The organism is Haloterrigena sp. H1 (assembly GCF_005938085.1).
In the GTDB taxonomy this organism is placed as follows: domain Archaea; phylum Halobacteriota; class Halobacteria; order Halobacteriales; family Natrialbaceae; genus Natrinema.
In genome coordinates this window covers 2,861,758-3,035,199 of sequence record NZ_SMZK01000001.1, presented here as the reverse complement: position 1 = coordinate 3,035,199, position 173,442 = coordinate 2,861,758, and the positions used below count along the sequence as shown (strand labels likewise).

Annotated in this window: 192 protein-coding genes and 3 pseudogenes (1 of these 195 only partly in view); 92 read left to right on the top strand and 103 right to left on the bottom strand. The window is 63.3% G+C overall.

The window, feature by feature from the left end; genetic code table 11:
• Positions 1-188 precede the first annotated feature (188 nt).
• Together yciH and E2L06_RS22910 are read right to left on the bottom strand one after the other, a co-directional pair.
• Positions 189-481 (bottom strand): annotated as a pseudogene (gene yciH, locus E2L06_RS15290) (stress response translation initiation inhibitor YciH).
• A gap of 172 nt (positions 482-653) precedes the next feature.
• The gene (locus E2L06_RS22910; protein ID WP_138782459.1) at positions 654-1,040 is read right to left on the bottom strand and encodes a DUF4129 domain-containing protein; all 387 of its coding nucleotides are present in this window, start codon (positions 1,038-1,040) and stop codon (positions 654-656) included.
• A gap of 187 nt (positions 1,041-1,227) precedes the next feature.
• Between E2L06_RS22910 and E2L06_RS22905 the strand changes: the two genes are divergently transcribed.
• The gene (locus E2L06_RS22905; protein ID WP_138782458.1) at positions 1,228-1,431 is read left to right on the top strand and encodes a hypothetical protein; all 204 of its coding nucleotides are present in this window, start codon (positions 1,228-1,230) and stop codon (positions 1,429-1,431) included.
• On the opposite strand, the pseudogene E2L06_RS22990 reads toward E2L06_RS22905, so the two are convergent.
• The 5 genes and pseudogenes from E2L06_RS22990 to E2L06_RS15255 all read right to left on the bottom strand — a co-directional run.
• Positions 1,414-1,638, bottom strand: a pseudogene (locus tag E2L06_RS22990) (transglutaminase domain-containing protein); the annotation flags it as partial. The gene E2L06_RS22905 and the pseudogene E2L06_RS22990 sit on opposite strands and share 18 nt — an antisense overlap.
• Positions 1,639-2,914: 1,276 nt before the next feature.
• The gene (locus E2L06_RS15270; protein ID WP_138782457.1) at positions 2,915-3,916 is read right to left on the bottom strand and encodes a DUF58 domain-containing protein; all 1,002 of its coding nucleotides are present in this window, start codon (positions 3,914-3,916) and stop codon (positions 2,915-2,917) included.
• Positions 3,913-4,893 carry a MoxR family ATPase gene (locus tag E2L06_RS15265; protein ID WP_138782456.1) on the bottom strand — a complete coding sequence of 327 codons (981 nt, stop codon included), beginning with the start codon at positions 4,891-4,893 and terminating at the stop codon, positions 3,913-3,915. Before E2L06_RS15265 ends, E2L06_RS15270 begins: the two co-directional genes overlap by 4 nt.
• A gap of 210 nt (positions 4,894-5,103) precedes the next feature.
• Entirely contained in the window at positions 5,104-5,298 is a 195-nt protein-coding gene (locus E2L06_RS15260; RefSeq protein ID WP_008010533.1) for a cold-shock protein, read from the bottom strand.
• A gap of 95 nt (positions 5,299-5,393) precedes the next feature.
• Positions 5,394-5,621, bottom strand: coding sequence for a hypothetical protein (locus tag E2L06_RS15255; protein WP_138782455.1), 228 nt, complete (start codon positions 5,619-5,621; stop codon positions 5,394-5,396).
• A gap of 86 nt (positions 5,622-5,707) precedes the next feature.
• On the opposite strand from E2L06_RS15255, the gene E2L06_RS15250 reads away from it, so the two are divergent.
• Positions 5,708-5,902 carry a hypothetical protein gene (locus E2L06_RS15250; RefSeq protein ID WP_138782454.1) on the top strand — a complete coding sequence of 65 codons (195 nt, stop codon included), beginning with the start codon at positions 5,708-5,710 and terminating at the stop codon, positions 5,900-5,902.
• A 36-nt stretch (positions 5,903-5,938) separates the two neighbouring features.
• Here the strand turns inward: E2L06_RS15250 and E2L06_RS15245 are convergent, their stop codons facing one another.
• From E2L06_RS15245 to E2L06_RS15210, 8 genes and pseudogenes are all read right to left on the bottom strand, one after another.
• Positions 5,939-6,976, bottom strand: a complete 1,038-nt coding sequence (locus E2L06_RS15245; RefSeq protein WP_138782453.1) for a 5,10-methylenetetrahydromethanopterin reductase — start codon at positions 6,974-6,976, stop codon at positions 5,939-5,941.
• On the bottom strand, positions 6,973-7,746 hold the full coding sequence (locus E2L06_RS15240) for a coenzyme F420-0:L-glutamate ligase (RefSeq protein WP_138782452.1): 774 nt from the start codon (positions 7,744-7,746) through the stop codon (positions 6,973-6,975). Before E2L06_RS15240 ends, E2L06_RS15245 begins: the two co-directional genes overlap by 4 nt.
• A gap of 109 nt (positions 7,747-7,855) precedes the next feature.
• A complete protein-coding gene (locus tag E2L06_RS15235) occupies positions 7,856-8,581 on the bottom strand; it encodes an aspartate/glutamate racemase family protein (protein ID WP_138782451.1) in 726 nt (241 codons plus the stop codon).
• A complete protein-coding gene (locus tag E2L06_RS15230) occupies positions 8,574-10,163 on the bottom strand; it encodes a hydantoinase B/oxoprolinase family protein (RefSeq protein ID WP_171052389.1) in 1,590 nt (529 codons plus the stop codon). The genes E2L06_RS15235 and E2L06_RS15230 overlap by 8 nt, the downstream gene beginning before the upstream one ends.
• Entirely contained in the window at positions 10,160-12,190 is a 2,031-nt protein-coding gene (locus E2L06_RS15225) for a hydantoinase/oxoprolinase family protein (protein ID WP_138782576.1), read from the bottom strand. The genes E2L06_RS15230 and E2L06_RS15225 overlap by 4 nt, the downstream gene beginning before the upstream one ends.
• A gap of 49 nt (positions 12,191-12,239) precedes the next feature.
• The gene (locus E2L06_RS15220; protein WP_249361447.1) at positions 12,240-13,259 is read right to left on the bottom strand and encodes an NRAMP family divalent metal transporter; all 1,020 of its coding nucleotides are present in this window, start codon (positions 13,257-13,259) and stop codon (positions 12,240-12,242) included.
• Positions 13,249-14,378, bottom strand: a protein-coding gene (locus E2L06_RS15215; RefSeq protein ID WP_138778477.1) for an IS630 family transposase whose coding sequence is annotated in 2 segments (ribosomal slippage) — positions 13,249-13,952 and positions 13,952-14,378 — 1,131 coding nt in all. Because the reading frame shifts where the segments join, the coding sequence is not laid out codon by codon here. Before E2L06_RS15215 ends, E2L06_RS15220 begins: the two co-directional genes overlap by 11 nt.
• Positions 14,379-14,437: 59 nt before the next feature.
• A pseudogene (locus tag E2L06_RS15210) lies at positions 14,438-14,644 on the bottom strand (divalent metal cation transporter); the annotation flags it as partial.
• A gap of 262 nt (positions 14,645-14,906) precedes the next feature.
• Between E2L06_RS15210 and E2L06_RS15205 the strand changes: the two are divergent.
• The 4 genes from E2L06_RS15205 to E2L06_RS15190 are packed head-to-tail and all read left to right on the top strand — an operon-like array spanning position 14,907 to position 17,300.
• The gene (locus tag E2L06_RS15205; RefSeq protein WP_138782450.1) at positions 14,907-15,569 is read left to right on the top strand and encodes an energy-coupling factor ABC transporter permease; all 663 of its coding nucleotides are present in this window, start codon (positions 14,907-14,909) and stop codon (positions 15,567-15,569) included.
• Positions 15,566-15,844: an energy-coupling factor ABC transporter substrate-binding protein gene (locus E2L06_RS15200; RefSeq protein ID WP_138782449.1), complete on the top strand. Its 279-nt coding sequence runs from the start codon at positions 15,566-15,568 to the stop codon at positions 15,842-15,844. The genes E2L06_RS15205 and E2L06_RS15200 overlap by 4 nt, the downstream gene beginning before the upstream one ends.
• A gap of 5 nt (positions 15,845-15,849) precedes the next feature.
• The gene (cbiQ, locus tag E2L06_RS15195; RefSeq protein WP_138782575.1) at positions 15,850-16,578 is read left to right on the top strand and encodes a cobalt ECF transporter T component CbiQ; all 729 of its coding nucleotides are present in this window, start codon (positions 15,850-15,852) and stop codon (positions 16,576-16,578) included.
• Positions 16,575-17,300, top strand: a complete 726-nt coding sequence (locus E2L06_RS15190) for an energy-coupling factor ABC transporter ATP-binding protein (RefSeq protein WP_138782448.1) — start codon at positions 16,575-16,577, stop codon at positions 17,298-17,300. Before cbiQ ends, E2L06_RS15190 begins: the two co-directional genes overlap by 4 nt.
• Positions 17,301-17,310: 10 nt before the next feature.
• Here the strand turns inward: E2L06_RS15190 and E2L06_RS15185 are convergent, their stop codons facing one another.
• Together E2L06_RS15185 and E2L06_RS15180 are read right to left on the bottom strand one after the other, a co-directional pair.
• Positions 17,311-17,862 carry a ribbon-helix-helix protein, CopG family gene (locus E2L06_RS15185; RefSeq protein WP_138782447.1) on the bottom strand — a complete coding sequence of 184 codons (552 nt, stop codon included), beginning with the start codon at positions 17,860-17,862 and terminating at the stop codon, positions 17,311-17,313.
• A 72-nt stretch (positions 17,863-17,934) separates the two neighbouring features.
• The gene (locus E2L06_RS15180) at positions 17,935-18,435 is read right to left on the bottom strand and encodes a metallophosphoesterase family protein (protein WP_138782446.1); all 501 of its coding nucleotides are present in this window, start codon (positions 18,433-18,435) and stop codon (positions 17,935-17,937) included.
• A 60-nt stretch (positions 18,436-18,495) separates the two neighbouring features.
• Between E2L06_RS15180 and E2L06_RS15175 the strand changes: the two genes are divergently transcribed.
• Positions 18,496-19,878 (top strand): NUDIX domain-containing protein, encoded by a 1,383-nt coding sequence (locus tag E2L06_RS15175; RefSeq protein WP_138782445.1) that lies wholly within the window; start codon positions 18,496-18,498, stop codon positions 19,876-19,878.
• 142 nt (positions 19,879-20,020) lie between these two features.
• Here E2L06_RS15175 and E2L06_RS15170 read toward each other — a convergent pair whose 3' ends face one another.
• Positions 20,021-20,209, bottom strand: coding sequence for a hypothetical protein (locus E2L06_RS15170; protein ID WP_138782444.1), 189 nt, complete (start codon positions 20,207-20,209; stop codon positions 20,021-20,023).
• Between the two features lie 242 nt (positions 20,210-20,451).
• On the opposite strand from E2L06_RS15170, the gene ddh reads away from it, so the two are divergent.
• Entirely contained in the window at positions 20,452-21,381 is a 930-nt protein-coding gene (gene ddh, locus E2L06_RS15165) for a D-2-hydroxyacid dehydrogenase (protein WP_138782443.1), read from the top strand.
• A 276-nt stretch (positions 21,382-21,657) separates the two neighbouring features.
• Here ddh and engB read toward each other — a convergent pair whose 3' ends face one another.
• Both engB and E2L06_RS15155 read right to left on the bottom strand, forming a co-directional pair.
• Entirely contained in the window at positions 21,658-22,281 is a 624-nt protein-coding gene (gene engB, locus E2L06_RS15160) for a GTP-binding protein EngB (protein ID WP_138782442.1), read from the bottom strand.
• A gap of 112 nt (positions 22,282-22,393) precedes the next feature.
• Positions 22,394-22,648: a hypothetical protein gene (locus E2L06_RS15155; protein ID WP_212750777.1), complete on the bottom strand. Its 255-nt coding sequence runs from the start codon at positions 22,646-22,648 to the stop codon at positions 22,394-22,396.
• Positions 22,649-22,777: 129 nt separating this feature from the next.
• On the opposite strand from E2L06_RS15155, the gene E2L06_RS15150 reads away from it, so the two are divergent.
• Positions 22,778-24,070 (top strand): TIGR00341 family protein, encoded by a 1,293-nt coding sequence (locus E2L06_RS15150; RefSeq protein WP_138782441.1) that lies wholly within the window; start codon positions 22,778-22,780, stop codon positions 24,068-24,070.
• Positions 24,071-24,133: 63 nt separating this feature from the next.
• On the opposite strand, the gene E2L06_RS15145 is transcribed toward E2L06_RS15150, so the two are convergent.
• Positions 24,134-25,117 carry an NOG1 family protein gene (locus tag E2L06_RS15145; RefSeq protein ID WP_138782440.1) on the bottom strand — a complete coding sequence of 328 codons (984 nt, stop codon included), beginning with the start codon at positions 25,115-25,117 and terminating at the stop codon, positions 24,134-24,136.
• Positions 25,118-25,199: 82 nt separating this feature from the next.
• Here E2L06_RS15145 and E2L06_RS15140 point away from each other — a divergent pair, with 82 nt between their 5' ends.
• The gene (locus tag E2L06_RS15140; RefSeq protein WP_138782439.1) at positions 25,200-25,571 is read left to right on the top strand and encodes a DUF5518 domain-containing protein; all 372 of its coding nucleotides are present in this window, start codon (positions 25,200-25,202) and stop codon (positions 25,569-25,571) included.
• Between the two features lie 73 nt (positions 25,572-25,644).
• A complete protein-coding gene (locus E2L06_RS15135) occupies positions 25,645-26,280 on the top strand; it encodes an IS6 family transposase (RefSeq protein WP_138782438.1) in 636 nt (211 codons plus the stop codon).
• Positions 26,281-26,310: 30 nt separating this feature from the next.
• On the opposite strand, the gene E2L06_RS15130 is transcribed toward E2L06_RS15135, so the two are convergent.
• The 4 genes from E2L06_RS15130 to pdxT form a co-directional block, all read right to left on the bottom strand.
• On the bottom strand, positions 26,311-26,658 hold the full coding sequence (locus tag E2L06_RS15130) for a four-helix bundle copper-binding protein (protein WP_138782437.1): 348 nt from the start codon (positions 26,656-26,658) through the stop codon (positions 26,311-26,313).
• Between the two features lie 118 nt (positions 26,659-26,776).
• Entirely contained in the window at positions 26,777-27,061 is a 285-nt protein-coding gene (gene hisE / locus E2L06_RS15125; protein WP_138782436.1) for a phosphoribosyl-ATP diphosphatase, read from the bottom strand.
• Positions 27,062-27,529, bottom strand: coding sequence for a bifunctional nuclease family protein (locus tag E2L06_RS15120; RefSeq protein ID WP_138782435.1), 468 nt, complete (start codon positions 27,527-27,529; stop codon positions 27,062-27,064). It abuts the gene before it with no gap.
• Between the two features lie 95 nt (positions 27,530-27,624).
• Complete coding sequence (pdxT, locus tag E2L06_RS15115; RefSeq protein WP_138782434.1) at positions 27,625-28,242, bottom strand: pyridoxal 5'-phosphate synthase glutaminase subunit PdxT; 618 nt, start codon at positions 28,240-28,242, stop codon at positions 27,625-27,627.
• A 181-nt stretch (positions 28,243-28,423) separates the two neighbouring features.
• On the opposite strand from pdxT, the gene E2L06_RS15110 reads away from it, so the two are divergent.
• Positions 28,424-28,639, top strand: coding sequence for a DUF4177 domain-containing protein (locus E2L06_RS15110; protein WP_138782433.1), 216 nt, complete (start codon positions 28,424-28,426; stop codon positions 28,637-28,639).
• A gap of 51 nt (positions 28,640-28,690) precedes the next feature.
• On the top strand, positions 28,691-29,671 hold the full coding sequence (locus E2L06_RS15105) for a hypothetical protein (RefSeq protein ID WP_212750782.1): 981 nt from the start codon (positions 28,691-28,693) through the stop codon (positions 29,669-29,671).
• Between the two features lie 72 nt (positions 29,672-29,743).
• On the opposite strand, the gene E2L06_RS15100 is transcribed toward E2L06_RS15105, so the two are convergent.
• Positions 29,744-29,905 carry a preprotein translocase subunit Sec61beta gene (locus E2L06_RS15100; RefSeq protein WP_008010615.1) on the bottom strand — a complete coding sequence of 54 codons (162 nt, stop codon included), beginning with the start codon at positions 29,903-29,905 and terminating at the stop codon, positions 29,744-29,746.
• A gap of 118 nt (positions 29,906-30,023) precedes the next feature.
• Here E2L06_RS15100 and E2L06_RS15095 point away from each other — a divergent pair, with 118 nt between their 5' ends.
• Positions 30,024-30,293 (top strand): co-chaperone YbbN, encoded by a 270-nt coding sequence (locus E2L06_RS15095; protein ID WP_008010616.1) that lies wholly within the window; start codon positions 30,024-30,026, stop codon positions 30,291-30,293.
• 145 nt (positions 30,294-30,438) lie between these two features.
• On the opposite strand, the gene npdG is transcribed toward E2L06_RS15095, so the two are convergent.
• Positions 30,439-31,107, bottom strand: coding sequence for an NADPH-dependent F420 reductase (gene npdG / locus E2L06_RS15090; RefSeq protein ID WP_138782431.1), 669 nt, complete (start codon positions 31,105-31,107; stop codon positions 30,439-30,441).
• A gap of 89 nt (positions 31,108-31,196) precedes the next feature.
• On the bottom strand, positions 31,197-31,454 hold the full coding sequence (locus E2L06_RS15085; RefSeq protein WP_138782574.1) for a hypothetical protein: 258 nt from the start codon (positions 31,452-31,454) through the stop codon (positions 31,197-31,199).
• A gap of 93 nt (positions 31,455-31,547) precedes the next feature.
• Between E2L06_RS15085 and E2L06_RS15080 the strand changes: the two genes are divergently transcribed.
• From E2L06_RS15080 to E2L06_RS15060, 5 genes are all read left to right on the top strand, one after another.
• Complete coding sequence (locus E2L06_RS15080; protein WP_138782430.1) at positions 31,548-32,372, top strand: glycerophosphodiester phosphodiesterase; 825 nt, start codon at positions 31,548-31,550, stop codon at positions 32,370-32,372.
• 396 nt (positions 32,373-32,768) lie between these two features.
• Entirely contained in the window at positions 32,769-35,240 is a 2,472-nt protein-coding gene (locus E2L06_RS15075; RefSeq protein ID WP_138782429.1) for a cbb3-type cytochrome c oxidase subunit I, read from the top strand.
• A gap of 179 nt (positions 35,241-35,419) precedes the next feature.
• Positions 35,420-36,187: a Nif3-like dinuclear metal center hexameric protein gene (locus tag E2L06_RS15070; protein WP_138782428.1), complete on the top strand. Its 768-nt coding sequence runs from the start codon at positions 35,420-35,422 to the stop codon at positions 36,185-36,187.
• A gap of 203 nt (positions 36,188-36,390) precedes the next feature.
• Positions 36,391-36,606, top strand: coding sequence for a hypothetical protein (locus tag E2L06_RS15065; protein WP_138782427.1), 216 nt, complete (start codon positions 36,391-36,393; stop codon positions 36,604-36,606).
• 132 nt (positions 36,607-36,738) lie between these two features.
• Positions 36,739-37,791, top strand: coding sequence for a deoxyhypusine synthase (locus E2L06_RS15060; RefSeq protein ID WP_138782426.1), 1,053 nt, complete (start codon positions 36,739-36,741; stop codon positions 37,789-37,791).
• 22 nt (positions 37,792-37,813) lie between these two features.
• Here the strand turns inward: E2L06_RS15060 and E2L06_RS15055 are convergent, their stop codons facing one another.
• Positions 37,814-38,218, bottom strand: a complete 405-nt coding sequence (locus tag E2L06_RS15055) for a pyridoxamine 5'-phosphate oxidase family protein (RefSeq protein ID WP_138782425.1) — start codon at positions 38,216-38,218, stop codon at positions 37,814-37,816.
• 422 nt (positions 38,219-38,640) lie between these two features.
• Here E2L06_RS15055 and E2L06_RS15050 point away from each other — a divergent pair, with 422 nt between their 5' ends.
• Entirely contained in the window at positions 38,641-38,871 is a 231-nt protein-coding gene (locus tag E2L06_RS15050) for a hypothetical protein (RefSeq protein ID WP_138782424.1), read from the top strand.
• A gap of 203 nt (positions 38,872-39,074) precedes the next feature.
• Here the strand turns inward: E2L06_RS15050 and E2L06_RS22005 are convergent, their stop codons facing one another.
• On the bottom strand, positions 39,075-39,251 hold the full coding sequence (locus tag E2L06_RS22005; protein ID WP_171052388.1) for a hypothetical protein: 177 nt from the start codon (positions 39,249-39,251) through the stop codon (positions 39,075-39,077).
• 418 nt (positions 39,252-39,669) lie between these two features.
• Positions 39,670-40,437, bottom strand: a complete 768-nt coding sequence (locus E2L06_RS15045) for a hypothetical protein (protein WP_138782423.1) — start codon at positions 40,435-40,437, stop codon at positions 39,670-39,672.
• Between the two features lie 104 nt (positions 40,438-40,541).
• On the opposite strand from E2L06_RS15045, the gene E2L06_RS15040 reads away from it, so the two are divergent.
• Together E2L06_RS15040 and E2L06_RS22000 are read left to right on the top strand one after the other, a co-directional pair.
• Positions 40,542-40,712 carry a DUF1059 domain-containing protein gene (locus E2L06_RS15040; protein ID WP_138782422.1) on the top strand — a complete coding sequence of 57 codons (171 nt, stop codon included), beginning with the start codon at positions 40,542-40,544 and terminating at the stop codon, positions 40,710-40,712.
• A gap of 135 nt (positions 40,713-40,847) precedes the next feature.
• Positions 40,848-42,212 (top strand): hypothetical protein, encoded by a 1,365-nt coding sequence (locus E2L06_RS22000; protein WP_249361445.1) that lies wholly within the window; start codon positions 40,848-40,850, stop codon positions 42,210-42,212.
• 85 nt (positions 42,213-42,297) lie between these two features.
• Here E2L06_RS22000 and E2L06_RS15025 read toward each other — a convergent pair whose 3' ends face one another.
• The 4 genes from E2L06_RS15025 to E2L06_RS15010 all read right to left on the bottom strand — a co-directional run bounded on the left by E2L06_RS15025 (position 42,298) and on the right by E2L06_RS15010 (position 44,935).
• Positions 42,298-42,921, bottom strand: coding sequence for a bifunctional 2-polyprenyl-6-hydroxyphenol methylase/3-demethylubiquinol 3-O-methyltransferase UbiG (locus E2L06_RS15025; protein ID WP_138782421.1), 624 nt, complete (start codon positions 42,919-42,921; stop codon positions 42,298-42,300).
• A gap of 191 nt (positions 42,922-43,112) precedes the next feature.
• A complete protein-coding gene (locus tag E2L06_RS15020; protein WP_138782420.1) occupies positions 43,113-43,652 on the bottom strand; it encodes a hypothetical protein in 540 nt (179 codons plus the stop codon).
• Positions 43,653-43,656: 4 nt separating this feature from the next.
• Positions 43,657-43,881 carry a hypothetical protein gene (locus tag E2L06_RS15015; protein ID WP_138782419.1) on the bottom strand — a complete coding sequence of 75 codons (225 nt, stop codon included), beginning with the start codon at positions 43,879-43,881 and terminating at the stop codon, positions 43,657-43,659.
• A 244-nt stretch (positions 43,882-44,125) separates the two neighbouring features.
• Complete coding sequence (locus E2L06_RS15010; RefSeq protein WP_138782418.1) at positions 44,126-44,935, bottom strand: winged helix-turn-helix domain-containing protein; 810 nt, start codon at positions 44,933-44,935, stop codon at positions 44,126-44,128.
• Positions 44,936-45,019: 84 nt separating this feature from the next.
• On the opposite strand from E2L06_RS15010, the gene E2L06_RS15005 reads away from it, so the two are divergent.
• On the top strand, positions 45,020-45,424 hold the full coding sequence (locus tag E2L06_RS15005; protein ID WP_138782417.1) for a hypothetical protein: 405 nt from the start codon (positions 45,020-45,022) through the stop codon (positions 45,422-45,424).
• A 12-nt stretch (positions 45,425-45,436) separates the two neighbouring features.
• Here the strand turns inward: E2L06_RS15005 and E2L06_RS15000 are convergent, their stop codons facing one another.
• Positions 45,437-46,690 carry a sodium:proton antiporter gene (locus E2L06_RS15000; RefSeq protein WP_138782416.1) on the bottom strand — a complete coding sequence of 418 codons (1,254 nt, stop codon included), beginning with the start codon at positions 46,688-46,690 and terminating at the stop codon, positions 45,437-45,439.
• Positions 46,691-46,824: 134 nt separating this feature from the next.
• On the opposite strand from E2L06_RS15000, the gene E2L06_RS14995 reads away from it, so the two are divergent.
• Positions 46,825-47,661, top strand: coding sequence for a potassium channel family protein (locus E2L06_RS14995; RefSeq protein ID WP_138782415.1), 837 nt, complete (start codon positions 46,825-46,827; stop codon positions 47,659-47,661).
• A 311-nt stretch (positions 47,662-47,972) separates the two neighbouring features.
• Positions 47,973-49,367 carry an FAD-dependent oxidoreductase gene (locus E2L06_RS14990; RefSeq protein WP_138782414.1) on the top strand — a complete coding sequence of 465 codons (1,395 nt, stop codon included), beginning with the start codon at positions 47,973-47,975 and terminating at the stop codon, positions 49,365-49,367.
• A gap of 78 nt (positions 49,368-49,445) precedes the next feature.
• On the opposite strand, the gene E2L06_RS14985 is transcribed toward E2L06_RS14990, so the two are convergent.
• Complete coding sequence (locus tag E2L06_RS14985) at positions 49,446-49,931, bottom strand: pyridoxamine 5'-phosphate oxidase family protein (protein WP_138782413.1); 486 nt, start codon at positions 49,929-49,931, stop codon at positions 49,446-49,448.
• A 53-nt stretch (positions 49,932-49,984) separates the two neighbouring features.
• Entirely contained in the window at positions 49,985-52,003 is a 2,019-nt protein-coding gene (locus E2L06_RS14980) for an ATP-binding protein (protein ID WP_138782412.1), read from the bottom strand.
• Positions 52,004-52,180: 177 nt separating this feature from the next.
• Between E2L06_RS14980 and E2L06_RS14975 the strand changes: the two genes are divergently transcribed.
• The 7 genes from E2L06_RS14975 (at position 52,181) to E2L06_RS14945 (ending at position 59,602) form a co-directional block, all read left to right on the top strand.
• On the top strand, positions 52,181-54,109 hold the full coding sequence (locus tag E2L06_RS14975; RefSeq protein ID WP_249361444.1) for an MASE3 domain-containing protein: 1,929 nt from the start codon (positions 52,181-52,183) through the stop codon (positions 54,107-54,109).
• Positions 54,110-54,224: 115 nt separating this feature from the next.
• Entirely contained in the window at positions 54,225-54,533 is a 309-nt protein-coding gene (locus E2L06_RS14970; RefSeq protein WP_138782411.1) for a LemA family protein, read from the top strand.
• A gap of 69 nt (positions 54,534-54,602) precedes the next feature.
• Positions 54,603-55,268: an AIM24 family protein gene (locus E2L06_RS14965; protein WP_138782410.1), complete on the top strand. Its 666-nt coding sequence runs from the start codon at positions 54,603-54,605 to the stop codon at positions 55,266-55,268.
• Between the two features lie 68 nt (positions 55,269-55,336).
• A complete protein-coding gene (locus tag E2L06_RS14960; protein ID WP_138782409.1) occupies positions 55,337-56,695 on the top strand; it encodes a sodium:calcium antiporter in 1,359 nt (452 codons plus the stop codon).
• A 130-nt stretch (positions 56,696-56,825) separates the two neighbouring features.
• Positions 56,826-57,554 carry a hypothetical protein gene (locus E2L06_RS14955; RefSeq protein ID WP_138782408.1) on the top strand — a complete coding sequence of 243 codons (729 nt, stop codon included), beginning with the start codon at positions 56,826-56,828 and terminating at the stop codon, positions 57,552-57,554.
• Positions 57,555-57,638: 84 nt separating this feature from the next.
• Positions 57,639-58,079 carry a DUF2391 family protein gene (locus tag E2L06_RS14950; RefSeq protein WP_138782407.1) on the top strand — a complete coding sequence of 147 codons (441 nt, stop codon included), beginning with the start codon at positions 57,639-57,641 and terminating at the stop codon, positions 58,077-58,079.
• Positions 58,080-58,342: 263 nt separating this feature from the next.
• Positions 58,343-59,602: an MgtC/SapB family protein gene (locus E2L06_RS14945; RefSeq protein ID WP_138782406.1), complete on the top strand. Its 1,260-nt coding sequence runs from the start codon at positions 58,343-58,345 to the stop codon at positions 59,600-59,602.
• A gap of 15 nt (positions 59,603-59,617) precedes the next feature.
• On the opposite strand, the gene E2L06_RS14940 is transcribed toward E2L06_RS14945, so the two are convergent.
• The 4 genes from E2L06_RS14940 to E2L06_RS14925 all read right to left on the bottom strand — a co-directional run bounded on the left by E2L06_RS14940 (position 59,618) and on the right by E2L06_RS14925 (position 63,142).
• Positions 59,618-60,079 (bottom strand): pyridoxamine 5'-phosphate oxidase family protein, encoded by a 462-nt coding sequence (locus E2L06_RS14940; RefSeq protein WP_138782405.1) that lies wholly within the window; start codon positions 60,077-60,079, stop codon positions 59,618-59,620.
• Positions 60,080-60,195: 116 nt separating this feature from the next.
• Complete coding sequence (locus tag E2L06_RS14935) at positions 60,196-61,011, bottom strand: GNAT family N-acetyltransferase (RefSeq protein ID WP_138782404.1); 816 nt, start codon at positions 61,009-61,011, stop codon at positions 60,196-60,198.
• A gap of 113 nt (positions 61,012-61,124) precedes the next feature.
• Positions 61,125-62,786 carry an acyl-CoA synthetase gene (locus E2L06_RS14930; RefSeq protein ID WP_138782403.1) on the bottom strand — a complete coding sequence of 554 codons (1,662 nt, stop codon included), beginning with the start codon at positions 62,784-62,786 and terminating at the stop codon, positions 61,125-61,127.
• Positions 62,787-62,890: 104 nt separating this feature from the next.
• Positions 62,891-63,142 (bottom strand): hypothetical protein, encoded by a 252-nt coding sequence (locus E2L06_RS14925; RefSeq protein WP_138782402.1) that lies wholly within the window; start codon positions 63,140-63,142, stop codon positions 62,891-62,893.
• 106 nt (positions 63,143-63,248) lie between these two features.
• Between E2L06_RS14925 and E2L06_RS14920 the strand changes: the two genes are divergently transcribed.
• Positions 63,249-63,803: a Rieske 2Fe-2S domain-containing protein gene (locus tag E2L06_RS14920; RefSeq protein ID WP_138782401.1), complete on the top strand. Its 555-nt coding sequence runs from the start codon at positions 63,249-63,251 to the stop codon at positions 63,801-63,803.
• 86 nt (positions 63,804-63,889) lie between these two features.
• Here E2L06_RS14920 and E2L06_RS14915 read toward each other — a convergent pair whose 3' ends face one another.
• From E2L06_RS14915 to E2L06_RS14905, 3 genes are all read right to left on the bottom strand, one after another.
• Positions 63,890-64,771 carry a TIGR01548 family HAD-type hydrolase gene (locus tag E2L06_RS14915; protein ID WP_138782400.1) on the bottom strand — a complete coding sequence of 294 codons (882 nt, stop codon included), beginning with the start codon at positions 64,769-64,771 and terminating at the stop codon, positions 63,890-63,892.
• A gap of 108 nt (positions 64,772-64,879) precedes the next feature.
• Positions 64,880-65,089, bottom strand: a complete 210-nt coding sequence (locus E2L06_RS14910; RefSeq protein ID WP_138782399.1) for a molybdopterin-binding protein — start codon at positions 65,087-65,089, stop codon at positions 64,880-64,882.
• A 107-nt stretch (positions 65,090-65,196) separates the two neighbouring features.
• Positions 65,197-65,598, bottom strand: coding sequence for a UPF0146 family protein (locus E2L06_RS14905; RefSeq protein ID WP_171052386.1), 402 nt, complete (start codon positions 65,596-65,598; stop codon positions 65,197-65,199).
• Between the two features lie 39 nt (positions 65,599-65,637).
• On the opposite strand from E2L06_RS14905, the gene E2L06_RS14900 reads away from it, so the two are divergent.
• A complete protein-coding gene (locus E2L06_RS14900) occupies positions 65,638-66,159 on the top strand; it encodes an archaemetzincin family Zn-dependent metalloprotease (RefSeq protein WP_138782398.1) in 522 nt (173 codons plus the stop codon).
• A gap of 89 nt (positions 66,160-66,248) precedes the next feature.
• Here the strand turns inward: E2L06_RS14900 and E2L06_RS14895 are convergent, their stop codons facing one another.
• The 4 genes from E2L06_RS14895 to E2L06_RS14880 all read right to left on the bottom strand — a co-directional run bounded on the left by E2L06_RS14895 (position 66,249) and on the right by E2L06_RS14880 (position 70,364).
• Positions 66,249-67,421 carry a PHB depolymerase family esterase gene (locus E2L06_RS14895; protein WP_138782397.1) on the bottom strand — a complete coding sequence of 391 codons (1,173 nt, stop codon included), beginning with the start codon at positions 67,419-67,421 and terminating at the stop codon, positions 66,249-66,251.
• An 81-nt stretch (positions 67,422-67,502) separates the two neighbouring features.
• Positions 67,503-69,317, bottom strand: a complete 1,815-nt coding sequence (locus E2L06_RS14890; RefSeq protein WP_138782396.1) for a ribosome biogenesis/translation initiation ATPase RLI — start codon at positions 69,315-69,317, stop codon at positions 67,503-67,505.
• A gap of 1 nt (position 69,318) precedes the next feature.
• Positions 69,319-69,633: a hypothetical protein gene (locus E2L06_RS14885; protein ID WP_138782395.1), complete on the bottom strand. Its 315-nt coding sequence runs from the start codon at positions 69,631-69,633 to the stop codon at positions 69,319-69,321.
• 242 nt (positions 69,634-69,875) lie between these two features.
• A complete protein-coding gene (locus E2L06_RS14880; protein ID WP_394348744.1) occupies positions 69,876-70,364 on the bottom strand; it encodes a hypothetical protein in 489 nt (162 codons plus the stop codon).
• On the opposite strand from E2L06_RS14880, the gene E2L06_RS14875 reads away from it, so the two are divergent.
• The 3 genes from E2L06_RS14875 (at position 70,248) to E2L06_RS14865 (ending at position 71,878) form a co-directional block, all read left to right on the top strand.
• A complete protein-coding gene (locus E2L06_RS14875) occupies positions 70,248-70,901 on the top strand; it encodes a DUF5305 domain-containing protein (RefSeq protein ID WP_171052385.1) in 654 nt (217 codons plus the stop codon). The two genes, E2L06_RS14880 and E2L06_RS14875, sit on opposite strands and share 117 nt — an antisense overlap.
• Positions 70,902-71,125: 224 nt before the next feature.
• A complete protein-coding gene (locus E2L06_RS14870) occupies positions 71,126-71,419 on the top strand; it encodes a helix-turn-helix domain-containing protein (protein ID WP_008010686.1) in 294 nt (97 codons plus the stop codon).
• A 45-nt stretch (positions 71,420-71,464) separates the two neighbouring features.
• Entirely contained in the window at positions 71,465-71,878 is a 414-nt protein-coding gene (locus tag E2L06_RS14865; RefSeq protein ID WP_138782394.1) for a hypothetical protein, read from the top strand.
• A gap of 31 nt (positions 71,879-71,909) precedes the next feature.
• On the opposite strand, the gene E2L06_RS14860 is transcribed toward E2L06_RS14865, so the two are convergent.
• Positions 71,910-72,812, bottom strand: a complete 903-nt coding sequence (locus E2L06_RS14860) for an NAD+ synthase (RefSeq protein WP_138782393.1) — start codon at positions 72,810-72,812, stop codon at positions 71,910-71,912.
• 315 nt (positions 72,813-73,127) lie between these two features.
• Positions 73,128-73,736, bottom strand: a complete 609-nt coding sequence (locus E2L06_RS14855; RefSeq protein ID WP_138782392.1) for a hypothetical protein — start codon at positions 73,734-73,736, stop codon at positions 73,128-73,130.
• A gap of 166 nt (positions 73,737-73,902) precedes the next feature.
• Here E2L06_RS14855 and E2L06_RS14850 point away from each other — a divergent pair, with 166 nt between their 5' ends.
• The 4 genes from E2L06_RS14850 to E2L06_RS14835 all read left to right on the top strand — a co-directional run bounded on the left by E2L06_RS14850 (position 73,903) and on the right by E2L06_RS14835 (position 77,801).
• On the top strand, positions 73,903-74,628 hold the full coding sequence (locus E2L06_RS14850; protein WP_138782391.1) for a bacteriorhodopsin: 726 nt from the start codon (positions 73,903-73,905) through the stop codon (positions 74,626-74,628).
• Between the two features lie 302 nt (positions 74,629-74,930).
• Positions 74,931-75,806 carry a bacteriorhodopsin gene (locus tag E2L06_RS14845; RefSeq protein WP_138782390.1) on the top strand — a complete coding sequence of 292 codons (876 nt, stop codon included), beginning with the start codon at positions 74,931-74,933 and terminating at the stop codon, positions 75,804-75,806.
• Between the two features lie 158 nt (positions 75,807-75,964).
• A complete protein-coding gene (locus tag E2L06_RS14840) occupies positions 75,965-76,747 on the top strand; it encodes a lycopene cyclase domain-containing protein (RefSeq protein WP_138782389.1) in 783 nt (260 codons plus the stop codon).
• Positions 76,737-77,801 (top strand): Brp/Blh family beta-carotene 15,15'-dioxygenase, encoded by a 1,065-nt coding sequence (locus E2L06_RS14835; protein WP_138782388.1) that lies wholly within the window; start codon positions 76,737-76,739, stop codon positions 77,799-77,801. Before E2L06_RS14840 ends, E2L06_RS14835 begins: the two co-directional genes overlap by 11 nt.
• 241 nt (positions 77,802-78,042) lie before the next feature.
• On the opposite strand, the gene E2L06_RS14830 is transcribed toward E2L06_RS14835, so the two are convergent.
• The gene (locus tag E2L06_RS14830) at positions 78,043-79,920 is read right to left on the bottom strand and encodes a PINc/VapC family ATPase (RefSeq protein ID WP_138782387.1); all 1,878 of its coding nucleotides are present in this window, start codon (positions 79,918-79,920) and stop codon (positions 78,043-78,045) included.
• 371 nt (positions 79,921-80,291) lie between these two features.
• On the opposite strand from E2L06_RS14830, the gene E2L06_RS14825 reads away from it, so the two are divergent.
• The 3 genes from E2L06_RS14825 (at position 80,292) to E2L06_RS14810 (ending at position 84,245) form a co-directional block, all read left to right on the top strand.
• Positions 80,292-80,762, top strand: a complete 471-nt coding sequence (locus E2L06_RS14825) for a hypothetical protein (protein WP_171052384.1) — start codon at positions 80,292-80,294, stop codon at positions 80,760-80,762.
• 420 nt (positions 80,763-81,182) lie between these two features.
• The gene (locus E2L06_RS14820) at positions 81,183-82,874 is read left to right on the top strand and encodes a globin-coupled sensor protein (protein WP_138782385.1); all 1,692 of its coding nucleotides are present in this window, start codon (positions 81,183-81,185) and stop codon (positions 82,872-82,874) included.
• A gap of 285 nt (positions 82,875-83,159) precedes the next feature.
• Positions 83,160-84,245, top strand: a complete 1,086-nt coding sequence (locus tag E2L06_RS14810; RefSeq protein ID WP_138782383.1) for a M20 family metallopeptidase — start codon at positions 83,160-83,162, stop codon at positions 84,243-84,245.
• 29 nt (positions 84,246-84,274) lie between these two features.
• On the opposite strand, the gene E2L06_RS14805 is transcribed toward E2L06_RS14810, so the two are convergent.
• Complete coding sequence (locus E2L06_RS14805) at positions 84,275-84,643, bottom strand: hypothetical protein (protein ID WP_138782382.1); 369 nt, start codon at positions 84,641-84,643, stop codon at positions 84,275-84,277.
• 165 nt (positions 84,644-84,808) lie between these two features.
• On the opposite strand from E2L06_RS14805, the gene E2L06_RS14800 reads away from it, so the two are divergent.
• The 6 genes from E2L06_RS14800 to E2L06_RS14775 all read left to right on the top strand — a co-directional run bounded on the left by E2L06_RS14800 (position 84,809) and on the right by E2L06_RS14775 (position 92,007).
• Positions 84,809-86,341, top strand: a complete 1,533-nt coding sequence (locus E2L06_RS14800) for a carboxypeptidase M32 (protein ID WP_138782381.1) — start codon at positions 84,809-84,811, stop codon at positions 86,339-86,341.
• A 68-nt stretch (positions 86,342-86,409) separates the two neighbouring features.
• Positions 86,410-87,153, top strand: a complete 744-nt coding sequence (locus tag E2L06_RS14795) for an SDR family oxidoreductase (protein ID WP_138782380.1) — start codon at positions 86,410-86,412, stop codon at positions 87,151-87,153.
• A gap of 57 nt (positions 87,154-87,210) precedes the next feature.
• Complete coding sequence (locus tag E2L06_RS14790) at positions 87,211-87,711, top strand: hypothetical protein (RefSeq protein ID WP_138782379.1); 501 nt, start codon at positions 87,211-87,213, stop codon at positions 87,709-87,711.
• Between the two features lie 145 nt (positions 87,712-87,856).
• Positions 87,857-88,696 (top strand): tRNA pseudouridine(38-40) synthase TruA, encoded by an 840-nt coding sequence (gene truA, locus E2L06_RS14785; RefSeq protein WP_138782378.1) that lies wholly within the window; start codon positions 87,857-87,859, stop codon positions 88,694-88,696.
• 162 nt (positions 88,697-88,858) lie between these two features.
• Positions 88,859-90,652 carry an oligoendopeptidase F gene (pepF, locus tag E2L06_RS14780; RefSeq protein ID WP_138782377.1) on the top strand — a complete coding sequence of 598 codons (1,794 nt, stop codon included), beginning with the start codon at positions 88,859-88,861 and terminating at the stop codon, positions 90,650-90,652.
• 122 nt (positions 90,653-90,774) lie between these two features.
• On the top strand, positions 90,775-92,007 hold the full coding sequence (locus tag E2L06_RS14775) for a proteasome-activating nucleotidase (protein ID WP_138782376.1): 1,233 nt from the start codon (positions 90,775-90,777) through the stop codon (positions 92,005-92,007).
• A gap of 220 nt (positions 92,008-92,227) precedes the next feature.
• Here E2L06_RS14775 and E2L06_RS14770 read toward each other — a convergent pair whose 3' ends face one another.
• On the bottom strand, positions 92,228-92,584 hold the full coding sequence (locus tag E2L06_RS14770) for a hypothetical protein (protein WP_138782375.1): 357 nt from the start codon (positions 92,582-92,584) through the stop codon (positions 92,228-92,230).
• 163 nt (positions 92,585-92,747) lie between these two features.
• Here E2L06_RS14770 and E2L06_RS14765 point away from each other — a divergent pair, with 163 nt between their 5' ends.
• Both E2L06_RS14765 and E2L06_RS14760 read left to right on the top strand, forming a co-directional pair.
• Complete coding sequence (locus E2L06_RS14765; protein WP_138782374.1) at positions 92,748-93,227, top strand: pyruvoyl-dependent arginine decarboxylase; 480 nt, start codon at positions 92,748-92,750, stop codon at positions 93,225-93,227.
• Positions 93,228-93,294: 67 nt separating this feature from the next.
• On the top strand, positions 93,295-93,693 hold the full coding sequence (locus E2L06_RS14760) for a DUF5811 family protein (RefSeq protein WP_138782373.1): 399 nt from the start codon (positions 93,295-93,297) through the stop codon (positions 93,691-93,693).
• Positions 93,694-93,699: 6 nt separating this feature from the next.
• Here the strand turns inward: E2L06_RS14760 and E2L06_RS14755 are convergent, their stop codons facing one another.
• The 11 genes from E2L06_RS14755 to ahaH all read right to left on the bottom strand — a co-directional run bounded on the left by E2L06_RS14755 (position 93,700) and on the right by ahaH (position 104,831).
• Positions 93,700-94,104: a DUF6276 family protein gene (locus tag E2L06_RS14755; protein ID WP_138782372.1), complete on the bottom strand. Its 405-nt coding sequence runs from the start codon at positions 94,102-94,104 to the stop codon at positions 93,700-93,702.
• A gap of 45 nt (positions 94,105-94,149) precedes the next feature.
• The gene (locus E2L06_RS14750; protein ID WP_138782371.1) at positions 94,150-94,896 is read right to left on the bottom strand and encodes a V-type ATP synthase subunit D; all 747 of its coding nucleotides are present in this window, start codon (positions 94,894-94,896) and stop codon (positions 94,150-94,152) included.
• Positions 94,897-95,042: 146 nt separating this feature from the next.
• Complete coding sequence (locus tag E2L06_RS14745; protein ID WP_138782370.1) at positions 95,043-96,656, bottom strand: long-chain-fatty-acid--CoA ligase; 1,614 nt, start codon at positions 96,654-96,656, stop codon at positions 95,043-95,045.
• Positions 96,657-96,841: 185 nt separating this feature from the next.
• Entirely contained in the window at positions 96,842-98,251 is a 1,410-nt protein-coding gene (locus E2L06_RS14740; RefSeq protein ID WP_138782369.1) for an ATP synthase subunit B, read from the bottom strand.
• Positions 98,252-98,253: 2 nt separating this feature from the next.
• Complete coding sequence (locus tag E2L06_RS14735; RefSeq protein ID WP_138782368.1) at positions 98,254-100,017, bottom strand: ATP synthase subunit A; 1,764 nt, start codon at positions 100,015-100,017, stop codon at positions 98,254-98,256.
• Between the two features lie 3 nt (positions 100,018-100,020).
• Complete coding sequence (locus E2L06_RS14730) at positions 100,021-100,353, bottom strand: V-type ATP synthase subunit F (protein ID WP_138782367.1); 333 nt, start codon at positions 100,351-100,353, stop codon at positions 100,021-100,023.
• A complete protein-coding gene (locus tag E2L06_RS14725; protein WP_138782366.1) occupies positions 100,350-101,417 on the bottom strand; it encodes a V-type ATP synthase subunit C in 1,068 nt (355 codons plus the stop codon). The genes E2L06_RS14730 and E2L06_RS14725 overlap by 4 nt, the downstream gene beginning before the upstream one ends.
• A complete protein-coding gene (locus E2L06_RS14720; RefSeq protein WP_138782365.1) occupies positions 101,414-101,995 on the bottom strand; it encodes a V-type ATP synthase subunit E in 582 nt (193 codons plus the stop codon). The genes E2L06_RS14725 and E2L06_RS14720 overlap by 4 nt, the downstream gene beginning before the upstream one ends.
• A gap of 22 nt (positions 101,996-102,017) precedes the next feature.
• Positions 102,018-102,272 (bottom strand): hypothetical protein, encoded by a 255-nt coding sequence (locus tag E2L06_RS14715; RefSeq protein WP_138782364.1) that lies wholly within the window; start codon positions 102,270-102,272, stop codon positions 102,018-102,020.
• A 2-nt stretch (positions 102,273-102,274) separates the two neighbouring features.
• Positions 102,275-104,512 carry a V-type ATP synthase subunit I gene (locus E2L06_RS14710; protein ID WP_138782363.1) on the bottom strand — a complete coding sequence of 746 codons (2,238 nt, stop codon included), beginning with the start codon at positions 104,510-104,512 and terminating at the stop codon, positions 102,275-102,277.
• A complete protein-coding gene (gene ahaH, locus E2L06_RS14705; RefSeq protein ID WP_138782362.1) occupies positions 104,499-104,831 on the bottom strand; it encodes an ATP synthase archaeal subunit H in 333 nt (110 codons plus the stop codon). Before ahaH ends, E2L06_RS14710 begins: the two co-directional genes overlap by 14 nt.
• Positions 104,832-104,988: 157 nt before the next feature.
• Between ahaH and E2L06_RS14700 the strand changes: the two genes are divergently transcribed.
• Positions 104,989-105,612: a methyltransferase domain-containing protein gene (locus E2L06_RS14700; protein WP_138782361.1), complete on the top strand. Its 624-nt coding sequence runs from the start codon at positions 104,989-104,991 to the stop codon at positions 105,610-105,612.
• Between the two features lie 17 nt (positions 105,613-105,629).
• Here the strand turns inward: E2L06_RS14700 and E2L06_RS14695 are convergent, their stop codons facing one another.
• Both E2L06_RS14695 and E2L06_RS14690 read right to left on the bottom strand, forming a co-directional pair.
• The gene (locus tag E2L06_RS14695) at positions 105,630-106,127 is read right to left on the bottom strand and encodes a type IV pilin (protein WP_138782360.1); all 498 of its coding nucleotides are present in this window, start codon (positions 106,125-106,127) and stop codon (positions 105,630-105,632) included.
• Positions 106,128-106,199: 72 nt separating this feature from the next.
• Positions 106,200-107,426, bottom strand: a complete 1,227-nt coding sequence (locus E2L06_RS14690; RefSeq protein WP_249361440.1) for a hypothetical protein — start codon at positions 107,424-107,426, stop codon at positions 106,200-106,202.
• Between the two features lie 202 nt (positions 107,427-107,628).
• On the opposite strand from E2L06_RS14690, the gene E2L06_RS14685 reads away from it, so the two are divergent.
• Positions 107,629-108,990: a hypothetical protein gene (locus E2L06_RS14685; protein WP_171052383.1), complete on the top strand. Its 1,362-nt coding sequence runs from the start codon at positions 107,629-107,631 to the stop codon at positions 108,988-108,990.
• Between the two features lie 36 nt (positions 108,991-109,026).
• Here E2L06_RS14685 and E2L06_RS14680 read toward each other — a convergent pair whose 3' ends face one another.
• Together E2L06_RS14680 and E2L06_RS14675 are read right to left on the bottom strand one after the other, a co-directional pair.
• Positions 109,027-109,740: a hypothetical protein gene (locus tag E2L06_RS14680; RefSeq protein ID WP_138782568.1), complete on the bottom strand. Its 714-nt coding sequence runs from the start codon at positions 109,738-109,740 to the stop codon at positions 109,027-109,029.
• A gap of 295 nt (positions 109,741-110,035) precedes the next feature.
• Positions 110,036-111,031 carry a radical SAM protein gene (locus tag E2L06_RS14675; RefSeq protein WP_138782359.1) on the bottom strand — a complete coding sequence of 332 codons (996 nt, stop codon included), beginning with the start codon at positions 111,029-111,031 and terminating at the stop codon, positions 110,036-110,038.
• A gap of 196 nt (positions 111,032-111,227) precedes the next feature.
• On the opposite strand from E2L06_RS14675, the gene E2L06_RS14670 reads away from it, so the two are divergent.
• Positions 111,228-112,343, top strand: coding sequence for a DUF373 family protein (locus E2L06_RS14670; protein WP_138782567.1), 1,116 nt, complete (start codon positions 111,228-111,230; stop codon positions 112,341-112,343).
• 9 nt (positions 112,344-112,352) lie between these two features.
• Here E2L06_RS14670 and E2L06_RS14665 read toward each other — a convergent pair whose 3' ends face one another.
• The 3 genes from E2L06_RS14665 to E2L06_RS14655 form a co-directional block, all read right to left on the bottom strand.
• Positions 112,353-113,195, bottom strand: a complete 843-nt coding sequence (locus E2L06_RS14665) for a polyprenyl synthetase family protein (protein WP_138782358.1) — start codon at positions 113,193-113,195, stop codon at positions 112,353-112,355.
• Positions 113,196-113,509: 314 nt separating this feature from the next.
• The gene (locus tag E2L06_RS14660) at positions 113,510-114,463 is read right to left on the bottom strand and encodes an electron transfer flavoprotein subunit alpha/FixB family protein (RefSeq protein ID WP_138782357.1); all 954 of its coding nucleotides are present in this window, start codon (positions 114,461-114,463) and stop codon (positions 113,510-113,512) included.
• Complete coding sequence (locus E2L06_RS14655; RefSeq protein ID WP_138782356.1) at positions 114,460-115,251, bottom strand: electron transfer flavoprotein subunit beta/FixA family protein; 792 nt, start codon at positions 115,249-115,251, stop codon at positions 114,460-114,462. Before E2L06_RS14655 ends, E2L06_RS14660 begins: the two co-directional genes overlap by 4 nt.
• Positions 115,252-115,457: 206 nt before the next feature.
• Between E2L06_RS14655 and E2L06_RS14650 the strand changes: the two genes are divergently transcribed.
• The 4 genes from E2L06_RS14650 to E2L06_RS14635 all read left to right on the top strand — a co-directional run bounded on the left by E2L06_RS14650 (position 115,458) and on the right by E2L06_RS14635 (position 118,186).
• Positions 115,458-115,931 carry a TRAM domain-containing protein gene (locus E2L06_RS14650; RefSeq protein ID WP_138782355.1) on the top strand — a complete coding sequence of 158 codons (474 nt, stop codon included), beginning with the start codon at positions 115,458-115,460 and terminating at the stop codon, positions 115,929-115,931.
• A 90-nt stretch (positions 115,932-116,021) separates the two neighbouring features.
• Complete coding sequence (locus tag E2L06_RS14645; protein ID WP_138782354.1) at positions 116,022-117,014, top strand: MBL fold metallo-hydrolase; 993 nt, start codon at positions 116,022-116,024, stop codon at positions 117,012-117,014.
• A 124-nt stretch (positions 117,015-117,138) separates the two neighbouring features.
• Positions 117,139-117,492 (top strand): hypothetical protein, encoded by a 354-nt coding sequence (locus E2L06_RS14640; RefSeq protein ID WP_138782566.1) that lies wholly within the window; start codon positions 117,139-117,141, stop codon positions 117,490-117,492.
• Positions 117,493-117,727: 235 nt separating this feature from the next.
• Positions 117,728-118,186, top strand: coding sequence for a Tfx family DNA-binding protein (locus E2L06_RS14635; RefSeq protein ID WP_249361438.1), 459 nt, complete (start codon positions 117,728-117,730; stop codon positions 118,184-118,186).
• Between the two features lie 19 nt (positions 118,187-118,205).
• Here E2L06_RS14635 and E2L06_RS14630 read toward each other — a convergent pair whose 3' ends face one another.
• Positions 118,206-118,529: a multidrug efflux SMR transporter gene (locus E2L06_RS14630; protein ID WP_138782353.1), complete on the bottom strand. Its 324-nt coding sequence runs from the start codon at positions 118,527-118,529 to the stop codon at positions 118,206-118,208.
• Positions 118,530-118,644: 115 nt separating this feature from the next.
• On the opposite strand from E2L06_RS14630, the gene E2L06_RS14625 reads away from it, so the two are divergent.
• Together E2L06_RS14625 and E2L06_RS14620 are read left to right on the top strand one after the other, a co-directional pair.
• Positions 118,645-119,430 carry an SDR family oxidoreductase gene (locus E2L06_RS14625; protein ID WP_138782352.1) on the top strand — a complete coding sequence of 262 codons (786 nt, stop codon included), beginning with the start codon at positions 118,645-118,647 and terminating at the stop codon, positions 119,428-119,430.
• A gap of 117 nt (positions 119,431-119,547) precedes the next feature.
• A complete protein-coding gene (locus E2L06_RS14620) occupies positions 119,548-120,519 on the top strand; it encodes a hypothetical protein (RefSeq protein ID WP_138782351.1) in 972 nt (323 codons plus the stop codon).
• A gap of 38 nt (positions 120,520-120,557) precedes the next feature.
• On the opposite strand, the gene E2L06_RS14615 is transcribed toward E2L06_RS14620, so the two are convergent.
• Positions 120,558-121,394, bottom strand: a complete 837-nt coding sequence (locus tag E2L06_RS14615; RefSeq protein ID WP_138782350.1) for a molybdopterin-synthase adenylyltransferase MoeB — start codon at positions 121,392-121,394, stop codon at positions 120,558-120,560.
• A gap of 162 nt (positions 121,395-121,556) precedes the next feature.
• Between E2L06_RS14615 and E2L06_RS14610 the strand changes: the two genes are divergently transcribed.
• From E2L06_RS14610 to E2L06_RS14600, 4 genes are all read left to right on the top strand, one after another.
• Positions 121,557-121,742 (top strand): HVO_0416 family zinc finger protein, encoded by a 186-nt coding sequence (locus E2L06_RS14610; protein ID WP_138782349.1) that lies wholly within the window; start codon positions 121,557-121,559, stop codon positions 121,740-121,742.
• 158 nt (positions 121,743-121,900) lie between these two features.
• The gene (locus E2L06_RS21995; protein ID WP_171052381.1) at positions 121,901-122,059 is read left to right on the top strand and encodes a hypothetical protein; all 159 of its coding nucleotides are present in this window, start codon (positions 121,901-121,903) and stop codon (positions 122,057-122,059) included.
• A 63-nt stretch (positions 122,060-122,122) separates the two neighbouring features.
• The gene (locus E2L06_RS14605; RefSeq protein WP_138782348.1) at positions 122,123-123,994 is read left to right on the top strand and encodes a UvrD-helicase domain-containing protein; all 1,872 of its coding nucleotides are present in this window, start codon (positions 122,123-122,125) and stop codon (positions 123,992-123,994) included.
• Positions 123,991-125,145: a M24 family metallopeptidase gene (locus E2L06_RS14600; protein WP_138782347.1), complete on the top strand. Its 1,155-nt coding sequence runs from the start codon at positions 123,991-123,993 to the stop codon at positions 125,143-125,145. The genes E2L06_RS14605 and E2L06_RS14600 overlap by 4 nt, the downstream gene beginning before the upstream one ends.
• 33 nt (positions 125,146-125,178) lie before the next feature.
• On the opposite strand, the gene E2L06_RS14595 is transcribed toward E2L06_RS14600, so the two are convergent.
• Entirely contained in the window at positions 125,179-125,433 is a 255-nt protein-coding gene (locus E2L06_RS14595; protein WP_138782346.1) for a hypothetical protein, read from the bottom strand.
• Between the two features lie 184 nt (positions 125,434-125,617).
• On the opposite strand from E2L06_RS14595, the gene E2L06_RS14590 reads away from it, so the two are divergent.
• Positions 125,618-127,480, top strand: coding sequence for a PAS domain-containing sensor histidine kinase (locus E2L06_RS14590; protein WP_138782345.1), 1,863 nt, complete (start codon positions 125,618-125,620; stop codon positions 127,478-127,480).
• An 85-nt stretch (positions 127,481-127,565) separates the two neighbouring features.
• Positions 127,566-128,177: a riboflavin synthase gene (locus E2L06_RS14585; RefSeq protein WP_138782344.1), complete on the top strand. Its 612-nt coding sequence runs from the start codon at positions 127,566-127,568 to the stop codon at positions 128,175-128,177.
• A gap of 32 nt (positions 128,178-128,209) precedes the next feature.
• On the opposite strand, the gene E2L06_RS14580 is transcribed toward E2L06_RS14585, so the two are convergent.
• The gene (locus E2L06_RS14580) at positions 128,210-129,226 is read right to left on the bottom strand and encodes a PrsW family intramembrane metalloprotease (RefSeq protein ID WP_138782343.1); all 1,017 of its coding nucleotides are present in this window, start codon (positions 129,224-129,226) and stop codon (positions 128,210-128,212) included.
• 111 nt (positions 129,227-129,337) lie between these two features.
• Positions 129,338-129,760: a hypothetical protein gene (locus E2L06_RS14575; RefSeq protein WP_138782342.1), complete on the bottom strand. Its 423-nt coding sequence runs from the start codon at positions 129,758-129,760 to the stop codon at positions 129,338-129,340.
• Between the two features lie 205 nt (positions 129,761-129,965).
• Here E2L06_RS14575 and E2L06_RS14570 point away from each other — a divergent pair, with 205 nt between their 5' ends.
• Both E2L06_RS14570 and E2L06_RS14565 read left to right on the top strand, forming a co-directional pair.
• Positions 129,966-130,343, top strand: a complete 378-nt coding sequence (locus tag E2L06_RS14570; RefSeq protein ID WP_138782341.1) for a hypothetical protein — start codon at positions 129,966-129,968, stop codon at positions 130,341-130,343.
• An 88-nt stretch (positions 130,344-130,431) separates the two neighbouring features.
• Complete coding sequence (locus tag E2L06_RS14565; protein WP_138782340.1) at positions 130,432-131,862, top strand: DUF402 domain-containing protein; 1,431 nt, start codon at positions 130,432-130,434, stop codon at positions 131,860-131,862.
• 91 nt (positions 131,863-131,953) lie between these two features.
• On the opposite strand, the gene E2L06_RS14560 is transcribed toward E2L06_RS14565, so the two are convergent.
• The 3 genes from E2L06_RS14560 to E2L06_RS14550 form a co-directional block, all read right to left on the bottom strand.
• Positions 131,954-132,406: an NUDIX domain-containing protein gene (locus E2L06_RS14560; protein ID WP_138782339.1), complete on the bottom strand. Its 453-nt coding sequence runs from the start codon at positions 132,404-132,406 to the stop codon at positions 131,954-131,956.
• Between the two features lie 149 nt (positions 132,407-132,555).
• Positions 132,556-132,690 carry a zinc ribbon domain-containing protein gene (locus E2L06_RS22385; RefSeq protein ID WP_138782338.1) on the bottom strand — a complete coding sequence of 45 codons (135 nt, stop codon included), beginning with the start codon at positions 132,688-132,690 and terminating at the stop codon, positions 132,556-132,558.
• Between the two features lie 190 nt (positions 132,691-132,880).
• The gene (locus E2L06_RS14550) at positions 132,881-133,330 is read right to left on the bottom strand and encodes a hypothetical protein (protein ID WP_138782337.1); all 450 of its coding nucleotides are present in this window, start codon (positions 133,328-133,330) and stop codon (positions 132,881-132,883) included.
• Between the two features lie 102 nt (positions 133,331-133,432).
• Here E2L06_RS14550 and E2L06_RS14545 point away from each other — a divergent pair, with 102 nt between their 5' ends.
• From E2L06_RS14545 to E2L06_RS14535, 3 genes are all read left to right on the top strand, one after another.
• Positions 133,433-133,777 carry a winged helix-turn-helix domain-containing protein gene (locus E2L06_RS14545; RefSeq protein ID WP_138782336.1) on the top strand — a complete coding sequence of 115 codons (345 nt, stop codon included), beginning with the start codon at positions 133,433-133,435 and terminating at the stop codon, positions 133,775-133,777.
• Between the two features lies 1 nt (position 133,778).
• A complete protein-coding gene (locus tag E2L06_RS14540) occupies positions 133,779-134,099 on the top strand; it encodes a hypothetical protein (protein ID WP_138782335.1) in 321 nt (106 codons plus the stop codon).
• An 85-nt stretch (positions 134,100-134,184) separates the two neighbouring features.
• Complete coding sequence (locus E2L06_RS14535) at positions 134,185-134,460, top strand: hypothetical protein (RefSeq protein WP_138782334.1); 276 nt, start codon at positions 134,185-134,187, stop codon at positions 134,458-134,460.
• A gap of 45 nt (positions 134,461-134,505) precedes the next feature.
• On the opposite strand, the gene E2L06_RS14530 is transcribed toward E2L06_RS14535, so the two are convergent.
• Positions 134,506-135,561 (bottom strand): aldo/keto reductase, encoded by a 1,056-nt coding sequence (locus E2L06_RS14530; RefSeq protein ID WP_138782333.1) that lies wholly within the window; start codon positions 135,559-135,561, stop codon positions 134,506-134,508.
• A gap of 120 nt (positions 135,562-135,681) precedes the next feature.
• On the opposite strand from E2L06_RS14530, the gene E2L06_RS14525 reads away from it, so the two are divergent.
• The 3 genes from E2L06_RS14525 to E2L06_RS14515 all read left to right on the top strand — a co-directional run bounded on the left by E2L06_RS14525 (position 135,682) and on the right by E2L06_RS14515 (position 137,381).
• Positions 135,682-135,897, top strand: coding sequence for a hypothetical protein (locus E2L06_RS14525; RefSeq protein ID WP_138782332.1), 216 nt, complete (start codon positions 135,682-135,684; stop codon positions 135,895-135,897).
• Between the two features lie 183 nt (positions 135,898-136,080).
• A complete protein-coding gene (locus tag E2L06_RS14520) occupies positions 136,081-136,980 on the top strand; it encodes an acyltransferase (RefSeq protein ID WP_138782331.1) in 900 nt (299 codons plus the stop codon).
• Positions 136,981-137,054: 74 nt separating this feature from the next.
• Complete coding sequence (locus E2L06_RS14515; RefSeq protein ID WP_138782330.1) at positions 137,055-137,381, top strand: hypothetical protein; 327 nt, start codon at positions 137,055-137,057, stop codon at positions 137,379-137,381.
• Positions 137,382-137,417: 36 nt separating this feature from the next.
• On the opposite strand, the gene E2L06_RS14510 is transcribed toward E2L06_RS14515, so the two are convergent.
• Positions 137,418-138,170, bottom strand: coding sequence for a hypothetical protein (locus tag E2L06_RS14510; RefSeq protein ID WP_138782329.1), 753 nt, complete (start codon positions 138,168-138,170; stop codon positions 137,418-137,420).
• A 318-nt stretch (positions 138,171-138,488) separates the two neighbouring features.
• Here E2L06_RS14510 and thsB point away from each other — a divergent pair, with 318 nt between their 5' ends.
• The gene (thsB, locus tag E2L06_RS14505) at positions 138,489-140,141 is read left to right on the top strand and encodes a thermosome subunit beta (RefSeq protein WP_138782564.1); all 1,653 of its coding nucleotides are present in this window, start codon (positions 138,489-138,491) and stop codon (positions 140,139-140,141) included.
• Positions 140,142-140,345: 204 nt separating this feature from the next.
• Here thsB and lrp read toward each other — a convergent pair whose 3' ends face one another.
• Positions 140,346-140,810, bottom strand: a complete 465-nt coding sequence (gene lrp, locus E2L06_RS14500) for an HTH-type transcriptional regulator Lrp (protein ID WP_138782328.1) — start codon at positions 140,808-140,810, stop codon at positions 140,346-140,348.
• 126 nt (positions 140,811-140,936) lie between these two features.
• Between lrp and glnA the strand changes: the two genes are divergently transcribed.
• Complete coding sequence (glnA, locus tag E2L06_RS14495) at positions 140,937-142,292, top strand: type I glutamate--ammonia ligase (protein ID WP_138782327.1); 1,356 nt, start codon at positions 140,937-140,939, stop codon at positions 142,290-142,292.
• 7 nt (positions 142,293-142,299) lie between these two features.
• Here glnA and E2L06_RS21990 read toward each other — a convergent pair whose 3' ends face one another.
• Complete coding sequence (locus tag E2L06_RS21990; protein ID WP_171052380.1) at positions 142,300-142,437, bottom strand: hypothetical protein; 138 nt, start codon at positions 142,435-142,437, stop codon at positions 142,300-142,302.
• A gap of 207 nt (positions 142,438-142,644) precedes the next feature.
• Between E2L06_RS21990 and E2L06_RS14490 the strand changes: the two genes are divergently transcribed.
• Positions 142,645-143,163: a gamma carbonic anhydrase family protein gene (locus tag E2L06_RS14490; protein WP_138782326.1), complete on the top strand. Its 519-nt coding sequence runs from the start codon at positions 142,645-142,647 to the stop codon at positions 143,161-143,163.
• Positions 143,164-143,251: 88 nt separating this feature from the next.
• Here E2L06_RS14490 and E2L06_RS14485 read toward each other — a convergent pair whose 3' ends face one another.
• The 3 genes from E2L06_RS14485 to E2L06_RS21985 all read right to left on the bottom strand — a co-directional run bounded on the left by E2L06_RS14485 (position 143,252) and on the right by E2L06_RS21985 (position 145,349).
• Positions 143,252-143,755 (bottom strand): hypothetical protein, encoded by a 504-nt coding sequence (locus E2L06_RS14485; protein ID WP_138782325.1) that lies wholly within the window; start codon positions 143,753-143,755, stop codon positions 143,252-143,254.
• A 77-nt stretch (positions 143,756-143,832) separates the two neighbouring features.
• Positions 143,833-144,960 (bottom strand): pyruvate dehydrogenase (acetyl-transferring) E1 component subunit alpha, encoded by a 1,128-nt coding sequence (gene pdhA, locus E2L06_RS14480; RefSeq protein ID WP_138782324.1) that lies wholly within the window; start codon positions 144,958-144,960, stop codon positions 143,833-143,835.
• A 200-nt stretch (positions 144,961-145,160) separates the two neighbouring features.
• Positions 145,161-145,349 carry a hypothetical protein gene (locus E2L06_RS21985; RefSeq protein WP_171052379.1) on the bottom strand — a complete coding sequence of 63 codons (189 nt, stop codon included), beginning with the start codon at positions 145,347-145,349 and terminating at the stop codon, positions 145,161-145,163.
• 557 nt (positions 145,350-145,906) lie between these two features.
• Between E2L06_RS21985 and E2L06_RS14470 the strand changes: the two genes are divergently transcribed.
• Positions 145,907-146,722: a TrmB family transcriptional regulator gene (locus E2L06_RS14470; protein WP_138782322.1), complete on the top strand. Its 816-nt coding sequence runs from the start codon at positions 145,907-145,909 to the stop codon at positions 146,720-146,722.
• Positions 146,723-146,789: 67 nt separating this feature from the next.
• Here the strand turns inward: E2L06_RS14470 and E2L06_RS14465 are convergent, their stop codons facing one another.
• Entirely contained in the window at positions 146,790-147,881 is a 1,092-nt protein-coding gene (locus E2L06_RS14465) for an aminomethyltransferase family protein (RefSeq protein ID WP_138782321.1), read from the bottom strand.
• 39 nt (positions 147,882-147,920) lie between these two features.
• On the bottom strand, positions 147,921-148,217 hold the full coding sequence (locus E2L06_RS14460; protein WP_138782320.1) for a DUF6432 family protein: 297 nt from the start codon (positions 148,215-148,217) through the stop codon (positions 147,921-147,923).
• Between the two features lie 294 nt (positions 148,218-148,511).
• On the opposite strand from E2L06_RS14460, the gene E2L06_RS14455 reads away from it, so the two are divergent.
• The 3 genes from E2L06_RS14455 to E2L06_RS14445 all read left to right on the top strand — a co-directional run bounded on the left by E2L06_RS14455 (position 148,512) and on the right by E2L06_RS14445 (position 150,651).
• Complete coding sequence (locus E2L06_RS14455) at positions 148,512-149,594, top strand: hypothetical protein (protein ID WP_138782319.1); 1,083 nt, start codon at positions 148,512-148,514, stop codon at positions 149,592-149,594.
• 194 nt (positions 149,595-149,788) lie between these two features.
• On the top strand, positions 149,789-150,172 hold the full coding sequence (locus E2L06_RS14450; RefSeq protein ID WP_138782318.1) for a DUF5611 family protein: 384 nt from the start codon (positions 149,789-149,791) through the stop codon (positions 150,170-150,172).
• Between the two features lie 290 nt (positions 150,173-150,462).
• Positions 150,463-150,651, top strand: a complete 189-nt coding sequence (locus E2L06_RS14445; RefSeq protein ID WP_138782317.1) for a hypothetical protein — start codon at positions 150,463-150,465, stop codon at positions 150,649-150,651.
• A 127-nt stretch (positions 150,652-150,778) separates the two neighbouring features.
• On the opposite strand, the gene E2L06_RS14440 is transcribed toward E2L06_RS14445, so the two are convergent.
• From E2L06_RS14440 to E2L06_RS14420, 5 genes are all read right to left on the bottom strand, one after another.
• A complete protein-coding gene (locus tag E2L06_RS14440) occupies positions 150,779-152,263 on the bottom strand; it encodes a heme-binding protein (protein ID WP_138782316.1) in 1,485 nt (494 codons plus the stop codon).
• 138 nt (positions 152,264-152,401) lie between these two features.
• Positions 152,402-154,243: a site-2 protease family protein gene (locus tag E2L06_RS14435; protein WP_138782315.1), complete on the bottom strand. Its 1,842-nt coding sequence runs from the start codon at positions 154,241-154,243 to the stop codon at positions 152,402-152,404.
• 187 nt (positions 154,244-154,430) lie between these two features.
• Positions 154,431-156,131, bottom strand: a complete 1,701-nt coding sequence (lysS, locus tag E2L06_RS14430) for a lysine--tRNA ligase (protein WP_138782314.1) — start codon at positions 156,129-156,131, stop codon at positions 154,431-154,433.
• Positions 156,128-156,853 carry a UMP kinase gene (pyrH, locus tag E2L06_RS14425; protein WP_138782313.1) on the bottom strand — a complete coding sequence of 242 codons (726 nt, stop codon included), beginning with the start codon at positions 156,851-156,853 and terminating at the stop codon, positions 156,128-156,130. Before pyrH ends, lysS begins: the two co-directional genes overlap by 4 nt.
• Positions 156,854-156,970: 117 nt before the next feature.
• A complete protein-coding gene (locus E2L06_RS14420) occupies positions 156,971-157,990 on the bottom strand; it encodes a CapA family protein (protein ID WP_138782312.1) in 1,020 nt (339 codons plus the stop codon).
• A 185-nt stretch (positions 157,991-158,175) separates the two neighbouring features.
• On the opposite strand from E2L06_RS14420, the gene E2L06_RS14415 reads away from it, so the two are divergent.
• From E2L06_RS14415 to E2L06_RS14405, 3 genes are all read left to right on the top strand, one after another.
• Positions 158,176-159,033 (top strand): molybdopterin synthase, encoded by an 858-nt coding sequence (locus tag E2L06_RS14415; RefSeq protein ID WP_138782311.1) that lies wholly within the window; start codon positions 158,176-158,178, stop codon positions 159,031-159,033.
• A gap of 255 nt (positions 159,034-159,288) precedes the next feature.
• Complete coding sequence (locus E2L06_RS14410; protein ID WP_138782310.1) at positions 159,289-159,537, top strand: hypothetical protein; 249 nt, start codon at positions 159,289-159,291, stop codon at positions 159,535-159,537.
• 265 nt (positions 159,538-159,802) lie between these two features.
• The gene (locus tag E2L06_RS14405; RefSeq protein ID WP_138782309.1) at positions 159,803-160,960 is read left to right on the top strand and encodes a site-2 protease family protein; all 1,158 of its coding nucleotides are present in this window, start codon (positions 159,803-159,805) and stop codon (positions 160,958-160,960) included.
• A 12-nt stretch (positions 160,961-160,972) separates the two neighbouring features.
• Here E2L06_RS14405 and thiL read toward each other — a convergent pair whose 3' ends face one another.
• Positions 160,973-161,878, bottom strand: a complete 906-nt coding sequence (gene thiL, locus E2L06_RS14400; RefSeq protein ID WP_138782308.1) for a thiamine-phosphate kinase — start codon at positions 161,876-161,878, stop codon at positions 160,973-160,975.
• A gap of 98 nt (positions 161,879-161,976) precedes the next feature.
• Here thiL and E2L06_RS14395 point away from each other — a divergent pair, with 98 nt between their 5' ends.
• From E2L06_RS14395 to E2L06_RS14375, 5 genes are all read left to right on the top strand, one after another.
• On the top strand, positions 161,977-162,432 hold the full coding sequence (locus E2L06_RS14395) for a 30S ribosomal protein S19e (protein ID WP_138782307.1): 456 nt from the start codon (positions 161,977-161,979) through the stop codon (positions 162,430-162,432).
• 103 nt (positions 162,433-162,535) lie between these two features.
• Positions 162,536-162,886, top strand: a complete 351-nt coding sequence (locus tag E2L06_RS14390) for a DNA-binding protein (RefSeq protein ID WP_138782306.1) — start codon at positions 162,536-162,538, stop codon at positions 162,884-162,886.
• A complete protein-coding gene (locus E2L06_RS14385; protein ID WP_138782305.1) occupies positions 162,886-163,476 on the top strand; it encodes an asparagine synthase-related protein in 591 nt (196 codons plus the stop codon). The genes E2L06_RS14390 and E2L06_RS14385 overlap by 1 nt, the downstream gene beginning before the upstream one ends.
• Positions 163,477-163,534: 58 nt before the next feature.
• Complete coding sequence (hisS, locus tag E2L06_RS14380) at positions 163,535-164,833, top strand: histidine--tRNA ligase (protein ID WP_138782304.1); 1,299 nt, start codon at positions 163,535-163,537, stop codon at positions 164,831-164,833.
• Between the two features lie 92 nt (positions 164,834-164,925).
• Positions 164,926-166,134, top strand: a complete 1,209-nt coding sequence (locus E2L06_RS14375; protein ID WP_138782303.1) for an MFS transporter — start codon at positions 164,926-164,928, stop codon at positions 166,132-166,134.
• A gap of 41 nt (positions 166,135-166,175) precedes the next feature.
• On the opposite strand, the gene E2L06_RS14370 is transcribed toward E2L06_RS14375, so the two are convergent.
• The 5 genes from E2L06_RS14370 to E2L06_RS14350 form a co-directional block, all read right to left on the bottom strand.
• Positions 166,176-166,550, bottom strand: coding sequence for a VOC family protein (locus E2L06_RS14370; RefSeq protein WP_138782302.1), 375 nt, complete (start codon positions 166,548-166,550; stop codon positions 166,176-166,178).
• A 47-nt stretch (positions 166,551-166,597) separates the two neighbouring features.
• Positions 166,598-167,260: a helix-turn-helix domain-containing protein gene (locus tag E2L06_RS14365; RefSeq protein ID WP_138782301.1), complete on the bottom strand. Its 663-nt coding sequence runs from the start codon at positions 167,258-167,260 to the stop codon at positions 166,598-166,600.
• 166 nt (positions 167,261-167,426) lie between these two features.
• Positions 167,427-167,777 (bottom strand): cell division protein SepF, encoded by a 351-nt coding sequence (sepF, locus tag E2L06_RS14360; protein WP_138782300.1) that lies wholly within the window; start codon positions 167,775-167,777, stop codon positions 167,427-167,429.
• Between the two features lie 182 nt (positions 167,778-167,959).
• Positions 167,960-168,409, bottom strand: coding sequence for a CBS domain-containing protein (locus E2L06_RS14355; protein ID WP_138782299.1), 450 nt, complete (start codon positions 168,407-168,409; stop codon positions 167,960-167,962).
• A 202-nt stretch (positions 168,410-168,611) separates the two neighbouring features.
• A complete protein-coding gene (locus E2L06_RS14350; RefSeq protein ID WP_138782298.1) occupies positions 168,612-169,091 on the bottom strand; it encodes an RNA-binding protein in 480 nt (159 codons plus the stop codon).
• 193 nt (positions 169,092-169,284) lie between these two features.
• Here E2L06_RS14350 and E2L06_RS14345 point away from each other — a divergent pair, with 193 nt between their 5' ends.
• Together E2L06_RS14345 and E2L06_RS14340 are read left to right on the top strand one after the other, a co-directional pair.
• Positions 169,285-169,581 (top strand): hypothetical protein, encoded by a 297-nt coding sequence (locus E2L06_RS14345; RefSeq protein ID WP_138782297.1) that lies wholly within the window; start codon positions 169,285-169,287, stop codon positions 169,579-169,581.
• A gap of 86 nt (positions 169,582-169,667) precedes the next feature.
• Positions 169,668-170,966, top strand: coding sequence for a ribonuclease R family protein (locus E2L06_RS14340; protein ID WP_138782296.1), 1,299 nt, complete (start codon positions 169,668-169,670; stop codon positions 170,964-170,966).
• A gap of 8 nt (positions 170,967-170,974) precedes the next feature.
• On the opposite strand, the gene E2L06_RS14335 is transcribed toward E2L06_RS14340, so the two are convergent.
• The 3 genes from E2L06_RS14335 to kdgK1 all read right to left on the bottom strand — a co-directional run.
• Positions 170,975-171,529, bottom strand: coding sequence for a GNAT family N-acetyltransferase (locus E2L06_RS14335; RefSeq protein WP_138782295.1), 555 nt, complete (start codon positions 171,527-171,529; stop codon positions 170,975-170,977).
• Between the two features lie 363 nt (positions 171,530-171,892).
• Positions 171,893-173,206 carry a PGF-CTERM sorting domain-containing protein gene (locus E2L06_RS14330; RefSeq protein ID WP_138782294.1) on the bottom strand — a complete coding sequence of 438 codons (1,314 nt, stop codon included), beginning with the start codon at positions 173,204-173,206 and terminating at the stop codon, positions 171,893-171,895.
• Between the two features lie 76 nt (positions 173,207-173,282).
• A protein-coding gene (gene kdgK1 / locus E2L06_RS14325) for a bifunctional 2-dehydro-3-deoxygluconokinase/2-dehydro-3-deoxygalactonokinase (protein ID WP_138782293.1) crosses the window boundary here: on the bottom strand, positions 173,283-173,442 show its end. It continues 794 nt past the right edge of the window; only the last 160 of its 954 coding nucleotides appear in the window; its start codon lies off the right edge, out of view; it ends in the stop codon at positions 173,283-173,285.

Below are 173,442 nucleotides of genomic sequence, written 5' to 3'. Positions count from 1 at the left end.
TCCGCGAGGATGGGGACGACGCGGAGTCGACAACGCGTGAGTCGCCGTTCTAATCGTCCACGTGCAGTTCTCTGGCAGGGTTTCGCCTCGAACGCCGCCGACGCGACTGTTCGAGAGCGACGTAAAAAACGATAGGAAAACTGCGACGCGGTCGTGGGCTCGGAAGTCGTCTCAGAGCATCGCGGGCATTAGGCGACGTTGAAGCCGCGGTCCCGAAGGAACTCCTCGATGCGGCCGGTGTGGTTCCCCTGCAGTTCGATCTGGTCGTCCTCGACGGTGCCGCCACAGGCGAACTTCGATTTGAGATCCGACGAGAGACTATCCAGATCGACGTCCTTCGGATCGAATCCTTCGACGATCGTTACCTCTTTCCCGTATCTGCGCTCGTCAATGCGGATGTTGAGTTGCTGTTGTCCCTTGGCTACGTCCTCGCGACGCAAAGTTCCTCGGGCAGCCCGCACGTCGAGCAGACTTCCGACATTACGTTCGTTGCTATGAAACGGGCATATTAAACACTATCGGGACCCGCATGCTCTCGCGTGGGTCTCTTTTGAGTCAGGTGGGGCTCTCACAGTCACTGGCTGCGACGGTCTCGATTCTCGTACTACTGTGCGACCGGCGTCACGTCGGTCTGTCCGTCAGTAGCAGCCGTCTCATCGAAGCCGACCGAGCACCGGAAGCTGGGCTCGAGCGAGGTCGTCGACGATCGCGATCGCCTCGTCGGCTTCCGTCCGACTGACGCCGGTCCCGTAGGTCGCTCGTTCGTAGTAGTCGACGACGCGTTCGGTTCGCGTGTCGATCGGCGTCGCGTCGCCTGCGTCGGCTGCTATCGACAGTGCGTGCAGGTACGCGCGAGCCGACTCCGACCGCCGCCGCGGACGATACTGCCGGGCGAGCAGCCGCTCGAGACGGGTGAAGGCGTGCTCGGCGTCTCGATCGGGGTCCCGTCGGCGACCGTGCCAGTAGATACCGAGGACACGACGGAGCCGCGTCGCCGCGTTGGTTCGGCGCGCGCCTGCGGCGAGACCGACGAGCGCCACGAGTCCGAGCGCCGCCGTTTCGCGCGTGATCGTGACGAGCGAGCCGTCGTTCGCCGAGTCGCTGCCGCCCGTGCCGGTGGCGGGGTCGGACGGGTCTCGTTCGTTTCGTTGCCCTGCGCCGCCGGTGTCGATTCGTTCGGGTCGTCGGGGCCGGGCGTTTCGTTGGATTCGGGTTCCGAGTGGTCGATTGACTCGTCACCAGTGGGTCGGACGGTTCGTCGTCGGTTTCGTCCGTGTCTACGTTCTCGATGCCGGCGTCGCGGGCTTGCTCGAGCCGGTCGGTGTGGACCGCATCGCGGCTGTCGCTTGGCGTCGGATCGAACTGGACCCACCCATGCTCGGGGAAGTAGACCCTCGACCCAGCGGGGCGTCGAGCCCGCGGACGACGTAGGTATCGTCGTCGACCTGCTCGCCGCTCGTGTAGCCGGTGACGTAGCGGGCCGGGGACCCCTTCTGCGCGGAGCATCTGGGTCATCGCCGTCGCGAAGTAGACGCAGTAGCCCGCCTCCATCTCCGTCGTGAATTCTTCGGCGACGTTGCCGTCGGGCTTGGAGACCGACAGCGAGTACTCCTTCGACGACTCGAGGTGGCGTTCGATCGCGACCGCGGTTTCGTACGGATTCTCGGCGTCGGCCGTGATCTCGGCGGTCCGCGCTTGGAACTCGCTCGAGGTGCTTTCGGGTAGCTGGAGGTACCGGTCGGTGACGCTGTCGGGATAGTCCGTTCCGGCAGTCCGAGCGCTGCCGGGTCGGAATCGACGACGCTACTCACGACGGTGTAGCGCTCGCCCGCCGACAGCGGCGCGTCCGGTCGCGGCTGGCCGTGTTGCGAGACAGTCGTCCGCCGCGTCACGTCGCCCTCGAGGGCGATCGGCTGTGGCGCGACGGGCATGACGCCCAGTTCCGTCTCGGGGGTGATGGTCTGTTCGATCGTCCCGAGTCGCTCGGCGGCGACGCGAGGTGGCCGTCGTACCGGCTGCTCCGACGGTGCGGACCCACCCGTCGCCAGTGAACCGATCGTAGACGCCGGTCGCCAGTACGACCGCTGGTCCGACTCGACGGTAAACCGGACCGCCGGCGAGAGATCGACCTCCCCGGCGATCCCCGACCGCTGGGGCGCGGTATCGAGCGTCGCCTCGAGCGTGCCGGGCTCGCCCTGGGAGAGGTGGGTCGGCGCTGCCGGCTGGCCGGGAACGACCGTGACCGAAAGCGAGAGGACGACGGCGAGCGCGAACAGCGCCGCGAGCAGGTCCGCCTGCCGGAGTGACCCACCGCGGTGCTCGAGTTCGCCGGCGGCGACGGCACCGATGGCAGCGAGGGTGCCGACCACGGTGACGAGCGTGCCCGCGTCGCCGGTCAGCACGAGAAACCCGAGCGCGGCCCCGCCGGGAACGACACCGAGTCCGTACCGGCCTCGCATGGCGAGATACCACGAGAGGAAGACGGGGGCAGGTGCAAACCCCAGCGTCCAGATGCCCGCTTGTACCATCTGAAGAATAGGCAGTCCGGTCGCGAGCGCGACGGTATCCGAGACGATCGTGTCGGCCGCCATAATGACGACGCTCGGATCGACACCGGCCGACGTGAGATAGTAGGCGAAGCCGACCCCAGCCGCCGCCAGCGCGAGAGCGGCTGCGGTCCACGGCCGAATCAGTCGTGCAAGTACCGTCGCCCCGACGAGCATCACCACGACGACCGCAAACAGTGCCCGACTGCCGCCAACGACCTGCGTGATCCCGTAGAGGACGCTCACGTACGACGCTGTCAGGACCAGCACACAGAGCAGTGCGATCGAGCGGGCAGCCCCAGCGTCGGCGACTCGGTCCGTCTCGAGCGAGATCGGTCGCTCGCCTGCTCGTCCGGACGCGTCCGTGCTCATGTCGTCACCACCGGGTGGTCGACAGCGCCACCTGCATCGAAAGGCAGTTCGCGGTCGTCGCCGACGATCGTCGTTCCGTCCGCGTCGGTTCGAACCAGCACGTCGGCGGCCCGTCGTGTCCGTTCGTCGAGTTCGCCGGCGTCGACGACGGCAAGCAGGCCGAGGAGCGTCCGATGGTGCTCCCCGCCCGTTTTCGGCGGCTCTTTCCCGTCTGGAACGACGAGTCCGACCAACAGCCCTCGCTCGAGCAGGACGGTCACGACGGTGGCAGCGGCCGCCGCTAACTCGTCGTCATGGCCAGCGACACACTCGGCGGCGACGGTGACAGTACCAGATCCCTCGTCATCGCCGTACTCCCTGACGAGCAAGCCGTCGTCGGGGTGTTTGGCTGCGCTCTTCCAGTGAACATCGCGCAGCGGGTCCCCGCGGTTGTACTCTCGGAGGTGGTCGAACGTCTCGTGCTCGCGGCGCTCAGTGACGCCGGCCAGCGCCTGCAGGTCGTCGACGGCCCCCCGACCGAGCTCGTGGACCCGCGGATAGGTGAGGACTGACGTTCGGTCGGCGTACTCGAAGCGACGCTCGACGAGGCCGACGACGTCGCTGACGGCGATCTCGAGCGGGCCGACTCGGTGGCGGCCTCGGTGCGCGAGTTCGACGTCGTACGTGATCGTCTGCTCGCCCTCGAGCGTGATCGCGGCGACGGGTCGCGTGGCCGCCGAGAGCCCCTCACCGACGGCGTCGCTGACGGTTGCGGCGAGCGGGCCATCGGTTTCGATCGTGACCGCGACCGTCCGGTGCTCGCCGACGAATCCCTCGGCGATGGGCTGGCGGGTGACGCGTGGCCGCTCTGCACGACTGACCGTGACGAGGCCGGCAAGCAAGACGACGACCAGCGGGACGACAACCGCGTTCAGCGCCCGGGGGCCGAACTGCCAGCTCAGTGCGACGGCTCCACCAGCGGTTGCGACGACGGTCCAGCCACGGCGTGTCAGTCTCATTCGATGGGGACGCGCTCGAGCGCGTCGGCGACGATCGCGTCCCCGTCACGATCACGGTCGGCCGTTTTGATCCGATGGCTCATGACGACGGGGGCCTCGGTCTGGACGTCGTCGGGGAACACGTACGCCCGGCCGGTTGCGGCGGCACGCGCTTGTGCTGCGCGCAACAGCGAGATCGTTCCGCGGGGGCTGACGCCGATGTGGGCGTGCTCGCGGGTGTACGCGGCGAGTCGCGTCACGTACTCTCGAACCGGCTGTGCGACCTGCACTCTCGAGACGGTTTCGCGGGCGGCAACGAGCGTCTCACGGTCGGTCACCGGCTCAAGCGACTCGATGGGGTGGTCGCCGACGGTCCGGCCGAGCAGGTCGGCCTCCTCGTCGGGCTCGGGATACCCCAGTCGGAGTTTCTTCATGAAGCGATCGACCTCGGCGAAGGGCAGGTCGTAGGTCCGGTTCGGCTCGACGGCGTTCTGGGTCGCGATCACGGTAAACGGCGTCGGTAGCGTCCGCGTCTGGCCGTCAGTGGTGACCTGTTGTTCTTCCATCGCCTCGAGCAACGCTGCCTGGGTCTTCGGCGGCGCGCGGTTGATCTCGTCGCCGAGCACGATGTTGCCGAAGACGGGACCGGGCTGGAACTCGAACTCGCGGGTTTGCTGGTTGAAGACGTTCACGCCGGTGACATCGGTCGGGAGGAGATCGGGCGTAAACTGGATGCGGCTGAACGAACAGTCGACCGAGCGAGCGATCGACCGCGCGAGCATGGTCTTGCCGACGCCGGGGACGTCGTCGAGTAAGACGTGACCACGGCCCAGCAGGGCGGTGACGACGTGTTCGATGACGTCCTCGTGGCCGACGATGACGCGAGAGACGTTCGCTTCGATGTCAGCACAGAGCCGTTCGACTGTTCCGGTCTGAACGGCGTCGCCGTCAGCCGCTGGCTCGGTACTTGCATTTCCTGTCGAATTCGTATCAGTCATACTCTGGAGGGGCTTGGCGGGGACTCGGCCATTACGACGCTATCCATCGCTTCGGCCCATATGTTTTGTGATGCATGAATGACACCTATAGGAGAATACGCGGCCGCCGATAGCAGTCGCTCGAACCGTCAGTGTTTCACGAACGTGCTCACGCAAGCGCTGCCGCTACGTACGTTGCGGTCGGAAAACGATACCTCCTATCGGACCTGCCTAGAGCCGCTCGACGTTGGTCGCGCGTGGCCCCTTCTCGGCCTCCTCGATGTCGAACTCCAGCTCCTGACCCTCTTCTAAGTCAGGACCGCCGATGTCCTCCATGTGGAAGAACACGTCCTCGTCCGCGTCGTCAGTCTCGATGAATCCGTAGCCGCCAGTGTCGTTGAAGAATGCGACCGTACCTTTCGCCATTGCAGGTGAACAAAGCCCCGACGAAGACATAAAACTTCGGGAGCACACTCGCAAGGTCGCCTCGAGATGGACGCTATTGCCGGTCTCAGCCGACCTTACCACGCTTTGCAGTTGGGACAGACGAGGTTGCCGTCGTCGCGCCAGACGCGGTCGGTCGCCTGCTCACACTGGGCGCAGGTGTACTCGCCCCAGGCGTACGTCGACTGGGTGGCCGTCTCCGTCGCGGGGTCCGTCTCCGATGCGGGGGCACCGGCGTCGGTACTCGAGTCCGCTGCTGCGTCGTCGATGGACGTAAACTCGGAGAGCGTCGCGTCGTCGGTCACGCGTCGGGGTAGGTCCGCCGCCGGTATAATCGCTCCGTCGGCGCGGGACCGGCACGGCCAAGTACCATCGATAACAACCCCCGAATATGGACACCATCACACCGATGAACATTATCGTGGAAAACATCAGTGATATGATTAGCCTCTTTAGCGACGTGGCGATGGGCGATGGCCTCGCGCCCCTGCTCGTCCTCGTCGGCGGGCTCATCGTCGCGTTCTCGATGGCCGTCTTCGGCCTGCTGACGCTCGGTGCCGTTGGCAACCTCTTCACCGCGAGCTAAGGCTGATCCCGTGGTTTCGTTTTTGCAATTGTTCCGTCACTGAGTCGCACGAGCGAGCGCCTCGCTCGCCCGTTCGATTGCATCCTCGAGCTCCGGCCCAAGCGGCGAGCCCACGACGATGCCGTCGACGTGCTCGAGCGCCGCTGCGAACCGGTCGGCGACCGTTTCCGTCGTCCCCGCGATACAGAAGGCGTCGATCATTGCCGGGGTGACGTGACCGAATGCCTCGGTAAGCTCTCCTTGCTCGAGTGCCTTGCTCACGGCAGTGGCGGCCTCGCGGTCGATGTCGTGGCGCTCGAGGACCGGTTCTGCGGCCCCACCGACGATGAAGGCGACGGGCGGGCGGGCCACCTCGCGTGCCTCGTCCTCGCTGCCGGCGACGCTGACGCTCGCGAACGCGAGCGCCTCGAAGTCGCCGTAGTCGTCCGGCCGCTCTGCCAGCCCTTTTTGGAGTTGGCCCGCGGCCCACTCGAGGTCTTTCGGATGCGAGGCGTTGACCAGCGCGCCGTCAGCGTGTTTCGCGCTCATCCGGAGCATGTGCGGCCCCTGTGCGCCGACGTAGGTCGGGATCTGCCCGGATGGGGGCTCGAGATTCAGCGAGGCGTCGGTCGCGCTGAAGGTTCCGTCGTGGGTGACCGTCTCGCCGGCCCAGAGGTCGCGCGCGAGATCGAACGTCTCGAGGACGCGCCGGAGCGGCCTGTCGCGGTCGATCCCCAGGTTCGACAGCGAAGAGCGGTCCCCGGCACCGACGCCGAAGACCGCGCGACCGTCGCTGACCTCGTCGATCGTCGCCACCTGCGCTGCGAGTTTCACGGGGTGGGTCTCGTAGGGATTGACCACGCCCGGCCCCAGCCGGAGCTCGTCGGTGGCGTCGGCCATCCGCGAGCACACCACGAACGGGTCGCGGTTGAAGTAGTGGCTGCTCGCAAAGGCGATGTCGAACCCCTCTTTTTCGGCCAGCGTCGCGAGGTCGGCGATCCGATCCGGCGGGTGTTCGGGCGTGAGTTCGATGGCCCACGTCGGGTCGTCGTTTGCGGTCGGTACGTCGTCGCTCGAGTCAGTGGTGTCTGTCATGTGTCGTCAAAGCTCCATTCTCGCAGCGCCTGCCGAACGAAATCCTCCTCGACGGCGCGAAACAGTTCGTCGCTCCCGTCGTGGTCGCCAAACGCCCAGTCGCGGACGACCACGGCGGGCGTCCCGCCGGCTCCCTCTCCGGTCACGAGGTTCGCGGCGGCCGCGAGTTCGTCGACCACGGACTGGACCGTGACGCCGAGTTCGTGGCCGTCCCGGTCGCGTTCGCCGCGCCAGTCCCGGCTCGCCGGCATGCCGGCCCAGCCGATCGCGACGCCCTGTTGACCGTGGCGAAACGATCGCCCGCAGGTGTCCGTGACGATCACCGCGACGTCCTCGATGCCCCGCTGTGCGAGCCCCGCACGGATCCGCTCGGCGCTCTCGCTCGGTCGCTTCGGTAGCAACAACAGGTCGTGGTCGGGCACGTTCGAGCGATCGATCCCCGCGTTCGGCGCGATGTGCCCGAAGCGGGTTTCGGCCAGCAGGAACGGACAGTCGATCAGCAGTTCCGTGCTCTCCTCTAAGACTGCCTGTGCGAACCGCGGATCCTTCTCCTCGCCGGCCACGGTTTCGATGCGGTCGGCGATCTCCCGGGCGCGGCCGCTGACGGGGTAGTCGGCGAGATCGGCCGTCCGGCCCTCGGCTTTCGAGACGATCGTACTCGCGACGGTGAGTACGTCGCCGGGCTCGAGGGCGGCCCGCTCCGCGACGAGCGCGGCGATGTCGTCGCCGGGGCGGATCTCGGGCAGGTCCGCCACGCCGTTGAGCTTCATACCGAAGCGTAGGGCAGCGCCGTCAAAAGCGCACCGTCACCGGAGAATGGAGTCGCCGATTGTTGCCTCGAGTCCGAACGCCAAGTCGCTCGATGACCCTAGACCGTGATCACTGGCCGTCGCGCTCGAACAGCGTTCCCGGGCCGTCGACTGCGATATCCGCCGCTCCACAGAGATCCCACAGCGTCGCGCCGTTGCTGGTGACGACCGGGACTCCGAGCGTCGCCTCGAGGTCCTCGACTGCGGCGAGCGAGCGGTAGTTCGTACAGGAGACGAAGACAGCGTCGAGGGCGGCGGGATCGACGTGCTCACGCACCTGCTGAGACGCGTCGTCGGGCGTCAGCGCGCCGATGGCCGTGTTCGCTTCGAGTCCCCGGCCGTCGATCGATGCGACCTCGAACCCCGCTGCTTCGAGGAAGTCCTGCTCTTTTTCGTCGAGGTCGCTGGTATAGGGTGTCACGACCGCGATGCGCTCGGCGTCGAGCGCCTCGAGCCCGCGGACGACCGAGCGGGCCGTTGCCACTGCTGGGACGCCGGCCGCCTCGGTCAGTCGCTCCTCGAGCTCGGCGTCGAATCCCGGCCCGTGGAGTAAGCTACCGGTGGTACAGGCGTAGGCGACCGCGTCCAAGTCGGCGTGGCCGAGCAGTTCGGCGGCGCGGGCCGCGTCGTCGCTCATCGCGTCGAGTTCGTCGACAGTGACCGACTCGAGGGCCATGCGCGCGCCATGGACGGTGACCGACGCCGGGAGATGCGCCCGAAACTCGGGTTCGGCCGTCGTGTTCGACGAGGGAACGACCAGCCCAACTCGTTCGGAGCGCTCGCTCGGCTCAGACATTGTCGCCACCGTCATCGACCGGTTTGCCGTGGCCGCCGCCGCCGGGCGTTTTGACGGTGACCGTCGTCCCGGCGTCGACGTCGACTGTCGTTTTCGCGGGTGCCGGCTCACCGTCGATCAGGTTTTCGCCGGTCGCGCCGTCCTCACCGCCGGCGACGCCTTTCGGCGCGTGGCGACGGCGCTCGGTCAGCAGCGACACCGTCGACGCTTTCTCGACGGTGACCGAGCGCTCGAGGCCCAGTCCGCCGCGATGGCGGCCGCGGCCGCCGCTGCCCTCACGGAGCGCGTAGCGCTCGACACGCAGCGGATACTCGGTCTCGAGGGATTCGATCGGCGTGTTGAGCGTGTTGGTCATGCCGACCTGGACGCCGTCCATGCCGTCGCGCTCGGCGCGGGCACCGAAGCCGCCAGCGATCGTCTCGTAGTAGGTAAACGAACCGTCCCGGGCCCCGATGGTGAGGTTGTTCATCGTCCCCTGGCCCTGTGCGGGGACGCGATCGGGTGCCGCCTGCGCGAGCGCGGTGAAGACGACGTCGGTGACACGCTGGCTGGTCTCGACGTTGCCGCCGACCACGGCGGCCGGGGGCTCCGGATTCAGGAGCGTCCCTTCGGGCGCATTGACGCTTACAGGTTCGTAACAGCCGTGATTCGGCGGGATCTCGGGATCGGTGATCGAGCGCACGACGAAGTAGACGGCGCTCGTCGCGACCGCCAGCGGGGCGTTGAGGTTGCCCTCGAGCTGGTCGGCGGTCCCCGAGAAATCGACGTCGATCGCCTCGCCGTCGACCGTCACCGTGACGCTGATCTCGATGTCCTCGTCGGTCACGCCGTCGCCCTCGAGGACGTCGGTGGCCTCGTAGGTGCCGTCGGGCAGCGCTGCGATTTCGTCGGTGATCCGTTCGCGCGAGTAGTCGATCACGGCGTCAAACCCGGTGAGGACGGTCTCGCGGCCGTGTTCTTCGAATAGCGCGGCGAGGCGTTCCTCGGCGCGTTCGTTGGCTGCCTGCTGTGCCCGGAGGTCGGCCCGGCGCTCGCGGGCGTTGCGGACGTTCGCGAGCACGAGCGCGCGGACGTCCTCACGAGTCTCGCCGGCCTCGACGAGGCGGGTCGGCGGCAGGCGAAGCCCTTCCTGATAGATCTCCTGTGCGCCCGCGGGCATGCTGCCGGGGGTCATCCCGCCGACGTCGGCGTGATGAGCGCGGGAGACCGCGTAGCCGACGATGTCCTCGTCGGGGGCGATCGGCGAGACCATCGTCACGTCCGGCAGGTGCGTCCCGCCGGTGAAGGGGTCGTTGAGCACGAACACGTCGCCCGGCTGTGGGTCGTGTTCGCGGACGGCCTCGACGGCGGCCGGCATCGCGCCGAGGTGGACCGGAATGTGCTCGGCCTGGGCGATCATCTGCCCCTCGGCGTCGAACAGCGCCGTCGAACAGTCGCGGCGCTCCTTGATGTTCGGCGAGTAGGCCCCGCGGATCAGGGTCTGGCCCATCTCCTCGGCGACGCTCTCGAGCTGGTTGCGCAGGACCTCGAGGGTCACTGGATCGATGCTGTCTGTCATCTCGGCTGTCGAATCCCCTGTCATCGTCCTTCCTCCTCCGTTCGCGTCATGACGAGCGTCCCATCGGCGAGGATTTCGCCGGTCCAGGCCGGCGGGACGACCGTCGTACTCTCTGCCTGTTCGAGCACTGCCGGTCCCGCGACCGACGAGCCTGTCTCGAGTCGATCCCAATCGTAGACCGTCGTCTCCCGCGCGCCGGCCTCGGGGAAATGTGCCTCCCGGGTGCCGACGACGGCGTCGCCAGTTCCCTCGTGGCTGATCCCCGGCTCCGAGCCCGGGACTGTCGCCGTCGCGCGGAGGTTGACGACCTCGATCGATTCGTCCATCGCGTAGCCGTAGGTCCGCTCGTGGGCGTCGTGGAAGCGCGTTTCGACCGCCGCTGCGTCAAACGCTTCGTCGACAGGGACAGTTAGTTCGAAGCTCTGACCCGCATACCGGCAGTCGGCTGCTCGTTCGACCTGTGCCGGGTCCCGGTCGGATGCATCCGCGAGCACGTCGCCCACAAGGTCGTCGTAGACGTTCTCGAGCGTCGTCCGGTCTGCGCCGTCGAGGTCAACGCCCACCGTTCGCACGGCGTCGTAGCTCTCGTCGGCTGCGAGCAGGCCAAACGCCGAGAGGACCCCACCCGGTCGCGGAACGACGACGCGATCGACCGACAGCGAGTCGGCCAGTGCCGCGGCGTGCATCGGGCCCGCACCGCCGAAGGCGACGAGTGCGAACTCACGAGGGTCGTGGCCGCGCTCGACGGTCACCGAGCGGATCGTCCGCGTCATCGTCGCATTCGCCACACGGTAGACGCCCTGTGCCGCCTCGAGCGGCCCCTCGAGGCCGGCTTCGTCGGCCAGTCGACCGAGCGCGTCGCGGGCCGCCTCGATATCGAGGGTCATCTCGCCGCCGAGTGCAGTCTCGGGACCGATGTAACCCAGCACGACGTTGGCGTCCGTGACAGTCGGCTTGGTCCCACCGCGGCCGTAGCAGGCAGGGCCGGGCTGGGAGCCCGAGGACTCCGGACCGACCCGGAGCGCGCCGCCGGCGTCGACCCAGGCGATCGAGCCGCCACCTGCGCCGACGGTGTTGACGTCGACCATCGGCGTTCGGATCGGCAACCCGTCGATTTCCGCGTCGGTCGTCCGTTCGGCCTGTCCGTCCCGGACGAGGCTCACGTCGCTCGAGGTGCCGCCCATGTCGAAGGTCACGAGTCCCTCGACATCGTCGTCGTCGACGGTCGCTGCGGCGCCCACGACGCCGGCGGCAGGTCCCGACAGCGTCGTCGTCACGGCGTGTTCGCGCACGGTTTCGGGATCGGCGATGCCACCGTTGGCCTGCATGATCCGTGGTGCCGGAATTCCCGCCTCGCTGGCTTCGTCGACCAGTTGGCCGACGTAGGTATCGATCGCCGGCCGGACGTAGGCGTCGACGGCCGTCGTCGACGTTCGCTCGAACTCGCGGAACTCCGCGAGCACTTCGTGGGACGCAGAGACGGGCACGTCTAGTTCTTCGCGGAGCGTCTCGGCGACGATCCGCTCGTTTTCGGGATCCGCGTAGGCGTGCAGCAGGGAGACCGCGACCGCCTCGACATCGCTGTCGCGTAGCGTCGCCGCCAGCTCGCGGACCTCCGCGGCGTCGACTGGTTGTTCGACGCCGTCTTTGGTCGTCCGTTCGTCGACCTCGAACCGCCGCTCTCGAGGCACCAGTGGATCGGGTTTTTCGGCCTCGAGATCGTATAGATCGGGCCGGTCCTGCCGTCCGATCTCGAGGACGTCCCGGAACCCTTCAGTGGTCACCAGCGCTGTCCGCGCGCCGCCGCGTTCGAGCAAAGCGTTGACCGAGACGGTCATCGCGTGGGCGAAGCCGTCGATATCGCCGGGTGCGATGTCGGCGTCGTCACACGCCTTTTCGATGCCCTCGAGCACGCCGACGTGCTGGGGCTCGGTCGAGGGCACCTTCGCGGTGACGAGCCGGTCGTCGACCGACAGCGCCACGTCGGTAAACGTGCCGCCGACGTCGACGCCGATCCGTGTCTCGTCGTCGCTCGAGTCGTTGTGCGTCATTGCGTCCGAATTCGTGTCCTGGTTTGTTGATTCCGTCATTTGAATTTCATTAGACGAGCAGCACGTCGTAGAGCGTTCGCAGGCCGATGCCGACGACGACGAGCGTCACGAGCCCACCGAGAACGTTCTGGAGGGTGGTGTTCGTGTACTCGCCGAGCAGGTCGCTGTTGTTCATCGCGTAGATGAGGAAGACGGCCAGAATCGGGAGCAGGAGTCCGTTGGCCACCTGTGCGAAGACGATCACCTGGATGGGATTGTAGTCGAGCGCCGAAAAGACGATGCCGACGCTGAGGATGGTCATCCAGATCGCCCGGAACCGCGTCGAGGTCAGGTCACGGTCCCAGCCGAGCGCGCCGGCGGTGGCGTAGGCACCGGCAAGCGGCGCACTCATCGCGCTGGTAAAGCCGGCCGCGAACAGGCCGATCGAGAAGAACGTCAGCGCGTAGCCGCCGAAGACGGGCTCGAGCTGGTCGCCCATCTCGCCGACGTTTTCGATCTCGGTCCCCGCGGGGAACACCGCGGCGGCCGTGACGACGATCGCCGTCGTGATGAGGCCGCCAACGATGACCATCCCGATCGTGTCCGTGCGACACTCTGCGAGATCGCTCGCGCCGTCCCACCGTTCCTGGACGGTACTCGCGTGCAGGAACAGGTTGTAGCCGACGACGGTGGTTCCGATGAGGCCGGCGATGAGGTATGCAGACCCGTCGGGAATCGTCGGGACGAGTCCGCCAGCCAGCGCGCCGATGTCCGGCCGGACCATGAGGGCGTTGAGCAGGAACGCCGCGCCCATGACCCCGACGAGGCCGATGAAGACCCGTTCGATTAGTTTGTAGTTCCCCGTCCACAGCAGTCCGGCGGCGATCAGGCCCATAATCGGACCCCAGATGTTCTCGCTGACGCCGGTGATCGTCGCCAGGCCGGCAGCACCGCCGACGATGTTCCCTGTCTGGAACGCGGCCGTTCCGATTCCGATCGCGCTCACCACGAGTGCGACGGAGATCGTCCGCGGAAGCGGGTTCTCGAACTCGTTTCGGAACGCTTCACCTAGTGCTCTGTCAGGCGTCAATTGAAGGATATAGGCGTTTCAATTTGATGCGAGCATCGTCGGTCGTAAATCGCCAGTCAATATCCGTTTCACCGCTGTTTCGTTCCTTTTTCCATGCGGCGACCTCCTGACGGAGTGTCGCCGCATCGGGAATACGTCGGTCGAGACACTGCTGTTGCAGCGTATTGAACTCGATTTCCGCCATGTTGAGCCAACTGCCATGGACTGGCGTGAAGTGGAATTCGAGCTTGTCGAGTAACCGACGTGCTTCAGCCGGTTCGAAATATTCGTAGAAGGCAGCTGGGTTGTGCGTGTTGAGATTGTCCAGCACCACCCGGATGCAGTCCGCATCCGGGTAGTGCTGATCCACGAGATGCTGGATGAAATGCACCCAGTCTTCGGTGGTTCGTCGGTCTTTGACCCTTACCGCTCGCCAGCCGGCGAGCGGTTCGGAGGCCAGAAACAGGTTCTTGGTGCCGTTGCGCTCGTAGTGGTAATCCTCACGGGCAACCGTGCCCGGCTCTGCCGGGCGCGGTTGCTTGACGTGCTTGATCAACTGTGTCGGGTGCTCGTCGAAACAGACGAGAGGTCGGTCTGGATCGTATGGTTCGCGGTAGAGCGAGAGGATGTCCTCCATGTGATAGACGAACTCGGAGTCTTGACCCGGCGGAATCACCCACTGTTTGGATCGGTGAGGCTGGAGTTCGTTTTTTTGAGGACTTGACGAATGGTCTCGTGGGAGATCGACTCGTGGTCGATCTCCTCGAGGACAACGAGTTCGTCGGCAAGAAGCCGGAGCGACCACTGGGAGTAGCCTTCGGGCGGTTCGCTGGTCGCGAGGGCGATAAGGTGAGCTTCGTCCTCACCGTCGAGTTTGCGTTCGTAGGTGCGGTCAGGATCCTTGCGTTCGATGGCTTCGAGCCGGTCACGTTCGTGGAACTTCTTCCGTGTTCGCCACGGAGTACTCGGGCTACAGCCGAGTGACTCGGCGATCGCCGAGTCACTCTTACCGTCGTCGGCTTGGAGGAGGATACGTGCGCGAGTAATCTTCTGCGCCCGGTGGACGCCGTGCGATGTAATGCTGTTCAGTGTATCTCGCTCTTCTTCGGTCAACTCGATTGGATACGTCGACTGGGTCATTGCCACCAACCTACTATCCACGACAATATGAGCCTTTCAACTCACGGCTGACAGTACACTAGCCCTTCTTTGGAGATCAGCCCGAGCCGTGCGCTCATCTCCTGGAGGACGATCGTCGCCAGAATCGAAAACGCAATCGTCCACACGAGCACGTACGCGTACTCCGCGCCGATCACGCTCGCAGTCGTTACCGTTCCCGGGCCAACGAACGCCGCCGCGACGAGCGCCCCCGGGCCGATCGCTTTCAGTCGGTCGATAATCCCCATGATGCGTATTCACATACACCACTCTCCGTATCGGTCAAAAGGGTTGTTAAGAGTCGAACATACGGGTATGTGTGGTGCTGAGAAGTTGTATCAATTGTATGATCGCGTATGAAACCGTATGATGTCGACACCTGTCCTGGAGATAGTGGACATCTCAATTTGCGCGATTCGAACGGCCATCGCAGGGAAATCCTGCTTGTATTAGATCAAACAAAATTGTTTTAATGGGGAAGTGAGATACCTCCGAGTACAACGATCACAGATGCACATCATGGAAGGGTTCCTGCCCGGCTTCTGGGCACTCGTGTGGTACGCGATCGCGGTTCCCGTCGTCGCCTACGGGACGCTGAAGACGGCACGTCTGGTGAAAGATCGGGACGTCAACAAAGCGCACATCGCCGTCGCTGCGGCGTTCATTTTCGTCCTGTCGGCGCTGAAACTCCCCTCTGTCACCGGGAGTACATCACACCCGACGGGCACCGGTATTTCGGTCGTCCTCTTCGGGCCGGCCGTCACTGCCTTCCTCTCGACGATCGTCCTGCTGTATCAGACGTTGTTGCTCGGCCACGGCGGTCTCACGACCCTCGGTGCAAACGTCACATCGATGGGGATCATCGGCCCGCTCTTTGGTTGGGTCGTCTACCGCTCGGTCAAGCCCCACACGGACCTCCAGAAAGCGACGTTCGCTGCAGCCCTCGTCGCCGACTGGACGACGTACGTCGTCACGTCCACTCAGCTCGCCCTCGCGTTCCCGGCGGAACCCGGACTCAGTGGCGTGATCGATTCCACGATCACGTTTTTGGGCGTCTTCGCCGTGACCCAGCTCCCGATCGGGGTCGTCGAGGGCGCGCTCGCGGCTGGCTTGATCGGATACATCTCCATGTCGAGTGAGTCGGTCCGAAACCGGCTCGGGGTGGCTGCATGAACCGATGGCTCGTCGCGGGCGGCCTCCTCATGATCGGTCTCATCCTCTTTTCGTTCACCACTGCGGGTGCGTGGGGCGGGGCCGACGGCGCTGCAGGCGAGAAAGTCGATTCTATCGACCCGGACTACGAGCCGTGGTTCGAGAGTCTCTGGACACCCCCAAGCGGTGAGATCGAGAGTTTACTGTTCAGTCTTCAGGCAGCGATCGGCGGCCTCCTGATCGGCTACTATCTCGGACGAACGTCGCCGTGGAAATCCACGTCCGAGACGCCGTAGTGAGCATGCACCACACGAGCCTCGAACAGATTCAGATAACCTCGAACTCGCGAATCGAAGGACGCTTGAACGCGTACTTCGTCTTTGCCGCACTGGTGTTGCTCCTCGTCGCTCCCAGTCGGCTCGCGTACATCTGTGCACTCGCCTGCTTCGTGACACTCGGTATCGATGCGACAGGCCACGACTATCTGCAGGTGGTCCGTCTCCCGGTGTATTTTCTGCTCCCGAGTCTGATCCTCATCGCGCTGTTTACCAGCGGGCCGACCGTCGTCTCGATGGGCCCGCTTTCGATCTCTTCGACCGGAATCGACCGATCGATAACGACGGGGTTACGCTCGTTCGGATCGATGACGATTTTGAGCTATCTGGTCGTGACGACGACGGTCCCGCAACTGTTTGTCGCGTTGCGATCGCTGCGGTGTCCACAGTTCGTCATCGAGATCTCGCTGCTCACCTACCGCGTCATCCAGATCCTGCTCGACGAACTCCGTCGCCTCGAGCTCGCGGCGAGCGGGCGTCTCGGCTTCCGGACGCGCCGAACGACGTTTCGAACATCTAAGTTGCTGGCGTTTTCAGTGTTCTTGAAGTCGATGTCACGGGCCGAAACCCTCAACGATGCGATGCTGGCGCGGAACTACAACGGCGAGATGCCGATGGCACGGACCACCAGTCGGGGCCACGGTTACGTCGCTGCCGTGCTCACACTGATCGCCACCGCCGGGTGGGCCGTATGATCGAAACCCACGACTTGCGCTTTCGACACGGCGACGACCCCGTCCTCGAGGGCGTGAACTTCGAGGCACACACGGGTGAGGTGACGGTCATTTTCGGTCGCAACGGTGCCGGGAAGTCGACGCTGCTGCGCCACTTCAATGGCCTGTTCGAACCCGATTCGGGGACCGTGTTCGTCGGGGGCGACCCCGTCGAATACGACGACGCTTCGCTTGCTGACCTGCGCATGCGCGTCGGACTCGTCTTTCAAAATCCCGACGACCAGATCGTCGCGCCGACGGTCGAACAGGACGTCGAGTTCGGCCCGCAGAACGCCGGGATCGACGAGCCCGACAAAATCGAGCGCGTCCTCTCGGAGTTCGACCTCGATGGGCAGACCGACCGTCTGTGTAACACGTTGAGCGGTGGCGAGAAAAAACGCGTCTCGCTGGCGGGTGTCCTCGCGATGGAACCGGAGTACGTGCTGCTCGACGAACCGACCGCCGGGCTGGACGGTGATGGGTGCCGGACGATCGTCCGATTCGTCGAGTCGCTTACTGACGCCGGTATCACGCCGATCATCGCGACCCACGACGTCGGCTTCGGGCTCACCGTCGCCGATACGGTGACGGTGCTGGAAGACGGCGTCATCGACTACCGCGGCGACACGCTCTCGCAGACGCTCGCCGAACGATACGGCCTGCGAAACTACGTCTTCGAAACGTGGACGTCGCCCGCCGAGTGACCCGCCACCGTTAGTCTCCGTTCCCTTCTCCCTCGGTGACGATCACTTTCGAGACGCCTTGCTCGAGTCTGATCTCCGTCGGTAACTCGACGGTGCTGCGTTCGATGAATCGCGTCATGAACCAGCGAACCGCCTCCGAGGGAAAGACGAGGTGATAGACGCCCTCGCCTTCTTGCCGGGCGTCGAGAAAGCCACAGAACGACAGCCACTCGAGGAGGTCGCCGACCTCCTCGAACCGGGTCGCGTACTCGTGGGCATGGTAGTCGGAGACGCGGTCGGCGGCCTCGACGAACGCTGGATCGGGATCGCCACCGTTGTAGCAGTACTCGAGGAACGCGTGCAGGAAGTCGATGTCCAGCAGGACGTGTTCACCGGAGGAGAGCATTCGATAGTACTGTTCCAAGTTGTCGCTTGGCCCCCCGTCGGCCGCCTCGAAGTTCGCCGCGTAGAACGTCAGAGCACGCCGCACTACTTCGCTTTGTCCGTTCCCCGTCTCCGCCACGAGCGTCTCGAGGGCCGCCGCCGAGTCGTCATCAAGCGATACCGTCACTCGCTGTGTCATAGTCACACAGGGGTACCCGAGACGGATATCGTTCACGCACTCGGTATCTCGGGTGCCGGGTGCCGCCGGGGCTCACTCGGTCCGTACTTCGACCGTCAGATCCCCGTCCACGACGGTCGCAACGTACATCGTCGCGCGGTCGGCTGGTGCCGCGCCGGTCGCGCTGCCGGGGTTGAGCACCCGCAGGCCGTCGACGGTCGTGTCGACGACCTCGTGGGTATGGCCTGCGACGGCGACCGGGTCGGCAGTGGTCGCTTCGATGCGTGCGGTCTCGACGACTCGTTGCCGCCAGCTCGCCGGCGAGCCGGCCCCGTGGGTCACTGCGAACGTCACCCCGCCGATCTCGAGCGTGTCGGTGTGGGGGACCTCGAGCGTTGGCGGATCGGTGTTCCCGCGAACGGCGGTCAGGTTGCCGTTCGCGAGGGCTGTGATCCGGTCGTAGGCCCGTTGGGAGTCGAAATCGCCCGCATGGATCACGTGGTCGGCCCGCTCGAGTTCGTCGCCGACCCAGTCGGGGACGGCGCGCTCGCGGGAGGGGACGTGCGTGTCGGAGACGATCGCAACTCGTGGCATAGTAGACCTCCGACGGCCAGCCCCGAAAGCGATTCCCCCCGCGCGCTCGTCTCCCCGCGTATGACCGAACACAGAGGGAGCGACGCCGATGACGATTCGACCGCGAGCCACGTCGTCACCGCGTTTCTCCGACACCGCGGCGAGATCCTGTTGCTCCGTCGGAGCGATACGGTCGGCACCTACACCGGCCAGTGGGGTGGCGTCTCCGGATTCGCGGAGGGCCAACCCGACGACCAGGTCTCCGTCGAGATCCGCGAGGAAACGGGTCTCGAGCCCGATGCTGTCTCGCTCGTCCGCTCCGGACGGCCAGTCGAATTCGAGGACCCCGACCTCGAGCGCGCGTGGATCGTCCACCCCTATCTGTTCGACTGCGAGACCCGCGAGATCGAACTCAGCGAGGAACACGACACCGCTGAGTGGGTCCCTCCGACGACGATCCTCGAGGGAGTCGGCGACGAACGCGAGACGGTGCCGAAGCTGTGGGCCGCCTACGAGCGCGTCGCCCCCACCGTCCGATCGATCGCGGCCGACGACGACCACGGCGCTGCATACCTGTCGGTGCGTACACTCGAGGTGCTGCGCGATCGAGCGGGGTTGCTCGTCGCCGAGCGACGTGAGTTTGGCGCTGATCCCGACGGCGAGTGGGACGAACTCGCTGAACTCGCTGGTCGATTGCTCGAGGCACGGCCGTCGATGGCCGTGCTCCGCAATCGAGTGAACCGGGTGATGGCCGACGCGGATGGTGGAGACGGGAGCGCACCGGCCGTCCACGACGCGGCGCTGTCGGGGATCGACCGCGCGCTCGCGGCCGATACGGACGCTGCGGCAACCGCCGCCGAGCGCATCGATGGCAGCGTCGCGACGCTCTCGCGGTCGGGGACGGTTCTCGAGGCGCTCGGGCAGGGCGACCCCGCGCGGGTGTTCGTCGCGGAATCGCGACCGGCCTGTGAAGGGATCGCCGTCGCGGAGGAGGTGGCCGAGACGACCGACAGCACCGTCACGGTCCACACCGACGCGGCGATCGCACACGCGCTCGCACGCGAGGACATCGAACGAGTGGTCGTCGGCGCGGATACCGTCTTGCCCGACGGTGCCGTGGTGAACAAGACCGGCACGCGCGTGATGGCGATTGCTGCTGCCCGTGAGGGGGTTCCGGTCACGGTCGTCGCGGCCACGGATAAGGTCTCGACCCGCGAGGACGTCAACCTCGAGTCCGGCGATCGAACCGCGGTTTACGATGGTGACGCAGCCGTCGACGTGCTGAATCCGACTTTCGACGTGACACCCGCCGACTGCGTGACCGAGGTCAGTACTGAACGTGGGGCGCTCGAGCCCGGGGACATCGAGAACGTGGCTGAGGAACTGCGCGACCTCGAGGCCTGGCGTGACGGCGGGGAGCCGACGGATCCAGAAGCGACAGATCGAAACCCCCAGAGGGAGTAGCGGCGCATGGCGGCCGTGACGAAGTGTTACCCCCACCGAGCCCCTTGTGACGAGGGATTTTCCCCGAGCCGCCATTCTTCGTGAACCGTCTTGGTCACCGTCGGCAGTCTGTCGTGTGTGACGTTCGCGCGAGACGGCCTCTCTATCCCCAGACCGTGGCGTTCCCGACACAGTAGAACAACGCGACCCAGCCGACGAAGAGTCCCGCGACCACCACTCCGAAATCCGCCAGACACGTTCCAACGATGACGCAGTAGCCGACCCCAATCGTCAGTAACAGCAACGAGACGCCGAACAGAACGTGACACCGTCGCGCTACGTTCGGATCCATGTCCCCCCGTATCACGATCGGCTGTAAATAGTTATGTCAGTGATGTGTGATAGTAACTGCAGGAAGCAGTCCGTCCGAGAACCGACCTGTATCGCATGGACTCTCGGTCGGAGTGACAGACAACGATGGGCAGCGATCACTGTCACTGACTGTCTGATCCAACACTGCTTGCACGACCACTCTCAATGGGCTGTGTTGCTTGGACACGAAGTTTCAACCCCAATTCGGGCGTAGCGACGCCCATGGCATTTGAACTCGAGCGACTCGGCGTCCACGAATCAGTCGAGGCGGTGTTCCCGCCGGCGGAACTCGCGGACTTCCTCGCCGACCTGCCGATCGAGGCTGCGGTCGTCGACGACGATGGCATCGACGACTGCGACGCGGTCGTCACCCTCGTCTACCGCGAGGCGTTCCTCGAGTTGGACTGGATTCACTCGATTCAGGCAGGGTTCGATCGATTTCCGCGTGCCGTCCTCGAGGACAACGACGTGATCCTCACGAATAGTTCTGGCATCCACGACCGGACCGTCGGCGAGACGGTCGCGGGTTACGTGCTCATGTTCTCCCGGCGACTCCACGACTACGTCGCGAACCAGCAACAGCGCCGCTGGGAGCGCCCCGAGTGGGACGAGGCCGTTACGCTCCCGGGGTCGACGGCCTGTGTCGTCGGAACCGGAACCCTCGGGAGCGGCGTCGCGGAGACGCTGGGCGCGCTCGGGGTTCGCGTGACAGGGGTTCGGCGCTCTGGCGACCCCGTTCCCGGCTTCGACGAGGTGTATGCGAACGATCGATTGCTCGAGGTGATCGGCGACGCCGAGTTCGTGATTGTCACCGTCCCGTTGACCGACGAGACCCACCATCTGTTCGATGCGGACGCGTTCGATGCCATGCGCGATGATGCCTACTTCGTGAACGTCGCCCGCGGATCGATCGTCGACGAACCGGCTTTGATCGACGCACTCGAGGCCGACGAGCTTGCTGGGGCGGCGCTGGACGTCTTCGAGGAGGAACCCTTGCCCGACTCATCGCCGCTGTGGGGGATGGACGAGGTCATCGTTTCGCCCCACGCTGCGGCCTACACGCGGGACTACTACCGTGACGTGGGCGAGATCGTCCGCGAGAACGTCGCGCGCCTCGAGACGGGAGCGGAGTTTACCAATCGCGTGGTCTGACACCAGTTGGGAACCTATAATAGGGAGAACCGCACAAGCTGCGCGACGGTTCTGGGCTCACTGACCGGGCACACGGCTCGAGTATTACGAGAGCCGTGTAACCCGGGGAAGGGCAGGCCTTTCACAGCAATCAACCGCGAGCGACCGCAGGGAGTGAGCGGGCCGACGACCGACTCGTAGGGGAGGGAGGAGTGCTTTTGATCAACCGTCTACCGAGGGACGTCACGCCGTGCGGCGAAGCCGCCAGCGTGACAGACTGCAGCGTAAAAGGGTGGTTTAGAAGAATTTGAACAGATCGTCGCGGTTCTGCTCGTGGAGATGCTCTCGAACGGCCTCATGCAGCGGCTCGAGCTGGCCCTTCTTCGCGCTGATCGGCGCGATGATCTCCTGCCACTGTTTCCACGGCGGATACAGGCCGAGCCGGTCACAGAGTTCGTTCAGCCGCTCGTCTTCGTCGTCGACTTTGTCCATCTTGTTGACGGCGACGACGGTCGGGATGTCCAGTTCCCGCAGGAAGTGAAACATCTCGACGTCGTAGGGAATCTCGTCGGGGCCGGAGTGGCGGTCGATGATGTCGACGACGCTCTTGCCGTCGACGACGAGGACCGCGACGAGGATGTTGTCGGCGTACGCCTCGAGATAGTGGACGATTTCGGTCTTGATCTCCTCGCGGAGGTCCTCGTCGACGCCGCTCATGAAGCCGAAGCCGGGGAGGTCGGTGATGACGAAGTCTTCGGGTGCCCAGTCGTAGTGGTTGGGCTCGCGGGTGACGCCGGGTTTGCCTCCGGTGTCGAAGCTGTGGCCGGTCAACTCGCGCATGAGTGTGGATTTGCCCACGTTCGAGCGGCCGACGAGGGCGACTTCGGCCTCTCGATTGGGGCGGGTATCGAACTCGATCATACGGGCCCGTAGGCCGGTGCGACCTTTATAGGCGTTGTAACTGGAGTCAGCCGCTCGCGGGGGCTCGCTCGAGGCCGTCGCGGTATCCATCGCTCGCTGAATGCGTCACATCTCACAGGCTCGTCGCGACAGCCAGTCCGATCCCGGTCGATATCGCGACGAGCGCGTTCCACGGGACGGTTCGGTCGCCGACCGAGACCGAGTCGACGATCCCGCCGACGACGAACAGGACCGCCGAGAGGACAACGCCGACAAAGAGCGCGATGGCCAGGAGGCCGGTGCGTACGCTCGGGCCGAAAGCGGCGAGATACGCACTGACCGACCCGAGTATGACGACGCCCAACAACGGGGCGATCCGTCGTTTCATGCCGTCACTTATCGGATTTGACACAAGTGAATTTCGCGAGCGCCGAACGGTCTCTCGAGCGATGATCAGACTGACAATACGTGACAGAATGCCCCGAAGTTATACCCCAGGGGTCCGTCACCCCTCGACGTGCGGCTCGTACAGTTGACGGTCCCGACGGGCAAGCGCCAAGCGATCCTCGAGACGCTCGACGAGCGGAAGATCGATTACGTCGTGACCGACGAGAAGAGCAGTCGGGAGTATACGGCAGTCGTCTACTTTCCGCTGCCGGACGCGGCCGTCGAACCAGTCTTAGACGAGATCCAGGAGACGGGCATCGACGAGGACGCCTACACGGTCGTCGTCGACGCAGAGACGGTCGTTTCCCGGCGGTTCCAGGCGCTGCGCGAGGAGTACGAGGACGGCAACGTCGGCTCTGACCGGATCTCGCGTCAGGAACTGCAGGCGGAAGCCGACGACCTGACGCCGAGTTTGCCCGTCTACGTGGTGATGACGGTCATCAGCGCCATCGTCGCGACCGCGGGGCTGTTGCTAGACTCGCCGGCCGTCGTTGTCGGCTCGATGGTGATCGCGCCGCTGATCGGCCCGGCGCTGGGGGCCAGTGTCGGGACCGTCGTCGACGACGAGGAGCTGTTCACCGAGAGTGTCACCTACCAGATTATCGGCGTCGTGCTCGCCATCGGAGCAGCCGCGATCTTCGCGCTGACCGCCCGCACGACGAACATCATTCCGCCGGGGCTCGTCCTGTCAAATGTCGGGGAGATATCCGAGCGGCTCGCGCCGGACCTGCTGTCGCTCGTGATCGCACTCGGCGCGGGCGTCGCGGGCGTCGTCAGCATTGCAACGGGCACGTCCGTCGCGCTCGTCGGCGTCATGATCGCAGCGGCGTTGATCCCGCCTGCCGGCGTCGCGGGGATCTCGCTCGCGTGGGGCCAGCCGGCGGCCGCGATCGGCGCGACGGTGCTCGTCCTCGTCAACCTGCTCTCCGTGAATCTCGCCGGCCTACTGACGCTGTGGTACGCCGGTTACCGGCCGGAGAATCTGTTCTCGCTCGGTGAAACGGAACAGCGCGTGCGAAAGCGGATCATCGGGCTCGCGCTCGTCGTCCTCCTCTTTGCGGTGTTTCTCGGCGGAATCTCGTATGCCTCCTACGAGATTGCAACCTTCGAACAGGACGTCAACGACGAAGTTCAGCAGGTGCTCTCACAGGAGCGATACGAGGCCTACGAACTGCTCGAGGTCGACGTCGTCTTGGATACCGATTATCCGTTCCGCAACCCACAGCGGGTGATCGTGACGATCGGCGGCCCACCGGATGCATCGGTACCCGAACTGGCCGACACCCTCGATGAGCGGATCAACGCCCACGCCGACGGGTCGGTCAGGGTTCAGGTCAGATACGTCGAAATCCTCGAGCGGTAACACTGCTGCCGTCTTCGTGAGACGGGCACAGGAGAAGCTGGGTCGAACGCTTGAGCGTCCCGCTTAGCTCTCGAACGGCAACTCGGGCTCGTACCCGATCGCCTCGACGGCGGCCTCGAGCACGGTCTCGACGTTCGAGTCGGTCGTAACGCTCATGGTGTAATCGGCGGCGACCACCGGATCGAGTTCGTCCGTCTCGAACCGATCTGCCTTGTTCGCGATCGTCAACACCGGCACCTCATCGAACTGGGCGGTGATCGAGTCCCGAAGCTCGAGCTGTGAGTCGATCGGGTAGCCGCATTCACCGGTGGGATCGACCATGACGAGCATGCAGTCGGCGAGGTGCTCGATAGCGCTGACCGCTTGCGATTCGATCGCGTTGCGATCCTGTGGCGGGCGGTCGAGCAGGCCGGGCGTGTCGACGATCTGGTAGCGGATGTGATCGCGCTCGAAGTGGCCGAGCCCGATTCCCTTCGTCGTGAAGGGGTAGGAGGCGGTCTCGCCGCGGGCGCTGGTGACGTCGTTGACGAACGACGACTTGCCGACGTTGGGGTAGCCAGCGACGACGATCGTCGGCTCGTCGGGGTTGATCTCGGGCAGATCGCGCAGGTCGTTGCGCGATTCGTTGATATAGAGCAGGTCGTCGTCGATCTGTTCGACGATGTCCGCAAGCCGGGCGAAGGCTTGCTTGCGGTGTTTGCGCGCGGTGTCGACGTCGGTCTTGCGCAGTCGCGGCTGGTACTCCTCGTGAATCTCGCGGGCTTTGCGGCTGGCCCACATCACTTCTGAGAGGCTCTGGCGAAGCTTATCAACGTCGACGATCGCGTCCGCCAATTCGTAGTAAAACGGGTGGGCGTCGTACTCGAAGTCCGGCCACGCCGTCACCACGTTCTCTAAGTTGTCGGAGATGATGTTCGCCGCCGTCTGGAGCATCGACTGCTGGGCCTCGAGGCCGCCTTTGGCCTTGCCGGCCCGCGCTGCCCGCGAAAACGCCTTGTCGATCAACTCTTCCGACGTGGGCGTCGTCGGAAGGTCTTCGAAAATCATGCTCCGTGGTAGACGCCGCGACCATAAAAGGGCGTCCGTTGGCCGCCGTCAGCTTATGCCTGCTGGTGTGCTAGCGTTCACTATGACTGACTGGCGTGCCGTCTTCATCGGGTTCGTTACCATGACTGTCGTTGGAATATTCGGGCTCGTCGTGCCGGGCATCGGCCAGCTCGCTGCGGGGCTGTTCGGCGGCTTCGTCGCCGGCTATATCGCTGGCGGTGGGCTCGGCAGCGGCTTCTGGCACGGGCTGCTCGCGGGCGCGCTCGGCGGCATCATCGGTGGGTTGCTCGTCGGTGTCGCCGTCGGCCTCGCGGGTCTCGCGCTTGGCCCCGTCGGGGGCGCAATCTCCGGCGCTGCCGGGCTCGGTATCTTCATGCTCGCCGTCACGATCTCGCTGATCATGGCACTCGAGAGCGCGGTCGCCGGTGCCGTCGGTGCCGCGCTCAGTGCCTGATCGAATAACACGGGCCGCCTGGCGGTGTTCAGATAAGGATGAAGGATGAGGCGGTTCGTTTTCTGAGTGATCTATGCCCGAAAACGACCGCCTCAATGGTTGTTTAGACGAGATCAACTTAGAGTTTGTTGAACGAGAAGCGACACCGCGATTGCTGATGAAGCTCAGTATTCAGCTGCATCTCGCACGACTCTCGCTTTCGAATACTGTATCTATTCTTGAGATATTCGGTGTCGAACGCGCTCGGTCCACCGTTCACAATTGGGTTCACAAGGCCGATCTACAGCCCGAATCTGATCGGTGTCCGGATCACGTTGCGGTTGACGAGACTGTGATCCAACTGAATAATGAGCAGTATTGGCTGTACGCCGCAGTCGATCCTAAGACAAGCGAATTGCTCCATACAAAGCTTGAGCCGACAACAACGAAGGTTCTTGCTCATTCGTTTCTTACGGAACTCTCCGAGAAACACGACGTCTCCGACGCCGTGTTTCTCGTTGATGGATCGCATTCGTTACAAGATGCATGTCAGCGTCACGGCTTCGATTTCAGATACGAGAAACATGGGAATCGGAATGCTGTTAAACGTGTCTTTCGAGAGATAAAACGACGAACCTTCTGTTTCTCAAACTGCTTTAGCAATGCCGAAGCAGAAACTGCCGACGACTGGCTCAGATCGTTCAGCTTCGCATGGAATCAGCTTATCTGAACACTACCGGCCGCCTCGAGTGAAGTGTTTTCAGGCTGCAGCCATCTCCCGACAGCTCTCGGCACACGTCGGCAAAATCTCTGCGCACGCCTGACAGTGGTCGTGATCGTGCTGTTCACACTCTTCGGCACACTCCTCACAGAGGTCCGCACAGAGTTCGCCGAGTTCGTCGTGGTAGCCCGAGTTGCGAGCCATGAATCGGGCGTGCAGCGACGCGATATCGGCGACGTCACGACAGAGCCGGATACAGCGAGCCATTTCCTCACCCTCGTCAGCGCTGGCGTCAGCACACCACTCGCAGACCTGGGCGGCCTCGAGGCAGTTGTCGATACACTCCTGCATGTGGTCGTCTGCGTGTTCGAGTTGTTGCAGTGCCATCGCTCGACGATTCGCTGCCTGGCCGATTCAACCCCCTCACGGGCACTGCAAGCACGGTCTGCTCTATCAGGCCAACACGAGTGACGCTGATCCGGCTGAACGGGTCCCAGTGGTGGGTTCAGCGCCGCGCTTCGAGTTCCGCCTCGAGATCCGACAGCTCCATGTCCTTCATCGAGAGCAACACGAGCAGATGATAGATGATGTCGGCCCCCTCGTGGGCGATCTCCTCGCGGTCGTCGTCTTTGGCCGCGAGGACGAGTTCGGTCGACTCTTCGCCGAGTTTCTCTAACACCGCGTTCTCACCTTTCTCGTGAGTAAACAGCGAGGCGGTGTAGGAGTCTTCGGGCAACGTTTCCTTTCGGTCTTCGATGACAGCGAACAGTTCTTCGAGTATTTCGTCCATTCACAGCTCACCCGACACGTTGCGGATGTCTTCGAGGTCGGCGAACTTTTCGCTGTCGTCTCGGCCGTCCGCGAAGACTCCCTCCGTGACCTCGATCGGCGCGTTCGTTCGGGCCGCCAGCGCGAGCGAATCGCTCGGCCGGGCGTCAATAACTGTCTCGCCGCGGGGTGTCTTGAGGTGGAGATCGGCGATGTACGTGCCGCCCTGACCGTCTTCGCGAGCCTCGATCTCGTTGACGACGACACGGTCGATTCGACTGCCCAGTTCTTCCATCACGTCAAGTAACAGATCGTGGGTCAGCGGCCGGCCGATATCCTCCGCCTCGAGCCCACGAGCGATGCTCGTCGCCTCGTTGAACCCGATGAAGATCGGCACGACATCGTCTTCGCCGTCGACGGTGAGGACGACCACCGGGACCGGCCCCTGGGGGGTCCCCGCGACGCGAACCGCGTCGATGGATGCCTGCATACCCCTACTGTGGGGTGGTAGGGGCAAAACACGTCCGGTCGCGAATGCATGCACGAGCCATAGCGGGACCGTCGGTGGTAGCCGTGCGGTCTGCGTTACGCCGGGTCATCGAGTCCCGGCACTACTGCAGCCTCGTTTTCGAAAAAGGCCAGCCTGTGAATCCGGCTATCGGGCGTCAGTTCGGGATGAAAGGCGGTGCCGACGACCGGGCCGTCTCGAACCGCGACCGGCCGGCCGTCCCACGCCGCGAGCACCTCGGCGTCGCCAACCGAGTCGATCGCCGGCGCGCGGATGAACACCGCCGGATACGGCTCGTCGAGGCCCGCGACCTCGAGTGGCGCTTCGAAGCTGTCTTTCTGGCGGCCGAAGGCGTTGCGCTCGACCGTGACGTCGAGTAGCCCCAGTTCGTCGACCCGGTCGTCACCGGCGTCGCTCGAGGCGACGATGAGGCCGGCACAGGTCGCGAGCAGTGGTTTGCCGGCAGCGACGTGTGCCTCGATTTCGGGGGCGATGCCGTCGCTGTGGAGCAGCCGGGAGATGGTCGTCGATTCCCCGCCGGGCATCGCCAGCAGGTCGCAGTCGGGGACGATCCCCGCGTCGCGGATCTCGTGGACGGTAACCTCGCGGCCGTGGGCTGTGGCGGCGCGTTCGATGGCGGCGGCGTGTTCTTCGACGTCGCCTTGGACCGCGACGACGCCAGCAGTTAGGGACATGGCCGCGGGTATGGATGGCGCGTTCAAAAAGGTCGCGTCACCGCCCTCCCGCGGCGAACGACGCCGACTGAGACTGTTTTTCGGCTGCTCCGGACGGTCGCAGTGCACTTCTGTGGTTCCTTCGGTCGGGAGAGTGCCTGCCCCAGCCTTACTGGCGTTGGCCACGTCCGGTCATGCATCGATGAGCCAGTCCGACGTGCGCTGCTGGGAGTACAAAACCCTCAGACCGTCTCGCGACGAAACGAAAAAGGAGGCTACGGATCCGCAAGCGGCGCTGAACGACCACGGTGCAGACGGCTGGGAACTCGTCACGACGATCGAGTACACGGGCGGTGGCACCAAGTTTCTCGTGTTCAAACGGCCCGCTGGAGCGAGCACTGGTGGCGATGAGAGGTGATCCGGTGTGACCGAAACGTCCGGCGAGTCCGACATCAGCACGGCAAACACGATGCGCGAGCGTGCCGGCGAGAGCCGCCTCAAGATCTGGCTGCTCCTCGGCGCGAACCGCCTACATGTAACCGCTGTTCTGGCGCTGGCCGTCTTCGTCGGCTTCGTCGCGGCCGTTACCCTGCTCCCGGAGCCGTTGACGCCACAGTTACAGACCGGCGACACGATCGAAACGATGTTCTCGACGATGCTCTCGGCTATCATCACCGGGACTACGCTCGTCGTCACGATCGGGCAGCTAGTTCTTTCTCAGGAGAACGGGCCGCTTGGCGACCAGCGCGACCGAATGGAGAACTCGATGGACTTCCGGGACTTCACCGAGGAGCTGATTGGCTCGCCCAGCCCGGCTGACCCATCGACGTTTCTCCGGGAACTCGTCGGCGTGGCGCAGCAGCGAGCCGAGATGCTTCACGAACAGGTCTCGGAAAACGATGCTGACGGGCTCCGAGAAGACGTCGACGAGTTTACCGACAGTCTCGTCGGCAACTCCGAAACCGTCCGCGACCAACTCGAGGGTGCGTCGTTCGGGGGCTTCGACGTCCTATTTGCGGCGCTCAACTACAACTACGGCTGGAAGATCTTTCAGGTCGAACGGATCGCAAACGAATACGAAGATGATCTCTCTGACGATGAACTGACGCTGTTAGACGAGCTGAAGACCGCGTTGAGCCTGTTCGGGCCGGCGCGGGAACACGTCAAGACCCTGTATTTCGAGTGGGCGCTCGTCTCGCTCTCGCAGATGATCCTCTATGCCGCAGTGCCAGCGCTGGTCATTGCCGGCATCATGCTCACAGTCGTCGATGCGGGCACGTTCCCCGGACGGACACTCGGCGTCACGAATATGACGTTGGCGATCGGGCTGGCGTTTACGATCACGCTCGTGCCGTTTCTGCTGTTTACGGCCTACGTGCTCCGTATCGTTACGGTCGCGAAACGGACGCTCGCGATCGAGCCGCTCATCCTCCGTGACTCACAGCGGTAGGCTACGATTCGGACGGTGTGGCACGCTCTTCGAAGGAGGCTCGGGGAGAACGTGGCTCGAGAAACAGGCGGGTTACGAGATGAACGTCAGCAGCTGGACCAGCACGCCCAGCATAACGCCGAACGCGATGACCGTCTTGGGGTCGATACGGATAGCGTTCGAGTCCTCGGAGTCGAAGTACCGGACGAGTCCGGCACTGGACATCAGCCCGCCGGTGTTCTGTCCTTTGTCCATATCCGACCCTATGGCCCCCTCGAACTAAACCTTTCGACCGGGCCGCGTCGGCGATGACGACGATGCAATTGCAGTGGGAAACCCTTATGCGCAGCGCGTGGCAAGTAGGGCTGACCGCATGACCGTCACGCTCAAGGACTTCTACGCTGACTGGTGTGGCCCCTGCAAGACCCAGGACCCGATCCTCGAGGAGCTCGAGGAAGACTGGGAGGGCCAGTTCGAAGTCGAGAAAGTAAACGTCGACGAACAGCAAGACGTCGCCAACGAGTATCAGGTCCGATCGCTGCCGACGCTCGTCATCGAGAACGACGACGGTATCGTGGAGCGCTTCGTCGGTGTCACACAGCGTGACGACCTCGAAGACGCCCTCGAGTCCGCCGGCGCGTAGACGACGACCTGCACAAGCACCAGCTGCGATTATTCTCGCTTCATCGACCGACGAGTGGCTGCACTGTCACGGTCTGCTCGTCGCACGGAGAACCGGACCTCCCTCGAGCACCGTGACCAGCACCGTCCAAGAGCCGCCGCGCCGTCTAGACCCACTTCACGCCGACGTCGTGCATGTCGTCGTTGTACTTCGCGATGTTGATGACCAGCGGCGTGACGCTCTCGACTTCCGCCGCGTTGGCCAGCGGGCCGGCCGCGAGCGCGCGTAGCCCCTCGAGTTCCCCTGCGAGATTCAGGACTGTGTCGCGGGCCGCCTCGTCGTCGGCGATGACGAGCGTATCGAGGTCGAGGTCGGTCTCGAGGTCGGCGAGTGCGCCGGCCGCGAGATTATGAAACGCGCCGACGACGGGAACCCCGTCGGGGGCCCGCTCGGCGACGAGTTCGGTCACGCTGCCGGCCGATGGTGGGTGATAGTGGAGGCCGTCTTCGTCGCCTTTCATGCCGACGGCGGGGGTTACGAGGACGGTGTCAGAATCGAGGCTCTCAGCGACCGCATCGACGGTGTCGCCGACGTGGTACGGCGGGACGCTGAGCACGACGACATCCGCGCGGTCGGCGGCCATCTCGTTGGCGAAGCCCTTGATATCGACCGAGTCGGTGTGGTCCTTGAGTGCCGCCTCGTAGTCTGCGACCGCATCACGGGCCTTCTCGGGATCCCGCGAGCCGATGAGGATCTCGTGGCTTGTATCCCGCGCGAACCGCAACGCGAGCCCTTCGCCGATATCACCAGTGCCGCCAAGTAGTGCAATTCGCATACCCATCTCTCGGGACGGAACGCGAATAAAAGGGCGGGAGGGCGGCCGATCTCGCCGGGTTCTCGAGCGAGGGCTGCACTCGACGCGACCTAGGGCGCGTCGTCTTCGGCGGGGTTCATCGCTGCCCCGAGCCCGCTGTCGTAGGCGTCGCGCTCGGTCACCTCACGGAGCCGCTGGTCCAGTCGCGTTTCGAGTTCCCGTCGGCGATCCGCGTCGACGTCCGGCTCGCCCTCGAGCGTGCGAACGTCTTCGCGAGCCGCCTGCAACACGGTGACGGCACTCTCGGTCTCGAGGTCAGCAGCGCGATCGAGTGCGCGCTCGACGGTCGCGAGCGTGGGGTCGGTCATAACAGCGGTTCGCGGGGAGTCGGGATCAACGGCGGGCCGGAACACGCCACGTCCGAGCGGAGGTTCCATTACCCGGCCTGCCGACGCTCCGATATGGCCCAGCCTGCCGTCATCGCTCACCGCGGCTACGCCGGCGTCGAACCCGAAAACACCGTCGAAGCGGCCACACGCGCGGCCGCCCACGACGAGACCGCGATGCTCGAGATCGACGTCCAGCCGGCCGCCTGTGGCACCCCGGTAGTGATCCACGACGAGCGCCTCGACGGGCGTCGCGACGGCCGGCCGTTGACGGACGCTACTGGACTTGTCCGGGAGACGCCACTCGAGGACCTGCAGGCGACCCGCGTGCTGGGGACGGACGCGACGGTGCCGACGCTGGTCGACTTCCTCGCGGCCGTCCCCGAGACGGTCGGCATCAACGTCGAACTGAAAAACCCCGGAACAACGTCGCTGCGCGTCGGTGAGTCACTCTCGTCGGCCGACCGTGACCAGCGCCGCGAGGTGTGGCAGCCGTTCGTCGAGCGCATCGTCGCCGACTGTGCCACCTTCGGCGGTAACCTGCTGTTCTCGTCGTTCTGTGAGGGTGCGATCGCGGCGCTGCGAGCGGTCGCTGACTACCCTGTGGCACCGCTGGTGTGGGACGACCTCGAGGCCGGCCTCGAGATCGCACGGCGTTACGATTGTGAGGCGATCCACCCGCCGCGGAACGCGATCGCTGGGACGCACATGGTTGAGACGGAGTATGCTGGCGTTCCCGCAGCCGAACCCGCGATCGACGTCCTCGAGATTGCCCACGCGGAGGGACGTGCGGTCAACGTATGGACGGCGACGAACTGGGTGCAGTTCGACGCGCTCGCGGCGGCCGGTGTCGACGGCATCGTCGTCGACTATCCCGGGTTGGCTCGGGGGCTCGAGTGACTCCATCGACATCGCACTGACTGCTGTCCGGAAGTATGACAGGGGCCTGTATGACAAGTCAGTGCATCCCTGATCGCACCACAGGCCTGCGATCAGTGCGCACTCGTCGTTACTACAGATCGACGCGCTCAGTCTCTCGGTGCGCGTCCATCGTTGCTCGAGTCGTATTCGAACTCGGCTGCCAAGCTGATCGTCACTGCGTGTCTCGGCAGAGAAGTAATGCTTGCAGATGCGTCGGGTACCTTGATACGTGCTATCGTGGTACGACGGCGAGTATGAGCTTCCGTCGCGTACCGAGGTGCTGTCTCGGCCGGTGTTTCGAACCGCTTTGTCACAGCGTCTCCGACGTGACGATGGCTGTGTGGGGCATTACCCGGTTCGTGGGGGTGTCGACCGATGAGTGAGTTCCCGCCACGAACGACGATCAAGCGGTGGCTGGTGACGACGAATCACAAGGACGTCGGGATTCTCTATTTGTTTACCGCGCTGTTCCTGCTCGTCGCCGGTGGGGTCCTCGCGTTGCTGTTCCGGATCCACCTCTGGGAAGCGGGCGGGATCGGCTTCCTGACGAACACCCAATATAATCAGGCGGTGTCGGTCCACGGGCTCTTGATGGTCTTCTGGTTCATCTCGCCGCTTGGGTTTGCCTTCGCAAACTACGTCGTCCCCTTACAAATCGGGGCGAAAGACCTCGCTTTTCCCCGGCTGAACGCCCTGAGTTACTGGTTCTACCTCTTTTCGGGAATTCTGATTCTGCTTTCCTTTTTCCAGGGGACCACGTGGGCTAACGGCTGGTATATGTACGCACCGCTGAACGTGCCGATCTACAATCCCGGCTACACGCTGACGATGGGCGGGAACACGACGATCCTCGCGTTGACCCTGTTCGTCATGTCGGTTACCCTCGGCTCGGTGAACTTCCTGACGACGATCCACTGCTGTCGCGCCGAGGGGATGGGACTCTGGAACATGCCGCTGTTCACCTGGGGGACGCTGCTGACCGTCTGGATGATGCTGTTTGCCTTCGCAGCGCTGCTTGCCGCGCTTATTCTCATGCTCTCCGACCGGCTCTTGCTCACCCAGTATCTCTCCTCGACGGCCGACGGCTCGAGTCTCCTCTGGGGGCACATCTTCTGGTTCTTCGGCCATCCGGAGGTGTACATCGTCTTCTTCCCCGCGCTGGGGATCATGTTCGAGATCGTTCAGACGTTCACCGGTCGTCGGCTGGTCGGTCGCAAATGGGTCATCATCGCGATGGTGCTCGTCGCGATCCAGTCCTTTTTGGTCTGGATGCACCACATGTTCCTGACGACGATCAACCTCCCGATCAAGACGCTGTTTATGGCGACGACGATCGGGATTTCGTTGCCCTTCGACTTGATGGTCTTCGCGATGATCTATACGATGGTCAAAGGTCGGGTACGGTTTACGACGCCGTTCCTGTTTGTCCTCGGCGCGCTCGTGTTGTTCATTATTGGCGGGATCACCGGCGTCTTCCTCGGCGCGGTCGTCCTCGACTACGAGTTCCGAGGCACCTACTGGGTCGTCGCACACTTCCACTACGTGATGGTCTCGGGAGTTACTGCGTTGATCGGCGGGCTCTACTACTGGTGGCCCAAGATCTCCGGCAAAATGTACGACGAACGGCTAGGGAAGCTCAGCTTTGCCGTCTACTTCGTCGGGTTCAATCTGCTGTACTTCCCGATGTTCATCGCTTGGGAGACGCCCCGGCGGGTCTTCAACTACGCCGAGAGCGCACAGATCTATCAGCAGCTCGCTACCGTCGGCGCGTTCGTGCTCGCCCTGTCGATCCTGCTCGTCTTCATCACGCTCGCGAAGAGCTTCGTCTCGGGGCCGGACGCCCCCGACAACCCGTGGCAGTTCGCACGCACTGCCGAGTGGGCGACGACCTCGCCCCCGCCGCTCGAGAACTGGCCGAACCGGCCCAGCTACGCCAGTGGGCACCTCGAGTTCGTCGACGACGCGACCGCGGCCGACGGCGGTGCGGTCGCCCACGGCCGGGCAGGACAGACCCAGTCGCTCGAGACCGAGCACGAGGATCACGCGAGCATCTGGCCGTTCGGGATCGGGATCGGGATGTTCGTTACGTTCCTCGGCTTTTCCGGACTGACACCGTTCGTCGCCGAGTTCGCGGTCCCACGCGGGGCGGAACTCGCCGGTAACGCTGCCAACTCGCCGAATATCCTCTATCCCGTGCTGTCGCTCGTCGGCATCGGAATCCTCGGCTACACACTCTTCGAGTACGGCCGCGAGGAGTTCAACGCGCCCGAGATGACGATCGCCGAACGCTGGCCGTTCGAGGGCGTCGATACGACCAAAATCGGCGTCTGGTTCTTCCTCGCGTCGGACGTCGTCGTCTTCGGAGCCGTCATCGGCGGCTACGTCTTCATGCGACTCAGCACGGGCTGGGGCGAGATCGAAACCGTCCCGCCATCTGCAGTCATCGGGCTGGTCAACACCTACGTGCTGTTGACCTCGAGTTTCACGGTCGTTCTCGCGTTGACCATGGCCGAACGCGGAAACAAACGCGGCCTGCTGGCGTCGATGGGCGCGACGCTGGCGCTCGGGCTCACGTTCCTCGCGGTCAAGGGCTATGAGTGGAGTCAGGAGTTCGCCCACGGCATCTACTGGTTTACCGACCTCGAGTACTCGATGTACTTCGTGACGACTGGCCTGCACGCCTTACACGTCATTCTCGGCTTGCTCATCGCCGGGTTCATGGTCTATCGGGTCCTGACCATCGACGCCTATCTCGAGGACGACCGGCCGGTCGAGTACTTCGGGCTCTACTGGCACTTCGTCGACATCGTCTGGGTCATCCTCTTCCCGCTGTTCTACCTCATGTAGCGCGGGCGGCCCGTTTTTCAGCCTGATACGGACTCTCGTCAGTCAGTGCCGGCACACCCGCATGGCGAGTCGTGGGTTCGCTGGGACCCAGTGACAGCGGGCCGTATGAACCGACGCATGCTCGAGCCGTCGGCGCTGAATCAGTCGGATACAAGAAGAGCGCCGCCGAACGGCCGGCTATGGAACTTGCGCGCGTCGTCGATCGACTCGACGCGGAGCTTCGAACCGCAGACTACGCTGACCTCGATGCGAGCGCGAACGGCCTACAAGTCGGCCCGGACGACGCCGACATCGAACTCGTCGTCTTTGCCGTCGACGGCGTCCGTGAGACGTTCGAGAAGGCGATCGAAGCCGACGCGGACCTGCTCGTCGTCCACCACGGCCTCTCGTGGGGCGGGTTCGATCGCGTCACCGGGCAGACCTACGACCGGCTCGCGCCGTTGCTCGAGCACGACCTCGCGCTGTACGTCTCGCACCTGCCGCTCGACGGCCACCAGAAACTGGGTAACGCCGCGGGGGTCGCCGACGTCCTCGAGCTGGAAAACCGCGTCCCATTCGGCGAACTCGGCCCCGAACACATCGGCCAGCGCGGGACGGCAGCCGATCTCGACACCCCCGACGAGTTGCGCGACCGGCTCGAGGCCGCCCTCGATACGGGCGGTCAACCGGTCCAGCACCTCGCCTTCGGCCCCGACGAGATCGACGACGTCGCGATCGTCACCGGCAGCGGGATCGACTGGCTCGAGGAAGCCGTCGCGGCCGACGCGGACGCGCTCGTGACCGGCGAAGGGAAAGGGAAGGCCTACCACGAGGCCAAGGAGGCGGGCATTCACGTCTTCCTCGCGGGCCACTACGCGACCGAAACGTTCGGCGTGCGATCGCTGCAGTCGTTGGTCGAGGAGTGGGGGCTCGAGACGACGTTCCTCGACGTGCCGACGGGACTGTAGTTCCTCCCAGCGGTACGCACAGCGATCGGTACCTCGGTGGCTGGTCCGGGATCTCTGTGAGCCCTGCTGGGACTCTCGAGTAACATGCAGTCTCTGTCTCTTTTGGCCAAATCATCAAATAAATGTATAGATATTCTGAATGTTTTATTTCTAATTAGGAGGATTTACCTTCGATAGCTTTCGTATTTTGCGTTGGTGATACGGTGCCAACGACGACCTTAGAGACGATCGAACACTTACTGAACGGAGCCGCTGAAGAAGCGACCAGCCCGGAGGTCAGGTACAAACTCAACAGTGCGCGGCAACTGCTGAAAGTGCTCGAGCATCGCGAGAACGAGCTGCACGAAACGGTCGCTGATTCTGTAGACGATGAAGAATTATTGGCGGATTTACGCGATCTGGGATATCTTGATGACTAGTTCCCGTTTCTGATTTGGAACCTCGGTTGGTAAATCGAGTAGACATCGCGAGTAAGCGATTCTGCGTCCGTCTCGAGCGATGGAACGACCTGAACCGCGACGTTCAAATCGGTGGCTCGCGCATGCGTGACCATGAGCGACGAGCACGAGCACGACAGCGATGCCGAGGGAGACGCGGACGGCCATCACGAGCCCGACCGCGAGACCTTCTCGCACGATCCGATCGGCCACGCCGAAGTCCGAGCCGGGATGACGGTCGGTGAACTCGCCGATGAGTACGGTTCGGCCGGCGTCGGCGCGGCGAACCTCCACGAGGCCGTCGACATCACCGAAGCGATGTTCGACGACGACGTGACCGTCTTCTTCAGCCTCGCGGGCGCGATGGTTCCGACCGGGATGCGTGCGATCGTCGCCGATCTGATCCGCGACGGTTACATCGACGTGTTGGTCACGACGGGCGCAAATCTCACCCACGACGCTATCGAGGCCATCGGCGGCAAACACCACCATGGCGAGGTCCACGCCGAAGGGAAGACCGAACGCGAACACGACGAGCAACTGCGCGACGAGGGCGTCGACCGCATCTACAACGTCTATCTCCCTCAGGAGTTCTTCGCGACGTTCGAATCGCATCTGCGCGATGAGGTTTTCCCGGTGCTCGAGGAGGACGGCATCGTTTCGATCCAGCGACTCGTCGAGGAACTCGGCCGGGCTAACGCCGAGGTGAACGAGCGCGACGACGTCCACGAAGATCCCGGCATCGCCGCCGCGGCCTACGAAAACGACGTGCCGATCTACTGTCCCGCCGTCCAGGACTCCGTGCTGGGCCTACAAGCGTGGATGTACTCCCAGACGTCCGACTTCTCGCTGGATGCGCTGGCCGACATGACGCCGCTGACGGACATCGCTTACCACGCCGACGAGGCTGCCGCGTTCGTCGTCGGCGGCGGCGTCCCGAAGAACTTCACCCTCCAGACGATGCTCGTCTCACCCGACGCCTACGACTACGCCGTTCAGCTGACGATGGACCCCAAACAGACCGGCGGGCTCTCCGGGGCGACCTTGGACGAGGCCCGCTCGTGGGGCAAACTCGAGAAAGACGCCGAGAACGTCTCGGTCTACGCCGACGCGACGATCACGCTTCCGCTGGTCGTCGCGGCCGCGCGCGAACGACTCGAGAACTGAAGCGAGCGCAGTCGGACGAGCGCTACTCGACCGCGTCGTCGTCGTACGTCCGGTAGGTCGCCGAGCCGACCTCGATCCGGACTAGCGTATTCTCGGCGTAGGCGTCGGGACCTGCACCGTATTTCTCGTTGATCCGGCGGCGAGCAGCAGCCGCTTCGTCCTCGTTTTCAATCACTGTCGCCGTGCCGAGTAGCGACACCATCCAGCGTGTCTGCCCTGCCTCGTCGTTCTGAATCGAGAGGGCAACGCGTGGGTTTCGCCTGACGTTCGCCAGCTTTCGGCCTGTCGTCACGATTTCGACGACGCCGTCGGCGTATCGGTACCAGACCGGTGCGACGTGAGGGCGTTCCTCGACGCAGGTCCCCAGATGGGCCATCACCGGTTCGCTCTCGAGCAATCGTTCTGCTTCCGGTGGAACGGTCGACACGGTGGTATCGCCGACGGCGAGTGGAAAAAACGTGGGCCTTGATACGGTCTGCTGTCAGTCGGTGCCGACGCACCCGCGATCGTCTTGCGGGTGTACCGGTACACAGTGCCAGTAAACCGTACGAGCGGTTCCGAACCGTGGGGGTAGTCGGCCGTCAGAGTTAGTACTCCACCCGCAGCCGCTGTCCGTCCAGTCGCAAGTATTGCCACAGCGTTCCCGTCAGTCCGGACGCGGCGATCCAGATAGTGTCACGCTCTCCCATGGTGATTGGTTTCTGACACCCTCCTCTCGAGATGAGATTTATCATGAACTTTTATAACCATGGGGGCGGTACGAGGGTGTACAGATGTCGGTCGTACACGTAGCAGCCTGAGTTCATTGCCGACCAGTACCGTTTCCGACGACACTAATACCCGACCGACATGCACACAGAATATCTGACCCGAACCGAGTCCGAGCCCGAACCCGAACCGACGCCCGACCGAACACGAGCGACGCCCGCGAGCACGAACACGACCCCGCTCGAGGACCCGCGAACGGCGACCGATCGCGCCCCCCGGATGTTCTCCCATCGCAACCGGGCGCGACTCGAGAATCTGGTCGACGAGTGGAACGCGGCGTTTGCGCCCGGTCGAACCGACGAAGCGGCGTAAGCTGAGTGCTGTTCTGTCGAATCCAAACCGTCTTTGGAGCGACAGCCCTACGCTCGCGTGGCCGATGACGATGCACCCGCTCCGAGCCGGACTCGGCATCCGGTGGTGACGAGCCCTATGAGTGCTGAGGCCCAACTTCTGACACTATATTCCCCACTCCGACAAATATGTCTACTGATATTATTCGAAAGTAATTATACCGGTTAGCGCTGGGGGCTGTCAAGACTCAATACGGCGGTGAATAGGACGGCGGCAACAACCATGAGGCCGCCGATCGTGGCCTTGTATTTAGCCGAACCGGGGATCGCGGAGAGCACATAGATGCCGACGAATGCTGCGGTCCAGATAATGAGCGATGCAGTGATTCCGGTTGATCTCACACAATACAGATTGGATGTGGAGAATTTTAAACATTAGGTGAGGAAAGATCTGACAATTCCAGTTAACGCCATTAGGTATTTATTTCAATTTACTGAAAGTTTTCTTAGAATGGACCTTAATGATGCCGATCTTGACATGGGTGCTCCTCAAATAAACCACAAGCGGTACTTCATCTGTACCTACGAACTGCGAGGCAATCAAGATAGAATCTATCATGAAGACCCGACGTGTCCACAGATCCATAGTGGGAGCGACGTTCCGTTTGGTGCCCTTGCAACTGTGTTTGTTCCTGAAGCAGCGAATGGGAGCGGGCTAACCTTCTGCTCTCAGTGCTGTGATGTGACTCTGTCGGAGCACGGCGAATAAATCATAGCCTCCGTCAGGGTCACAACATCACTGATGTGGCAGAGAATTATCCTACATAAACCGGGACCAAACTGAGTGCCGCTCGACGTCGTTTAGGATCGATCGCAGCTCCTCGAGATCCACGCCGTCGGAAGGCGGTGACTCGGCCCTCGAGCCGCGCTCGCGCTCGCGATCGGGATCGACGAACGGCTCGAGGTCGAGTTCGTCGATCATCGCTGGCGAGGCGATCGACGCGATGAGGCGCAGAATCGACCGATTCACCTCTTTCATGGCGCGGCGCAGCTGACGAAGATCCGAGAGCCGTTGTCGGGTCTCCGCCGAGAGATCCGCTTCGGAGACGGACGTGTCCGGTTCGATGTCCAGTTCGGTGGGGTCGATGACGATGTGGACGTTCCCGATATCGTCAAAGTGAATGCGCTCTCTGTGCTGTCGTAGCCGATTTATCCGGTCGATCGTATCGTAGACCTCGAGCAGCGAACGGCGAACGTCGGGCGAGAGGCGAAGGAACATGCCAGTGTGCTTTAGCTGGTCAAACGCCGTCGTCGAGAGGGAACTCGGAAACGAGACGACGTATCTGATCTCCAGTCTCGTTCCCGGGGGAACCTCGATCGGCAGGTCAACCTGCTGGCGCTGCAAGTCGCCCGTGAGGAGCGTGGCGAGATCACGCACTCGCTCGGTGTTTTGCTCGAGTTCGGTCTGGATCGCCCGCAGCGACTGAATTTCCTGCCACTGATTCCGCAAGTAGAACGTGAGGAAGACGGCGAATAGCGCGGTGACGCCACCAGCGAGAGTCGAGATCACGGCCTCCGTCTCCACCATGTGCTGTCAATCGTGAGCAGTGTACAAATGCTGCGTGGGCGGTCGTAGGCGTCCCACGCTCGTGCGGGCGGCAGCTACATGGCGCTTGCGCTGGTCTCTCACACATGGTCACGGAACGGTATCGATTCGAGTGTCGTGACGTCGCGGATTGCGACGTGGTCGTCTACAGCGAGTTCGAGGAGTCGATATACGAGGCCGCACGGTCTCATCTGAAGGATATCCACGGGCGTGACGTCTCCGACGAAGACATCGAACCCTATATCGAAACGCTCTGATACGGGTTGCTGTCCCGAGTTCTTGACGTACCGAAACTGACTGACAACAGTCCGTACGAAGCCGCTGACACACCGCGACTGGATCTCAGGTCACGTTCTATTACGATTGCCGCCGGACGTGAACACGGAGCAATGATGGGACCCACGTTCGGAAGCAGTGCGTCGACCGAGGCCGGCGCCTCGATGCTGATCGATCGACACGTGCCCGAGTTCGACGTCACGGTGGTCCGACACGCCGTCGTGGACACCGATCCTGAGACAACCTACGACGCGATGCTCACTGCTGATCTGCTGGACACCGGGCCGATCGTCCGCACCCTCGGGCGATTGCGAACCGCCCCGTTGGTGGCGTCACAGCGGCTTCGGGGCGTCTCCGGGGAACCGGAACCCGAACAACTGCGATTCGTCGACGTGGCGAAGACCGACGAGTGGCTGCACCTCGAGGACGCGCCCGGCGAGGAGTTCGTCTTCGGTGCAGTCGGAAAATTCTGGCAGCCGATGATCGAATGGCGACAGATCGAGCCGGAGGCGTTTGCAGCCTTCGACGAGCCGGGCTATGCGAAACTCGCGATCAGTCTTTCCGTCCGACCGTACGGTGAGGGGCGGACGTTGCTGTCCTACGAGGCGCGCACGGCGACGACCGACGAACGCGCTCGCCGCAATTTCCGATGGTACTGGCGGGCCATCGGGCCGTTCGCGGGCTACCTGATGTTACGCGCACTCGAGCGCATCAAAGCCGACGCGGAGAGACAGGCAAGTCGGAGGTCGACGGTGCCCAGTGCCGACGTGGGCAATCGCGACCGTTCGAACGGGCCGAGCAGCCGACGCATCGCAACGGTCATGCTCGTCCTCGCGGCCACGTACCACTTCGGGGTCCGACTCTGGCATCGTCGCTGGGGTGTCCCTGCAAGCGACGTCCAGGCACCCCTGCCCGGTGACGATCTGCTCCCGGGCGCGACGGACCAGGTCACCCACGCGATCGAGATCGATGCCCCTGCCGAGGCAGTTTGGCCGTGGCTCGTCCAGATCGGTCAGGGTCGCGGCGGCTTCTACAGCTACGACTGGCTCGAGAACGCCGTCGGTGCCGACATTCACACCGTCGATCGAATCGTGCTGGAACTCCAGGAACTCGAGGTGGGTGATACCATCAGGCTGGCACCCGAAGACTATCCCGGCTCGTCACCCGAATCCGCGCCGACGGTCGCGCGTCTCGACCCCGAGCGAGCGCTCGTCCTCATGCCGCCCGGCGAATCGCCGGCGTGGACGTGGGCGTTCGTCCTCGAGCCGATCGACGAGGACACGACGCGGCTGTTCGCACGCATGCGATCGAAGCCGCGACAGTCGTCGATCGGCCCGTTCTCGGAGGGGTCGCCGCTTCGTGCGATCACCAACTACCTCTTCTGGGAGCCAGCGCACTTCGTCATGGAACGGAAGATGCTCACGGGGATCAAGCGGCGTGCCGAACAGGCGACACAGATCGATTCGGTCTCGACAGCGTGACCGAGCGGATGACTATCCACGAGTTCGGCGCAGCCAGCCGACTGCTGTTCACTCGCCGAACTGCTCGCATCGTACACCAGATGGGCTACGCCTGTGGCGTGCGAAACGTTCGAACGGTATCTCGCTTGCCGGACGTGGCCTCGACCTCGAGTAAGCCCAACTCGGTAAACACACGGTTCCAGTCACGGTGGTACAGCGGGAAGTCGTCGTTGACGTAGCTCACGTCGGGGGCCGCTGACTCTGCCTCGTCATCTTCGCCTTCGTTTTCGATCGTAATGAGGAGGTCGGCGGTGATTCGGGGCAACTCCTCGAGCACCCACTCGGCGTCGGGATGGAGGTGCTGGAGCGTTTCGACCGAGTAGACGACGTCGAATTGGTCGTCGTCGAAGTCACCGACGACGGCTTCGATCGAGTCGTGATAGAACGTCCCGTCGGCGGCGAGGTCGGGGTAGGTCTCGGCCATCACGTCGAACGCGTCGTCGTTGACGTCGATCCCCGACAGGTCCTCGAAGCCGTGCTCGTGGAGGTGTGCGAGGTGGCGGCCCGAACTACAGCCGAGTTCGAGGATCGCTGCGTCTCGGCCGACGAACCGCTCGAGAATACTGCGGATCGTTTCGCTGGTCTCGTCCGGCCCGTAGTAGGCGTAATATTCCGGTGAGTACTCGCCGGATCGCTCTGCCCACTGGCGACGGACCTCTGTAGAATTCACGTGTAGTACTGCCGACCCACACCTAAAGTCTAGTCGACTCGACGCAGCCGCTGATGTCGGCGATGGATTGGCGCTGTACCAGGCAAAAAGCGGTTCGGTTGCTCGCGGACGTGGCGCTTGGTCTTGTTCGGGTGTCGAGGTCTCCCGGCTGGCGCTCTGTCGCCAAGGTGGCTGGTCAGGAGCCGAGGCCACTAGGCCTCGGTATTCCCGCTTGGTTCTGTGGTTTGCGACTCGGATCCAACGCCCGGATAGGCGAGTATGGCTCCTCCCACGAACACGATCGTTGCGAGATAGATCGGGCCGAGGTGCGTCAGCCAGTTGTGAGCGAAGAGATCGGCGTAGTGCATCGGGAGTGCGATAGCCAGTCCGACCACGGCGGCGACGATCGCCGTCGCCCACGCCCACAGAAGTCCGTTTCGCACACCGTACCACGCCAATGCCGTGATGGCGATCCCAGTGGCGATAATAAATGCCGACGTGGCGACGTGGAGGTGATTGATGTAGTGCATGACGGCCGGATCGACCGCATCGAGTTCCGCCGGAGTGACGCCGTTCAGGGTCGCGACGCCCAGTTCGAAGCCGCTTCCGAAGAACGTTCTGGCGAGGAAAACGACGCCATAGCCGATGAAGACGACGCCCGCAAGCGCCATCAGGAGCGAGCCGGTCTGGACTCTGCGCCCGAGTTCGTGGTCCGCCTCGTGTCGGTCAGCCGTCGCTCGATTCATACCCATCGTTTTAGCCTGTCCCGGTTTCGACTGCGACCTCGGTTACGTGCTGGGCTTCGATTTCGTCGAGGGTGTACTCTTTTCCGTGTTGTTCTCTCACGTGATCGCGTGCGATCTCCAGCAGTCGTTCCTTGTCGTCTTCCTCGGTACGCATGAGAAAGACGCAGCCCGACACTTCTGTGTCGCATGCTACCTGTAGCGCTGCCGTCTCGTCCGATTGCATGTCTGTCGTCATCGTTTGGTTCCCCTCCAGCAAGCGTGGATACGTGACCGGGGTTCGTGTAGTCATCTCGTGACGTTCGTGCAGCCGTTGCCCGTCGTGCATCCGTTGAACGGACGGCACCTGGTGCCAGGCGCACTCGACGGTATGATACGGTCTGCTGTCCCGATGTCCCAGTGCATCCGCAGGATGGCTCGGGGATGTACCGGCACCCACTGACAGGGGTCCGTATGAAACGATGTCCGAACTGGAGGCACACTCACTCCGCGGTCGTCTCGAGCGCAAGCGGTTGAGACTCGCGTCGGCAGGAGTCGTACATCGATTCCGCCCACTCGCGTGCCGCCGGAATGTCGGTGTCGATCAACACGCGAACCGTTCCGCTCTCGGGATTGAGCCCGCTGATCGCGATTCGGCGATCGAAGATGGCGATCCCGTACGGTGGCAGGTCATCGTGTAATCGGACCGTGAGATTTCCGCTCTCACGGGGGCCGGAACAGTGCTCCGGATAGGTCGTGAGGATGTACCTGGCCACCGACGGCGGATCGATAATCTCCGTTTCCATCCTGTCGACGATCCGCTGAGCGAGTTCGTCTCGACACGGCTCGAGCAACGCGAGATCGAACCCGACGAATCGAAGCCGGTCCGTCTCCCGCAGCAGCGACTCGAATCGGTTTATTGGTCGGTACGGATCGTCGGTTTCGGCGACCGTGACGACCGCATCCAATGCCATCTCGATCGTGAATCCGTCCTCCTCGAACGGAAGCCACTGCCAGACATCGCGGAGTTTCCGCTCAGTCTCGAACCGGCCGATCACGTCCCGCATTCCCGACGCGACGAACGCACCCAGCTGTGTCGCCTCGTACTGCTGGCCGTCCCTGCGGATCCAGTGTCGGTCTTCGAATTCGCGCAGCGTCCGTCCGATCGTGGACCGCGAAACGCCGGTCAGTTCCCGGAGCCTGGTCCGGCTCTGGGGGCGTCTGGCCAGCGCGTCGAGCGCGTCCACGCGGTGTTCCGACCGCGCGAGGAACTCGACGTCGTCGAGCGGCGAGTCTGTGGCACTCGTTATCATGGTGGGCGTACGCGTGCTAATTGTATAGCTGTGCCCCTGCTATCTCACGCCGGCTGCGTTCCGAACCGTCCAGCTCATCTCGGAATGAACGGGACAGTCTCCGAGCGAATTCGAGACGTGATCGAACCGACCGACGAGGACGCGACACGGCTGCTCGTCCGCATAGCTCGTCCGCATATACGGTTGAAGCCGCGGCAGTCGTCGATCGGACCGTTCCCGGAGGGATCGCCGCTTCGCGCGGTCACCAGCGACCTCTTGGGAACCAGCACACTTCCTCATGGAACGGAAGCTGCTCATCGGGAGCAAGCGACGTGTCGAACGGGCCGAGTCGCGCTCGGCGGCGTGACCGGTCTGGTCGCCCTCCGAGTTCGGTTCTGGGGCGTACCGTCGCTCCGCCGATCGAGTGTCGAACCGCGGGTGCGTCATACGGTCTGCTGTCCCGATGTCCCAGTGCAATCGCAGGGTAGCGGTCGCATCGGCACTGACTAACAGGAGTCCGTCTCAGCCCGCGCCGTCCGGGGGGCCAACCTGCGACGCGCGCTCTCGAACTCCAGTCACACGGAGGACTGTCGGCATCAGCAACCCCTGGACGAGCGCACCAGTTATCGCGACGCCGAAGACCACCGCCTGAATGAACTCGCGGTGTGGGAGCCCTGCGGGGAGCCCGAGCGCCAGCGCGATGGGAACGACGGTGTGTACGCCGCCCCAGACGAGCAGGTGTTGGTAGCTCCGCGGGGTCGGCGTCGTGGCGATCGCGTTGACGACGCCGACCAGACTGTAGACGGCCACCGCCCGTACGACCAGGACGAGCGCAACGGCGACGAGGATCGCACGCCGGTGCTCGAGCAGGCTGGCGATCGGAACCTGCGCGCCGATGAGGACGTGGACCAGCGTCGACACGAGGAACGCGCCGCCCTCCCACGTGTCGCGGACGAACTCGAGGGTATCGCGATCGATGCTGGCTCCCTCGGCTGCGGTCGTCTCCACGAACAAGCCTGCGCCGACCGTCGCGAGGATCCCGCTGACGCCGATCACGCTCTGGGCGATGATGTAGCTCCCGTATGCGACCAGTACAGTGACCAGCAGGATCGCCATTCGTTCGGGAAGGCGGTGGATGAACTGCGTAGTGGCGTATCCGAGGCCGATCCCGATGAGGAAGCCGCCAACGCCGACGAAGAGAATATCGGCGATGGCCGTGCCGGCGATCTCGAGGCCGACCGTCGGTACCGGTCGTTCGGCGATGAGCAAGAGCAGGACGTTCACGATAACGACCGCGACCCCATCGTTGAACAGGCTCTCGCTGTCGATGATGACCGACAGCCGCTCCGGCGCATCGATCTCCTCGAACACCGAGAGGATGGCAATCGGATCCGTCGGTACTACGATCGCGGCTAACAGCAGCGAGATCAGGATCGGGAGCCCGAACGCGACGCTCGTAAGCCCGCCGAGGAGCACGACTGCCAGCGGGATCCCGACGACGACGAGGACGAGTGGCACGGTCAGATTGTCGCGCAATAGCCTCCGATTCAACTCGATCGTCCCGTTGAACAGAATGATCGGGAGCACGAGGGACATAATTACGTCGTGAGACAGCCGAAGCCCAACGTCGATGGGCAGTATCGAAATCACCACCCCGACCAGAATCAGAAGGATCGAGTACGGAATCTCGAGCCACGCATCGACGACGACTCTGATCACCAGCGCGAGTGTGAGAAGCGCGAGGACACGATACAGGAACTCGAGGACCGCGCTCATCATTCACTTACTCGAGACGAAGGGAGTAATACCCGGTGCCACGCCGGCCGCGGTCGCACTGATAGCGACTGCCGACGCGTCTCCGGTTGCGGACCCGAGGGACTACATGGCTCGCCCTCAGAGAGTTCCGTCGAATGCCGACCGACCCGTCGTCTGACCATCGCGATCGTCGGGAACTCGTTCGGTTCTACTTGCTCGATCATCGGACGCAGCTGGGCAAAGCGATCGACATCGCGCTGTTGGCACTCAATCTCGTGTTCATTGCCGTCTACGTTGCGGAGACGTATCCGCTCTCGGCGGCCCTGCAGACGACGCTCTGGCGATTCGAAGTCGCCATCGCCAGCGTGTTCCTGGTGGAGTACGGCCTGCGACTGTACGGTGCCAGAGATCGCCTCGATGAGGCTACCGATCCCTACACCATAGCCGACGTACTCGCGATTCTACCGACGGTTCTGGTGCTGGCCGTGCCGGGTGCGACGATCGCCAACGTCGGCTTTCTCCGTGCGGTCCGCGTGCTTCGTGCGCTCCGGTTCTATCGGTTCACGCAGGACGCGGAGTTCTTTTTCGGGACGATCTCCGACAACGCCTTGCGCGCGCTGAAGTTGTTGTTGACGGTGCTGGTTCTGTTTTTCGTCTCCGCCGGGCTCTTCTACAGCGCCGAACACGTCGTGAATCCCAAGGTGAGCACGTTCGGCGACGCCTTCTACTACGTCGTAGTCGCGCTGTCGACGGTCGGATTCGGTGATATCGTTCCGCTCACGGCTGCCGGCCGGTGGATCACGGTGGCGGCGATCCTAACCGGGATCATCGTCATCCCGTGGCAGGCGAGTAAGATCGTTCGTGAGTGGAGTCGCAGGGACAAAGTCGACGTCACGTGTCCGAACTGCGGGCTGTCGGCTCACGATCGAGACGCCTCCCATTGCAAGGCCTGCGGCCACGTCATCTACCAGGAGGACGACTCGAGCGAGTGAACCGTCACGGACAGTGACGTACGCACGCGGTGGATCGTTTCGTGATACGTCGACTGTCGATATCGTGTGTAGACTCCTCTTGAGACACCGGGTCGTAGGAACACGACCACCACCGATGAAGCGGTTGAAAGTCAGGACAATTCATCGAATTAACTCTGTTATCGGCCGATAACGCCGCTCTCAATACGATTTCGACGGTCAACTCACAGCCGTCGATGCCTCTGTAGACAACTGTCGAAAACGAGGACGAAAAAATATGAGTTATAGGTCTGGAGTCGAGCGTATGCAGTACCGACCCACACAACCCAATAATGTCTGGTAAATACGACCTAGTTATCGTCGGCGGCGGTATCAGTGGTGCATCCCTTCTGTACACGACCGCGAAGTTCACTGATATCGACTCGATCGCACTGATCGAGAAGGAATCGGAGATCGCAGCGATCAACTCCCATCACACCAACAACTCCCAGACCCTCCACTTCGGAGATATCGAGACCAACTACACGCTCGAGAAGGCCGAAGAGGTCAAAGAGGCCGCAGAACTCCTTGCGGGGTATCTCGAGAACCACGACCCCGACCGGGAGATGCACTCCAAGCGCAGCAAGATGGTCCTCGGTGTCGGCGACGAGGAGGTCGCAGAACTCGAGGAGCGCTACGAGGACGAGGGCTTCGGCGACCTCTTCCCGAAACTCCGGCCGATCGACCGCGACGAGATCGCCGAACTCGAGCCGAAAGTCGTCGAGGGCCGCGATCCCAACAAGGAGATGCTCGCCCTGCAGACGCCCGACGGCTACGTCGTCGACTACGGCGAGACGTCGAAGTCGTTCGTCGACGAAGCCCGCGAAGAGGCGAACGTCGACGTCTACACCGGCACGGAAGTCACAGACATCACGCCGACGCTCGACGGCTACACGATCGAGACCGACCGCGGTCGCTTCGATTGTGACGCCACCGTCGTCGCTGCCGGCTCGCACAGCCTGCAGATGGCGAAGGAACTCGGCTACGGACAGGACAAGGTCCTGCTGCCCATCGCCGGGAGCTTCTTCCTCGCGGACACCGACGACGGCCTCCTGAACGGGAAGGTCTACACGCTCCAGATGAAGAAGCTGCCCTTCGCGGCCGTCCACGGCGACGCGGACGTCCACGACGGCAGTATCACCCGCTTCGGACCGACCGCAAAGCTCGTCCCGACGCTCGAGCGCGGCCGCATCTCGACGGTCAAAGACTTCCTCGACGTGTTCGGCCTGAACGCTGCGGCGTTCCTCAGTTACGCCAACATCCTGTCCGACCGCATCCTGCTGCCGTACGTCCTCCGGAACCTCCTCTACGACATCCCCGAGGTCGGCCGGAAGCAGTTCCTGCCCCACGTCCAGAAGGTCGTCCCGACCGTCGAACTCGAGGACATCGAACGCGCCAAAGGCTACGGTGGCGTCCGACCACAGATCGTCGACACGAAGAACAAATCGCTCGACATGGGCGAGGCCAAAATCGTCGGCGACGACATCATCTTCAACATCACGCCGTCGCCGGGTGCCTCGACGTGTCTCAAAAACGCTATGCGAGACACCCACACCCTGCTCGACTTCCTCGGCGACGACTACGAGTTCGACGAGGAAGCGTTCCGCGAGGAAACGATCGGCCACTTCCCACGCGCCGACGACTCCGACGACCCGAAAGTTGTCGCGCCGAACGCTGACGACGACTGATCGGCCAGAGCGACACCGTCAGTTCGATTCTCGATTGCGGGATTCGATCGTCCCGCAATCCGATTTTTTCTCCCACCGCTAGTCCGTGTCCTCGCTCGAGTCTGCCATGCGCTCGCTGTAATCCCAGCTGTAGATTTCGCTGGGCTCGATCCGAATCCGGATTTCCTCGCGGTCGTCGTCGAGCAACCACGCGGCGAGGTCGGAGTCCGTCCCCCCGAGATACCGCTCGAGCAGCGCCCGGAGCACGGCCTTGTCTTCGTCGGGAGCGAGGTCGACGGTGCCGGTCCCTCTGATGCCGCGGTAGGGGACGTCGTTCGTCGAGACTTCGAAGGCGACCGCTGGATCGTGCCGGAGGAAGCGAACGAGCGCCGAACTGGCTCCGGTCGCACACTCGAGCGTGCCGTCGCGGTAGCGATACCACAGCGTGACGAGCCACAGCGAGCCGTCCGGTCGGTGGGTGGCGAGCCGGATCGGAATCGTCGCCTCCTGTAAGAAGGCCGTGACTTCTGGTTCGGTCCAGGAACCGCGGAGCTCTGGGTCGGGGTCGGGCTCGGACTCGGGCATACGCGAGACGGACGCGCCACAGGCGGAAAAAGCTCGACCCAGAGAGAGAGGCGTTAGTCGGCGTTGGGAAGCGTGACCACGAAGACGGCCCCCTCGGGATCGTTGTCCTCGACCCAGATATCGCCGCCGTAGGCGTCGACCAAGGTCTGTGCCAAGTACAGGCCGAGTCCAGTGCCGGCGCTCTCGAGGCCGCGTTCGCCTTTGCCGAAGATCTCGTCTTTTTGATTGTCGGGGACGCCGGGGCCGTTGTCCGCGACGCGGACGGTGACGTCGTCTGCGTCGTCGCTCACCGAGACGGTCACCTCGGGGGCCGCCTTGTCGTTGTGCTGGATGGCGTTTTTCACCAGGTTCCGGAAGACGGATTCGACCATCTCGTTTGCCAGGACCGCCGTCTCGGGCACCCTCCCCTCGATGGTGACGTCCGCGTTGGCGTACTGTGACCGGACGTCCTCGACGACGTCCGTGATGACGGGAGACAGGGACAGCTGTCGCCGGTCGTCGGCGTCCGTAAGCATCACGTCGGCCATCTCTCGGGCCGTCTCCGTCAGGTCGACTGCTTGCGACGCACTGTCCCGGAGCGTCTCGAGATTGTCTCTCGCGTCGCTGTCTTCCTCGACGTGGTCGGCCAGCAGATCCGCATAGGCCAGCACGATCTGTAGGTCGTTGCGAACGTCGTGGCGCAGCACCTGATTCAACGTCTCGAGGTTGTCACGCTGGTCCTCGAGTCGCTGTTCGTACCGCTTTCGTGTGGTCACGTCCTGGATGGCTCCGTCGAAGACGATGTCCCCTTCGATCTCTCTGGCGATCGCGGTGACGCTTCCCCACAGCTCCTTGCCCTCGAGCGTCTGTAGCCGGAGCTCTTCGCCTTTCACGACGCCGCGGTCGGCGAGCCGGTCGCTGAACTGCTCTCGATCGGCAGGGTCGTGGTACAGATCACTGACGGTGTGTGACTTGAGATCGGTCTTGGAGTCAGCGTCGAACAGGTCGACCATTGCGTCGTTTAGTAAGACGAACTCCCCGTCTGGGCCTGCCGTGTTCTGATACACGCCAACTGGGAGGTTCTCGACGAGTCGTTCGTAGCGCTCGAGAGCCCGTTCACGCTGTCGTCGTTCGCGCATGTGCCCCTCGAGCGTCCGGCTCAGCTGGTTGAATCCGTGCTCGATGCGCTGCCACTCGTCGGCACCGTCGAGCGAGATCCGTGTCTGATACTCCTGGTTTTCGATTCCTTCGAAGCCGTCGAGCAATCCCTCGAGTTGTGCGAGGTTCCGCCGGTAAACCCACCACCCGAACAGGGAGAGCGTGCCGAGCACGAACACGAGCGCGCTACCCTGAAGCATGGAGAGTTCCCGGCTCCGCTCCTGTATCGGAATCCGACTCTCACTGACGGTGATCGTCCAGCCGGTCTCCGAGAGCGTCGTCTGCCGTTCTATCAGGTCGGTGTTCGGCGACGGGGCGGTCGTATAGATGGGCTCGCCGGACTGTGACTCGATCGTCAACCCCTGCCGGTCCTCGAGCGTGGCGGTAAACTGCGGGAAGAAGTCTCCGTGCTCTAAGTGAAACGCCGCGTTGAGCGTCCCAACGCGGGTCTCGTTCTCGTACAGCGGCGTACTGATCGTCAGGATGTAGTTACCGGAGTCGGCTTCGATGGGGTCGCTCACGTAGGTCTCGCCCGCCATCGCACGCTGGAAGTAGACGCGATCACCGAAATCGTCACCGACGGTGTCCTCCGGCTGGCCGGAGTCGGCGACGATCGCCGTCATCGTCCCGTTGGCGTCGATGACCGACGCGCCGGCAAACGACGACCGCTCGACGAACGTCTCGAGGGTCCGTCGCTGGGACGCGCTTCCGTGGCGTGTCAGTTCCGGGTTCGTCGCTCCGATCTCGGTGGTTCGCTGGAGTGCATCGAGTTGTCCGTCGAGTTCGGACTGGATGTGGACCGTCGCGTGGTCGAGCTCCTCTTGCTCGTGGGTGTAGAGGGAGTCCTTGTGATATTGAAACCCGACGACGACGGAGACAGAGAGAACCACTGCAATAAGCGCGATGAGGAGAAGAAACAGACGCTTGGTCTTCATCGAGTGTGTGTTCGTCGTTTGGACAGTGAAAGTACTGATTTCGCTCGACAACTGCGTCTTCGACGGTACTCAGCAGCCCACTGGCTCAACCGAAGACGCGACACTGCGATCCGAATTGTCGCTGCGGACGCCAGCCGATGTTCTTATAACGATATACTGGGACGGGGATGAGTACAGGTGGCTGTCAGTAGCATGGTGTTCCGGTGGCGGACACACGTGGGTGCGCTCGTCGGCGTGGCCGGTGGCGTCAGTGCGCTGTATCTCGTCCAGCTGCGGAACTACCTGCTCTTTCATAGCCTCGCCGAACTGGGTAGCATTCTCATCGCTGCCGTCGTGTTCCTCATCACCTGGAACGCACGCGAAGAGCTCGATCGGTCGTTTCTGGTAGTTCTCGGCGTCAGCTATCTGTTCGTCGCCGGCGTGGACCTGCTCCACGTCCTCGCGTACAAAGGCATGGGGGTCTTCCCCGATACTGGCCCGAATCTGCCGACACAGCTCTGGGTCCTGGGGCGATATCTCGAGGCAGGCTCGCTTTTGGCTGCGGGGATCGTCGGCCTCGTCGTCGGTGAGCGAGACGACCTCGAGTGGACCGGAGAGAGGCTGTTTGTGCTAGTGACGGGCTATGCTGCCGTCGTCGGCTTCGGACTCGGTTCGATCTTCGTCGTCGACTGGTTCCCACAGATGTACGTCGAGGGAAGCGGCCTGACGCGAGCCAAGATCGGCAGCGAATACGTCGTTATCGCTCTCTTTGCGGCCAGTCTCGGTCTCCTGTACAGCCAACGAGAGACGTTCAACCGGCGTATCTTCCAGTTTCTCGCCGGCTCGATACTGCTGACGATGGGCGCGGAGGTCGCCTTTACCGTCTACATCGACGTGTACGGGCTTTCCAACGCCATCGGCCATCTCCTCAAGTTCGCCTCGTTCTATCTGATCTACCTGTCTGTCGTGAAGGTTGGGATCAAAGAGCCACAGAAGACGCTCTATCGGACGCTTGCACAGCGTGAAGCTGAAGCCCGCAAATTCAAAAAAGCGGCCGACTACTCGGGCCACGCCGTCCTGATTACGGATCGAGAGGGCACAATTCAGTACGTCAACGATGCGTGGGAGGCGATGACGGGGTACTCGGCGGTCGACGCCCGCGGACGAAACCCCAAACTCCTCAAATCCGGCGAGCACGACGAACCGTTCTACGACGAGCTGTGGTCGACGATTCTCGCGGGGGACGTCTGGGAGGGCGAGATCGTCAACGAGCGCCGAGACGGCGACCGCTACGTGATCCACCAGACGATCGCGCCGATCTTCGCCGAGGACGGCGCGATCCAGAACTTCGTCGCGATCCACGACGACATCACCGACCAGAAGGCATACCAGCGACAACTGGAGACCGATCTCCACCAGAGCGTCACACAGCTCCAGGTGCTCGCTCGCGTCCTTCGGCACAATATCCGCAACGAGATGAACGTGATCGCGGGCAACGCCGAGATGATCCACGAGCGGTCCGACGACACCAATAACGACGACATCGCGTCGATGGCTGCTCGCATCGTCGACGCGAGCGATCAATTGCTCGCCCAGACCGACAAGCAACGCGAGATCGTCCAGCTCCTGTCGACGCCGCCGACGGCAACGACGCTCGAGCTGCCAGCCGTCGTCGACGAGATCGTGAGCCAACTCGAACAGCAGTATCCGCAGGCCGACGTCACCGTCGACATCCCGGCCGACCTCGAACTCCGGACGCTGCCGGAGCTCGAGCAGGCGATCACGGAAGTCGTCGAGAACGCCATCGTGCACACTCGGGAGGGAACACCTGCGGTGGCGATCAGTGCCCGTTCTCGGGAGCAGACAGTCGAAATCCGCGTCGAAGACGACGGTCCGGGGATTCCAGTCGCGGAACGGCAGATCATCGCTGGGGACGCGGAGATCGACGCGTTACTCCATAGCAACGGGCTGGGACTGTGGCTCGTCGACCACATCGTCACGAAAGCCGGCGGGACGATTCGATTCGAGGACGCCGATTCCCGGGGCAGCGTCGTCACGCTCGTCGTCCCTCGAAACCGGACTATGGCCGATCGTCACGATCCGTCCCAGGTGACTGCTTCTCGGTGACAGCGCCGTGTCGATCACGTTCGCCACGGCAGACGACACCTCTCGGCGATCCACGACTTCCGCCGATCGTGAAACAAAAACTACAATTCAGTCCGATCGAATTATCGGAAACCGAATGAGTCTCTTCGGGACGGTCGTCGTCGGGTTCGGGCCCCTCCTTGTCGGCTACAGCGTCGTCCGCTATCTCGGACACGCACAGGCGCGAGTCATGGAAGCCAACGAGCGCTGTGAGAATACCTGGGCCGACGTCGAGGTCTTACTCGAGCGCCGCCGGAGCGAACTCGAACAACTCGTCGACCTGACCAACGAACACGTCGCCCACGAACGGGACCTGCTCGCGGGAATCGTCGACGCACTCGAGGGCGCAATCGAAGCCCAGTCACCCGATGGAGCGAGACGACGCTCGGCAGTCACGGCAACTTGAAATTTAAACATACATAACTATTTGGCTGCTTGCGTTTACTAGCCGGTAGAGCCATCCGGCTCGCTCATCATGAACGTCGACGAATTCGTTACCGCGAACGAACCGAAAGCTGGCGGGGAGACGTTTCAACTCGAGAACGACAAGCTACTGGACATCGATCTCGACGGCTCCGTCATCGCGAAAGCCGGCTCGATGATCGCCTACGACGGGGACATCTCCTTCGAGGGGAAATCCTCCGCGGAAGGCGGCATTACGGGCTTTCTCAAGGAGAAGGCAACTGGCGAGGGAACACCGGTAATGGAGGCCACCGGGACCGGACACCTCTATCTCGCTGATCAAGAGAAGAAGATCCAGCTTCTCGAGCTCGACGCCGGGCAGTCGATCTCGGTCAACGGCAATGACGTCCTCGCGTTCGAGTCGAGCGTCACCTACGAGATCCGAACCGTCGAGAGCATCGCGGGCTTTTCTGCCGGCGGGCTGACGAACGTCTTTCTCGAGGGGCCGGGCACCGTCGCGATCACGACCCACGGCGAGCCGCTCGTCTTGCAACCGCCGGTCAGAACCGATCCCAGCGCGACCGTCGCCTGGAGCGAGACGACGCCGGGCAGTCACGTCGACACCTCGCTCTCGAATATGATCGGCCAGTCCTCCGACGAGAGCTACCAGCTCGAGTTTACGGGATCGGAGGGATTCGTGGTCGTCCAGCCCTTCGAGGAACGCGGGCCACAGCAGTAGCAGGCACGACGGCCACTGCGACGGACGACGTATAGGACCTTGACCAATACGCAGTTCAAGACGATTCTATGAGACGACAAGCGCTCGGCGCGATTTCGGCTGCACTCGTACTGACGCTCCCCTGGGTCGCCGTCTGGGGAGCGACGGATCTCCTGCCCCAGTTCGCGCCGGCCGCGCTTCGAACCCTGCCAACGCTCTGGACGGTGGTCGTGACCGGCCTCGCCGTCCTCGGCGCGTCGTTTCTGCTCGCCTGGGCCGCCGAGACCGCCGAGAAAGACGTCCCGCGAGCGTTCGCGATCGCGGTGCTGGCCGTCCTCGCGGTCGCCCCCGAGTACGCCGTCGACGCCCTGTATGCGTGGAACGCGGGCCAGTTCGTCGGCACCGAACGCGGGATCGAGGCTGGCAACTTGGCAGTCGCCAACATGACCGGCGCGAACCGCATCCTCATCGGCATCGGCTGGGCCGGCATCGCCCTCTTTACGATCTTCCGCCGGGGGTCGGCGACCGATCCCGCCGTCGAGAAACGGCCCGGCTTGCTGGCCGACGTCGTCTCCCTCGACCGCGACATCGGTCTCGAGATCGTGTTCCTGCTCGCCGCGACGCTCTGGGCGTTTCTCGTTCCGTTCAACGGCGGCATCGACGTCTTCGATATGCTGTTTCTGGTCGGCCTGTATGTCTGCTATATCGCGGTGATTCTCCGCGGCGAAGCCGAACCCGAAACCCAACACGTCGGCGTGCCGGCGTACCTACAGCGGTTTTCGCGGCCCCGCCGCATCGCCACCGTTTTGGTGCTGTTTGCCTACTCGGGGGCGATGATCTTCACGGCCGTCGAACCTTTCGCTCACGGGCTCGAGGAACTCGGCCAGAGCGTCGGTATCCCCTCCTTTTTCATGATCCAGTGGATCGCACCGCTGGCTTCTGAGTCGCCGGAGCTCATCGTCGTCGTCTATCTGGTCAACAAGGCGCGGTCGACGGCGGGCTTTAACGCACTCATCTCGTCGAAGCTCAACCAGTGGACGCTGCTCATCGGGACGCTCGTCGTCGTCCACTCGCTTGCGCTCGGTCGCTACGGCGTCCTCGCGTTCGACTTCAAGCAGTCCGCGGAGATCTGGCTGACCGCCGCCCAGTCGTTTTTCGCGATCGGGCTGTTGCTCCGGTTCGAAATCTCCGTCCGGGAAGCGCTCACCTTGCTCGGGTTGTTCCTCTCGCAGGTTGTTATTGAGTTTCTCATTATCCGTGAACTCGTCGTGCTCCCGGTCTCGAGTACAGACCTGTTGCTCGCGTACAGTGTCCTCTACGTCGTCCTCGGGACGGCGCTGTTCGTCAGCCGCCGCCGATCGTTCGGCCGACTCGTCCGACGAACCGCCGGGACGGTCAACGACGCGATGCCGATCGGCGAGGAGCGCCCGCACGGCGTCGACGACTGACAGACTACCGGACAGACCCGTTTCTCGCCACAGTCACAGGCCGGTACTGGCCGGTCGGAACTGACAGCTACGGCCCGTATCCATCGCCGGCCACAGGTCTACGGTCACGGCGGTGGTACCGTCGCCATCGATGCTCTCGATCGGATCTCCACGCTCTGACACTGTGGTTGTCTTCGTGGCTGCAGTCGCCCTCACGTTGCCCCATCTCTTGGCCGGTCGACTCGGCATCGGCGGCAGGATCCCCCGAAGCCGGTGGCTGTCGATCGCCGGCGGCGTCTCGGTCGCGTACGTCTTCGTCCATCTCCTGCCGGACATCGGGGAGGCCGCAGTGACGCTCGCGGAATACGGGGACCCGACCGCCTTCGCCGAACACCACGGCTATCTGATCGCGCTGTTCGGATTCGTTACCTTCTACGGCCTCGAGCAGTTCACCCAGCGGTCGAACCATGATCCGGACCGAGCCGGCGACGGCATTTTCTGGATCCACGTCGGTTCCTTCGCCGCCTACAACGCGATCGTCGGCTACCTGCTGTGGGATCGCGAACTCGGGAACCTGCTCCTGTTTTCGGTGGCAATGGCACTGCACTTCGTCGTCACCGATGACGGCCTCCGCGCACATCACGGGCGGACGTACCACCGTCGTGGACGGTGGGTGCTGGCAGCGGCGGTGATCGCCGGTGCAGGTGTCGGCTACGTCCTCGAGACCGTCGAGATCCTCGTGGCGGTGTTCGTCCCGTTTCTCTCCGGCGGGATCATCCTCAACGTGATCAAAGAGGAGCTGCCACCCGAGCGCGAGAGTCGGTTCTGGGCGTTCGCCGTCGGTGCGGCGGGGTATGCCGCGTTGTTGCTGTTCGTCTGATGTCACAGCCAGTCCGCCGGTGGACTCGAGCGACCAGTAATGCTCGAGCGGGAGCGTTTTGTCGGTCCGGCATAATCACCTGCTATGAGACTCCGGCCGCGCCGCCCCCAGCAGTTCCGGCTTGCGGACTCGGCCCAGCAGATGGTCGGTGGGTTCCTGCTCGCAGGTCCGTTCGTGGTCACTGAGGAAGTCTGGATGCTTGCGAGGAACATGCACATCCTGCAGGCGCTCCTGATCGTGACCATCGTCTTCGCTATCGGCTACGCGGCGCTATACAAGGCGGACGCGACCCGCGACGCCGACGACGAACAGGAGGTCGCCGGAATTCCAATCCGCTTTATTTCACTGATGATCGTCACGTTCGGCTCAGTCACCGTCCTTGCGTTGCTATTCGGGGCGCCTGAGACCTTCCTCGAGACTGAGGAAACCAGTCAACTCGTGGAAACGACGTTCAAGGCCGTCAGCGTCGGCTCGGTTTTCAGCGTCGTCGGCGCGGCGACGGCAGACACAATCTTTGCGAAGTAGCGCCGACTCAGGTTGTGAACCCAAATCACTCGTCGGGGCGCTTTCGCGCTTCTTATTCACATCGTTCAGTCGGCCCATAATACGCATTTGGCGGACAACCGTGGTGGGGTCGGACACCCGCGGCGATCAGGCATCCATCGATCACGTACGCATCGAAATCGATGCCACGGACAGATGAAACATGAAACACGATCACAGTCGTTGGTGTTCTCACACCGAAGAGTCCCGAAGCTTGACGGAACCCACCCACGAAGCACAGCGACATGGCCGATCCCCTCGCTGCCCCGCTTCAAGTGTTGGTGTTTCGGGTGGCGATCGCGTTCGGGATCGGCGCGCTCATCGGTCTCGAGCGCGAACAAAGCGAGTCGGGCGGTACGTTCGCCGGGAGTCGCACGTTTCCGCTGTTCGCGCTGTATGGCGCGCTCGTCCAGGCGTTCTTTCCGGGGCTGCTTCCGATCGCAGTCGGGACGCTCGTGATTCCGCTGACGGTGGCGTATCTCGGCAAGATCTGGTTCGAGGGTGACATCGGGCTGACGACGGTGATGGCCGCGTTACTGACCGTCGTCCTGGGAGCACTGACGACCCATTCGGAACGCGGCGCGGTTCTGGCCGTCGCCGTCGGCGGTGTCGTCACAGTGTTGCTCTCTGCGAAGGGGACTATTCACGACTTCGTCGACCGGATCGACGAGGCCGAACGCCGCGCGTCGATCAAGTTCATCCTCGTCGTGCTGGTCGTCTTTCCGCTCCTCCCCGATCGAGAACTCGACGTCGCGTTCGGTCTCAATCCACGGTTCATCTGGCTTATGGTCGTGTTCGTCACCGGGCTGAGTTTCGTCGCCTACGTTCTGAGTCGGACGATCGGAACGGAACGGGGGATCGCGCTGACGGGGATTCTGGGCGGGTTCGTCTCCTCGACCGCGACGACGGTGTCGATGGCCGAACGAGCGAGTGCGGAACGTTCCCTCTCCCAGATCTGTGCGTTCTCGACGATAACCGCGTCGATCGTCATGTTTCCGCGGGCACTCATCGAAGTCGCCGTCGTCAACCGGGATCTGCTCCCATACGTCGCCGTTCCGCTAGCCGTGATGACGGCCCTCGGCGCGAGCATCGCCGCTATCGTCTACTGGCGAGCGACCACGACGCTGGACGAGGAGGCCGAGACCGAGCTCGCGAACCCGTTTCAGTTGCGCCCGGCGCTGTTTTTCGGTGCCGTCTTCGCAGCCGTCCTGTTGGTCTCCGAGTCCGCCCACTCCCTGCTCGGTGAATCGGGGATCTATGCGACCGCGTTCGTCTCCGGCCTCGCCGACGTCGACGCGATCACGCTGACGCTGAGCAGGCTCGCGGCCGACGGGACGATCACGCCACACGTCGCCGCAACGGGAATCGTCATCGGCGCGATCGCGAACACGATCGTGAAAGCCGGCCTCGCGTGGGTGATCGGAACCACCGAGCTCGGCCGTCTCGTGACCGCTGGCCTCGGTGCCGTGTCAGCGATCGGCCTCCTCGTCGTCTTCCTCGCATAAGCAACGTCCGTCCGGCTACGACTCCGACGTGGCTCGACCGGTTATCGTGTCGATCTCGAGCTCGAGGATGCGGATCTCGATCTCGTCGATGTTCTCGTCGAAGACGCGAATGGGTGCGAACTGCTGGTTGATTTCGGCCGTGTCGAACCGGTCGTAGTCAGATTTCGGAATCTCTGACAGCTGGCCGGTGAGCATCACGCTCCAGGAGTCTATCTCGCGCGGATCGTCGGTCGCTTCCGTCCCGTAGCAGACGTAACACGCTGTCTCGGTCGCATCGATGAACGCCTGTTTTCGGCTCCCGTCGGTGACGCCGAGCCGGAAGTAGAGTCCGTCACCGTCGTAGTAGTGTGCCAGCGGGATGGCGTAACTCTCGTCGTCCTTCGAAAGCGAGAGGACGCCCGTCTCGGCCGTTTGCAGCCGCTCTTCGATCGTCGACTCGTCGATGCCGAACGTGTACGCGTAGTCGATGTGTTTCATCAGCGGGAGAAGTCAGTGAGGATGGCTACGCGGCCGCGGGCTATAGTTGTTCTCTCATACGGTCTGCTGTCACGAGTGACCGGTGGGACCGCAGCGCGGGTCGCGGGCCCTGTCCACTAGAGGTACGAGTCGTCGTACGATTCCGTGGACCGCTCTGTGTGGGTGTTTCCACAGTCACTACACTCGAGGCGATCCATGTTGTTCATCGAGACCGCGAGCGAGCCACAGTTCGCACAGTAGAAGCCGTACTGCTCGGTGTGGGCGTCGTCTTCGTAGGTCACGAAAAACGACGCCGCGGTGCCGGACTCTTCCTCGTCGCGGGCGATGTACACCGTCGTTCCGTCGTCGGCCGTCGTCAGTTGCTCGTCGACCCGCTCCGTTTCGGGAAACTCCTCGTCTGCTGCGTCCTCCCCTGCCGAACCGGGAAGGGTCGCGTCCACGTCCGGCTCCGTGTAGACGTAGTTGACGACCGACTCGTCGGCGATCTCGACCCGCCGGTCGCCGTCGTGCTCGAGACCGAGCCGTTCGACGAAGTCGTGGCCCTCCGTGTTGGCCTCGAGAACGGTGACACAGATGTGCTCGGCCCCGCGGTCGCGGAGGGTCTCGGTCGCAGTCTCGTACAGTTCGGTGCCGATGTCCTTCCCACGGTGTTCCGGATCGACGAACAGCCACCTGACCTCGCCCCACCCGTCCTCGAGTCGCCCTTCGACGAACCCGGCGATGGTCGTCCCCTCGATTTCCGCGCCAGTTTCGGCGACCTGCAGCAGGGTCTCCTCGTCCTCGCGCTTGTCGACGACTGCCTCGTCAGCGAACTGCTCGTCGACTAGCCCATCGATCTGTGCCGGGCTGAGCCTGAACGAGGTCGTCATCGAACTGTCGACGACCTCGCGAATCCGTTCGGTCTCCGCGGACTCCGGTTCCCGAATTTCCATACCGGATACTCGGGATCGATCCCGATAAGCGGGCTGCCGGCGCGAACAAGCGACGCTCCGGATTCGATCGGCTCGAGCGTTCCTCGTCGCCAGCCTCGAGCCGTCGCGTCCGGCTACCCGTCGTCGAGTCCCTCGCGCTCTCGCAGGGACCGCCGTCGGATCTTGCCCGTCGTCGTGGTCGGGAGCGTTTCGACGAACGCGATGTGCTGGGGATACTCGTATTCAGCTAGCCGGTCGCGGACGAGCGTCCGGATCTCCTCGCGAAGGTCGTCGGGATCGTACTCGTCGCTCGCGGGCTTGACGAACGCTTTGATCGCTTCACCACGCGTATCGTCGGGAACACCGACGACGCCGGCCTGCTCGATAGCTTCGTGAGTGAGAATTGCGTCCTCGACCTCCATCGGCCCGACACGGTAGCCGCTGGTGAGGATGACGTCGTCGGCCCGCGAGACGAACCACAGATAGCCGTCCTCGTCGCGCTCGACGAGGTCGTCGGTTAGGAACCACCCATCCGCAGTCTGCTTGTTCGCCGTCTTCTCTGGCAGGCCGTGGTACTCGTCGAAGAAGACGCGGCGATCGCCCGGTTTGATCGCGAGTTCGCCAGTCTCACCACGCTCTTTGTGTTCGTGCGTCTCGGGATCGAGCACCGCCACCTCGTAGCCCGGGAAGGGCTTGCCCATACTGCCCGGCCGCGTGTCGAACCACGTCTCCGAGTTGCCGACGACGAGATTGAGTTCGGTCTGGCCGTAGAACTCGTTGATCGCGACGTCCTCGAACGTTGATTCGACCCACTCGACGACCTCCGAGGTGAGCGGCTCGCCGGCCGAGGCGAAGGTCTCGATCGAAAGGTCATATTGGGCTTCGGGATCGTCGACGCCCATCAGCATCCGGAGCGCGGTCGGCGGCATGAAGGCTTTCGTGACGTCGTGGCGCTCGAGCAGGTCGTAGACTTCGTGGGGATCGAATCCATCGCGGGGCCAGCCGACGATCGTACAGCCGTGGTGCCACGCCGCAAAGAGGGTGCCACCGAGGGCTGCACCCCAGGCCCAGTCCGCTGGGGTCCACAGCGTGGCCTCGCCCTCCGAAAGGCCCTGATCGAAGTAGTTGTACGCTGCGGCAGCGCGCCCGAGCCAGAGTGCGTGACTGTGGCGGACCCCCTTCGGCGGGCCCGTCGAGCCGCTGGTGTACATGATCGCCGTCGGCGTCTCGGGGGTGGCGTCGTAGACGTCGATGCCCGGCTCGTGGGATGCGACGAGCTCGTCGAAGGCGTGTGCCTCGCCTGTGACCGCGTCGGCGTCGCCGAGTTCGATGACGTGCTCGAGTGCTGGACACTCCTCGCGGATCTCGTCGATCGTCTCCCGGACACTGGGATCGACGACCACCGCTGTGGCCTCGCTGTCTGCGAGCCGGTACTGGAGCGCATCGCGCCCAAAGAGGACCGTCAGCGGCACCGACACCGCACCCAGTTTCCAGTTCGCAAGGTGGGTCAGCGGGTTCTGTGGCTTCTGCGGGACGACGACGCCGACCCGGTCGCCGGCTGCCACACCGAGATCGGCGAACGCGGCTGCGAGGCGATCCGACTGTTCGTCGAGGTCGTCGAAGGAGTAAGTCTCGAGGCCGTTCTCGGGATGTTCGTACCGCAGCGCCGTCCGACTCGTGTCGTTGTGTTTCCGAAGAAAGTCGACCGCAGGGTTGTACTCGTCGGGGAGGTCCCACGAAAAGTCCTCGCGGGCCGTCCTGTGCTCGTCGTACGTCGGCATTACCGTCCAGGTCATGCGATGGCCTACCGGGGCCAGCACATAGCGTTTTTCGACACGCGTTCACAAGAGCGGTGGACAGTGTACCGTGATGAGCGCGCTCTGCCGTGTGCCCTGACTGCCTACTCCTCGTCGTCTTCCGCGGTTTCGGTGTCGTCCTCGGCTTCAGTCTCCTCGTCGTCGGCGTCGTCGGCTGATTCCTCGTCAGCTTCGCTTTCGCCCTCGACCTCGATGTCGGCCTCGATCTCGATCGTCAGGCCATCGGCCTCGAGTTCGCCCTCGAACTCGCGTTTGTCGCCGACTTCGATCTCGAGTTCGTCGGTGTCCACTTCGATTTCGACTTCGACGTCGACGGTGACTTCGGCGTCGTCCATATCCACCTTTCGCTCGGCCATCATAAAGGCGTACCGCGCGGCTTCGGGAGCCGTCGTGGGCAGTCCGTCTCGGAACCTATTTTTAGGCTGGCCGAAAATAGTGGGTATGACCGATTCCGTCCGGGTAACGCTCGAGGGAGACGACGAATCGACGTCGGTTCGCGTCTACGGCAACGAGGGCGACGTCTCGACCGACGACGCGACGTTTCGATTCAGCGTCGGTGGCGGAGATGACGGGGACACAGACGACGCCGACGGTCCGTCCGCGGACGACGTGACCGACTGTGACGATCCCCGCCGCATCGCCGCGCTCGCGGACATCCCGACTGACGGGACGCTCCGGTGTGAGGCCCGCTCCGGCAATCGGGGGACGGAGCTGATTCTCCGCCGCACAGGCGACGACGTGACCGCGTGGCGAAACTCGTGTCCGCACGAACCCGATGTCCGGCTCGATCCCGGCTCCGGTGCGATCGTCCGGGACGAGCAACTGGTGTGTCACAAACACGGCGCGCGCTTCGAGTGCGGTGACGGCGTCTGTACGGCGGGCCCGTGTCGCGGTGACGCGCTCGATGCCATTGCCGTCGCCATCCGTGACGGGAGCGTTTACCTGACGGACGATCGGTTCGAGTCGTGCCGACGACTGGACGAGCCGGCTGCGTGAGATCGTCGCCGACGGCTTCCCTCTGCTTGGGTGGCAGCGACTGTCAGTGACGACGACTGCCGGTCGTGACTGCTTCGCGCCGAGAATTACGACTCGAGCCAGTCAGGAACCGCGTTGACCGACACGAGCACCGCCGCCGCGCCTTCGCTTTCGTACTTTTGTCTGCCTGTCTCACCGGTCAACCCGCCGGTCAGGACGCCGATCCCGTGATACTCTCGCTCGGGATCGGCCTCGTCGGCGTTGACTGCCGTCCGAACGTCGTCTAACGTGTCACCGACGAACGCGACGCTGGCTGCGTCGAACCGTTCTGCGAGGGTCGTCAACGCTTTCGGGTGTGGTTTCCCCTCTTCCCAGTCGTCCATCGTGAACCGACGGTCGACCGGAATCGCATCGTCGAGCCCGACTCGCTCTAAGGCGATCTCCGCCTCGGCCTCCGGCCGCCCGGTGAGGACGCCCACGTCGTACTCCGCGAGCAGCCGGTCGCGGGCCTCGCTTTCGAGCAACACTGGTTCGTCGTGGATGAACCCCGGCGTCTCCCGGTCGAGATCCGGCTCGCCGTCCTCGAGCCCGCGATAGAGTTCGTCACCGAGATACAACTGCTGGAAGACATCGCGAAGTCGGTCGCGGTCCCAGTGGTCGGTCACACGCTGGGTCGCGCGGGCACCGATCGCCTCGCGGACGACGGCTTCGGCCGCCTCGAGGCCGCCGCCTGCAGCAGCGATTTCGTCGGTAAACGCCTCGAGCGACTCGCCGTAGCCTTCCTCGGTCGCCAGCACGTAGAGTGCGGCCGCGTAGGTCAGTTCCCAGTCGTTGTTGAACCCGCCTGCGTCCTTGAACTCCTGAATATCGTCTTTCCGGATCGTCCGGCCGTAGACTGCGTCGACGGACTCGACGATCGCACGCCGGTAGGAGTCGGCGACGTCGACGAGTACTCCGTCGATATCGAGGACGACGGCATCTGCGTTCATACCCGTTCGGACGGGACGCTGGGAATAAAGGCGATCGGATTCGATTCGGAAGCACCACGACTCGTTGCTCGGACGAAAGACGCTCTTCCGTTCCCAGTTACGCCCCGGTTACTCGTTTGCTACCATCACCTCGGTCGCCTTGATCACCGCGTTCACCTCGTCTCCCTCCGCGATTCCGAGCCGATCAACCGAACTGGTCGTGATCACTGCTGTCACCGTCTGTGAAGCCGGTGTCTCGATCGTGACCTCCGCCATGATACCGTCCGTCTCGATCGACTGGACCGTTCCCTCGAGTCGGTTCCGAGCGCTCAATCCCATACCGATCACCACCAGCGCGGCGATATTATAGTCCCTCCCGGCAGGCTCAACGGGCGCGATTACTGGCCGGATCGGACAGTTGCGTCGCTATCGAACACGCGGGTCGTTCAGCGAATCGCTCGAGCGACGTACAGCGTCCCACTCTCGACGGTCTTGCGCTCGACCGGAACCGCCGGCTGGTCACCGCCCAGGGTCGTAAACAGGAAGTCGGCGTCGGCGTCCCGAGCGACCGCAAGCGCCGGCCGGTGGAGCTCCGGTGGCAGATTTCGGGCGTAGATCGCGTCTACGTCCGCGTAGACGGACGGCTCGGGATCGACGATATCGTCGCGGACGAACGTCACGTCGTCCGGCACGTCGCGGTCGTAGATGTCGGTCGCGGTGACCGACACCCCTCGCTCGGCGAGCGCTCGAGCGAGATCGGTCCGGTGGCCGATCCCGACCTCGACGACCCGTTGGTAGGCAGTCAGGTAATCGATTATTGTGCCGGGATTCCGGCGCGAGTCGGCCATGGCGGGACGTTTATGCCACCCGCGGTCATAGCACTTGCTATGCTCGTCGATATCGTACCGGTCGGGAACGTCTCCGCTGAGGTCAAGCGGGCGGCCTCCGCGGCGTTGCGATCGGTCTACGACTGCGACGTGTCGATCAACGACTCGCAGTCGGTTCCCAACGGTGCGTACGACTCCGACCGGAACCAGTACTCCGCCGAGCCGTTCATCCAACTGGCCGAGCGAGTCGGCCGTGGCATGAAAAACATCGCCATCACCCCGCACGATCTCTTCTACCGGCGTCGCAACTACGTCTTCGGCCTCGCCTATCTCGACGGCAGCGGCAGCGTCGTCTCCACCTATCGGCTCCAGACCTCGAGCGACGGCGGCTTCTCGAATCAAAGCGCCGCCGACATCTTCGAGGATCGGGTCCGCAAGGAGATCGTCCACGAGATCGGCCACACCTACGGCCTCGAGCACTGTGACAACAACCGCTGTGTGATGAACTTCTCGCCGACAGTTCGCGAGGTCGACATCAAAGAAGAGAACCTCTGTGGGAGCTGCCAGCGGCTGATCAGCTAATTCCGTTTCGACACTGTTCGACGCTCGACCGTCGATCGACGAGGTGGAGTTTCGTTTCTCTCCGTTGCACACCGGCTCTCGAGTTGGTATTACCGTTCGATCAGTCGCGAGACCGCCGCTCGCACCTGCGTTTGCACCCGTGAGAGCCGGCTACGCGAGACCGGACCGACGATCGGCAGCGTCCACCGGGCGTCGGCCACGGCCTCGAGTGTCGATCGCTCGTATTCGCTGACGAACTGCCACAGCAGGCGACTCGCGTCCGGCCCATTGGGTGCGGTAAACCGCCCGTCGGAACTGCCGCCGGACCAGGCGTGACCCATCCCATCGACGAGCCACTCTTCGACGACGAGGGTCCCGCTCCCGTCTCGATACTGGCGTCTGGCATACTCGTACGGGCCGCTTGTGCCGGTTTCCACCCGGTCGGGCTCGACCTCGAGCGTCTCTTCGTCGCCGTCGACCCCGAGATGGCTCGCACGGAGCGTGCCTGCGGTGAGTTGCCGGGCGTTTGCGACGTCGACCACGTCGTCGTCGGTTCCGTGGAAGACGATCGTCGGAATCGCACGTGCGCGGTCGGCCATCGCCTCGTACGCTTCGATCCCCGCCTCACGCCCGTCCTGCCTGTCGCCGCGGTACATCTGTGACAGCGCCGAAAGCGCGCTTCCGACGGCGTCGTATGCAGGCCCGCTGTGAACGCCCGCTGCAGCGAACAGGTCGGTGTATTCGACGATCGCTCGAGCCGCCATCGACCCGCCGGCCGAGAGCCCGGCGACGTAAACTCGATCCTCGTCGACAGCGAACTCATCGATCACGCTGTGCGTGAGGTCGGCGAGCCAGGCGAGTTCGCCGTTCCCGCGTGTGGCGTCCGTGTCGTCGTACCAGTTCCAACACCGGAGCGGGTTTCCAAAGCGCGACTGTTTCGGGTAGGCGACCAGAAACGTCTCGTCCGCTGCAACCTCGTTCATCCCGGTTTCGGCCGCAAACGCTGCTGGCGTCTGTCGACAGCCATGAAGGAACACGAGCAACGGCACCGGCTCGTCGGCGTCGTAGCCGGGTGGCACGTACAGCCGGTACGATCGCCCGTCGTGGTCGCTGCCCAGGAACGCACCGGCGGCAGAACCCGGCTCTGAAACCCCACTCTCATCGCCAGACCGGACGGCGCGTTCGGCACCGAGCGGAGACGACTGCAACAGCTCCTTCGCACGGAGCAGCGTTCGGCGACCGACGGCGTCGTCGGTCGCGTCCGTGTCGTCACTGGCGGGCATACTGCAGCCATGACTATCCACTCGAGTATAAGTTCTGGGCTCGGCGACCGATTCCGTCCCGAGAAGGGCTGATCTGCGACCCTACGGTGCGTAGTAGTACTCGCCTTCGCTTTTCTGCTGGCGATCCAGCTGTGACTCGGGTTTGTTGATCCGCGGGCGCGAGGTGCGCTCGTCCCGGCGGAACGTGACCTCGAGGTTCGCGAGGAACTCGTTCATGCCATCGCGCATCGGCTGCGGTTGGCCGGCACGACCGTGGACGGCAGGCTCGCCGTCGAAGACCATCAGCCGGTCGGCGAGCAGGTCCATCATGTAGATGTCGTGGTCGATGACCAACACGGTGGCGTCCTGCTGTTCGGCGTACCGGCGGATTGCGCTGGTCGCCTGCACGCGCTGTTCGACGTCCAGATGCGCCGAGGGTTCGTCGAGCAGGTAGAGATCCGCCGAGTCGGAGAGACAGGCCGCGATGGCGACCCGCTGGCGTTCCCCGCCGGAGAGATCCGAGAGGTTCTGCTCCATGATCCGCTCGAGTTGTAGCGGCTGGGCGATCTCGGTGTTCCAGTATGAGGAGCCGAACTGATCGGTAATCGACGAGAGGAACGCGTCGACCCGCATGGGCTGGTCGATGGTGACGTACTGGGGCTTGTAGGAAATGTCGAGGTCGAGATCGGCGTCGCCTTTGTCGGGCTCGAGATTGCCCGTCAACAGCTTCGCGAACGTTGACTTCCCGATCCCGTTGGGGCCGACGATGCCGAGCACTTCGTTTTCGCGGATCGTGCCGCCTTCGATCTCGAGGCTGAACTCGCCATCACCGTAGCTCTTGGTGAGGTCGGGGTACTCCACGAGCGTGTCGGCGGCGGTCGCCGTTCGCGGTGCGTGTTCCTCGAACTCGATGGGGTTCGGCCGGATCCGCATGTTCTCGTTGTCGAGATAGCCAGAGAGATACTCGTTGATCCCGTTGCGGACGGATTTCGGCGAGGTGATGACACCGTAGGCCCCGGGCTCACCGTAGGCGACGTGAAGCGTATCGGCGAGCAAGTCCAGGATCGCAAGGTCGTGTTCGATGACGAGCATCGACTTGTCCTCCTCCTCCGCGAGTTCGCGGATCAGCCGCGCTGCCGTCACGCGCTGGCCGATGTCCAGATAGGGTGTGATCTCGTCTAAGAAGTAGAAGTCCGTATCACGAGCGAGTGTGGCCGCGATGGCGACCCGCTGGAGTTCCCCGCCCGAGAGGTCGTCGATCGACTGGTCCATGACCGGCCCGATCGAGAGTCGTTCGACCAGTTCGTCTAACGCCCCGCGTTCGTTGGTCCGCTCGAGCAGCTCGCGGGTGTTCCCGTCGAAGCTGTTGGGAATCTGGTCGACGTACTGGGGCTTTCGCGCGATAGTGACGTCGCCGTCGCGGACGTCCGCGATGTAATCCTGCAGTTCGGTTCCGCGGTAGGCCTCGAGCACCTCGTCCCACCCTGGCTCGTCCTCGTGGCGGCCAAGGTTTGGCTCGAGTTCGCCGGCCAGAATGCGGACGGCGGTGGTCTTCCCGATCCCGTTGGGGCCCAGAATGCCGGTGACCTGTCCGTCCTGGGGTGCAGGAAGCCCGTACAGCGAGAAGGCGTTCTCGCCGTAGCGGTGGGCCGGATCGTCCTGGAGCTCCTTCGGGAGGTTGATGATCTCGATCGCGTCGAAGGGACATTTCTCGACGCAGATCCCGCAGGTTTCGCCCAGACAGATCTCTTCGGAGATGTGGATCTGCTCGGGTTGGCCCTCGTCGGTTTCCTCGCCGCGGAGGGTGATACACTCCTTGCCCGTGCGATTCGGCGGGCAGTAGTTCTTGCACTCGTAGCCACACCGGTCGGGCTGACACCGGTCTAGGTCTACGACGGCGATGCTGTCATCTGCCATCTCAGGACGCCTCCGCAGTCAGCAGGATACCCCACGTGACGAACCACAGTGCGAAGGTCATGAACGCGACGAACAGGTAGTGTTTCGTCCCGAACTCGTCGTCGTCGTAGATCCCCGCGGCGTTGATGAGAACGTACTGGACGAAGATCGCGCCGAGGACGAACGCGAGCGCCTGCGTGTTCTGGGCGGCTGCCTCGGAGACGCCAACCCAGGCCGCAGAAGCCAGCGCCGCGGCGACGCCCAGCAGCGCAGACAACGCCGTCACGCCCACCGAGCGGATGTGTTCGCGCCGGTCGCTGATCGATTCGGTCGACATGGATTGATGTCTGCGGGCGGGGCTGAAAAGGCGTTCGGGTTGGCGCTCGAGGGAATTATTGGGGTCACGGATTTCACAGATTTGAATCTGTGACTATATTTTGGAGTTGTTAGATTTCCATTCTGGATACGGACTTCTATACCAGAATCATCGAAATAGCTGCATTGGCGATAAAAACTACGAACTCCACCGCCTTGTTCACCCGGATATGCAATTAACTCTGTGGGTATATGAACAGTAGATCACGGTGGCTTTCCCATCTCGCCAAGTCGCATTCGTCGGTTCTGCACAACATAGACGGCCGATGAGACGGCAAACAGCGCGAATACCAGTGTTGCCCACCCCAGTTCCGGAACCGTGCCGGTCGGAATTACTTCGAGCCACAACCCAGCCATTATGATTCCGCCGATTACAGTCAATCCAAGGTAGTAGACGCTCCACGGGATCGAATCGCTTGGCACGATGTCGAGGTAGACCTTGAGTTCAGAGGCTTCGTCAGTGAGTTCAACCGTTCGGTCGTCGAATTCAATAATGTCTGCGCGTTCGAGTGTCGGCAGGTGTGTCTGCTGAAGTGACAACTCGAGCGCGAGCTCGCCGGCGTCGGCTCGGTCGAGTTGATTTTGGAGTTTCACACGGAGTACGATACCGGTCGTCATCAAGGAACGATAACGACGACGGCACCGGTGACGATCACGGAGGAAGCCTACTGGATCGATGGATCGCTGTCGGATTCGGCAACCAACAGCTATCAAAGCGGAATCACTCGGACGACCGAGTCCCGGAGTCCGGCACTGATCGGTGGGCTGTCAGTGCTCGGGACGCTCGCACTCGCCGGTGCAGTGCTCGTCACCCGCCGGTCGCCAGCGGATATCGACGCCGCTCGCCGGGCGGTCCACGAACAGCGCTACGCCGAGTGGATCTCACAGGGATCGATCCCGATGTGGATCGGCGATTATCACGTCGCCCTCGATACACTCGAGGACGTGGTCGACGTCGCGATCGATACGAACGAGCGAGTCGTCCACGACCAGCAACGGGACCTGTTCGCGGTCCTCAACGACGGTGTTATCTACTATTACACCGATCGGGGGCTCTGGGAGGAGACTGCCTGGCCGGAGATGGACCTCCAGAGTCAGTCGGCCGTCGTGGACGCTGACGGGGAGTTGCCCTCGGATGACCTCTCCGAACTCGAGGGGATCGACGAGTTCGCGGATGCCGACGATCCGGATGGCTTCGAGGACGACGAGGAGGTCTGGAACCAACTGTAATATCGTTTTGTCCCTGCACAGGGGTTTCCGACCTGTTTAACCGACTCTTTACTGAAAGTGGACCTCCTCGTTTCTCCCCCGCTCGCTTCCCTGTTACAATACGAGAATCCGCCTATTGAACACCTGATACTTCACCTTACGGACGGAAAAACACAGAGCAGTATCACGATCTTATTTTTGGTAAGGCTCAACTTTTATACTGCTGGGACCGTTCGATTCGTAGTATGGCAGAGACCGACGGGGAGGAGATCGAAGACTTGCCACCGAGCGCGAAACTCGTCTTCAAGGTCCTCGAGTACGACGGACCCTTGACACAGAAACAGATCGTCGAGGAATCGATGCTCTCAGCCCGGACGGTCCGATACGCGCTCGAGCGCCTCGAAGGGATCGGGATCGTCGACGAGGACATCTACTTTGCGGACGCTCGCCAGAGCCTCTATCGACTCGAGGAACCGGTCGCGGCCGACGGCAACGGCGTCGAGGAGTCCCCGAAGAAGGACGCCTGCTGTGCGGAATAACGGTCAGAGCGCCAGGATTATCTTCTAGCGGGGACCGTCCCCAATATGAACAAAGAGCGGCTCCCGCGGTGGGGCTGGCTGGTGGTCGGACTGTTTCTTGCAGTGCTGGGTTCGAACCTGCTCAACCTGCTGGTACTGGTACCGGCGGTGCTTCCGGAGGTGTATCGATCGATTACGGTCATCGCGGCGATGGCACCGGTCTTGATCTACGTCGGGATCTGGTACGACGAGGAGCGCCAGCCATACTGGACACAGTCACGGACGAAAATCATCGGTGACGTCCTGTTCGTCGTGACGGGGGCGATCCTGGGATCAGCGATCGCACTCGTCACGCTGGTCGGCGTCGGACTTCCCGGCACGGTGCTGGATATCCTCGCGATGAGCGCTGGCTTCCTCCTAGCGTGGGGGCTGTTCTGGTGGCGCAATCCGGAGCTCTACGCCGTCGACCTCGAGCCCTAGCCGTTCTCTCACACGACCGTTCGACGGATAGTCAGTCGAACCGGGAAGCAGCCTCGCCACGGCCGGCAATCTCTGCCGTCGGTGGAACGGTACGTTTGTGGGCCGCCTCGGCGTACCGCGACACGATTTCCGCGGCCGTCTCGCGGTCGATCCTGAGTCCGGCGACAGCCTCCTCGAGTGAGCAGCCTTCCTCGACGAAACGATAGAGCAACGGATCGATGACGTCGTAGCGCGCGCCGAGTTCGTCGGCGTCCGTCTGGGTCGCCCAGAATCCTGCTGTTGGCTCCTTGGTGACGATTCGGCGAGGGAGACCGATGTGTTTCGCGAGCGCTCGTACTTCCGTCTTGTAGCAGTCGCCGATCGGATGGACGTCGGCCGCACCGTCCCCGTGCTTGGTGAAGTAGCCGAGCAGCCGCTCGGAGCGGTTCGCCGTCCCGAGGACGATCCGCGATTGGCGGTTCGCCGCGTAATAGGCCGTGAGCATCCGCAACCGCGCCGTCGCATTCCCGAGTTCGTGGTTGCGCTCGTTGGGCCGGTCGTCGGCGTCTTCTTCCGGCTCGAGGTCGCTCGCGACCGTCTCCTCGAAGCACTCGAGCAGCGGCCGCAACTGGAACTCCTGGAAGTCGATCCCCATGCCGTCGGCGATCGTGTGGGCGTCGCTGACGTGTGCTTGGTCGGTCATGTGACAGGGCAGCCCCAGCCCGAGGACGTTGTCGCTGCCGACGGCCTCGACCGCCAGCGCTGCCGTCAGCGTCGAGTCGATTCCACCGCTCATCGCGACGACGACGCCCTCGGCGTTCGCGTCGGCGACCGTCGCCCGGATGTCAGCGACGATCCGCTCACGGATCCGCTCGAGCGACTGCCGGTCGGTCAAAAACGGCCCGTTCGTGCGTTCGATGCTCTGGTAGACGTACGTCTTACTATCTGCTCCCATCTGTGCGGATCACGTTGTTGCTCTCTGACTCTCCAAACGATTGTCTCATATAAGAAGCTAATGCTTGAACAGCTAGTACTCTTGTCCATGGTTCGCAGTCACATGATTATCTGACGGGCGTGTCGCTGACTGCCCGTCCACTTATTGTACCGAGACGCGCCGCATTCCGTTCGTTCGTGGATCCCCCGTGGCTCCTCGTACGAGGGCAGGACGGACTGTGATCCTCGCGCGCGCATCGTTTCCGCGATCGTACTCCCCCTCAAGACCTGGCTCTCACGGATGCTTGAGCGGGGCCGGCTGCTCCAGGCCGTGTTTTCACTGCGACTTCGGCGCGAGATACCGGCTGACCAAATAAATGACACCAGAACCGATCGCCGCTGCGGCGCCGACTGCGATCACGGGGACCGAGACACCGGTCTGTCCGTACGGGTTTCGCGGCGCGGAGTCGATGACCGCCTGAAACGTTTCGCCTCCCGCGTGGCCGAGCGAGAAGAAGCCAACCGTGAGTAGGACGGCGAACCCGCCGGTTGCCAGCCCGAACATCGATGCGACGTCCTCGACGTTCAGTAATACGTGCGCCTGTGACTCCGAGAGCTGCGGTTCACGGCTCCGGCGAACGGTCGCGACTACGACGAGACACGCCGCGGTTCCGAGCTCGATGCCGCCGGCGTACACGCCGAGCCAGAGGACGAGCGGCGACGCCCACAGGGGCGCGCTACCCGGGAAGGCTGACTGGACCGACGTCGGATAGGTGGCCGCGATCGGCACGATGAGTGCGAGCGCGAGCAACAGGCCGCTCTGGTAGACGAGTTTCTGGGGAATTCGTCGCTTGATCAGCGCGTATCGCTCCACTCGAAGTCGTTCGTACGTCGACTCGCCGAGGAGTGCGTCGGCAATCGGATCGTCGGGGTCAGTTGAAGTCATCAGCTCGAGAGTACGATCGGTCGTCGGTTCAGGTGGCCGAACACAGGCCGTCGAAATATACACTCCGATTTCGCGTCCAGAATCAGAATTCCGGACATACACTCCTGTCTAACGGTTATCTTCGTTAGGCTCAAGTGGTATATTTTGTAGCTCACTACCACCAGATATGGCTGCACTAGTCGGTCCAGAATCCCTGTGGCTGTGGATCGGAACGATCGGAATGACCATCGGAACCCTGTACTTCATCGGTCGTGGGCGCGGTGTTCGCGACCCGAAGATGCAGGAGTTCTACATCATCACGACCTTCATCACGGCGATCGCAGCGGCGATGTATTTCGCGATGGCAACGGGCTTCGGCGTCACCGAAGTGATGGTCGGCGACGAGATGCTCACGATTTACTGGGCACGCTACGCCGACTGGCTGTTCACGACGCCACTCCTGTTGCTCGACCTCTCGCTGCTGGCGGGAGCGAACCGCAACACGATCGCGACGCTGATCGGCCTCGATATCTTCATGATCGGGACCGGCGCGATCGCGGCGTTCGCGGCGACCCCCGGAACCCGGATCGCGTGGTGGGGCATCAGCACCGGCGCCCTGCTCGCGCTCCTGTACGTGCTCGTCGGGACGCTCTCGAAGAACGCGCGTGACCGGCCGTCGGAGGTCGCGTCGCTGTTCGGCACCCTTCGCAACCTGGTCATCGCGCTGTGGCTCCTCTACCCGGTGGTCTGGATCCTCGGCACCGAAGGGACGTTCGGCATCCTTCCGCTGTACTGGGAGACGGCCGCGTTCATGATGCTCGACCTCTCGGCGAAGGTCGGCTTCGGGGTGGTCCTGCTCCGGAGCCGCTCCGTCCTGGAACGGGCCGCCACGCCGTCCGCCGCAGCCGCGTGACGACCCACCAGGACGCCTCCCGACGATCGGTGGCGTCCTAGTCCATCACGGAGCAGAATCGACTTCCCCTTCCCTTTCGACCGATCGTTGTCCCGCGTGAACGGGTCAGTGGGTACAGTGTCTCGCGATCGAGTCGGAAACGAACGCTCGAAACAGGTTGGATGCGACATCACGTACTGCTCGGCTCTCGATGCGACCGCAGCACTGGCCGCTCACCGCACGCTGACCGCTCAACACCCATGATGTTCCGCATCGGGACGGACACTCGTTTATGGGTAATGATGGTGCAGTAACTTGTACGCATGCAGTCACTTGTCGCGTCCGCGCTCGCCGTCCGGGCACACGTGCTCCAAACCGGCCCGACCGACGCGGAACTGTTCGAGTACGTCTTCGGTGGCGGCAACACCCTGCTCGCGCTGTCGTTCGTCGTCAACATCGCCCTCGCCGGACTCACGATTCTCGGAATCGTCTATCTCGGACGGTCCCTCACCGATCCGCGCTCGAGGGCAATCGCAACCGCGCTGTTGCTGATTTCTGTCGTCTCGATCTCGAGTTACACCGGTCTCACGTCGGGGCTGACGCTGAGCGTCATCGAGATGCCGGCAGGCCACCCGGCCGCGGGTGCGACGACGGCCGGCCAGAACGGCGTGCTGGTGATGTGGGGGCGGTATCTCACGTGGACGTTCTCTACGCCGTTTATCCTGATCGTGCTCGGGATGATCGCCGGGTCGAACTGGACGAAGATCCTCACGACCTGTGCGTTTACGATCGCGATGTGCGTCACTGGCCTGGCGGCGGCCCTGACGACGTCCTCGCTGGTGCTGCGCTGGTGGTGGTTTGTGCTATCGTCGATCTTCTTCCTCGTGATCATATACGTCATCCTCGTCGACTGGACCGCCGAAGCCGAGCGGACGGGGACGTCGGATCTGTTTCGGACGCTCAAGTTCCTTACCGTCGTCGGCTGGTTCGGCTATCCGATCCTCTGGATGCTCGGCGTCGAAGGAATCGCGATCTTGGACGTCGCGATCACTTCGTGGGGCTACAGCATCCTCGACATCATCACAAAGTACGTCGTGACGTTTCTCACCATGTTCTACGTCGTCGACGAACCGGCGTCGATCACCGGCGGCTCAGACTACGGTGCCAGCCTCCCCGGGTCCGGGCCGTCGGACGACTGACTGTCCCGGTCCCGGGTCGGTCCGGTATCCGTGTCGGCACCGACGCGTCGCCTCGTGTTCCGGTCGGGCCTAACCAGTTCGGATTTGGGGCTTTGTCGGCGCCAGCCTTAGGACGACTACAAGACCCGCTCTCTGCAAAGAACCGGCGGCACACGCTCATGACCGTTCCACTCACGTACTTCGGCGTTCACCTGGCGTTCATCCTCCCGCCGCTTTTGATTCTGGGCTGGCTCGCGCGCCGACGCGATCGGGCCTGGTGGGGCGCTCGGCCGCTCTCCGGTCTCGCTATTATGATCGGCCTCGCCGTCGTCTACACGACGCCGCTGACGAATCACCTGATCCCCGAGGGAGTCTGGTGGTACGGCGAGGGCGCGGTCGTCGCGACGGTCTGGCACACGCCGATCGAGGAGTACCTCTTCTTCGTCCTCCAGCCGATGCTGACCGCGTTCTGGCTGTTCCAGCTGCCGGCGACCGCCGATCGGCCGCTGGCGATCCCGCTCGCTCACCGGCTGATCGGCGTCGGAGGTGGCCTGTCGATCGCCGGTGTCGGCTTGCTGTTGACCGCCGACACCTCGACGTATTATCTCGGATGGCTGCTGCTCTGGGCCGGGCCGATCCTCTCCATCCAGTGGGGGTTCGGCCTCACGTACCTCTGGGCCGTCCGGCGACCGCTGGTGGCCGCTATCGCCGTCCCGACGGTCTACCTCTGGGTCGTCGACCGCGTCGCGATCCAACTCGGCATCTGGGTCATCTCGGACGCCCACACGATCGGTTTCGCGCCCCTTGGACTCCCAGTCGAGGAGGCGTTGTTCTTTCTCGTGACCAATCTGTTCCTCGTTCAGGGACTCGTCATGTACGTGTGGCTGCTCGATCACGTCCACGAACTCCCGTCTCTCACTAGGGTGGCGACACGACTCGCCGCGAGTTCCGATGAGCGGTGACACGACCTCCAGTGGCGTTGTCCCCCACACGGATGCCGCGGCCCGCCGACTGGCGGCCCGCCTGAGCCTCGGCGTTGGACTACTGCTTATCGTCGCCGTCGTCTCGATCACGATCTTCGTGGGCTCGCCCCCGCTCGCGTATCAGTACGTTCCGCTGGCGCTCAGCGTCGTCGTCCTCGGGCTTCCCCACGGGGCCGTCGACCACCTCGTGTTGCCGCGGGCCCGGGGCGACCCCATCACTCAGCGGTCGCTCGCGTTCGTCGGCGGCCTCTACCTGCTGGTCGGCTCCGCCTACGCCGCCGTCTGGTTTCTCGCCCCCGTCGTCGCGTTCGTCCTGTTTATCCTCGTCACGCTCGTCCACTGGGGGCAGGGCGACGTCTACGCCCTGCTCGCGCTCGTCCGTGCCGACCATCTCGAGACACGAGCTAGCCGGCTCCTCGCCCTCGTCGTCCGTGGCGGACTTCCGATGCTCGTCCCGCTGGTCGCGTTCCCGGCCCAGTACGCGTTCGTCGCCGAGACGCTCGTCGGACTGTTCGACCCCGACGCAGCGGCCGCGCTCGAGCCGGCGTTTTCCGCGTCGGTGCGGGCGGCCGTCGCGATCGGCTTCGGTTCCCTCATCGTGCTCGCGACGGGTCTCGGCTTCGTCCGGACGAGCGACGGTGATCGCGGCCCGTGGATCGTCGACACCGCGGAGGCGATCGGGCTCGTCGCCTACTTCGCGATCGTCCCGCCGATCCTCGCGATCGGGCTCTACTTCTGCTTCTGGCACTCCCTCCGGCATATCCTCAGAACGATGCTCGTCGACTCCGTCGCCGGTGCGGCGCTCGAACGCGGGGCGATCGGAGCCGCGTCTCGTCGCTTCGCCCGCGATGCAGCGCCACTGACCGCGGGCGGACTGCTCGTCCTCGTCGGGATCGGGCTCTCGGTCCCGCGCACGCCCGCAACCGTCCCCGACGTGCTCGCGCTCTATCTGGTGACGATCGCCGTTCTGACGCTCCCGCACGTGGTCATCGTCACGTTACTCGATCGAGAACAGCGCCTCTGGTCGCCGTAGGACCCGGCTCGAGGCGATCGATTACTCGGCTATAGTAACAACTGAAACGATTTACACACCAACCGCACAGCCGTCGTGCGATCGAGTGTGCAGTGACGTTCAGTGGCTACTATAGCTCGCGGAAGCTCGCACGCGGACGTTTTTCTCCTCGGGTCGCCGGAGGCAACCCCTCGCTCCCTCGCACAAAAATCTCCACAAAAGAGAGCCGCTCGTTCGCGTTGCTCACTCGCGGTTCGATCGCTTACGAGGGGACGACCGTGACCGGGTCTTTCCGATCGATCGCTCGCTCGAGTTCCTCCGCGATCGCACTCCCGCGCGACACCTGAATTTCGCCGCCGCGGCTCACCGTCGCGGTAAAGAGGTAGTCACCGGCGGCCTGAATCTCGACGGTTTCGCCGTGGTTGCCGTCGACGGGGATGACGATGTGCCGGGAGGTGATCTCGGGCTGGACCATCTGGCCGGCCTGTGAGCCGCCGCCAGCGCCGCTCGTGTTTGCGCCACCGCTACCGCCAGCGCCGGCACCGTAGTTGGGGTTCTCGTCGTGTGTACGAACGTCGATGTCGATCCCCAGCCGGTTCTCGATGTCGGTGATCCGGCCGCCGCCTTTGCCGATGACACTCGAGATATCGTCCTCTTCGACGTAGACGACGGCTCTGTCCTGGCTTTTGAGTTGGACGTCGACGTAGCCGCGGGCGACCGAGCGGATCTCGCGTTCGATCTCCTGTTTGGCGATGCGGTCGACGCCGGACTCGCTGCCGGGGCCGCCCTCCTCGTCTTTGAGCGGGACGGTGACGACCTGGCGGTTGAAGGTGTAGATCTCGTATTCGGGTTCGCCGGTCTGGAAGTTCGTGACCTGGATGACCGGCCGGGCGAGGTCCTCCTCGGTGAGGCCGGCGGGCACTTTGACCGTCGTCTTGACGTCGTAGACCGTCTCGACTTTCCCGGCTTCGATGTAGACGACCGTGTCGGCGACCTGGGGAATCATCCCGAGCTCGACCCGGCCGACGAGTCGCTGCAGCGAGTCGATCGGGCGGGTCGCGTGGACGACGCCGATCATGCCCACACCCGCCAGCCGCATGTCGGCGAAGACCTCGAAGTCGTCGGTCTTGCGGACCTCGTCGTAGATGGTGTAGTCGGGTCGGACCATCAGCAAGGCGTCGGCCGTTTTGGCCATCTCGCCGCCCAGTTCGGTGTACTGGGTGATGTCGGGGCCGACCTGCAGGTCCCGTGGTTTCTCCATCGTCTTGACCGAGTAGTCGTGATCGGAGATGTAGCGGGCGACTGCTTGCGCGAACGTCGACTTCCCGGCCCCGGGCGCACCCGAAATGAGGACGCCACGCTGGCGCTCGAGCAGTCGCTCTTTGAGTTCGTCGGCGTGCTCGTAGTCGTCGATGTCCGTCTGGGCGATCGGGCGGACGGCGGTGATCTCGATCCCGTCGGAAAACGGCGGGCGGCCGATCGCGATCCGGTAATCCCGGAACTGGACGATCTTCATCCCCGGCTCTGACAACTCGATGAAGCCGTCGTGGGCCTCCTTGGCGCCGTCGATGACCTCGCGGGCGTACTCGTCCATCGTCGCCTCGTCTACGGGCTCGTCGGCGATCTCCTCGTAGTGCATCGCGCCGAGTTCGCCGCGTTTGGCCCGTGGGACGGCGTCGGTTTTGAGGTGGACGCTCATCGTCTGGTCGTCGAAGTACTCCTCGACGGCCAGCGTTCCGACCCGCCGAACCTCGGGGGAGACGTGTTCGACGTCGAGTCCCTTCGCCTGGGCGACCTCGGCCTGGACGACGTCGCTGGTCACAAAGGTTGCGTCGAGGTCCTCCGCGAGATCGCGGATCAGGGCGTCGATTTCGCCCTCGGAGGCGTGGCCGCGCTCGATGGCGCTTGGCCGCTCGCCGACGTACTCGAGGTCGACGACGCCCTCGTCGGCGAGTTCGGCCAGCCGCTGGAGCTCCTCTAAGCCGTCCCAGCCGCTGTCGAGTCCGTCGTTTGCCTGCGCCTCGAGTTCCGCGACGACTGCTTCGGGCACGCAGATCGTCGCTCCCTCGAACTGCCCGTCTTCGATTGTCGCCGAAACGCGGCCGTCGATGACCACGCTCGTATCCGGCACGACGTTCATACGTAAACTGGTTCACGTACGCCTATAAGGGTTTCACAGCGCTCCACGCCCCAGTGCGACGACGCGTTCAAAAATAAACTGTATTTTACGCGTTCTTATTCAACGGGGAACATCAATGGAACCTTAACTGATAAGCCCACTAGAGGTTCTATAGAGGGTGTCATAGAACTCTTCCCACGGTGTTGATTACACCCACTCCGATGGTTAATTGGCTGATGAGTAGGGATGCGAACTGAACATTACATTTCTCGATTCAATATAAAAGACTCAGAGAACAGAGGCCTAATCGCTATCGCCAGAAAGATGCCAAAACCTAAGCCTCCCACAACAGCAAAATAATTTACGTTTGTTTTGATAATTACCATATGAAGATGACTTCATCTCGGCGTAAGTTCATGGCTGCGGGAGGTAGTTTGCTTTCAACTCTCTTTGGAGGGTGCTTAACTCACCTCCCTAATTACCCAAGGCTTACATTAAGAATTAATAATTTTGATAATGAAAAAAAAAACTGGGTGAAGGTTGAGTTTTATAGAGAGAATCAGAATGAACGAAGCGAAGCAATCGCGTTTGATCGGGAGTTTGAACTCCAGGCACGCCCAGAAGATCGTCCTACATATACCCTAAAAAAGCAGAATGTGGTTAAGAGCCAACCGTATATTGTTCGTGTTAGTCTGATAGATCTGCCTGCAATACGCGAAGAATACAGATTTTATCCGGATTGTGATGAAAGCGGTGAGTCATCAGAGATCCTCTATATTAATATTAAAGAAGAAGAGTATAATTATCACCCATCGATTTTATTCGACCAGAATGTGTGTAGCGAAAATTCTTGGTGGTATTAAGTGAGAACCTATAGAGAGTCACAGAAGAACCGACTGATAAGTAGGTGTGCGAAGGTATCGATTGGATTTATTTTGACCGAAGTCAATTAGACGATATGGAGCCGTCATTTAGACGCGACTCGCTCATTTTCATCATTATATATGTAACAGGCCTCGTAGCTGTCGGAGCTCTTGGGGCAGTTTTGCTCGGACGTACGCCCTCTGTGTTTCTTCGTGAGGAATTCACTGACCCTATCTGGCTATTCAACTGTATGCTATTGATTGTCCTCTGGTTTTTGACGTATCCAAAACTCCAAAGAAGCTACGAGAGACGAACCAGCTAATTCACCGCTGCTCCGGTAACTACTTGCCCTGTACTTATCGAATCAGGATGCCCGCATAGTAGGTGTGAGACGCGTTCTATGACACCCTAGGTTCTATATGCAACCGGAGCAGACGTTTGGTGAGGGGGGGCTCAACGGTTTTCTCGATGTCGATGAACTCGTCGAGCGTATCGGACTCGACGAAGACGAGGTCGAGTGGCGAAAACACTTCATCGGATTCGACGAGGAGGACGAACAGCGCCTCTCGGATCTCGAGCCGCTGTTGCGGGACAACCGCCAGGAGATCGCCGACGACTTCTACGAGAACATCCTTCAGTACGAAGGAACACGCGAAGTCATCGACCGTTCGCCGAAGGGCGTCGAGGCCCTTAAACAGACCCAGCAGGCGTATCTCGTCTCGCTGGCGACTGGCTCGCACGATCTGTCGTATTTCGAGAACCGGACGCGGATCGGCAAACTCCACGAAATGCTCGATATGCCCCTGAAACACTACGTGGGGCAGTACGGCGTCTACTACGATCTTCTCCTCTCGCGGATGAACGAGCGGGTCCAAAATCAGGTCGTCGACGCGATCGAAGCGTGGGCCGCGGAACGCGACGACGACACCAGCGAGGGCGGTCTCGGGAGGTTCGCCGGCGCGCTGGGATTCGGCGGTGGCGACGACGATACCGACGACGGCCTCGAGGAATCGTTCGAAGCGGCCGTCAGGGACGCCATCGACGACGGCCTCGAGGAATCGTTCGAAGCGGCCGTCAGGGACGCCATCGACGACGGCATGATGGACATCCTCTCGCTGTTGCGGATCATCAACCTCGATATGCAGATCGCGACCGAAACCTACGTCGACTCCTACGCGAAGCGACTCGAGGAGTCGATCGAACGCCGCAAACGGCTCGCCCACGAGGTCGAAACTGACGTGCAGGCACCGCTATCCGAACTCCACGAGTCGGGAGAGATCGTCGCGAAACGCGCCGAGGCGATCAGTCAGCACACGGAGTCGCAGGCGGCTGGTGTCACGCGGGCCGCACGCGAACTCGACGAGGTCAGCGCCGCCGTCGAGGAGGTTGCAAGTGTCGCCGACGAAGTCAGCGACGAGAGTTCCCGAACCGAGCAACTCGCCGCCGAGGGGGTCGAAGCGGCCGACGACGCCTTAGACGAACTCGAGGAAATCGAGAATGCAACTGACCGCGTCGCCGACGCCGCCGACTCGCTCGCGGAGCGGACCGAAGAGATCGACGAGGTCGTCGATCGACTCGACGATCTCGCCGAACGGACGACGGTTCTGGCGGCGAACGCGAAGATCGAGTCCTCCCGTAGTGGCGGCGATGGCGATACGATGGGTGTCATCGCCAACGAAGTGCGCTCGTTCGCCGAGCAGACGAAATCCGACCTCGCGGAGATCGAAACCGCCGTCGAAGCCCTCCGCGAGGACGCCAGCGCGACGGTCGCGACGACTGAGGAGACGGTCATGCGCGTCGACGTCGGGACCGATCGGGTCAGAGAGACCGTCCACTCGCTCGAGTCGATCCACGAGTCGGCACAGAAGACGGCGACGGGAATGGAAGACGTGGCAGCGGCGGCCGACCAGCAGGCTCGGGGCGTCGAAGCGACTGCCGAGACGATCGCCGATCTGTCGCAATCGGCAGATCAGGTCGCGAGCGCCGCAGAGTCCGTCGCCGCGGCGAGCCAGGAACAGACGGCCAGCCTCCGCGAGGTCCGTAACTCGGTGGCACGGCTCACCGGCGACGAACAGGAGACGGAGCCGCCAGTCTACGAGCAAGTGAACTGAAACGGGCTGCTATTATCGGAGTCGGCACCCCGTGATACGGTCTGCTGTCCCGATGTCCTGGCGTACTCGCAGAACGGGTGGCGGGTGCGCTGGAACTGGCTGTACTGTCGGACAGCAGTCAATACGAAGTCGGTCGCGGATTCACGGCCGTTTCCACCGGTGACGGCCGCAGCAGTGCGACTGATCGTCACGTCGTTCTGTCCGGAGGTATGATAGGAGTCCGTATGAGTCCGCACGGATCGATTTTTCGGTGCACTGAACACGACAGCCACTGATCGGTCCGACATGACCCTCGTCGAGTTGACCCGCAACCTCGTTTCGATTCCCAGCCACGACGACGAGACCGCAGCCGGCGAGTTCCTCGAGTCGTGGCTGCGCCGCGAGACCGACGCCGACGTGCGCCGGGACGAGGTTGGAAACGTATTTGCCCGGAAAGGCAGCGGCGACGAGACGCTCGCGCTCGTGGGTCACCACGACGTCGTCGAGCCGGCCGACGCGCAGGTCGCCGCGACGGGCGACGAATACACCATCGAGGAACGCGATGGGCGGCTCTACGGCCGTGGGACGGCGGATATGAAAGGTGCGGTCGCGGCTGCCCTGCTTGCGTTCCGGGATGCCGATCCAGCTGGTGAACTCGTGTTTGCGAGTTTCGTCGGCGAGGAAGTCGGGGGTGTCGGCGCACAGCACGCGATCGAGCAGGGGTTCGTTCCGGCGTATGCCATCGTCGGAGAGGGGTCGACCAACTACTCGGGGCCAGATGTCACTGATGTCGCCGTCGCGCACAAGGGCCGACGCGGGAGTACGATCACCGCCCACGGAACCGCCGCACACGCTAGCGAGGCCGACACCGGCGAGAACGCCATCTACCGCGCGACGGATGCGATCGATCGTGTTCGAGCACTCGAGTCCCCGTCGGTTGACGTGGCGGGCGAGACCCTCGGGGGAAGCCTCACTGTCACCGAGATCGAAGGCGGGTCCGCGTGGAACGTCGTCCCTGCCCGGTGTGCGGTCACCATCGACGAGCGGACGGTGCCGGGCGAGCGTGCGCCGCTCGAGCAGGTCGCGGACCGCGAGGGGATCGAGTGGACCGTCGACCAGGACTGGCCGCCGATGCAGTGTGAGGACGCGGCCTTTGCGGACGCAGTCCTCGAGGCCGCCACGGAGTCACAGACGGCCGATCCCGAACACGTGACGAAACCCCACGCGACCGACGCGGGCTGGCTCTCAGACGCCGGGACGGAGTGTGTGATCTACGGCCCGTCCGAACCCGGCGAGGCCCATACCGACGACGAAAGCGTCTCGATCGTTGTCCTCGAGCGGTGTCGCGAGACCTACCGGCGGGTCGCGGAGACGTGGCCGCCATCACGATAACACAGGCGACGGAACCCAGTCTCGGTCGATCAGAGACCCGGGACGCCGACCGCGCTGAAACTTGTGATCCCGATCGCGGCCAGCACGTAGAGGACGATCAGGACAGTGACCCAGGCGACGAGGCCGATCATCGCGGCGGCGGTCCAGTCGCCGGGGTATCGCCAGTTGATGACAGCGACGTAGGCGAGCAAGACGAGCAACGGGCCGACGAGCGGAATCCACCCGACCAAGAAGCCAACGATCGCCCAGACGATCGACCCGATCAACGCGGTGACGATGGCGTGATCGTACGCCGTTCGACCGACGATGACGCGTGCGCCGGCGTAAATGCCGAGTGCACCGATCAGCAGGCTCGCGAGGAACACGATGATCGACGCGACTGGTGATGCAATGGCCATGTCCGAGTCCACATCGCTCGGCGGAACAGGCCGTTGCTTGCACGTTCTAGCCGACTCCCACGACTCCACCGCCGAGAGTCGACCGCTCGGCGGTGACCGCCCGTGAGCATACTCGAAACACCCGGAACCCGGACGTTGATACCGGTTCCGAGCAAACGATAGGCTATGGCGACCGATCAGGCTGGCAGCGATGCAAGCGAGGCCGACACGTACGAGCGGTTCGAACGACGCGTTAAGCGCATCTCGAACGTTGGCAACGCCGCCGGCATCCTGCGATGGGACCAGGAGGTTGTAATGCCCGACGAGGGGACCCCGGCCCGAGCCCAACAGCTCTCGACGCTGTCGTCGGTCAGTCACGAACTCCTGACTGCCGACGAGACCGGACAGCTGCTCGACGACCTCGAGGACGACGACCTCGCAGACGAACAGGCCGCGGTCGTCCGCGAGATCCGACGCCAGTACGACCGCGAGACGAGCGTTCCCCAGGAACTGGTCGAGGAACTCTCCGCGACGGCGTCGAACGCCCATCCCACGTGGAAACAGGCCCGCGAGGAGGACGACTTCGAACAGTTCGCACCGACGCTCGAGAAACTGGTCGACCTCAAACGCGAGTACGCCGCCCACATCGATCCCGACGCCGATCCCTACGCCGTGCTCTTTGCGGACTACGAGCCCTACATCGACCTCGAGACCGCCGAGCGAGTTCTAGAACGCCTACGCGAGGAACTCGTGTCGCTGATCGACGCGATCCAAGATAGTGATGGCGACCTCGCAACCGATGCCTTCGCGGGCGCGTTCGACGACGACGATCAGGAGGCACTCGCGCGTGACGTGCTCGAGTCGCTGGGCTACGACTGGGACCGCGGCCGACTCGATACCGCGCCGCACCCGTTTTCTTCGGGAACGCAGTTCGACGCACGCGTGACGACCCGCTTCGACGAGGAGGACCTGCTGGGGTCGATCACCTCGACGATCCACGAGTTCGGCCACGCGAACTACACGCTGGGCCTCCCCGACGAGGGCTACGGCACGCCGCTTGGCGAAGCCCGCGACCTGTCGGTCCACGAATCACAGTCCCGTCTCTGGGAGAACCACGTCGGCCGCTCTCGGCCCTTCTGGGAACACTTCCTGCCGGTCGCCCGCGAGCGGTTCCCGAGCCTCGAGGAGGTCTCGCCCGAGGTGGCCTACGAAGCCGCAAACCAGGTCTACGACGACAACCTCATTCGCGTCGAGGCGGACGAACTCACTTACCATCTCCACATCGTGATCCGCTTCGAGATCGAGCGCGATCTGATCCGTGGCGATCTCGAGGTCTCGGAGGTCCCGCAGGTCTGGAACGACAAGTACGAGGAGTATCTGGGCGTGCGACCCGAGACGGACACGGAGGGCTGTCTCCAGGACATCCACTGGTCTCACGGTGACTTCGGCTACTTCCCGACGTACTCGCTGGGCTCGGTCCTCGCGGCACAGCTATATGCCGCCGCCGAGGACGATCGCGGCCCGTTCGACGAGGCCATCAGCGAGGGCGAGTTCGACGAGTTAAACGGCTGGCTCCGCGAGAACATTCATCAGCACGGCAAGCACTTCGTCACACCCGAGTTGATCGAACGGGCCACCGGCGAGGAGTTGACCGCGGACCACTTCCTCGAGTACGTCGAGTCGAAGTACGGCGACCTGTACGATCTCGAGGGATACTGATCGCCGGCGCACCCATCGCGCTTCCGCGACCCTCGTCTTTAGGTCGGTGTCTGCCGATCCGTCACACGATGTCCGAGACACTCGAGCAGCAAACGGCGATCGTCACGGGTGCAAGCTCTGGAATCGGCGCGGCGACCTGCCACGAACTCGCAGCGGCGGGTGCGAACGTCGTCCTCGCGGCACGGAGCGAGGATCGGCTGCGGGAACTCGCCGACGACCTCGAGGCCGACCACGATGTCGATACGCTGGCCGTCCCGACGGATGTCCGCGAAGAGGACGATGTCGACGCACTCATCGAAGCGACCGTCGACCGCTTCGGCGGGATCGACGTGCTGGTCAACAACGCGGGACTGGCCCGCGGGAGCGATGTCGAGTCGCTGACCACCGACGAGTACGAGACGATGCAGGAGACCAACGTCGACGGCGTCTTCTATGCGACGCGGGCAGCGATCCCACACGTCCGCGAGCGCGACGGCCACCTGATCTTCGTCGGCAGTTTCGCCGGCCAGTACCCGCGACCGTTCAATCCCGTCTACGCGGCCTCGAAGTGGTGGGTTCGGGGCTTCGCAAAGAGCGTCGCGGCCCAGGTCGGCGACGACGGCGTCGGCGTCACGATCGTCAACCCCTCCGAAGTCCGCTCGCAGTTTGGGAGCGCCGACGGCGACCCTTTCGTCGAGCGCTTCGACGAAGGGGAGGCGACCGAGCCCGGGGAAATCGCCGCGGCGATCCGCTTTGCTGCAAGCCGGGCCGGTTCGAGCGTGAGCGAACTCGACCTCTACCGGCGGGACAAGTTCGCCGACACCTTCGAATAAAACGAGGGTGGGTGTGCCGGGTGTGGACTCACCCGTACGTGGCTCTCTCCCTCGAGTATGCGACTCTCCATTCCGGGCATGCCGGGCGTCTACTTCGACACCGACGGCGAGTCGACGGCGAAAACCGTCGTACTGACCGCTGCCGGCCGTCGGGCACCGAAACCGCAGGGCTATGCCCTCCAGTTCCTGCCGTACCTCTGGTCGTTCGACCTCGACCTGCGGGAGGTCCCCACTGACCACCCGATTCAGTATCTCCACCCGGAGGGCGCACGGAGTCTGGGGACGCTCACGGACCAGCGTGGCGTCCGTGAGGTCGGCACCGAACTCGAGTCGGTGCTGCGATTCGTCTGGTCGGTCAACCAGGAAGTCGAGTCGGCGACCAGCCAACTGCTAGGGGTGTCGTCCGACGACGACGGCGTCACCATCGAGATTCAGAACGGGGCCGTCACTGCCGACGGCTCGCCGCTCGAGACCGACGCCTTCGACGTCGCCGATCCCGACTCCGGCGGACACTCCGCCGATGATACCGACGGGTTCGGGACCGACGACGAACTGTAACTCACGGCCGGCCACCTCATCGAACCGACGGTGCTCGCCACTACTGCGGGACTTCGATCGTCGCCGACGCCGCCTGCCCTCGAGCGGCGGGCCGGGCCGACAGCGAACAGTATAACTCGCTGGCCCCGCTGGATCGACTCGAGCAATGGGACGTCGCGCGTTTCGGATCGCCTACGACGGTACGGACTACTACGGCTACCAGCGCCAGCCCGACGTTCCGACCGTCGAGGATTCGATTTTCGATGCGCTCCGGGCACTCGGGGTCCTCGAGTCCGACGCGGACAAGCCCGACGGCTATGCCGCCGCCGGCCGCACCGACGCCGGCGTCTCCGCGCTCGCCCAGACGATCGCGCTCGAGGCCCCTGACTGGCTGATGCCGCGGGCGCTGAACGCCGAACTGCCGGCCGACGTACGCGCGTGGGCGAGTGCTGATGCGCCGGCGGAGTTCCACGCAACCCATCACGCGAACCGCCGGAAATACACCTACCATCTGTATGCACCGGCCGACACTGCGGCTGCTTCCGGCACGCAACCTATCGATGACGAGCGCTTTCGGACGGCCTGCAAGGCGCTGTCGGGCACCCACGACGTCCACAACCTGACGCCGGACGACCACAACACCGAGCGCTCGCTGACGCTCGAGGCAGCCCGGGACGGCGACTATCTCGTCATCACTGCCAGCGCAGGCGGGTTCGCTCGAGAACTCGTCCGGCGACTCGTCTCGCTGGCCTGTGAGATCGGGACCGGTGAGTCACCGCTCGCGAAACTCGAGCGAGTGTTCGACCCTGAACCGCTACCCGGTCCCGACGGAGTCGCGCCGGCTGCCCCGGAGCCACTCGTCCTGACTGACGTGGTCTATCCCGACCTCACGTTCGAGATCGACGAGGACGCCGCCGAGACCGCCCGCACCGTGTTCGATCGGCGGCGCATCGAGCGACGAACGGGGGCGCGAGTCGCCGGGCAGGTCGCCGACGGAATGCGGTAGGGCCGGGGAGATGGACCGCGTCAGACGCCGAACCATCGTCGTGTCTTCGCTCTCTCGTACGAGCGCAGTCACTACTCCTGTGCTCTCCTCACGGACCCATCACTGAGACACACCGTGAAAGGGTCCGACACGCTTTACCCCTGGCGCTCCGAAACCCGGGCTATGAGTTCCGTTCCCGACCGCTCCGAGGTCGAAGAGGAATATATCTGGGACCTCGAGAGCATCTACGCGACCGACGACGACTGGGAGGCCGCCTACGAGGCCGTCGCCGAGCGTGTCGCCGATCTCGAGGCCTACGAAGGGCAGGTCACTGACGACGCTGACACCCTCCTCGCGGTCCTCGAGTTACGCGACGAGATCATGCGCGAGGTGTCGACCGTCGCGGCCTACGCCCGCATGCGCCGTGACGAGGACACGACCGACCAGCACTACCAGGCGCTGACCGCGCGCGCACAGTCGCTTGCGGCCGACGCCCAGTCCGCAGCCTCCTTTATCGACCCCGAAATTCAGGAGATGACTCGCGAGGAGTTCGACGACATGGTCGCCGAGGTACCCGACCTCGAGACCTACGACCACTACGTCGACGACGTCCTTCGGATGAAACCGCACACGCGCTCGGCCGAGGTCGAGGCGCTGCTGGCGGACTTGAGCGAGGTGACCGGCGCGACCGGCGAAGTCTACACCATGCTCTCGAACGCCGACATGTCGTTCCCGACCGTCGAGAACCCCGAGGGCGAGGCTGTCGAAATCACGCAGAGTAACTTTACCAACCTACTCAAACGGCCCGATCGAGACTTCCGCAAGCGCGTCTACGAGAACTACTTCGACGAGTGGAAGTCGGTCCGGAATACGGTCGCAGCGAGTTACAAGAACAGCGTCAAAGCCGACGTCAAGACCGCGCAAGCGCGCAACTACGACACGGCACGCGAGGCCGCCCTCGACGGTCCGAACGTCCCCGTCGACGTCTACGACACGCTCGTCGACACCGTCCACGACAACCTCGAGAAGCTCCACCACCACGCCGAGCTCAAACAGCAGGCGCTGGACGTCGACGAACTGCAGATGTGGGACCTCTACATGCCCCTGACCGGCGACAAGGGACCTGATCTCGAGTACGAGCAGGCCACCGAGTACGTCGTCGACGCGCTCGCGCCGCTGGGCGAGGAGTATCAGTCCCGCGTCGCCGAGGGCCTCGATTCCCGATGGGTCGATGTCTACGAGAACGAGGGCAAACAGTCCGGCGCGTACTCTGGCGGTACCTACGACACCCAGCCGTTCATCCTGCTGAACTACCAGCAGGACATCGCCTCGATGTACACGCTGGCCCACGAACTCGGCCACTCGATGCACTCCGAACTCACCAAGGAGGAACAGCCCTACGTCTACTCGGGCTACGAAATCTTCGTCGCCGAGGTCGCCAGCACGGTCAACGAGGCTCTGCTGACCAACCACCTGCTCGAGACCGTCGACGATCCCGAGTTCCGCAAACACGTCTTAAACGAGTTCCTGGAGCGCGTGCGCTCGACGCTCTATCGCCAGACGCTGTTCGCGGAGTTCGAACACGAAACCCACCGCCTCGAGGAAGAGGGCGAACCGCTGACCGCCGATCGGCTGGACGACCTCTACCGCGGACTCAAAGACGACTACTACGAGCCCGCCGTCATCGACGACCGAATCGCCCGCGAGTGGATGCGTATTCCCCACTTCTACCGGGCCTTCTACGTCTACCAGTACGCGACCGGTATCTCCGCCGCGCTCGCGATCGTCGACGACGTCTTGGAGCGTGGCCAGCCCGCCGCCGAGGACTACCTCGAGTTCCTCCGACGGGGCTCTCGTGAGTACCCCCTCGAGCTGCTGCGGATCGCCGGTGTCGACATGGGCAGTTCGGCCCCGATCGATCGCGCGCTCGAGACCTACGGCGAGCGTCTAGACGAGTTCGAGTCGCTACTCGACTGATCGGCATCAGGTTCACGATCAGTCGCTTGCAATCGCCGGGACGACAGTCCTGTTATCCAACAGCCTTGCCTCCGCGACCCAAAGGCACATTTACCGTCCACATCTTATCGGCGTATATCAGGATGTCTCGAAGCCCGTCTATTCCCGACCGACCTCACCGCGATATCGACTCCGATCTTCCCGACGACGAGCGGCTCGAGGCGCTTCGCGGGCACTACGAGGACCTCGTCGACGTCAACGAGCAGCTGTCGGCCCAGCTCGACGACGCCGAGGACCGCCGCGAGCGCTTGCAGGGGAAAGTCGATCGGATCGAACGCGAAAACGAGATGCTCAAGAGTTCGTCGCTGTACATCGCCACCGTCGAAGACGTCCTCGACGACGAGCAGGTCATCGTCAAGCAACACGGGAACAACCAGGAAGTGCTCACCGACGTCTCCTCGCGGATGATCGACCGCGTCGAGCCCGGTGACCGCGTCGCAGTCAACGACTCTTTTGCGATCCAGACCATTCTGAACGCCGAGACCGACGCGCGCGCACAGTCGATGGAGATCACCGAAAAGCCCGAGGTCACCTACGACGACATCGGCGGCATCGACGAACAGGTCCGCGAGGTCCGCGAGGCCGTCGAGCAGCCACTGGCCGAACCCGAACTGTTCGCCGAGGTCGGTATCGATCCACCGAGCGGCGTTCTCCTGTACGGCCCGCCGGGGACCGGCAAGACGATGCTCGCCAAAGCCGTCGCCCACGAGACCGACGCCACCTTCATCAAGATGGCCGGCTCGGAACTCGTCCGCAAGTTCATCGGCGAGGGATCGCGGCTCGTCCGCGACCTCTTCGAGATGGCTCGCGAACGCGAACCCGCCATTATCTTCATCGACGAAATCGACGCCATCGCGACACGGCGCACCGAGTCCAAGACCTCCGGCGACGCCGAGGTCCAGCGGACGATGATGCAACTCTTGAGCGAGATGGACGGCTTCGAGGCCCGCGGCGAGATCCGCATCATCGCCGCGACCAACCGCTTCGACATGCTCGACCGGGCCATTCTTCGCCCCGGCCGGTTCGACCGCCTCATCGAAGTGCCCGAACCCGATGAGTCCGGCCGCGAGCAGATCCTCGAGATCCACACCCGCGAGATGAACATCGCCGACGACGTCGACTTTGCCGACCTGGCTGCCGACACCGACGGCTACTCCGGTGCCGAGATCGAAAGCCTCGCGACCGAAGCCGGCATGTTCGCCATCCGTAACGACCGCGACGAGGTCACCCACGCCGACTTCGTCGACGCCTTAGAGAAGATCGAAGAAGACGACTCGAGCGACGTGGTTTCCTCGGCGGGCTACTTCTACCAGTAACACCACCGCCGACGGCTGCGGGATCTCGATTTCGATGGGCGCTCAAAGTGTAGTTATCGAGACTGCGTTCGGTGAATCGGGTCGAACGCTGCCGATTTCACACATAACTCGACGGTTCAGAGAGCACGTGTCGCAATCTGCCACCGGCTCGCCAGCACAGCCCTGTCGCCCTGTGAGAGAGTCGGTGCGGATGAGGTATCTGCCCGGTTACGATCTCGAATCAGGCGAACTCATCGGCGAAGATGACGTTCTCAGAGCCATCGTAAATGACGTGGAGACCGCCACCACTGTCGGGCGTCCAGTTCGCCTCTTCGGTGTACACGTTATTCACGGACACTGACACCGTGTATTTCGAACCAAACCGCGTTTTGTTGTGGACTGTGTGCGTCTGTGCGGACTCGAGCGTTACCGTTTCGTCGATCGGAATCTTGTCTTCCTGAGTCCGATTCTCTTCGATATTCTCGGCGCGAATCGAGATCGTGATCGGTTCGTCGTGGAGGTTATGGACGGAGACATCCGCGGCACCTGCACCGAGTCGGTGGGGTCGGAACCCTGTTTTCCTCGGAAACGCACACACCCCGAGAGGGCTGGAATAGAGAGCACAACGGCGTCCGCAAGCAGGGATCGGCGGTCAAAAACCATAGTTTCCTAACACTTCTGCCGTCTCGGTGATAACAATTGGTATTACTACCGCTCGAATGAATCGCAACGCCTTACGCTGCCCGACCCCGAGAACGAGTATGAGCACGATTCGAGTCGTCTGGGGAACCGCATCGGGTCCTACGGCGATGTCGTCCTACGACGCCGCGCTCGCCGACGCCGGCGTCGAGAACTACAATCTCGTCTCGGTCTCGTCCGTGATCCCTGCCGAGACGTACGTCGAAGCTGTCGGGACCGCCCCCGATCTCGGTCCCGCCGGCGAGCGCCTGACCGTCGTCGAGGCGCGGGCGACCACCGCCGGTCCCGGCCGCGCGAGCGCGGCGCTCGCGTGGTCGCAGTCCGTCGATGACGGCCCCGGGCTGTTCTACGAGACGTCCGGCGAGATGGACCGCGAGGACGTCGAACGTCGGGTCCGTGAAGGACTCGCTGCAGGTCAAGAACTTCGCGACTGGGAGTTTACCGACCCGCGCGTCGCCATCGAGAGCAGTCAGGCCGATTCGGGCCGATACACGACCGCCGTCGTCCTCGCGGTGTACGGCGACAGCGAGCCGATACTGTAGGAAAGCTGACTTCCCGAAGGCGAACCCTTTTTACCCGGCAGTTCGTTGCTACGGGCACACACTTCTCATGAACGGAAATACGCCGTACGCAGGGCTACCGGGCGAGACTGGGGCTGGGCAGCGTGCCGCGGCGGACGTTCCGGACCTCTCGAACACACAGAAACGACTCCTCCACCGCGACGTCTCGCGGATCGCTGCGCGCACACGCGAGTTCCTTCCCAACGAATACGTCGTCGATTCCGACGTCTCGAGCGGCATGACCGGCCCGCAGGTCACTGTCGCCGTCCGACCGCCGGTCGGTCACGCTGTCAGCGCCGGCTTCACGCCGGATCTCGAGGAAGCCGCCGCTGCCGAGGAAGTCATCACCGCCGACGAACGCGACGAGGTCGCCCGGGGACTGGCAGCCAGTGCCGCCCTGCAGGTGAAACAGGCCGTCAACGATAGCGTGCGGCCGACGGGAAAGTAACCGGTTTTAGTAGAGCAGTTGCTCGAGCTGGTGGCGTCGGCGCTCGAGATCGATCGCCGGGTCAACCGATGGATCGGCGATCAGCCGATCGAGCACCAGCAACGGATCCGTGCCGGCTCGTTCGACTTCTCTGAGCAACAGCTCGATCGCGGTGCGGTTCGTCGCGAGCGACGAACACAGGCCCACTGCGAGCGCGAGCGGGATCGCACGCTCGGGTTGGGTGGGAAACGCATTGCTGACGCGTGAAAAATCGGGCTCGTTTCTCGCAGCCGGTTCCCGGTCCGAAGCTGGCTCGAGGGTCAGACAGTGCGGACAGAACGAAACGACGCTAGCTTCCGACGGCGCGTCCGCGCGGTAGTCCTCCGGAACGAAAAACGAAATCGTGGCCGAACCGCAGTTGGAACAGGCCATCGGAATCGAATGCGTCTGGTACCGGTCGGTGTACGGTCGGTGCGCTTACTGGTTGGCTGCCGGGGATTGCGCGGCGGTATCGGGCTGGACGTCCTCGAGCTCTTCTTGCTCGGCTTCGGCCGCTTCGGCTTCCGCTTCTGCCTCCATCTCTCGCTCTTCTTTCTCCTCGGCTTCTTTCTTCTCCTTGATCTTCTTCAGACGGAACGTCTCCTCGCGTTCCTGCTCTTCGAGTTTCTGCTCGATGTACTCCTGATTCTCGTAGAGTTCCGGCAGGAGCTTGAACTCGAGGGCGTTGACGCGGCGCTTGGTGGTTTCGATCTCTCGGAGCATCTTCTTCATCGCCGTCTCGACCTCGGCGGCGAGGATGATGCTCTCTAAGAGGTCTTCGTAGGCTTCGGCGGCCTCGTCGATGCGAGCGGACGTACCCATGATCCCGTAGCCACGCTGATCTAAGCTCTTCGAGACGCGCGAGGACTCGATCTGTGGGACGACGACGCCCATGATGTTCTTGGACTCGGTCGTGATCTCGGGGTTTTCCTGCAGTGCCGCTGCAGCACCGCGGACTGCGACGTCACCCTCCATCGCGCGAGCCATGTTGATCTTTTGCTGGGCCGCCTCGTAGTCGTCGGCGAGGTCGCCGCGGACGTCCTGAGCTTTGTCCAGAATGTCCATGAACTCCATGATGAGCCCGTCGCGTTTCTTCTCGAGTGTGCCGTGTCCCCGCTCGGAGAGCTCGATGCGATCCTCGATCGCCATCAAGTTCTTGCGAGTGGGCTTGACATCGTTGGCCATCTTGTGGGGGGATAGCAGTCCCAGTCGGATAACTGTTTACAGTTTCCGCGCGTGCTCGCGCCCGTGTAAGGGAAATGTGTGGCGATCGATGCCGGTCGGCTTGCTCCGTCGGTGGTCAGAGGGGGAGTCGAACCGAGACGGCCGCGTTACCCCTGTCCGACCATTCGTTCTTCGTCTTCCCACTCTTTTTCCCGGAGCTCGTACTTCTGAACCTTACCCGTCGCCGTCGTCGGCAGTTGCTTGACGAACTCGACCCGGTGGACGGTCTTGTAGCCCGCGAGGTTCTCCCGGGTAAACTCCTCGAGCGCCGCTTCGGTCACGCCCGGCTCGTTCGGATCGCCGCTTGCGGGAACGACGAACGCCTTCGGCGTCTCCCCCCACTCGTCGCTGGGTGCCGGGATCACCGCCACGTCAGACACCTCTGGGTGGTCGAACAGCGTGTCCTCGAGTTCGATACTCGAGATGTTCTCGCCACCGGAGATGATGATGTCTTTCTTGCGGTCCTGGATCGCAATCATGCCGTTCTCGTCGATGGTGGCGAGATCGCCCATGTGGTAGTAGCCCTCGATCCGATCGCTGAAGGCTTCCTCGGTCGCCTCGGGCTTGCCCCAGTATTTTTCCATGATCTGGTTGCCGCGGACGACGACCTCGCCGAGCGTCTCGTCGTCGCGTGGGACGTCGTTGCCGTCCTCGTCGACGACCCTGATTTCGGTGCCGAGGTAGGCAAGTCCCTGCCGTTTCTTGATTCGGAAGCGGTCGTCGCTGTCGTCGGAGAAGTGCCGACGCGCATCGGAGGTGGTGATCAGCGGCCCGGTCTCGGTCGCGCCGTAGACGTGTTTCATGTACCAACCGAACTCGTCTTCGACCGTTCGGATGGTCGCCTCTGGCGGCGCGCTGCCGGCGGTTGCGAGCCGCACGTCTGCGCCGCCGCTCGTCTCAGGTTCGTTCTGCTCGTAGTAGTCGATGAGCATGTTCAGCACCGTCGGCGCACCACACATGTAGGAGACGTCTTCCGAGCGGACGGTCTCGAAGATCTCGCCGGCGTCGGTCCCGCGCGTACAGACGTGTTTCGCGCCGATCCCCGTCACCGCGAAGATGTGCCCCCAGCCGTTCGCGTGGAACATCGGCAGCGTCCACAGGTAGACGTCGTCGTCGCTCAGATTTTGGTGGCCAACGGTCAGATAGGCGTGGATCGTCTCGCAGCGATGCGTGCGACAGACACCTTTCGGATCGCCAGTCATCCCCGAGGTGTAGTTGATCGTGATGATCTCGTCCTCGTCCATCTCCGGCCGGTCGTAGTCGGTGCCCGCCTCCTCGAGTACGTCGTCGAAACTCTCCCACTCTCCCTCGACCGCATCGACATCGTTCGTGATGAACGTCTCCGTCGGCACCTCGTCACGGATCGCCTCGATTTTCTCGGCGAAGTCGTAGTCGGCGTAGATCGCGTCGACACCAGCATCGGTGAGGATGTATGCGAAGTCGTCGGGCGTGAGCCGATAGTTCAGCGGTGTATGGATCGCCCCGAGTTGCATGATTCCGTAGGCCGCCTCGAGATGATAGTGTGTGTTTGGATCCAACACCGCGACGCGATCTCCTTTCTCGATACCGCGCTCCTGCAGCGCCGCGGAGAACCGATCGGCGCGCTCGCCGAGTTCGTCGTACGTGAACCGTTCTCCTGTGGTAGCGACGACTGCCTCGTCGTCGCCGTAGTGTGTCCGCGCCCGGTCTAGGAACTCCGGGACGAGCAGTGGCTTGTACATACATACCATGGGTTGTCCACGGCCTATACGATAGTTTCGATTAAACAGACTTCTGACACGAGCCGTTGCACGTGTTACTCGACGGGAAATCGCTCACTATTCGTGACCGTACGAGATGCAGCGTGCAGACAAGAGATGCAACTCGCAGACGACGCCTGAAAGAATGGAACGAAGCGAGTAGCCGCTCAGTCGGCCTGGACGGCTTCGGCCGTCTCGTCTTCGCGGTAGTGCTCTTCGATGAGCTCCTCGTCGATCCGGTTGAGTTCCGTCTTCGGCAGATCCGAGAGCAGATCCCAGCCGAGCTCGAGCGTTTCGTCGATCGAGCGGTTGGTGTCGTACCCCTGCTGGACGAATTCTTCCTCGAAGCGGTCGGCGAAGTCGAGGAACTTGTTGTCCCGCTCGGAGAGTGCTTCGCGACCGACAATGTTCACGAGGTCGCGCAGGTCCTCACCTTCCGCGTACGCGGCGTACATCTGGTCGGAGACGTCGCCGTGGTCCTCACGCGTGAGGCCCTCGCCGATCCCGTCGTCCATCAGCCGCGAGAGGCTTGGCAGGACGTTGACCGGCGGCTCGATACCCTGGCTGTTTAAGTCCCGATCCATCATGATCTGACCTTCGGTAATGTAGCCAGTCAGGTCCGGAATCGGGTGGGTGTCGTCGTCGCCGGGCATCGTCAGGATCGGAATCTGCGTGACCGACCCTTCCTTGCCCTCGATTCGACCGGCACGCTCGTAGAGCTGTGCCAGGTCGGTGTACATGTAGCCGGGGTAGCCACGTCGACCCGGAACCTCCTCACGTGCGGCACCGATCTCGCGCAGTGCCTCACAGTAGTTGGTCATGTCCGTCAGGATGACCAGCACGTGGTAGTCCTTCTCGAAGGCCAGGTACTCGGCCGTCGTCAAGGCGAGTCGCGGCGTGACCTGGCGCTCGACTGCCGGGTCGTCCGCGAGGTTCATGAAGACGACGGAGCGCTCGAGTGCGCCCGTGCGCTCGAAGTCGTCCATGAACTCGTTTGCCTCTTCGGCGGTGATTCCCATCGCGCCGAAGATAACGGCGAACTCGGAGTCCTCGCCGGACTCGTCTTCTTCGGGGACGGTCGCCTGGCGGGCGATCTGCAGCGCGAGTTCGTTGTGGGGCAGCCCCGAACCGGAGAAGATCGGGAGCTTCTGACCCCGGACCAGCGTGTTCATGCCGTCGATGGCCGACACACCGGTCTGGATAAACTCCTCGGGGTACTCCCGGGAGAAGGGGTTGATCGCCTTGCCGACGATGTCCTGTCGTTTGTCGGGGACGATCTCCGGGCCGCCGTCGATCGGGTTCCCGGAGCCGTCTAACACCCGCCCGAGCAGATCCTCGGTGACGGGCATCTTCATCGTCTCGCCCAGGAAGCGAACGGAGGCGTTGCGGTCGATCCCGCCCGTGCCTTCGAACACCTGGATCGAGACGATACCCTCGCTCGATTCCAGTACCTGACCGCGCAGCGTTCGCCCGTCTTCGGTCTCGATCTCGACGATCTCGTCGTAACCGACCGGCTCGTCGACCTCGGCGAACACCAGCGGACCGCTGATTTCCGTGATAGTCTGGTACTCTTTCATTGTTAGTACAGTGCGCGGAGTTGTTCTTGGAGGTCGTTCTCGATCTCGTCGATGAACTCGTTCCACTCTTCGGCCGTGCCCATCCGGTTGAGCCGCGGCGCAGCGTCGACGTCCTGGATCTCCTCGACCGGGACGCCAGCCTCGAGTGCGTCGAATGCCTCGTCACTGAACGTCTTGATCGCCGTCAGCATCCGATATGTCTTCTCGGGTTCGCAGTAGGTGTCGACGTCGTGGAGCGCGTTCTGCTGGAGCCACGCCTCACGCAGGTAGCGTGCGACCTCGAGGGTCAGCTGCTGGTCCTCCGGCAGCGCGTCCTTCCCGACGAGCTGGACGATCTCCTGGAGCTCGTCTTCCTCGTCTAACACGTCGACCGCCCACTGGCGGGTCTCCGCCCAGTCGCCGGCGACGTTGTCCGCCCACCACGGGTCGAGCTGGTCTTTGTACAGCGAGTAGGACTCGTTCCAGTTGATCGAGGGGAAGTGCCGACGTTCCGCGAGGTCGGCGTCCAGCGCCCAGAACGTCTTGACGATACGTAGCGTGTTCTGAGTGACCGGCTCGGAGAAGTCGCCGCCGGGCGGGGAAACCGCACCGACGACCGAAATCGTGCCTTCGCCGCCGCTGATCAGTTGGAACTTGCCGGCGCGCTCGTAGAACTCGGAAAGCGCAGCCGCCAGGTACGCGGGATAGCCCTCTTCGCCGGGCATCTCCTCGAGTCGGCTCGAGATCTCTCGCATGGCCTCTGCCCACCGCGAGGTGGAGTCGGCCATCAGCGCGACGTCGTAGCCCATGTCGCGGTAGTACTCCGCGATCGTGATGCCCGTGTAAATACAGGATTCACGGGCTGCGACGGGCATGTTCGACGTGTTGGCGATGAGGCAGGTCCGGGCCATCAGCGGGTTCCCGGTCTGTGGGTCCGGCAGTTCCGGGAAGTCCTCGATGACCTCGGTCATCTCGTTACCACGCTCGCCACAGCCGATGTAGACGACGATGTCCGCGTCGGACCACTTGGCGAGTTGCTGCTGGGTGACGGTCTTCCCGGAGCCGAAGGGACCGGGAATCGCCGCCGTCCCGCCTTTCGCGAGCGGGAACAGGCCGTCCTGGACTCGCTGGCCGGTCACCAGCGGCTCGGTCGGCGTCTGCTTGTCACCGGCGGGCCGGGCTTCACGAACCGGCCACTCCTGGTGCATCTGGATCTCTTCGCCGTTGTCGAGTTCGACGACGGTCTCCTCGACCGTGTACTCGCCACTCTCGACGTTCGTGACCTCGCCACCCTCGTAGTCAGGCGGCACCATGACCTTGTGGTCGATGGTGACGGTCTCTTCGACGACCCCGACGACGTCGCCGGGTTCGACCGTGTCGCCTTCCGTGACTTCGGGCTGGAAGTCCCACTTCTTCTCGAGGTCGATACCGGGGGCGTCGACCCCGCGGTCGAGGAATGCGGTCCCCATCTTCTCTTCGAGGACGTCGAGCGGCCGCTGGACACCGTCGTAGATGGAGTCCAGCATGCCGGGTCCGAGGTCGACGCTCAGGGGTTCGCCCGTGTTCTGGACGGGCTCACCTGGGCCGACGCCGGAGGTTTCCTCGTAGACCTGAATCGTGGTCAGGTTCCCTTCGATCTCGATGACCTCGCCCATCAGTCCTTCGTCGCCGACATAGACGACGTCGTTCATCCGGGCGTCGAGGTCCGTGGCGGTCACGACAGGACCACTCACGCTTTCGATTACACCGTCTTCGTCGACGGATTCGATGTCTTCTGCCTGGCTCATAGTTTAGCTGTCTTCGTCCTCTTCCATCAGGTCGATACCGATCGCGCGTTTGATCTGCTCGCGCAGGCCGCCGCCACCGGTGCCGCTCCCGATCGTGACGACGACTGGCTCGACGCTCGTCTCGACCTCCTGGCGAACGTTACGCGACAGGTGCTCGAGGTCGTCGTCGTGCATAACGACGATCCCGACGCCCTCGTCTTCGAGAGCGGCTGTCGCGGCGTCGTCTAGCTGTTCGTCTTTCTCGTCGTCCGCCACGTTCTCGAACCGGCTGACCCCCGCGAGGCGGAAGCCGGTCGTAAACTCCGGGCTGCCGACGACTGCGATTTCCTGGCTCATAGCACCACCAGTTCCTCTTCGATCTCGTTTTCGTCGAGTCCGACCTCACGGCCCCGTGCGATGGCACGGATGTTCTCGACCTCGCGTTCTTTCGCGAGAATGTACGACAACACGGCCGAGACCGAGGTCGGGTAGATGCTCGAGAGCGTATCCGAGTACTCGAGCAACGCAGCGTCTAGTGCGTGCTCGAACTGGATAAGGCTGTCAGCATCGCGCAGTTGATCGAGCGCCGCCGAGAGGCGGTCGCCGTAGTGGCGGTTCTCGGCGATGTGATCGACGAGCGCGTCGTAGTCGCCGACGAGCCGATTGAGATCGGACTCGTCGAACAGGACGCCGCCGTCGATGTAGTAGGCCGCGGGATCGAGGTCGGCCCCGGTGCGGGCGAGCCGTAACGCGTTCCGGGCGTTCCGGAAGTCGATCTCGGCTTGCAGGAACTCGATGTAGTTCGCTATCGGGCCTTCCTGTGGCTCGGCGCCCGGACCACGGGAGACGTCCGCGAGCAAGTTCTCGTAGAACTCCCGGTCTAAAGCGTTCTCGAGCGGCACGAGCGCGCCGGTCTCTTCGAACTCCTCGAAGGCCTCGGTCAGCTCCTCGTAGTAGATCGTGCCGTAGAGCACTTCGATCGCGTCCTCGATCGTGTCGGTCTCGAGGAGTCGATCGACCGTCCGGTCGTCGAGTTCGCCGGCACGGATGAGGTCCGTGCGGATCTCCTCGGGAACGGTGTCGGTGTAGATCCCGCGGAAGATCGTCTTCAGGTTCCAGACGTCGAACTTCCGGAGGTACCGAGCGATGAGGTCGTAGAGTCGTCCCTGCGACCAGTCGATCAAGTCCTCGAAGTGCTTTGCGAGATTGCGGTTGAGCGCGTACTCGATCAGGTCGACGCCGGAAAAGCGCGTTCCGAGCTCGTTGATCTCGCGTTCGTACTCGGTCTCCTCCATGAACCGCGCGATCTCGCTCGGCCCCATCCGGATCAGCTTGCGGTAGTCTTCGTCCGAGAACAGCGAGGCTCGGCGTGACCGGACGCGAGCGTTCACGTATTCCGGATTCGAGGCACCTGCGCTCATTGCTCGAAGAGTCGGTTGCTGATCTCCTGAAGGTTGTCTTCCCACACGTCCTCGAGGACCGAGTCGAACGTGTTGTTGACTCGGACGCGGGACTGCTCGCTCTCGACGACGACGCCGCCGAGACAGTCGACGTCACCGTCGTACTCGTAGCCGTCGTACTCGTCGACGATCGACTCGAGCAGTTCCTGGTCGCCGCTGCGACCGTAGACGCTGACGTCGTCGCCCGCGTCGAACTCGACGCTTGCGGCCTCGAGCAACTCGCGGGTCAGCTCCTCGCGAGTGTCGCCCTCGAGGGCGGCGAGTTCGTTTTCGACTGCCTCGTTGACCTCTCCGAGGACGTCACGGCGGGCCTCCAGACGCTTCTGTTTCGCCTCCAGTTTCGCACTGGAGAGACGCTGTTCGTGGAGCTGATCGATCTCGCGGTCGACCGCCGCTTCCGCGTCGGCGAGGATTTCCTCGGCGTCAGCCTCGGCTGCGGATTCGATCTCCTCGGCGCGCGTTTCGCCCTCCGCGCGGATGTCCTCCGCACGCGCGTTGGCCTCGTCTCGAATGTCTTTGACGACTGTGTCCAAACTCATTGGTGAGAGAAGGGGGGTGGTTTTAAACGATGAAGACGGTGACCAGGGCGAGGATCACGAGCGTCTCTGGGAGGACGGTCATGATCAGGCCTGGGACGAACATGTCGTCGTCTTCAGCGATTGCGCCGACTGCTGCCGCGCCGATACCGCGCTCAGCATAACCCGCTGCGAGAGCTGCGAGACCGACAGCGACTGCCGCTGCGCCCGTGTTCTCGAGAGTTGGTCCGGCTGCCTGTCCAGCTTGCATCACAGTTTCCGCGAGTTCAAGTTCACTCATTGTTAGTAGTCCTCAGTGTGGTTTCGATCGGTTCCGAACGGTTCGTAGTTCTCCCCACCGCCTTCATAAAACTTGTTAAAGAATTCGACGTACTCGAGACGAACGGCCTGTAAGCCGGCGCTTGTCACGCCAAGTGCTAGCACGACAACGTGTCCGAGTACGAGAATCACAAGTCCACCGAGCAGGGCTGCGGTACCCGAGTGCATGAGGCCGTTGAAGACGACCTCGGCACCCTCGCCGTAGTGTTCGGCGACGTAGCTCGGCTCGTGCGTTCGAAGGAAGTGGAACTCCCCGTGGGGGTCCTCGTACGCCCCGAAGAACAGCAGGTTGACCACGAACGCCATGCCGGCCTTCGCGAGCAACACTGCGCCCATCCGAGTGTACGAGATGACGTTCACGACGACGTCGAGCGCTTCGACGGCCTCAACGGGCTCGCTGACGATCAGCATCACGAGCCCGATCAGGAACATGAATAACGGTGCTGTCAGCTCGAATCCGAGTCCTGGGACGGTAAACAGTCCCAGTCCGGAGAACCCGGTGAAGCCGATCGGGAACGGCCCGCCGCTTGCGAACGTCTCGAACAGGAAGTCCGGCTTCGTGGCTTTCCCCTGTGTCGAGAAGATCCAGATCCAGATGCCGTTGAGCATCAGGATCCACGATCCACTGTGGAACAGGGCATCCTTGAAGCCGTGGCTGAGGTTCTCGAAGAAGTCCAGGATGTATCCAATGTTGAGGTGGAGAATCCCGAACATCACGCTGATCACCATCCAGCCAAGCGCGAAGTCGGCGGCTGCCGGCTCGAGTCCCTTGTTCAGCGGGAGCCAGTCGATACCAAGCGTCTGATGCCAGACGACCTCTCCGAGAACGTGCAGGCCGAAGATTTCGCCGTACATGAACCCGAAGATGGTCGTGAACAGGCCAGCCCAGACGGCGACACCGCCGAGACTGGAAATTGCGTCGTTGTCGACCTGCGTTACCATGTAGCCTCCGATGGCCATGTAGATGATGCCGTAGCCGGCGTCACCGATCATGAACCCGAAGAACAGCGGGAACGTCAGGAACAGAAAGATCGTCGGATCGAACTCGCTGTATTTCGGCCGGCTGACTGCCTGCACGAGCAGTTCAAACGGCTTTGCTGGCCCCGGATTTTCCTGCACCGTCGGTGGCTCGTCGCCCATCGTGACCGTCGAGCCACCGTCGGTAACCGCCTTCTGTTGCTGGTCGTCCGCTTCGGCGGGCGATTCGTCTTCCTCGTCGGCCGCCGCCGAGCCCTCAAGATCCGTTTCAGTGTGGGCGTGTGCGCCGTGGCGGTCGTAATCGGCCCGCTCGAGTTCTTCGATCTCGACGCTGTCGCCAACGGCGTCGTCTAACGCCGCGACGAGGTGGTCGTACTCGTCGGTCGGGATCCAGCCTTCCGCGACGAACGCGCGATCGGTCGTCGCGAACTGCAGCGGCGCTTCCGCCTGCTGGACCTCGATCGTGAGCCGCTCTTCGACGCGCAGGAGGAAGTCAGCTTCCGCCTGTTTGATCTCCTCGAGTTCCGCGTCGATTTCGTCACGTCGGGACTCGAGGGACTGCTTTTCGTCCTCGAGGTCGGCGACGTACGCGTCGGGACTCTGTTCGGTCTCGGGTACCTCGTGTCGGGTGACGTCGACACCGACCAGCGCGTCGTCGATCGGTGCCTCGTCGGTGTCTTCGGTGGGTGCAGCGACGATCGCCACGACGTCGCCACCGGTGAACGTCTCGAAGGCCCGAATCCCGTCGGCCGCGGCGACGGCGTCTTCGATCGCGTCGACGTCACCTTCGACGACGAGTACGTCGACCGACTCGTACCCCGACAGCAGGTCGAGGTCGATGTTTAGTTCCGCAAAGGGCGCGACGCGGTCGATCTTCTCGTCGACCTGTCGCAGCTCGTTGGTGATTTCTCCGCGGCGATCGTCGAGTTCGTTGACCCGCGTGCGGATCTCCTCGAGTCGCGCTTCCCAATCGTCGTCGATGCGCCCCGGTTCGGCCTCGTCGGCCGACAGCTCCAGGGTGCTCTGGAGAGCGCGGACGGTCACCAATTTCTCGGATGCCTGATCGGCGCCGGCGATGGGATTGCCGTTGTCGAAGCCCTCCCACGAGCCGTCGTAGTCCGAGAGATGTACCAGGTTCAGTCCGTGAATCGTCTCGATGACCGTGGGCATAACGCCCCGGGAACCGGTCACCGAGACTTTGCTCATCCGTTCAGGTCTGAGCATGGACGTCCTCCTGGAACAGTTCGACGACGTGGTCGGTCACTTCGTCGACCCGGTCTCGGGCGCGCTCGGCGAGTGCCTCGCGCTCCTGTTCGCCTTGTTCGAGGACCTGCTCGCATTCCGCATCGATCTCTTCGCGAGCCTCCTCCAGGCGGCGCTCTTTTAGCTCCTGCGCCTCCTGTTCCGCTTCTGTGCGAATCTCCTCGGCACGTTTCCGGGCCTCGGCTATTCGCTCGTCGCGGTCGTTTTCTGCCAATGCGACGATCTCGTCGGCCTCGTCTTCGGCCGACTTAATTCGTTCGAGAACCTCTGGCCTCGGCATACTCTAAGCAACCGGACGTTTGCCAGAGCGTGTATATGGTAGTTGCGAAAGTGACTCAGTGGCTATCGTTCTCGAACAGCCGGTAATACCTTGTTAGTCGCATCTCATAGCGCCGGGAACAGCAGACATATGTCGATCGGATCGAAATCCATCACTAATGGGACTTCTCGAGAACAAGGCCCGTGCCCGACTGTTTTATAAGTACCTCTCGCGGGTCTACGATCAGGTGAACCCCTTCATCTGGACCGAGGAGATGCGCGACGAGGCCCTCTCCCTGCTCGAGTTCGAGGAGGAAATGACCGTCCTCGACGTCGGCTGTGGGACCGGCTTCGCGACCGAGGGGCTGCTCGAGCACGTCGACGAGGTCTACGCGCTCGACCAGAGCGAACACCAGCTCGAACAGGCCTACGAGAAGTTCGGCACACGCGCGCCGCCGGTACATTTCCATCGCGGCGACGCCGAACGGCTGCCGTTTGCGACCGACACGTTCGACATCGTCTGGTCGTCTGGCTCGATCGAGTACTGGCCGAACCCGATCCTCGCGCTCCGGGAGTTCCGCCGTGTCCTCAAACCCGGCGGACAGGTCCTCGTCGTCGGGCCGAACTACCCCGATAACGTCGTCAGCCAGCTACTGGCCGACTCGATCATGCTCTTCTACGACGAGTACGAGGCTGATCGGATGTTCAAGACCGCCGGCTTCGAGGACGTCAAACACGCCTTTATGGGCCCGTCGTACGACCCCGACGTCGCGATCACGACGATCGGGCGCGCCCCAGAATAGTAGCGCGCGCCGCGCGCTTAGCTCGCCGTCGTCTCGAGCGTCGCCACCTGTCGATCGTCGACGGCGAGCGTGACGGTGACTGAATCGCCTGCGGTAAGCGTCGGACTGTTCGTCCCCGCGATCGAAACGCCGGCGCGCTCTCCTGCTGTCCACGTCGAATCGCTTTTCGCATTGAACGGGCCGTCGGGCGTGCCATCGAACCCGTGCGCGCCGACGAACGGAACTGGCGGTTGTACAGTCAACTCCGTGCCGTTGACTGCGATCGTCACTGGCAGCGCCTCGACGTCGATGTCATCTCCTGCGATGTGCGTGATCACGATCGCGGCACGGTCGCCGTCAGCTGACAACTCGAACGTCGCAGTTTGACTCTGTCGCTCGAGCGACCACGCACCAGCATTGACGGCGACGACCGTTGCCAAGCAGACGGTAAGCGCTACCAGCAAAATGACACCGATACTCTGCGTGACGGCACGCGTCTCGCTGCCGACGATCGTGCTGGTCTCTTCCTTCGCCATCACGACCGTCTGGCCGCGCGTTATCGTATAAACGTCCGCTTGCCTGTCACTTCGACCTGCTGTCCGACAGCGCTAGCTATTCGAAACCGCGACGGTGACAGTGGTTCCTGTCGGCCGCTCTGCCGTGAGTTCGTATCCGGTGCTGGGTGGGACATACCAGAGGCTGCCATCAGCGTTCGTTTCGCCGACCTCGAAGCCGCCGATCGTAATCGTTGCTGTGACTGGCTCGCCGTCTTGATCGACTACCGTCACTTTCTGTGGACCGTTTGCGGCAGTCTTGTCGACCGTTAGCTTGTGCCCGTCTTTCTGCCACTCTTGCTGGCGAATCGTTGGCAGCGTGTCTGGGTCCAGTGTTTGTCGCTCACGATGGATGTCACCTGTTCCGCCATCGAGATACGCCTTGAGCTCGCCTTGCTCGTGGTCGTGATTGATCTGATAGAGTTGTACCGTCGTGTATTCGTTCACCGCTGGCGACTGACCTGTATTATACGCCCAGGGATACAGGTCGAGGCTGTGCTCGTATGCCTCCGGGAGGTCGGCGAACTGAGTCGCCCTCGATGTATCTCGATTGTCGAATCGGGTCGCTTCGCGGAGGTAGTCCTCGCTGAGAGTCTCGAGCACGTATCCTTTTTCTGATGTCTCGACGGAAATATATCCGATTGCGTCGTTGCCATACGCATTCGACCAGAGCTGTTCGCGGATTCGGCTGCGATGCATCTCGAGTTTATCCTGTTGGTCTGCGACCGATAGTGAACTCCCAGGAACACGATCCGACCGCTCTTCGAGCTCATCGAACGATTCGGAGATGGCCGCTGCTTCCTGATGATTTCGGAGCAACGTTTTCAGCAATTGTGTGTTCGAGAGCTCCCCGGTAGCATGTGCTTTCACTGCCTGTTCTTCGCGTGTCCTGAGGGTATCCGAGCGGTCTTTCAACCGCTCGTATGCGGTTTGGAGTAACGCACTCTGCTCTGTGGCAGTTGCATCGTCGAACTGCCGATCGAGGGCGACGTACTGGGTGTGATCGATTCGAAGTTCGTCGTCCGTGCTCGCGAGCGCCACACCAAGGTCAGGGCCGTACTCGGTGTACTCGCTTCTGGACGCTCCCTCGAGCGAGAGTCGGTTCGTCGTATTCGGTACTGTCTGCAGCCCGGAGTTGGCCGGGTCGATAGTCGCTACCTGATGCTGAACCGACATCGCTGCGGGTGCGCCTGCTGAAGATCCGGATGTCGCCATCCCTGGGACGACAGTCAGGGATGAGACGAGAAGCAGTGCGAGGAGGGGCGGAATCGATCGGTTCATCGTCGAATCGTAACCTCTCCTGATACAAAAACTGGTCGCACTGCTACTGACCCACGAGTATGAGCAATTGAACTGTCGCTAATCATATGTTGATATTGAATCAGAAGCGTTCTCCGCCCTCGAGACGCTTCACTTCCGCTGGTAACGCTTTATTTTTCGATGGAAAGTGTTTTTTCCTCTGGGAAACCACCCGTTGATACGTATGCGGGTATCCACCGCCATCGCAGTTGCCCTCTCAGCCCTCCTGGTGGCGTCTTTCCTCGGGACGGTGGTCGCTATACCGGCTGTAGCCGCTTCGCCCTCGCCCGAACAGACGGCTGTCGGTACCGATCGGTCCCTCGCCTCACTAGACCGAGTTGCTTCCCCGCTTTCGAGTGATTCGCAAGCGCGGTCGATCGAGCAGTCAGTATCGGTTCCCACTGCAGTACAGTCGACCGATTCGACTCCGGAAGCGACGCCAAAGCAGGTTATTCGGCTCACAGTTCGCGAGAACGGCGACGTTCGATGGACGATCGAAAGTCGATTTCTCCTGACGAACGAGAGCGACGCTGAATCATTTCGCGCGTACGCCGACCAGGTCACGGCCGGCGAGCGAACTGTTGGTTTCACACCCGAGCAGTTCGAACGCTTCCGGCGGATCGCTCAACAGGAAACCGGTCGCGAGATGTCGATCGAAAACGCCCAGTGGGACGAACCGCGAATCATCGAGTCGCCGGCCGACGGTGATGGCAGCGATGAATCGGAGCCCACCCAGAACGCCCGGATCGGGGTGATCTCCTACTCGTTTACCTGGACTAACTTTGCGACCGTCGACGGTGATCGAATCCACTTCGGCGATGCGTTTCAGACGGATCGCGGAACCTGGATGGGACTGACCGCAGGACAGCGTCTCGTCGTCGAAACACCACCCGAGTACGCCCTCGAGACGCCGACATCGCTCACCTGGGATGGTCCCACCGAGTTTACCGCCGACGAACTCGAGATCGTGTTCGTTCGCACCGGAACCCTTCCACTGTCGATGTCAGGCTGGCTGATCGGGGCTGTCCTCGTGATCATCGCTACCATCGGAGCCGGTGGGTATCTGTTGGCGAACCGTGACGGTTCGACCGGGCTCCCGATACCGACCGATCGACTGCCGTTGTACGAACGGCTCGGCTTCGGCGACCGCGATACCGACGCGCACGCTACTCCGGCGACGGATGCCGCCAGCAAGTCCGAGCCCACATCAGGGGACTCGCTATCCGGCTCGGAGATGACTGACGGAGCCGTCACAGCGGATACTGATGCTGATCGTGGTCGCGGAACCAGTCTCGAGTTCGAGGAGTCTGACCACCAGGATGTCGACCCCGAGCTGTTGAGCGACGAGGAGCGCGTCCTCCGCCTGCTCAAACAAAATGGCGGCCGGATGAAACAGGCGTCTATCGTCTCGGAGACGGGCTGGTCGAACGCCAAAGTCTCACAGCTGCTTTCGAAGATGGACGACGACGACGAGATCGAGAAACTCCGCATCGGACGGGAGAATCTCATCACGTTGCCGGGCGTCGATCTGACCAATTTCGACTGATCATTCGGATCATCACCCTCGATCCGGGGCCGACGCTTAGCTGTCTGTCGACTCCGAATCGGTGACAGTCGAACTCGAGCCGTCAGCGCTTGTGTCCGGAGCGTACTGAATCTCCGTGCCAACCGAGGCGTAGATGTCGTCCCAGTCTTTGTCTTCGTCCATCAGGAAGACCTCGACGGTCAGCGAGCCCGCGCCGAACTCTTCGATACCAGCCGGTCGAACGTCGATGTAGAACGTCCCGTTTTCGTCCATCCTGACCTCGTCCGTTCGTTCGATAATCTTCCGGTTGCCCTCGCCTTCGTTGATCTTGACGAAGAAGTACGGCTCGCCCTCCAAATCACCGTGTTCGGCCGGATCGACGTCCTCCATGCTGGTGTTGGCAACGACCTCGAGGTTGAAGTTCGAGTACCCGTCACCGTTTTCCGCGGGCTCTTTGTCGACGAACTCGACGGACGTGATTCGGTCCTCGCGTTTGTCTTCTAGCGGCCGATTCGGTTCTTCGGGCGGATACCACGCTGCAGCTGCGGTGTCATCGCCACCATCCGTGCTGGTGTCTTCATCGGCATCGTTCGGTTCGACATCGCTCGACGTATTGTCCGCACCGTCGGATCCGTTCGCGTCCGGCTCAGTCACTGACTTCGTGTCGGTCTCGTTCGTCGGCTCACCAGCTTGAGTGCCGCCAAGGGCACTACACCCGGAGAGAGCCACAAGCAGTGCGACGGCGATTACTGCGGCGTTTCGGAATTGCATCGTAGCCACGTCTTCCGAGACGGTCGCCATTACTACAGCCTCGATAAGCTGCTGCCACTCGATCGACGGCGAACGGATCGGAAACGAACTGGAACGACCGTTTCCGGGTGTTGTACGTTGCGGGACGATCGTTATACTGTGCAAAAGACTGCTCACACTGGTCGTTCGCTCCGTCTTCGCTCGGCGTCGCCGCGCGAACGATCCGCGGGACCGAATGTCCCGCGCTACTCACCACTCCTCGAAAAACCTGCATCGAAACCCATTCGTTTGCGCCGCCCACTCGTGAGCGACCACGCTACGCTAGCGGCGTCCGCTCGACAACCTGCCCGTCGTAGGTCGGATACTGCTCGACGATTTCGCCGTCCTCGAGGTCTCCTTCTTCTATCATCTCCTCTAAGAGCCACCAGGCGACCTCGACGTGGTTCGTCTTGACCGTGTAAAACTCCTCGGGGACGCCGAGCGCCTCGAGGCGTTCGGGGTCGGCGTACGTCTTCCCGTAGACGAGGGTGCCGTCGTCGGTGATGTCGTCGAACTCGCGGCGGACGTTGCGGGCTATGCGCTTCAGGCGGCGGCGGTGCTGGGCCGCGTCCTTGAACACGGAGGTACAGAAGTAGACTCGCTCGTGGTCGCCCATGACCTCGAGGATGTCCTCGCGGTCGCCGTCGACGGCGCTCATGTGGTCCTCTTTGAGCTCGTATCCCTTCTCCTGCATCCGACGGTAGTTCCCGTCGCTCATCTCGAACTCGTTGACGTTACAGAACTCCGCAGCACCCTCGTCTAAGAACTCGAGGAACTCCTCCTCGGCGCGAATGCCGGGTATCTCGAAGGCAGGCGTAAGCCCTTCTTCGCGGGCGATGTAGAGGATGTCCTCCCACTCCGTGCCGTGGAGGTCGCCCCACTGTTCGTAGGGCGGGTGGAAGCGAATCTCGTCTAAGCCTGCTTCGGAAAGGCGGCGCATGTTCTCGCGGCCGCCCGTAATCCCGGTGTAGAGGTGGGTGTGGTGGTCCTCGCCGAACTCGTCTTTGAGCAACTCGAGGTAGTGACAGGTCCGGCCGAGGGCCTCCTGGGGTTCGCCGCCGGTGATCGACGTGCCGAGGGCGTCCATCCGGTGGGCTTCGGTGAGAACGTCGTCGTCGCTTTCGACGAGGCGTTCGTTGGCGTAGACGTCGGTGACGTTCTTGCGGTTCTCGCCGAGCGGGCAGTAAAAGCAGTCGCGCTGGTCGCAGTAGCCGTAGACGAACAGCACCATCTTCCCCCCTTTCGCGCACTGCTCACAGCCCTTCGAGATCATTCGAAGAATCGTAGCCGTCCGAGCCTCAAAAGGAGTGCGGATTCGGCCGTTGCTGTGGCTCGTTGATCCGTCTCGTGGGGCGGATCGCTCGAGCGGCGGCTCTCGACTGGTGTTGACCGGTCCGATACTCGTGGGACGCGTGATGAGATCGGCTGTCCCAGAAGACGGAAATAGCGCGGCGTGCAACCACAACCCGATGCTGCTGGTCCTCTGTGTCGACCTCGACGACGACCTCGGCCGCAAGACCGGCTTCTCGACGCCAGTTATCGGCCGCGACCCGGTCGAGGAGGCAGCCGTCGCTCTCGCGACCGCGGATCCGGAGGACTCGGACGTCAACGTCATCTTTCAGGGAGTGCATATCTACGACGACCTCGCCGAGCGCGACGAGAGCGTCGAGGTCGCCGTCGTCACCGGAAACGATCAGGGCGACGTCAGCGCCAATCGCGAGGTCGGCAACGAGGTCGACACCGTCCTCGCGAGTCTCTCGACCGGCGAAGACGTCACCGCACTCGTGATCACCGACGGCGCACAGGACGAATCCGTCATCCCGATCATCCGCTCGCGGGTGCCCATCGACGGCGTCCGCCGGGTCGTGGTCCGGCAAGCCCAGAACTTAGAGTCGATGTATTACACGATCAAACAGGTGTTAGACGACCCCGAGACGCGCGGGACGCTGCTCATCCCGCTTGGCATTCTCCTGTTGATTTACCCGCTCGCGCTCGTCGGCACCGTATTGAACCTGCCCGGTGTCGTCCTTGGAGTGACGTCGACGCTGCTCGGACTCTATCTCATCTCACGCGGGCTCGGCCTCGGCGACCGGCTGGATTCGACCGTCGAACGCGCCCGTCGATCGCTGTACGCCGGTCGAACGACCCTGTTTGCCTACGTCGTCGCTGCTGCCCTGTTCGTCCTCGGCGGCGTCAGCGGACACGACAGCCTCGAGGCCGTCCAGTCGTCGTCCGGCGGCGACCTCGAGGTTCCCGTCATGCTCGCCGCACTCGTCTACGGCTCGATCCACTGGTTCGCTGCTGCCGGGCTGACGACCAGCCTCGGTCAGATCACCGACGAGTACATCGCCGGCTCGCTCGAGTGGCGCTATCTCAACGCTCCCTTTTACGTGCTCTCGATCGCAGTCGTCCTCCACGCGGTGAGCGCGTTCTTCCTTGGGAACGTCGAGATCGCCTATCTCGCGGCGGCGCTGACGGCAGGGACGGTGCTGGGGATCGTCAGTACGTTGACGTTCGCCGTCGCGGAATCTCGACTCTCTGACTCGGATCGAGAAGAGGGAACGCGACAGGCCGATCGGGTCTGACGAGTTGCGTTACCGTTCGCGCTGCACGACGAACTCCGCGAGCTCGAGGAGGTACTGTCGGGCGTCGGGATCAACAGTCTCGACGCGATCCAGGGCGTCGATCGCGCGGTCGGCTTCCCGCCGGGCGGCAGCGTTGGCCTCGTCCGGCGTGAGATCGGTCACCTGAACAACCGACGGTCGCTCGAGAGCAGCGTCGTGACCGGTCGGTTTGCCGAGCGCTTCGGGATCGGCGACGGCGTCTAACACGTCGTCTCTGATCTGGAAGGCGATGCCGACCCGCTCTGCGTATTCACCCAGTGCATCGACGGTGACGGGGTCGGAGTCGGCGGCGATCGCCCCGAGCTCGGCTGCGGCCCGGAACAGTGCACCGGTCTTCCGACGCGCGAGCGTCATGTACTCGTCTTCGTTGGCTGGCTCGGCAGCCAGTTCGGTCGCCTCCCCGACGCCGAGTTCGACCATTGCGTCTGCGACGACGCGCGTCGCGTCCGGATCGGGCGAAAAGAGTGCGAACGCTTCTCCCAGTAGGCCATCGCTGGTGATAATCGCTGGGCCGTGACCGAACTCGGCCCAGACACTGGTCGTCCCGCGTCGCAGTTCGGAGCGATCGATGATGTCGTCGATAACAAGCGACGCCGTGTGGACGAGTTCGATACCGACGCCGAACTCGACGGCGTCCTCTGCCCGTCCACCCACTGTTTCGCAAGCCAACAGCGTCACCATCGGCCTGACGCGTTTCCCCCCGGAGAGCGCGATATGGCGAACTTCGTTGGAGAGCGTCTCGGGCTCGACCCCTTCGACCACCTCGACGAGGCGCTTTTCGATCAGTGCCCGTCGGCGCTCCAGCAGTTCCATCAACCGCGCTTAGGAGTGGGTAGAAAAGTAGCTGACGGATCCGAAACGAAATTTTTGCACGATCAGCGACTCCCACAAACGATATCGACCAAAAATACCGGTAGAGTACAGCTCTGCTGAGATCTCGTTCACTGCGTTCACGAGGAAGGCCGCTCGCTCACGTCGTTCGTGGTGTGGTTACTGGAACTCCTCGATGAGTTCGGGGACGACGTGCGACCACCTTTTTTCGCTCGGGTCGCTAACGGGTTCGCGACCACTCGCGAAAAAATCTGGACCAAAAAGCCGCTCACTCACGATGCTCGTTCGCGGTACAGTTACTGGAACTCCTCGATGAGTTCGGGGACGACGTCGAAGAGGTCGTCGACGATCGCGTAGTCGGCGATGTCCATGATCGGCGCGTTGGGGTCGGTGTTGATCGCGACGATCGTATCGGAGCCTTTCATGCCGGCGACGTGCTGGACCGCGCCGGAGATGCCGATCGCGATGTAGACGTCGGGCGTGACGACCTTCCCGGACTGGCCGACCTGCCGGTTCTTGGGTAGCCAGCCGTTGTCGACGATCGGGCGCGAGGACGACAGCGTCGCATCGAGTGCGTCGGCCAGCTCGCGGATCATCTCGAGGTTCTCCTCTTCTTCGATCCCGCGGCCGACCGAGACCAGCAGCTCGGCTTCGCTGATGTCGACATCGCCGCCGCCGACCTCTTCGAAGCCGGTGACGGTCGAACCGACTGCGTCCTCGTCGATATCGGCGTCGAAGGTCTCGATCGCGGCGTCACCGGTGCCCTCGGCAGCGGGCCACTCGGCACCGCGGATCGTGACGACAGCGTCGCCCTCGAGTTGGGTGGTCGTCTCGACCTTGCCGCCGTACATCTCGCGGGTGGCGACGAGCGTCTCGCCGTCGGCCTCGAGATCGACGGTGTCAGTGACGACCGGCAGGTCGAGGTCGTTCGCGATGGCGGGTGCGTAGTCGAGCCCGTTGACGCTGTTTGGTGTCAGGACGTACTGTGGCGCGAGCTCGTCGTAGAGCTGCGTGACCGCTTGTGCGTAGATGTCGTGGTTGAACTCTTCGCCGTGGTCGACGGTGTGGATGGCGTCGACGCCCTCGCGATTGAGTTTGTCGGCGAAGTCGTCGACGGTGCCGCTGATGACCGCCAGATGGAGGTCGCCGCCGGTTTCGTCGGCGAGTTCGCGACCGGCGGTAATGATCTCGTAACTGACATCTCGGAGGTCTCCCCGGCGGTGATCCGCGACTGCGAGGACGTCCGTCATTGTGCCACCCCCTTGTCGCGAAGCAGGTCACCGAGCTCCCCAGCCGTCTCGTCGGCGCTGCCCTCCCAGACGGTCGCGTCGCTTTCGCTCTCGGGTTCGTACATGTCGGTTAGCTCGAGTTCGGTTTCGATCGTGCTCTCGTCGACGCCGATATCATCGAGCGTCTGGACGTCGAGTTCCTTGCGCTGGGCCTGTCGAATGCCCCGCAGGCTGGCATATCGAGGTTCGTTGATCCCCGTCTGGATCGTCAGGACGGCCGGAAGCTCGATGTCGGTCAGCTCCTCGACGCCGCCCTCGAGTTCGCGTCGGACCGAGGCGATGCCGTCCTCGAGATCGTGCTCGAGGTGGTTGACGACGGCACCCCACTGGAAGCCGAGCTGCTCGGCGACCGAGACGCCGGTCGCGCCGAAGCTGTCGTCGCCGGCCTGTACACCCGAGAGCACGAGGTCGGGCTCCTCGGCTTCGATGACGGCGCTCAGGATCTCCGTCTTGGCGTTGACGTCGAGCAGGTCGACGTCCTCGAGGGCGTCGTCCCAGACGCGGACGGCGCGGTCTGCTCCCTTCGCGAGTGCCTGTCGGATGGTCTGTTCACAGTCTTCCGGGCCGATGGTGACTGCGACGACCTCGTCGGCGATCCCGTCTTCCTGGAGCTGGACGGCCTCTTCGATCGCGTAGTCGTCCCATTCGTTCAAGTCGGCACCGAGGTACTGCTCCGCGATTTCGGTTCCCTCGATTTCGAACTCGTCTTCGACGGTCGCCACCTCTTTGACCGTAACGAGAATTTTCATCACGGGATAGTGCAACGTCCACCCCGTAAACCTTTTCGAAATCGGAAGTCGTTGACCCCCTGTTTAGCTACCATATTTCAATAATTATTCGTACTGAGTTAGATCTGCTTTCGCTATTGCTAGTGTTTGCTACCAGCGTTTCTTTCGATGGCGATTCCTCTCTCGAAGACGGAAACGGTTTAACACCACCGCTGGTAGTACTGTGCATGGCAGACTGTCCACTCGCTGACGACTGCCCGGAGTTCTCCGAACAGATCTCGGGTATGGGGTGCCAGCACTACGGTGATCGGGGTGGCAAGGAGTGGTGTAATCACTACAACCAGCCGATCGAGGATCTCAAGACCCAGCCGGTCAAGGCGGGCGAGGAAGTCATTATCGACGTCGTCGACATGCACGAAAGCGGTGCCGGCGTCGGCCGGACCGAGGACGGGTTCATCGTGATGGTCGATGGCGTTCTGCCGGAAGCGCGCGCTCGCGTCGAAATCACGCGAGTCCACAGCAACCACGCGCGTGCGGAGAAACTCGAACTCCTCCCGATGGAACCCGACGAGGACACCACGGACGACGAAGCGGACGATGTGACCGCTGACCCGGTCGACGATGATGCCGACGACGATGCCGATAACAGCAGCCCCAAACGCGAGCGACTCGGTAGCCGCGAAAACTTCTGGGGCTCCTAGCGCCGCGAGTGGACAGTCGACGCGGTGGCTGTGGGTTCGTCTCGGTCCGTGTTAGATAACGTTTTTTCTGACGGTGTGTGACGAGAATGCATGGAACGCATCTCGCTGTCGAACTCGGCGTTCGAAGGTGACAACAACGTCTATCTCTTCGCTGACGGGCAGGAAACGGCACTGCTCGATACCGGCGACTGGCTGGCGACGACCCGCGACCAACTCGAGACGGCGCTGGCCGATCGCGACCTCGAACTGGCGGATATCGACAGGATATTCCTGACACACTGGCACCACGACCACTGCGGGCTAGCCGGGGAGATCCAGGCCGAAAGCGGCGCTGAGGTGTATGTCCACGCCGCCGACGCACCGCTCGTCGCGGGCGACGAGTCGGCCTGGGATGCGCTGGACGACCGCTACCGGCAGTACTTCGAAGAGTGGGGAATCCCCGACGCTGACCGGGCAGCCCTCCGCGAACGACTGACCGACGCCGAGACGACCGGCGAGACGCCGACGGTAACGCCTTTCGAGGACGGCGAGACGTTCACCGTTAACGGCACCGACCTCGAGGTCGTTCACACCTCCGGCCACGCAGCCGGACTCTGTCTGTTCGAGGCGGAACTCGAGGGCGAGCGGCAGGTCTTTGCCGGCGACGCACTGTTGCCGGTCTATACGCCCAACGTCGGCGGTGCCGACGTTCGCGTCGATCGGCCACTCGAGACGTACCTCCGCGCGCTACAGGGAATCGTCGACGCCGATTACGACCGCGCGTGGCCGGGGCATCGCACGCCGATCGATGACCCCGCCGGCCGCGCCCAGGACATCATCGACCACCACGAAGAACGTTCTTGGCGGGTCCTCGACGCGCTGGATCGGCTCGGTCCCTGTGACACCTGGACCGTCAGCGCCGACCTGTTCGGAGACCTTGAGGACATTCACATTCTCCACGGACCCGGCGAGTCCTACGCGCACCTCGAGCACTTAGAGCGTGAGGGGGCCGTCGTTCGCGAGGGAACCGAGTATCGGCTGGCAGACGGTGTCGCTGAGACGCTCGCCGACATCGACGGGGAGCGCTGGCCGCTCGAGTTCTGAGCCGGTCTCAGTGCCCCGACCGACCCTGTGTCACGTTTTCGGGTACCCGCGGTTATCGATCGGTGTGTCGACTCCGTTTAATACCGAGGAGTATTTACTCATTATCGAGTTAGGAAAAGATATGATGTGGCAAGATCTCGTCTTCCTAGCCGGCAGCGTCCTTTCGATCGCCTTTCTCGCCCCGACAGTGCGTGATGCGACGGCGAACGTACCGCTTGGCTCGAGCGTGCCGTCGATGACGATCGGTGCGATTTACGCGGGAACGTACGCGACGATGGGCATGTCGTTCTCGGCGCTGGGATCGCTCGGCGTCGCGGCGATGTGGTCGTTGATCGTCTCCTATCGGTCGCCCGGTCCACACGCCGGTCCTGGGAACGTCGGCCGGTTCGTCCGCTCGATGGTCCAGCAGGCACGCCGATCCATCGTCGGGACGTCGACCGAACCCGAACAGGCCGCGTCCAGCCACTCCGCCGACTGATACGGTCTGCTGTCAGTCAGTGCCGGCGCAACCGCGACCGTCCTGCGGTTGCACCGGTAAACAGTGACAGCAGACCGTATGACGACGATCGGTTCCGTTCTCGACGCACCCTGGCCCGATTTCTGTGCCGACATCGCGATCGTCCGATGCCGGGACCGTGGAAGCTTTGATACCGCCGATAGCTAGAGGCTACTATGGCCACGCGAGCCTGCAGCGTCGGCGGAGGCGGGTCGCCGTGATCGACGACATCGAGGAACTCTTAGCGGAGATCGGGTTCGATCCCGAGACCAGCGTGTTGACGTATCGGCAGGCACAGGTACTTGCGTTACGCGAACGCGATGTCTCGCAGGCCGACATCGCCGATGCACTAGGGACCTCACGGGCGAACGTTTCCTCGATCGAGTCCAGCGCCCGCGAGAACGTCGCGAAAGCCCGCGAGACGGTCGCGTTCGCGGAGGCGCTTCGCGCGCCGGTCCGGGTTCGCGTTCCTGCCGGAACCGACCTCTACGACGTGCCCGAACTGGTCTACGACGCCTGCGACGAGGCCGGCGTCAAGGTCGATTACACCGCACCGGATCTGATGAAGGTCGTCAGCGACGCTGCTGGCAACGCGGTTACGGGCCGGCAGGTGTCGACGCCACTGATCGTCGGCGTCACGTCGGAAGGGATGGTTCGGGTTCGCCATCAGGATTGAGCGGTCCCATTTACCGCAGTCAGTGCCCGCTCGAGACGACGTTGAGCCCGACGACCCCGACGACGATACAGAAGATGAACGCGAGCCGAGCGAGCGTTGCTGGTTCGTCGAACAGCACGATGCCGAGCGTTGCCGTCCCGACCGCGCCGATTCCAGTCCAGACCGCATACGCGGTGCCGATCGGCAGGCTCTGAACCGCTTGCGCGAGCAACACCATGCTCAAAACGAGCGCGATAGCAGTGCCAACGGTCGGCACTGGTTTCGAGAGGCCATCGGAGTAGTGGAGTCCGATTGCCCACGCGATTTCGAACAGTCCCGCAACGAACAGCAGCGGCCATGACATCAGTGCCCTCCCGTCCGATCTCACGGACCTATAGGACAGCGATGTCCGACGGGGACGGCGAGTTCGGCTTACTGGCTCCCCGAGTGATTTGTACGCGGCTCTCGTCGACTCGGACATGGACCTCGAACTCGACGGTAACTCGGTGTTGGTGACCGCGGCCTCGAGCGGCCTCGGCTTTGCGAGCGCACGGGCACTCGCCGACGACGGTGCAAACGTGGCGATCTGTGGGCGTGACGAGACACGGCTCGAGGACGCCCGCGAGGAACTGGACGCGACGGGGACGGGCGACGTGCTCGCGGTGCAGGCCGATCTGACAGATCCCGATGACGTTTCTCACCTCGTCCGCGAAACCGCCGCCGCCTTCGGCGGCCTCGACCACCTCGTCACGTCCTCGGGCGGCCCGCCGAGTACGACCTTCCTCGAGACCGACGAACAGGACTGGTATCGGGCCTACGACCTGCTGGTGATGAGCGTCGTCTGGACGATCGAGGAGAGCTACGAGCACCTGCTCGACTCCGAGTACGGGACGATTACCTGTATTACCTCCAGAACCGTCCGGGAGGTCGCAGACGGCCTGCTGTTGTCGAACTCGGTGCGGCGGGGCGTGATCGGGCTCGTCAAGACGATTTCCCGGGAGTTTGCCCCCGAGATCCGGGCCAACGCAGTGTTGCCGGGGACGATCGAGACGGCCCGAATCGAGGAACTCGTCGATGCCAGAGTCGAACGCGGCACCTACGGTGACTACGAGGAGGGACTGGTGGCGCTGGCCAGCGACATCCCGATGGACCGCATCGGCGAGCCACGTGAACTCGGTGACGTGGTTGCCTTCCTCTCGAGTCCCCGCGCGAGTTTCGTCAACGGGGCCGAGATTCCGATCGACGGCGGCCTGCTTCGGAGCTAACACGTCGGTTCCGGCCTGTCTGTGGCTGCCCGAACCGCAGCGTGTGGCGCGAGCTGCGAGCCGGCTACCGATTTTCGAACCGTAATGCTCTCCGTCCCCCTCGAGAGAGTCCCCGGTGTGTACGGTCCGGTCCAGCTCGCTGGCTACGTCGCCTTGCTGGTGACTCCTGCTGTGTTGCTCCTCAGAGCTATTCGCGCGCCAGCTGCCCTCCCGAACGGGACACTGAGCGTGCAGTTTGGCGTCGTTCTCGCGGGAAGCGTCGTCGCTGCGTCCGAGCGTCGCCGCCTCTCGCGGATCGATGCGACCGAGTTCGATCGAACGGACGCCGTCGACGTGCTTGCGGTCGCGGTTGCGGCGGTCGTGACGTACGGACTGAGCGTTCACGCTGGTCTCGGACCAGTGCTGGCTTCCGCGCTCGTTGGACTCGTTGCCGGCGTCGGACTTGCAGAGATCGACGGCGCGGCCTACTGTGGCTCGTTCGTCGGGATGGCCTCACCGGCGCTGTTTCCCACCCTCGAGGAAGTCGCGCTGGCTGGCCTGATCGCCGGACTCGCGTTCGTCGCGACGGCGGACTCGTTCGGCGGCTTCGGCGGCAAATACGGCACGCTCGCTCTCTTTGGCTGTATCGTGACGGTCCCGCTGATGGGCGTCGACTACGCCGCCGGAAGTGTACTCGCGTGGCGGCTCGCCCCGGTGATCGTTCCCGTCGCCGTCGTCGCTGCGGTCGCGACCGTCTTGTTCCGCGTGCGCGGCGGGATGAGCGCGGTCGTCGCGTCTGCGGCCGTCGGAGCGGTCGCCGGCGTCGCGTTCCCGGCCGTCGTGCCGGAACTCGGACCGACACTGGCCACGGTCGCGTTCTGTGCCTCGTTCGTCGGGATGTCGAGTGCAAAACGGTTAGAACCACTGGGACAGGTCGCCGGTGCTGGCGCGCTCTGTGGGCTTGTCTTCCTCGCCGTCGCACCGGCGCTGGCCGGCGCGGGTGGCAAACTCGGCACGACCGCGTTTGTCTCCTGTCTCGCGGTTGCTGGTGGGCTCGAGCTGCCGACTCTCGTTCGCTCGCGCGTCGATCAATCTCAGTTGAGCCGGTAAGGTTGGCAAGTGTCAGCTCGGGGCCGTCCCATCGTTGTTCAATCCGCGGAAATCTCGCAGGTCCCTTCGTAGGCCACGTCCTCGACGGACTCGATCTCGGGGTCGTCCCCACAGACCGGACACGCCGGATTTGACTGTACTGGGACCTCTTCGAAGGTCATGCCCATCGCGTCGTACATCAGCAGGCGGCCCTCGAGCAACTCGCCCTTCTCGATGAGGTACTTGACGACCTCGGTGGCCTGGATGCAGCCGACGGTGCCGGGGAGGACGCCGAGGACGCCCGTGGTCGCACAGTCGGGGACGGTTCCCGGCTCGGGGGCTTCGGGGAAGATACAGCGGTAACACGGCGGGTCATCGTCGCCGCCGCGGTCGTTGGTAAACGACGTGATCTGCCCCTCGAACCGGTAGATTGCGCCGTGAAACAGCGGCGTCTCGGTGAGCACACAGTGGTCGTTGAGCAGGTACCGGGTGGCGAAGTTGTCGCTGGCATCGAGGACGACGTCGTAGTCGGCGACCAGTTCGTCGACGTTGGCTGCGGTGATGCGGGTTTCGTGGGTCTCGACGTCGATGTCGGGATTCAGCGTCGCGACGTAATCGGCCGCGCTTTCGACTTTCGGTCGGCCGACGTCGTCGTCGCCGTGGACGATCTGGCGTTGTAGGTTCGAACGTTCGACGACATCGTCGTCGACGATCCCCAGCCGGCCCACGCCGGCCGCCGCGAGGTACTGGATCGCCGGCGAGCCGAGCCCGCCAGCGCCGACGATCAGGACTGATCCCTCGAGCAGGCGCTGCTGGCCTTCGGGGCCGATCTCGTCCATGATGACGTGTCTCGAGTAGCGGTCGAGTTGGGTCGCATCGAGGCGCAGGTCGCTCATACCGTAGTGTTCGGACGAGAGCGAGAAAAGGACGCGGGTCGTTCGACTCGCCGGTACGCGGTCGGCACGGTCGTTGCCGCTTCGCCGACGTGTGTGGTTGCGGTGGGGGCAGCATCTTCACCGACCCAACGATTTATTAGTATGGTGTGCGTTCACACACCTATGGCAACCTCACCCAGTGATGCCGGTGACGACGTCATTGATCAATTCCTCGCCGATCGCGGTCACTCGGTCGAACAAGTAGGGTGGGAACAGGAGTATAACAAAAAGCAGTGTCCGGAGTGTGGCGGCCTTCACGACACGTCCGCCAGCGCCTGTACCGTCTGTGGCTGGGAACCAGCGTCGTAGGGCGCGTTCTTCGCCGGTGACGTGTTACCCGCGTCCGCCGTGACTTTTTCTCGGTGTCGACCGTCGCATGCGGTGTGAACCGCACCGTCCTTGTTTTTATCGAACACTATACGATACAATTATAGTTCCGTATTTGTGATGTCACGATGAGAGGAACTATGCCGGAATGCCAGAACTGTGGCGCGTTCGTTACCAAACGATACGCACGAGTGTTCACCCCGCCTGGCGTCGACGAGCCACGCGTCTGTCCGGACTGTCAGGATAAAATCCGCGACGGCGCTAACGTCCGCGAGGCCCGCTCTCCCCGCGATCCGTGACCGGCCGTTTCTGTCGACGAAAACCCACGTCACTTATGCGTGTCGCGCTCTTGTACAGCTACAATGGCTACGACGGACACGACGGTTACCCGCCTGTTCGGTGGTCCGGGAAGCGGGAAGACGACAGCGCTTCTCGACCACGTCGAAGATATTCTCGAGCAGGACGGCGTCACCTTCCGAGACATCCTCGTCGTCTCGTACACGCGAGCGGCAGCGCAAGAGGTCCGAGAACGACTCGCAGAACGGCTCGGCGAGAGCCCGCGTGCGCTGCAGGGCAACGTTTGTACGATGCACGCGAAGGCCTACGAGCTCCTTGATCTCTCTCGAAGCGACGTCATCGGCGAATCCGACAAAGAGGACTTCTGTGACGAGTACGGCATCGAGTACGAGGACGAGTACTCGGGTGCTGGTCGCCGAACCGCCCGGTCGACGACGATCGGCAACAAGGTCATCGCGACCAGCCAGTGGCTCCAGCGAACCAGCCGCGACGTCTCCGACTGGTACGACGTCCCCTTCCAGTGGGACGAAGAGGAGGTCCGTCTCCCACCCGAAATCGACCCGAACGCCCAGGAAGGGAACAAATACACTCCGACCTGGCCCAGCGACGACGACCGGATCGACGTCCCCGAAGCGATCCGCGCCTGGCGCTCCTACAAGGGCGACCAGGGCAAGATCGGCTTCGCCGACATGTTAGAACGCGTCGAGCAGCGCTCGCTGCTCCCGAACGTCGACTACCTCGTGATCGACGAGTTCCAGGACATCACGACCCTGCAGTACGACGTCTACGAGGAGTGGAAACCCCACATGGAGCAGGTCCTGATCGCCGGCGACGACGACCAGGTCGTTTACTCCTGGCAGGGTGCTGACCCCGCGCTCTTGCTCGAGGAGGAGGTTGACGACGACATCATTCTCCCGAACTCCTACCGGCTGCCCTCGAACGTCCTCAACGCGGTCAACAAGGAAATCCGCCACATCGACCAGCGCCAGGACAAAGACCTCAAGCCCCGCAAGGAAGGCGGAGCCGTCGAGGCACGCACGAACGCATCGATGCTCGACGTCGTCCGGATGGTGCGGCGGACACTCGTCGAAGGCGACGGCACCATCATGGTATTGTTCCGCGCTCGCTACCAGATGTTCCAGTTTATCGATGAGTTCATCACCGAAGGCGTGCCCTTTACCTCGCTGACCGATCAGCGGATGTGGACCGACCGGCTCACCCAGTACGTCCGCGCGGTCGAAGCGATCGACGCCGGGGAGGACGTTACCGGCCTGCAGGCCCGCCGACTCGCCGACATGCTCCAGGAGTCGGCCTTTGGCACCAACGACCGCGACGACCTCTTCGACGAGATCGACGAGCGCCAGGAGGACGCCGGCATCGACGACCTCGAGGAACTAATGATCCCGTCCGAGGTCATCACCGACCACGTGCCGTTCATGCCCGGCCCAGCTTCCGCCTCGGATATGCTCCGGAAGGTCACCAATTTCCAGAAAAAGAGCGTCCAGGCGTACTTCGCGATCGGCGAGTACCAGGGGATGGACACCGACCGGGTCCGCGTCGGCACGATTCACTCCGCGAAGGGGCGCGAAGCCGACCACGTCCTCGTCGGTACCGATCTCACTGAAAAGGTCGTCGAGCAGATGGTCGCCACCGTCGACGACCCGACCGACGTCCCCCACTGTGAGGAGTTCACCAAGACGACTTCGCCGGTGCCCGTCCTGACCGACAACGAGCGCCGCGTCTTCTACGTCGGCATGTCTCGCGCCCGCGAGCGGCTGGTTCTCCTCGAGAACTTAGTCGACGGCGCACCCACGCTGCCGGTCGACGTCCTGCTCAAAAACGAGCTGACGGAGCTGACCCTCGAGGAACTGATCGAGGAGGCCCAGCAGCCGGTCGAGGAATCGGACGCCGACGAGATCGAAGCCGAAGCGCCGTGACCGGTGGGAGCGACCGCGGACTCGAGCCCGGCCGGCCAGCCGACGCGCCGTCGGCACTCGTCGAGCAGCGCCGCGACCATGCGGCCGGCGTGCTGGCGCAGACGCTCGAGAACCGAGACGCGACCGCGTACGTCCACGTCGGGACCGAGCGCGACCCGGCGATTCGCTACAGTTGCTCGCCGCCCGCGAACGGCCTCGTCGCCGTCGCATACGACGGCACCGACGGCGAGTGGCTCATCCGGACAGCCGACGGCAGCGACGGCCATCCCGCCGCCGACCTCGCAGCAGTGTTTGCAGATCGCGGCCGCGAGGGGACGATCTTGACACCCGCTCGTATTCCACACGACGCCGCGCTCTACCTCGAGAACGCGGGGTTCGAGGTGGCCTCGACGGACGCCATCGAGCGAGCGCGAGCGACGAAGACGGCCGCGGAGCACGAGCGCATCGCTGCCGTCCAGCGGGCGGCGAGCGCCGGGATTCGGCACGCAGCGTCGCTGTTGGCCGACGCGACGGTCGTCGACGGCCGGCTTGCAGTCACGGAAGGTGCTGACGATCCCGTTCCACTGACGCCCGCTCGTGTCCGGACTGCGATCGACGAGGCGATCGTCGGTGCGGGGGCGTTTCCGGCCGGGAATACCGCGATCAATCCGAGTACTGGCCCCACAGCCGTCGACGGCGAGGCACTCAGTCCTGACGAGCCGATCGTGCTCGCGGTCGCACCCCGCGGGCCGGCTGGCTACTACGGCGGGCTTGTCCGGACACTCATCGTCGACAGCGACGGCGGCCGGGAACGGCGGGTCCACGTCGCCGTCACCCAGTCGTTTCGCTCCGCGCGGTCGCTGCTGACCGCCAGCTCGGCGTCCGTCCACACCGTCGCAGCGGATCTCGAGGCGGAGGTTCGCTCGTTCGGCCTCGACGCCGGCGTCGAGGCTACCGTCGCCGGCGTTGGCCTCGAGTCCCGCGAACGGCCAACCAACGGCGACGAGATCGAACCCGGGGCGGTGATCCGGCTCGACGTGGCCGCTCGCGTCGACGAGACGAGCCGCCTTCGGATCGCCGACGTGCTGGTCGTCACCGACGAAGGCGAGCGTCCCGACCGACTCGCGGCACCCGAACACTCGCTGTCGCCGGCGGCGTTGCTCGAGCCATAGCAGTTCGGTCTCGGTTCGTTTCGTATTGCCGCGTTATCGCTCGTCTTCGGAGTCTGACTCTGGCTCCTTTGTGACGACTCCCACGAGCTGTTTTGCGAACAGTTCGGGGATGTCCGTCGGAAGCGTCAGCCAGTGTTGGATGACGACGAGTCCGATCGCGAGCCCGATGAGCGCCGCCCCCATCGTCGTCTGCCCGCGAATCAACACGAGTTCGAGCCCAGCGATCGCAGCCGGAAGCGCGAGAACGAGCGTGCCTGCGAGTTTGATCGTGTCGATGATGCCGGCCATTGGCAGAATATAGCGCCTGCGGCGTAAAAACGCGACGACAGTGGGTTCCGATCGCTCATGTTGGCGCTGTCGAGGTTCGGCTGGATAGTGTTGATTCGTTATACAGAATTGACTATTCACTAAAACTTTGAAATAGGTGGCGCTCGGGGTATCAGTATCGGCTCCGTGCCCGAGAGCGCACGTCATGCCACGCCAATCGAGACAGCGATACGAAGCGATCTGTGAAGCCTCCCCTGATGCCATCCTCCTCGTCGATACCGATGGCCAGATTACCTACGCGAATGCACGCGTGACTGACCTGTTCGGGTACGAGCCAGCCGAACTCACGGGCGAGCCGATCGAAATCCTCGTTCCGGAGTCCGTCCGGGACGAGCACGTCGCCCAACGAGACGCGTATATCGCTGCCCCGGAAGCTCGTCCGATGGGCGTCAACCTCGAGCTCTCGGGCCGACGAAAGGACGGCTCGAAGCTCCCGGTCGACATCAGTCTCAGCCCGATCGAGACCAACGGGCAACGCGAGGTTATGGCTGTCATCCGGGACATCAGCGAGCAGGAGGCGCTTCGGACCAAGTACCGGACGATCCTCGAGGCGGTGCCAGACGCGGTCTTCGTCGCGGACGCGGCGACGGGCGAAATCATCGAAGTGAACCAGCAGGTAGCCGATCTTACGGGATACGAGCCGCACGAACTCGTCGGCAAGTCTCAGACGGTCCTTCATCCGTCGGGCGACGAAGCGTCCTATCGCGACTTCTTCAAAGACCACATCGATGCCGATCAGTCGATTTTCACTCAGTTTCCGGATGGGTCGGATATCTACGTCGAAACCAAAGCCGGCGATCGAGTGCCGGTCGAGATCAACGCCCACGTCTTCGAACTGCAGGACCGACAGCTGGTTGCGGGCGTCTTCCGGGACGTGACGGCCCGAAAGGAGTACGAGCGACAGCTACAGGCGCTTCACACGGCGACGCGCTGGCTGATGGAAGCCGACGACAGAACTGAGATCGCTCAACTCGTCGCCGATGCTGCGAGTACGATTCTCGGCTACGAGCACAACGTCGTCCGCCTCGTCGACGATACACACCTGCGGCCAGTCGCCGTAACCGACCAAGCACACACGGAGATGGGTGAGCGGCCGAATTATCCGATCGACGGTGACTCGCCGGTCAGCCGCACTTACCGACGTGGTGAGTCGATCCGGTACGATGACGTCGGGTCGCTCGAGGACGACCACGATCGCGGCGAGGCCCACTCCGCGATGTACCTCCCGCTCGGTGACCACGGCGTGATCAGTATCGTCGATCCCGACGCCGGCGCGTTCGACCAGTCGGACGAGGACCTCGCGTTCGTGTTGTCGCTGAACGCCGAAATCGCGCTCAACCGCCTCGCGTACGAACGGGATCTCGAGCGCCAGAACGAACGCTTAGACGAGTTCGCGAGCGTCGTCGCCCACGACCTGCGCAACCCGCTCAACGTCGCGCAAGGGATCCTCACGACCGCTCGAACCGACCCCGAGCACCTCGACGAACTCGACGCCGCTCTCGACCGGATGGCAGGGATCATCGACGACGTGTTGACGATGGTCCGGTGTGGGTACGACCTCGAGTCGATCGACGCGCTCGCGTTCGCTGACGTCGTCACGTCCTGTTGGGACACCGTCGCGACTGCCGATGCCTCGCTTCAAATCGAATCCGATGGCCAGTTGTTCGCCGACGCGAGTCGCATCCGGAGCCTGTTCGAGAACCTGTTTCGAAACGCGGTCGAACACGGCGGTGAGTGGGTCACCGTAACTGTCGGACTCGTCGACGACGGATTTTATGTCGCTGACGACGGCCCGGGCATTCCATCGGATGAGCGCGACCGCGTCCTCGAACCCGGCTGGACCTCGAACGCCGACGGCACCGGTCTCGGCCTCAATATCGTCTGTGAGATCGCGCAGGCCCACGAGTGGGAAATCGACGTCACCGAAAGCACGGCCGGCGGCGCACGGTTCGAGTTCTCCGACGTACGCACCGCTGTTGCCGATGAGTCAACCATGCCATCTTCCTGAGATCGGCCGCCCGCACGTTCGTCCATGCCACTTGCTGTGGATCGGACCCGGAACGGCTTTCTCCTATCGCCCGCCAGTTGCGACTATGTTCACGGGGATCGTCGAGGAAACAGGCGAGATCGTCGCCCGAGAGCGAACCGACGACGGCCTTCGACTGCGGATCGGGGCCGACACAGTCGCTACGGGACTCGAGCACGGCCAGAGCATCAGCGTCAGCGGCGCGTGTCTCACTGTCGAAGAGTACGACGAGGGCGCGTGGTTCGAGGTCTTCCTGGCGACCGAAACCGTCGAGCGGACCTATCTGGGCGACCTCGAGGTCGGCGACACGGTCAACCTCGAGCGGGCGATGCCGGCCGACGGCCGGTTCGACGGCCACGTCGTGCAGGGTCACGTCGACGCGGTCGCGACGGTGCGGAACATCGAATCAGTTGAGGAAGATTGGTTCTTCGAGTTCGACCTTCCGGAGGGGTACGACCGCTACGTCGTCGAGAAGGGGTCGATCACGCTCGACGGCATCAGCCTGACCGTCGCCGACCTCGACGCGGACGCCGGTCGCGTCACCGTCGCGATCATCCCGACGACTTACGAGCTGACGACCCTCTCCGAGAAGGCGCCCGGCGATCCGGTTCATCTCGAGGTCGACGTGCTCTCGAAGTACGTCGAACGCCTGCTCGAGACACGATTCGAGGACCGCTGAGCCGCGAGCCTGTCGGTGGCGCGAACTGGCGGTCAGCGCTGTGGCGGCTCGAACTCCGTCAACTCCGGCTGTGAGATGTCGTCGCTGTCGTCACTGATCGCGCGATAGGCACGTCGGTAGCGGGCGAGCTTGCGATAGAGGTAGTAGCCGATCGCGAGGTCATAACAGATCACGTAGCCGACGAACGCGATCCCGAAGCCGATCGGGAGGTACGCGGCCAGTATGTCGGGGACGATTCCGACCGTGACGTTGTACGTGCCATGGACGAACGCGGCGACGAGCAGTCCTTTGAGGACGATCGGGCCGGCGTACTCGCGGTTGAACTTCGCCAGACCGAGGTAGTAGCCCGCGATCGCCGAATAGATGACGTGGCCGGGGCCGGCCAGCGCACGAACCGTCGCGATCCCGCTTGCCGTGACGAAGACGTTGACCTCGGGATTCGCCTCGCCGATGACGCGACTGATGTAGAGTGCGTTTTCGATGGCCGCAAAGCCGAGCCCGGCGACGGCTCCGTAGACTGCCCCGTCGATGACGGCGGTGAAGCTACTGCTCCGATAGGCAAACACGTAGACAGCGAGGAGCTTGACCGTCTCCTCGACGGGGCCGACGATCAAGTAAAAAAAGAGCACGCCGCTGCCGAAGCCGAGGACCACCTGACTGAGCGAGTTGATCAGAGCCGCAAACGTCGCGAACAGGACCGCGAGCAGAAAGGTCGCGACGAGTAACCCGAGGGGTTCGCTCGTCGTGATGTCCGCATACCAGATGTACGCCGCGAGCAACCCTGCGGGCACGACCGAGAGCCCGAAGAAGATCGCGACGAACGGATCCTCGAGGACGATTGCAGCCGGCGAGACGAGCAACGAGACGGTGATCGCGATTGCGGTCAGCAGGACGAGCGCACGGAGTCCGTAGCTAACCGTATTGTAGAGCGTGTACGCGAGCAGATCGACCGTCGATCGGGGCTCCCACGTCGAGATGTCGTAGAGATCGACTGGGCCGTCACCGCGTTGCTCCTCGGCTTGCTCGACCGGGTCGCGACTGCGCTGCATGGCCGTGCGTTCGACTGCCGGCCCGGTATAGGTTCGGCAACCGGCGACGCCACGCTCGCGTCCCCGATCGTGGTCTATCACAGCCATCGCGACGTCGCTCGAGTCGGCGGGTTACTCGTGGAGTAGCCGCTGAATCGCGACGGCGGCGTCTTCGAACGCGTTGACGTCCATACTGTCGATCGTCAACAGGACGCCGACGTCACGCTGGAGCACCCTGACGACGAACCCGTTCTCGTGGAAGCGGACGGTAAACTCGTAGTCGCCGATGTCCGAGTCGCTCTCTCTGCGGGCGATCGTCGTCCGGACGGGGACTTCGGAGAATCCAGCCTGTTCGAACTCGATCAGTTGGGATTTGGCGTCACGAGCGTCGGTCCGCGAGCCGTAGAGGTCCTGCCGGAGATACAGGATGTCGAACGCCGACGGCGTGAAGTAGATCACGCTTCGAAGCGTGTCGCCGAGACTGGTCCGTGCTGCGCTGATGATACCGGTTGCCAGTTCGTCCTCGAGGTTCGTTCTGTAGAGTTCGCCACTCATGAGGGTCGTTGGCTACCACCAATATCAAACGTTTCGCCTACAGTACTGGTGAACGGAACGACAGCTAGACTAGCGAGTGCCGGCGGACACGGTAGTCTGGGTCAACCCGATGCAGCGATTGGCGCGAAGGTAGTCTGGGTCAACCCGATGCAGCGATTGGCGCGAACTCGGAATGATCAAAGGTCTCCCGGCCCAACCGGCGGCTATGCACTTCGATCAGCGAACCCAGCAGGCGCTTCGCGATGTCGGCCTCGAGACCGACGATCTCCAGGCCGCGTCGGAGGCGGTCGTCGACGCCGTCGCCGCGGACGCGGCGGCGCTGGAGAACTTCTTCGACGAGCACGATACCGTCTACTCCGATATGGATATGGCCCACTCGAGTGCCGACTATCCCGAACACGCCGTCGAATACGCTGACATCACGACTCACGCCGACGAAATGCGCGGCTGGCTGCGGTTCGACACCTGGGGCGTCTCCATCGAGGACGGCCGGTTGCTCGATGACGGGTCCGTCGAACTCACGCTCGGGCCGACGATCGACGACCGGGTGCGGTTCGCACCCGACCGCGAGCCGTTGCGGTGATCGCCGTGTTCGCGGCTAATGGACGATCGCGCTCGAGCGATCGACGACGATCGATCACCGCACGACCTGCGGTGGGGGAGGGGAATCGATGACGACGGCGCGCGTCCGCGGGATCTACACGACGGCAGTCACGCAGTTGCTGAGCGAGGCTGACTACGAGGTCGTCCAGGCATCCGATCCGATCCGGAAGCGGTTCGACCAGTCGTTCGACACCGTCCCGGCCGACGTCTCGATCGAGACCACCCGCGACCGACAGGGCGTCGAGGTGTCGGGCGACCCCGACGCGGTCGAGACGGCCGCAGGCGAACTCGAGGCCCTCGCCATCGACACCTTCCGCTGGGCCGACACCGTCGCCCGCGGCGCGGTCTTCGACGCCGAGGTGCTCGAGGCTGATGGCGGCAGCGGTGCCGTCGTCGACCTCGGTGACGGCCGGCGGGGATATCTCAGCTACGACGACGTCGACGGCTACGTCGACGCCGGCAACCGCTACCGGGTGCAGGTCACCGAGCCCACGCCCCCGTGGGACGACGATCGGCCACGGGTGCAGCCGACCCTCGAGGTGCAGGGTGGGCTCTGTACCCTTTCGCGTGACCGAACCGGCGTCTCGGCGGCGATGCGCGGCGAGCGCGCGGACGAACTCGTCGGCATGACCGATCTACTCTCGGTCGAGACTCCTGACGGGTGGGGGGTCCGCTGGCAACACGCCGCGGCCAACGCGGACCTCGAGGCGATGGGCACCGCGCTCGAGGACGCGGCGGATCGGGTGCGTCTCCTCGAGGATGCCCTTGCCGACGCACCCGACGAGCCGGGCGAGCCGGCCCGCCTCGCTACACCGCAGCGAACCACGTGGGTCTGGTTTGGCCGCCAGTCCCGGTTCGCGCTCGATGGGGTTCGCCGGCGCGTGGAGACGACGATGCCGGGTCATCACCGGACGAAGGCGGCCGATCGCGCCGCGAGCGCGGCGGTCGACTTCGCGGAGGCGGTCTGTGGCTCGACCGACAGCGATGCTGACGGTGACGAGTTCCCGTTTGCGGCCGTCTCTCGCCAGTTCGGGCCCACGTCCGGGGATCGCCTCGAGATCGGTCACGGCAAACCCGATGGCCGACTCATCTCGCTCGGTCGCGGCACAGTCACTGATTGGGACCCCGAGGGAAAGGTCACGCTCGAGCGATCGATGCGCGGCGGCGGCAGCTACGACGCGCTCGGGACCCCCAAGGAGGACGGCGACGTGGCGGTGACGAAGTTCCGCGAGGGCCGGTGGTGGTATCCGACGACGTACAAAGCTGCCGACGGCACGTCGAAGGGGACCTACGTCAACGTCTGTACCCCGGTCGAACTCTTCCCTGACTGCGCGCGGTACGTCGACCTCTACGTCGACGTGATCCGCCAGCCTGATGGAACGGTCGAGATCGTCGACGCCGACGAACTCGAGGACGCCACCGCAGACGGGTTCGTGTCCGACGAGCTGGCCGAAAAAGCGACGAGCGTGGCGGAAGCCGTCAAGCGCGCACTCTCGTAGAACGGTCGCTTCCTACGGCCTGCCATCGCGAGTACCCGGTGTTCCCGCAGCGCGGTCGCGGGTGCATCGGCACGGTCTGATTGGTGCTGGCTCAGTCCGATGCACTCGAGATCTCGTCGGCTCGGGACGCGGTCGGCAGCAGGTCGACGTACGCGTCGAGTTCGAGCGCGAACGGCTGGGCAGTCGTCGGCCGGACCCAGCGGAACGAAAACGTCGCATCGTGTTCGGCCCCGCCGTCAGTGACGGTGTGGGTCCACCGGTCGCGGGGCTCGTACACCGTCGCATGGAAGAAGTGTCGGACGTACCGTCTGCCCGCGCGCCGTGTCCAGACGTCGGTCGTCAGGTGGCGGGTGTCACTCAGCGTGCTGAGTCCGCTCTCCTCGCGGACCTCTCTGAACAGCGCCTCCCGGGGTGACTCGCCGGGCTCGAGAGTTCCTTTCGGAATCTGCAGACCGTCGTGGCCCGGCCCTTCGAAGACCAGGAGTTCGCCCGGCCTGCGGGTGATGTAGGCACACGCCTTCTGGACGTACGTGGCGTCGGTCATGCTACCAACTACCACGATAGTCCGTCGTAAAAACCTATCATGAGGGATGTTAAAGGAAGGTAAGGATCCTATGTTCTGCGTCGTGGGTTCCGAAACGGACGTCCGTCGAACCACTGAGAGGTCGATCCTGTGGTTTGCCGCGCGAGTCCTCAGAGTGCGAAATTGCTTTCCGTCACTGATCGGCCACAGACCGGGCAGCCATTGGCCAGCGTCGCCGCTCGCATCGGGTCGGTCACCGTGATCGACCGTTGGCAGTCCGGGCAGGTAAACTCGTATGCTGTCATAAGTCGGTGTGCCGGTAGCTAGAATGACGGTACCTGTCGGATTAGGCGGGGTGCCCAGATATGGAGGGGTATATATAAGTCATCGACCGTGACGTTCACTGCTCGAAGGGTGAGATAGAACGTATCGGGCCCGGCGGTCGTATCGATCCCGTCGTGGTCGAATCTTCTCTGTCTGCTGTCGGAGGCGTACTTACAGGAGATTCGCCGCGACGAACACGACTTGAACGATCACGAGCATCAACAGAGTCACCAGTGCACACAGTTCGTAGACGGATCGGACGAGGTCGTCGGTTGCTTCGAACGCACCGGTGTGCTCGAGGCCGACGCGCGTCGCTCCGAAGCCGACGTGTATCACCGCGATGATGGCCGGAAACGCGGCCAGCGCGAGCGGCGTCGGGGCGTATTCGGGCCCGTAGTAGGTGCCGATACTCCAGCGGATCCGAACGCTGTCACCGAGTGCGGGAGCGGCGGCGAGACTTACCGCGACGCTTGCGAGTACGACGAGCAGTCCGCCAACCGAAGTCGGTCGAAGCCGGCCGCCAGCGGGACCGACCGCCGAGGCTGCGAGCCGCGTCGCGACGCGGCGGGTCCGTTCGACGAGTCGCTCGAGCGCTTCCGACGAGCGGGTCGATGGCGTCATACCTCGACCGACGTGGCCAACAGGAAAAACTCGGTTCGCACGACTGCAGCGACTGCAGTGGCGATAACCACTTTATGTTTCTTCTCTGTACACTCCCCAACCGTGAGTGAGGAGGTCGACGTCGAGACGATCGGGGCCTTGCTCGAGGACCCGACGGTGCGCACGATCCTCACCAAGACGAGCCAGAAACCCATGTCAGCGACTACCTTGAGCGAGCACTGTGAGGCGTCGAAACCCACGGTGTACCGGCGGTTAGAGGACCTCCGCGAGTGTGGCCTCCTCGTCGAACGAACCAAGCCCGACCCCAACCGAGGCCACCATCGAACCGTCTACGCGACGAACCTCGAGCGGATCACGGTCGAACTCGAGGACGGCGGACTGACGCTGCACATCGACCGCCGCGAAGACATCGCCGACCGCTTTACGCGACTCATCGAGGGGATGTAAGGTGCAGGGACCGATACAGCTCTGGGACCCCGCTCTGCCGCCGGAGTGGGTCACAACGTTCGTGCAGACGACCGATGTGCTGAGCGCGCTCATCGGGCTGTTCATCGCCTATCAGGCCTATCGGGGCTATCGGCGAAACGACAGTCGACCGATGTTGTTCATCGCCGTCGGGTTCGCGCTGGCGCTCGCAGTTCCGTTCCTGTTGTTACTGCTCTACGTGACACTGCCGTTCGTCTCGGAGTCGCTCGCCGCCGTCCTCAGCCAGTCCAGCCAGCTCTGTGGACTGGTCGCGATCCTGTACGCGCTTCGAATGCCGACGTGAACCCACCGGGCCGAGTCGTGCGGTCCGTCGCAGGGCCGACCAGACAGGGTAAACCGTTACGGGTTGCTAGCACCTACCATTACCTATGACCTCGCTCAACGAGGAGATGGCCGACGTGCGGTCAGATATCGATGACGTCAGAACACAGCTTCGGGACGACGTCCCGGAGTTTTTCGAGTTCGATGTGACAGTGGGGAACATCTCGTACAACGCTAACAACAACAGCGTCTCGGTCACGGTCGAGCCGAGCGCTCGAGCGCGGGATCACCTCTCCGAGACGCTGGGCGGCGTCGACGTGAGGACGGACGGCAAACTCGAGTTCGAGTTCCGGCTTGCGAACTCGCCGGCCGACGACGAATAAGCGCGTCGGCGGCCGTGGTCGCTCGGGCCTGCCCCAGTGGTTCGATCAGTCAGCCGCGAGTTTGTCCAGCCCGGCGGACTCGATGTCCTCACCGTCGACCGACGAGCGGAGCGCGTCCATGCCGTCGTCGCGGTCGATGCCGAAGTCGTTCTCGTAGAGTTCCGCGACGCGATCCATTTCTTCGTCGGAGAGCTTTGGCACGTCGCTCGCGGCCGCCCACTCGTCGATGTCCGCCTTCGTGCGGAACGTCGGGGTGACGCTCGCGACGGGGTCGTGAGAGAGCAGCCACGCGATCGAGGCCTGTCCCATCGTGCGCTCGTCGTCACGTTCTAAGAAGCGCAGTTTCTCGATCTTCTCCCAGCCGGTCTCGTACCACTCGTCGGGGCGGAAGCCGCGGTGGTCGCCCTCGCCGAGTTCAGTTTCTGGCGTGACCTGTTCGTTGAGAATCCCCGAGGAGTGTGGCACCCGCGGGATCAGGCTGGTCGACGAGCCCGTTCGCTTGATCGTCTCGAGGAAATGGTTGCCGACCTCCTGTTCTAAGACGTTCCAGACCAGCTGGACGGAATCGAACTCCTCTTCGATCGCGAGGTCGCCTTCGGCGAGCCAGCCGATCGAGGGGCCCAGCGCGAGGCCGGTAGCGTCGATCTTGCCCTCTTCTTCGAGTTCGTCGAACACCTCGAGGACATCGGGCGTGATCTCGTCGACGTCGGCGTTGTGCAGTTGGAGCACGTCGACGGAATCCATCTCGAGGCGATCTAAGCTCTTCTCGACGGCCTCTCGGAGGTACTCGGGGCCCATCTCCTTGGGGAGTTCGCCGTGGCCGGCCTGTGGGTTGTTGTAGAAGTCGTAGCCGACCTTGGTGGCGACGGTGACCTCGTCGCGGACCTCCGCGAGGGCCTGCCCGAGCAGTTCCTCGCTGCGGCCGTGGCCGTAGACGTCACCCGTGTCGAAGTAGGTGATGCCCTGCTCGACGGCGTACTGGACCATCTCGATGGCGTCGTCTTCCGAACGGTCGCCCCACCAGTCGGTACCGACGACCCACGCGCCGAAGCCGACTTCGCTGACCTCGACTCCAGACTCGCCGAGTTCGCTGTGTTGCATACTCGCCCCTTTGAAGCGGGAGAACTTAGGGTGACCGGAACGCTCGAGTTTCGAGCCGAACCGGTTCGGCCGCATTCTGTGAGGCGAATCGCTCTTGGGTGTCGGTTGAGACGTATTCGTATGCCCAGTTCCCGTCGCGACTCGCGCGACCCCAGACGACAACTGCTTGCCGTCCTCGTCGTCAGCCTGCCGCTTGCCGTCCTTGCTATGAGCCGACTCGAGATTCCACGGGATCGCATCTCGGTTGGCGCGGTCGTCGTGGGGACGTTGCTGGTCGTCGGGGCGCTTGCAGTACCTGCAGTACTCTTTGCTGGCTGGCAGTCCGAACAGGAGTGAGACGGACTACTGGCAGTCAGTTCCGGCGTACCCGCGATCCGTCCTGCGGGTGCGCCGGGACATCGGGACAGCAGACCGTATGAACCCCGTCGAAATCAGCCCGGTAACACACACGTTAGTTGGTCCGGCAACCTCGAACGCACAACCGAACCCCTATGAACTCGGCGGGCAATACGTCGGGGTATGACAAAGCGGTACGTGTCGCTCCCCGAGGAGGCAGAAACGGGGATGCGCGAGTTCATCGATGAGGTCGATCGACGGCTTGCGAGCGACGAAGACACCTGCTCGGTCGTCGAGGACGTTCTGATCGACCTCTCGGGCGACCGCGGGGCCTACGAGCGCTGGCAAAACGGCGAGTCGGTGCCACCGGCCGAACGAATCCGCCTGCAGAGCTACGATCCCTGTAACACGACCTTAGAGAGCGAGTACTACGCCGAGAAAGACGAGGAGGCGTTTCGGGAGTCGAAACACCTCCAGTGGCTCTGGCGGCAGTTCGACAGCCTCCCGATCGCGGACAACGTCGAGTTCGCGCTCCGATTCCGGCGGATGCTCGCCGAGCACCTCTTCGAGGAATGTGGCGAGGACTGCCGCTTTTTCAAGGGCATTACGTTCACCTACGGGCACAACATCTCGATCGGCGACAACACCGTCGTTCACGACGACGTTCACTTAGACGACCGCGGGAAACTCACCATCGGCGACCGCGTCTCGGTCTCCGATGGCGTCCACATCTACAGTCACGACCACGACGTCGTCGACCAGACCGAGGTCCGCAACTACCACACCATTATCGAGGACGACGTTCGGCTGACCTACGACGCGATGGTTCGCGCGGGCTGTAAGGTCGGCGAAAACGCCGTCGTCGGCGCACGCGGCATCGTCCAACACGATATCCCGGCTCACCACATCGCCATCGGGATGCCCGCGAAAAGCGTCAAGATCAAACCCGGCTGGGAAGACGTCGCGACGCCCGTCGACGACGCCGGCGTCAACCGCCAAGAAGAACGCCACCTCGAGTACGATCTGCCCGACGATCTCGAGGCCTTCGACGAGTTCGGTCGTGACCTGCAACCGCCCCAGTAGTTCTCGTCGACCTGACTCTCGTCAGTCCCGACAGCGGGGAATATCCAAGTGCCTCGAGACCGTATCACACACCGATGGCGCTCTGGGGCTGGCTCGTCGGGTACGTCGCGCTGTTTGCCCTGCTACACCTGTTACTGTACTACCTGTACGTCCGGCGGAGCGACGACGAGAACGAACGAACGGCGTCGTTCGCCGATCCCAATCACGCGAGCCTTCGCTCGTCGCCCGGCCCCGATCGCTATCCGCGCGCCACGGACGAGGTACGCGATGCTGACCCGGATGACGACCGCGATCGCGAATTCGACGGAGAAACGATTCGCTGCCCCCACTGTGGCGCACCCAACGAGGCCGATCAGACGTTTACGTACTGCTGGAACTGCACATCGGGCTTGCGACGGTGAGCAGCGGTAGTGACGCGGCCACCGAGCAGGCCGCTGTTACTCCGCCAGTGCCGCCGCGAGTCGGTCGAGGTGATCGACGCCGACGACGGCGACGGCCGTCCCCGGTTCCGAGCGGATCTCCTCGAGTCGCTCGATCATACAGCGCTCGCGCGTCTCGTCTCGGTACGCCAGAGTGGTTCCGTCCGTGTCGACGCTGCCGAGCAACGCCTGGACGCCGGCGACGTGGGCACGCTCGTGGGCGGCCTGTCGATCCGGCGAATTCTCGTGATCGACATCGTACTCGACCGCGTCGCCGGGAACGACGGTCATCGATGTCGCGTGGGTCAGCGTCGCGGCGATCCGATAGGTGAGTGCGTCACGGGTCGCGTTGCCGACACTCGAGAGGACGCGTCGTGCCGTCGCGGGCGAGACACGGTCGGCGACGAGCCGCGTCACGAGGCGTCGGAGAAACGACCAGTTCGGGGCGTCGATACCGACGGCTTCGGCGTCGGACGCGGCGCGGATCGCTGCGCTCATCTCGCCGCCGAACCGCGGCGGCGTCGACTCGTCAGCGTCGCCCGTGCGGCCGTAGATGCGGTACAGCGGCAGCGCGACCGGTGGTAACTCGAGTGCGAGCGTCGCCGGGTCGATGCGTTCCAGGACGCGCTCGACGCGTGCGATGCTTGCGGGATGGTCGTGGACGACGCCGACCACCACGAGGTCGCCACTCGGGTCTGGCAGTCGGCGGTAAAACTGGGCGGTGATCCGGGGGTCGTCGAACGAGTCGGCCAACGGGGAGGGCTCGTCCATTGCTCGTAGAGTAATACGTGACTACGGGTATAACGCTTCCGTTGTATTGACTCGGATCCGAGTTGTGATTGGTCCTAGTGAGGACGGAACCGCCAGCGTGGTAGCTGGTGCTCGAGTGACCTAATAAAAACACCCCGTCACTGATTGATTGGGAACGAGTAACGACCGACTTCAGCGGAGAGAAACCATCGACATCGCCCCGCACTGCCACGGTTTTCCTCGATCTACGACCGCACAGGCTGCGATCGGAGTGTGAGACGATAGAGAAATACTTATATAGAATCACAATCAATCATTCGACCGACTATGAGTCAGCGAATGCAGCAGGGTCAGCCGATGATCGTAATGAGCGAGGACTCCCAGCGCGTCAAGGACAAGGACGCGCAGGATTACAACATCAGCGCCGCCCGTGCGGTCGCTGAAGCAGTCCGTTCGACACTCGGCCCGAAAGGGATGGACAAGATGCTCGTCGACTCCATGGGATCGGTGACGATCACCAACGACGGCGTCACCATCCTCAAGGAGATGGACATCGACAACCCGACGGCCGAGATGATCATCGAGGTCGCCGAAACGCAGGAAGACGAGGCCGGCGACGGCACCACGACGGCCGTCGCGATCGCCGGTGAACTCCTCAAGAACGCCGAGGACCTGCTCGAGCAGGACATCCACCCGACGGCGATCATCAAGGGCTTCCACCTCGCCAGCGAGCAGGCCCGCGAGGAGATCGACGACATCGCGACCGACATCGATACCAGCGACGAGGACCTCCTCCGGAAGACCGCCGAAACCTCGATGACCGGCAAAGGCACCGAGGTCAACAAGGAGTATCTCGCCGAACTCATCGTCGAGGCCGTCCGCCAGGTCACCGTCGAGAACGAGGACGGCGAGAACGTCGTCGACCTCGAGTTCCTGAACATCGAGACTCAGACCGGCCGCAGCGCCGGCGAATCCGACCTGCTCGAGGGCGGCATCGTGGACAAAGACCCCGTCCACGACAACATGCCCACGTCGGCCGAGGACGCCGACATCCTGCTGCTCAACGAGGCCATCGAAGTCGAGGAAACCGACATCGACACCGAAGTCTCCGTTACGGACCCCGACCAGCTCCAGCAGTTCCTCGACCGCGAGGAGAAACAGCTTCAGGAGAAGGTCGACACGATCGCCGACCTCGGCGCTGACGTCGTCTTCTGCCAGAAGGGCATCGACGACCTCGCCCAGCACTACCTCGCCAAGGAAGGCATCCTCGCCGTCCGCCGCGCGAAGAAGTCCGATCTCGAGTTCCTCAAGGAAGTCGTCGAGGCGAACATCGTCTCCGACCTCGAGAGCGCCGAGGAGGACGACCTCGGCTTCGGTGACGTGACCCGCGACGAGGAAGACGAGCTGTTCTACGTCGAGGGCGAGGACGCCCACGGCGTCACCCTCCTGCTGCGTGGCTCGACCGACCACGTCGTCGACGAGCTCGAGCGCGGTGTCAACGACGCGCTCGACGTCGTCGCTCAGACCGTCTCCGACGGCCGCGTCCTCGCCGGCGGCGGTGCCATCGAGGTCGAACTCGCCTCGCGACTCCGTGACTACGCTGACTCGGTCTCCGGTCGCGAGCAGCTCGCCGTCGAGGCCTTTGCCGACTCGCTCGAGCTCGTCCCACGCGTGCTCGCCGGGAACGCCGGACTCGACTCGATCGACACGCTGGTCGACCTTCGTGCGGCCCACGACGACGATCAGATCACGGCCGGCCTGAACGTCTTCACGGGCGACGTCGAGGACACCTTCGAGGCTGGCGTCGTCGAACCGGCCCACGCCAAGGAGCAGGCCGTCACCTCCGCTGCCGAAGCGGCAAACCTCGTGCTCAAAATCGACGACATCATCTCCGCCGGTGACCTGTCGACCGACAAGGGCGACGACGAGGAAGGCGCACCCGGTGCCGGCGGCATGGGCGGCATGGGCGGCGGCATGGGCGGCATGATGTAAACGAGGGCTTCCACGACCCTCTCACAGCCGTCGATTCGCACCGCTGACCGACCGCGAATTTCCGCTTTTCAAGTCCTGCTCGAGTGCCGGCTGTACGCACTGCGCTCGTCTCGATGACGTCGTTCCAGCAATCGGAAGATCGCGACGAGTTACACAGCAATATTACTGTTCGGCAATAGAACCGGTTCGAGACGAACCTCTCAGTTACGCTTCCTCGTCGACCTCGAGCTCGAACTGTTCGTTCTCGCTCACGGCGTTCAACACGACGCTGGTGTTCGAGGCTTTGATGTCGGGGTCGGTCAGCAGCTCTTTGATCTGGTCGTTCATGCCGTCGGTGTTTTCGAACTTGCCGATGGCGATCACGTCGTAGTCGCCGGTGACCTCGTAGACGCTGGTCATCTGGCGGTGGTCGCGCAGCGTGTCGGTGACGTCGGGCAGGGCGTTCCCTTCGACCTGGAGCTGGATGACAGCAGTCACGTCGTAGCCGGCCGCGTCGTAATCGACGCGGGGGGTATACCCTTCGATGACACCGCCGTCCTCGAGATCGGAGAGGTGATTCGAGACGGTCGTCACGGAGACGTCGAGGTCCTCGGCGAGGCTGCGCAGGCTGGCCCGGCCGTCACCGAGAAGTGCATTCACTAGTTTTGCATCGAGATTTTCGTACGTCATCACATTGACCCACTCATTGAAGCCTTTAGAACTTTACGAATATGCAGTTTGGAGCGGGAGAGAGAAGATTTGCTCGGAACAGTAGTGTTTTAGTACGCGGGTTACGAGAATACGACGACGAGAAAGATGACAAGCGGAAACCTCACAGAAACAGAACAGGCGGTGCTGGACGAGATCGAGGAGAAAGACGTTGACTTCCTCCGGCTACAGTTTACTGACATTCTCGGAACGGTCAAGAACGTCTCCGTGCCAGCCCGTCAGGCCGAGAAGGCCTTTGAAGAGGGAATCTATTTCGACGGTTCTTCTATCGAAGGCTTCGTGCGCATTCAGGAATCGGACATGCGGCTCAAACCCGACCCGGAGACCTTCGCGATTCTGCCGTGGCGCCAGAAGGAGGGCAGCGCCGCCGCCCGAATGATCTGTGACGTCTACGACACCTATACGGGCGAGCCCTTCGAGGGCGACCCACGTCGCGTCCTCAAGAACGCACTGGACCGCGCAAACGAGATGGGCTATACGGTCAACGCCGCGCCCGAACCGGAGTTCTTCCTGTTCGAAGAAGACGAGGAAGGCCGTGCGACCACCAAAACCAACGACGCCGGCGGCTACTTCGATCTCGCACCGAAGGACCTCGCCTCCGACGTTCGCCGTGACATCATCTACGGTCTCGAGAGCATGGGCTTCGAAGTCGAAGCCAGCCACCACGAGGTCGCCGAGGGCCAACACGAGATCAACTTCACCTACGACGACGCCCTGACGACGGCCGACAACGTCGGCACCTTCCGCACGGTCGTCCGTGCGATCGCCGCCCAGCACGACCTGCACGCGACGTTCATGCCCAAGCCGATCCCGCGCATCAACGGCTCGGGGATGCACACCCACATCTCGCTGTTCACCGAGGACGGCGAGAACGCCTTCCACGACGACGACGACGAGTTCAACCTGAGCGAGGAGGCCCACGCGTTTACCGCCGGCATCCTCGAGCACGCACCCGCGATCACGGCGATCGCGAACCCCACCGTCAACAGCTACAAGCGACTGGTTCCCGGCTACGAGGCACCTGTCTACGTCGCCTGGTCCGACCGCAACCGCTCGGCGCTGATCCGCCGACCTGCCGCACGCACGCCCGCAGCGTCGCGCATCGAACTGCGCTCGCCCGACCCGTCGTGTAACCCCTACCTCGCGCTTGCCGTCATGATCCATGCCGGCCTCGACGGCATCGAGCAGGGCCTCGAGTGTCCCGACCCGGTTCGCGAGAACATCTACGACTTCGACGAGGCGAAACGCGAAGAGTACGGCATCGACACGCTGCCGGCTAACCTCGGCGAGGCTGTCGACGCCTTAGAGGAAGACGAGGCGATCTACAGCGCACTCGGCGACCACGTCGCCTCCAAATTCGTCGAAGCCAAGCGCCAGGAGTTCGAGGAGTACCTCGTCGACGTCTCCGAGTGGGAACTCGACCGCTACCTCGAGACGTTCTAAGCCGGACCTAGCTGTCCCATAGCGTCGGTTCTTTTCTTTTTGCGCCGAAATCAGCCAGTCGCTGACGGGTCGTGGTCGTGACCCTCGAGCGCTGCGTCTCGAGCTCGAACGTGTAGGGGCGCTCCCAGGCAGATGCGAGACTCATGACGCTGGCATCCCCGATCATGACCTCGCAGTGGCGATAGTGGTGGCCGACCAGACAGAGGGCGCGGGCAAGAGCGCCTCGAGCAGCCCTTGACGTATCGCCAACGCGGTCGTGCTCACTGTTTCGGTACCTGCGAGTATACTCACAACATGACTGTCATGTCCGGTAGACTGCAGAATTATACGTCCGATCGTAGATCATGCGGATATGGTCGACAGGCGAACCTACGAGTTCGAGGGTGACCGACCGACGATCGACGAGACAGCGCGAGTAAGCCGGGAGGCGACGCTCGTTGGCGATGTCGACATCGGTGCCGACGCGAGCGTCTGGCCCGGTGTCGTGCTTCGCGGTGACGTCGGTCCCGTCCGCATCGGGCAGGCAACTCACGTCGGTGACAACGCGACGATTCATGCCTCCCAGCTCGGGGCTCAGGTTATGGTGGGCCACGGAGCCATTCTCAACGAGACGACCGTCGAAGACCGGGCGCTGGTCGGGTTCAACGCGACGACTAACTCCGACGTCACGATCGGCAGCGGCAGCATCGTCGCTGCGGGAACCGTCGTCCCCGACGGTTACGACATTCCGCCGGAGTCGTTCGTCCGCGGCGTGCCAGCAGAGATTACGCCACTCGAGAAAACGGGGATCGACGCCGAGGCGATCCTCGAGGAGTACTCCTCGGGCGAGTACACGGATCTGGCCAAGCGCCACGAAGAACTGTTCGAGTGATCGGTCTCATACGGACCGCTGTCAGTCAGTGCCGGCGCAACCGCGACCGTGCTGCGGTTGCGACGGGAACCAGTGACAGCAGACCGTATCAGGCTTGCTGAGTCGCCGAGCCGATCTCGAAGATCTCCCGGTAGAGGCTCTCGGCGAGGCGATCGATGTTCGCTTCAGCCTCGCCGGCGGCCATCGTATCGCTGATGCCCTGCCACTCGACGGACAGCCGGGCGATCGGCACCAGTGCGACCCCGCCGATGACGATTTCACCATCGGGCGTGTGAACGTGCCACGCCGTCTCCATCCCGGCCGACGACCGGGTGACGGCTTCGATTTCTCCACCGGCAGCAATCCATCGCTCGACGAGGTCGTCGGTGAGGCGGCGGAGTTTCCGTTCACCGAGCAGATGGAGGGCGATGCCACCACCCGAAAGCAGCGCGAACGCGACGGCTGCCATCGCCAGGCCGCCATAGGGGACGTTGATCGACGCGGCGAGGGCGGCCGTCACGACGACCAGCCCGAGTACCCGTACGTCGATCGCGCTCGGCACCGTGCCGCTCCAGACCCCTGTCGTCTCCCGAGACGACTGCTCGAGTTGCATCTCGACTGCACCTCGAGGCGACGATCGGGTAGCCGTTGGCCTGTCCCATTATGGGCTTTATCCGACTGATTGTGATTTTACTCGTCCTCGAGTAACGCGTCATCGCCGTGGGTCTCGCGCAACGCGTCGAGGTACTCCCGCTGGGCCTCGAGTCGTGGCGTCGGCTCCCCGTAGGTGTACTCGAACATCTCGCTGGGGTCCCCATCGACGCCCTCGGCGCGGTCGACCAGCGTCGCCAGTGTCTCCTCGATCTCGGACTCGATCGCGTCGATCCGATCGTCGTCGATGACGCCTTCGTTCCGCAGGTACGATTCGAATCGATCGATCGGGTCCCGCTCGCGCCATCGCTGGACCTCCTCGTCGTCCCGGTAGACGCTGGGGTCGTCCGCCGTCGTATGGGCACCGTAGCGGTACTGGACCGCCTCGATCAACGTCGGGCGCAACCGGTCGCTGTCGGACTCGAGGGCCTTTTCCCGTGCGGCCGCCGTCACGACGTAGGTCGCGAGCGGGTCCATGCCGTCGACCTGGACGCCCGCAAAGCCGTATGCGTGGGCCTTCTGGGCGATGGTTGCGCTCGCGGTTTGCGCTTCGCGCGGGATCGAAATGGCCCACTGGTTGTTGTTACAGATGAAGACCGTCGGCGTGTCGAACACGCCTGCAAAATTCATCGCCTCGTGGAAGTCCCCCTCCGATGTCGACCCGTCGCCGAAGTGGGCGACGCCGACACGCTCGTCGCCGTCTAGCTTCGCCGCCCACGACCAGCCCACTATATGTGGCAGGTGGCCAGCGATCGAGATATTCAGCGGAAAGACGTCGATCTCCGCCAGCGCGGCGTTGCCGTCTTCGTGGCCCATCCAGTAGAGCAGATACTCCCACGGCATCCCCCGCGCCGCAAGCGCACCGTGTTCGCGGTACTGAAAGGAGAGGGTGTCGTCGTCCGCGAGCGCGTACGTCGAGCCGATCTGGGATCCCTCCTGGCCGGCCAGCGAGGAATAGGTTCCCAGCCGGCCCTGTCGCTGGAGACTGATCATCCGCTCGTCGAACCGTCTGGAAAACCGCATGTCCCGGTACATCGACCGCAACGTCTCCACCTTGAGCTCCGGTTCCAGTTCGGGTGCGACGACGGTCCCGTCGGCGTCGAGCACCTGAATCCGATTGTCCGGTGCCCGCTCGAGGAGGTCGTACTCGAGGGCGTCGCGTGACATGGCCGCACCGACGGGTTCGCGTCACATAACAGTAGCTCCGACTGCAGGCCTGTCGACACGCATCGGAACCTGACGATCATGTCTTTCCTGAGTGGCTCGTTCACTCGGTTAATCAAAACCCAGCTCTCCATGAAAATGTTACAGCTTTAATATGATGTGGCTCCCCTTACTGTTCGTAGATGTCTGCGCTAAGTGATACATTATTCGAGGTATTGGCTAATGAACACCGACGACGGATACTGTTCGCGCTCGTCGATCTGCCGCCAAGCGAACCGCCGATTTATCTCGATGCGCCGCCGGATGTTGCCAGTGGGGATTCGACGGCGAACATCGAACGACAGCACATTCATCTGCCCAAACTGGCTGACTACGGATTCATCGAGTGGCATCGGAATCTGAATGCCGTCGAACCGGGTCCGCGATTCGAAGAGTACAGACCTGTTCTGGAACTGCTCTTCGAGTATCGAGGGGAGTCTCCCGTGTTATTTCCTTGATCGGGCGTCTCGATCCGGATAGATATCCTCGCTACTGTTTCATATCGGCTGTCTCAAACCTACCGATAGCGCTCGAACAGTTCTTGGTCGAATCGGATACCTGCTGCTGACACCAGCGTTTTCTCGTTAGAACCGTCTATTCGAGTCGTCTCGCGGGCCGCTGCCCTCCTCGCCGGCCCGTAACCGACTCGGATGCCACTGATGAGCAATCGATTCAGCAACTGCCACCCTGATACGACAAAGACGAGTCCCGTCGTGGTTGGGCCAAACGGGACTCGCCATCCTCTTATTTTGACCGTATACGCAAGTAGCTTGTGTGATTATCTGAGTGAAACATCTACCGCCGACGTAGGGTGCCTCGATCCATTTCTGACAATATTTCGATACACGAATCCTTTTCCATCCGCACGACCTACTCTGCGTGTTCGGATCTCCGAATTCGTGGTTGGGCCATGACAGACAATGAAACTACGCAAGAGGCGATAAGCCTGCTGCAGGACCTAGGGCTACAGGAGTACGAAGCGCGCTGTTTTATAGCGTTGAACAAACTTCCCAGTGGAACAGCAAAGGAAATCCACGAGATCTCCGAGGTACCGCGGACGAGGGTGTACGACGCGATCCGGGTCCTCGAGTCACAGGGGCTGGTCGAAGTTCGACACTCGAGCCCCCAGATGTATCGAGCCGTTAGTATCGACGAGGCGACCCAGACCCTGCGACGGAAGTACGACGACCGCATCGAGACGCTCGAGACCTACCTCAAGAATACGGAGGTCCAGGACGTCGAGGAGAACGACCACGTCCAGGAGGTCTGGTCGCTGACCGGCCACGACGCGATCGAGTCCCGGACGATCGATCTCGTCAGGGAGGCGGAGTCCGAAATCGCGCTTCTCGTCGTCGACGAGGACATCCTGTCCGAGACGCTGTTCGGCAGCTTGCAGACGGCAGTCGATCACGACCTATCGATCGTGCTCGGCGGACAGACCGAACGGATCACGGAGACGCTCGGGGCGGAGCTTTCGACGACCCGCGTATTCGAAACCGGCCTCGACTGGCTCACCGGAACCGAAAGCGGTGACGAGGTCGCGATCAGCCGGATTCTGCTCATCGACCGTGAGACGCTTCTGATCGGCTCGTACTATCCACATACCGCGGATGGCAGGGAAAAAGAGCAAGCGATCTTCGCCCGCGGCCTCGAGAACGGGATCGTCGTGCTACTGCGTCGATTAGTGACGGCTGGCTTGCCACAGATCAAGGACCCAGGAGCCTGATCGCCGTTTGCGGCCACAGCGGACGGACAGCGATCGGGAGACGAGCGGCGAGCACTCCTGTGTTATTCTACTCGTAGTCGGGCAGCCGATCCGACTGATCGGACCCCTCGACGAACGGCAGTTCGGTGCGGCTCGCGGCTCTTTCCTCGCCGCCGACGCGAACCGTCAGCGCGTCGCTCTCGAGACCGTAATCGCCGACTGCGAGCGCGAGGATCTCTTCGCGCATCGGGCTCTCGCCCGCGCGGGTGACTTCGCCGACCGACGCGTCGCCGTCGAAGACGGCCGCGCCGGATTCGGGCACGGTTTCACCCTCGAGTGTCAGGCCGACGAGCCGGCGGCTCGGCTGGCCACGGTTCTCGACGCGGGAGACGACTTCCTGCCCGACGTAACAGCCCTTCTCGAAATCCAGGGCGGTTCGCAGGCCGAGGACGTTCGGGAGCGTCCCCTCGAGTTCGGTGTCAAACAGTGGTGATCCGGCCTCGAGCGCAAGGCTCTCGAAGGTTCGGTAGCCAAAGGGGGCGGCGTTCAGTCCCTGATTGAGCAGCGTGTCGTGGACGTCCGCAGCGTCATCGGCGGCACAGATCACCTCGTAGCTCTCCTCCCCGGTGAGCGCGTCGGTACGGATGACGGAGACACCTTCGTCGCCCATCGTCCCGCGGACGAACGAGTAGCGTCGCTCGGGCGAGCCGGCACCGTTGAGGACGCTGGCGATCTTCTCGGTGGCCTGCGGGCCGTGGATTCCGAAAACCGCGTACTCGTCGGTTGCGACTCGAATGTCCACGTCCTGAATGAACACCTTCTCGGACCACTCTTCGGCCAGCGGCTCGGCGGTCTCGGGCTGGGTAAAGAGCAGCAGCCGTTCGCCCGCGTTGTAAATGTAGAGTTCCACCTCGATCCCGCCCTGGGGATCGAGCACGAGCGCGTAACAGCCCTGTCCGTCCTCGTCGGGAACCCGGTTCGACACCACGTTGTCGACGTACTCGAGGCGGTCGTCGCCCTCGACGACGAGCACGCCGTAGGCTAACTCGAGTAAGCCAACGCCGTTGCGGACCGCTCGATGCGTGCGTTCCGGTCGCCCGTAGTGTTCGACGATCCGCCGGCCGGCGCGCTCGCCGAACGTCGCCCCGAGATCTTCGTGGATGGACTCGATGACACTCATGGGTACCCTCTGGGCGCTGCGCGTATCAGGCGTTTCGATTCAAAAAGGGATCCGGTCGCGCAGCCACTCGCCGATCGATTGCTCGTCGTCCTCGTTTGTCGGCTCGTCAGGGACGACGCGGTCGGCGGGCTTGATCACCGTCTCCGAGTTCGACTCGACGGCGATCAGATCGTCTTCTTTGAGCATCGACAGGGCCTGCTCGAGTTCGTCGATATCGACCTCGACGGCTGCCCGGAGCTCGAAGACGGTCATTCCATCGTCGGCGCGATCGACCAGGGCGTCGAGTACCGCCACCTCCGTCTCCTCTCGGTTCCGGTACTCCCGCTTTGCTCTCATCCAGGTGTTCATTCGACGACCCGGGATTTGACGTTTGTCGTTCTGACGATGTGGCGATCGGCACGCTTCACGATGCTCGGTCACAGCACACATCGCCACCGAACCACGAACTGATACGGACTCCTGTCAGTCAGTTCCGGTGCAACCGCGACCGTCCTGCGGTCCCACCGGTACAGCAGACCGTATGAGCCTCTCTTTGCAACAGGCGGAATCCAATACAGATCGACTGACTGTCACGACCAACGGATATACAGGCAGTACGTTTTTTATGGACTGGGTCGGTACGGTGGGACAATGGTCCTGCGATGTTCGCTGCTCGGACACGACTTCGGCGATACCGAGGTCGAACGCGAGCGCGAAGAACGGGGCAGTGAGGTCGTCGTCACCGTCCAAGAGTTCGAAGAGTGTTCCCGTTGTGGCGAGCGCAACGTCATCAGCGAGAACACTGAGGTGACCACCCTTGCCGTCGAGGCAGGTGCCGACTCACTCCCCGACGATCACGACCCCGAGCCGACTGAACCGCCCCTCGAGCCAGATGCTACCGACGAAATCACGTCCGAGACGGACGCCCCAGTCATCGACACTGACGACCCTGTCACCGAGACGGATGCCGAGTTCATCGATGCCGACGAACCTGATTCCGGAACGGACGCCGCGTTTATCAATGCCGACGAATCCGGCACTGAGACAGATGCCGAGTTCATCGATGCCGACGAATCCGGCTCCGAGACGGATACGGAAGTCATCGACGACGACACCGCTGCGTCCGCCGCTGCAACCGCGCCCGATCAAGCGGATGTGACGACAGCCGCCGCGGAGACCGCAGCCACCGACGACACCGACCTGCCGACCGATGAGAACGGCGATCCGGTCGTCGACGATGGCGAGATTCTCGAGGACGACGAACCAGCCCCCGAACGGGACCGCAAACACGGTGAGTGGCCCGACTCGAACGACGTCGGTCCGCCGATCGGTGCCGACTCCACCCCGTCGACGTGGCCTGACGACGACACCGACGCTGAGACTGACTCCGAAGGCGCGGCGTCCGACCCGACTCCGACGGACGATGACGCAGTCGTACTTGACAACGACTTGCCAGCAGATTCCACGAACGACGCGCGGTCGGTAACCGCAGCGCCGCCGGCCGACTCCATTGACGACGCTAACGCCTCGCCGGAATCGGCGAGCGGCATCGAGTGGGCCGACTCAGTCCAGACACCGACCGAACGCGACAGCGGTCCTGCAGACGACATCCCGACCGAGTTCTACTGTCCACGATGTGACTACGTCGCCACTGGTGACCGCGCCTCGCTACGTGCCGGTGACATCTGTCCCGACTGTCGCAAAGGCTATCTCAGCGAACGCGAGCATCGATAGTCTGCTGTCTGGTGGTGGTCATCCGCTCACTCGTCGCATCGCTCGCCGGTCGATCGGTCGCTGAACTGCCCGGCCAGTGATCACACACCCACTCCACGAAGCCCAGTGGCCGCGTTCAGTACCGATGATCGGTTAGGAAGCCGAAACGTCGGCTATGAAAAGAGGTAAACGCTCCGCCGTGTTTCTCCCAATCCATGAAGGAGTACAAGATGCGCCGCGGTGAATATCTCGAGGAGCGAATTCCGGATCTGGAGTCGACTGTCGTGGACTACTTCGGTCCGATCACGGGCTTCCAGGAGTACAAGGGCAGCGACCTCTTCTGCATCGAAGAGCCTGACAACCCTGTCTTCGAGAAAATCGTCGTCGGTGCCGTCGAGTACTCCGGCAAGAAGGACAAACTCGGCGTCGAGTTCCACGAACGCGACCCCACCGAACTCGGCCCAGACGAACTCGAGGCCGCCGCCGACGCCGTCGACGCCAAAAACGACTTCCTGCTCGAGGCCACCGGTCGTGACGCCAAGTCCCGCCGTGACTCGATGAAACGGACAGTCGAAGACGACCCGGATCACGACTTCTAACAACCGTTTCCACTGCGGTCTGTCGCAAGCGAGCGCGTAGCGTCTCGCTCGCGACGTCCCTCGGTAAACGGTTGATCAAAAGCACTCCTCTCTCCCCTACGGGTCGGTCGTCGGCCCGCTCGCTCGGCCTTCGGCCTCGCTCGCGGTCGGTTCGGGTAACTGCCTGCCCTTCCCCGGGTCACGGGCACCTCGCAGTGCTCGGAGCCCGTTCCCGGCCACAGTCCGCTGTACTCATTGGACCGCCGATTACCTTCGTAACGGCTTTGATTGCCGCGTCGAACCCTCGAGTTATGGACCCACAGGCGTTTGTCGTTGCAACGCTCGTCGCCCACGTCGGGCTCGCGATGTTCGTGACCGGCCACGCGCGCCTGACTGAGACCGAGGCCGGCAAGTGGCCGTTCGTGACGCTTGCGTTCGGATTAGCCGGGGTCGCCGCGTATTTCTTCTACGACGAACCGTCGGACGCAGGCGGGATCTAAGGTCGAGTCTCGATCTCGAGCCGGTCGGAAAAAAGCGCCCAGTTCTCATACGGTCTGCTGTCACGATTTACCGGTGCGACCGCAGGGCGATGGCGGTTGCACCGGAACTGACTGACAGGAGTCCGTATCAGGCGAGGAAGACGTGTCGTGGCCGGTCGGCGAGGACATCGCGACCGAACTCGACGGTCTCCGAGAAGGCGTCGCTGCGGAAGAACGCCATGGCGTCCTCGCGGGAGTCCCAGCGGCTGGCGATGAACATGTCGTTTTCGTCTTCACGGTTGACGAGCAGGTCGGTCTTGCGGTGGCCGTCCATGTCGGCGAGCATGTCGGCGGCGTCATCGAAGACGCCGGTGAAGTCGCTTCGGTGCTCCGGCTTCACGGTGTAGAACATCCCCATCGTCCCCCACGAGTCGTCCTCGTCGTCGCCCGCCTGGCGGACGATCTTGGGGAGTTCGGCGAGGAAGCCGGCGGCCGTGTTCGCGGCGCGGTCGGTGTCCCAGAGGCTGACGACCGCAGTCTCTGCGTCGTCGTCTCGAGGCTCGTAGACGGCCGTCTTCACGTGCGTATCGTAGTGGTCGAAGTTCTGCCGAAGTCCGTCGACCTCTTCGAAGAGGTCGTCAGAGTCGGCCTCCGAGTAGAGCACGACCGCGTGGACGTCCTCGCCGTGTGGCTGGCCCGCGTAGACGCCCTGTTCCTCGAGTTCGCTGCGGACGTCCTCGTCGTCGCCGTGTGGGCCGTCGGAGCCGCCGTGATGGCCGTCCGATTCCGATCCGCCATGGTGGTGGCCCTCGGTGTCAGCGCCCGCATGGGGATGACTGCCCTCGTCTTCTTGCGGGACCGGTTCGCCGGCGAGGTACGCGCCCAGATCTGTGGGCTCCATCCGGCGAGCCGAGAGGAACCGCCCGAACTCGGCGAAGCGGGAACTCGAGGGATCGAAGCGCATCTCGTAGAGCAGCTCCTTGACGTCGGTTGGATCGTCGCCAAAGAGGGTGATGCCCCACTCGAAGTCGTCGAAGCCGATGCTGCCGGCGATGATCTGGGTGACGCGACCGGCGTAGTCCTTGCCGATCTCGCCGTGATTCGAGAGGTAGTCTGCACGCTCGTCGAAGGGCAGTTCGTACCAGTTGTGGTCGGGCCCGCGGCGCTTGCTCATCGGGTAGAAACAGAGGAAGTCGCTGTCGGGCAGTTCGGGCTTGAGCCGGGACTCGATGTAGTTGGCGATCCCGCTATCGGCGGTTTCGCCCTCTTCGAAGTAGTCCTGGGACATGTAGCCCGAGACTTCCGTCACCGAGAGGTAGGAGTCGGCCCGCTCGGTGAACTCGGCGAGTGCGGTGTGTTCGAACCGTCGCTCGAGCGCGTCGATGTCGGCGAGCGTCGGCCGCAGGTGCAAGACGAGCAGGTCGGCCTTGTGGCCGAGTACTGCGAACGTCGCCGACTGTCCCTCATCTGCGTCGTTGACGCGCTCACTGGACGTGAGGTAGTCGATACCTTCTTCGAGCGCCCGTTCGCGCCGTCGCTCGGGCGCGTCTCGCCAGGCGTCCCAGTCGATCGACCGGAAGTCGTGCAGGACGTACCAGCCTTCTTCGGTCTGTGGTGGTTGCCGTCGTTCCATAGACGCGGGTTAGAACGGCGACGCTAAGAAGGGCCGGGTTTCTCCCCACTATCGTGTGATGATGGCCCTGCATGTGACCGGTCGCGTCCACTGTACGGTATCTACCTCGTCGATCGAACGGCACCGGCGGCCCCGGTTTCAGCCCGCGAGCAGTTGTGGCCCGAACAGCAACATGAGGAAGCTGACGAGCATCGTCACGCCGACCGTGGTCGTCACCACGCGGACCATGCCACGAGTGGCGGTGATCGGGAGCCGAGAGACGATCGCTTCGGTGCTCGTCCGGAGGATGTGTCCCCCGTCGAGCGGGAACGCCGGGACGCAGTTGAAAAAGCCGAGCTGGACGTTGATCCAGCCGGTCCAGAACAACAGATTCGCCAGCAGGAAGACGCCTCCGTCACCGAACGCGCCGAGTGCGCCCTGGGCCTCGTAGAAGTTCTGAATCCCACCGGTGAAGCCGGCGAAGTTGAAGGGGAGCACGCCGCTGACGCCGATGACCGGTAACAGAAGCGCCACGCCGATCTTGCCGAGGAATGTGTCGGCGATCGGTCCGAACTGTGTTTCGCCGTCGCCCCCGAGCAGGCCGAGATACTCACCTGCGGGGTAGAGCTGGACGCCGATGTCGCTCATCGAGACGCCGGACGTTCCTGGCTGGGGCTGAATGCCGAGGAAGCCACTGTCGGCGCGCGGATGCTCGTCGAGGGTGACGGTGTAGGTCTCACGCTCATCGCCGAAATAGCTCTCGACGGTGACCTCCTGGCCCGGCTCGGTGTCCTCGAGCAGCCCGGCGAGGACCCCATAGTCGTGCACCCGTTCGCCGTCGAAGCGGGTAATGACCATCGTCTCATCGGTCGGCCCCGTCTGGCCCTCGAGTGGCTCATCTTCGACGATCGAGACCGCAGCGCCGATCGTCACTTCGCGCTCGACGCGATCCCCATCGCTTTCGGGTTCGATCGTCAGATTGACGCGCTCGTCGTCGCCGACGGCGTTGACGAAGCCGCGTTCGGTCGCGACCGATTGGCCGTCGACCGCGCGGATCTTGTCGCCAGCGGACAGCCCCGTCGGGCTATCGTCGGTCGCTGCGGTCACGAGCAACGCGCGATCGACCGGCACCGTCTCCTCGCCGTTGAGTTCGACGCTTACCTGAGTGCCATCGGTGGCCTCGAGTCGGTTCGCGAGGTCGTTGTTGCTCTCGACTGCGGTGCCGTTGATGGCCGTGATACGGTCGTTTGGTTCGATCCCGGCCTCGGAAGCAGGGGAACTGTCTGCGACGCCGCCGACGGCAGCGCCGGGTGCGACGGCAATCGAGCCGGCGACGGGGCCAAAGAGGAGCGCGAAGGCAAGGAGCGTGATCGCGAAGTTGTTCGTGACGCCGGCGGCGAACATCCGAGTCTGGCCGCCGCGGGAGGCCGCTTTGCTGCTCTCTTGATCGGGTTCGACGAACGCGCCGACGGGGAGAACGGCGAGCATCGCGATCCCCATCGAGTCGATGTCGATGTCCTCGACGCGACAGAGCAGGCCGTGGCCCCCCTCGTGAACGACGAGCCCGACGAGCAGGCCGAAGACGATGCCGGGCGTCGCCGCAAGCGGCAGGAAGTCGTTGACGCCGGGGATGACGAGGACGTTGCGTGGCTGTCGGACCGCCGAGGACGACACCTGTGGCGACGAGAGCGCGGCTATCGCGCCCTGAATGAGAAAGACGAACATGCTCACCATCACGACGATCGCGATGCCGACGCCGAGGTTCGACCACGCGCGCCAGAACCGTTTGGGCTGTGCGAGCCGATCGAGCAGGGCACGGCCGCGTTTCGTGTGGAACGTGAGAATCGGCCCTTGCGTACCGATGTAATCGGGTAGATAGCCGCCGTTTCGCAGGCCGAGGACCGCAATCCAGTAGAGGAGGAGGCCGACCAGAACCCACGTCAGAACCTCCGATCCGTAGATCTCGGGGGGTGAGACGACAGCGGGGAAACCGTGATCCATTAGTAGTGATTCGGACCGGCAGTCTCAAATGGCTTTTGTCTATCCATCTCTCGGAACCGAGACTGGTCGATACCTCGAATTACGTCTCGAGCGCAGACGACCGCCCGTTGCTCGGGTCCCTGCGAGCACATCAGGCTGTCGCTGACTCCTGTCCGTTAGTCTCGAACGGACCGTTGGCGGGACCGGCTTACCGTTCGCGCCGGAGTCGGTCGACGACGAACTCCTGATCGACTTTCGCGAGGAAGGGACCGAGTTTCGGTCCCTGGTCTTCGTCGAAGAAGAGTCGGTACCCAGCCCCGAAGAAGTCACCGACGTCGACATCGTTTCGCTTCGCAGCCTCGTAGATCTCACCCTGGATCTCGTCGGGTTCGTGACCGTCTTCGATGAAGTCGGCCAGTTCCGCGAGTGCGGTTTCGGTGTCCGCATCGAAGTCGTGGGCCGGGATCTCGCTGCGCTTGAGTTCGTAATCGAACTCGTTGCCGGTGCGGCGCGCCCAGTTGCGGGCCTGCTCGACGCGCTCGAGCGCCTTGTCGACGGCCCACTCGGGCGCATCGTCGGGGATGTGGCCCTCCCGGCGGGCGATCTCCTCGCGCAGGTCGGGGTCGTCGGTCATCCCGAGCACCGCGGCGAAGGTGTACGGCAGTCGAATGCGCTCTTCGCGTGGCTCCTCGACCACGAAGGGATAGACACGCTCGGCGAAGGCCTGCTCGTCCTCGTCGGCCTCGATCTCGCCGAAGTAGATCGCCTCGAGGCGGTCGAACTCGTCGACGAGCTGATCGAGCCGTTCGATGCTGAAGTCCCGGGCCTTCGAGGGATCCTTCGCGAAGAAATAGCGCAGCACTTCGGGCTCTAAGAGTTCGAGCACGTCCGAGACGAGGATGACGTTCCCTGCAGAGGAGGAGAAGGGCTCGCCCTCGAGGGTGAACCACTCGTAGACCATCGGGACCGGCGGTTGGATCTCGAAGACGTTACGCGCGACGTCCTGTCCGCTGGGCCAGGAGCCTTCGGCGTGGTCCTTGCCGAAGGGTTCGAAGTCGACGCCGAGCAGTTGCCACTGGGCGGGCCACTCGAAGCGCCAGGGGAGTTTGCCCTCGCGCAACGTGGCCGTGCCCTCGTGGCCACAGCCGTCGATCGTCTGATCGCCGGCGTCCATGTCGGTACAGCGGTAGTCGACGGTTCCGGCGTCGACGTCGACGCTCGTTACCGTCTCGGTGATCTTTCCACACTCCTCGCAGATCGGGTTGAACGGGACGTAGTCCTCGTCGACCTTGTCTTGGTACTGCGAGAGAACCTCGCGGGCGCGATCCTGATGCTCGAGAACGAAGCGGGTGACGTCCTCGAGCTCGCCGGATTCGTACAGTTCGGTGTTCGAGACCAGCTCGATCGGCACGTCGACGGCGTCGGCGCTGTTCTGGATAATGGTCGAGAAGTGGTCGCCATAGGAGTCACAGCAGCCGAAGGGGTCCGGAATATCGGTGTAGGGTGCGCCGAGGTTCCGGCCGAGTGCGCCGGCGTCGACCTCGCCGAGATCGACGAGATTGCCCTCTAAGTCACAGAGCGTCCGGGGCAGCCCCCGGAGCGGGTCGCGGTCGTCGGCGGTGAAGACCTGCTGGACCTCGTAGCCGCGGTCGCGCAGGACCTCGGCGACGTAGTAGCCGCGCATAATCTCGTTGACGTTCCCGAGGTGGGGAACGCCAGACGGCGAGATGCCGCCTTTGATGACGATCGGTTCGTCCGGCTCTCGAGCCTCGACACGGTCAGCGACCGTATCGGCCCAGAAGGCATGCCGCGTCTCGCTCGCGTCCTCGTGCTGGAGGGTATAGGGACTGATCGCCTCCGAATCCGACTCGTCGGCTGTGTTTTCGTCCGTGTCGCCGTCGGTACTCATTGCTCGTCGCTCGCCCAGTAGGTCGGTTCCGCACCGACACCGTCGGGGACGATGTCGGTGCCGCCGTGTTCGCCGTGGCGGACCGCGCGAGCGATCCGGTCGGGGTCGGTGCCGTCGAGGACGATCGTCCGCATCCCCGAGCGCTCGATGATCTTCGCCGCCAGCAGGTCGACCGGGGCGGAGGCCCCGGCGTTCATCTCGAGGCCGGCGATGACGTCGACCAGTTCCGTCGCGGAGAGCTCGTCGTACTTGGTCGCGTCCGCGTCCTCGTTCGGGTCGGCGCTGTAGACGCCGGGAACGCTCGTGGCGTAGACGAGCAGGTCGGCATCGATGTATTCTGCCAGCGCGGCCCCGACAGCGTCGGTGGTCTGTGCTGGTGCGACTCCGCCCATGATACAGATATCGTCTCGGCGGAGCGCCTCGCTGGCCTCCTCGTAATCGAGCGCGGGCGCAGTCACGGACTCCTCGCTCAGTGCAGCGATGAGCAGCCGCGCGTTGAGCCGCGTGACGTCGATCCCCAACTGATCGAGCTCGATTTCGTTTGCGTCGAGCTTCCGTGCAGCCGAGATGTATTCGCGGGCGACACCGCCACCTCCGACGACGGCACCGATCCGACAGCCCTCGTCGATGAGGTCTTCGATGACGGCTGCGTGCTCGGCCACCCGATCCGCGCCGGGTTCGGGCACGAGGACGCTGCCACCGATAGAGACGACCACTTTCATACTATCGCGGTGTAGCGGAGTTGCTATCTTAAGGGTTGCCAACTGCCCGGACGATACGGTGACACACCGCTCGAGTGTCGAATCGAGATCGTGGTTCGCGGATTGTACGGTCACCTGTCAGTGTTCGAGCGATAAGACGAGCGCGTCGCCGTCCCGATCGAATTCGGTCCCGAACGGGGCCGAGAGGTTCCGCATCCGTTTACGGGACCACTCGGCTACACTTGCACTCGCTTCGTGGACCGCACAGTCGTCGATCTCGGTCGGATGTAATCGGAGTTCGGTCAAGTTGCCGTTGGCTGTCACCGAGAGCACGAACAGGAAACTCCGGTCGTTTCGCAACTCGGGGTCGACCTGGTAGTCATCGACGAAATCCCCGGCGTCGTAGATGATCGGCCGGCCCTCGTGGACCTCGATCGCTTGGAAGACGTGAGCACTGTGGCCGTGCACGACGTCAACGCCTTCTTCCACTAGCCAGCGGCCGAACTCTCGGAACGACTCGGGTGGTTCCGTGACCATGTTCGGCCCCCAGTGCAGCGAGGCGACTAGCAGGTCGGAATTCGTCTCGCGTGCGCGCTCGAGCGCTTCCCTCACGCGTCGTCGCGTCTCCATGTCGTGGACATCAATCTCGATCCAGGCCGTTCCCGGTGAATCCTCGTCGGCGGCGTACTCCGGCGTGTTATCGGTCAATGAAATCACGGCGACCTCGAGTTCGTCGTCGCTGTCCGCGTTCGAACCGCTGATCGTCCGAACCGCTGGCTCGAGCGCCTCGTCGATCGTCTCCCCGGCACCGGAACGCGCGATGCCGGCCTCGTCGAGTTCCGCGAGGGTATCCCGCAGCGCCACTTCCTCGTAGTCGAGGATGTGGTTGTTCGCTAGCGCGCAGATATCGACGCTAGCACGTTCGAGTGCGGGGATCGCCCAGTCGGGGTCGGCCCGGAAGTGAAACGGTCGGTAGGTGCGTTGCCACTGCTGGCCGCGCGTCGACAGACAACACTCGAGGTTGATCACCAGCCCGTCGAGGCTGCGCAGGCGCTCGAGGGCGGATCCCCACACCGCATCGACGGGGCGGCGGCGCTGGCGGTCGTCGACGACTCGCCCGAGCATGACGTCGCCCGAGAAGCCGAGTTGCAGGGGCATAGGCGAGTCTTCGGGCAGCACGTGCAAAGATCTCTCACTCGGCTCTGGTTTCTGATAGTCGTCACTGAAAATCATTGCACACCTGCTCGCGCCCCGCTGCGAGCAGTGTGTAAATCGTTTCAGTTGCTACTAGAGCTCGTTCAGTCGGCGACAGCTACAAAGACCGAGCCGACCATACCTCAGACATGCACGTACTCGGTGTTCGGGACGAGGGGGCCAACGGCGACACGCTCGAGGCGGTCGTCGATCGAATCGTCGATCGACTCGCCGAGCGCGGGCGAGTCGGCGTCGTCAGGTACGACGCGACGATCGCCGACGGAACCGACGCACGCGAATCGCTCACGTTCGGCGAGGACATCACCACGGTCGGTGGCGACGTAACCTACGACCTCGGCGTCGACGGCGACTGGACTGCCTCGGGAACGGGGATGTCTGTCGGTGACGCACTCGATAGCCTCGCGACTGACTGTGACTATGCAGTCGTCATTGGCGTACCGACGCTGCAGTATCCCTCGGTCGTCGTCGGATCATCCAGCGCTGCCGACGAAGCCGACGACGAGACGATCGCGGCCGTCGACGGGCCCGGTGATCTCGAGTTCGAGGACCTCGTGACGGCCCTCGAGTCCGCCGACCCCCACGAGACCCTCGAGTCGCTGGTGGCGCGTCTCAAACGATCGCCGCGGGTCGACCGAGCCGGTGCGATCGCGACGTTCACCGGCCGGGTCCGCGCGAAAGACAGTGCCGACGACGCGCGCACACAGTATCTCGAGTTCGAGAAATACGAGGGTGTCGCCGACGAACGGATGGCAGACCTCGAAACCGACCTCGAGGCGCGGGACGGCGTCTTCGACGTCGAACTCTACCATCGGACGGGGATCGTCGAGGACGGCGAAGACATCGTCTTCGTCGTCGTCCTTGCGGGGCACCGTGAGGAGGCGTTCCGGACAGTCGAAGACGGCATCAACCGTTTGAAAGACGAGGTCCCGCTGTTCAAAAAAGAAGTGACAGTCGAAGATGAGTTCTGGGTCCACGACAGACCTTGACTGTTGCTTTCGTTTACATCGAACTCTGAAATATCGAAACGGTCGAAAAATACGATATTGTATTTGCCATGATTGTCGAGATAGAGATAATACGTTAGAAGCGGTTCTAAAACGTCTCGAGAGATTTGAGGTAGTAATTAAAAGTTATTTAACGAACTCTAAAAAAGCTCTTACCCCCAGATATCTAAACACAATCGAAACGTCGCTAACCATCCTCCCTTTATAACGGGTTTCCCTGTCAAGGAGGAACTGTCGATGAGCACGACAGCCCACCCCTCCACGGAAAGCAAGGAAAGCCGCCTGAAACGCTATCTGCGCGAACGCGCCGAAAATGACGGCGAGCTGTACTTCAAAGGCAAGTTCATCGCAGACGATGTCGGTATGTCACCCAAGGAGATCGGCGCGCTGATGGCCAAGCTCTCCGGTTCCGGCTCCGTCTCCGACCTCGAGATCGAGAAGTGGTCGTACACGAGTGCGACGACGTGGCGCGTCGCACCTGCCTAACTAACGTCGCCCGTCCGAACTAGCTCGCTCGACGACCGTCCCCGTTCTCCGTTTCCCATGTCGTTGCCGCCGACATGGGTGGCCGATCCTGCGTTTTCCTCCGGTTGAGCGCCGCGTGTCGTCTGCTCACTGCCGACAACCTGCTTGATGACACGTCGTGTCGCGTGCCGAGGACCGCGACCCGACGCCAGTGCTCCGGTCAGGAGAAACGGATGGCCCTGCCGACGACAGTCGATTTATACCCGCCGAGAGTGAATCGCAGGTGATGGACGACGTCGACCGGTCCAGATTCGACACGGCGGGGCGGGCCGCTGGCTCGCTCGAGGACGGCCCGCCGATCGATCGGATCGAATCGGTATTTGCGGTCTACGAGGTTCGCCGCGAGGACGGACAGGTCGTCTACTACGGTGATCCACTGGCCCACCCCGAGCGGGTGATGCGGGAGCTCTGGCCGGCGTTTCGCGAGCGCGGGTACGACGCCACGCTCGAGCGTCGTCACGGCGAGTACGCGCTGGTCGCCGAGCCGACGACCGTCGGCGTCGACGGGATTCCCTGGACGAATATCGTGTTGCTCCTGTTGACGGTGTGTTCGACGCTGTTTGCGGGCTCGTTCTGGTACCAGCTCGATCCGTTCGCCGATCCGACCGTGATCTGGCAGGCCTGGCCGTTTACCGCGGCCATTCTGGGCGTGCTCGGCATCCACGAGATGGGTCACTACGTCATGAGCCGCTACCATCAGGTCGACGCGTCGCTGCCTTACTTCATCCCGGTCCCGACGCTCATCGGGACGATGGGGGCAGTCATCACGCTGAAAGGCCGGATGCCCGACCGGAAGGCACTGTTCGATATCGGGGTTGCCGGCCCGTTAGCCGGGCTGATCGCGACGATCGTCGTGACGGTGATCGGCTTGCATCTCCCGCCCGTGACCGTCCCCGAGGCGGTCGTCCAGGACCCCAACTCGATCCGAATCGAACTCGGCTATCCGCCCTTGCTCGAGTTACTCGCGGCAGGATTCGACCAGCCGCTGTATCGTGACGACCCGGCGACCGGGGTGAACCCGGTCGTCATCGGTGCGTGGGTCGGGATGTTCGTCACCTTCCTCAACCTGATCCCGGTGGGCCAACTCGACGGCGGTCACATCCTCCGGGCGATGGCCGGCGAGTTCCAGGAGACGATCGCGGCGCTGGTGCCGGGCGTGTTGTTCGCACTCGCCGCGTACCTCTTCTACGTCGACGGCTACAGCGTGAATACGGTGTTCGTCTGGATCCTCTGGGGGGTGTTGACGGCGTTTCTCGCCTCGAAAGGGCCGGCCACGCCGGTTCAGGACGAGCGACTCGGGCGGGGTCGGTTCGTCCTCGGGGCCGTCACGTTCGGCCTCGGATTGCTCTGTTTCATGCCGGTGCCAGTCATGATAATCGGATGAGGGTTCGTCGGTCTAGCCGTGCGTGTAGCCGCGATCCGCGAGCGGCTCGCCGTCGATGGTGAGGCCGTCGTCGGCCTCGCGAACCGAGCCGATCACCGACAGTGAAACGTCAGTCGCCGCTTGGACCGCAGACAGCGCGTCCTCGGGGAGCGTCGCGACGAGTTCGAAGTCCTCGCCGAAGGTCGTCGCGAGTTCGAGCGCCTCCTCGTCGCCGTCGGTGACTTCGCGGACGGCCTCGGCGATCGGGATCCGGTCGGATTCGATCGCGAACCCGCAGTCGCTGGCCTCGGCGAGCTGATGGAGCGAGCGGGCGAGGCCGTCGCTCGAGTCCATCATCGCGGTCGCGTGGGGGGCGAGGGCCTGACCGGCTTCGATCCGCGGTTCGAACCGGAACAGGTCGTTCGCTCGCTCGAAGGCGCGCTCGGCAGCCTCGTCGTCACCGGTCGCGCGCTCGAAGTACGCGAGTGCGGCCGCGCTCCGGCCGAGCGTGCCGGTCACACAGACGACATCGCCGGGCTGTGCGCCGCGTCTGCGAACCGGGTCGTCGGTTCGACCGATCACGGTCGTCGCTACGGTGAACTCGTCGTGGCCATCTAAGTCGCCGCCGACGTACTCGGTACCCACCCGCTCGCAGACATCACTCGCGCCGCGAACGAACGCGAGCAGTTCGTCACGGTCGAACTCGGGGGCGGCGTAGGCAGCGACCGCAGCAGTCGGCTTGGCACCCATCGCGGCGATATCCGACAGGGACGCGCCGACGGCGCGCCAGCCGGCCGTGTAGCGTGTCGTTCCGTCCGGAAAGTCCGTCCGCTCGTGGAGCATATCCGTCGTGACGACCAGCCCGTCGACGACGGCGGCATCGTCCCCGGCAGCCTCGAGTTCCCCATCGAGCAGCGCCAGAGCGGCTCGTTCGTCCATACCTCTCGTTTCGACTCGAGTGCGAAAAACGGTCCGGGCCGACGCGGCGCTGCCGAGATACGATGCTCTTAAATGCCGCCGACGGGAATCACACGCCAATGGCTACGATGTACGACGTTCCGGCGGACGACCTCATCGAGGCGCTCGCCGACGATCTCGCGGATCGACTCGAGGAACCGGACTGGGGCAACTTCGCCAAGACTGGCGTCGACAAGGAACTGCCACCGGAACAGGAGGACTTCTGGGCAACCCGTGCCGCAAGCCTCCTGCGCAAGGTCGCCGACCGCGGTCCCGTCGGCGTCGAACGACTCTCGACGGAGTACGGCGGCGCGAAAGGCGGCTCCAACCGCTATCAGGTCGCGCCCGACAAACGAACCGACGGTTCGAAGAACCTCATTCGAACCATCCTTCAGCAGCTCGAGGAGGAAGACCTCGTCGAGACCGCCGAAGGTGAGGGACGCCGTATCACCGCCGCGGGACAGAGCCTGCTCGACGACACCGCTGGCGACGTCCTCGAAGAGCTCGACCGGCCGGAACTCGAGCGCTACGCGTAATTCACGGGATCGTTTTCGTACTGGTTTCACCGCCGAGAGCTATCGCTATCCGCATCCGTGTCCGTAATCATTTTCCCGCCTGCGCGATAACTAAATCACAGCTATGAGTGGCTCACCCGACGACGAACGACTCGAGGAGCTCCGACAGAAAAAGATGGAGCAGTTGCAGGACCGCGCCGAGGGCGGTCAAGGCGACGAGACCCAGGAGGCGGCCCAGCAACAGGCCGAGGCCCAGAAGAACGCCCTGCTGCGCCAGTATCTAACTGACGACGCCCGCAAACGGCTCAACACGGTCAAGATGAGCAAACCCCAGTTCGGCGAGCAGGTCGAGCGCCAGGTCGTCAGCCTCGCCCGCAGCGGTCGCATCCAGGGGAAAATCGACGACAACAAGATGAAACAGCTCCTCAAAGAGCTGCAACCCGATTCCCAGAGCTTCGACATCCAGCGCCGGTGATGGAGCTCGGACTGCTCTACAGCGGCGGCAAGGATTCGACGCTCGCGGCGCTCTTGCTCGAGGAGTTCTACGACGTGACGCTCGTGACCGCTCATTTCGGTATCAGTGACGACTGGCAACACGCCCGCGAGACGGCCGAGACGGTCGGCTTCCCGTTCGAGCGACTCGAGTGCGATCCCGATGTCGCCCACGAGGCCGTCGAGCGGATTCGCGAGGACGGCTACCCTCGCAACGGCATTCAGCTGGTTCACACACACGCCTTGGAGGAGCTCGCGGCCCGCGAGTTCGACGCGATCGCCGACGGTACCCGTCGTGACGACCGCGTCCCGACGGTCTCGCGAGCCCAGGCCCAGAGCTTAGAGGACCGCCACGATGTCGACTACATCGCGCCGCTGTCGGGGTTCGGTCGGTCCGCCGTCGACCGGCTGGTCGAAGCACGACTGGACGTGACTGCCGGTCCCAGCGAGGAGATCGACAGGGCCGATTACGAGGCCGAACTCCGGGCGCTTATCGCCGACCGAGAGGGGCCGAGGGCGATCGCGGAGTACTTCCCCGATCACGATCAGACCTCCGTGACGAACGTTCGCTGACGCGCATTGCCGTCGCCGAACGAAAGAATAGAAGGTCGTCGTCGCCCAACGGGTGGTCATGTACGACCGGATTAAGGGGTTTCGTGATTTCTACCCCGGTGAGATGTCGTCACGGCGGGCGACGACCGATGTCTTAGAGGAGACCGCCCGCGAATACGGCTTCCGCGAGATCGGCACGCCGGCCTTGGAGCGTGCGGAGATGTGGACCGACAAGAGCGGCGACGAGATCGTCGACGAACTCTACTCCTTCGAGGATCAGAGCGGCCGCCACGTCACGCTGACGCCGGAACTGACGCCGACGGTCGCCCGGATGGTTGTCGCGAAACAACAGGAACTGTCGAAGCCGATCAAGTGGGTCTCGACGCGGCCGTTCTGGCGCTACGAGCAGGTCCAACAGGGCCGCTACCGCGAGTTCTACCAGACCAACGTCGACATCTTCGGCTCCTCGGAGCCTGAAGCCGACGCCGAGATCCTCGCGTGGGCCGCCGACGCGATGACCGGCCTTGGCCTCACCGGCGAGCACTTCGAGTTCCGCGTCTCCCACCGCGACATCCTCGGGGGCGTCCTCGAGAGCTACGACGCCGACGTCGACACCGAGGCGGCGATCCGCGCGGTCGACAAGTCCGACAAGATCTCCCAGGTCGAGTACCACGATCTGCTGATCGATGCCGGGCTCTCGGCCGACCAGGCCGCCGAGTTCGCCGATCTCATCGCTGAGGGTGACCTTGAGGCGGTCGAGGCCGTCGCCGACACCGAGCGCGTGACCGCGGCCGTCGAGAACCTCCAGAACGTGCTCGCAGCCGCCGAGGACTTCGGCGCGCGCGAGTACTGTACGGTCTCGCTCGAGACGGCCCGCGGGCTGGACTACTACACGGGCGTCGTCTTCGAGTGTTTCGACTCCGCCGGCGAGGTTTCGCGATCGATCTTCGGCGGCGGCCGCTACGACGACTTGATCGAGAGCTTCGGCGGCCAGCCGACGCCCGCGGTCGGCGTCGCGCCCGGTCACGCGACGCTGTCGCTGTTGCTCCAGCGGGCCGGCGTCTGGCCCGAGGAGGAAGTGACGACCGACTACTACGTCCTCCAGATCGGCGACACGAGGGCTGAAGCAGCGCAGATCGTTCGCGACCTGCGCGAGCGGGGCCACATCGTCGAGACCGACATCGCAGGGCGCTCGTTCGGCGCGCAACTGAACTACGCCGACTCGATTAACGCCGAGACGGTCGTCATCGCTGGCGAACAGGACCTCGCGAATGACGAGGTGACGATCAAGGACATGGCGTCGGGCGACCAGACGCAGGTGCCGGTCGACGAGTTCCCGGGCGACTTCGAGCGGCCGACGCTTGCGGACTTCGAGTAAGCGATTCGGATCGACGCTCGAGCCCCGTCGCTGCCGGCAGACTCTCGAGAACAGTATGCTTTTGAAACCCGTTTGCCAATGACCACCGGTCAATGGATCGGTCGTCCTGGCGGACAGTGTTACTCGTCACGGCGTGGCAGGTTGCCGCGAGTATCTGCTATTACACAGTGTTCGCCGCGACCCCGTTTTTCCGGGACGCGTTCGGGCTTTCCCGGTTTTCGGTTGGACTCGTCGTCACCACGCTCACGCTCGGTTACGCCGTTTTCCTGTTGCCACTCGGTGCGCTGACGGACCGATTCGGCGAACGGCTGACGCTGACGCTCGGCCTCGTCGGGCTCGCAGCAGGGACGCTGCTGGTCGCGGGCGCGCCGACCTACGCGCTGTTGCTCGCGGCGGTGTTCGTCCTGGGATCGATGTACGGGACCGCGATACCCGGCACGAACAAGGCGATCTTCGACAACGTCGAGCCGGGCCATCAGAACCTCGCGATGGGTATCAAGCAGGTCGGCGTCACCGGCGGGAGCGGTATCAGTGCGCTCCTGATCACCGGCCTCGCCGGTGTCCTGTTCTGGCAGGCCGGGTTTCTCGTCGCCGCTGGTGTCGGATCGCTCGTCGCCGTCGGCTTCTATCGGAGCTATGCGAGCGATAGCCGGGGCGGTGCGGACGGCTATCCCGACTGTCGCGCGCTGCTTGCGAACCGGTCGTACGTCGCATTGACGACCGCCGGTCTCTTTCTCGGCGCGGCCCTGTTTACGACCACCGGCTACACCGTCCTGTACGTCGAGGAATCGATCGGCGCGTCCGTCGCGTTCGGCGGGATTGTCCTCGCACTCGTCCAGGTGTTCGGCAGCGTCGGCCGCGTCCTGACGGGCTGGCTGAGCGACGCCCTGCCCGGTGAGCCACGCGTCAGGATCGGGCTGGTGCTCATCGCCCAGTCGCTTGGCAGCGCGGCCATGTTCGTCGTGGTCGCAGCGACGACGGCCGAACGCGACACCGCGATCGCGTTTTCCATTCTGGGCTTTTTCGTCCTCGGGTACACCGGCGTCTACTACTCCGTCATGGCGACGCTCGTGCGGGCCGACGAGATGGGGGGTGCGACCGCAGGCGGCCAACTCGCGCTCACCAGCGGCGCGCTCGTCGCGCCACCCGCGTTCGGCTACCTCGCCGATGCGGCCGACTATCGGACTGCCTGGCTGTTTCTGGCTGCCGTCGTGACAATCGCCGCTGGGCTCCTCGTCTACGTCGTCCGGACGCCGCCGCCGGTCGCGACCCCCGCTGCGGTCGATAGGTCCGACACGTAGCGACGCGAGCGTCGCCGACCGCCGGCTGTCCCTCGGGCCGCTTACTCGAGTTCTTCGACGAGTTCGACGATGTAGCCGTCGGGATCCTCGACGAACGCGACGCGGAGACCGAGGTCGTCCATCGTCGTCGGTGCCGTCTCGATCGGTGGATCGACGCGCTCGCCCAACCGCTCGACGGTTTCGTCGGTGCTGTCGACGCCGACGGCGACGTGTGCCATCGTCCCCGAATCGATGTCGGGACTGCCCTCGGGATCGTACTTGAACTGAAATTCCGCGTTGTCGCCGCCGATGTAGACGTTTTCGACGCCGTCGTCGCCGGTGAACGACCAGTTTTCGGTGAGTTCAAGCGCGTCAACGTAGAAGTCGCGCGTCCGTTCGATGTCTGAGACCCACAGCGCAGTGTGAATGACGTCCATATCGTGAGCAAACGGTCGACTGTCAAAGCGTTACTGGCGTATCGCCGTTACTGCTGGGGCCGCTCTGCCTCGAGCAGGGCGTCCATGAGCTTCGTCTGCGCCGCTGCCAGGTGTTCGGTGAACGTCGATCGTGCAACGCCGAGTTCCTCGGCTACGTCGGTCGCGTTCGCACCTTTGGGGTACTCGAAGTACCCCATCTCGTGGGCCGTCTCGACGATCTCCCGTTGTCGGCTCGTGAGCTGATTTCGGTCGACGACGACCGGATCGGCGGTGACGTCCTCGTGATCCTGCGAGAGCTCTTCGACGATGATCCCATCGAAAGCAGTGCGCAACTCCTCGACAATTTCGCTAATCGTCTCGAGCTCGAGCGTCCGAAAGGACAGGTACAACGAGCCGTTCTGGGCACGGACGGACGAAACCGGCGTTCCCGTCTGCTCGATTATTTCACACGCACAGTTGGTATCACTCTCACGCTCGAACCGATAGATCGCTTCGCGATCGTTGGATTGGACCCGCGTCACCTCGGCGCCGTGATCGCCGGCGATCGATACGTCCGCCGCGACGCCGAACTCCTCGACGATCATCCCATTGGCCGTTGGTCGTGACGATCGGGAGACGCCGTCGATCTGTTCGCCGGCACACGCCGAGACATCGGCGAGCGGACAGCCCACTGGCTCGTTGACCGCGACCGTCGCACGAAAGCCCGTCATATCGGTTCGAACGGATGCACACAGCATAATCAGCACAGGCAATTCCCGCCGGGTGAAAATTTAGCGTCCAACGCCGAACCAGCGACACAGTCGTCTTCACCGACTCTGTGCTTGGCCGCTGATTCGACGGTACGGTGGGGCCATCGACACCCCGACAAGATGGTGACTACAGTTTTTCGCGGCTGATCCGGATGCCCGTCGGCGTGATAATCATCTGGTCATCTCCCTTCCGGACGATGTCACCGTCGACTTCCTGGGCAACCTGTCGGAGTTCGTCGACGATGTGTTCGACAGTGCTGTCTTCGGTCCGCAAGCGGGTGATATCCGCGATGACGATGTCGCCGTCGTAAACGGCGTCTTTGATGTCGATCGCGTCCGCCTGTCCGGCGACTTCTGCGATGTGTACCTGCATCGTTGCCTCGGCCGAACTCGCAGAGACGTCTTCGAGATTCAGTTCGGTGTAGTCCTCGACAGTTCGGGACTGGTTCCCGCCAAGAATTTTGCTCATTAATCCCATAGGCGAGAGAGTCCGTCGCTGTGTGCATAGTTCTTACGTCAGACGTGACCGTTCGGGTGTCGTGAACGACCCACCGGCAGACGCCGGCTGCTCGACGCGCTCATACGGGTTGCAGTACCGATTGATCGGTGAAACCGCGGATGGGGCGCGGTTTCGATGGAACTGCCTTACAGCGGTCCGTCTCAGTTACTCACCGTGAGTTCGTGACTGTCGGCCGATTCGATACGCATCGATTCGTCGTTGGGTTCGACCTTGAGGTGGTGTCGCGAGAGGTACGGAGCCAGCGTCTGGATCGAAAGCAAGCCACGGTAGCTCCCGTCATCAACGACGGGGAGGTGTTTGACGCCGGCCGTTCGCATCGTTTCGGCGGCTGCAGTCAGCGTCGTGGTCGGCGAGATCGTGGTCACTGGCGACGACATAACCATCCGCACGGCCGGCCTGTCGTCTGTTTCCGCGACCAGGGCGACGATATCCGACTGGGTGACGATGCCGACGACCGATCCGTCAACGAGAACGGGCAGCGCAGAGACGTCGTTCCGTCGGAGATACGTGGCTGCCTCGGAGACGGGTGTGCCGGTGGTGATCGTCCGTGGCGACTGGAGACGAACGGTGTCGACTGTCAGTTCGATCATCGCTACCCCATGCTACCACGTGACAGTATTTAGCTTCGATGGACATATGTCCTTTAGGAGCTAGTATTACTGGCATTTCTTCCAACTAATGGTCTAACAGACATCCATTCGTTTCACGAAGGTCGCGACAGCGATACCCGAGAAGGAAGCGCCGGTCCCGGCATGGGAACCGAACGGGAGACGACCGACGGCGTCCGTTCGACTAGCCGGTGAACTCGTAGAGTTCGTCGCCGACGTGGTGCAGCGAGTCGACGACTTTTCCCTCGTCGCCGACCATATCGGCCGCGTCGACGCGGGCACGACCGACCGCGAGCACCTTTCCGTGGGACTCCTCGGCGATGACGACCAGATCGCCCGGCGAGATGTCGTCGGTGGCCTCCGTGATCCCGGGCCGCATCACGTCCGCGCCGTCGCTGACGAACGAGACGGCTCCTGCGTCGACGGTGACCAGTCGCTTGTCGGGCTCGTAGGCGTTGGCACCGCGAACCGTCGGGAACGGCTCCTCGTCGAAGTACGCGACTCGCGGTTCGCCGTCGATCAGGACGACCTCCCAGTCGGTGTCCTCGAACTCGACGCGTTCGTAGGTGTCTCCCTCGGGCGAGACGCCGAGGTGCTCCTCGAGTGCGGTCTCGAGTTCCGAGACGGCGTCGCTGCGGAGGTGATGTCGTGATTTGACCTGCATACCCGTGCTACCGCCCGTACGCATTTAATAGATAAGATTCGGCATCACGTGCCGGTGACGGGACGACCCACCGTCACTGACGGGACGCTCCCGCGTGGGTCCGCGACCGTGTGCGGGGCTTCGAGTGCCTGCCCCTCACGCTGCCCGCGAAGTGTGCCAATCGCTAAGTACTCTCATGCCGTTAGCCCTGCGTATGTGGCCCTCTCGGAACCGGGTGGAGACGGTCACGTGCGTTGCCTGTGGTGCCGAGCGGCCGCGCGACGAGGCCCGCGAGTACGACAAGCACGGCGATCGCTGGGACCGCGACGACAAGACCTTTGAATACCTCTGTAAGGCCTGTCACCGCGATCTGTGTCACCACCCACGGAACGAACTCGAGGCGTTGTTGGTCGACCTCGACGCCGACACGCAGAGCCAGGAGGCGTTTCTCGCGCGTTATCTCGCGGCGGTCGAGGAGCGATACGGCACGCTCGAGGAGCGCGAGCGGTAGCGCCGCGACCGTCCCATCGTCCGGGACGGCGAGAGCGGTGCCCTCGTCCCGACACGACTTTCACCCTTACGTCCGTAGCCGTCTCCATGAGTGACGACGCACAGGCCGAGGCCGGTACGGTCGAAGGCCAAGGCCCCGTGGAGGTCTCGGAAGACCTCGCGCGCCATCTCGAGAACAAGCGCGAGGAGTTGTTCGAGAAGTTCGAGATCCCTTACGAGTTCCCGCCGGAGGTCTTAGAGGAGGCCGAAGCCCGGACGGAGGGCGTAACACAGGAGATCAGCGACGAGATCGACGAGCGGAAAGATCTGCGCGAGCTGACGACCTGGACCACCGACCCGATCGACGCCCAGGACTTCGACGACGCGCTCTCGATCGAAGAACGCGACGACGAGTACGTCCTCTGGGTGCATATCGCCGACGTAACCCACTACGTCAATCCCGAGACGGCGATGTGGGACGAAGCCGTCGAGCGCAGTAACACGGTTTATCTGCCCGGCTACACGGTCCATATGCTCCCGCCGGTGCTTGCCGAGACGGTCTGTTCGCTCGTGCCAAACGAGGAGCGACTCGCCCACACCGTCGAGATGCACCTCGACAAGGAGAACCTGACCTACGAGAACATCGAGATCTACAAGTCCGTCATCGAGTCCGACGAGCGACTTACTTACGCGCAAGCCGAGAAGCGCCTCGACGACCCCGATGCGCCGCTCCACGAGGAGAACACACTGGTCTACGATCTCGCCGAGCGGATGCACGAACAGCGCAAGGAGGACGGCTCGCTCGTCCTCAACCCGAGCCGCGACCGTGCCCACACCATCATCGAGGAGTGCATGCTGAAGGCCAACAAGGCCGTCACGCACGAACTGATGTGGAACCGCGGTGTCTCGGCCATGTACCGGGTCCATCCCCAGCCAAGCCCCGACGAGTGGTCCGAAGCCCTCCAGGAGATCCAGGACTTAGATGGCGTCTCGATCCCCGGCAGCACCTGGGACGACCCCCGGAAAGCCGTCAACGCCACGCTCGAGGAGGCCCCCGACCGCCAGCTGGACAAGATCCAGTGGGCGGTGATGAAGGTGATGCCCCGGGCCCGATACATGAACGATCCGTTCGGCGGCCACCACGCGCTGAACTTCGAGATCTACGGCCACTTCACGAGCCCGATCCGCCGCCTGTCGGACCTGATCAACCACTGGATCGTCTACAAAAACGACGTGCCCGAGAACCTCGTCGAACTCTGTGACCGGGCCAGCGATAAACAGAAAGACGCCGAACAGTGCGAACGCGAGTACAAGACCTTCCTCCAGGAGGTCGGCCTCGACCCGATGGCGGTCAACAACCGCGGCATCGAAGTCGTCGATGAGAGCGAGGCCGAGAAGACGCTGTAACGACCTGCTTACAACTCCTTCTCGTAGACGTGTTCCTCGAGTCCGACAGCGAGCCCGGACGACCGTGTCCCGACGCGATCGAAGCCTCGCGATTCGGAAAACGAGATCCCGATCTCGTTGTCGGCGAGGACAGCCAACCGCCCGCGGTCGAAGCTAGCCGCAACTCCCGTCTCGATGGCCTCGAGCAACGCCGTGCCGGTCCCCTCGTTCCAGACGGTAGGCCGGACGTACAGGCACGCGAGAAACGCGACTGCGGTGTCCTCGGGCCACGGAACGACGTGGGCGAAGCCATCGAGTTCGGGGGCTGACCAGCAGCCGGCCCCGTCGGCAGCGGCGGCGGCGGCGTCGCCTTCCGTCTCGGCGACGAGAAATGCGGCATCGTCACGGCACCCGGTGTTGGTGATCGCGGCCTCAAGGTCGCCGATCGCATACCAGTCGTCGACGACGTCGTCGACTGTGTCGAAGCCGAGGATGTCATCGTAGACGGCGTGCCAGCTCTCGCGTGCGATCTCGTGGACGGCCCAGATATCGTCGACCGTCGCCTGCCGGACGACTCGAGTCACGGGGGTGGCTATCACGGCAGCCGGTAAAAAGCGGCAGGCGACTGCTATCGATCCGTTACGGTCGCGGCAAACGAGGAATCCGCTCGCGGACGCGCCGTGATCTGCCACGGTCGGCCGCGCTCGAGGTGCTGCTACTATAGCAGCCACTGAACGTCACTGCACGCCCAACCGCATGACGGCTGTGTGATCGGTGTGGGAGCCGTTTCAGTTGTTACTATATTGGCTCCCAGTCCGTGAACACCGATCACGGCCCGGCGCCTGTCGCCGCCGGTAACGGCGTTCGAGTCCGATCGGTATGTGTCCGGCACCCTGTCCGACGGTCTGAAACCGACGGGGAAACGGCAATCGGAAGGTCTCGCTCCGTTACTGGTGGAGCCGAGCGACGGCACCGATTAGCAGGGCGATCAGTGCAACACCGGCTCCGAAGCCGGGCATGCTGTCGCCGGTTCCGTTGTTCGTGTCGTCTTCCGTAGCGTCGTCGCTGCTCGTCTCGGTTTCAGACCCGTTGCTTCCGTCAGCACCGTTGCCGTCGATCGTCAGCGTTCGTGTCGAGAAGTGATTGACTGCGACGTAGACCGTCGTCTGTCCGTCTACCCCTGCGTCCTGGACGATCATGTATCGGGACTCGTCGCTGCCGATCGCACCCTCGAGTTCGCTCTTCGAGGATGCCTCGACAGCGGCCTCACCGTCGACGCGCACCGTGAGGTTCTCGAGGCTGCCGACGGCGTCCTCGGAGACGGTGGTCATCACGACCGTTCCCTCGTGGACGGCTCGATCGACGGTCACGTTGACCTGATTCGCGGCGGTCTGGCTCGCTGTCGCCGAGGTCCCTTGGCCATAGGAGACGGCGTCGGAAACGATCTCGCCGTCGCGCTCGACCGCGCTCACTTCGACGGCGGCGTTGCCATCGGCGATCAGCGACTCTTCGTACTGGGCGTGTTCGTCGCGCTCGCCCTCGGCGTAGGAGCGAAACGCAAGTGTCGCATCCTCACTGAGGTCGGCGGTCACAGTGCCGTCGGTGACGCCAACCTCGCCGTCGCCGACCACGAGGAAGACACCCTTGCGACTGTCCGTTTCGACGCGGACCCGATCACCGTTCTCGCTGGCCTCGGCGTCGGCTCCGAGCTCGGCCTTGACGTACTGGGCCTCGTCGCCGCTTTCGACGACCAGCGTACCGCGTGGGGTGTCGTGAGCCGACAGGGTCGCACCGCTTGCGGCCTGAACCTCGGTGCTGGCTTGCGTCTCGGTCGCCAGCGACAGGCCCGCACCGTCTAGGTTCGTCGCCGCCTCGAGCCCGACGGCGCCCTCGAGACTGCCACTGGAACTCGAGTCGGTCTCGCTTTGGGACTGGACAGCAACGGTGGCAAACGTCTGTTCGCCGTCGACGCGGTAGTCGGTAATGGCGTCGCCTTGGAGCTCGAACGCGACGGTCGTACCGCTGTCGGCATTACTGTTGGCACCGGCGTCAGCACTGGTCTCGGTGTCGGTGCTAGTGGTGAGTTCGGCGCTGGTGTTAAGCTCGGTACTGCCGTCGGCCGTCCCTTCGAGGTCGGTACCGGCCTCGGCGTCGATCGTCGTCGATCCGTCCACGGTCGTCGCGGCTGCACCAGCCGCAGCCATTGCCACGGTGCCCGTGGTCACGAGCAGTGCAACCAGCAGTGCGGTTCCACGATTCATTGTACACCGTGACTTTCAACGCGTCCATAAAACACGTTCTGGCAAATCCGTCCAATCGTCGGGGGATCGTGATCCGCTACCGAGAGATGCCTTCGCCGCTGTCTTTGACGACGGCCTCGACTTCGTCGGCGGTGACGAGTGCGGCGTCGCCGGGGATCGTCCGCTTGAGCGCGGCCGTCGCCGCGGCGTACTCGAGGGCGGTCGACACGTCGTCGCCGGCGAGTCGACGGGCGATA

Excerpts from the sequence above, each read along its gene's own strand:
- E2L06_RS15270 (WP_138782457.1), bottom strand. The coding sequence starts at position 3,916 with ATGAGACTGACACGCCGTGGCTGGACCGTCGTCGCAACCGCTGGTGGA.
- E2L06_RS15265 (WP_138782456.1), bottom strand. The coding sequence starts at position 4,893 with ATGACTGATACGAATTCGACAGGAAATGCAAGTACCGAGCCAGCGGCT.
- E2L06_RS15260 (WP_008010533.1), bottom strand. The coding sequence starts at position 5,298 with ATGGCGAAAGGTACGGTCGCATTCTTCAACGACACTGGCGGCTACGGA.
- E2L06_RS15250 (WP_138782454.1), top strand. The coding sequence starts at position 5,708 with ATGGACACCATCACACCGATGAACATTATCGTGGAAAACATCAGTGAT.
- E2L06_RS15245 (WP_138782453.1), bottom strand. The coding sequence starts at position 6,976 with ATGACAGACACCACTGACTCGAGCGACGACGTACCGACCGCAAACGAC.
- E2L06_RS15240 (WP_138782452.1), bottom strand. The coding sequence starts at position 7,746 with ATGAAGCTCAACGGCGTGGCGGACCTGCCCGAGATCCGCCCCGGCGAC.
- E2L06_RS15235 (WP_138782451.1), bottom strand. The coding sequence starts at position 8,581 with ATGTCTGAGCCGAGCGAGCGCTCCGAACGAGTTGGGCTGGTCGTTCCC.
- E2L06_RS15230 (WP_171052389.1), bottom strand. The coding sequence starts at position 10,163 with ATGACAGGGGATTCGACAGCCGAGATGACAGACAGCATCGATCCAGTG.
- E2L06_RS15225 (WP_138782576.1), bottom strand. The coding sequence starts at position 12,190 with ATGACGCACAACGACTCGAGCGACGACGAGACACGGATCGGCGTCGAC.
- E2L06_RS15205 (WP_138782450.1), top strand. The coding sequence starts at position 14,907 with ATGCACATCATGGAAGGGTTCCTGCCCGGCTTCTGGGCACTCGTGTGG.
- E2L06_RS15200 (WP_138782449.1), top strand. The coding sequence starts at position 15,566 with ATGAACCGATGGCTCGTCGCGGGCGGCCTCCTCATGATCGGTCTCATC.
- cbiQ (WP_138782575.1), top strand. The coding sequence starts at position 15,850 with ATGCACCACACGAGCCTCGAACAGATTCAGATAACCTCGAACTCGCGA.
- E2L06_RS15190 (WP_138782448.1), top strand. The coding sequence starts at position 16,575 with ATGATCGAAACCCACGACTTGCGCTTTCGACACGGCGACGACCCCGTC.
- E2L06_RS15185 (WP_138782447.1), bottom strand. The coding sequence starts at position 17,862 with ATGACACAGCGAGTGACGGTATCGCTTGATGACGACTCGGCGGCGGCC.
- E2L06_RS15180 (WP_138782446.1), bottom strand. The coding sequence starts at position 18,435 with ATGCCACGAGTTGCGATCGTCTCCGACACGCACGTCCCCTCCCGCGAG.
- E2L06_RS15175 (WP_138782445.1), top strand. The coding sequence starts at position 18,496 with ATGACCGAACACAGAGGGAGCGACGCCGATGACGATTCGACCGCGAGC.
- E2L06_RS15170 (WP_138782444.1), bottom strand. The coding sequence starts at position 20,209 with ATGGATCCGAACGTAGCGCGACGGTGTCACGTTCTGTTCGGCGTCTCG.
- ddh (WP_138782443.1), top strand. The coding sequence starts at position 20,452 with ATGGCATTTGAACTCGAGCGACTCGGCGTCCACGAATCAGTCGAGGCG.
- engB (WP_138782442.1), bottom strand. The coding sequence starts at position 22,281 with ATGATCGAGTTCGATACCCGCCCCAATCGAGAGGCCGAAGTCGCCCTC.
- E2L06_RS15155 (WP_212750777.1), bottom strand. The coding sequence starts at position 22,648 with ATGAAACGACGGATCGCCCCGTTGTTGGGCGTCGTCATACTCGGGTCG.
- E2L06_RS15145 (WP_138782440.1), bottom strand. The coding sequence starts at position 25,117 with ATGATTTTCGAAGACCTTCCGACGACGCCCACGTCGGAAGAGTTGATC.
- E2L06_RS15140 (WP_138782439.1), top strand. The coding sequence starts at position 25,200 with ATGACTGACTGGCGTGCCGTCTTCATCGGGTTCGTTACCATGACTGTC.
- E2L06_RS15135 (WP_138782438.1), top strand. The coding sequence starts at position 25,645 with ATGCCCGAAAACGACCGCCTCAATGGTTGTTTAGACGAGATCAACTTA.
- E2L06_RS15130 (WP_138782437.1), bottom strand. The coding sequence starts at position 26,658 with ATGGCACTGCAACAACTCGAACACGCAGACGACCACATGCAGGAGTGT.
- hisE (WP_138782436.1), bottom strand. The coding sequence starts at position 27,061 with ATGGACGAAATACTCGAAGAACTGTTCGCTGTCATCGAAGACCGAAAG.
- E2L06_RS15120 (WP_138782435.1), bottom strand. The coding sequence starts at position 27,529 with ATGCAGGCATCCATCGACGCGGTTCGCGTCGCGGGGACCCCCCAGGGG.
- pdxT (WP_138782434.1), bottom strand. The coding sequence starts at position 28,242 with ATGTCCCTAACTGCTGGCGTCGTCGCGGTCCAAGGCGACGTCGAAGAA.
- E2L06_RS15110 (WP_138782433.1), top strand. The coding sequence starts at position 28,424 with ATGAGCCAGTCCGACGTGCGCTGCTGGGAGTACAAAACCCTCAGACCG.
- E2L06_RS15105 (WP_212750782.1), top strand. The coding sequence starts at position 28,691 with ATGCGCGAGCGTGCCGGCGAGAGCCGCCTCAAGATCTGGCTGCTCCTC.
- E2L06_RS15100 (WP_008010615.1), bottom strand. The coding sequence starts at position 29,905 with ATGGACAAAGGACAGAACACCGGCGGGCTGATGTCCAGTGCCGGACTC.
- E2L06_RS15095 (WP_008010616.1), top strand. The coding sequence starts at position 30,024 with ATGACCGTCACGCTCAAGGACTTCTACGCTGACTGGTGTGGCCCCTGC.
- npdG (WP_138782431.1), bottom strand. The coding sequence starts at position 31,107 with ATGCGAATTGCACTACTTGGCGGCACTGGTGATATCGGCGAAGGGCTC.
- E2L06_RS15085 (WP_138782574.1), bottom strand. The coding sequence starts at position 31,454 with ATGACCGACCCCACGCTCGCGACCGTCGAGCGCGCACTCGATCGCGCT.
- E2L06_RS15080 (WP_138782430.1), top strand. The coding sequence starts at position 31,548 with ATGGCCCAGCCTGCCGTCATCGCTCACCGCGGCTACGCCGGCGTCGAA.
- E2L06_RS15075 (WP_138782429.1), top strand. The coding sequence starts at position 32,769 with ATGAGTGAGTTCCCGCCACGAACGACGATCAAGCGGTGGCTGGTGACG.
- E2L06_RS15070 (WP_138782428.1), top strand. The coding sequence starts at position 35,420 with ATGGAACTTGCGCGCGTCGTCGATCGACTCGACGCGGAGCTTCGAACC.
- E2L06_RS15060 (WP_138782426.1), top strand. The coding sequence starts at position 36,739 with ATGAGCGACGAGCACGAGCACGACAGCGATGCCGAGGGAGACGCGGAC.
- E2L06_RS15050 (WP_138782424.1), top strand. The coding sequence starts at position 38,641 with ATGCACACAGAATATCTGACCCGAACCGAGTCCGAGCCCGAACCCGAA.
- E2L06_RS15045 (WP_138782423.1), bottom strand. The coding sequence starts at position 40,437 with ATGGTGGAGACGGAGGCCGTGATCTCGACTCTCGCTGGTGGCGTCACC.
- E2L06_RS15040 (WP_138782422.1), top strand. The coding sequence starts at position 40,542 with ATGGTCACGGAACGGTATCGATTCGAGTGTCGTGACGTCGCGGATTGC.
- E2L06_RS22000 (WP_249361445.1), top strand. The coding sequence starts at position 40,848 with ATGGGACCCACGTTCGGAAGCAGTGCGTCGACCGAGGCCGGCGCCTCG.
- E2L06_RS15020 (WP_138782420.1), bottom strand. The coding sequence starts at position 43,652 with ATGGGTATGAATCGAGCGACGGCTGACCGACACGAGGCGGACCACGAA.
- E2L06_RS15015 (WP_138782419.1), bottom strand. The coding sequence starts at position 43,881 with ATGACGACAGACATGCAATCGGACGAGACGGCAGCGCTACAGGTAGCA.
- E2L06_RS15010 (WP_138782418.1), bottom strand. The coding sequence starts at position 44,935 with ATGATAACGAGTGCCACAGACTCGCCGCTCGACGACGTCGAGTTCCTC.
- E2L06_RS15005 (WP_138782417.1), top strand. The coding sequence starts at position 45,020 with ATGAACGGGACAGTCTCCGAGCGAATTCGAGACGTGATCGAACCGACC.
- E2L06_RS15000 (WP_138782416.1), bottom strand. The coding sequence starts at position 46,690 with ATGAGCGCGGTCCTCGAGTTCCTGTATCGTGTCCTCGCGCTTCTCACA.
- E2L06_RS14995 (WP_138782415.1), top strand. The coding sequence starts at position 46,825 with ATGCCGACCGACCCGTCGTCTGACCATCGCGATCGTCGGGAACTCGTT.
- E2L06_RS14990 (WP_138782414.1), top strand. The coding sequence starts at position 47,973 with ATGTCTGGTAAATACGACCTAGTTATCGTCGGCGGCGGTATCAGTGGT.
- E2L06_RS14985 (WP_138782413.1), bottom strand. The coding sequence starts at position 49,931 with ATGCCCGAGTCCGAGCCCGACCCCGACCCAGAGCTCCGCGGTTCCTGG.
- E2L06_RS14980 (WP_138782412.1), bottom strand. The coding sequence starts at position 52,003 with ATGAAGACCAAGCGTCTGTTTCTTCTCCTCATCGCGCTTATTGCAGTG.
- E2L06_RS14970 (WP_138782411.1), top strand. The coding sequence starts at position 54,225 with ATGAGTCTCTTCGGGACGGTCGTCGTCGGGTTCGGGCCCCTCCTTGTC.
- E2L06_RS14965 (WP_138782410.1), top strand. The coding sequence starts at position 54,603 with ATGAACGTCGACGAATTCGTTACCGCGAACGAACCGAAAGCTGGCGGG.
- E2L06_RS14960 (WP_138782409.1), top strand. The coding sequence starts at position 55,337 with ATGAGACGACAAGCGCTCGGCGCGATTTCGGCTGCACTCGTACTGACG.
- E2L06_RS14955 (WP_138782408.1), top strand. The coding sequence starts at position 56,826 with ATGCTCTCGATCGGATCTCCACGCTCTGACACTGTGGTTGTCTTCGTG.
- E2L06_RS14950 (WP_138782407.1), top strand. The coding sequence starts at position 57,639 with ATGAGACTCCGGCCGCGCCGCCCCCAGCAGTTCCGGCTTGCGGACTCG.
- E2L06_RS14945 (WP_138782406.1), top strand. The coding sequence starts at position 58,343 with ATGGCCGATCCCCTCGCTGCCCCGCTTCAAGTGTTGGTGTTTCGGGTG.
- E2L06_RS14940 (WP_138782405.1), bottom strand. The coding sequence starts at position 60,079 with ATGAAACACATCGACTACGCGTACACGTTCGGCATCGACGAGTCGACG.
- E2L06_RS14935 (WP_138782404.1), bottom strand. The coding sequence starts at position 61,011 with ATGGAAATTCGGGAACCGGAGTCCGCGGAGACCGAACGGATTCGCGAG.
- E2L06_RS14930 (WP_138782403.1), bottom strand. The coding sequence starts at position 62,786 with ATGACCTGGACGGTAATGCCGACGTACGACGAGCACAGGACGGCCCGC.
- E2L06_RS14925 (WP_138782402.1), bottom strand. The coding sequence starts at position 63,142 with ATGGACGACGCCGAAGTCACCGTCGACGTCGAAGTCGAAATCGAAGTG.
- E2L06_RS14920 (WP_138782401.1), top strand. The coding sequence starts at position 63,249 with ATGACCGATTCCGTCCGGGTAACGCTCGAGGGAGACGACGAATCGACG.
- E2L06_RS14915 (WP_138782400.1), bottom strand. The coding sequence starts at position 64,771 with ATGAACGCAGATGCCGTCGTCCTCGATATCGACGGAGTACTCGTCGAC.
- E2L06_RS14910 (WP_138782399.1), bottom strand. The coding sequence starts at position 65,089 with ATGGGATTGAGCGCTCGGAACCGACTCGAGGGAACGGTCCAGTCGATC.
- E2L06_RS14905 (WP_171052386.1), bottom strand. The coding sequence starts at position 65,598 with ATGGCCGACTCGCGCCGGAATCCCGGCACAATAATCGATTACCTGACT.
- E2L06_RS14900 (WP_138782398.1), top strand. The coding sequence starts at position 65,638 with ATGCTCGTCGATATCGTACCGGTCGGGAACGTCTCCGCTGAGGTCAAG.
- E2L06_RS14895 (WP_138782397.1), bottom strand. The coding sequence starts at position 67,421 with ATGCCCGCCAGTGACGACACGGACGCGACCGACGACGCCGTCGGTCGC.
- E2L06_RS14890 (WP_138782396.1), bottom strand. The coding sequence starts at position 69,317 with ATGGCAGATGACAGCATCGCCGTCGTAGACCTAGACCGGTGTCAGCCC.
- E2L06_RS14885 (WP_138782395.1), bottom strand. The coding sequence starts at position 69,633 with ATGTCGACCGAATCGATCAGCGACCGGCGCGAACACATCCGCTCGGTG.
- E2L06_RS14870 (WP_008010686.1), top strand. The coding sequence starts at position 71,126 with ATGGCAGAGACCGACGGGGAGGAGATCGAAGACTTGCCACCGAGCGCG.
- E2L06_RS14865 (WP_138782394.1), top strand. The coding sequence starts at position 71,465 with ATGAACAAAGAGCGGCTCCCGCGGTGGGGCTGGCTGGTGGTCGGACTG.
- E2L06_RS14860 (WP_138782393.1), bottom strand. The coding sequence starts at position 72,812 with ATGGGAGCAGATAGTAAGACGTACGTCTACCAGAGCATCGAACGCACG.
- E2L06_RS14855 (WP_138782392.1), bottom strand. The coding sequence starts at position 73,736 with ATGACTTCAACTGACCCCGACGATCCGATTGCCGACGCACTCCTCGGC.
- E2L06_RS14850 (WP_138782391.1), top strand. The coding sequence starts at position 73,903 with ATGGCTGCACTAGTCGGTCCAGAATCCCTGTGGCTGTGGATCGGAACG.
- E2L06_RS14845 (WP_138782390.1), top strand. The coding sequence starts at position 74,931 with ATGCAGTCACTTGTCGCGTCCGCGCTCGCCGTCCGGGCACACGTGCTC.
- E2L06_RS14840 (WP_138782389.1), top strand. The coding sequence starts at position 75,965 with ATGACCGTTCCACTCACGTACTTCGGCGTTCACCTGGCGTTCATCCTC.
- E2L06_RS14835 (WP_138782388.1), top strand. The coding sequence starts at position 76,737 with ATGAGCGGTGACACGACCTCCAGTGGCGTTGTCCCCCACACGGATGCC.
- E2L06_RS14830 (WP_138782387.1), bottom strand. The coding sequence starts at position 79,920 with ATGAACGTCGTGCCGGATACGAGCGTGGTCATCGACGGCCGCGTTTCG.
- E2L06_RS14825 (WP_171052384.1), top strand. The coding sequence starts at position 80,292 with ATGACTTCATCTCGGCGTAAGTTCATGGCTGCGGGAGGTAGTTTGCTT.
- E2L06_RS14820 (WP_138782385.1), top strand. The coding sequence starts at position 81,183 with ATGCAACCGGAGCAGACGTTTGGTGAGGGGGGGCTCAACGGTTTTCTC.
- E2L06_RS14810 (WP_138782383.1), top strand. The coding sequence starts at position 83,160 with ATGACCCTCGTCGAGTTGACCCGCAACCTCGTTTCGATTCCCAGCCAC.
- E2L06_RS14805 (WP_138782382.1), bottom strand. The coding sequence starts at position 84,643 with ATGGCCATTGCATCACCAGTCGCGTCGATCATCGTGTTCCTCGCGAGC.
- E2L06_RS14800 (WP_138782381.1), top strand. The coding sequence starts at position 84,809 with ATGGCGACCGATCAGGCTGGCAGCGATGCAAGCGAGGCCGACACGTAC.
- E2L06_RS14795 (WP_138782380.1), top strand. The coding sequence starts at position 86,410 with ATGTCCGAGACACTCGAGCAGCAAACGGCGATCGTCACGGGTGCAAGC.
- E2L06_RS14790 (WP_138782379.1), top strand. The coding sequence starts at position 87,211 with ATGCGACTCTCCATTCCGGGCATGCCGGGCGTCTACTTCGACACCGAC.
- truA (WP_138782378.1), top strand. The coding sequence starts at position 87,857 with ATGGGACGTCGCGCGTTTCGGATCGCCTACGACGGTACGGACTACTAC.
- pepF (WP_138782377.1), top strand. The coding sequence starts at position 88,859 with ATGAGTTCCGTTCCCGACCGCTCCGAGGTCGAAGAGGAATATATCTGG.
- E2L06_RS14775 (WP_138782376.1), top strand. The coding sequence starts at position 90,775 with ATGTCTCGAAGCCCGTCTATTCCCGACCGACCTCACCGCGATATCGAC.
- E2L06_RS14765 (WP_138782374.1), top strand. The coding sequence starts at position 92,748 with ATGAGCACGATTCGAGTCGTCTGGGGAACCGCATCGGGTCCTACGGCG.
- E2L06_RS14760 (WP_138782373.1), top strand. The coding sequence starts at position 93,295 with ATGAACGGAAATACGCCGTACGCAGGGCTACCGGGCGAGACTGGGGCT.
- E2L06_RS14755 (WP_138782372.1), bottom strand. The coding sequence starts at position 94,104 with ATGGCCTGTTCCAACTGCGGTTCGGCCACGATTTCGTTTTTCGTTCCG.
- E2L06_RS14750 (WP_138782371.1), bottom strand. The coding sequence starts at position 94,896 with ATGGCCAACGATGTCAAGCCCACTCGCAAGAACTTGATGGCGATCGAG.
- E2L06_RS14745 (WP_138782370.1), bottom strand. The coding sequence starts at position 96,656 with ATGTACAAGCCACTGCTCGTCCCGGAGTTCCTAGACCGGGCGCGGACA.
- E2L06_RS14740 (WP_138782369.1), bottom strand. The coding sequence starts at position 98,251 with ATGAAAGAGTACCAGACTATCACGGAAATCAGCGGTCCGCTGGTGTTC.
- E2L06_RS14735 (WP_138782368.1), bottom strand. The coding sequence starts at position 100,017 with ATGAGCCAGGCAGAAGACATCGAATCCGTCGACGAAGACGGTGTAATC.
- E2L06_RS14730 (WP_138782367.1), bottom strand. The coding sequence starts at position 100,353 with ATGAGCCAGGAAATCGCAGTCGTCGGCAGCCCGGAGTTTACGACCGGC.
- E2L06_RS14725 (WP_138782366.1), bottom strand. The coding sequence starts at position 101,417 with ATGAGCGCAGGTGCCTCGAATCCGGAATACGTGAACGCTCGCGTCCGG.
- E2L06_RS14720 (WP_138782365.1), bottom strand. The coding sequence starts at position 101,995 with ATGAGTTTGGACACAGTCGTCAAAGACATTCGAGACGAGGCCAACGCG.
- E2L06_RS14715 (WP_138782364.1), bottom strand. The coding sequence starts at position 102,272 with ATGAGTGAACTTGAACTCGCGGAAACTGTGATGCAAGCTGGACAGGCA.
- E2L06_RS14710 (WP_138782363.1), bottom strand. The coding sequence starts at position 104,512 with ATGCTCAGACCTGAACGGATGAGCAAAGTCTCGGTGACCGGTTCCCGG.
- ahaH (WP_138782362.1), bottom strand. The coding sequence starts at position 104,831 with ATGCCGAGGCCAGAGGTTCTCGAACGAATTAAGTCGGCCGAAGACGAG.
- E2L06_RS14700 (WP_138782361.1), top strand. The coding sequence starts at position 104,989 with ATGGGACTTCTCGAGAACAAGGCCCGTGCCCGACTGTTTTATAAGTAC.
- E2L06_RS14695 (WP_138782360.1), bottom strand. The coding sequence starts at position 106,127 with ATGGCGAAGGAAGAGACCAGCACGATCGTCGGCAGCGAGACGCGTGCC.
- E2L06_RS14690 (WP_249361440.1), bottom strand. The coding sequence starts at position 107,426 with ATGAACCGATCGATTCCGCCCCTCCTCGCACTGCTTCTCGTCTCATCC.
- E2L06_RS14685 (WP_171052383.1), top strand. The coding sequence starts at position 107,629 with ATGCGGGTATCCACCGCCATCGCAGTTGCCCTCTCAGCCCTCCTGGTG.
- E2L06_RS14680 (WP_138782568.1), bottom strand. The coding sequence starts at position 109,740 with ATGCAATTCCGAAACGCCGCAGTAATCGCCGTCGCACTGCTTGTGGCT.
- E2L06_RS14675 (WP_138782359.1), bottom strand. The coding sequence starts at position 111,031 with ATGATCTCGAAGGGCTGTGAGCAGTGCGCGAAAGGGGGGAAGATGGTG.
- E2L06_RS14670 (WP_138782567.1), top strand. The coding sequence starts at position 111,228 with ATGCTGCTGGTCCTCTGTGTCGACCTCGACGACGACCTCGGCCGCAAG.
- E2L06_RS14665 (WP_138782358.1), bottom strand. The coding sequence starts at position 113,195 with ATGGAACTGCTGGAGCGCCGACGGGCACTGATCGAAAAGCGCCTCGTC.
- E2L06_RS14660 (WP_138782357.1), bottom strand. The coding sequence starts at position 114,463 with ATGACGGACGTCCTCGCAGTCGCGGATCACCGCCGGGGAGACCTCCGA.
- E2L06_RS14655 (WP_138782356.1), bottom strand. The coding sequence starts at position 115,251 with ATGAAAATTCTCGTTACGGTCAAAGAGGTGGCGACCGTCGAAGACGAG.
- E2L06_RS14650 (WP_138782355.1), top strand. The coding sequence starts at position 115,458 with ATGGCAGACTGTCCACTCGCTGACGACTGCCCGGAGTTCTCCGAACAG.
- E2L06_RS14645 (WP_138782354.1), top strand. The coding sequence starts at position 116,022 with ATGGAACGCATCTCGCTGTCGAACTCGGCGTTCGAAGGTGACAACAAC.
- E2L06_RS14640 (WP_138782566.1), top strand. The coding sequence starts at position 117,139 with ATGTGGCAAGATCTCGTCTTCCTAGCCGGCAGCGTCCTTTCGATCGCC.
- E2L06_RS14630 (WP_138782353.1), bottom strand. The coding sequence starts at position 118,529 with ATGTCATGGCCGCTGCTGTTCGTTGCGGGACTGTTCGAAATCGCGTGG.
- E2L06_RS14625 (WP_138782352.1), top strand. The coding sequence starts at position 118,645 with ATGGACCTCGAACTCGACGGTAACTCGGTGTTGGTGACCGCGGCCTCG.
- E2L06_RS14615 (WP_138782350.1), bottom strand. The coding sequence starts at position 121,394 with ATGAGCGACCTGCGCCTCGATGCGACCCAACTCGACCGCTACTCGAGA.
- E2L06_RS14610 (WP_138782349.1), top strand. The coding sequence starts at position 121,557 with ATGGCAACCTCACCCAGTGATGCCGGTGACGACGTCATTGATCAATTC.
- E2L06_RS21995 (WP_171052381.1), top strand. The coding sequence starts at position 121,901 with ATGCCGGAATGCCAGAACTGTGGCGCGTTCGTTACCAAACGATACGCA.
- E2L06_RS14605 (WP_138782348.1), top strand. The coding sequence starts at position 122,123 with ATGGCTACGACGGACACGACGGTTACCCGCCTGTTCGGTGGTCCGGGA.
- E2L06_RS14595 (WP_138782346.1), bottom strand. The coding sequence starts at position 125,433 with ATGGCCGGCATCATCGACACGATCAAACTCGCAGGCACGCTCGTTCTC.
- E2L06_RS14590 (WP_138782345.1), top strand. The coding sequence starts at position 125,618 with ATGCCACGCCAATCGAGACAGCGATACGAAGCGATCTGTGAAGCCTCC.
- E2L06_RS14585 (WP_138782344.1), top strand. The coding sequence starts at position 127,566 with ATGTTCACGGGGATCGTCGAGGAAACAGGCGAGATCGTCGCCCGAGAG.
- E2L06_RS14580 (WP_138782343.1), bottom strand. The coding sequence starts at position 129,226 with ATGCAGCGCAGTCGCGACCCGGTCGAGCAAGCCGAGGAGCAACGCGGT.
- E2L06_RS14575 (WP_138782342.1), bottom strand. The coding sequence starts at position 129,760 with ATGAGTGGCGAACTCTACAGAACGAACCTCGAGGACGAACTGGCAACC.
- E2L06_RS14570 (WP_138782341.1), top strand. The coding sequence starts at position 129,966 with ATGCACTTCGATCAGCGAACCCAGCAGGCGCTTCGCGATGTCGGCCTC.
- E2L06_RS14565 (WP_138782340.1), top strand. The coding sequence starts at position 130,432 with ATGACGACGGCGCGCGTCCGCGGGATCTACACGACGGCAGTCACGCAG.
- E2L06_RS14560 (WP_138782339.1), bottom strand. The coding sequence starts at position 132,406 with ATGACCGACGCCACGTACGTCCAGAAGGCGTGTGCCTACATCACCCGC.
- E2L06_RS22385 (WP_138782338.1), bottom strand. The coding sequence starts at position 132,690 with ATGACAGCATACGAGTTTACCTGCCCGGACTGCCAACGGTCGATCACG.
- E2L06_RS14550 (WP_138782337.1), bottom strand. The coding sequence starts at position 133,330 with ATGACGCCATCGACCCGCTCGTCGGAAGCGCTCGAGCGACTCGTCGAA.
- E2L06_RS14535 (WP_138782334.1), top strand. The coding sequence starts at position 134,185 with ATGACCTCGCTCAACGAGGAGATGGCCGACGTGCGGTCAGATATCGAT.
- E2L06_RS14530 (WP_138782333.1), bottom strand. The coding sequence starts at position 135,561 with ATGCAACACAGCGAACTCGGCGAGTCTGGAGTCGAGGTCAGCGAAGTC.
- E2L06_RS14525 (WP_138782332.1), top strand. The coding sequence starts at position 135,682 with ATGCCCAGTTCCCGTCGCGACTCGCGCGACCCCAGACGACAACTGCTT.
- E2L06_RS14520 (WP_138782331.1), top strand. The coding sequence starts at position 136,081 with ATGACAAAGCGGTACGTGTCGCTCCCCGAGGAGGCAGAAACGGGGATG.
- E2L06_RS14515 (WP_138782330.1), top strand. The coding sequence starts at position 137,055 with ATGGCGCTCTGGGGCTGGCTCGTCGGGTACGTCGCGCTGTTTGCCCTG.
- E2L06_RS14510 (WP_138782329.1), bottom strand. The coding sequence starts at position 138,170 with ATGGACGAGCCCTCCCCGTTGGCCGACTCGTTCGACGACCCCCGGATC.
- thsB (WP_138782564.1), top strand. The coding sequence starts at position 138,489 with ATGCAGCAGGGTCAGCCGATGATCGTAATGAGCGAGGACTCCCAGCGC.
- lrp (WP_138782328.1), bottom strand. The coding sequence starts at position 140,810 with ATGACGTACGAAAATCTCGATGCAAAACTAGTGAATGCACTTCTCGGT.
- glnA (WP_138782327.1), top strand. The coding sequence starts at position 140,937 with ATGACAAGCGGAAACCTCACAGAAACAGAACAGGCGGTGCTGGACGAG.
- E2L06_RS21990 (WP_171052380.1), bottom strand. The coding sequence starts at position 142,437 with ATGAGTCTCGCATCTGCCTGGGAGCGCCCCTACACGTTCGAGCTCGAG.
- E2L06_RS14490 (WP_138782326.1), top strand. The coding sequence starts at position 142,645 with ATGGTCGACAGGCGAACCTACGAGTTCGAGGGTGACCGACCGACGATC.
- E2L06_RS14485 (WP_138782325.1), bottom strand. The coding sequence starts at position 143,755 with ATGCAACTCGAGCAGTCGTCTCGGGAGACGACAGGGGTCTGGAGCGGC.
- pdhA (WP_138782324.1), bottom strand. The coding sequence starts at position 144,960 with ATGTCACGCGACGCCCTCGAGTACGACCTCCTCGAGCGGGCACCGGAC.
- E2L06_RS21985 (WP_171052379.1), bottom strand. The coding sequence starts at position 145,349 with ATGCCACTCGATGAATCCGTAGTCAGCCAGTTTGGGCAGATGAATGTG.
- E2L06_RS14470 (WP_138782322.1), top strand. The coding sequence starts at position 145,907 with ATGACAGACAATGAAACTACGCAAGAGGCGATAAGCCTGCTGCAGGAC.
- E2L06_RS14465 (WP_138782321.1), bottom strand. The coding sequence starts at position 147,881 with ATGAGTGTCATCGAGTCCATCCACGAAGATCTCGGGGCGACGTTCGGC.
- E2L06_RS14460 (WP_138782320.1), bottom strand. The coding sequence starts at position 148,217 with ATGAGAGCAAAGCGGGAGTACCGGAACCGAGAGGAGACGGAGGTGGCG.
- E2L06_RS14455 (WP_138782319.1), top strand. The coding sequence starts at position 148,512 with ATGGTCCTGCGATGTTCGCTGCTCGGACACGACTTCGGCGATACCGAG.
- E2L06_RS14450 (WP_138782318.1), top strand. The coding sequence starts at position 149,789 with ATGAAGGAGTACAAGATGCGCCGCGGTGAATATCTCGAGGAGCGAATT.
- E2L06_RS14445 (WP_138782317.1), top strand. The coding sequence starts at position 150,463 with ATGGACCCACAGGCGTTTGTCGTTGCAACGCTCGTCGCCCACGTCGGG.
- E2L06_RS14440 (WP_138782316.1), bottom strand. The coding sequence starts at position 152,263 with ATGGAACGACGGCAACCACCACAGACCGAAGAAGGCTGGTACGTCCTG.
- E2L06_RS14435 (WP_138782315.1), bottom strand. The coding sequence starts at position 154,243 with ATGGATCACGGTTTCCCCGCTGTCGTCTCACCCCCCGAGATCTACGGA.
- lysS (WP_138782314.1), bottom strand. The coding sequence starts at position 156,131 with ATGAGTACCGACGGCGACACGGACGAAAACACAGCCGACGAGTCGGAT.
- pyrH (WP_138782313.1), bottom strand. The coding sequence starts at position 156,853 with ATGAAAGTGGTCGTCTCTATCGGTGGCAGCGTCCTCGTGCCCGAACCC.
- E2L06_RS14420 (WP_138782312.1), bottom strand. The coding sequence starts at position 157,990 with ATGCCCCTGCAACTCGGCTTCTCGGGCGACGTCATGCTCGGGCGAGTC.
- E2L06_RS14415 (WP_138782311.1), top strand. The coding sequence starts at position 158,176 with ATGCACGTACTCGGTGTTCGGGACGAGGGGGCCAACGGCGACACGCTC.
- E2L06_RS14410 (WP_138782310.1), top strand. The coding sequence starts at position 159,289 with ATGAGCACGACAGCCCACCCCTCCACGGAAAGCAAGGAAAGCCGCCTG.
- E2L06_RS14405 (WP_138782309.1), top strand. The coding sequence starts at position 159,803 with ATGGACGACGTCGACCGGTCCAGATTCGACACGGCGGGGCGGGCCGCT.
- thiL (WP_138782308.1), bottom strand. The coding sequence starts at position 161,878 with ATGGACGAACGAGCCGCTCTGGCGCTGCTCGATGGGGAACTCGAGGCT.
- E2L06_RS14395 (WP_138782307.1), top strand. The coding sequence starts at position 161,977 with ATGGCTACGATGTACGACGTTCCGGCGGACGACCTCATCGAGGCGCTC.
- E2L06_RS14390 (WP_138782306.1), top strand. The coding sequence starts at position 162,536 with ATGAGTGGCTCACCCGACGACGAACGACTCGAGGAGCTCCGACAGAAA.
- E2L06_RS14385 (WP_138782305.1), top strand. The coding sequence starts at position 162,886 with ATGGAGCTCGGACTGCTCTACAGCGGCGGCAAGGATTCGACGCTCGCG.
- hisS (WP_138782304.1), top strand. The coding sequence starts at position 163,535 with ATGTACGACCGGATTAAGGGGTTTCGTGATTTCTACCCCGGTGAGATG.
- E2L06_RS14375 (WP_138782303.1), top strand. The coding sequence starts at position 164,926 with ATGGATCGGTCGTCCTGGCGGACAGTGTTACTCGTCACGGCGTGGCAG.
- E2L06_RS14370 (WP_138782302.1), bottom strand. The coding sequence starts at position 166,550 with ATGGACGTCATTCACACTGCGCTGTGGGTCTCAGACATCGAACGGACG.
- E2L06_RS14365 (WP_138782301.1), bottom strand. The coding sequence starts at position 167,260 with ATGACGGGCTTTCGTGCGACGGTCGCGGTCAACGAGCCAGTGGGCTGT.
- sepF (WP_138782300.1), bottom strand. The coding sequence starts at position 167,777 with ATGGGATTAATGAGCAAAATTCTTGGCGGGAACCAGTCCCGAACTGTC.
- E2L06_RS14355 (WP_138782299.1), bottom strand. The coding sequence starts at position 168,409 with ATGATCGAACTGACAGTCGACACCGTTCGTCTCCAGTCGCCACGGACG.
- E2L06_RS14350 (WP_138782298.1), bottom strand. The coding sequence starts at position 169,091 with ATGCAGGTCAAATCACGACATCACCTCCGCAGCGACGCCGTCTCGGAA.
- E2L06_RS14345 (WP_138782297.1), top strand. The coding sequence starts at position 169,285 with ATGTGGCCCTCTCGGAACCGGGTGGAGACGGTCACGTGCGTTGCCTGT.
- E2L06_RS14340 (WP_138782296.1), top strand. The coding sequence starts at position 169,668 with ATGAGTGACGACGCACAGGCCGAGGCCGGTACGGTCGAAGGCCAAGGC.
- E2L06_RS14330 (WP_138782294.1), bottom strand. The coding sequence starts at position 173,206 with ATGAATCGTGGAACCGCACTGCTGGTTGCACTGCTCGTGACCACGGGC.